The 221,022-nt window shown below is 69.2% G+C and carries 211 protein-coding genes, 1 other RNA gene, 2 pseudogenes and 1 riboswitch (2 of these 215 only partly in view); of the genes and pseudogenes, 104 read left to right on the top strand and 110 right to left on the bottom strand.

Annotation, left to right across the window (positions count from 1 at the left end):
- The 4 genes from ASF57_RS13800 to ASF57_RS13785 form a co-directional block, all read right to left on the bottom strand.
- Positions 1–65 carry the 5' end (the start) of a DUF1178 family protein gene (locus ASF57_RS13800; protein WP_056484212.1) on the bottom strand. It extends 427 nt beyond the left edge of the window, so only the first 65 of its 492 coding nucleotides appear in the window; the start codon lies at positions 63–65; its stop codon lies beyond the left edge, outside the window.
- Between the two features lie 37 nt (positions 66–102).
- Positions 103–951 (bottom strand): carbon-nitrogen hydrolase family protein, encoded by an 849-nt coding sequence (locus ASF57_RS13795; RefSeq protein WP_056484209.1) that lies wholly within the window; start codon positions 949–951, stop codon positions 103–105.
- Positions 948–1,205, bottom strand: a complete 258-nt coding sequence (gene grxC, locus ASF57_RS13790; protein ID WP_056179577.1) for a glutaredoxin 3 — start codon at positions 1,203–1,205, stop codon at positions 948–950. Before grxC ends, ASF57_RS13795 begins: the two co-directional genes overlap by 4 nt.
- A 93-nt stretch (positions 1,206–1,298) precedes the next feature.
- Complete coding sequence (locus ASF57_RS13785; protein ID WP_003603128.1) at positions 1,299–1,655, bottom strand: response regulator; 357 nt, start codon at positions 1,653–1,655, stop codon at positions 1,299–1,301.
- A 207-nt stretch (positions 1,656–1,862) separates the two neighbouring features.
- On the opposite strand from ASF57_RS13785, the gene ASF57_RS13780 reads away from it, so the two are divergent.
- The 3 genes from ASF57_RS13780 (at position 1,863) to ASF57_RS13770 (ending at position 5,838) form a co-directional block, all read left to right on the top strand.
- Complete coding sequence (locus tag ASF57_RS13780; RefSeq protein WP_056484206.1) at positions 1,863–2,771, top strand: N-formylglutamate amidohydrolase; 909 nt, start codon at positions 1,863–1,865, stop codon at positions 2,769–2,771.
- Between the two features lie 165 nt (positions 2,772–2,936).
- Positions 2,937–5,102, top strand: coding sequence for a methylmalonyl-CoA mutase (gene scpA, locus ASF57_RS13775; protein ID WP_056484203.1), 2,166 nt, complete (start codon positions 2,937–2,939; stop codon positions 5,100–5,102).
- 142 nt (positions 5,103–5,244) lie between these two features.
- The gene (locus tag ASF57_RS13770) at positions 5,245–5,838 is read left to right on the top strand and encodes a YgjV family protein (protein ID WP_056484200.1); all 594 of its coding nucleotides are present in this window, start codon (positions 5,245–5,247) and stop codon (positions 5,836–5,838) included.
- Here ASF57_RS13770 and ASF57_RS13765 read toward each other — a convergent pair.
- Positions 5,820–7,355: a YifB family Mg chelatase-like AAA ATPase gene (locus ASF57_RS13765; protein WP_056484196.1), complete on the bottom strand. Its 1,536-nt coding sequence runs from the start codon at positions 7,353–7,355 to the stop codon at positions 5,820–5,822. The two genes, ASF57_RS13770 and ASF57_RS13765, sit on opposite strands and share 19 nt — an antisense overlap.
- A 160-nt stretch (positions 7,356–7,515) precedes the next feature.
- On the opposite strand from ASF57_RS13765, the gene ASF57_RS13760 reads away from it, so the two are divergent.
- Positions 7,516–7,779 carry a PepSY domain-containing protein gene (locus tag ASF57_RS13760; RefSeq protein WP_156376127.1) on the top strand — a complete coding sequence of 88 codons (264 nt, stop codon included), beginning with the start codon at positions 7,516–7,518 and terminating at the stop codon, positions 7,777–7,779.
- Between the two features lie 39 nt (positions 7,780–7,818).
- Here the strand turns inward: ASF57_RS13760 and ASF57_RS13755 are convergent, their stop codons facing one another.
- Positions 7,819–8,283, bottom strand: a complete 465-nt coding sequence (locus tag ASF57_RS13755; RefSeq protein ID WP_056484193.1) for a DUF5991 domain-containing protein — start codon at positions 8,281–8,283, stop codon at positions 7,819–7,821.
- 152 nt (positions 8,284–8,435) lie between these two features.
- Between ASF57_RS13755 and ffs the strand changes: the two genes are divergently transcribed.
- The 4 genes from ffs (at position 8,436) to ASF57_RS13740 (ending at position 11,573) form a co-directional block, all read left to right on the top strand.
- Positions 8,436–8,534, top strand: an RNA gene (gene ffs, locus ASF57_RS24800) — signal recognition particle sRNA small type.
- 67 nt (positions 8,535–8,601) lie between these two features.
- The gene (locus ASF57_RS13750) at positions 8,602–10,524 is read left to right on the top strand and encodes a DNA polymerase III subunit gamma/tau (RefSeq protein ID WP_056484190.1); all 1,923 of its coding nucleotides are present in this window, start codon (positions 8,602–8,604) and stop codon (positions 10,522–10,524) included.
- Positions 10,525–10,589: 65 nt separating this feature from the next.
- Positions 10,590–10,910, top strand: a complete 321-nt coding sequence (locus ASF57_RS13745) for a YbaB/EbfC family nucleoid-associated protein (protein WP_056484187.1) — start codon at positions 10,590–10,592, stop codon at positions 10,908–10,910.
- A gap of 357 nt (positions 10,911–11,267) precedes the next feature.
- On the top strand, positions 11,268–11,573 hold the full coding sequence (locus ASF57_RS13740) for a hypothetical protein (RefSeq protein WP_156376126.1): 306 nt from the start codon (positions 11,268–11,270) through the stop codon (positions 11,571–11,573).
- A gap of 81 nt (positions 11,574–11,654) precedes the next feature.
- On the opposite strand, the gene ASF57_RS13735 is transcribed toward ASF57_RS13740, so the two are convergent.
- Positions 11,655–13,271 carry a phosphoenolpyruvate carboxykinase gene (locus tag ASF57_RS13735; RefSeq protein ID WP_056484178.1) on the bottom strand — a complete coding sequence of 539 codons (1,617 nt, stop codon included), beginning with the start codon at positions 13,269–13,271 and terminating at the stop codon, positions 11,655–11,657.
- A gap of 440 nt (positions 13,272–13,711) precedes the next feature.
- Between ASF57_RS13735 and recR the strand changes: the two genes are divergently transcribed.
- The 5 genes from recR to ASF57_RS13710 all read left to right on the top strand — a co-directional run bounded on the left by recR (position 13,712) and on the right by ASF57_RS13710 (position 17,070).
- Entirely contained in the window at positions 13,712–14,317 is a 606-nt protein-coding gene (gene recR, locus ASF57_RS13730; RefSeq protein ID WP_056179548.1) for a recombination mediator RecR, read from the top strand.
- Between the two features lie 114 nt (positions 14,318–14,431).
- The gene (locus tag ASF57_RS13725; RefSeq protein WP_056484175.1) at positions 14,432–14,947 is read left to right on the top strand and encodes a peptide deformylase; all 516 of its coding nucleotides are present in this window, start codon (positions 14,432–14,434) and stop codon (positions 14,945–14,947) included.
- Between the two features lie 106 nt (positions 14,948–15,053).
- Entirely contained in the window at positions 15,054–15,998 is a 945-nt protein-coding gene (gene fmt / locus ASF57_RS13720; protein ID WP_056484172.1) for a methionyl-tRNA formyltransferase, read from the top strand.
- Between the two features lie 19 nt (positions 15,999–16,017).
- Positions 16,018–16,782: a tRNA pseudouridine(38-40) synthase TruA gene (truA, locus tag ASF57_RS13715; RefSeq protein ID WP_056484169.1), complete on the top strand. Its 765-nt coding sequence runs from the start codon at positions 16,018–16,020 to the stop codon at positions 16,780–16,782.
- A gap of 96 nt (positions 16,783–16,878) precedes the next feature.
- Positions 16,879–17,070: a hypothetical protein gene (locus tag ASF57_RS13710; protein WP_056484166.1), complete on the top strand. Its 192-nt coding sequence runs from the start codon at positions 16,879–16,881 to the stop codon at positions 17,068–17,070.
- Between the two features lie 137 nt (positions 17,071–17,207).
- Here the strand turns inward: ASF57_RS13710 and dapE are convergent, their stop codons facing one another.
- The gene (gene dapE, locus ASF57_RS13705; protein WP_056484163.1) at positions 17,208–18,404 is read right to left on the bottom strand and encodes a succinyl-diaminopimelate desuccinylase; all 1,197 of its coding nucleotides are present in this window, start codon (positions 18,402–18,404) and stop codon (positions 17,208–17,210) included.
- A 110-nt stretch (positions 18,405–18,514) separates the two neighbouring features.
- On the opposite strand from dapE, the gene moeB reads away from it, so the two are divergent.
- The gene (moeB, locus tag ASF57_RS13700) at positions 18,515–19,297 is read left to right on the top strand and encodes a molybdopterin-synthase adenylyltransferase MoeB (RefSeq protein ID WP_056484578.1); all 783 of its coding nucleotides are present in this window, start codon (positions 18,515–18,517) and stop codon (positions 19,295–19,297) included.
- A gap of 18 nt (positions 19,298–19,315) precedes the next feature.
- On the opposite strand, the gene ASF57_RS13695 is transcribed toward moeB, so the two are convergent.
- Positions 19,316–21,163, bottom strand: a complete 1,848-nt coding sequence (locus ASF57_RS13695) for an ABC transporter transmembrane domain-containing protein (RefSeq protein ID WP_056484160.1) — start codon at positions 21,161–21,163, stop codon at positions 19,316–19,318.
- A gap of 178 nt (positions 21,164–21,341) precedes the next feature.
- On the opposite strand from ASF57_RS13695, the pseudogene rpmE reads away from it, so the two are divergent.
- Positions 21,342–21,575 (top strand): annotated as a pseudogene (rpmE, locus tag ASF57_RS24795) (50S ribosomal protein L31); the annotation flags it as partial.
- Between the two features lie 134 nt (positions 21,576–21,709).
- On the opposite strand, the gene ASF57_RS13690 reads toward rpmE, so the two are convergent.
- Positions 21,710–22,243 carry a DUF1465 family protein gene (locus ASF57_RS13690; protein WP_056179522.1) on the bottom strand — a complete coding sequence of 178 codons (534 nt, stop codon included), beginning with the start codon at positions 22,241–22,243 and terminating at the stop codon, positions 21,710–21,712.
- A 667-nt stretch (positions 22,244–22,910) separates the two neighbouring features.
- Here ASF57_RS13690 and rpmH point away from each other — a divergent pair.
- The 5 genes from rpmH (at position 22,911) to ASF57_RS13665 (ending at position 26,710) form a co-directional block, all read left to right on the top strand.
- Positions 22,911–23,045, top strand: a complete 135-nt coding sequence (gene rpmH / locus ASF57_RS13685; RefSeq protein ID WP_055947927.1) for a 50S ribosomal protein L34 — start codon at positions 22,911–22,913, stop codon at positions 23,043–23,045.
- A gap of 84 nt (positions 23,046–23,129) precedes the next feature.
- On the top strand, positions 23,130–23,702 hold the full coding sequence (gene rnpA, locus ASF57_RS13680) for a ribonuclease P protein component (RefSeq protein ID WP_082503940.1): 573 nt from the start codon (positions 23,130–23,132) through the stop codon (positions 23,700–23,702).
- Positions 23,695–25,557: a membrane protein insertase YidC gene (gene yidC / locus ASF57_RS13675; protein WP_056484157.1), complete on the top strand. Its 1,863-nt coding sequence runs from the start codon at positions 23,695–23,697 to the stop codon at positions 25,555–25,557. The genes rnpA and yidC overlap by 8 nt, the downstream gene beginning before the upstream one ends.
- A 134-nt stretch (positions 25,558–25,691) precedes the next feature.
- Positions 25,692–26,342 carry a ribosome biogenesis GTP-binding protein YihA/YsxC gene (yihA, locus tag ASF57_RS13670; RefSeq protein WP_056179514.1) on the top strand — a complete coding sequence of 217 codons (651 nt, stop codon included), beginning with the start codon at positions 25,692–25,694 and terminating at the stop codon, positions 26,340–26,342.
- On the top strand, positions 26,339–26,710 hold the full coding sequence (locus ASF57_RS13665) for a DUF423 domain-containing protein (protein ID WP_056484154.1): 372 nt from the start codon (positions 26,339–26,341) through the stop codon (positions 26,708–26,710). The genes yihA and ASF57_RS13665 overlap by 4 nt, the downstream gene beginning before the upstream one ends.
- 274 nt (positions 26,711–26,984) lie before the next feature.
- On the opposite strand, the gene ASF57_RS13660 is transcribed toward ASF57_RS13665, so the two are convergent.
- Together ASF57_RS13660 and ASF57_RS13655 are read right to left on the bottom strand one after the other, a co-directional pair.
- Positions 26,985–27,608, bottom strand: coding sequence for a hypothetical protein (locus ASF57_RS13660; RefSeq protein WP_056484151.1), 624 nt, complete (start codon positions 27,606–27,608; stop codon positions 26,985–26,987).
- A gap of 35 nt (positions 27,609–27,643) precedes the next feature.
- The gene (locus ASF57_RS13655) at positions 27,644–29,089 is read right to left on the bottom strand and encodes a TIGR00366 family protein (protein WP_056484148.1); all 1,446 of its coding nucleotides are present in this window, start codon (positions 29,087–29,089) and stop codon (positions 27,644–27,646) included.
- A 228-nt stretch (positions 29,090–29,317) separates the two neighbouring features.
- On the opposite strand from ASF57_RS13655, the gene ASF57_RS13650 reads away from it, so the two are divergent.
- On the top strand, positions 29,318–29,668 hold the full coding sequence (locus tag ASF57_RS13650; protein WP_156376125.1) for a hypothetical protein: 351 nt from the start codon (positions 29,318–29,320) through the stop codon (positions 29,666–29,668).
- A gap of 72 nt (positions 29,669–29,740) precedes the next feature.
- On the opposite strand, the gene clpB is transcribed toward ASF57_RS13650, so the two are convergent.
- On the bottom strand, positions 29,741–32,371 hold the full coding sequence (clpB, locus tag ASF57_RS13645; protein WP_056484142.1) for an ATP-dependent chaperone ClpB: 2,631 nt from the start codon (positions 32,369–32,371) through the stop codon (positions 29,741–29,743).
- A gap of 230 nt (positions 32,372–32,601) precedes the next feature.
- Here clpB and ASF57_RS13640 point away from each other — a divergent pair, with 230 nt between their 5' ends.
- Positions 32,602–33,378 carry an MOSC domain-containing protein gene (locus tag ASF57_RS13640; RefSeq protein ID WP_056484139.1) on the top strand — a complete coding sequence of 259 codons (777 nt, stop codon included), beginning with the start codon at positions 32,602–32,604 and terminating at the stop codon, positions 33,376–33,378.
- A gap of 43 nt (positions 33,379–33,421) precedes the next feature.
- On the opposite strand, the gene ASF57_RS13635 is transcribed toward ASF57_RS13640, so the two are convergent.
- Complete coding sequence (locus tag ASF57_RS13635; protein ID WP_056179498.1) at positions 33,422–33,697, bottom strand: hypothetical protein; 276 nt, start codon at positions 33,695–33,697, stop codon at positions 33,422–33,424.
- Between the two features lie 218 nt (positions 33,698–33,915).
- Positions 33,916–34,125 (bottom strand): hypothetical protein, encoded by a 210-nt coding sequence (locus ASF57_RS13630; protein WP_056179495.1) that lies wholly within the window; start codon positions 34,123–34,125, stop codon positions 33,916–33,918.
- A 257-nt stretch (positions 34,126–34,382) separates the two neighbouring features.
- Here ASF57_RS13630 and argB point away from each other — a divergent pair, with 257 nt between their 5' ends.
- Complete coding sequence (argB, locus tag ASF57_RS13625) at positions 34,383–35,279, top strand: acetylglutamate kinase (protein WP_056179492.1); 897 nt, start codon at positions 34,383–34,385, stop codon at positions 35,277–35,279.
- A 20-nt stretch (positions 35,280–35,299) separates the two neighbouring features.
- On the opposite strand, the gene ASF57_RS13620 is transcribed toward argB, so the two are convergent.
- The 4 genes from ASF57_RS13620 to ASF57_RS13605 form a co-directional block, all read right to left on the bottom strand.
- Complete coding sequence (locus tag ASF57_RS13620) at positions 35,300–36,898, bottom strand: SpoIIE family protein phosphatase (RefSeq protein ID WP_244476932.1); 1,599 nt, start codon at positions 36,896–36,898, stop codon at positions 35,300–35,302.
- Between the two features lie 101 nt (positions 36,899–36,999).
- Entirely contained in the window at positions 37,000–37,863 is an 864-nt protein-coding gene (locus ASF57_RS13615; RefSeq protein WP_056484133.1) for a GGDEF domain-containing protein, read from the bottom strand.
- The gene (locus ASF57_RS13610) at positions 37,860–38,246 is read right to left on the bottom strand and encodes a DUF1987 domain-containing protein (RefSeq protein WP_056484130.1); all 387 of its coding nucleotides are present in this window, start codon (positions 38,244–38,246) and stop codon (positions 37,860–37,862) included. Before ASF57_RS13610 ends, ASF57_RS13615 begins: the two co-directional genes overlap by 4 nt.
- Before the next feature lie 14 nt (positions 38,247–38,260).
- Positions 38,261–38,875 (bottom strand): SiaB family protein kinase, encoded by a 615-nt coding sequence (locus ASF57_RS13605; RefSeq protein WP_244476931.1) that lies wholly within the window; start codon positions 38,873–38,875, stop codon positions 38,261–38,263.
- Between the two features lie 348 nt (positions 38,876–39,223).
- On the opposite strand from ASF57_RS13605, the gene ASF57_RS13600 reads away from it, so the two are divergent.
- Both ASF57_RS13600 and ASF57_RS13595 read left to right on the top strand, forming a co-directional pair.
- Positions 39,224–39,952 carry a pyrimidine 5'-nucleotidase gene (locus ASF57_RS13600; RefSeq protein WP_056484576.1) on the top strand — a complete coding sequence of 243 codons (729 nt, stop codon included), beginning with the start codon at positions 39,224–39,226 and terminating at the stop codon, positions 39,950–39,952.
- On the top strand, positions 39,949–40,371 hold the full coding sequence (locus ASF57_RS13595; protein WP_056484127.1) for a metallopeptidase family protein: 423 nt from the start codon (positions 39,949–39,951) through the stop codon (positions 40,369–40,371). The genes ASF57_RS13600 and ASF57_RS13595 overlap by 4 nt, the downstream gene beginning before the upstream one ends.
- Before the next feature lie 62 nt (positions 40,372–40,433).
- On the opposite strand, the gene ASF57_RS13590 is transcribed toward ASF57_RS13595, so the two are convergent.
- From ASF57_RS13590 to ASF57_RS13570, 5 genes are all read right to left on the bottom strand, one after another.
- Complete coding sequence (locus tag ASF57_RS13590; protein ID WP_056484124.1) at positions 40,434–41,672, bottom strand: hypothetical protein; 1,239 nt, start codon at positions 41,670–41,672, stop codon at positions 40,434–40,436.
- A gap of 131 nt (positions 41,673–41,803) precedes the next feature.
- Positions 41,804–42,328 carry a DUF2937 family protein gene (locus ASF57_RS13585; protein WP_056484574.1) on the bottom strand — a complete coding sequence of 175 codons (525 nt, stop codon included), beginning with the start codon at positions 42,326–42,328 and terminating at the stop codon, positions 41,804–41,806.
- A 66-nt stretch (positions 42,329–42,394) separates the two neighbouring features.
- Positions 42,395–42,574 carry a hypothetical protein gene (locus tag ASF57_RS26960; protein WP_244476930.1) on the bottom strand — a complete coding sequence of 60 codons (180 nt, stop codon included), beginning with the start codon at positions 42,572–42,574 and terminating at the stop codon, positions 42,395–42,397.
- Between the two features lie 116 nt (positions 42,575–42,690).
- On the bottom strand, positions 42,691–43,692 hold the full coding sequence (locus tag ASF57_RS13575) for a hypothetical protein (RefSeq protein WP_056484118.1): 1,002 nt from the start codon (positions 43,690–43,692) through the stop codon (positions 42,691–42,693).
- A gap of 35 nt (positions 43,693–43,727) precedes the next feature.
- Entirely contained in the window at positions 43,728–44,411 is a 684-nt protein-coding gene (locus tag ASF57_RS13570; RefSeq protein WP_056179465.1) for a YoaK family protein, read from the bottom strand.
- Positions 44,412–44,579: 168 nt separating this feature from the next.
- On the opposite strand from ASF57_RS13570, the gene ASF57_RS13565 reads away from it, so the two are divergent.
- The 3 genes from ASF57_RS13565 to ASF57_RS13555 are packed head-to-tail and all read left to right on the top strand — an operon-like array spanning position 44,580 to position 46,545.
- A complete protein-coding gene (locus ASF57_RS13565; protein ID WP_056179462.1) occupies positions 44,580–45,008 on the top strand; it encodes a response regulator in 429 nt (142 codons plus the stop codon).
- 45 nt (positions 45,009–45,053) lie between these two features.
- A complete protein-coding gene (locus ASF57_RS13560; RefSeq protein WP_056179460.1) occupies positions 45,054–45,416 on the top strand; it encodes a hypothetical protein in 363 nt (120 codons plus the stop codon).
- Positions 45,417–45,471: 55 nt separating this feature from the next.
- Positions 45,472–46,545 (top strand): ROK family protein, encoded by a 1,074-nt coding sequence (locus ASF57_RS13555; RefSeq protein WP_056484114.1) that lies wholly within the window; start codon positions 45,472–45,474, stop codon positions 46,543–46,545.
- 18 nt (positions 46,546–46,563) lie between these two features.
- Here the strand turns inward: ASF57_RS13555 and ASF57_RS13550 are convergent, their stop codons facing one another.
- The 14 genes from ASF57_RS13550 to ASF57_RS13485 form a co-directional block, all read right to left on the bottom strand.
- Positions 46,564–47,172: a DUF2939 domain-containing protein gene (locus tag ASF57_RS13550; RefSeq protein WP_056484110.1), complete on the bottom strand. Its 609-nt coding sequence runs from the start codon at positions 47,170–47,172 to the stop codon at positions 46,564–46,566.
- A gap of 20 nt (positions 47,173–47,192) precedes the next feature.
- Positions 47,193–47,750 (bottom strand): RNA pyrophosphohydrolase, encoded by a 558-nt coding sequence (locus tag ASF57_RS13545; RefSeq protein WP_056484106.1) that lies wholly within the window; start codon positions 47,748–47,750, stop codon positions 47,193–47,195.
- 61 nt (positions 47,751–47,811) lie between these two features.
- A complete protein-coding gene (locus tag ASF57_RS13540) occupies positions 47,812–49,032 on the bottom strand; it encodes a divergent polysaccharide deacetylase family protein (RefSeq protein ID WP_156376124.1) in 1,221 nt (406 codons plus the stop codon).
- Positions 49,033–49,166: 134 nt separating this feature from the next.
- Entirely contained in the window at positions 49,167–50,489 is a 1,323-nt protein-coding gene (locus ASF57_RS13535) for a S41 family peptidase (protein ID WP_056179446.1), read from the bottom strand.
- Positions 50,489–51,781: a peptidoglycan DD-metalloendopeptidase family protein gene (locus tag ASF57_RS13530; RefSeq protein ID WP_244476929.1), complete on the bottom strand. Its 1,293-nt coding sequence runs from the start codon at positions 51,779–51,781 to the stop codon at positions 50,489–50,491. The genes ASF57_RS13535 and ASF57_RS13530 overlap by 1 nt, the downstream gene beginning before the upstream one ends.
- 44 nt (positions 51,782–51,825) lie before the next feature.
- Positions 51,826–52,329: a 23S rRNA (pseudouridine(1915)-N(3))-methyltransferase RlmH gene (gene rlmH, locus ASF57_RS13525; protein ID WP_056484101.1), complete on the bottom strand. Its 504-nt coding sequence runs from the start codon at positions 52,327–52,329 to the stop codon at positions 51,826–51,828.
- A 13-nt stretch (positions 52,330–52,342) separates the two neighbouring features.
- Positions 52,343–52,684 (bottom strand): ribosome silencing factor, encoded by a 342-nt coding sequence (gene rsfS, locus ASF57_RS13520; protein WP_338011489.1) that lies wholly within the window; start codon positions 52,682–52,684, stop codon positions 52,343–52,345.
- A gap of 172 nt (positions 52,685–52,856) precedes the next feature.
- Positions 52,857–53,480, bottom strand: a complete 624-nt coding sequence (locus ASF57_RS13515; protein WP_056484098.1) for a nicotinate-nucleotide adenylyltransferase — start codon at positions 53,478–53,480, stop codon at positions 52,857–52,859.
- A 30-nt stretch (positions 53,481–53,510) separates the two neighbouring features.
- Positions 53,511–54,809: a glutamate-5-semialdehyde dehydrogenase gene (locus tag ASF57_RS13510; RefSeq protein ID WP_056484572.1), complete on the bottom strand. Its 1,299-nt coding sequence runs from the start codon at positions 54,807–54,809 to the stop codon at positions 53,511–53,513.
- A 106-nt stretch (positions 54,810–54,915) separates the two neighbouring features.
- Complete coding sequence (gene proB / locus ASF57_RS13505; RefSeq protein ID WP_056484095.1) at positions 54,916–56,052, bottom strand: glutamate 5-kinase; 1,137 nt, start codon at positions 56,050–56,052, stop codon at positions 54,916–54,918.
- 76 nt (positions 56,053–56,128) lie between these two features.
- Positions 56,129–57,163 carry a GTPase ObgE gene (gene obgE, locus ASF57_RS13500; protein WP_056484092.1) on the bottom strand — a complete coding sequence of 345 codons (1,035 nt, stop codon included), beginning with the start codon at positions 57,161–57,163 and terminating at the stop codon, positions 56,129–56,131.
- Between the two features lie 159 nt (positions 57,164–57,322).
- Entirely contained in the window at positions 57,323–57,589 is a 267-nt protein-coding gene (gene rpmA / locus ASF57_RS13495) for a 50S ribosomal protein L27 (RefSeq protein WP_056179428.1), read from the bottom strand.
- Between the two features lie 39 nt (positions 57,590–57,628).
- Positions 57,629–57,943, bottom strand: a complete 315-nt coding sequence (rplU, locus tag ASF57_RS13490; RefSeq protein WP_055947814.1) for a 50S ribosomal protein L21 — start codon at positions 57,941–57,943, stop codon at positions 57,629–57,631.
- 210 nt (positions 57,944–58,153) lie between these two features.
- Positions 58,154–59,677 carry a helicase HerA-like domain-containing protein gene (locus tag ASF57_RS13485; RefSeq protein ID WP_056484089.1) on the bottom strand — a complete coding sequence of 508 codons (1,524 nt, stop codon included), beginning with the start codon at positions 59,675–59,677 and terminating at the stop codon, positions 58,154–58,156.
- Positions 59,678–59,852: 175 nt separating this feature from the next.
- On the opposite strand from ASF57_RS13485, the gene ASF57_RS13480 reads away from it, so the two are divergent.
- Both ASF57_RS13480 and ASF57_RS13475 read left to right on the top strand, forming a co-directional pair.
- Positions 59,853–60,242: a DUF2267 domain-containing protein gene (locus tag ASF57_RS13480; protein ID WP_056484085.1), complete on the top strand. Its 390-nt coding sequence runs from the start codon at positions 59,853–59,855 to the stop codon at positions 60,240–60,242.
- Positions 60,243–60,442: 200 nt separating this feature from the next.
- Positions 60,443–61,465, top strand: a complete 1,023-nt coding sequence (locus tag ASF57_RS13475) for a GNAT family N-acyltransferase (RefSeq protein WP_056484082.1) — start codon at positions 60,443–60,445, stop codon at positions 61,463–61,465.
- Between the two features lie 7 nt (positions 61,466–61,472).
- On the opposite strand, the gene ASF57_RS13470 is transcribed toward ASF57_RS13475, so the two are convergent.
- From ASF57_RS13470 to ASF57_RS13460, 3 genes are all read right to left on the bottom strand, one after another.
- Positions 61,473–62,333 (bottom strand): SDR family oxidoreductase, encoded by an 861-nt coding sequence (locus tag ASF57_RS13470; RefSeq protein ID WP_056484080.1) that lies wholly within the window; start codon positions 62,331–62,333, stop codon positions 61,473–61,475.
- Positions 62,330–63,475 carry a tRNA epoxyqueuosine(34) reductase QueG gene (gene queG / locus ASF57_RS13465; protein ID WP_082503968.1) on the bottom strand — a complete coding sequence of 382 codons (1,146 nt, stop codon included), beginning with the start codon at positions 63,473–63,475 and terminating at the stop codon, positions 62,330–62,332. The genes ASF57_RS13470 and queG overlap by 4 nt, the downstream gene beginning before the upstream one ends.
- Positions 63,476–63,591: 116 nt before the next feature.
- Positions 63,592–64,284 (bottom strand): glutathione S-transferase family protein, encoded by a 693-nt coding sequence (locus ASF57_RS13460; protein ID WP_056179414.1) that lies wholly within the window; start codon positions 64,282–64,284, stop codon positions 63,592–63,594.
- Positions 64,285–64,577: 293 nt separating this feature from the next.
- On the opposite strand from ASF57_RS13460, the gene ASF57_RS13455 reads away from it, so the two are divergent.
- The 6 genes from ASF57_RS13455 to ASF57_RS27270 all read left to right on the top strand — a co-directional run bounded on the left by ASF57_RS13455 (position 64,578) and on the right by ASF57_RS27270 (position 71,456).
- Positions 64,578–65,381, top strand: a complete 804-nt coding sequence (locus ASF57_RS13455; protein WP_056484568.1) for an undecaprenyl-diphosphate phosphatase — start codon at positions 64,578–64,580, stop codon at positions 65,379–65,381.
- Positions 65,382–65,668: 287 nt separating this feature from the next.
- Entirely contained in the window at positions 65,669–67,528 is a 1,860-nt protein-coding gene (locus ASF57_RS13450) for a methylmalonyl-CoA mutase subunit beta (protein WP_056179408.1), read from the top strand.
- 101 nt (positions 67,529–67,629) lie between these two features.
- Positions 67,630–68,010, top strand: coding sequence for a hypothetical protein (locus ASF57_RS13445; protein WP_056484076.1), 381 nt, complete (start codon positions 67,630–67,632; stop codon positions 68,008–68,010).
- A 191-nt stretch (positions 68,011–68,201) separates the two neighbouring features.
- A complete protein-coding gene (locus tag ASF57_RS13440; RefSeq protein WP_056484073.1) occupies positions 68,202–68,636 on the top strand; it encodes a hypothetical protein in 435 nt (144 codons plus the stop codon).
- Positions 68,637–68,796: 160 nt separating this feature from the next.
- Positions 68,797–69,870, top strand: a complete 1,074-nt coding sequence (locus ASF57_RS13435; protein ID WP_244476928.1) for a GGDEF domain-containing protein — start codon at positions 68,797–68,799, stop codon at positions 69,868–69,870.
- A 155-nt stretch (positions 69,871–70,025) separates the two neighbouring features.
- Positions 70,026–71,456 (top strand): methyl-accepting chemotaxis protein, encoded by a 1,431-nt coding sequence (locus ASF57_RS27270; protein ID WP_162241564.1) that lies wholly within the window; start codon positions 70,026–70,028, stop codon positions 71,454–71,456.
- Between the two features lie 26 nt (positions 71,457–71,482).
- Here ASF57_RS27270 and ASF57_RS13425 read toward each other — a convergent pair whose 3' ends face one another.
- Together ASF57_RS13425 and lepA are read right to left on the bottom strand one after the other, a co-directional pair.
- Complete coding sequence (locus ASF57_RS13425) at positions 71,483–72,346, bottom strand: glycosyltransferase family 2 protein (RefSeq protein WP_082503933.1); 864 nt, start codon at positions 72,344–72,346, stop codon at positions 71,483–71,485.
- Entirely contained in the window at positions 72,343–74,148 is a 1,806-nt protein-coding gene (lepA, locus tag ASF57_RS13420; RefSeq protein WP_056484563.1) for a translation elongation factor 4, read from the bottom strand. Before lepA ends, ASF57_RS13425 begins: the two co-directional genes overlap by 4 nt.
- Before the next feature lie 380 nt (positions 74,149–74,528).
- On the opposite strand from lepA, the gene ASF57_RS13415 reads away from it, so the two are divergent.
- The 3 genes from ASF57_RS13415 (at position 74,529) to ASF57_RS13405 (ending at position 77,010) form a co-directional block, all read left to right on the top strand.
- Positions 74,529–75,272, top strand: a complete 744-nt coding sequence (locus ASF57_RS13415) for a response regulator transcription factor (RefSeq protein WP_056484065.1) — start codon at positions 74,529–74,531, stop codon at positions 75,270–75,272.
- The gene (locus ASF57_RS13410) at positions 75,269–76,606 is read left to right on the top strand and encodes an ATP-binding protein (RefSeq protein WP_056484062.1); all 1,338 of its coding nucleotides are present in this window, start codon (positions 75,269–75,271) and stop codon (positions 76,604–76,606) included. The genes ASF57_RS13415 and ASF57_RS13410 overlap by 4 nt, the downstream gene beginning before the upstream one ends.
- Before the next feature lie 122 nt (positions 76,607–76,728).
- Positions 76,729–77,010, top strand: coding sequence for a hypothetical protein (locus tag ASF57_RS13405; protein ID WP_156376123.1), 282 nt, complete (start codon positions 76,729–76,731; stop codon positions 77,008–77,010).
- Positions 77,011–77,095: 85 nt separating this feature from the next.
- On the opposite strand, the gene ASF57_RS13400 is transcribed toward ASF57_RS13405, so the two are convergent.
- The gene (locus tag ASF57_RS13400; protein WP_056484056.1) at positions 77,096–77,890 is read right to left on the bottom strand and encodes a DUF2470 domain-containing protein; all 795 of its coding nucleotides are present in this window, start codon (positions 77,888–77,890) and stop codon (positions 77,096–77,098) included.
- Positions 77,891–78,232: 342 nt separating this feature from the next.
- On the opposite strand from ASF57_RS13400, the gene ASF57_RS13395 reads away from it, so the two are divergent.
- From ASF57_RS13395 to ASF57_RS13375, 5 genes are all read left to right on the top strand, one after another.
- Complete coding sequence (locus ASF57_RS13395) at positions 78,233–78,943, top strand: response regulator transcription factor (RefSeq protein ID WP_056179384.1); 711 nt, start codon at positions 78,233–78,235, stop codon at positions 78,941–78,943.
- A gap of 67 nt (positions 78,944–79,010) precedes the next feature.
- Positions 79,011–80,771 (top strand): sensor histidine kinase, encoded by a 1,761-nt coding sequence (locus tag ASF57_RS13390; protein WP_056179380.1) that lies wholly within the window; start codon positions 79,011–79,013, stop codon positions 80,769–80,771.
- A 20-nt stretch (positions 80,772–80,791) separates the two neighbouring features.
- Positions 80,792–81,313: a hypothetical protein gene (locus ASF57_RS13385; protein ID WP_056179377.1), complete on the top strand. Its 522-nt coding sequence runs from the start codon at positions 80,792–80,794 to the stop codon at positions 81,311–81,313.
- Between the two features lie 125 nt (positions 81,314–81,438).
- Positions 81,439–81,840, top strand: coding sequence for a PTS sugar transporter subunit IIA (locus ASF57_RS13380; protein WP_056179374.1), 402 nt, complete (start codon positions 81,439–81,441; stop codon positions 81,838–81,840).
- 133 nt (positions 81,841–81,973) lie between these two features.
- A complete protein-coding gene (locus ASF57_RS13375; protein ID WP_056180048.1) occupies positions 81,974–82,297 on the top strand; it encodes an HPr family phosphocarrier protein in 324 nt (107 codons plus the stop codon).
- Positions 82,298–82,313: 16 nt separating this feature from the next.
- Here the strand turns inward: ASF57_RS13375 and ASF57_RS24780 are convergent, their stop codons facing one another.
- The 3 genes from ASF57_RS24780 to ASF57_RS13360 form a co-directional block, all read right to left on the bottom strand.
- Entirely contained in the window at positions 82,314–83,213 is a 900-nt protein-coding gene (locus ASF57_RS24780) for a hypothetical protein (RefSeq protein WP_056179371.1), read from the bottom strand.
- Between the two features lie 139 nt (positions 83,214–83,352).
- Positions 83,353–84,474: a GTP-binding protein gene (locus ASF57_RS13365; RefSeq protein ID WP_056179368.1), complete on the bottom strand. Its 1,122-nt coding sequence runs from the start codon at positions 84,472–84,474 to the stop codon at positions 83,353–83,355.
- 472 nt (positions 84,475–84,946) lie between these two features.
- Positions 84,947–86,515: a D-alanyl-D-alanine carboxypeptidase family protein gene (locus tag ASF57_RS13360; protein ID WP_056484562.1), complete on the bottom strand. Its 1,569-nt coding sequence runs from the start codon at positions 86,513–86,515 to the stop codon at positions 84,947–84,949.
- A 406-nt stretch (positions 86,516–86,921) separates the two neighbouring features.
- Between ASF57_RS13360 and queE the strand changes: the two genes are divergently transcribed.
- From queE to queC, 3 genes are read left to right on the top strand one after another with little or no spacing between them, the layout of a single operon-like run.
- The gene (gene queE, locus ASF57_RS13355) at positions 86,922–87,554 is read left to right on the top strand and encodes a 7-carboxy-7-deazaguanine synthase (protein ID WP_056484046.1); all 633 of its coding nucleotides are present in this window, start codon (positions 86,922–86,924) and stop codon (positions 87,552–87,554) included.
- 45 nt (positions 87,555–87,599) lie between these two features.
- Positions 87,600–87,965, top strand: a complete 366-nt coding sequence (gene queD / locus ASF57_RS13350; RefSeq protein ID WP_056484043.1) for a 6-carboxytetrahydropterin synthase QueD — start codon at positions 87,600–87,602, stop codon at positions 87,963–87,965.
- On the top strand, positions 87,962–88,681 hold the full coding sequence (queC, locus tag ASF57_RS13345; RefSeq protein WP_056179357.1) for a 7-cyano-7-deazaguanine synthase QueC: 720 nt from the start codon (positions 87,962–87,964) through the stop codon (positions 88,679–88,681). Before queD ends, queC begins: the two co-directional genes overlap by 4 nt.
- Here queC and ASF57_RS13340 read toward each other — a convergent pair.
- From ASF57_RS13340 to ASF57_RS13320, 5 genes are all read right to left on the bottom strand, one after another.
- Entirely contained in the window at positions 88,647–89,645 is a 999-nt protein-coding gene (locus tag ASF57_RS13340) for a Brp/Blh family beta-carotene 15,15'-dioxygenase (RefSeq protein ID WP_082503929.1), read from the bottom strand. The two genes, queC and ASF57_RS13340, sit on opposite strands and share 35 nt — an antisense overlap.
- Positions 89,646–89,649: 4 nt before the next feature.
- Complete coding sequence (locus tag ASF57_RS13335) at positions 89,650–90,402, bottom strand: bacteriorhodopsin (RefSeq protein WP_056484560.1); 753 nt, start codon at positions 90,400–90,402, stop codon at positions 89,650–89,652.
- A gap of 119 nt (positions 90,403–90,521) precedes the next feature.
- Positions 90,522–91,121, bottom strand: coding sequence for a hypothetical protein (locus tag ASF57_RS13330; protein ID WP_056179350.1), 600 nt, complete (start codon positions 91,119–91,121; stop codon positions 90,522–90,524).
- A gap of 39 nt (positions 91,122–91,160) precedes the next feature.
- Entirely contained in the window at positions 91,161–92,333 is a 1,173-nt protein-coding gene (locus tag ASF57_RS13325) for a zinc-dependent alcohol dehydrogenase (RefSeq protein WP_056179346.1), read from the bottom strand.
- 167 nt (positions 92,334–92,500) lie between these two features.
- Entirely contained in the window at positions 92,501–93,403 is a 903-nt protein-coding gene (locus ASF57_RS13320) for a LysR family transcriptional regulator (protein WP_056484039.1), read from the bottom strand.
- A 198-nt stretch (positions 93,404–93,601) separates the two neighbouring features.
- Here ASF57_RS13320 and ASF57_RS13315 point away from each other — a divergent pair, with 198 nt between their 5' ends.
- Positions 93,602–94,048 (top strand): DMT family transporter, encoded by a 447-nt coding sequence (locus ASF57_RS13315; RefSeq protein ID WP_056179343.1) that lies wholly within the window; start codon positions 93,602–93,604, stop codon positions 94,046–94,048.
- Positions 94,049–94,088: 40 nt separating this feature from the next.
- On the opposite strand, the gene ASF57_RS13310 is transcribed toward ASF57_RS13315, so the two are convergent.
- Genes ASF57_RS13310 through ASF57_RS13300 form a run of 3 tightly spaced genes read right to left on the bottom strand, consistent with a single transcriptional unit; the run spans position 94,089 to position 97,323 of the window.
- Complete coding sequence (locus tag ASF57_RS13310; protein WP_056484035.1) at positions 94,089–94,559, bottom strand: secondary thiamine-phosphate synthase enzyme YjbQ; 471 nt, start codon at positions 94,557–94,559, stop codon at positions 94,089–94,091.
- Positions 94,556–96,280, bottom strand: a complete 1,725-nt coding sequence (locus tag ASF57_RS13305) for a cisplatin damage response ATP-dependent DNA ligase (RefSeq protein ID WP_056484032.1) — start codon at positions 96,278–96,280, stop codon at positions 94,556–94,558. The genes ASF57_RS13310 and ASF57_RS13305 overlap by 4 nt, the downstream gene beginning before the upstream one ends.
- Positions 96,277–97,323, bottom strand: coding sequence for a ligase-associated DNA damage response exonuclease (locus tag ASF57_RS13300; RefSeq protein ID WP_056484029.1), 1,047 nt, complete (start codon positions 97,321–97,323; stop codon positions 96,277–96,279). The genes ASF57_RS13305 and ASF57_RS13300 overlap by 4 nt, the downstream gene beginning before the upstream one ends.
- Before the next feature lie 41 nt (positions 97,324–97,364).
- Here ASF57_RS13300 and ASF57_RS13295 point away from each other — a divergent pair, with 41 nt between their 5' ends.
- Both ASF57_RS13295 and ASF57_RS13290 read left to right on the top strand, forming a co-directional pair.
- A complete protein-coding gene (locus ASF57_RS13295) occupies positions 97,365–98,309 on the top strand; it encodes a methyltransferase (protein ID WP_056484026.1) in 945 nt (314 codons plus the stop codon).
- Positions 98,310–98,570: 261 nt separating this feature from the next.
- The gene (locus ASF57_RS13290) at positions 98,571–99,308 is read left to right on the top strand and encodes a YoaK family protein (protein ID WP_056179325.1); all 738 of its coding nucleotides are present in this window, start codon (positions 98,571–98,573) and stop codon (positions 99,306–99,308) included.
- Positions 99,309–99,342: 34 nt separating this feature from the next.
- Here ASF57_RS13290 and arfB read toward each other — a convergent pair whose 3' ends face one another.
- Positions 99,343–99,765 (bottom strand): alternative ribosome rescue aminoacyl-tRNA hydrolase ArfB, encoded by a 423-nt coding sequence (gene arfB, locus ASF57_RS13285; protein ID WP_056179322.1) that lies wholly within the window; start codon positions 99,763–99,765, stop codon positions 99,343–99,345.
- A 39-nt stretch (positions 99,766–99,804) separates the two neighbouring features.
- Entirely contained in the window at positions 99,805–100,101 is a 297-nt protein-coding gene (locus ASF57_RS13280) for a BolA family protein (protein WP_056484023.1), read from the bottom strand.
- 152 nt (positions 100,102–100,253) lie between these two features.
- Between ASF57_RS13280 and ASF57_RS13275 the strand changes: the two genes are divergently transcribed.
- The 3 genes from ASF57_RS13275 to cobT all read left to right on the top strand — a co-directional run bounded on the left by ASF57_RS13275 (position 100,254) and on the right by cobT (position 104,088).
- Positions 100,254–100,880 carry a DnaJ domain-containing protein gene (locus ASF57_RS13275; protein WP_056179313.1) on the top strand — a complete coding sequence of 209 codons (627 nt, stop codon included), beginning with the start codon at positions 100,254–100,256 and terminating at the stop codon, positions 100,878–100,880.
- A 285-nt stretch (positions 100,881–101,165) separates the two neighbouring features.
- The gene (cobS, locus tag ASF57_RS13270) at positions 101,166–102,149 is read left to right on the top strand and encodes a cobaltochelatase subunit CobS (protein WP_056179310.1); all 984 of its coding nucleotides are present in this window, start codon (positions 101,166–101,168) and stop codon (positions 102,147–102,149) included.
- Between the two features lie 37 nt (positions 102,150–102,186).
- Positions 102,187–104,088: a cobaltochelatase subunit CobT gene (gene cobT, locus ASF57_RS13265; RefSeq protein ID WP_056484020.1), complete on the top strand. Its 1,902-nt coding sequence runs from the start codon at positions 102,187–102,189 to the stop codon at positions 104,086–104,088.
- Positions 104,089–104,121: 33 nt separating this feature from the next.
- Here cobT and addA read toward each other — a convergent pair whose 3' ends face one another.
- From addA to ahcY, 9 genes are all read right to left on the bottom strand, one after another.
- On the bottom strand, positions 104,122–107,613 hold the full coding sequence (gene addA / locus ASF57_RS13260) for a double-strand break repair helicase AddA (RefSeq protein WP_056484017.1): 3,492 nt from the start codon (positions 107,611–107,613) through the stop codon (positions 104,122–104,124).
- Positions 107,610–107,858, bottom strand: coding sequence for a hypothetical protein (locus ASF57_RS13255; RefSeq protein WP_056484558.1), 249 nt, complete (start codon positions 107,856–107,858; stop codon positions 107,610–107,612). Before ASF57_RS13255 ends, addA begins: the two co-directional genes overlap by 4 nt.
- Positions 107,859–107,879: 21 nt before the next feature.
- Positions 107,880–108,293: a PIN domain-containing protein gene (locus ASF57_RS13250; protein ID WP_056484014.1), complete on the bottom strand. Its 414-nt coding sequence runs from the start codon at positions 108,291–108,293 to the stop codon at positions 107,880–107,882.
- A 67-nt stretch (positions 108,294–108,360) separates the two neighbouring features.
- Complete coding sequence (addB, locus tag ASF57_RS13245; protein ID WP_056484556.1) at positions 108,361–111,489, bottom strand: double-strand break repair protein AddB; 3,129 nt, start codon at positions 111,487–111,489, stop codon at positions 108,361–108,363.
- Positions 111,490–111,553: 64 nt separating this feature from the next.
- Complete coding sequence (locus tag ASF57_RS13240; protein WP_056179298.1) at positions 111,554–112,291, bottom strand: nucleotidyltransferase family protein; 738 nt, start codon at positions 112,289–112,291, stop codon at positions 111,554–111,556.
- A 36-nt stretch (positions 112,292–112,327) separates the two neighbouring features.
- Complete coding sequence (locus tag ASF57_RS13235; RefSeq protein WP_056179295.1) at positions 112,328–112,753, bottom strand: VOC family protein; 426 nt, start codon at positions 112,751–112,753, stop codon at positions 112,328–112,330.
- Positions 112,754–112,761: 8 nt separating this feature from the next.
- Positions 112,762–114,288, bottom strand: coding sequence for a tRNA (adenosine(37)-N6)-threonylcarbamoyltransferase complex ATPase subunit type 1 TsaE (tsaE, locus tag ASF57_RS13230; protein ID WP_082503964.1), 1,527 nt, complete (start codon positions 114,286–114,288; stop codon positions 112,762–112,764).
- Between the two features lie 227 nt (positions 114,289–114,515).
- On the bottom strand, positions 114,516–117,014 hold the full coding sequence (locus tag ASF57_RS13225; RefSeq protein ID WP_056180042.1) for a PAS domain-containing sensor histidine kinase: 2,499 nt from the start codon (positions 117,012–117,014) through the stop codon (positions 114,516–114,518).
- A 350-nt stretch (positions 117,015–117,364) separates the two neighbouring features.
- A complete protein-coding gene (ahcY, locus tag ASF57_RS13220) occupies positions 117,365–118,765 on the bottom strand; it encodes an adenosylhomocysteinase (protein ID WP_056484008.1) in 1,401 nt (466 codons plus the stop codon).
- 333 nt (positions 118,766–119,098) lie between these two features.
- On the opposite strand from ahcY, the gene ASF57_RS13215 reads away from it, so the two are divergent.
- The gene (locus tag ASF57_RS13215; RefSeq protein ID WP_156376122.1) at positions 119,099–119,431 is read left to right on the top strand and encodes a hypothetical protein; all 333 of its coding nucleotides are present in this window, start codon (positions 119,099–119,101) and stop codon (positions 119,429–119,431) included.
- A 3-nt stretch (positions 119,432–119,434) separates the two neighbouring features.
- Here the strand turns inward: ASF57_RS13215 and ASF57_RS13210 are convergent, their stop codons facing one another.
- Complete coding sequence (locus ASF57_RS13210; RefSeq protein ID WP_056484002.1) at positions 119,435–121,051, bottom strand: AMP-binding protein; 1,617 nt, start codon at positions 121,049–121,051, stop codon at positions 119,435–119,437.
- 10 nt (positions 121,052–121,061) lie between these two features.
- Entirely contained in the window at positions 121,062–121,661 is a 600-nt protein-coding gene (locus ASF57_RS13205; RefSeq protein WP_056483999.1) for a nitroreductase family protein, read from the bottom strand.
- Positions 121,662–121,967: 306 nt separating this feature from the next.
- On the opposite strand from ASF57_RS13205, the gene ASF57_RS13200 reads away from it, so the two are divergent.
- Positions 121,968–123,341 (top strand): GGDEF domain-containing protein, encoded by a 1,374-nt coding sequence (locus tag ASF57_RS13200; protein WP_056483996.1) that lies wholly within the window; start codon positions 121,968–121,970, stop codon positions 123,339–123,341.
- Between the two features lie 39 nt (positions 123,342–123,380).
- Here the strand turns inward: ASF57_RS13200 and ASF57_RS13195 are convergent, their stop codons facing one another.
- Together ASF57_RS13195 and ASF57_RS13190 are read right to left on the bottom strand one after the other, a co-directional pair.
- The gene (locus ASF57_RS13195) at positions 123,381–123,620 is read right to left on the bottom strand and encodes a hypothetical protein (RefSeq protein ID WP_056483993.1); all 240 of its coding nucleotides are present in this window, start codon (positions 123,618–123,620) and stop codon (positions 123,381–123,383) included.
- Between the two features lie 86 nt (positions 123,621–123,706).
- Positions 123,707–123,934: a hypothetical protein gene (locus ASF57_RS13190; RefSeq protein WP_056179265.1), complete on the bottom strand. Its 228-nt coding sequence runs from the start codon at positions 123,932–123,934 to the stop codon at positions 123,707–123,709.
- 142 nt (positions 123,935–124,076) lie between these two features.
- Between ASF57_RS13190 and ASF57_RS13185 the strand changes: the two genes are divergently transcribed.
- A complete protein-coding gene (locus ASF57_RS13185; protein WP_056483990.1) occupies positions 124,077–124,322 on the top strand; it encodes a hypothetical protein in 246 nt (81 codons plus the stop codon).
- Positions 124,323–124,362: 40 nt separating this feature from the next.
- Here ASF57_RS13185 and ASF57_RS13180 read toward each other — a convergent pair whose 3' ends face one another.
- Positions 124,363–124,968 carry a glutathione peroxidase gene (locus ASF57_RS13180; RefSeq protein ID WP_056483987.1) on the bottom strand — a complete coding sequence of 202 codons (606 nt, stop codon included), beginning with the start codon at positions 124,966–124,968 and terminating at the stop codon, positions 124,363–124,365.
- Positions 124,969–125,144: 176 nt separating this feature from the next.
- Between ASF57_RS13180 and ASF57_RS13175 the strand changes: the two genes are divergently transcribed.
- Positions 125,145–125,669 carry a PRC-barrel domain-containing protein gene (locus ASF57_RS13175; protein ID WP_056179255.1) on the top strand — a complete coding sequence of 175 codons (525 nt, stop codon included), beginning with the start codon at positions 125,145–125,147 and terminating at the stop codon, positions 125,667–125,669.
- A 211-nt stretch (positions 125,670–125,880) separates the two neighbouring features.
- Here the strand turns inward: ASF57_RS13175 and ASF57_RS13170 are convergent, their stop codons facing one another.
- Positions 125,881–126,315 carry a histidine kinase gene (locus ASF57_RS13170; protein WP_056179252.1) on the bottom strand — a complete coding sequence of 145 codons (435 nt, stop codon included), beginning with the start codon at positions 126,313–126,315 and terminating at the stop codon, positions 125,881–125,883.
- Between the two features lie 319 nt (positions 126,316–126,634).
- On the opposite strand from ASF57_RS13170, the gene argJ reads away from it, so the two are divergent.
- The 4 genes from argJ to ASF57_RS13150 all read left to right on the top strand — a co-directional run bounded on the left by argJ (position 126,635) and on the right by ASF57_RS13150 (position 130,664).
- Positions 126,635–127,885 (top strand): bifunctional glutamate N-acetyltransferase/amino-acid acetyltransferase ArgJ, encoded by a 1,251-nt coding sequence (gene argJ / locus ASF57_RS13165; RefSeq protein ID WP_056483984.1) that lies wholly within the window; start codon positions 126,635–126,637, stop codon positions 127,883–127,885.
- Between the two features lie 29 nt (positions 127,886–127,914).
- Positions 127,915–128,616: an SIMPL domain-containing protein gene (locus tag ASF57_RS13160; RefSeq protein WP_244476942.1), complete on the top strand. Its 702-nt coding sequence runs from the start codon at positions 127,915–127,917 to the stop codon at positions 128,614–128,616.
- Positions 128,613–129,044: an 8-oxo-dGTP diphosphatase MutT gene (gene mutT, locus ASF57_RS13155; protein WP_056179238.1), complete on the top strand. Its 432-nt coding sequence runs from the start codon at positions 128,613–128,615 to the stop codon at positions 129,042–129,044. The genes ASF57_RS13160 and mutT overlap by 4 nt, the downstream gene beginning before the upstream one ends.
- A 63-nt stretch (positions 129,045–129,107) precedes the next feature.
- Positions 129,108–130,664, top strand: coding sequence for a DUF6880 family protein (locus tag ASF57_RS13150; RefSeq protein WP_056483977.1), 1,557 nt, complete (start codon positions 129,108–129,110; stop codon positions 130,662–130,664).
- A 9-nt stretch (positions 130,665–130,673) separates the two neighbouring features.
- Here ASF57_RS13150 and ASF57_RS13145 read toward each other — a convergent pair whose 3' ends face one another.
- Entirely contained in the window at positions 130,674–131,033 is a 360-nt protein-coding gene (locus ASF57_RS13145) for a DUF427 domain-containing protein (RefSeq protein WP_056483974.1), read from the bottom strand.
- Entirely contained in the window at positions 131,030–131,908 is an 879-nt protein-coding gene (locus ASF57_RS13140; RefSeq protein ID WP_056179225.1) for a methyltransferase domain-containing protein, read from the bottom strand. The genes ASF57_RS13145 and ASF57_RS13140 overlap by 4 nt, the downstream gene beginning before the upstream one ends.
- A 119-nt stretch (positions 131,909–132,027) precedes the next feature.
- Here ASF57_RS13140 and ASF57_RS13135 point away from each other — a divergent pair, with 119 nt between their 5' ends.
- Together ASF57_RS13135 and ASF57_RS13130 are read left to right on the top strand one after the other, a co-directional pair.
- On the top strand, positions 132,028–132,255 hold the full coding sequence (locus tag ASF57_RS13135) for a hypothetical protein (protein WP_056483970.1): 228 nt from the start codon (positions 132,028–132,030) through the stop codon (positions 132,253–132,255).
- Between the two features lie 49 nt (positions 132,256–132,304).
- The gene (locus tag ASF57_RS13130) at positions 132,305–133,069 is read left to right on the top strand and encodes a ComF family protein (RefSeq protein WP_056483967.1); all 765 of its coding nucleotides are present in this window, start codon (positions 132,305–132,307) and stop codon (positions 133,067–133,069) included.
- Between the two features lie 61 nt (positions 133,070–133,130).
- Here ASF57_RS13130 and ASF57_RS13125 read toward each other — a convergent pair whose 3' ends face one another.
- From ASF57_RS13125 to ASF57_RS25775, 3 genes are all read right to left on the bottom strand, one after another.
- Complete coding sequence (locus tag ASF57_RS13125) at positions 133,131–134,387, bottom strand: MFS transporter (RefSeq protein WP_056484549.1); 1,257 nt, start codon at positions 134,385–134,387, stop codon at positions 133,131–133,133.
- Positions 134,388–134,646: 259 nt separating this feature from the next.
- A complete protein-coding gene (locus tag ASF57_RS13120; RefSeq protein WP_056483964.1) occupies positions 134,647–137,397 on the bottom strand; it encodes a PAS domain S-box protein in 2,751 nt (916 codons plus the stop codon).
- Positions 137,398–137,562: 165 nt separating this feature from the next.
- Complete coding sequence (locus tag ASF57_RS25775; RefSeq protein WP_156376120.1) at positions 137,563–137,730, bottom strand: hypothetical protein; 168 nt, start codon at positions 137,728–137,730, stop codon at positions 137,563–137,565.
- A gap of 758 nt (positions 137,731–138,488) precedes the next feature.
- On the opposite strand from ASF57_RS25775, the gene ASF57_RS13110 reads away from it, so the two are divergent.
- Positions 138,489–139,412, top strand: a complete 924-nt coding sequence (locus ASF57_RS13110; RefSeq protein WP_056179215.1) for a L,D-transpeptidase — start codon at positions 138,489–138,491, stop codon at positions 139,410–139,412.
- A gap of 126 nt (positions 139,413–139,538) precedes the next feature.
- Here ASF57_RS13110 and ASF57_RS13105 read toward each other — a convergent pair whose 3' ends face one another.
- The 3 genes from ASF57_RS13105 to ASF57_RS13095 all read right to left on the bottom strand — a co-directional run bounded on the left by ASF57_RS13105 (position 139,539) and on the right by ASF57_RS13095 (position 140,721).
- Positions 139,539–139,733: a hypothetical protein gene (locus tag ASF57_RS13105; protein ID WP_056179212.1), complete on the bottom strand. Its 195-nt coding sequence runs from the start codon at positions 139,731–139,733 to the stop codon at positions 139,539–139,541.
- A gap of 282 nt (positions 139,734–140,015) precedes the next feature.
- Complete coding sequence (locus tag ASF57_RS13100) at positions 140,016–140,378, bottom strand: DUF6481 family protein (RefSeq protein ID WP_280138764.1); 363 nt, start codon at positions 140,376–140,378, stop codon at positions 140,016–140,018.
- A 133-nt stretch (positions 140,379–140,511) separates the two neighbouring features.
- On the bottom strand, positions 140,512–140,721 hold the full coding sequence (locus tag ASF57_RS13095) for a cold-shock protein (protein WP_056180031.1): 210 nt from the start codon (positions 140,719–140,721) through the stop codon (positions 140,512–140,514).
- 479 nt (positions 140,722–141,200) lie between these two features.
- Here ASF57_RS13095 and ASF57_RS13090 point away from each other — a divergent pair, with 479 nt between their 5' ends.
- Positions 141,201–142,211: an AraC family transcriptional regulator gene (locus ASF57_RS13090; protein WP_156376119.1), complete on the top strand. Its 1,011-nt coding sequence runs from the start codon at positions 141,201–141,203 to the stop codon at positions 142,209–142,211.
- A 32-nt stretch (positions 142,212–142,243) separates the two neighbouring features.
- Here ASF57_RS13090 and ASF57_RS13085 read toward each other — a convergent pair whose 3' ends face one another.
- Entirely contained in the window at positions 142,244–144,874 is a 2,631-nt protein-coding gene (locus ASF57_RS13085) for a bifunctional acetate--CoA ligase family protein/GNAT family N-acetyltransferase (protein ID WP_056483951.1), read from the bottom strand.
- A gap of 168 nt (positions 144,875–145,042) precedes the next feature.
- Between ASF57_RS13085 and ASF57_RS13080 the strand changes: the two genes are divergently transcribed.
- The 3 genes from ASF57_RS13080 to ASF57_RS13070 all read left to right on the top strand — a co-directional run bounded on the left by ASF57_RS13080 (position 145,043) and on the right by ASF57_RS13070 (position 147,998).
- Complete coding sequence (locus tag ASF57_RS13080; RefSeq protein WP_056483947.1) at positions 145,043–145,711, top strand: class II aldolase/adducin family protein; 669 nt, start codon at positions 145,043–145,045, stop codon at positions 145,709–145,711.
- A 588-nt stretch (positions 145,712–146,299) separates the two neighbouring features.
- The gene (locus ASF57_RS13075; RefSeq protein WP_056179200.1) at positions 146,300–146,794 is read left to right on the top strand and encodes a MucR family transcriptional regulator; all 495 of its coding nucleotides are present in this window, start codon (positions 146,300–146,302) and stop codon (positions 146,792–146,794) included.
- 346 nt (positions 146,795–147,140) lie between these two features.
- Positions 147,141–147,998: a restriction endonuclease gene (locus ASF57_RS13070; RefSeq protein ID WP_082503923.1), complete on the top strand. Its 858-nt coding sequence runs from the start codon at positions 147,141–147,143 to the stop codon at positions 147,996–147,998.
- On the opposite strand, the gene zwf is transcribed toward ASF57_RS13070, so the two are convergent.
- From zwf to ASF57_RS13045, 5 genes are all read right to left on the bottom strand, one after another.
- Positions 147,978–149,492 carry a glucose-6-phosphate dehydrogenase gene (gene zwf / locus ASF57_RS13065; protein WP_056483945.1) on the bottom strand — a complete coding sequence of 505 codons (1,515 nt, stop codon included), beginning with the start codon at positions 149,490–149,492 and terminating at the stop codon, positions 147,978–147,980. The two genes, ASF57_RS13070 and zwf, sit on opposite strands and share 21 nt — an antisense overlap.
- A gap of 135 nt (positions 149,493–149,627) precedes the next feature.
- Entirely contained in the window at positions 149,628–151,124 is a 1,497-nt protein-coding gene (locus tag ASF57_RS13060) for an efflux transporter outer membrane subunit (RefSeq protein WP_056483942.1), read from the bottom strand.
- On the bottom strand, positions 151,121–154,408 hold the full coding sequence (locus ASF57_RS13055) for an efflux RND transporter permease subunit (RefSeq protein WP_056483938.1): 3,288 nt from the start codon (positions 154,406–154,408) through the stop codon (positions 151,121–151,123). Before ASF57_RS13055 ends, ASF57_RS13060 begins: the two co-directional genes overlap by 4 nt.
- On the bottom strand, positions 154,405–157,530 hold the full coding sequence (locus tag ASF57_RS13050) for an MdtB/MuxB family multidrug efflux RND transporter permease subunit (protein WP_056484546.1): 3,126 nt from the start codon (positions 157,528–157,530) through the stop codon (positions 154,405–154,407). The genes ASF57_RS13055 and ASF57_RS13050 overlap by 4 nt, the downstream gene beginning before the upstream one ends.
- 4 nt (positions 157,531–157,534) lie before the next feature.
- Positions 157,535–158,980 carry an MdtA/MuxA family multidrug efflux RND transporter periplasmic adaptor subunit gene (locus ASF57_RS13045; RefSeq protein ID WP_056483934.1) on the bottom strand — a complete coding sequence of 482 codons (1,446 nt, stop codon included), beginning with the start codon at positions 158,978–158,980 and terminating at the stop codon, positions 157,535–157,537.
- A 762-nt stretch (positions 158,981–159,742) separates the two neighbouring features.
- Between ASF57_RS13045 and ASF57_RS13040 the strand changes: the two genes are divergently transcribed.
- The 3 genes from ASF57_RS13040 to ASF57_RS13030 all read left to right on the top strand — a co-directional run bounded on the left by ASF57_RS13040 (position 159,743) and on the right by ASF57_RS13030 (position 162,602).
- Entirely contained in the window at positions 159,743–160,900 is a 1,158-nt protein-coding gene (locus ASF57_RS13040; protein ID WP_056483930.1) for an aminotransferase, read from the top strand.
- A gap of 90 nt (positions 160,901–160,990) precedes the next feature.
- Positions 160,991–161,431: a DUF4112 domain-containing protein gene (locus ASF57_RS13035; protein ID WP_056179180.1), complete on the top strand. Its 441-nt coding sequence runs from the start codon at positions 160,991–160,993 to the stop codon at positions 161,429–161,431.
- A 37-nt stretch (positions 161,432–161,468) separates the two neighbouring features.
- A complete protein-coding gene (locus ASF57_RS13030; RefSeq protein WP_056483926.1) occupies positions 161,469–162,602 on the top strand; it encodes an ABC transporter permease in 1,134 nt (377 codons plus the stop codon).
- 17 nt (positions 162,603–162,619) lie between these two features.
- On the opposite strand, the gene ASF57_RS13025 is transcribed toward ASF57_RS13030, so the two are convergent.
- On the bottom strand, positions 162,620–162,940 hold the full coding sequence (locus tag ASF57_RS13025; RefSeq protein ID WP_056179174.1) for a hypothetical protein: 321 nt from the start codon (positions 162,938–162,940) through the stop codon (positions 162,620–162,622).
- A gap of 94 nt (positions 162,941–163,034) precedes the next feature.
- Complete coding sequence (locus tag ASF57_RS13020; protein ID WP_056483923.1) at positions 163,035–163,694, bottom strand: transglutaminase-like cysteine peptidase; 660 nt, start codon at positions 163,692–163,694, stop codon at positions 163,035–163,037.
- A gap of 340 nt (positions 163,695–164,034) precedes the next feature.
- Here ASF57_RS13020 and ASF57_RS13015 point away from each other — a divergent pair, with 340 nt between their 5' ends.
- Positions 164,035–164,421, top strand: a complete 387-nt coding sequence (locus ASF57_RS13015; protein ID WP_056483920.1) for a hypothetical protein — start codon at positions 164,035–164,037, stop codon at positions 164,419–164,421.
- 76 nt (positions 164,422–164,497) lie between these two features.
- On the opposite strand, the gene ASF57_RS13010 is transcribed toward ASF57_RS13015, so the two are convergent.
- Positions 164,498–164,896 carry a DUF3775 domain-containing protein gene (locus tag ASF57_RS13010; RefSeq protein WP_056180025.1) on the bottom strand — a complete coding sequence of 133 codons (399 nt, stop codon included), beginning with the start codon at positions 164,894–164,896 and terminating at the stop codon, positions 164,498–164,500.
- Between the two features lie 102 nt (positions 164,897–164,998).
- Between ASF57_RS13010 and ASF57_RS13005 the strand changes: the two genes are divergently transcribed.
- The 3 genes and pseudogenes from ASF57_RS13005 to ASF57_RS13000 all read left to right on the top strand — a co-directional run bounded on the left by ASF57_RS13005 (position 164,999) and on the right by ASF57_RS13000 (position 167,064).
- Complete coding sequence (locus ASF57_RS13005) at positions 164,999–165,790, top strand: DUF429 domain-containing protein (protein ID WP_056483917.1); 792 nt, start codon at positions 164,999–165,001, stop codon at positions 165,788–165,790.
- A 32-nt stretch (positions 165,791–165,822) separates the two neighbouring features.
- A pseudogene (locus tag ASF57_RS24775) lies at positions 165,823–166,323 on the top strand (NUDIX domain-containing protein); the annotation flags it as partial.
- 69 nt (positions 166,324–166,392) lie between these two features.
- The gene (locus ASF57_RS13000) at positions 166,393–167,064 is read left to right on the top strand and encodes a carbonic anhydrase (RefSeq protein ID WP_056484543.1); all 672 of its coding nucleotides are present in this window, start codon (positions 166,393–166,395) and stop codon (positions 167,062–167,064) included.
- Positions 167,065–167,183: 119 nt separating this feature from the next.
- Here ASF57_RS13000 and ASF57_RS12995 read toward each other — a convergent pair whose 3' ends face one another.
- Positions 167,184–167,894: a DUF4142 domain-containing protein gene (locus tag ASF57_RS12995; protein ID WP_056483914.1), complete on the bottom strand. Its 711-nt coding sequence runs from the start codon at positions 167,892–167,894 to the stop codon at positions 167,184–167,186.
- A gap of 329 nt (positions 167,895–168,223) precedes the next feature.
- Here ASF57_RS12995 and ASF57_RS12990 point away from each other — a divergent pair, with 329 nt between their 5' ends.
- The 7 genes from ASF57_RS12990 to nudC all read left to right on the top strand — a co-directional run bounded on the left by ASF57_RS12990 (position 168,224) and on the right by nudC (position 173,335).
- Entirely contained in the window at positions 168,224–169,081 is an 858-nt protein-coding gene (locus tag ASF57_RS12990; protein ID WP_056483910.1) for a universal stress protein, read from the top strand.
- A gap of 93 nt (positions 169,082–169,174) precedes the next feature.
- A complete protein-coding gene (locus ASF57_RS12985; protein WP_056483906.1) occupies positions 169,175–169,774 on the top strand; it encodes a hypothetical protein in 600 nt (199 codons plus the stop codon).
- 98 nt (positions 169,775–169,872) lie between these two features.
- Positions 169,873–170,472: a hypothetical protein gene (locus ASF57_RS12980; RefSeq protein WP_056483902.1), complete on the top strand. Its 600-nt coding sequence runs from the start codon at positions 169,873–169,875 to the stop codon at positions 170,470–170,472.
- 72 nt (positions 170,473–170,544) lie between these two features.
- Entirely contained in the window at positions 170,545–171,183 is a 639-nt protein-coding gene (locus ASF57_RS12975) for a cytochrome b/b6 domain-containing protein (RefSeq protein WP_056483899.1), read from the top strand.
- On the top strand, positions 171,183–171,962 hold the full coding sequence (locus ASF57_RS12970; RefSeq protein ID WP_056483896.1) for a molybdopterin-dependent oxidoreductase: 780 nt from the start codon (positions 171,183–171,185) through the stop codon (positions 171,960–171,962). The genes ASF57_RS12975 and ASF57_RS12970 overlap by 1 nt, the downstream gene beginning before the upstream one ends.
- A 46-nt stretch (positions 171,963–172,008) precedes the next feature.
- Complete coding sequence (locus ASF57_RS12965) at positions 172,009–172,425, top strand: HIT domain-containing protein (protein WP_056483893.1); 417 nt, start codon at positions 172,009–172,011, stop codon at positions 172,423–172,425.
- A 4-nt stretch (positions 172,426–172,429) separates the two neighbouring features.
- Complete coding sequence (gene nudC, locus ASF57_RS12960) at positions 172,430–173,335, top strand: NAD(+) diphosphatase (protein WP_056483889.1); 906 nt, start codon at positions 172,430–172,432, stop codon at positions 173,333–173,335.
- Positions 173,336–173,347: 12 nt separating this feature from the next.
- On the opposite strand, the gene ASF57_RS12955 is transcribed toward nudC, so the two are convergent.
- A complete protein-coding gene (locus tag ASF57_RS12955) occupies positions 173,348–174,304 on the bottom strand; it encodes a D-2-hydroxyacid dehydrogenase family protein (protein WP_056483886.1) in 957 nt (318 codons plus the stop codon).
- Between the two features lie 168 nt (positions 174,305–174,472).
- On the opposite strand from ASF57_RS12955, the gene ASF57_RS12950 reads away from it, so the two are divergent.
- The 3 genes from ASF57_RS12950 to ASF57_RS12940 all read left to right on the top strand — a co-directional run bounded on the left by ASF57_RS12950 (position 174,473) and on the right by ASF57_RS12940 (position 179,450).
- Entirely contained in the window at positions 174,473–177,811 is a 3,339-nt protein-coding gene (locus ASF57_RS12950) for an error-prone DNA polymerase (RefSeq protein ID WP_056483883.1), read from the top strand.
- Between the two features lie 167 nt (positions 177,812–177,978).
- Positions 177,979–178,947 carry a histidine kinase dimerization/phosphoacceptor domain -containing protein gene (locus tag ASF57_RS12945; RefSeq protein WP_156376118.1) on the top strand — a complete coding sequence of 323 codons (969 nt, stop codon included), beginning with the start codon at positions 177,979–177,981 and terminating at the stop codon, positions 178,945–178,947.
- A gap of 38 nt (positions 178,948–178,985) precedes the next feature.
- A complete protein-coding gene (locus ASF57_RS12940; RefSeq protein ID WP_056483877.1) occupies positions 178,986–179,450 on the top strand; it encodes a hypothetical protein in 465 nt (154 codons plus the stop codon).
- A gap of 61 nt (positions 179,451–179,511) precedes the next feature.
- On the opposite strand, the gene fae is transcribed toward ASF57_RS12940, so the two are convergent.
- Entirely contained in the window at positions 179,512–180,051 is a 540-nt protein-coding gene (fae, locus tag ASF57_RS12935; RefSeq protein ID WP_056179128.1) for a formaldehyde-activating enzyme, read from the bottom strand.
- A 214-nt stretch (positions 180,052–180,265) separates the two neighbouring features.
- Here fae and ASF57_RS12930 point away from each other — a divergent pair, with 214 nt between their 5' ends.
- The gene (locus tag ASF57_RS12930) at positions 180,266–180,481 is read left to right on the top strand and encodes a hypothetical protein (protein ID WP_156376117.1); all 216 of its coding nucleotides are present in this window, start codon (positions 180,266–180,268) and stop codon (positions 180,479–180,481) included.
- Here the strand turns inward: ASF57_RS12930 and ASF57_RS12925 are convergent.
- The 9 genes from ASF57_RS12925 to ASF57_RS12885 all read right to left on the bottom strand — a co-directional run bounded on the left by ASF57_RS12925 (position 180,478) and on the right by ASF57_RS12885 (position 192,696).
- Positions 180,478–180,924, bottom strand: coding sequence for a hypothetical protein (locus ASF57_RS12925; protein WP_056483871.1), 447 nt, complete (start codon positions 180,922–180,924; stop codon positions 180,478–180,480). The genes ASF57_RS12930 and ASF57_RS12925 overlap by 4 nt on opposite strands.
- Positions 180,925–181,067: 143 nt before the next feature.
- Positions 181,068–184,820: a methionine synthase gene (metH, locus tag ASF57_RS12920; protein ID WP_056483868.1), complete on the bottom strand. Its 3,753-nt coding sequence runs from the start codon at positions 184,818–184,820 to the stop codon at positions 181,068–181,070.
- 136 nt (positions 184,821–184,956) lie between these two features.
- Positions 184,957–185,874: a methylenetetrahydrofolate reductase [NAD(P)H] gene (gene metF, locus ASF57_RS12915; protein WP_056179117.1), complete on the bottom strand. Its 918-nt coding sequence runs from the start codon at positions 185,872–185,874 to the stop codon at positions 184,957–184,959.
- A 76-nt stretch (positions 185,875–185,950) separates the two neighbouring features.
- Positions 185,951–186,991 (bottom strand): metalloregulator ArsR/SmtB family transcription factor, encoded by a 1,041-nt coding sequence (locus ASF57_RS12910; protein ID WP_056483865.1) that lies wholly within the window; start codon positions 186,989–186,991, stop codon positions 185,951–185,953.
- 71 nt (positions 186,992–187,062) lie between these two features.
- Complete coding sequence (locus ASF57_RS12905) at positions 187,063–187,983, bottom strand: ROK family protein (RefSeq protein ID WP_056484540.1); 921 nt, start codon at positions 187,981–187,983, stop codon at positions 187,063–187,065.
- A gap of 53 nt (positions 187,984–188,036) precedes the next feature.
- The gene (locus tag ASF57_RS12900; protein ID WP_056179110.1) at positions 188,037–189,428 is read right to left on the bottom strand and encodes a dicarboxylate/amino acid:cation symporter; all 1,392 of its coding nucleotides are present in this window, start codon (positions 189,426–189,428) and stop codon (positions 188,037–188,039) included.
- 289 nt (positions 189,429–189,717) lie between these two features.
- Positions 189,718–190,638 (bottom strand): hypothetical protein, encoded by a 921-nt coding sequence (locus ASF57_RS12895; protein ID WP_056484531.1) that lies wholly within the window; start codon positions 190,636–190,638, stop codon positions 189,718–189,720.
- Between the two features lie 325 nt (positions 190,639–190,963).
- Positions 190,964–191,374: a peptide-methionine (R)-S-oxide reductase MsrB gene (gene msrB, locus ASF57_RS12890; protein WP_056179105.1), complete on the bottom strand. Its 411-nt coding sequence runs from the start codon at positions 191,372–191,374 to the stop codon at positions 190,964–190,966.
- A gap of 122 nt (positions 191,375–191,496) precedes the next feature.
- The gene (locus tag ASF57_RS12885) at positions 191,497–192,696 is read right to left on the bottom strand and encodes a YihY/virulence factor BrkB family protein (RefSeq protein WP_056483862.1); all 1,200 of its coding nucleotides are present in this window, start codon (positions 192,694–192,696) and stop codon (positions 191,497–191,499) included.
- Positions 192,697–193,195: 499 nt separating this feature from the next.
- On the opposite strand from ASF57_RS12885, the gene ASF57_RS12880 reads away from it, so the two are divergent.
- Complete coding sequence (locus ASF57_RS12880; protein ID WP_056179100.1) at positions 193,196–194,893, top strand: methyl-accepting chemotaxis protein; 1,698 nt, start codon at positions 193,196–193,198, stop codon at positions 194,891–194,893.
- Positions 194,894–195,004: 111 nt separating this feature from the next.
- Here ASF57_RS12880 and ASF57_RS12875 read toward each other — a convergent pair whose 3' ends face one another.
- From ASF57_RS12875 to ASF57_RS12865, 3 genes are all read right to left on the bottom strand, one after another.
- On the bottom strand, positions 195,005–196,534 hold the full coding sequence (locus ASF57_RS12875; protein ID WP_244476927.1) for a malonyl-CoA synthase: 1,530 nt from the start codon (positions 196,532–196,534) through the stop codon (positions 195,005–195,007).
- A gap of 106 nt (positions 196,535–196,640) precedes the next feature.
- Positions 196,641–198,047 carry a malonyl-CoA decarboxylase gene (locus ASF57_RS12870; RefSeq protein WP_056483859.1) on the bottom strand — a complete coding sequence of 469 codons (1,407 nt, stop codon included), beginning with the start codon at positions 198,045–198,047 and terminating at the stop codon, positions 196,641–196,643.
- Between the two features lie 169 nt (positions 198,048–198,216).
- Positions 198,217–198,420 carry a hypothetical protein gene (locus ASF57_RS12865; protein ID WP_056179092.1) on the bottom strand — a complete coding sequence of 68 codons (204 nt, stop codon included), beginning with the start codon at positions 198,418–198,420 and terminating at the stop codon, positions 198,217–198,219.
- A 576-nt stretch (positions 198,421–198,996) separates the two neighbouring features.
- Here ASF57_RS12865 and ASF57_RS12860 point away from each other — a divergent pair.
- Positions 198,997–200,184: an MFS transporter gene (locus tag ASF57_RS12860; protein WP_056483856.1), complete on the top strand. Its 1,188-nt coding sequence runs from the start codon at positions 198,997–198,999 to the stop codon at positions 200,182–200,184.
- Between the two features lie 25 nt (positions 200,185–200,209).
- Here ASF57_RS12860 and cobD read toward each other — a convergent pair whose 3' ends face one another.
- Entirely contained in the window at positions 200,210–201,241 is a 1,032-nt protein-coding gene (gene cobD, locus ASF57_RS12855; RefSeq protein WP_244476926.1) for a threonine-phosphate decarboxylase CobD, read from the bottom strand.
- Positions 201,242–201,250: 9 nt separating this feature from the next.
- Between cobD and cbiB the strand changes: the two genes are divergently transcribed.
- Both cbiB and ASF57_RS12845 read left to right on the top strand, forming a co-directional pair.
- Positions 201,251–202,252, top strand: a complete 1,002-nt coding sequence (gene cbiB / locus ASF57_RS12850) for an adenosylcobinamide-phosphate synthase CbiB (RefSeq protein WP_056483853.1) — start codon at positions 201,251–201,253, stop codon at positions 202,250–202,252.
- Between the two features lie 32 nt (positions 202,253–202,284).
- On the top strand, positions 202,285–203,352 hold the full coding sequence (locus ASF57_RS12845; RefSeq protein ID WP_082503922.1) for a DUF3616 domain-containing protein: 1,068 nt from the start codon (positions 202,285–202,287) through the stop codon (positions 203,350–203,352).
- Between the two features lie 154 nt (positions 203,353–203,506).
- Here the strand turns inward: ASF57_RS12845 and ASF57_RS12840 are convergent, their stop codons facing one another.
- The 4 genes from ASF57_RS12840 to cobU are packed head-to-tail and all read right to left on the bottom strand — an operon-like array spanning position 203,507 to position 206,815.
- Positions 203,507–204,961: a cobyric acid synthase gene (locus ASF57_RS12840; protein ID WP_200935863.1), complete on the bottom strand. Its 1,455-nt coding sequence runs from the start codon at positions 204,959–204,961 to the stop codon at positions 203,507–203,509.
- Positions 204,958–205,674, bottom strand: a complete 717-nt coding sequence (locus ASF57_RS12835) for a hypothetical protein (protein WP_056483850.1) — start codon at positions 205,672–205,674, stop codon at positions 204,958–204,960. Before ASF57_RS12835 ends, ASF57_RS12840 begins: the two co-directional genes overlap by 4 nt.
- Positions 205,674–206,285: a cob(I)yrinic acid a,c-diamide adenosyltransferase gene (gene cobO, locus ASF57_RS12830; RefSeq protein WP_056179078.1), complete on the bottom strand. Its 612-nt coding sequence runs from the start codon at positions 206,283–206,285 to the stop codon at positions 205,674–205,676. The genes ASF57_RS12835 and cobO overlap by 1 nt, the downstream gene beginning before the upstream one ends.
- Positions 206,282–206,815, bottom strand: a complete 534-nt coding sequence (gene cobU, locus ASF57_RS12825; protein WP_200935862.1) for a bifunctional adenosylcobinamide kinase/adenosylcobinamide-phosphate guanylyltransferase — start codon at positions 206,813–206,815, stop codon at positions 206,282–206,284. The genes cobO and cobU overlap by 4 nt, the downstream gene beginning before the upstream one ends.
- Positions 206,816–206,899: 84 nt before the next feature.
- Positions 206,900–207,093: riboswitch (cobalamin riboswitch) on the top strand.
- Positions 207,094–207,165: 72 nt separating this feature from the next.
- On the opposite strand from cobU, the gene ASF57_RS12820 reads away from it, so the two are divergent.
- The 10 genes from ASF57_RS12820 to cobJ are packed head-to-tail and all read left to right on the top strand — an operon-like array spanning position 207,166 to position 217,442.
- Positions 207,166–207,342 (top strand): CbtB-domain containing protein, encoded by a 177-nt coding sequence (locus ASF57_RS12820; protein WP_055947494.1) that lies wholly within the window; start codon positions 207,166–207,168, stop codon positions 207,340–207,342.
- Positions 207,343–207,369: 27 nt separating this feature from the next.
- A complete protein-coding gene (locus tag ASF57_RS12815) occupies positions 207,370–208,125 on the top strand; it encodes a CbtA family protein (protein ID WP_056483847.1) in 756 nt (251 codons plus the stop codon).
- Positions 208,118–208,594: a DUF1636 domain-containing protein gene (locus tag ASF57_RS12810; protein WP_082503921.1), complete on the top strand. Its 477-nt coding sequence runs from the start codon at positions 208,118–208,120 to the stop codon at positions 208,592–208,594. Before ASF57_RS12815 ends, ASF57_RS12810 begins: the two co-directional genes overlap by 8 nt.
- Positions 208,591–209,625: a cobalamin biosynthesis protein CobW gene (gene cobW / locus ASF57_RS12805; protein WP_056483844.1), complete on the top strand. Its 1,035-nt coding sequence runs from the start codon at positions 208,591–208,593 to the stop codon at positions 209,623–209,625. The genes ASF57_RS12810 and cobW overlap by 4 nt, the downstream gene beginning before the upstream one ends.
- On the top strand, positions 209,622–210,536 hold the full coding sequence (locus tag ASF57_RS12800; RefSeq protein ID WP_056483841.1) for a DUF4349 domain-containing protein: 915 nt from the start codon (positions 209,622–209,624) through the stop codon (positions 210,534–210,536). Before cobW ends, ASF57_RS12800 begins: the two co-directional genes overlap by 4 nt.
- 16 nt (positions 210,537–210,552) lie before the next feature.
- Entirely contained in the window at positions 210,553–213,885 is a 3,333-nt protein-coding gene (cobN, locus tag ASF57_RS12795) for a cobaltochelatase subunit CobN (protein ID WP_056483838.1), read from the top strand.
- Positions 213,882–215,255 (top strand): precorrin-3B synthase, encoded by a 1,374-nt coding sequence (gene cobG, locus ASF57_RS12790; protein WP_056483835.1) that lies wholly within the window; start codon positions 213,882–213,884, stop codon positions 215,253–215,255. Before cobN ends, cobG begins: the two co-directional genes overlap by 4 nt.
- Complete coding sequence (locus tag ASF57_RS12785; protein ID WP_056483832.1) at positions 215,252–215,884, top strand: precorrin-8X methylmutase; 633 nt, start codon at positions 215,252–215,254, stop codon at positions 215,882–215,884. The genes cobG and ASF57_RS12785 overlap by 4 nt, the downstream gene beginning before the upstream one ends.
- Positions 215,885–215,895: 11 nt before the next feature.
- Positions 215,896–216,687, top strand: coding sequence for a precorrin-2 C(20)-methyltransferase (locus tag ASF57_RS12780; protein ID WP_056483829.1), 792 nt, complete (start codon positions 215,896–215,898; stop codon positions 216,685–216,687).
- Positions 216,684–217,442, top strand: a complete 759-nt coding sequence (gene cobJ, locus ASF57_RS12775) for a precorrin-3B C(17)-methyltransferase (RefSeq protein ID WP_056179050.1) — start codon at positions 216,684–216,686, stop codon at positions 217,440–217,442. The genes ASF57_RS12780 and cobJ overlap by 4 nt, the downstream gene beginning before the upstream one ends.
- Before the next feature lie 20 nt (positions 217,443–217,462).
- On the opposite strand, the gene ASF57_RS12770 is transcribed toward cobJ, so the two are convergent.
- Positions 217,463–218,209, bottom strand: a complete 747-nt coding sequence (locus ASF57_RS12770) for a cobalt-precorrin-6A reductase (RefSeq protein ID WP_056483828.1) — start codon at positions 218,207–218,209, stop codon at positions 217,463–217,465.
- A gap of 13 nt (positions 218,210–218,222) precedes the next feature.
- On the opposite strand from ASF57_RS12770, the gene ASF57_RS12765 reads away from it, so the two are divergent.
- The 4 genes in view from ASF57_RS12765 to ASF57_RS12750 are tightly spaced (each overlapping or abutting the next) and all read left to right on the top strand, a layout consistent with a single transcriptional unit that may run on beyond the window.
- Positions 218,223–219,461 (top strand): bifunctional cobalt-precorrin-7 (C(5))-methyltransferase/cobalt-precorrin-6B (C(15))-methyltransferase, encoded by a 1,239-nt coding sequence (locus ASF57_RS12765; RefSeq protein WP_056484516.1) that lies wholly within the window; start codon positions 218,223–218,225, stop codon positions 219,459–219,461.
- Entirely contained in the window at positions 219,461–219,973 is a 513-nt protein-coding gene (locus ASF57_RS12760; protein WP_082503920.1) for a cobalamin biosynthesis protein, read from the top strand. Before ASF57_RS12765 ends, ASF57_RS12760 begins: the two co-directional genes overlap by 1 nt.
- On the top strand, positions 219,970–220,782 hold the full coding sequence (gene cobM, locus ASF57_RS12755) for a precorrin-4 C(11)-methyltransferase (RefSeq protein ID WP_056483827.1): 813 nt from the start codon (positions 219,970–219,972) through the stop codon (positions 220,780–220,782). The genes ASF57_RS12760 and cobM overlap by 4 nt, the downstream gene beginning before the upstream one ends.
- Positions 220,779–221,022, top strand: partial view of a cobyrinate a,c-diamide synthase gene (locus ASF57_RS12750; RefSeq protein ID WP_056179041.1) — the 5' end (the start) only. It continues 1,067 nt past the right edge of the window; only the first 244 of its 1,311 coding nucleotides appear in the window; it begins with the start codon at positions 220,779–220,781; its stop codon lies beyond the right edge, outside the window. Before cobM ends, ASF57_RS12750 begins: the two co-directional genes overlap by 4 nt.

Here is a 221,022-nt window from a genome sequence, read left to right as displayed (position 1 = left end):
TCGCTCGACGGAAACCAGCTCTCGAAGCTGTGGTCGGCCTCGCAGACGAGCGTGTAGCGGATCATCGGGCTTACGGTTTTTGGCCAGTGGCGCGTGACGCGATCAGGAGGACAGCCCCACCCGCTCGACCGTGAAGGGACGGGCGTGCTGGAGCGCCGGAATGCGGGCACGGGCGTCGGTGACGCGGGACAGGTCGATCTCGGCCAGGATCACGCCGGGCTCGGCCCCATCTGAATCGGCCAGCACCTTGCCCCATGGATCGACGATCAGGGAATGGCCGTAGGTGTCGCGCCCATCTTCGTGGTGCCCCCCCTGGGCCGCCGAGATCATGAACGAGCCGGTCTCGATGGCGCGCGCCCGGTGCAGCACGTGCCAATGCGCCTCCCCCGTCTGCTGGGTGAAGCAAGCCGGCGCGGTCAGAATGGTGGCCCCCGCCTCGGCCAGCGCCCGGTAGAGCGCCGGAAAGCGGATGTCGTAGCAGATGGCCAGGCCGATCGGTGCCCAGGGCGTGTCGGCCACGACCGCACAGGCGCCGCCCGTATAGGTGGCGGATTCACGCCAGCGCTCACCGTTGGGCAGATCGACGTCGTAGAGATGCAGCTTGTCGTAGGAGGCGGTGATCGCCCCCTCGGCGTCGATCAGGAAGGCTCGGTTGGCGACCTTGTCGCCGTTGCGGATCGCCAGCGATCCGATCTGGATGACGATCCCACGCTCGCGGGCCACCTCGCGCAGGGCGGCCAAGGTCGGGTCGTCGTCCTGAGCGGTGACCTTCTCGAACAGGCTGGTTTTGCTGCGCTCGACCAGGGAGGTCATCTCCGGCGTCTGCACATAATGCGCCCCCGCATCGGCAGCCTCCCGCACCAGCGCCACCGCGGCATCGCGGTTGGCGAGGGGATCGCGGCCCGAGCGCATCTGCACGCAGGCGGCGGTGAAGACGGGCGCGTCGCTCATGCGGCCACCAGCGGATCGAGCTTCCCGGCGCCGTTGAGAGCGTAGAGGTCGTCGCATCCCCCCACATGGGTGTCGCCGACGAAGATCTGCGGCACGCTGGTGCGGCCGCCCGCGCGCTGGACCATGGTTGCGCGCGACCCGGACGTCTTCTCGACGTCGATCTCGGTGAAGGCGATGCCCTTGTCGCGCAGCAGGCTTTTCGCCGCCGAGCAGTACGGGCACCACGCAGTTGTGTAGATCGTGACCGGCTTCATCGTCGAAACGCCCCATCCAATCCCACCAGCATATAGGCGAGCGTGATGGCTCTTCCTACTGCCTGGATTCTCAGGGATGGTCGGCGATGACGCTCAGGCAGCCAGCAGCTTCTCGACCTCGTTGACGAGATCGCGCAGGTGGAACGGCTTCGACAGGACCTTGGCGTCCTTCGGAGCCTTGGAATCCGGGTTCAGGGCCACGGCCGCGAAGCCCGTGATGAACATCACCTTGATGTCCGGGTCGAGTTCGGTGGCGCGCCGCGCCAGCTCGATCCCGTCCATCTCGGGCATCACGATATCGGTGAGGAGAAGCTCGAACGGCTCCTCGCGCAGGCGGTTATAGGCCGACAGCCCGTTGTCGAACGACAGCACGTCGTAGCCGGCGTTCTGCAACGCCTTAGCCAGGAAGCGGCGCATATCGTTGTCGTCTTCCGCCAGGAGGATCTTCATCGAGCGGCGTCCCGTACTCTTGATTCGGTGTGTTCTTTCCACAAAGCACCGGCTTGGTAAACAGAACGTTGCCAAGCCGTCCGGCGCGGGTGTCCAACGGCACCCGAACGGTCGGCTCGGGGTCCGCTCCGCGCTGGACAGGCCAGCCGGCAAAACGCAAAGTGATGCCATGCGTTGTCCCGTCCGCACCGAGGCGCCCGCGCCGCGATGACCGAGCCCTCCCAGACCTCAGACGCGTCCCGCGTGACGGCCTTCGATCCACCTTTCACCGTGGACGAACCGGCGGCGCATACCCTTCCGTTCGTCTTCAACACGCCCCATTCCGGCGCGGTTTACCCGGCCGCCTTCCTCGCCGCCTCCCGTCTCGACAGTCTCGCCCTGCGGCGGTCCGAGGACGCGCATGTGGATCGCCTGTTCGCCCCGGTGGTCGATCTCGGAGCGCCGCTGATGCGGGCGCACTTTCCGCGTGCCTTCCTCGACGTGAATCGGGAGCCCTACGAACTCGACCCGCGCATGTTCGACGGACGCCTGCCAGCCTTCGCCAACACCCGCTCCATGCGGGTGGCAGGCGGCCTCGGGACGATTCCGCGGCTCGTGGCCGACGGTCAGGAGATCTATCGCGGGCGTCTGCCCGTGGATGTCGCGATCGAACGGATCGAGACCCTGTATAAACCCTATCACCGGACCTTGCGCGGGCTGATCCAGCGCACGGCACGGCAGTTCGGGCACGCCATCCTGATCGATTGCCACTCGATGCCCTCGTCGAGCCTCGGGCGCGACGAGGCGGCGCGGGCCGACATCATCCTGGGCGACCGCTTCGGCACGGCCTGCGCACCGATCCTGATCGAGGCCTTCGAGCACCACTTGCGTGCGCGAGGCTTCCGCGTCCTGCGCAACAAGCCCTACGCGGGCGGCTTCATCACCGAGCATTACGGCGAACCGAACGTCGAGCGCCACGCCCTCCAGATCGAGATCAATCGCGGCCTCTACATGAACGAGGCGACCCTGGCGATCACGCCGGGGTTTTCGGATCTGATCTGGCACCTGCGGTGCGTCGTGGCGGCAGTGGCCGCCGAGGTCCAGGGCCTCGCGCCCTCTCGGATGGCCGCCGAATAGCCTCGGCGCAAAAAGGATTTGCGTCGAAGCCGAAAAGATTTGTCCGGTTCCCGCGCGAAAGTGACGGTTTTGCCGGCCCCATTGGGCCGAACTCCGGTTAGGAGTAGCCCAGACCGGGCGCGCACCTATAATGCAGGCACGCCGCCGCCGCACGAGCCAGAGCCCATGACGTCTCGCATCCCCGACTTCGCGACCGTTTCCTACGCGGCCGATGCTGTTCCGGCCCCGGTGCCGCCCACGGGCGAGCCCTGGATGACGCCCGAGGGCATCCCGGTGAAGGGCGTCTACGGCCCCGAGGACCGCGAGGGCATCGAGTTCCTGAATACCTATCCGGGTGTGGCCCCTTACCTGCGCGGCCCCTATCCGACCATGTACGTGACCCAGCCCTGGACCATTCGTCAGTACGCGGGTTTCTCCACGGCCGAGGATTCGAACGCCTTCTACCGGCGCAACCTCGCCGCCGGGCAGAAGGGCCTGTCGGTGGCCTTCGACCTCGCCACCCACCGGGGCTACGATTCCGACCACCCGCGCGTCTCGGGCGATGTCGGCATGGCGGGCGTGGCCATCGACTCGATCTACGACATGCGGACGCTGTTCTCCGGCATCCCCCTCGACGAGATGACCGTGTCGATGACGATGAACGGCGCGGTGCTGCCGATCCTCGCCCTCTACATCGTCGCGGCCGAGGAGCAGGGCGTGCCGCCCGAGAAGCTCGCCGGCACGATCCAGAACGACATCCTCAAGGAGTTCATGGTCCGCAACACCTACATCTACCCGCCGGCGGGTTCGATGCGGATCATCGGCGACATCTTCGCCTATACGTCGAAGCATATGCCGAAGTTCAACTCGATCTCGATCTCCGGCTACCACATGCAGGAAGCGGGCGCGACGAACGATCTCGAACTCGCCTACACGCTGGCTGACGGCGTCGAGTACATCAAGGCGGGCTTGGCGGCCGGCCTGACCATCGATCAGTTCGCCCCGCGCCTGTCGTTCTTCTGGGCGATCTCAACGAATTTCTTCATGGAGATCGCCAAGATGCGGGCCGCGCGCCTGATCTGGGCCAAGCTCGTCAAGGAATTCGAGCCGAAGAGCGACAAGTCGCTCCCCTTGCGGACCCACAGCCAGACCTCGGGCTGGTCCCTCACGGCGCAGGACGTGTTCAACAACGTGACCCGCACCTGCATCGAGGCGATGGCGGCGACGCAGGGCGGCACCCAGTCCCTGCACACCAACGCGCTCGACGAGGCGCTGGCCCTGCCGACCGACTTCTCCGCCCGCATCGCCCGCAACACCCAGCTCTTCCTGCAGCAGGAGAGCGGCACCACCCGCATCGTCGACCCGTGGGGCGGCTCTTATTACGTCGAGAAGCTGACGCAGGACATCGTCGCCCGCGCCTGGGAGCATCTGCGCGAGGTCGACGAACTCGGCGGCATGGCCAAGGCCATCGAGGCCGGCATCCCGAAGCTGCGTATCGAGGAGGCGGCTGCGCGCGCCCAGGCGCGGATCGATTCCGGTCGCCAGACCATCGTGGGCGTCAACAAGTACAAGCCCGACGACGACCGGGCCATCGAGCTGATGCGGGTCGACAACGGCAACGTCCGCACCCTGCAGATCGACAAGCTGAAGCGCCTGCGCGCCGAGCGCAGCCAAGCCGACGTCGACGCGGCGCTGGCCGCCCTCACGGCCGCCGCGCAGGGCCAGGGCAACCTGCTCGAACTCGCGGTCAGTGCGGCGCGCGCGAAGGCGACCGTGGGCGAGATCTCGGATGCGCTGGAGAAGGCCTGGGGCCGTCACCGGGCCGAGATCCGCTCGATCTCGGGCGTCTACAAGCGGGAGGTGGGTGGCATGTCGCCAGTGGTCGAGACCGTTCGCAAGCTCGTTGAGGCCTTCGAGGAGAACGACGGACGTCGCCCGCGCATTCTCGTCGCCAAGATGGGGCAGGACGGGCACGATCGCGGACAGAAGGTCATCGCCTCCGCCTTCGCCGATCTCGGCTTCGACGTGGATATCGGGCCGCTGTTCGCGACCCCGGCCGAGGCGGCCCGTCAGGCCGTGGAGAACGACGTCCATATCGTCGGCGTGTCGTCGCTGGCTGCCGGCCATCTGACCCTGGTGCCGGAACTGAAGGCGGCGCTGACCGAGCAGGGCCGCGGCGACGTGATGATCGTCATCGGCGGCGTCATCCCGCCCGGCGATTACGATGCGCTCTACGCCGCCGGCGCCTCGGCGATCTTCCCGCCCGGCACCGTGATCGCCGACGCTGCCGTGAAGCTGATCGAGGAATTGAACGGCCGTCTCGGCTACGCCGCGCGGCAGGCCGCGGAGTAAGACGGGGCACCACCCGGTCTGCCCCTGTTGCGCCTGAACGACAGGCGCGACGGGGTGCGTCCTTCGTTAACGAACCGGTTACCATGACGACCTAGCGCCATCGGCGAATGCGGCGCGCTCCTGCGCCGTTCGAGCGCAAACCATGGCCGTCACCGTCCTCGCCCAGAGCCTCTGGGATGCCGCGAAACTTCACCTCGACCTGTTCGGGACCCTCGGTCTCCTCCTCGGCTTCATCGCCGGAATCATGCCCCATCGGCATGGAATGCTCCTCGCCTCCGCGGCCTGTGCCGCCTGCTTCGGCCTTCACTATCTGCATCTCGGTGCTCTGACCGGCACGGCGATGTGCGGCATCGCCCTCCTGCAAAACCTTGTCTCGGTGCAGGCCATCCGACCGACCGGCCGAGCGGCCTGGGTTGCCCCGCTCTTCGCGGCCACCACCCTGATGGCCGCAAGCCTGACGGTGATCACCTGGAACGGCTGGCCCTCGGCCTGCGCGGGGCTCGGCACCCTGCTGGCAACCGCGGCCCGGCTTCAGGGCGATCCACAGGCGATGCGGCGGTTCTTCGTCGGCGCCAGTCTGTGCTGGGCCGGGCACAACCTTCTCGTCGGCTCGGTCTTCGGCCTCACCTGCGATCTTCTGACCCTGTCCGGCCTCGGCCTGTCACTGGCCCGCCACCACTTCCGGCGTCCGGACACGCAGGCCCTTCCGGTGGCGCATCACGCCGCCGCCGGCTGATCCGAGCGTCCGCGATAGGACAGGGCCTCGGCCAGGTGGATGCGGCGCACGCGAGCCTCGCCGTCGAGGTCGGCCAAGGTTCGGGCGACCCGCAGCGTGCGGTGGAAGCCGCGCGCCGACAGCCGCATGGTCTCGGCGGCCGAGCGGATCAGCGCGGCGCCCTCGGCATCGGGGGCCGCGACCTCCTCGATCACCGGGGGCGGACAGGTTGCATTGGTGAACGATCCAGCAGCCTCGTGTGCGGCGTAGCGCCGGGTCTGCAACGCGCGGGCGACTGCAACCCGCGCCGCCATCTCGGCGGACCCGTCCGGGGGCGGCGGCAGGATCAGGTCCGCGGCCGTGACCGCGCCGACCTCGATGCGCAGGTCGATGCGATCGAGGAGCGGCCCCGAGATGCGGGCACCATACTGTGCGATGCAGCGCGCATTCGGCCCCTTGCGACAGGCATAGCCCGGCTCCAGCGCCTGACCGCACCGGCACGGGTTCATCGCGGCGATGAGCTGGAAGCGGGCCGGATAGGTCACGCGATGATTGGCCCGCGCGATCATGATCGTGCCGGTCTCCATCGGTTGGCGCAGGGAATCGAGCACCTGCGGCGTGAACTCGGGCAACTCGTCGAGGAACAGCACGCCGCCATGGGCCAGCGATGCCTCGCCCGGGCGGGCATTGATGCCGCCGCCGACCAGGGCCGCCATCGAGGCGGAATGGTGCGGCTGGCGAAACGGGCGCCGGCTCGAAAGAGCGCCGTCCTTCAGTTCGCCCGCCACCGACTGGATCATCGAGACTTCGAGAAGTTCGCGCGGTGCCAGCGGCGGCAGGATCGAGGGCAGGCGCGCGGCCAGCATCGACTTTCCGGCCCCGGGCGGCCCGTTCATCAAAAGATTGTGCCCGCCGGCCGCCGCGATCTCGAGCGCGCGCTTGGCGCCCTCCTGGCCCTTGATGTCCCGCAGGTCCGGAAGGGCGGCGCCCGGCGCGGCGATCGCCGGTTCGGGCCGGGCCATGATCTGGGTACCCTTGAAGTGATTGGCAAGCTGGATCAGCGAGCGCGGCGCCAGCACGTCGAGGTCACCGCCCGCCCAGGCCGCCTCCGGTCCGGTCGCGGCCGGGCAGATCAGCCCGAGGCCGAGGGCGTTGGCCGCCATCGCGGCGGGCAGGACGCCCGAAACGGCGGTGATCGTTCCGTCGAGGGCGAGTTCCCCGAGAACGCAATACCCCGCCAGCGCATCGGCCGGCAGGGCGCCGATCGCCCCCATCACCGCCAGCGCGATCGGCAGGTCGTAATGCGACCCCTCCTTGGGCAGATCGGCCGGGGCGAGATTGACGGTGATACGCTTGGCCGGAAGCGCGAGGCCGGAGGCGATCAGCGCCGAGCGCACCCGCTCGCGGGACTCCGCCACGGCCTTGTCGGCGAGGCCCACCACCGTGAAGGCGACGATTCCCGGGGCGATCTGGACCTGAACATCGACGGCTCGCGCCTCGATGCCCTCGAAGGCCACGGTGGCGACGCGCGTGACCATGCTGGACCGACCCCGGCTGGAAGATCGGATGACCCTAGGGGGCAGTTCACCCGCACACAACCGTAAGACGCACGACTCCGAGGACGGCGGCAGGAACCTCGTCCTCGCTCGGCGGTTCGGGAGGGGTCAGGAACAGTTCCTCCAACGGTAAGGAGACATCATGTCGATCAAGATCACCGGCCTCGCCGCCATCGCTCTCGGCCTCACATTCACCGGTTCCGCCTTCGCAGACCGGATGCCGACTCCGGACGAGCAGACCAAGATCGAAGCCGTGCTGAAGCAGGAAGGCTTCACCAAGTGGAAGAAGATCGAGGTCGAGGACGACGAGATCGAGGTGGATGACGCCATCGACGCGAACGGCAAGCAGTTCGACCTGGAACTCGACCCGAAGACCTTCGCGATCGTGAAGCGCAAGGCCGAATAGTCCGCAGCCGACAGGCGAGCCGGCCCGCCCTGCGAGCCGTCAGCCCTTGCGGGCGAAGGAGGTGCCGGCCGGTGCGGACGAGCCGGCACCGCTCGGATTCAGGGCCCGCCACTGGGTCGAAACGGCCTCGCCGACCCGGCGTATCTCGAACAGATTCGTTCCGACGTCGTACAGACGCGTGCCGTAGGCGTTGACGATGCGGCCGTCACCGAAGGTGTGGAAGGACACCATTATGCTGTCCACCGTGCCTGCGGCTTTGCAGACGATGGTCTCGTTGGTCTGGAACCCTTCGATCCGCAGCACGCAGTCGCGGTTGCCCCGGCCCGGAGCGATGTCGAGACGATAGGTGACCACGATCGGCGAGCCGCCCACCGTCCGGCCACCGTCATGCTCGTAGACGTAGCTGCCCGCCCAGACCCACGGGGCTTTCTCCGCCGCCGACGCGACGGATGCGATCATCAGGCAGGGCAGCAGCGCCAGGGCGTGGGTGAATGGTCGCGTCATCGATGGACTCCGGCTCGGATCGTGGGCCAAGACCATCAAGGCTCGCGCGCGGATCGGGCAATTTCCAGGCATGCCGATCCGGGCCGGAGGCCGTCCATCGGTTCCTGTCTTCGCCGGCTTGCATCCGCCGCACAGCCCGGCCATATAGCGCCTGGGAGGTTGGCGAGGGACGTTTCACTCGCCAACCGGGTCAGGTCCGGAAGGAAGCAGCCCTAACGAGACCGAGCGGGTCTTCGTCCAGCCTCCCACCTCGATCGATGCCTCGGGCTCGCGTGGCGGCACCCTCCGACCGGAGCCGCACCAACCCAGCAAGGCGGCATGGACGCGACCTCCGGCCCTATGAGCGATTCCGGGCTCCTGCCTGGTCTTCCTGAGACCGCGCCGGCGGCCACGCCCTACCGGGTGCTGGCCCGCAAGTACCGCCCCCAGAATTTCGACGATCTGATCGGCCAGGGCGCCATGGTGCGGACCCTCGCCAATGCCTTCGCGGCCAATCGCATTCCACAGGCCTGGATGCTGACCGGCGTCCGCGGCGTCGGCAAGACCACCACGGCCCGCATCCTGGCCCGCGGGCTGAACTATGTCCGCGACGGACACCCCGATACCGGTCCGACCATCGCGATGCCGGAACTCGGCCGACATTGCCGGGCGATTATGGAATCACGGCACATGGACGTGCTGGAGATGGATGCGGCCTCCCATACCGGCATCGACGACGTGCGCGGGATCATCGACGGCATCCGCTACTCGCCGTCCGAGGCCCGCTACAAGGTCTACATCGTCGATGAGGTCCACATGCTCTCGGAGAAGGCGTTCAACGCCTTCCTCAAGACGCTGGAGGAGCCCCCGCCGCACGCCAAGTTCGTGTTCGCCACCACCGAGATCCGCAAGGTGCCGGTGACCATCCTGTCTCGCTGCCAGCGCTTCGACCTGCGCCGCGTCGAGGCCGAGACACTGGTCGGGCATCTCGCCCGCATCTGTGCCGCCGAGAACGTGGAGGCCGACGCGGAGGCACTGGCGGCGATCACCCGGGCGGCCGAGGGCTCGGTTCGCGACGCCCTCTCGCTGCTGGACCAGGCCATCGCGCATGGAGCCGGCCTCGTCAGCGCCCAGAGCGTGCGCGACATGCTCGGGCTCGCCGATCGCGGCCGCATCGTCGACCTGTTCCAGGCGGTGATGCGCGGCGACATTCCGGCCACCTTCTCGGAGGTGCGCGGGCAATACGAGGCCGGCGCCGATCCGGCCGTGATCCTCTCCGACCTTGCCAGCTTCACCCACCTGGTCACCCGTCTCAAGCTGGTGCCCGATGAAGCCGCCGCCGACCCGACCCTGAGCGAGGCGGAGCGCGAGCGTGGCCGTGCGTTCGCCCAGACGCTCTCGGTGCGGGTGCTGTCGCGGGCCTGGCAGATCCTGCTGAAGGCGATCCCAGAGGTCCAGACGGCGACGCGGCCCCTGGCAGCGGCCGAGATGGCGCTGGTGCGGCTGGCCTACGCGGCCGACCTGCCGACCCCGGACGAGGCCCTGCGTCAGATGAAGGCGCAGGCCCTCGCCGCGCCGGCCGCCGCGCCGAACCCGTCCGCTGCCGGCTCGGACACCGCCCCCGTCCGTTCGCAAGATCTCCCGCCGACCCCGTTGCCGGTCCCATCATTCTCCGGGCCGGCAATGGCGGATGCCCGCCCGGCCCTGCCGCCGATCCCGCGCTTCTCGGCCGAGGCGTCGCCGCGCCCCCCCTTGGCGATGGCCGCCGGCGGAGGCGCATCGCGACCGGCCATGATCAGCCCGACCCCGGCTCCACAGCCCGAGGGGCCGCGCCTCCTGCGATTCACCGATGTCGTCGCGCTGGCCGACACCAAGCGCGATATCGGCCTGAAGATGGCCCTGGAGCGCGAAGTCCACCTGGTCCGTTTCGAGGAAGGCCGCATCGAGTTCCGCCTGGCGGAGGGCGGCCGTCAGAGCATCGCCAACGACCTCGCCAGGGCCCTCGACGCCTGGACCGGCCGGCGCTGGATCGTCGCCCTGTCCAAAGAGGCCGGCGAGCCGACCCTCGACGCAACGGCACGCGCCGCCACCGAGACGCGCCATCAGAACGCCGCCGCACATCCGCTGGTGCGCGAGGTGATGGCACGGTTCCCGGGCGCGCAGATCGTCGATGTCCGCGACAAGGCGCCGGAGGTCTCGCCCGCGGCCGAGGCTGCCGTTACCGGCGAGGCCGAGCGCGACGAGCCCGACGACGAGGCATAGTCTCAGGGGCCGCCGCGCCCCAGATGTGATCCATCCCGGTTTCGGAACGAGAGAGGACAGACCCGATGCGCGACCTGATGGGTATCATGAAGCAGGCTCAGGCCATGCAGGAGAAGATGGCCTCCCTGCAGGACGAACTCGACACCGTCGAGGTCTCGGGTGCCTCGGGCGGTGGGGCCGTACGGGTGACGATGACGGCCAAGGGTTTGGTGAAGGGCGTACAGCTCGATCCCGCGATGCTGATCCCCGACGAGCGCGAAATCCTCGAGGATCTGATCGTCGCCGCCGTCAACGACGCACGCGGCAAGGCCGAACAGGTGGCGGCCGAGCGCATGGCCGAGCTGACCAAGGGTCTGCCGATCCCGCCCGGCATGAAGTTGTTCTAGGGGCGACGGATCGTTCTTGGCTCGAGGCAGACCGGACTTTAGCCCCGACCGCAACCGCTTCGTGCCGGTGGGCTCAAGCAGAGCGGCCACAATTTGTTGTCGGGACGCCCATTCCCGACGTCGTTTCGCATCTTGAAGCACAGGTGGTTCGGCGGGAATGCTCGGTCGGACAAGCACGCTCGGACGTGGGGCCGATCGCGATCTGGCCCAAAAGGCTTCCGAGCCTCGTCCGCAGGCAACCGCTCACGGCGAGCATCGGCCCGCGCGCTCTGGATAGCGAGAACAACTCTCGGGTAGGCACTGGTTTCGACGATCGCGGTGGCGAGCTCTTAACAGTTGTCGATGCTTCCTGGCGGCATGGATGAGCAACGCAAGATGGTCCGCGCCGAGACCCACCTGGCCGGGCGCGCCGCCCTGAAACAGGCATCGGCCGAAACCGAGCCCTGCCTGATCCGAAACCTGTCTCCGGTCGGCGCCCGCGTGGTCTTCTGCACGCCGGTGACGGCTCCAGAGGCCTTCGATCTTTTCCTGGATTCGAGCGACCAGACCTATCGTGCGCGGACGATCTGGCACGGGGAGAACGAGGTCGGCGTCGTGTTCCGGGAGGCGCGCGAGAACGCCCCCGACGTCCTCGTCGACCCATCTCCGACCGACGAATCCTGATCGGGATCGGACGGACACGGTCTGCGAGGCAAGACGCTCGGACCAGGACGCGGAGGGCTCCTCCGCGCCCCGGGGTACCTGTCAGGCTGCGGCCGAGAGCACCGGCTCGGCGGCGCGCACATCCGCGTCGACATGGGCTGCGAAGCGCTTGAAGTTCTCCTGGAACATGGTCACGAGCCGGGTCGCGGTCTCGTGGAATGCCGGCTTGTTGTTCCAGGTCTCGACCGGCGACAGCACCTCCGTCTCGACTCCCGGCACCGCCACCGGCACCTGGAAGCCGAAATAGGGATCGCGACGGAACGCGACATGCGCCAGCGAGCCGTCCAGAGCGGCCGTGAGCAGGCGGCGGGTGACGCGGATCGGCATGCGTCGGCCCGTGCCGACGCCGCCCCCGGTCCAGCCGGTATTCACGAGCCAGCAATCGACCGCATGGTGAGCGATCAGGTCGCGCAACAGGTTGCCGTAGACGCTGGGATGGCGGGGCATGAACGGGGCACCGAAGCAGGTCGAAAACGTCGCCTCGGGCGCGGTCAGGCCCCGCTCGGTTCCGGCGACCTTGGCGGTGTAGCCGGAGAGGAAGTGGTACATCGCCTCGGCGCCGGTCAGCTTCGCGATCGGCGGCATCACCCCGAAGGCGTCACAGGTCAGCATGACGATGTTCCTGGGGTGCGCCGCCCGGCCCGTCGCGCTCGCATTGGCGATGAAATCGAGCGGGTAGGCGCAGCGGGTGTTCTCGGTGAGCGAGGCATCGTCGAAATCCGGGACCCGGGTTTCGGGGTCGATCACCACGTTCTCCATCACCGTGCCGAAGCGCTCGGTGGTGGCGTAGATCTCCGGTTCGGCATTGCGCGAGAGGCGGATCGTCTTGGCGTAGCAACCGCCCTCGAAGTTGAAGATGCCATCCCGGCTCCAGCCGTGCTCGTCGTCACCGAGAAGCTGGCGTGAGGAATCGTTGGAGAGCGTTGTCTTGCCGGTGCCGGAGAGACCGAAGAACAGCGCCGAGTCGCCAGCCTCGTCGAGGGCCGCGTTGGCTGAGCAGTGCATCGGCATCACGCCGGCTTTCGGCAAGATGTAGTTGAGGTAGGTGAAGACCGACTTCTTCATCTCGCCGGCATAGGCCGAGCCGCCGATGAGGACGAGCTTGCGCGCGAAATCGATGGCGATCACGGTCTTCGAGCGGCAGCCGTGCCGGTGCGGCTCGGCCTGGAAGCTCGGCAGGTCGATGATCGTCAGCTCGGGCACGTAGGATTCGAGGGTGGCGCGGTCAGGCCGGATCAGCAGGTTGCGGATGAAGAGCGAGTGCCAGGCGAGTTCGGTGAACACCCGGGCATTGACGCCGTGCGCCGGGTCGGCGCCGCCCCGCAGGTCCTGGGCGAAAAGCTCGCGACCCTCGGCATGGGCGAGGAAGTCCGCATACAGGGTCTCGAACTGTTCGGGCGTGATCGCACCGTTGTTGTCCCACCAGATCTCGTTCTCGGTGGCGGCGTCGCGCACGACGAATTTGTCCTTCGGCGAACGGCCCGTATGCGAGCCCGTGGTCGCCACGAAGGCGCCGCCACGGGCCAGCTGTCCCTCGCCGCGGGCCAGGGCCTCCTCGTAGAGCCGGGGCACGTCGAGGTTCCAGTGAAGCGCCTTCAGATTGCGCAGGCCGATAGCCTCGGCGCCATGGGCGGGATTGTACGCACCGGTCTGGGTCACTGTCGTCTCTCCTTGGTCACCTGATCGCGTCGCCGCCACATCGCGGGAAGCCTTGGCGGCTTCTCCAGATTCGTTCAGTCCCGAAGCGTCCGCACGGTTGGTCAGGTCCACCGCACGCAGGTTCTCCGCTCCACGACCGCGCGTCCTCTGCATAAAGGCAGATCGTCTGCCGTCAACTTTCCCGTTGACCGACAAAAAAAATTACATGAGCAAGGCGAGTTGCTGAGCGGAGCTTGAATCGGGCCGCCGAAGCGGTGCATTTCGCGGCGTTTCGGCCCGTCCGGGGGGCGAAATCCGGCCGCGAACCCCCTATCTCAGAGCTTCGGAACGAAACGGGCGCGACCGGGCAGATCGACCCTCCACTGCCGCCTCGCCTGTGCCTGCCACGTCCTACGCATTGTGCCGTGTGGGCGTCTCAACCGTCACGAGATTGTTCATCCATGGCACAAGCCGTCGCCGGTCCCGAGATCGAGCGCCTGATTCAGCTCCTGGCCCGGATGCCGGGCCTCGGGCCTCGGTCTGCACGCCGCGCCGCCCTGCAGCTCATCAAGAAGCGCGAGACGCTGCTGGCTCCTCTGGCCGACGCCATGCGGGTGGCGTCGGAGCGCATCGTCGTCTGCCACGCCTGCGGCAACGTCGATACGCGCGACCCCTGCACGATCTGCTGCGACGAGAGCCGCGACCCGACGACGCTCGTGGTGGTCGAAGACGTCTCCGACCTTTGGGCGCTGGAGCGCTCGGGGGCGGTGACGGCGCGCTATCACGTGCTCGGAGGCGTGCTCTCGGCCCTCGACGGCGTACGACCGGAGCACCTCAACCTCGATAGCCTGGTGGCCCGCGCCGCCGATCCGGCCATGCGTGAGATCATCCTGGCGCTGAACGCCACCGTGGATGGGCAGACGACAGCCCATTACGTCACGGAGTCCCTGCAGGCGCACAACCTGAAGGTCACCCGGCTGGCCCATGGCGTACCGGTGGGCGGGGAGCTCGACTACCTCGACGAAGGGACGCTGACCGCGGCGATCCGCAGCCGTACGCCGTTCTGAGCCTCGTCGTTCGTCCGGTCCCACCCCGGCATTTGACCGGCCTGTGACGCGCCCGTATCTGCGGGGGTTCAGGCAGCCGCCGGCCCCGCACCCCAGTCCAAGTCCGATCGCCCCATGACCATCCGTCCCCTCGTGATCCTGCCCGACGCGCGCTTGCGCCTAGCCTCCGAGCCGGTGGGCCCCGTGACGGACGAGATCCGGACGCTCGCCGCCGACATGCTGGAGACAATGTATGACGCACCCGGCGTCGGTCTCGCGGCAATCCAGATCGGCATGCCGAAGCGTGTCGTCACCATCGACACCTCGAAGGACGAGAACGACCGCCAGCCGCAGGTTTTTCTCAACCCGGAGATCGTCTGGGCCTCGGAGGAGAAGCGGATCTACGATGAAGGCTGCCTCTCGATCCCCGAATATTACGGTGAGGTCGAGCGGCCCGACCGGGTCCGGGTGCGCTTCCGCGACCTCGAGGGCCAGGAGCAGGAGATCGAGGCGGACGGCCTGCTCGCCACCTGCCTCCAGCACGAGATCGACCACCTCGACGGGGTGCTGTTCATCGACCACCTGTCGAAGCTGAAGCGCGACCGGGTGATGAAGAAGTTCGCCAAGGCCGCCAAGCGCGACGGCGTCTGACGCCCGAACGCGGAATGCTGCCAAGACCGGACACCCGGACTGCCGAGCCGGGCAGAAACCGGAAGCTCCGGGCGCCGGAGCCCCTGAAGGGCGGAGACCAAGAGCCATGCGCGTCGTCTTCATGGGCACGCCGGATTTCGCCGTGCCGACCCTTGCGCGCCTCGCGGCCGACGGACACAGCATCGTGGCGGTCTACACCCGTGCGCCGGCGAAGGCCGGGCGCGGCATGGCACTGAAACCCTCCCCCGTGCAGGCGATGGCCGAGCGCCTCGACCTGCCGGTGCTGACGCCCGCCAGCCTGAAGACGCCCGAGGCCTCCGCGACCTTCGCGAGCCATGATGCCGACGTCGCCGTGGTGGTGGCCTACGGCCTGCTGCTGCCGCAGGCCCTACTGGACCAGCCGCGCCACGGTTGTCTGAACCTGCACGGCTCCCTGCTGCCGCGCTGGCGCGGCGCTGCCCCGATCCAGCGGGCCATCATGGCGGGCGACGCGATGAGCGGCGTCGGCATCATGCGCATGGAAGCCGGCCTGGATACCGGCCCGGTGGCGATGGAAGCGCACTGCCCCATCACTCCCGGTATGACCGCTGGGCAACTCCACGACGCACTGATGCCGCTGGGCGCCGACCTAATGGGTCAGGCGCTGCAGACCCTCGAACGCGGCGCGCTCACCTTCACGCCGCAATCCGAGAGCGGCGTGGTCTACGCCCATAAGATTACCAACGACGAAGCCCGCATCGACTGGACCCGACCGGCGCGCGAGATCGCCAACCACATCAACGGCCTGTCGCCGTTTCCGGGGGCCTTCTTCGAAGCCGATTTCGGCAAGGGGCTGGAGCGTGTGAAAGTCCTATCGGCTGAAGCCGTGTCGGCCGCGGCCGTGTCCGGATCAGGGGCGCCCGGCACCCTTCTGGACCTGGAGGCGACGATCGCCTGCGGAGACGGGGCCGTGCGCCTTCGCGCGTTGCGCCGGGCCGGCAAGGGTGGCGTTTCCACCGGAGCCGAGTTCGTGCGCGGCACCCACGCGATGCCCGGAACGGCATTGGCATGACCCGCCCGGGGCAGGCCTGATGCCGCGCTACAAGCTCATCGTCGAGTATGACGGTTCGCCGTTCTGCGGTTGGCAGCGACAGACATCGCAGCCCTCGGTTCAGGCGGCGATCGAGGCCGCCGTCACGCGCTTCTCCGGAGAGGTCTCCGGCCTCACCTGCGCCGGCCGCACCGATACGGGCGTCCACGCCACGCACCAAGTCGCCCATCTCAATCTCGCGAAGGCTTGGCGGACCGATGTGGTGCGCGACGCGCTCAATGCACACCTGCGCCCGCACCCGGTGGCGATCCTCAGCGCGGAGATCGTCGCCGGGGATTTCAACGCCCGCCACTCCGCCACCCGCCGGCACTATCGCTACCGCATCCTCAACCGACGCAGCCCGCCGGTGCTGAACCGTGCCCATGTCTGGCAGGTGCCCTGGCCCCTCGACGTCGCGCTGATGCAGGCGGCGGCCACGCGCCTTCTCGGCCTGCACGACTTTACGGCCTTCCGGGCCGCCGAGTGCCAGGCGAAGAGCCCGGTGCGGACCCTGGATCAGCTCGATGTCGTCGCGATGCCGATGGGCCTGCACGACGAGATCGTCGTCGCCACCTCGGCCCGCGCCTTCCTGCACCATCAGGTCCGCTCGATGGTCGGTACCCTGATGCTGGCCGGCAGCGGCCGGATCACCGCCGACGACGTCTCCGATATCCTCGCGAGCCGCGACCGCAGCCGCTGCGGGCCGTTGGCGCCGGCCTGCGGCCTCACGCTTGTGGGTGTGGAATACGGAGTTTCGACAATCTAAAGGCAATACATTTTACTTTAAGTTGAAATACCGTGGGAATTAGACATCATCGCGAACACCCGGTGCGTGCCGCATCGCGCGATGGATAGGCCCGCAATGAATTTTCCAATTCACGTCTTCATTCTGGGAGCGACTGTCTTCGCAGCACTCTCGCCCTTCATTTTCATCGCGATCCGGGAAGCCGTGAAGCGGCAGCGGCAGGAGATCGCGCGTGATCTGGCAGCCGTCTTCGACATTGCCGGGCAAACCAGCCAGCGACTGATCCCCTCGTTCGAATTCATCAAATAAAGGTACTTCACCGGGCGTCTACGGCTGGCCGGAAAGAGCAGCCCCGTGGATTTACTGACAGAGGAAGCGGCCTGACTCTGACCTGACCACTCCCGCCCCCGAACCTTGAGGCGAGACCGCCACCCCGGAGGGCCGAGTCATGCTGTCCGGGTGATCGCCTCGGGACCGAAATACGCCGCCAGCACGCGCGTGTAGATCGCCGTCAGGCGGTTCAGGTCGGCCACCGGAACGCATTCGTCGGTCTGGTGCATGGTCTGGCCGACGAGGCCGAACTCGATGACCGGGCAGGCCTCCTTGATGAATCGGGCGTCGGATGTGCCGCCCGTGGTGGAGAGCACCGGACGGCGGCCGGTCTCGGTGGCGATGGCGCCGGCGACGAGTTCGGTGAAGGCATCCGGCTCGGTGAGGAAGGCCGGCGAATTCGAGGGCAGCAGGTCGAGATGATAGCGCACGCTCCGGCCGGCGGCCGCGTCGAGGCGGGCCCGGATCTCGGCGCCGAGGGTCTCGGCGGTCCAGCGGTCGTTGAAGCGGATGTTGAAGGTGCCGTGCGCCTCGGCCGGGATCACGTTGGTGGCCGTGTTGCCGACGTCGAGGGTGGTGAATTCCAGGTTCGAGGCGCCGAAATGCTGGGTTCCGCCATCGAGTGGTTCGGCCAGCAAGGCTCTGGCGAGGCGAAGGAGGCCGGGAATCGGGTTCTCGGCCAGATCCGGATAAGCCACGTGCCCCTGTCGGCCCTGCACCGTGAGGTGTCCCGAGAGCGAGCCGCGCCGGCCGATCTTGATCATGTCGCCGAGGGAATCCGGGTTGGTCGGCTCGCCGAGGAGGCAATGATCGAAGCGTTCGCCACGCGCCCGCGCCCATTCGAGGAGCTTGACCGTCCCATTGATCGCCGGCCCCTCCTCGTCGCCGGTGATGAGAAATCCGATTGAACCCGGAAAGGTCGGACCGGCCACGTCGAGATAGTCGAGAGCGGCGGCGAGCATGCAGGCGATGCCCCCCTTCATGTCGACGGCCCCGCGCCCGTACAGGATTCCGTTCTCGACCGTCCCGGCGAAGGGGCCGTGGCGCCAGCGGGCGAGGTCACCCGGCGGCACCACGTCGGTGTGCCCGGCAAACAGCAGGTAGGGCGCGCGGGTGCCGATGCGGGCGTAGAGGTTGTCGATATCGGGCGTGCCGGTCTGTGAGAATCTCGGGCGCTCGACCGCGAACCCGGCCTCCTCAAGGACGCCGCCGAGCCAGGTCAGGGCTCCCCCCTCCTCCGGCGTCACCGAGGGGCAGCGGATCAGGCTCTGGGCAAGGGCGAGCGGGGAGTGGTCGAGGGCGACGTTCGGCACGGGCGAGACTCTCGCTTGATGTCCTGTGGGCAGGCCATAAGCGCCAGCGCGCGGGGGTGCAATTCGCCCGCGGTCTTTCGCGCCGCGTCGACCGGGCTTATCTGCGGGGCATGGCCCTCTCCTCCGACGAAGTCGAACGCTATGCCCGCCACCTTGTCCTGCCGGAGGTCGGTGGACCGGGGCAGGCCCGTCTGAAGGCCGCCCGCGTCCTCGTCATCGGCGCCGGCGGCCTCGGCGCGCCGCTGATCCAGTATCTCGCGGCGGCCGGGATCGGGACGATCGGAATCATCGACGACGACGTCGTCTCCCTGTCGAACCTGCAGCGACAGGTCATCCACGCGACCCCCGATATCGGCCGCCTGAAGGTGGAGAGCGCGCGCGATGCGGTGGTCCGCCTCAATCCGCACGTCGCCGTGGAGACCCACGCGGCGCGGCTCACGGCGGAGACCGCGCAGAGCCTCATCGGTACCTATGACGTGGTGGCCGATGGCTCCGACAACTTCACCACCCGCTACGCCGTGTCGGATGCGTGCTTCCATGCCCGGAGGCCGCTGGTGACGGCGGCCCTCGGGCGTTTCGACGGATCGCTGACGACGCTCAAGCCTTATGCGAGCGATGCGCGCGGTCGCCCGAACCCGACCTATCGCTGCCTGTTCCCGAATCCGCCGCCGCCCGGCAGCGTCGCCCCCTGCGCCGAGGCCGGCGTGCTGGGAGCACTGGCGGGCATCATGGGATCCTTCATGGCGCTCGAGGTCATCCGCACGATCACGGATTTCGGCGAGCCCCTGGTCGGGCGCCTGCTGATGGTCGACACGCGATCGATGCGTTTCGAAACGCTCGGCTACGGCTGGGACGACGCCAACCCGCTGAACGGGACCGACGCAGGGACCTGACCCCCGCGCCGGTCCACCCTACTCCGCCGGAAGGGGCGTGAGGCGCGGGCGGGCCTCCTTGCCCCGCGCGGTCTCGTCGTAGGCATCGGTGAATTGAAGCGCGGCGAGTTGCGCGTAGAGCGCGCCCTGCGCCAGCAGGCTCTCGTGGGTACCGCTCTCGACGATTCGGCCCCCGTCGAGGACCAGGATCCGGTCGGCCTTGCGGATCGTGGCGAGCCGGTGCGCGATGACCAGCGTGGTGCGCCCGCGCATCAGGGTGTCGAGGGCCGTCTGCACCGCGCGCTCGCTTTCGGCATCGAGGGCCGAGGTCGCCTCGTCGAGAAGCAGGATCGGCGCGTCCTTCAGGATGGCGCGTGCAATGGCGACGCGCTGGCGCTGGCCGCCGGACAGGGTGACGCCCCGCTCGCCCACCGTCGTGGCATAGCCCTGCGGAAGGGCCTGGATGAAGCCGTCCGCGTTGGCGAGTTCGGCGGCGCGCTGCACCTGCGCCTCCGTCGCCTCCGGGCGCCCGTAGCGGATGTTGTCGAGAACGCTCCCCGAGAACACCGTCGGGTCCTGCGGTACCAGGGCCAGGCGCTCGCGCAGAGCGTCCGGATCGGCGCGCGTGATATCGACGCCATCGACCCGAATGGTGCCTGCCTGCGGATCGTAGAAGCGCAGCAGCAGTTGCAGCACCGTGGTCTTGCCGGCTCCCGAAGGGCCGACGAGCGCGACGCGCTCGCCCGGCGCGATGGTGAAGCTGATCCCGTCCAGGGACGGGTGGTCGGGGCGAGCCGGATAAAGGAATCGGATCGACTCGAAGGTGACCGCGCCCCTCGCCGGAACCGGCAGCGGAAGTGGGTCGACCGGAACCTGAATCGCCGGCTCGGCCGCCAGGATTTCGCCGAGCCGCTCGGCAGCGCCCGCGGCCTGGGCGAGTTCTCCGTAGACTTCCGAGAGCTGCCCCAGCGCGCTCGCCCCGAACACGGCGTAGAGCACGAACTGCGAGAGCTGACCGGCCGTCATGGTGCCGGCGAGGACGCCTTGCGCGCCGTACCACATCACGCCGACGACGCTGGCCGAGATCAGGAAGATGGCGACGCCCGTCAGCAGTGCGCGCGCCTGGATCGAATCACGGGCCGCCGCGTAGGCGTTCTCGGACGCCTCGCCGAATCGGGCGGCCGTGCTCCGGCCCATCCCGAAAGCCTGCATGGTGCGGATCGCATTCACCGCTTCGGCCGCGTAAGCGGAGGCGTCGGCCAGGCGATCCTGCGCGGCCCGCGATCGGCGACGCACGCCGCGCCCGGAGAGAATCAGCGGAAAGACGATCAGGGGAATCGCGGCGAGCACCAGGATCGAGAGCTTCGGACTGGTGATGACCATCATCACGACCGCCCCGGTGAAGAGGAACGCGTTGCGCAGAAGGATCGAGATCGAGACGCCGAACACCGCCTTGACCTGCGTCGCATCCGCCGTGAGACGCGAAATGATCTCGCCCGACAGCGAGCGGTCGAAGAAGGCCGGGTCGAGCTGGGTCAGCCGGCGAAACACGGCGGTGCGCAGATCCGCCACCACCCGCTCGCCCAGCGTCACCACCGTGTAGTAGCGGGCGCCGCTGGAGAGGGCGAGCACCGCGACCACACCGATCAGCGCCGCAAAGTAGGTGTCGATGACCCCCTGCCCCTCCGGCGAGAAGCCGTGATCGATCACCCGGCGCAGAGCGAGCGGGACCACCAGGGTCGCACCGGACGCGGCCAGCAACGCCAGGAAGGCAGCGAGCATCCGGCCGCGATAAACCATCGCGAAGGGAATCAGCGGGCGCAGCGAACCCAGCGGTGCCTTCGGCCGGGCTTCCCCGGAAGATTTCTTGTCACGGCCGCGAGCCATGGTGCCTCGTCATCATTGGTCTTCAAGGAAAAGCGACCGACCGGCGGCCTCTTCGATCGGCGCACGCTTGTCGGGCGAAGGTGCGTGGGGTATAGGCGCGCCTTCATCCGATTGCGCGTGATCTATGGCCGCGGGCCGCCAGACGGGCCGGTCGGCTTGGCTATTCAAGGATTTCGTCATGGCAAAGAGCGCGGCCGACAAGGCCAAGGGTACCGAGCATCCCGACTACCACTTCATCAAGGTCGTGATGACCGACGGGTCCGAGTACATGACCCGGTCGACCTACGGCAAGGAGGGTGACACCCTCAACCTCGACATCGACCCCAACACCCATCCGGCCTGGACCGGTGGCGAGCAGAAGATGCTCGATCGCGGCGGTCGCGTTTCGCGCTTCAACTCGCGTTTCGGTGCTGAGATGCCGCGTACGGCCTTTATCAACTCGCGACCATCGCCTGGACGTCGGTTTCAACGTCGAAGTCCAATCTCGTTTCGGGGGTCATCGCGGGACAGTCGGCCCGGCCAAGCGGCCGGGCCCCCGGTGTCGCTTCAAGAGGCGGATGCCGGGGCGAAGGCGGAGCGCAGGAGGCTCAGTTGCGCCACCACCGGACTCTCCTGGGGAAGCGGCGACGGGCGCTCGTCGGCGATCAGTCCATCCAGATGCAGGATTCGGGTGTGGAGCCGGCGTGAACGGACGATGAGATCCTGGAGGGTGGGCGGCAGCACGCCGAATACCTCGCTGCGGAAAGTCTCCGGCGTGGTCAGCCGGACGCGGGTCTTTTCCTGCATCGCCTCGGCCGGGGTCAGCTCCCCTTCCGAGACGGCGCGCTGCACCAGAAGCCAGGATGCGATCTGCATCAGGCGGGTGGTGAGACGCATGCTCTCGCTGGCGTAGCTGAGCGTGCCATCTCGGGACATCAGCCGGGACTCCTCGCGGCCCGTGCCGTCGAGATAGGCGGCGGCTTCCTCGACCAGGGTCATGCCCTCGCGGAAGAGCGTCTTGAACGCATCGGATGTGACGTAGGTGTCACCGAAATTCACCCAGTCGCGCTCGTCCCGGAACATGACGTCGTATCCGCTCATAGTGCCTCCTGTGCCGCAACCGGGATGATGCGTCCCGTGGTGGGACGAAAGCGGCGCGCTTGTCCCTTGTTGCGCAACTCTAGCGCCGAACGCCGAGGCACGCGGCCTTTACCGGACGTTAACGTTAATTGAGGCGATCGGTGCCGCTGAAGGGGGGGCGCCGGAGGGCAGGCCCGGTGCGGAGGCTTGCGAGAGGACTTGGTGCAAGATCCTGGCCCAAGATCCTGGCGAAGACCCTCGTGAAGACACGCGCCATGAAAAAAAGGCCGCCCGGTTCGGGGCGGCCTGAAAAGCGAGTTTCGGGAGGAGTCCAGGCGTGCGGACCGGAGGTTCGCGCGGTGTCCGGGATCGCCGAACAGGATCACAGGATGCCGCAGCTTGGTTAATGAAAGGTTGCGCCTGGCGACCAGCTTGCCGACGAGCTTCGCAACCAATTCGGCGGCGAATCGGGAGTGGACCTTGGCACCGATCCCGTTTGCCGATTTCGACGCCTGACGGTCATCTGGAATTGACTTGCAGGGGTCGTTGCCGCATAAGCCGCGCCATCGCGACGCGGCGCCCTTGATGGGCGCTGTTCGCGCTTGCAGACACATTTCAGGGCGAGTGAATATCCGGCGCAGCCTTCGGTGCGGCCCGGATCGATCCTCGGCCATTCGGAGATCGCGCCATGAAGAGAACCTATCAGCCCAGCAAGCTCGTGCGTAAGCGCCGTCACGGTTTCCGTGCCCGCATGGCGACCGCTGGCGGCCGCAAGGTCATCGCTGCCCGTCGCGCCCACGGTCGCAAGAAGCTCTCGGCCTAAGGGCTTGGCGGCGCCGTCACGGCGGCGCGCCACACCATCATGTCACCCAGGGACCGCAGGACCGGCAGCGAGATCGGGTCGACCTTGTCGACGATCGGGAGGCTGACGCGGCGCTCCGAGTTCCTGGCGGCTGCCAGCGGGCGTCGTTTCCACAACGAACGTCTATCGGCGCAGGGCCTGATCCGTGCCGTGGACCCGTCTCTGGACGGTTCAACCCACGATCAGCCCGGCGACGGGCTGCGTATCGGCTTCACCATTACGAAGCGCGTCGGTCACGCCACGGAGCGCAATCGCATCCGGCGGCGTCTTCGTGCTGCCGTGACGCAGGCCGCTGGCGACCTGCCGGTCCGCCCGGCCGATGTGGTGCTGGTGGCCCGACGACCGGCACTGCATGCCCCTTTCGCGACTCTCATCGACGATCTGCGCCGCGCCGTCTCGGTCGTGACCAAGCCGCAGGGCCCGAAATCCGACCCGGCGGAGTCGCGTCCCGGCCGGCGCGGACGCGGCAAAGGCGCGCCTGCGTCTGGCGCATCGGCGACGGCTCCGGTATTGGCCTCGGGCGCGACGGCCTCCGTCGCGGTGCCCGGTTCCGGACCGGCTCGCGCGAACGCGCCCTCCCCACTTCCCAACGCATGCGACGGACCAACCGATGGGTAATGACAAGACGAACATGATCGTCGCGATCGCCTTATCGCTGGCGGTCCTGCTCGGCTGGAACTACTTCATCGCCGCCCCACGCGTGGAGCAGCAACGCCAGGCCGCCTTGCAGAACAGGGCAGCGACGGAAGCGACGGGTCAGGCTGCCGGTCCGGACGGCGTGCCGAGCGCAAGTCCGAAGGAAGGCGGCCCGGCCAGTCCCGTCCCCGGCACCCTGCCGGGCGCTTCGAGCGCTGGCGGCATTGTCTCGCGTGAAACCGCGATTGCTCGCTCGCCGCGGGTGACCATCGATACGCCGGCGCTGGCCGGCTCCATCGCCCTGAAGGGCGGCCGCATCGATGACGTCTCGCTGAAGAATTACCACGAGACCGTCGACGACAAGAGCCCGAATATCGTCCTGCTCTCGCCCACCGGCACCGAGAATCCGTACTACGCCGAATTCGGCTGGGTCGGTCAGAATGCCGGGCCGCTGCCCAACGGCGATACGGTGTGGACGGCCGACGCCAACACCCTGGCACCGGGCAAGCCGGTCACGCTGAGCTACGACAACGGCGCCGGTCTGTTGTTCAAGCGCATCATCGCGGTGGACGACAAGTTCCTGTTCACGGTCCGCGACGAGGTCGAGAACAAGGGCGGCAACGCCGTCAGTCTCTATCCCTACAGCCTCGTCTCGCGCTGGGGTAAGCCGCACACCCAGGGCTATTACGTGCTGCACGAAGGCATGATCGGCGTGCTCGGCGCCGACGGCCTGCAGGAATACACCTATGATCACCTCGCCAAGGAACCGGCGCTCGGCAATGCCAGCACCAAGGGCAAGACCTGGACGGGCGTGACCGGCGGCTTCGTCGGCATCACCGACAAGTACTGGGCCGCTGCTGCCATTCCCGACCAGGCGACGCCCTATACCGGTAGCTTCACTGAGCGGACCGACGGCGCCACCAAGGTCTACCAGGCCAATGTCCTCGGCAACGTCCAGGTGGTCCAGCCTGGCGCCTCCGTGACCACGACGCAGCAGCTCTTCGCCGGTGCGAAGGAAGTGAACACCATCAACGCCTATCAGGCGAACCAGAACATCAAGCAGTTCGACCTGCTGATCGACTGGGGCTGGTTCCACTTCATCACCAAGCCGATGTTCCGGGCACTGGACTTCTTCTTCCACCTGTTCGGCAATTTCGGCATCGCGATCCTGGTGGTGACCCTCTGCCTGAAGCTGCTGTTCCTGCCGATCGCCAACAAGTCCTATCAGTCCATGGCCAAGATGAAGGCCGTGCAGCCCGAGATGGCTTCGATCCGCGAGCGCTATGCTGACGACAAGATGAAACAGCAGCAGGCGATGATGGAGCTGTACAAGAAGGAGAAGATCAATCCGGTTGCCGGCTGCTGGCCGGTGCTGATCCAGATCCCGGTCTTCTTCGCGCTGTACAAGGTCCTGTTCATCACCATCGAAATGCGGCACGCGCCGTTCTTCGGGTGGATCCAGGATCTGGCGGCGCCCGATCCGACCAATATCCTCAACCTGTTCGGCCTGCTTCCCTTCGCGGCACCCGACTTCATTCACCTCGGCATCTGGCCCATCATCATGGGCATCACGATGTTCATCCAGATGAAGATGAACCCCGCGCCGCCGGACCCGGTTCAGGCGCAGATCTTCACCTTCATGCCGATCGTGTTCACCTTCATGCTGGGCTCGTTCCCCGCCGGTCTGGTAATCTACTGGGCCTGGAACAACACCCTGTCGGTGATCCAGCAATACGTGATCATGCGACGGAACGGGGTGAAGGTAGAGCTCTGGGACAACCTGCGGGGCATGTTCCGGCGCAAGACCGCCGACAAGAACGCCGTCGCCAAGAGCTGATCGCTTCGTTGATACGCAGGACGACGCTTCCCCACCCGGTCCTCTCCGTTTCGCAACGGGGAGGACTTCCTGTTTTCGGTGTGTCGGCTCGCGAGAGTGGTGGGCACGCCCTCTCCTTCGTCCGGAGCCGCCCGATGTCCCAAGCCGAAGACGATGCCGCCCTGCTGGAGGCCGGTCGCCTGCTGTTTGCCGGTGCAGCCGATTTCATCGCCTCCGCTCCGAACGTGCCCGCCCTGCCGCCGATGAAAGGCGTCGAGATCGCGTTCGCGGGCCGCTCCAACGTCGGCAAGTCGAGCCTCGTCAATGCGCTCACCGGCCGCAACACCCTGGCGCGGACGTCGCACACGCCGGGACGGACGCAGCAGCTGAACTTCTTCGATATCGGCGGCCGGCTCACCCTGGTCGACATGCCCGGCTACGGCTACGCGGCCGTGGAGAAGACCAAGGTCGAAGCCTGGACCGACCTGATCCACGACTACCTGAAGGGTCGATCGAATCTCGCCCGCGTCTTCATGCTGATCGATTCGCGCCACGGCCTGAAAAGCATCGACACCGACGTCCTCGACGGCCTCGACAAGGCCGCCGTGAGCTACCAGATCGTATTGACCAAGGGCGACGCGCTGAAGAAATCCGAAATGGATGCCCGCATCGCCGGGGTGCAATCCGCCATCGCCCGGCGCCCGGCGGCCTATCCGGAGATCCTGCTCACCTCGAGTCGCGATGATCGCGGCGTGCCGGAACTGCGTGCCAGCGTCGCCCGGCTGCTCCAGGAGCGCGGCGCATGAAGGGCCTTGATCGCGCCCTCCTGGCGCTCGGCGCCCTCGCCGGGCTCCTCGGCGTCGCGGCGAGCGCGGCCTCTGCTCATGTCAGCGGGGCCGACAGCCTGAAGACCGCGGCGCAGTTCCTGCTGTTTCACGCGCCCGCACTTCTCGCCCTCGCCGCACTTTCAGCGACGGGCACGACGCATCGGCCGGTCACGCGCCTTGCCGGCGCCGGCCTCGTCCTTGGGCTCACGCTGTTCGCCGGCGATCTCGCCCTGCGGGCATTGCACGGCACGGCACTGTTTCCCATGGCGGCGCCGATCGGTGGCGTCCTGCTGATGGGGGGCTGGTTGCTGATCGCCGTCGCGGCGCTCATTCCGACCCGGCGTTGAATCCGATCGTCATCGAGGCGATCAGGCGCCTCGCGGCCGACGTTCCAGCGCCGGTGGCCTTCGCCATTGGCACCGTCTGAGTCTGCAACCGACGTCGAGCCGGTGATCGCTCGCGCTTGGGCGCCAACGATTGGCTTGTCGCAGTCATCGGTGTGACGACCGGCGACGTTGCGGTGCGACGTCAAGCGGAGGCTGGACGCGGATACGTCGCCGCATTGGCGCCAAGCCGAAGGTCGATCAGCCCACCCCGTCGCCAGGATCGACGCACAGCCCCCTACCTGATCAGGGGTGGCAGAGGCGGCGATACGCCCTCGGGGAGCGCCGTCCGCGCCATGTTCATGCTCATGGCGAGCAGCGTGTAGTAGCCATTGATCCCCGCCATCTCCACGGCGGCCTGCTCGCCGAAGGTCTGAACCGCACGCGCGTAGGTGGTGTCGCTGACCGCCTTGTTGTGGTGCAATTCCGTCGAGAACGCGTAGACCAGCGTCTCCTCTGGGCCCATCGCGTCCGGCCGCCGGCCTTCCTGAATCGCCGCGACGATGGCCGGATCGAGGCCCGCCTTCAGGGCGATCGGCGCGTGAATGTGCCACTCCAGTTGCTGCGTCCATTCCCGGGCGGTGATCAGGATGATGAACTCGCTCAAGCGCAGGGGCAGCACGCTGCGGTAGCGCAGGTGCAGGCCCATGGTGCTGGCATTGGTCATCAATTCGGGACTGCGCAGCAGCGGCACGAATGGCCCGAACACCGGTGTCTGGCGCGCGCCCAGGAAGGCCTCCGCCGCAGCCTTCTGTTCGGCGCTGAGGGCATCGGCCGGTATCGGCGGCAGGCGGTCTTGGGCCAAAGCGGACGAACTCCCGACAAGAAGGATCGACAGGACCGGGAGGATGGCGAACCGCATGAGTTTGCTCCTCCCGTCCGGCTTCCGGCTCCTGCCTACGGCATTACCGGCGGGTGATAGGTCAGCGTGAAGGCCAGGGCCCAGAGCAGGAACAGCACCACCGGCAGGTGGATGAGAAGCTGCAGGAAGCTGAATCCGACGATATCGCGCGCCTTCAGTCCGAGAATGCCGAGCAATGGTAGCATCCAGAAGGGGTTGATCAGGTTCGGCAAGGCCTCGGCCGCGTTGTAGACCATCACGGCCCAGCCGAGATGGACCTGCAGTTCGTTGGCCGCCTGCATCACGTAGGGCGCTTCCAGCAGCCACTTGCCGCCACCCGAAGGCACGAAGAAGCCGAGCACCGCCGAGTAGACACCCATCGAAATTGGGAAGCTGCCCGTGGTGTTCAGGCTGACGAAGGCGTGGGTGATGACCTCGGAAACCGAGATGCCGGCCGCGTTCTTCGGCCCGGTCAACATTGCGCTGATGGCTGCGTAGAGCGGGAACTGGATCAAGATGCCGGCGGTCGCCGGCACGGCCTTCGCCACCGCCACGAGAAAGCGCTTGGGGCGCCAATGCAGCAGCAGACCGAGAGTGATGAACAGCAGGTTGTAGGTGTTGAGGTTCGAGATCGCGGTGATCCAGGATTGGCGCGCGAACTCCTGGTAGATCCAGCCGCCCGCGATCACCACCAGCAGGATCGTCAGGATCGGGGAATGCTCCAGCCACTCGCCGGGCTGCTCGGGCCGCCCGAGATCGGTCTTTTCGCGGGCAACGTTCACGCCGAGATCCTCGGCGGTCACGGCCGTGTTCGGACGCGGCGCCGATGCGTAGGCGATGATCACCGACATCACGAACAGAACCGCGGCGATCAGCATCGACTGCCACAGGAAGATGGTCTCACTGAAGGGGATCACGCCGGTGATCGGCAGGAGCGCCTTGGGCAGGCTCGCAGCATTGGCCTGGAGCTGGGCCGCCGACGAGCTGAGGCCCATCGCCCACGTGGCGCCGAGCCCCAGATAGGCGGCGGCTCCGGCGGCGCGGTAATCCATGCGGAGTTCGGTGCGGCGGGCCAGGGCGCGGGCGAGCAGGCCGCCGAAGATCAGACTGAGGCCCCAGCTCAGGAACGAGGACAGCATGGTCGCCGCGGCCACGAACCCGACGGCCCCACGCCCGGATTTCGGGATGGCGGCGAGGCGGTCGATCAGCGCCTGGACCGGTGGCGCCGTCGCCACCACGTAGCCGCCGATCGTCACGAAGGCCATCTGCATGGTGAACGGGATCAGGCTCCAGAAGCCATCGCCGAAGCTCTTGGCAATGGCGGGAGCCGGTGCCCCGTTGGCCAGGGCGCCCAGCGCCACGATGACCACAGCGATGGCCACGAAGATGAAGGCATCCGGAAACCACTTCTCAGCCCAGGCGGTAAACCGGATGCCGGCCCGTGACAGGGCGCTCTCCATCGCGGCGGAGTCGGCCTTTCGCTCCGGCGTGGGTGTCGACATCGGGACGTCCTGAGAATGAGGGAAGCAGTGGTGCGCGCGCATTCTCCGCAAATGCTGCCGCTGCTCAAGGTGAATTCACGCCCGTTCACAAGCTTGACGTCGGTTTGTCAGGCGGTCGGTGACTGCGAGGATTGCGCCTTCAGGCTTCCTTGATGGTTCGACCGCGATGATCACGGGGCTTGGCGTAAAAGGTCCGGCGAAAAAAGGTTTGGCGTGGAAGGACTGTCGGTGACGGAGATCTTGAAGGTCCGTGACCTCGATACGCGGATGGCGGAGCGTCGGCGCGGAAGCGCGGCCGTACGCGACCTGCGGCGTCCGGACGAGGATACGGGCGCCTCGGACAATCCGTTCCTGTCTCCGCTCGGCTGGCTCGGTGCCGTTCTCCTGAACATGGCGCTGGTCCTTCTCGTCGGATTGAGCGCCGTGCTGGTCCCGCCCCTGCTGGCCTGCCGCGAGCAAGGGGCACGGGGCTTCTTTGCCGGCGACACCTTTCAGACCTGCGCCGTCCGGGGCATCGGCGCCCGCTTCCGGGATCTCGACGGCCGCCTCCGGCGGGTGATCCTGCATTCGGGACAGTAAACCTCTAAAACGGCGAGGCCCGCGGCGGCGGGAGCCGTCGCGGGCCTTTCTGATCGCGTCGTGCGGAACCGATCAGTTCAGAGTCACGCTCTCCGGACGGCGCTCGGTGCTGAGGCCGGACTTGCCGACCGTGAGACCAAGCGGACCGACCTGCACCGGCACGGCTTCCCCGTCGTGGATCAACCCCGACAGGAGCTGCTCGGCCAGCCGGTCCTGCACCGCCTTCTGGATCACCCGCTTCAGGGGGCGCGCCCCGTAGGCCGGGTCGTAGCCCTTGTCGGCGAGCCAGTCGCGCGCCTCAGGCTCGACGTCGAGGGTGATCTTACGCTCGTCGAGGAGCTTCTGCAGGCGCTTCAACTGGATCTCGACGATCGCCCCCATCTCGGACCGCTTCAGGCGGTGGAAGAGGATGATCTCGTCGATCCGGTTGAGAAATTCCGGCCTGAAGTGGCTGCGCACCACTCCCATCACCTCCTCGCGCACGGCATCGGTGTCGTCGCCGTCGCCCTGATTGACGAGGTATTCCGAACCGAGATTCGAGGTCATGATCAGGAGCGTATTGCGAAAATCCACCGTCCGCCCCTGGCCGTCCGTCAGGCGCCCGTCATCGAGCACCTGCAGCAGGACGTTGAACACGTCCGGATGCGCCTTCTCGATCTCGTCGAACAGCACGACCTGATAGGGACGACGCCGCACGGCCTCGGTGAGCGCACCGCCCTCCTCGTAGCCGACATAACCCGGAGGCGCGCCGATCAGCCGGGCCACGGAGTGCTTCTCCATGTATTCCGACATGTCGAGGCGAACCAGCGCCGTGTCGTCGTCGAACAGGAAGCCGGCCAAAGCCTTGGTCAGCTCGGTCTTTCCGACGCCGGTCGGCCCCAGGAAGATGAACGAGCCGATCGGCCGGTTCGGATCCTGGAGGCCGGCGCGAGCCCGACGGACGGCAGTCGCCACCGCCTCTACCGCCTCGCGTTGACCGACCACGCGCTCGCCCAGCGCGTTCTCCATAGCCAGGAGTTTGTCGCGCTCGCCCTCCAGCATCTTGTCGACGGGCACCCCGGTCCAACGCGAGACGACGCCCGCGATATGGGCCGGCGTCACCGCCTCCTCGACCATGCCGTCGCGCACGATGGCGCTCTCGGCCTGCGCCTCGATCTCGGCGAGTTGACGCTCCAGGCCCGGGATCACCCCGTAGGCGAGTTCGCCGGCGCGCTGGTACTGGCCCTGACGCTGGGCCGAGGCGAGGTCGTTGCGGGCCTCGTCGAGCTTCTTCTTGAGCTCGGCGGCCGCCCCCAACTTGTCCTTCTCGGCCTTCCAGCGCGAGGTGATCGCGGCGGACTGTTCCTCGAGGTCGCCCAGCTCCTTCTCCAGCCGCACCAGACGGTCGCGGGAGGCGGAGTCGGTCTCCTTCTTCAGGGCCTCGCCCTCGATCTTCAAGCGCACGATCTCGCGGTCGATATTGTCGAGCTCCTCAGGCTTCGAATCGACCTGCATGCGCAGGCGCGACCCGGCCTCGTCCATCAGATCGATGGCTTTGTCCGGCAGGAAACGATCGGTGATGTAGCGGTTCGATAGGGTCGCGGCCGCTACCAGCGCCGCATCCTGGATGCGTACGCCGTGGTGCTGCTCGTACTTCTCCTTGATTCCGCGCAGGATCGAGACCGTATCCTCGACCGTCGGCTCGGACACGAAGACAGGCTGGAAGCGCCGCGCCAGGGCGGCGTCCTTCTCCACGTGCTTGCGGTACTCGTCCAGCGTGGTCGCGCCGACGCAGTGGAGCTCGCCCCGTGCCAGAGCGGGCTTCAGCAGGTTCGAGGCGTCCATCGCCCCGTCCGCCTTGCCAGCCCCGACGAGGGTGTGCATCTCGTCGATGAACAGGATGATGCCGCCTTCCGCAGCCGTGACCTCGGAGAGCACACCCTTCAGTCGCTCCTCGAATTCGCCGCGGTATTTCGCACCGGCGATCAACGATCCCATGTCGAGAGCGAGAAGGCTCTTGTCGCGCAAGGATTCCGGCACGTCGCCGTCGACGATGCGCAACGCCAGCCCCTCGACGATGGCAGTCTTGCCGACACCGGGCTCGCCGATCAGGACGGGGTTGTTCTTGGTGCGCCGCGACAGGACCTGGATCGTGCGGCGGATTTCCTCGTCGCGACCGATCACCGGGTCGAGCTTGCCCTCGCGCGCCGCTTCCGTGAGATCGCGGGCGTATTTCTTGAGCGCATCGTAGGCGTTCTCGGCAGTCGCGTTGTCGGCGGTGCGGCCCTTGCGGAGCGCGTTGATGGCGCCATTGAGCGACGCGGCCGTTACGCCGGCAGCCGCGAGCGCCCGGCCGGCTTCGGTGTCCTTTTCGACCGCGAGGGCGAGCAGCAGGCGCTCGACGGTGACGTAGCTGTCGCCGGCCTTCTCGGCGGCCTTCTCGGCCGTGTCGAACAGGCGCACGAGTTCGCGCGTCGCCTGCGGCTGGGACGCGTTGCCGGACACCTTCGGCTGCTTGGCGAGCCAGGCTTCGGTCTGTGCGAGCGCAACCCGCGACTGGCCGCCCGCCCGGTCGATCAGACCGGCGCACAGGCCCTCGGGATCGTCGAGCAGGACCTTCAGGATATCGCCCGGCTGGAATTGCGGATGGCCCTCGCGCATCGCGAGGCTCTGCGCGGCCTGCACGAAGCCGCGGGCGCGTTCGGTATAGATCTCGAAATTCATCGGTGTTCCACCTCCCCGTGTCGGCTCGACCCACCGCCCGCTTCACGCGGCACGGCCGATCGCCGAGACGTCGCCCCCACGGCCGGTGCCGCTGGGGACCCCGGCGCCACATCGCCACCGGTCACCAGGATGTGGTGTTGCATATCGGCACCACAAGGGTTCGGAACGCGACGGATTTCAGAGCCGGTGCGGACTTGCGCTGCGCCGCTTTTCAGGGCCACGCTTGGCACATGACCGACTCCCCCTGCCTGCACCTCGACGCCCTCTATCGCTACCCGGTGAAGGGGCTCTCGCCCGAGGCGATAACGCAGGCGAGCCTGACGGCGGGGGATTATTTTCCAGGAGACCGCCTGTTTGCGGTGGAGAACGGCCCTTCGGGCTTCGATCCGGAGGCTCCGGTCCATCAGCCGAAGATCAAGTTCCTGATGCTCATGCGCGACGAGGCGCTGGCGCAACTCGACACGCGCTACGACCCTCAGGATGGAACCTTGACGATCCGCCAGGGCGGCACGGTGGCGATACGCGGCGACCTCGCCCGTCCGGAGGGACGTGCAGCCATCGAGGCCTTCCTGACCAAATACATACCAGGGTCCTTACGTGGACCGGCCAAGGTTTTGACCGCGCCGGCGGGATACCGATTCACGGATTCCCCGCGCGGCTTCGTCTCGCTCCTCAACCTCGCCAGCGTCGCAGCCCTGGAGGATCTCACCGGCGCAGCCGTGGACCCGCTGCGCTTCCGGGCGAATCTGCACGTCTCGGGGCTGGCACCCTGGGCCGAACTCGATCTCGTCGACCGCACGATCACGACGACGGGCGGGGTGCGCCTCCACATCCACAAACGGACCCAGCGCTGCGCGGCGACGAATGTCGATCCGGCGACGGGCCAGCGCGACCTCGCGATCCCGCGCACACTTGCCCAGCACCTCGGCCACACCGATTGCGGCGTCTACGCCGAGGTGCTGGCAGGCGGCGTACTGACCACGGGAGAGACCTTGACGCTCACCTGAATCGGGCTTTCCCCGCAGACCCACATCGGCCGGCGCCGAGGGTTCAGATCGCGTCGCGGCGCACGAGGACGATGGCGGCGGCGTAGCCGGCCCGGCGCAGGTGACGCAGATCGGCGTGGCGACGTTCGCAGGTCACCTTGAGATAACGATCATCGCCGCCGGGCAGACCTGTCGAGGCCGCCAGGGTCTGCCCGTGCATCAGGCACTCCATCGGCGTTCGCGCCGGCGAGACGATGATGTCGAGGGCGGTGTCGCGCGAGCAATCCTTGGCCAAGAGGGTCGCGGCGCAAACGAGGGCAACGGACAGCAATTCGGACATGACGGACCCCTTGTTCGAGATGGCGAATAAGGTCCGCGGGATGGCTCCGGCGTTCGAGCGGCCGCGTGATCGTTGCCTTGGTGTTCCTCGTCTCGTTGTTCTTGGAAGAAGCTTTTCCCGAGTCAGGCCAAGCATGGCGTGTGCCAGCATCGGTTCTTATCGTTGGACGCAGTGCCGTCAGCGATGACGCGCGCGACAATTGACCTGTCGTGGTGCTGTCAGCCGCGCGTCCGCAGCCAATGCGGCTCGGGCTCCGAGCGCGGCAGAAGGGCTGCGACCGCGTCGAGATCGACCGTGAAATGGTCGGTCAGGAGCCGCCACATCTCGGAGGAAGACCCGGCCTGCGGGCCGAGTTGATCGACCGCGATGGCGATATGGCTGGGATGGAGCAGCGTGGGACGCGGATGGAACGGATCGGCATTCAGCATGGTGCAGGATCCCCGGCGATGGGACGATCATCAATCATCAACCTTAAGGAAGGCTTACGCTGAGCGAAGCTGGAACGGTCGGGAGCATTGGACACGCGCCCGCAGTACCGAACCGTCCCATCGCCTTGCCGGCCCTGGCGAAATCCGTCGCTCCCTCGCGAAATTCGTACCGGTGCTGCTTCGCACCGTCGCGTGGCTGCGTTAGAAGCCCGGCGTCGCGCGCGGTGCCCGACGCGCCATCGAGGACGAGCCCCACGATGAAAGAACCGCTGCCCAACGTTCATGTGCGCGCCGAGGTGCTGGTCCAGGCCCTGCCGCACATGCAGCGCTACGATCAGGAAATCGTCGTGATCAAGTATGGCGGCCACGCCATGGGCGACCGCGCGGCGGCCGAGGATTTCGCCGAGGACATCGTGTTGCTGGAGCAGTCCGGCCTGAAGCCGATCGTCGTCCATGGCGGCGGCCCGCAGATTGGTCGGATGCTCGGTCGACTCGGCATCGAATCGGAGTTCCGCGGCGGCCTGCGCGTCACCGACGAGGCCACCGTCGAGGTGGTCGAGATGGTTCTGGCCGGTTCGATCAACAAGCAGATCGTCGGTTGGATCTCGGCCGAGGGCGGTCGCGCGGTCGGTCTTTGCGGCAAGGACGGCAACATGGTCCGGGCCAAGAAGGCCACCCGCACCATCATCGATCCCGAGAGCCAGACCGAGCAGGAAGTCGACCTCGGCCTCGTGGGCGAGCCCGAGCATGTCGAGCGTGGAGTGCTCGACGCGGTGCTGAAGGCGGAACTGATCCCCGTCCTCGCACCGGTGGCGTTCGGGGCCGATGGCCAGACCTACAACGTCAACGCCGACACGTTTGCGGGCGCGATCGCGGGCGCCCTGCGGGCCAAGCGCCTGCTGCTGCTCACCGACGTCCCGGGCGTGCTCGACAAGGACAAGAAGCTGATTCCCGAGCTGTCGATCGACGATTGCCGCCGGCTCATCGCCGATGGGACCATCACCGGCGGCATGATCCCGAAGGTGGAAACCTGCATCTACGCGCTGGAGCAGGGCGTCGAGGCGGTCGTCATCCTCGATGGGAAGGTCAGCCACGCCGTGCTGCTGGAGCTGTTCACCGATTACGGTGCCGGCACCCTCATCCGCCGGGGCTGACCCGGCCGCCTGCCTCGCGCTCACATCGCGCGAGGCATCGCCTTCGGCCGGAAGGCCACGAGGGTCATATCATCGCGGCGGCCTTCGCCGGCCCGGTAAGCCGCAAGGCTCGTGTCGAGGATCGCCACCTGCTCCGACAAGGGTGCCTGCTGGTGGCTGGCGAGGATGTCCATCACGCCGCGATGGCCGAGGAGACGCCGGGTTGGCCCCGCGCCGCCCATCTGGTCGGTAATGCCATCGGTCATCAGGTAGAGGGTCATCCCGGGAGTGACGCGCAGGCGCGACTCCTCAATGGCGATGTGTTCGCCCGTTCGCCGAGGATAGCCGATCCCGCGCTTGGCACCGCGGATGCGGGTCACCGCCGCGCCGTCGATGGTGGTCAGGGCCGTGCCGGCACCGGCAAAGCGAATCTCCGCCGCCTCCGGGTCCCAGATGCAGAGGCCGCAGTCGAGCCCGTCATCCGATTCCGAGCCGCGGCCATCCTGGCGCAGTTGCGTCCGTACCATTCCGTCAAGGGCCACCAGGATGGCGGCGGGATCACGCAGGCCGCGCTCGTGGATCAGCCGGTCCAGGGCCGTGGCGACGATGAGGGTGAGGAAGGCGCCTGGCACGCCGTGCCCGGTACAATCGGCGACCAGCAGGATGCCGAGCCCGTCGATCTCCTCGAGCCAGAAATAATCGCCGCCTACGAGATGCAGCGGCTCCCATAGAACCGCGACCTCGAGGCCGGTACCATCGAGGGCTTTGCGGTCGGGAAGGACCGAACTCTGGATGCGCCGGGCATAGCCGATGCTCTCCATGACGAGGTGGTTGGCGTCCGCGAGCTTGCGATGAGCCTGCTCCAATTGCTGCAGAAGCTGCTTCGCCTCGTCCCCGGAGCGCAGACCGTCGACCATACGGTTGAAGGCCTGAGAAATGACGTCGATCTCGTTGCTGGCCCGGAAGGCCCCGTCGAGTTCCACCGCCACCCAGCGCTTGTGCTCGACCTCGCGCATGGCGAGCAGCAGGCGCTTCAAGGGTGCCAGCACGTGGCGCCGCACGTTGGCGTGCAGGGTCAGAACAAACGCCAGCATCAGGATGAGACTGGTGACGACCGCGAGGATGCCCTGCTTCTCGGCATTGCTGCGCAGGTCCTCAGCCGAGATCGACAGGGTCAGCCGGCCCAGCGGCGCAGTGCCGGGGGCGGCAACCAGATCCGCCTGAGCGGAGATGAGTTCGAAGGACCGCGCGCGCCGCGTCTCGCCAAGGGTCATCAGCACCGTCCCGTTCGCATCGCGGAGCGTGGCTGAACGGAAAGCCGGGTCGAGGGTCAGAGCCTCCATCTGCCGGTGGTAGACCTGAGGACTGGCGCTCCACTCCGGGCGGGCAATGGAACTGGCGGTGATCGCCGCCATCAGGTCGGCCCGCTCGGTGTAGAGGTGCAGCTGGTCGCGATAGTTCACCCAGGCGATGCCGATCTGCGTCACCAGAACGACCACGGCGATGACGGGATAGATCCGCAGGAACAACGTGTGTGCGAGACTGTCGAGGTCGCGTCCCTGCGCCGAGCCGCGAAGCGCGCCGGGCCGCATGGTCCCGGGATCGTTGGAGGTCACGTCCAAGAATTCGGCAGCGCTCATGAAATCGCTGCTTCGCCGCGGACCGGCTCCCCGCAGGGAGCCGCCACGCTTCGATGCGGACGCCCCGCTGGCGGGCAAGGCTTCGGTGATGGCCTCGTCCGTCATGGCTGAACCGAATGCTCGGAGATCTCCGATGGGTCGGGCTTCGGCGCGACTCGGTTCCGGCCGCCATCCTTGGCGGTGTAGAGGGCCGCATCCGCCCGCTGCATCGCGCTCTCCAGGCTCTCCCCCTGCCGCGCCTGGGCGAGACCGATGCTCACCGTGATCGTCACCGCGGCGTCCATCGCTGGCACCGACGTCGCGGCGACCGCGTCCCGCAAGCGCTCGGCGAAAGCATGCCCGACCTCCAGGCTCGTATCCGGCAGGACAATGGCGAATTCCTCACCGCCGGTACGGCCGATGAAATCGAGGGTCCTCAGGTTGGCCCGGCAGGTCGTGACGAAGGACATCAGAGCGGCGTCCCCGGCCGCGTGACCGAAGCTGTCGTTGAGAAGCTTGAAGCGGTCGAGATCGAGCATGAGAATGCAGACCGGCGTGCCGCTGCGCTCGTGGCGCAGCCATTCGCGGGCCGCGATCTCCATGAACCGGCGCCGCGCGAAGGCACCCGTGAGATCGTCGGTGTCGGCCAGACGCCGCAATTCGGCCTCCAGTCGCGTCCGAAGCTCAATTTCACTGGAGAGCGCCGCGTTGAGCGACTGCAGATCACGGCGCTGCTCCGCGAGGCAATGATTGGCCTTTTGCAGCTCCAGCTGCATCCGGTCGCTCATCCGCACCAGACGGCGCTGCTCGCGGTAACCTCGGCGATAGGCATCGGCCAGGGCTTGGACGCCGCCAGCCACATCGGAGAGGCCGGAGAGCATCGCCTCCGTCCGGGTCAGCACGGCCTCTTCGGCGTCGTAGAGACTGAAGGAATCCGACGCCTTCTCCGGCGTGTTTCCAGTCGCGGCTCTGACTGCGCGCGTCATGCGGCTTCCCTCACCAGCTCGAAGCGTGCATGGGAGAAGTCGGCCGCGAAGTCCTCGCCCGCCTCCTCGATCGTCTCGTCGCCATCCAGGAAACGCCACTCGACCGTGACCCGACGTCCCTCTTCGGCGGCATCCTCGAGCGGCATGAAGAGGTTCATCAGCGCCTTGGCACTCGACGAGTTGAAGTAGGCCAGCCGGACCTCGAACACGATCGGGGTCTCGGACGCGATCGCCAGGTAGGCGCGCAGGGCCTGCAGCAACGGCCCGAAGAAGGCGGCCGCATCTTCGGGGTAGGATTCGCCCCGCAGGGACAGGTGCCCGGCCGCGAAGTCGAAGTCGACCTGCGGAGAGCGGTCCGTGGCGGAAATCTGGATTCGATCCATCGGTGGCAGGCTCGTCAGATATAGGCTTTGAGGCAGAAGAAGCTGCGCGCGGCGCCGAGCTCCTGAAAGTCGTACTCGACCGGCGCAGAGGACCGCCGTGCGATCTCGATCAGACCGATGCTTCCCCCGAGGCTGCCCTCATCCGGCGGCTGACGCAGCTTCTCGCGGTAGAACGCCTTCAGCTCATCGCTGTTGAGGCTGGCGATATGGTCGAGCCGGGCCCGCAGCGAGGGCACATCCGCCTCGGGCAGTTCGTTGCCGCAGACGACGTAGAAGCGCCCCGCTTCCATGCCGACGACGATGACCCCGTTGCTGATCAGTCCCGGCGAGGGTCCGGACGGCTGCGCGACCTTGTCGGCGGAGTATCGGATGACGTTCTGCGCCTGCTCGACGAAGATCGCGAAGACGCGCTTGGCCACGGTCGCGTCCGTTTCACCCTGGCTCATCCGCAACCTCAGGACCTCGCCGAGCGAGAAGAGGACATTCTCGGAGATGTCGCCGCCGAAGGAGAGAATAACGCCCTGACGCCGGGAGGCATCGAAGAAGTTCATGAAATCGCGAGCGAGCAAAGCAATTTCTCCCGGTTTACGGGGTCGTACGCCGCGGCACACCTTGCGCTGTACGGCCACACTGCAATAGCCGCTCGTTCGTATATGTCGGGTTAAGGTGATACGCCGGAAATTTCAACCGCATCTTGAGCAGCATATCGCCAGATCAATGCCGGCAATGCCTATTCACCATTCAAATATTGCCGGATTGCCTAAATGCCAATCATTTTACGCTGGAACAGAACGGCCTCGATCGCGACCTGATCTCATTGCGATGGCCTCATGCCGATGGTCTGGCCGGCCACCTGCTTGCCGGATCGCTGCGGCCATGCTCTGAAAAGGAGCGACGCCACGCTTTCCTTCTCGGAGTCCGGCCCCCACTTGGAGCGGCCGGGCTTCTCCGCCCACCCCGAACCGCATTGCGACACCGTGTTCCTGCCCGGCGAGATTCACTTTACCACCGCCCAGTCCCGCGGCTTTCGCCACGTCGATACCTGGGTCTTCGACCTCGACAACACGTTGTATCCCAGCGATGCGCGCGTCTGGCCACAGGTGGACGAGCGCATCACGCTCTACGTCATGCGCCTGTACGGCCTGGACGGGTTGTCGGCCCGCGCCCTGCAGAAATACTTCTATCATCGCTACGGGACGACCCTGAAGGCGCTGATGGTCGAGGCTGAGATCGACCCGCACGACTTCCTCGATTTCGCTCACGACATCGATCACTCCACGATCCGTCTCGACCCTGCCCTCGGGGACGCCATCGAACGGCTGCCCGGTCGCAAGCTGATCCTGACCAACGGCTCCCGCCGCCATGCCGAGAACGTCGCGGCCAAGCTCGGTATCCTCGACCATTTCGAGGACGTCTTCGACATCGCGGATGCGGATTTCGTTCCAAAGCCCGAACGCTCGACCTATGAGCGATTCCTGAAGCGCCACGGGGTCGACCCTCGTCGGGCAGCCCTGTTCGAGGACATCGCCCGCAACCTGGTCGTTCCGCACGATATCGGCATGTCCACCGTTCTCGTGGTGCCCCCGACGGTCGACCCGTTTCGCGAAGCCTTCGAGCAGGAGGCCGTGCGCGAGCCGCATATCGACCATATCACCAGCGATCTGGCCCGGTTCCTGGAACAGCGCGTACTGCCGGAACTCGTATGAACCGCGAGATCCCCCGGGACTGGACGTCGGCCCGAGCGCCGGGGCTCGCGGATTTCGAGGACCTGGCGCACGCCGCCTTCTCCAACCTTCCACTGGTGTTCCGCAACCTCTGCGCCGGCCTTGTCATCCACATCGAAGACTTTCCCGACGACGAGACCTTGCAGGAAATGGACTGCGACAGTCCCTTCGATCTCCTCGGTCTATTCCGCGGCATCGGCATGGCGCAGGGGGGCGATGTCGCGACCGGACAGATGCCGAACCAGGTCTGGCTCTATCGCCGCCCCCTTCTCGACGACTGGGCCGAACACGACGAGACCCTCGGCCATCTCGTCACGCACGTCCTCATTCACGAGATTGGCCATCATTTCGGCTTGTCGGACGCCGACATGGCGGCGATCGAGGCCGCTGCGGACGCGTAACCCCGCGCCCCCTTATCGGAAGCGATCGTCCGGCGCCCGAAAGACGTCCGCCGCTGTCGGGGTCAGGCCTTCAGCGCGGAGGGCAACAGACTGGCCTTGGGCCGGCGGGTTCGGAACTGCCCGCGCTCCACCGCCACGAAGACCAGGATGGCGACCGCCAGAGTGGTGAGCCACCACATCACGGTCATACCGACGCCGATACACGCGATGACGAACGCGGACGCGAAGGCCGCCATCGCTCCCGGCACCAGAACGGAGGCCTCGCGTCCCGCTCGGCGAATGGCGGCATACAGGGCGAACGCGGCGGCGAAAGCGCCCACCAGCCCGAGTTCGTACCAAAGTTCGAACAGCAGGGTGCGCGGCGCATTCATCGGCAGCAGGTTGACGAAGCGGCCGCGCAGGGCCGTCTCCAGGCCGTGCCCGGTGATGAGGCGCACCGGCTCGCTGGTGACGATCGTCTGCCATGCCTTTAGGCTGAGGACGCCGGGGGCGCGGCCGCCGAACAGGGTCGCGCCGATCGGGCGCGCCAGGAACGGGAGAACCGGACCGAGCACGAGAAGCGCCGCAGCGGTGCCCGCCAGGAGACGCGGAGTGGAAACCGGCCGGAAGGCGGTGAGCGCGAAGGCCACGGCTCCGATCGCGAGCGCGACCAGGGTCGTCGGGCCCGGGGAAATCAGGAGCGCCACCGACACAACCAGGCCGAGGCCAAGTGCCTCGCCATTGCGCCCGCGCGACCGAAGCCATGATACGGCAGGCCAGACGAACAGGATGAGAAGGATCAGACCTCGGTCCAGGATGGAATCCTCATCGGCGCGCAGGAAGCCTTGGCCGAACGGCCCTTGTCCCGTGAGCCCGAGCCCGATGGCGAACAGGGCTGCCGCCGCGACGCCCACCGGCAGGAGGTAGAGGTTGGCCGAACGCATCCGGTCGGGGAGAGCAAGATATCCCCCGATGGTCATCAGCAGGGTCGCGACGAGGTTGAGAAGCCGCTCGGTGGCGAGACTGAGGAACGGAGTCCAGATCAGCGACAGCGCCGACCACAGGATCACCAGGGCGCCGGCCAGGAAAGCGGACGAACGAAGCAGGCGCGTCGAGGCCGGCCGGACCGAACGGGACTTGCCGTCAATGGCGCTGGCCAGCACCAGCAGCGCAATGGAGATCGGTGCGAGGATCACGACCGCGCGCCGGGCGACTTGAGCGGCGACCGGCATGACCACGAACAGGCCGATGAAGCCGATCCGGCGCAGAAGCGCGGCGGCGTCGAGGGCTGGATCGATGGAGGTGATAGGCGCGCGCGGCATGGGTTCGATTAAGGCCGTGAATCGACGCCAGGATGGGGCCCGCGTGCTGAGGCACAGACCCTAGTCCACCCAGTTCGGCTGGGCTGTAGACGTCGTGCAACAGTCGGGCCTCCGCGGCCCGGCGCTCTGGTTCATGCCCGCCGGGGCACGGGTCGCGTGCGTCGGCCGACGACGCGCTGGCCGAGATCCACAAGCAGGCGAAGACCCGCCCAGGCGACGAGAAAGCCGAGCAGTCCTGCCGTCACGCCATCGGCCGTCGTGGGAATGGCGGGCGCGTAGTCCTGATAGGTTGCGCGCGCGAGAGCGAGGTCGGGATCACGCAGCAGGACGACGACGCGTCCGAGAGGCCCGGCTGCCTCTGCGAGCGCTTGGCGCTGCCGGGTCAACGCAGCGAGGCGCGCGATGTCCTGGCGAGCTGCCTCGCCGCGGCGGGCCACCAGTGCATCGCCGTCGCTGCGCAGGCGTGCGACAGCATCGTCCCGGCTTCGGCCAGTCGCGACAGCATCGGCTTCGAAGCCGGAGACGAGACGGCGGAGTTCATCAAGGGTGCCGCCGAGTCGCTGGGCATATTGCTGAGCGAATTCCGGGGCCTGCGCCGCGATGGCGCCAACGAGGAGCCCGAGGGCGAGCCCGAGAGTGCGTAGGACGCGAAACATCGGCACCTCTGCGCGCTTGCGGGTGTGGTACAAAGCGTGGCGGCACGGCCGGTTCCGGTCGTTCCATCACGCCTCGCGCTCGCCCTCCTCCCTGGCGAACGCTTCGACGATGTCGGCCTCCGTAATCTCCGGCATCGCACGCACGACCTTGATGGCACGAGTCGGCCGTCCGGACACCATGATGAGGATCACAGTCTCCAAGCCGGGGCAGGCCGGATCAGCACAGACAATCTCGCTGGCCTTCACGACGGCAGAATCCGGCAGGGCGCCACAACGTCGGACCCAGGCGACGATCGCCGCGCGGGCCGCCTGATCCGCAGGGGGGCGGCGGGCTCCAAATCCTAGCAAGGCCACGATGCGCCTCAGGCCGGAAGGTTGAGGATGCCGGCCTGCCCATCGGCGCAGCCAAAGGCAAGACGATTGCCGCGCCCATCCCAGGCCAGGGCCGAGATGGCGCTGTCTTTGACCGCCCGGCGCACCAGCAACTCGGAGGCGTCCGCGAATCGCACGAGCAGGATGCAGCCGTCCTCGTAGCCAACGGCCAACACGAGTGCCTTGGGGTGAAACGCGACGCGCGAGACGCGCGCCGGGCGCACGCCGCACTCGCGGGGGGCCTTACCGGTCGGGCCTTCCTTCGAGTCGAACGGCCAGACGATGGCCGCCTCGGCGCCGCTCGTAGCGAGCCAATGGCCGTCGCCCGACCAGGACACCGAGCGCACCTTCGCCGGGTAGCCGGACATCCGCATATGGCCGCGGTCGGGCTGAAGGCGCCAGCCATGCAGGGAGTTCTCTTGCATGGTGGTCACCACAAAACGACCGTCCGGCGACCAGGTCACGTCGATATGAGACCCCTTCCACTCGACGAAATCGGGCGCGGTTTCGAGGTTCGGATACCAGAGGGTGGCGCCGTTGTAGTGTGCGACCGCGAGCCGGTAGCCCTTTGGCGCGAACGCAAGCCCGCGCGCTGTGGAGGGAGCCGCGAAGGTCTTCTCGCGGCCTTTGGCATCACGGGCGACGACGTTGCGGCCGGCCGCATAGGCGATGCCACCATCGGCATGCAGGGCCAGAGCGTCGATCCAGGCGCCGTTCTTCACGCTCGCAACCTCGATGGCCTCGCCCCGGCCCGATATCGCCACAACCCGTCCGTCATCGCCTCCCGTGACGAGGCGGCGCCCGTCACTGGCGCCCACGAGAATACCGGCGTCCGGATGCGCCTCCACCCGCTTGGCTTCTTCATCCGACACGACAAGAACGGCGCCGTCGCCGAGCGCGAACGCAACCGTGTCCTGCAGCCAGACCGCCTGCGTGACGTGAGCGCCGGCCACAACCGGCATGACGTGATCGAGGAGGGAGGGGGCTCTCATGCGGACAGATCTCTCGAAGCGCGAAACTCGCGGCCTCACCTCGCAACGATCTTGGTGCCGCTCCCCTTGGACACGGGAGTGCGCGCGATCAGGATCGTCGCGACGAGCGCGAGGACACCGGCGATGCCGGCGGGGATAGCGAGGGCATACAACGCCAGCTTCCCATAGGCGACCGTTCCGGCGATCGATCCGATCAGGAGCGAGAACCAGACGACGGCATCGCCGACCCAGGCCAGACGGGCGCCGCGGCGTGCGAGTGCCAGCGCCAGTTTCTGCCCGAAGCCGAACAGCGCTCCCGTGACGAAGGTGGTTCCGGCCCGGAAGCCCTGAACATGCGAGAGCACGGCGTTCTGCGCACCCATGGCGAGGGCCAGCATGAGGGACGCGATGCCGGAATCGGGAGCCGCCGTCGCAGCCTGGAAGGCCGCACTCACCACCGCCGTTTCAAAACCGAGGATGACCGGCGTGACCCAGCGCGCCGGGGTCAGGGCCGAGAGGCCGCCGCCGCAGATCCCACCAAGCAGGAACGCGAGAATCAAGAGCGCCGGCAACAGCGCGTGGTGCAGGTTGCCGTGTCCGAGCGAGACCGCGAACTGGGTGGTATTTCCGCTCATGAACGAGGTGTAGAGGCCGCCGAGCCGGATGAAGCCAAGAGCGTCGACGTAGCCTGCAAGGGCCGTGAGGACGACTCCGAAGCCGAGATGCCAGGTACGGGTCATGGATGCTGCGCGCACCCGTTCACCACCGAGCCCGCAAGGTTAAAGCTTCGCTTACCAAGTCCGCGCAATTGGAGTGAATGGCAGCGAACGATGCCGACCGGCCGCCCGTTTGTCTTGCGATCCGGCACGGGCCTCAGGGCCTCACGCCGGGTGAGTCGGAGTTGCGTCATGATTTCCTTCGCTTGCGCTTTTCCCACCGTGCCCGCCTTCCGTCCGCGCATCGCCACCGAGACCGTTCTGGTGGTCGAGGATGAGGCGATGGTTTGCGAACTGGCTGCCGAGGCCTTGCTCGACGAGGGCTACCGGGTCCTCACGGCAGCCGATGCCGACGCGGCCGAGGACATCCTGGCGCGGGAACGGGTGGACCTGCTCTTCACCGATATCGATTTGGCTCGCAACACGAACGGCATCGCGTTGGCGCATCGCGCGCGCCGGCACTTGCCGAACCTGCCAGTCGTCTACACCTCGGGGGGGCGCGGACATTTGTCCCAGGCCGATGCGGTCGCGCATTCCATCTTCGTTCCCAAACCTTACCGGCTGAGCCAGCTCGTGGCCCTCGCCAACGAGATCCTGCGTTCCGACCCTCAGCACGCCTGAACCGGCCGCGCATCGTGCGCGCGCCGCCCCCCCTGGAGCACCACGATGCGCACCCCCCTCGCCACTGCCCTCGTTCTTTTCGCCAGCGCTGCCGCGGCACAGGCCGCCTGCGATGTGAAGGGCGCGAAGCTCGAAGAGGCGATCGCGGCGAAGAGCGAGCTGCGTGAAACCGCCAATAAGCAGACGGTGCGCGACCTGCGCACCCTTCGGGATGCCGCCATCGTGCTCGAAACCTACAAGTACGCCGCCGAGTGCGAGCGCCTCGTGGAGATCGTGCGCGCGCTGGCGGCCAATCCCGAGAAAACGATCGAGCGCGGAGGCGATACGGACGAGGACAAGGCCGAGGATCTCATGGAAGCCCGCGAGCCGAAGGCTCCGACCGCCGGAGAAACCCTGAAGCCCAAATAAACGGCTTGGGCGTTGAGGTGCGCATGACAGCGAGGCGAGGGGCAGACGAATCGGCATGGTCAAGGATATTCAGTTCCGCGAGGCGGGTCTCGCGCACGCGGCCCAGAGGCTGCCCTCCGTCGTAGTCGACGACTACAACATCGAGCTGAAGGACGGTGACGGCTTCATCGGCGATCGGGTCTCCAAGTCAGCTTTTCGCGAGATGCTGGAAGCGTGCCGCGACAGCCTACGCGCGCTCGGTCCCGATCCTCTCGGCGACAAGAAGAGCTGTGATTTCTCGAAGCGGCGCCTCGACCAGATTCTGGTCGCCGACGACCCGCTCGCCTCAGGCGTCGTGTTCAGCGCTATCGAGGGCTTCGGACAGGAACTCGCGCGAGTGGTCAAGATCTTCCTGAACCAGGACGGGTGGGCCGGAACGCAGGCGATCGTGGTCGGCGGCGGGTTCAGCGACAGCCAGGTCGGCTACCTCGCCATCGGTCGAGCCGGTGTCCTCCTGCGCGCAGCGGGTATCGATGTGACCCTCGAGCCCATCCGGCACCATCCCGACGAGGGCGGCCTGATCGGTGCGGTGCATCTGGCGCCCGCATGGATGTTCGCGGGATATGACAGTCTGCTCGCCGTTGACATCGGTGGCAGCAACATCCGTGCCGGCGTGGTGACGACGAACCTGAAGAAAGCGCCGGACCTCTCTCGCAGCGAAGTGTGGCGCTCGGAGATCTGGCGACATCGCGACGAAGATCCGATGCCGAGTCGGGACGAGGCCGTGGACCGGCTGATCGGTATGCTGTCGGATCTCATTCGCCGAGCGGACCGGGCCAGCTTCAGCTTGGCTCCCTTCATTGGCATCGGCTGCCCGGGCATGATCGAGGCCGATGGTACGATCAAGCGTGGTGGCCAGAACCTGCCCGGACACTGGGAAGGCGACGACTTCAACCTCGTGGAGCGGATCGCGGCAGCAATCCCCAGGATCGGCGATCACGCCACCATGGTGGTGATGCACAACGATGCCGTCGTCCAGGGACTGAGCGAGGTCCCGAATCGCCAGGATGTGACCCGCTGGGGGGTGCTCACCATCGGCACCGGGCTCGGTAATGCCCGATTCACGAACCGGGGTGCGGACGAACCCTGATCGGCAGCGCCTGAGCTGTCAGCGCGTCTTCGCGCTGGTGCGTACGAAGGACTGGGCGATGCGCTCGCGCAGCTCTTCGTTCAGTTCGATATCGACGAGGCGCCAGGACCAGCCGCGGAGGCGCAGGCGGATCCGTAATCGCCGATCCCTCCCCGCCTCAGGTGGTATGCCGATCACGACGGTGCGGAACCCGCGCATCTCGGAGGCGAGATAGAACGGGATCAACCGCCGGACGCTTTCGATGTGCAGGCCACCTGCGGGCTTGGTCTTCGGCCCATCGCGTCCAAGCTCGACGGATTGCGGCCAACCGTCGTCCAGGAGGTCGACCACCGTAGCGGGTGTCACCAGAGCCTCGGCGATTGGGATCGCCAGGGCGGCGGCGGCCTCGGCGATGCGCTGCCGATCCCGGGGCTCGACATCGGGTGCCGCCGGATCGCGCGCCTGGGCCGCCGCGACCGCCTGCCGGATGACCGACAATCGGAGAGTCCGGAAATTGACGTGCCGGGCGATGTAGTCCGTGTCGTGGGCCTGAACAGCGCGGGCCAGATCGTATAGGGCCCAGAGCGGGGTCAGCGTGAACGCGAACCAACCGATGACCAATAAAATCGGAATCGACCACCAGCGCATCGTGACCCGGCCTCAGGCGATCACGTGGCGGCGTTCCATGTGGTGAGCCCCACGAAGGCATCCACCACACCCTCGTAGACCGGACGCTTGAACGGAACGATCAGGTCCGGCAGGCCGGACATCGGCTCCCACCGCCACGCATCGAACTCCGACGGGAAAGCCCCCTCGCCCGGATTCGCAACGTCGATCTCGTCGTCGGAGCCAACGAAGCCGAACGCGAACCACTTCTGGGTCTGGCCCCGGTATCGCCCCTTCCAGGCCTGCTTCAGCACGGCCGGCGGTAGATCGTAGGACAGCCATTCCGGCGCCTCGCCGAGGCGGACGACCGACGCCGAGGAAACATTGGTCTCCTCGTAGAGCTCGCGCAGCGCCGCGGCCTCGGGGTCCTCGCCGGCGTCGATCCCGCCTTGAGGCATCTGCCAGGCACGACCATCAGCAACGTGCTCCGGACCTGCATCTGCCCGGCGCCGTCCAATGAAGACGAGCCCAGCGCGCGAGATCAGAGTGATACCGACGCAGGAACGGTACGGAAGATCGGCGCCGTCGGCGGTCGGAGATGCGGTCATGGCGGGGACCATAGGCAGGCCGGTGAGGTGTCGCAACGCACGAAACGGCGTCGCCACGCAATTCAGAGTGGGGTCATGGCCGGTTGCTGGTCAGACGGGTGCCTGCACCGCTGCCGCCCAGGGTCACGCTGACGGGGACAAGCCTGATCCCCCGCATCTCCGCTTCGGCGGCCCAGCGGGCGATTCGGTCGATGCTCATCGGGAGCGCGCTGGCAGAGGCGAAAGCGAACCCCTTCTGCCGCGCCTGAGCTTCGAGGCGAGCCAGCTCCCGATCAATGGCGTCGGGACGCGGAAGAGCGTCGAGGACGATCTCGGCGCGGGCGACAGGCACTTTCGCTTTGGTAGCCAAAGACGCTGCCAGTGAGCGCGGCGAGGTGCCGTCATCGACGAAGCCGAGGCCACGGGCACCGATCTCGCGCAAGATTGGCTCCAAAGCGGCCGGGTCGCTCGTGAGTTTGGCACCCATGTAGTTCACGATCCCGATGAACCCGGAGAACCGGCTCATCACCCAGCTCAAGCGATCGAGATTCTCGGGCGGACGCGAGCTGGTCAGCAAGGTCTGTGGACCAGGGTCGCTGTCGGGATAGTCGAAGGGCTCCATCGGGGCCTGAAGCAGGGCTTCGTGCCCGGCTTCGCGGGCTCGCGCGACGGTTCGCTCAAGATCGCTGCCATAGGGCGCGAAGGCGAGGCTGACTGCCGGTGGAAGCCGGGTGATGGCGCTGGCCGTGGCCGCTTGGCTAATTCCGAGACCCGAGACCAGAATGGCAACCCGAGGGCCGGCTCCGCCGGTATCGGGCCGCGCATAGACGTCGAGCGCACGCAATCGGCCTTCGCCGAGACGCGGTATGTTGCCGTGGCGGCCGCGCTCGACGAGGCGCGGATCGGGAGCGGCGCTCAGGCGGATTGGTGCCGCGGAAGGGACCTGGATCACGACCGCGTCGGTTGGCGCCGCCGTTCCGGTCGGGCGCACCACCGTCACACCGGAGGCGTTCTCGACATCGCTGGCACTGCTGGAACCTGATTTCGGACGTTCGACATTGGCTTGCACCTGGGCCGAAGCTTCGGAAGCAGCCTCCGACTGGCGCAGCGCAATGATCGCGGTAGCGCTCGGCTCGCCGCCTCCAGGATCGCCCACGACCATGAGGATGCTGGTACCCAGGACGAGACCCGCCACGAGGCCGCCCAGCACCACCGGGGCGGTGACGCGCGCCTGCCGTAGCGACCGCAGCCGGGAACCGGCTTTGGGCTTGCCGCCGAGCGGTCGGGTCAGGATGTCGTCGGTGGCCACGCGCAGCCGCTTCCCCAGGCTCCCGGTCCGAGGTTTGTGGCGGTTCCGCCCGAAACGGCGACGGCCCCCAACATCGGTCCTGAACCGACATTGGGGGCCGCGGTGGTTAAGGCTTCGCTAAGGGCCGCCGGGCATCCGCCTCAGTTCGGCACAACTGCCTTCGGCGTGTTGGCCGCGCCCTTCTGGATTCCACGCAGGAAATCGAAGGCTGCCGTGAGCTGCTTGTCCTTGGCCGGGTCCGGCGGAACGTAAGCAGACGACCCGCCGCGCTCCTCGACGTCCTTCTGCTTCAGGTGCCCCTTCAGGCCAGCCTCGCCCTTGGTCTCGTCCTTGCCCTTCAGTTCGTCCGGCACTTCCTGCAGGACCTCCTGATCCGGCTCGATCCCCTTGGCCTGGATCGAACGGCCCGACGGCGTGTAGTAGCGCGCGGTGGTCAGGCGGAGTGCACCGCTTCCGCCGAGCGGGATGATCGACTGCACGGAGCCCTTGCCGAACGACCGGGTGCCCAGCACCGTGGCACGCTTATGATCCTGCAACGCACCGGCAACGATCTCGGAGGCCGAGGCGGAACCGCCATTGACCAGGACAACAATGGGCTTGCCCTTGGTCAGGTCGCCGGCCTTGGCCGAGAACCGCTGAGTCTCGTCCGGATTGCGGCCGCGGGTCGAAACGATCTCTCCGCGATCGAGGAAGGCATCGGAGACCATCACGGCCTGGTCGAGAAGGCCGCCGGGATTGTTGCGCAGATCCAGCACATAGCCCTTGAGCTTGTCGGCGCCGATGTCGGTATTGAGCTTATCGATCGCGGCACGCAGGCCATCGAAGGTTTGCTCGTTGAACTGGGTCAGGCGGATGTAGCCGATGTCGCCGCCCTCGGCGCGCGAGCGCACCGGCTTGATCTTGATCACGTCGCGGTTCAGCGTAACCTCAATGGGGTCCTTAGACTCCTTCCGGCTGATCTTCAGCTTCACGGGCGAGTTCACAGGACCGCGCATCTTGTCGACGGCCTGGTTCAGGGTAAGGCCCTGAACTTGATCCTCGTCGATCTGAGTGATGATGTCGTTGGTGAGGATACCGGCCTTCGACGCGGGGGTGTCGTCGATCGGCGTGACGACCTTGATCAGGCCATCCTCCATCGTGACCTCGATACCTAGGCCGCCGAACTCGCCGCGTGTCTGCACCTGCATGTCGCGGAAGCTCTTGGAGTCCATGTAGCTCGAATGCGGATCGAGCGAGGTAAGCATGCCGTTGACGGCCGCCTCGATCAGCTTCGCCTCGTCGGGCTTCTCCACATAATCGGTGCGGATTTTCTCGAACACGTCACCGAACAGGCTGAGTTGACGGTAGGTCTCGGCGGAGGCCGCAACCGCGCTCGTCCCCGAGAGAAGGCGGGTCTGGGTCGCGACCATGGAAGACCCGACGCCGAGGAACGCGCCGACTAGAACGAGGGAAACCTTGCGCATTATCCGCGAACCTTCTCGCTGGGGCTTTTCGCCCACCAAGGCTCCGGGTCGATGGAGCCGCCGTCTTTTCTGAACTCAACGTATAAGACCGGATCGCTGCGATCACCGCCCGCCGCTTCGGGACTGGTGCCGCCCTCCCCCATCGCCGCCACCGGCTCGCCCGCGAGCACGAACTGGCCGACCTCGACGTTGATCTGGTCCATCCCCGCCAACAAGAGATAGTAGCCATCGCCGGCGTTGATGATCAAGAGTCGCCCGTACGACCGGAACTGGCCGGCAAAGGACACCCAGCCATCGGCCGGTGAGGAAACCACCGCTTTCGGCCGGGTCGAGAGCGATATGCCGCGGGTGCTTCCGCCATTACCATCGGGCTGGTTGAAGCTGCGCAGGAGGGCGCCGCTGACGGGGCGTGGAAGGTCCCCCCGCGTGTCGACGAAACGGACCTTCGGCGCCAAGCGAGCCGGGTCACGCGCCGCGGCGACCGCGAAGCGTTCCTGGGTGGCGCGGACCTCGCGGGATTCGGCGGCCCGGGCCTCCTCGGCGGCCCGGCGCGCCGACGCGACCTCCCCCTCCATCCGGTCGAGCAATTCCTTCAAGCTTCGAGCCTGAACCGAGAGTTCGGCAGTGCGGGTCCGCTCGGCGGCCAGCCCGCTCTCGACCTCGGCCTGTCGTGTCCGGCGCGCCGCGATGAGAGCATTCAGGCGCTGCTGTTCCCGCGCCCAACCCGCCAGATCGTTGGTCAACCCTTCGCGATCGGCAGCGATGAGACCCTTCAGGCGGACGAGTTCGGTCAGGTCGCCGGCCAGGGTCTCGGCTTCCCCGCGCAATTCGGGCACGACTGCACCAAGCAGCATCGACGTGCGGATGACCGCGAGCACATCCTCGGGACGGACCAGGACCGCCGGCGGCGGCCGGCGACCCATGCGCTGGAGCGCGGCAAGGATCTCCGCGATAACGCCCCGCCGGGATTCGAGCGAGCGCCGAAGTGCCGTCTCACTGGTTCCGAGGGTCTTCAGGCGGTCCTCGAGTCGGCTCATACGAACTTCGGTGGCCTGGGCCTGACGCGCGGCATCGACGAGGGCGGTGTTCAGCTTGGCCCGGTCGCCGCCGATGGCGGTAATCTCCGCCTCGAATTTGGCCCTGGCTCCCGTACTGGCCGCAAGCGCGTCTTCGATGCGCTTCAGGTTGTCGGCGCGGCGGGTCTTCTCGTCGAGCGCGTTCTGGACAGCCTCCGGCGTCGAGGGCTCCTCGGCGCGGGGTACGCACGTGAGAGCGAAGAAAGCGGCCATCATCAGGCCGCTCCTCACCCCAGTACGTCTACGTCGGGTGCCCGATGTCATCGGTCGTCGAGGTTTCCGCGGTGATACGGGTGGCCGGCAAGGATCGTCAGCGTGCGGTACACCTGCTCCAGGGCGAGGACGCGCACAAGCCCATGCGGCAAGGTGGCGGCTCCGAACGACAGGGCCAGTTCGGCACGTGACCGGACGGACGGGTCCAGACCATCAGCGCCCCCAATTGCGAGGATGAGGGCTGAGCGTCCTGCATCACGCCAGCTCCCGACACGCTCCGCGATGAGCTCGCTGGTCAGATCGGAGCGTCCGCGCTCATCGTAGACAGCCAGCACGGCACCGGTTGCGGAAGCAAGCCCAAGGATGGCCGCCCCCTCCTCGGACGCACGGTCCTGTGCGCGCCGTGCGCGGCTCTCGGGAATTTCGGCGATGTCGCAGGCTGCGAACCCGAGTCCCCGCCCGACTTGAACGGCTCGCTCACGATATCGCGCGGCGAGATCTCGTTCGGGACCGGGCTTCAGACGGCCAACTGCCGCGACCAGCAAGCGCACGATGCGCTGGACTTCATTCGGCCAGGGCAGCGGCGGGACGGTCGGCCCCCCACATTTTTTCCAGATTGTAGAAGCCGCGCACTTCCGGTCTGAAGATGTGCACGATGATGTCGCCGGCATCGATCAACACCCAATCGCAAGCCGGAAGCCCCTCGACCCGAGCCGTACCAAGCCCTTTGGACTTGATCTCCTGGAGGACGCGATCCGCGATCGCGCCGACATGGCGCTGAGAGCGGCCTGACGTGATAATCATCGTATCGGCCAGGGAGGTTCGGCCCATGAGATCGATCTCAATCGTCTCCTCGGCTTTCATGTCCTCGAGGCATTCGAGGGCGAGGCTCCGGAGATCGTCGATCTTCCGGTTGGTGGATTCCTCGGAGCCCGGGGCTCCGGTGTGGACCGCGTCGTTCAGCGTCTGGGTTCCTGCAATCGCCATCGTCATCCCACCATCGTACTCCGAATAGGGATAAAGTGGAACGTGGCTCTTGCCTTTTCCATCGAAGGCACCCGCCGTCTCGTACAGACGCCTATGCGAACACGTCTGGGCCGGCTCGCAGAGCCGTGGACGAGAGGGTCGAACGCGGCCCGTGGAGGAAAACCCAAGCTGGAGCTGCGCGATCAGACAAGCTTGCCGCGTTCGATTCCGCGATGCGCCAGCGCGCAAGGACGTGGGCGGCGCGAGCGGCCGGTGCGGTCAGGGTGAAGCCCGGACGATCGACGATGGCGAGCGGCATCAGGGCGGCGATCTCCAAATATCCCTGCCAGCGGTGAAATGTCGCGAGGCTGTCGGCTCCCATGATCCAGACGAACCGCACAGCCGGATTTCTCTGTGTGAGGAACCGCAAGGACTGACGGGTGTATCGGGCGCCGATCTGCGACTCGAAATCCGTGACCCGGATTCGGGGATGGTCGGCGACGCGCTGCGCCCGTTCGACCCGGCGGTTGATGGCAGCGAGGTCGCCCCGATCCTTCAACGGGTTACCTGGCGTCACCATCCACCAGATCGCATCAAGCCGCAGCCGCTTCAGGGCGACGAGGCTGACATGCCGATGTCCGAGATGCGCCGGATTGAACGAGCCCCCGTAAAGACCGATGCGCAGGCCCGGCGAAACGGGTGGCAGATGCGCCGGGCCCGACGCCTCAAGGCGCATCGCGCCTCGATCGGATCGCGGGAGTTGGCGTCAAGGGCGCGTCTGCCCGTTGCCGTGAACCCGGTACTTGAAGGTGGTCAGTTGCTCGACCCCCACCGGCCCACGTGCGTGCATGCGTCCGGTGGCGATGCCGATCTCGGCACCAAAGCCGAACTCCCCGCCGTCGGCGAACTGGGTCGAGGCATTATGTGTGACAATGGCCGAATCGACCTCCGCCAGGAAGCGTGAGGCTTCCGTCAGGTCATCGGTGATGATCGCGTCGGTGTGATGCGATCCGTTGGTCTCGATATGTTCGATGGCGGCATCGAGACCGTCGACGACCCGAACCGAAATGATGGCGTCGAGATATTCGGTGCGCCAATCGACCGGCGTGGCGGCACTGACGCGGGCATCGATCGCCTGCGTGGCCGAATCGCCGCGCACGGCGCATCCGGACTCGAGAAGCGCAATGACGAGCGGCGCCAAATGCGTGTCGGCGCAGGCGCGGTCGACAAGCAGGGTTTCGGCGGCCCCGCAGATGCCGGTGCGCCGCATCTTGCTGTTAAGAACGATGGTGCGGGCCATCTCGAGGTCCGCGCCCGCCGCGACGTAGACATGGCAGATACCGTCGAGATGGGCGAAGACGGGGACGCGAGCTTCCGCCTGCACCCGCTCGACCAGCCCGCGCCCGCCGCGCGGCACAATGACGTCGATACCACCGTCGAGGCCGGACAGCATGGCGCCGACCGCCGCGCGATCCCGGGTCGGCACGATCTGGATGGCGTCGGCCGGAAGACCCGCCGCCTCCAGCCCTGCCCGCATGGCACGCGCAATGGCCATGGCAGAGCGGTGGCTGTCGGACCCGGCGCGCAAGATCGCCGCATTGCCCGCTTTAAGGCAGAGCGCGCCCGCATCGGCCGTGACGTTGGGCCGACTCTCGAAAATGACGCCGATGACGCCGAGAGGCACGGCAATGCGTTCGATCAACAAGCCGTTGGGCCGCTCGAAGGCAGCGATCTGCCGCCCCACCGGATCAGGGAGCGCTCCGATTTTGGCCACCGCGTCGGCAATCGCCCCCAGACGCCCTTCGTCCAGGGTGAGGCGGTCGAAGAGCGCCTGGGTCTGGCCCGCGGCGCGGGCCGCCTCGACGTCGAGAGCGTTTTCCGCCAAAATCGTGTCTCGTTCCGCCCGGAGGCGTTCGGAGATGAGGCGAAGCGCGGTGTCCTTGATCTGAGCTGGAGCGAGAGCGATCTTGCGGGCCGCAGCACGGGCACGCTGGCCCAGGGCGTTCATCTCCGCGGAGAGATCGGCGGGGGGCGTAAACTCAGATCGCAGGTTCAGAACGGGCACGGCCTTCATCCTCGCGACCGTCGCGATGGCACGCGGCCGCCTTGTGTTCCGACCCGTCATGCCACGCCGGAGGCCATTAGAACAAGCATACGGGCTGACGGGTCAGCTATTCCCCCACCATCGCGAGGTCATCGCGGTGTACCATTTCCGCGCGTCCCGGATGGGTCAGAAGATCGGCGATTTCCCGGCTCGGCCGGCCGATAATGCGCAGGGCCTGGTCGCTGTCATAGGCCACGAGTCCGCGTCCAAGGGTCCGTCCAGCTTCATCCCGGATCACCACGGCATCGCCGCGTCCGAACCCGCCCTGGACGCGGGTCACGCCCACAGGCAGCAGGCTGGCGCCACCCTGGAGAGCACGCGCGGCGCCAGCATCGACGGTGAGGATTCCACGCGGCTCCAGGGAGCCGGCGATCCAGCTCTTGCGCGCCGTCACCGGGTTCGAGCCTGATAGAAACCAACTGCAGCGCCCGCCCTTTAGGATGGTACGCAGCGGATTCTTCTCGCGCCCATCGGCAATGACCATGTGGGTGCCGCCGCTCGCAGCGATCTTGGCTGCTTCGACTTTGGTGCGCATACCGCCGCGCGAGAGTTCGGAGGCCGGACCACCAGCCATCGCTTCGATCTCCGGCGTGATACGCTCGATGATCGGAAGGTGCTGCGCATTCGGATCGGTATGCGGCGGGGCCGTATAGAGGCCGTCGATGTCGGAGAACAGCACCAGGACGTCGGCTCCGATCATCGTTGCGACGCGGGCGGCCAGACGATCGTTGTCGCCGTAGCGGATCTCGCTCGTGGCGACCGTGTCATTCTCGTTGACGACCGGGACGGCGCGCACTTCGAGGAGCTTGAGCACCGTGGCGCGGGCATTGAGGTAACGCCGACGTTCCTCGGTGTCCTGCGGCGTCACCAGGATTTGCCCGGCGGCGATGCCGTGATGCCCAAGGGCCTCGGACCAATGGCGCGCCAGGGCGATCTGCCCCACGGCCGCTGCGGCCTGGCTCTCCTCCAGGCGTAGGGTGCCGGGCGGATAACCGAGCACCGTCCGGCCGAGCGCGATGGCGCCCGATGAGACAACCAGCACATCCGTCCCGCTGGCGTGAAGATCGGCGATGTCCTCGGCCAAAGCGCTCAGCCAGGCATGGCGCAGACGACCGCGCACGCGGTCAACGAGCAGCGCCGAGCCCACCTTGATGACGATGCGGCGGAAGTCTTGGAGCTTGGGAATCTGGACGTCGGTGGTCATCGGCAGTGTCGGCGGGAGGACGGTGAAGCGTTTGTGACGAGCGCGTGTCGCCGGCACAAGGGCCGTGCGCTCCCGTTCAGGGCTGCCACGCCTCGGCCGGCTGCGCCTCGGCCTCTGCCAGCTTCGCCGCATCCATCTCGCGAGCAAGCGCCCGCAGGGCCTCCTGCACACCGAGGCCCGTGGCTGAGGAAAGCACCAGCGGCTTCTTCTTCGAGGCACGCTTCAGACGGGCAACCTGCTCCTTCAACACATCCGGGTCGACGACGTCGGCCTTCGAGAGCGCGACGATTTCGGGCTTTTCGTCGAGGCCGTTGCCGTAGGCTTCCAGTTCGCGCCGGACGAGCTTGTAGGTCTGGCCGGCATGCTCGTTCGTCGCCTCCACCAAGTGGAGCAGCACCCGGCAGCGCTCCACGTGGGCCAGGAACTTGTCGCCCAAGCCGACGCCGTCATGAGCGCCCTCGATCAATCCCGGAATGTCGGCGAGCACGAATTCCCGCTCATCGGACCGCACGACGCCGAGTCCCGGATGCAGGGTGGTGAAGGGATAATCGGCGATCTTGGGCTTGGCCGCCGTCACGGTGGCGAGGAAGGTCGACTTGCCCGCATTGGGAAGCCCGACCAGTCCAGCATCGGCGATCAGCTTCAGGCGCAGCCACACCCACTGCTCATGGCCTTCCAAGCCCGGATTGGCGTGCTTCGGTGCCCGATTGGTCGACGTGGTGAAGTAGGCATTGCCGAAACCGCCGTTGCCGCCCTTGGCGAGACGCACACGCTGGCCGACATGAGTCATGTCGGCGATCAGGGTCTCGCCGTCCTCGGCCAGGATCTCGGTTCCGGCGGGAACCTTCAGCACCACATCGGCGCCGTTGGCACCGTGGCGGTTGGAGCCCATGCCGTGCTCGCCCTTCTTGGCCTTGAAGTGCTGCTGGTAGCGGTAGTCGATCAGGGTGTTGAGGCCGTCGACGCACTCGACCCAGACATCGCCGCCGCGCCCGCCGTCGCCACCGTTCGGCCCGCCGAACTCGATGAACTTTTCACGGCGGAAGGCCACGCATCCGGCGCCACCGTCGCCGGAGCGGACATAGACCTTGGCTTCGTCGAGGAATTTCACGGGCGGGCTCGGATCAGTTCGGATGTCGGGATGTCGTGCGTCGCTGGAACGACAAAGCATGAAACGACAACGGGGAAGATGGTTTCCCATCTTCCCCGGGATCATGTGGTGGCTAGGCCCTCTTCCGGGAAGATCCCGTGAGAGCCTCGGGGAAGCGCCTTACTCGGCGGCTTCCTGCATCGGGACGACGGTAACGAAGGCGCGACCGCGCTTCGTCTCAAACAGCACGCGGCCGGCTGCCTTGGCGAACAGGGTGTGGTCCGTGCCGATGCCGACATTGGTGCCGGGATGCCACTTGGTGCCGCGCTGGCGCACGATGATGTTGCCCGGAATGACGGCTTCCGAACCGAACTTCTTCACGCCGAGGCGCTGACCGGCAGAGTCGCGGCCGTTGCGGGACGAGCCGCCTGCTTTTTTATGAGCCATGGGAAATTACTCCGAAGTCTTGGATCTCAGGTCGGATCGTCAGGCGCTGATGCCGGTGATGCGGACCACCGTGTGATGCTGGCGGTGGCCCCGCTTGCGGCGGGAGTTCTGACGGCGGCGCTTCTTAAAGGCGATGACCTTCGCGTCGCGGCCGTGGCTGACGATCTCGCCGGTGACGCTGATGCCCGAGAGCAGCGGCGCGCCGACCTGAGTGGCGCCTTCGCCGTTCGTGAACAGGAGAACGTCACCGAAGGTAACAGCCGAACCGGCTTCACCTTCGAGCGTGGCGATCGTGATGGTGTCGTTGGCGGCAACGCGATACTGCTTGCCGCCCGTCTTGATGACTGCGAACATCGTTCTCTCTTCGTGTTCTCTGCCGGCCTCCGGCGCGCCTCGCGGCGAATCCTGGACCGTCTTCTTGTTCAGGTCATCCGCACCATCGGATCGAGCCGGGGGCGAACGCGAAACGCGCGAACTTCGTCGAGGAAGCCGCGCGAGAGGAGCTGGATAGGCGGGGATGGGGTGATTTGTCAATGACGGCGGGTGGCACCCGGGTGACCGGGCCTACCGCTTCGTCAATCCGCCGAGCACGTTGCGAAGGATCGCATTACCCACCTCGGTGCCGACTTTCCGTGCCATCGAGCGCGCGGCGTTGCCGAGGACCTGTTCGGCAAGGCTCGGGGGCGGGCGGCGCCCCTTCCCCACCGGCTTGGTGCCGAGAACGCCGCCGAGCCAGCCCCCGAGCATCCCGCCCAAACCGCCCTCCGGGCCGTCGGTTCCGCTGCCGTCGAGCCCCTTGCGGGCGGCCAGCATCTCGTAGGCGCTCTCGTTGTCGACGGACTGGTCGTACTTTCCGCGCACGGGACTTTTTGAGATCAGATCGGCCCGCTCGGCCGGTGTGATCGGACCGACTCGGCCCTGCGGGGGTGCAATCAGGGCGCGCTCGACCACGGACGGCGTGCCCTTGGCTTCCAGGAACGAGACGAGCGCCTCACCAACGCCGAGTTCGGTGATCGCCTTGGCGACGTCAAAGCCGGGATTCTGGCGGAATGTCTCGGCGGCGGCCTTCACGGCGCGCTGATCGCGCGGCGTGAAGGCGCGCAAGGCATGCTGCACCCGGTTTCCGAGCTGGCCGAGGACCGATTCCGGTACGTCGAGAGGATTCTGCGTCACGAAGTAGACGCCGACGCCCTTCGAGCGGATCAGGCGTACCACCTGCTCCACCGCATCCAGAAGGGCCTTCGGGGCGTCGTCGAACAGGAGATGCGCCTCGTCGAAGAAGAAGACGAGCTTCGGCTTGTCGAGGTCGCCGACCTCCGGCAGCTGCTCGAACAGCTCCGAGAGCATCCAGAGCAGGAACGAGGCATAGAGCCGGGGCCGCTGCATCAGCTTGTCGGCAGCCAGGATGTTGACGATGCCCCGGCCCTCGCGGTCCACCCGCATGAAATCGTTGAGGTCGAGGGCCGGCTCGCCGAAGAACCGGTCGGCGCCCTGGTTCTCCAGCATCAGGAGTTGTCGCTGAATGGCGCCGACGGAGGCCGCCGAGACGTTGCCATACTGGCCCGAGACCGCCTTCAGGTTCTCGGTGAGGTGGAGCAGCAGGGCACGGAGGTCCTTGAGATCGAGGACCGGCCATTTGTTGTCGTCCGCGACCCGGAAAGCGATGTTGAGCACGCCCTCCTGGGTGTCGTTGAGTTCCAGCAGGCGCGCCAGCAGCAACGGCCCCATCTCGATGACGGTGCAGCGGATCGGATGGCCCTGATCCCCGAACAGATCCCAGAACACGGTCGGAAAGCGGTCGGGCTCGTAGGGAATGCCGAGCTCGTCGGCGCGCTTAACGAAGACCGGCTTCGACTCGCCGGCAACGGCCAGCCCCGAGAGATCGCCCTTGATATCGGCGGCGAAGACCGGGACGCCGGCATTGGAGAATCCCTCCGCCATCACCTGCAGGGTCACGGTCTTGCCGGTGCCCGTCGCTCCGGCCACGAGGCCGTGGCGGTTGGCGAGCCGAAGCGTCAGGCCCTCGGGTTTCAGACTTCCATCCTTGAGGGGCGCCTTGCCGACCAGGATCGTACCGTCGTCCTGCATGATCGTCCGCTCCTCGTGCCCGTCGCAGCGCCGAAGCGTCGACCGTGAGCGTTATGGCGCCCGGGCGCGGCATTTTCCAGCGGTTCGCCGAGCGCTCTTGATTTCGCGTCGGCGAGGCCGGATGGACAAGATCCCGACCGTGCAGAGATGCCGACCGTGCAGGAGTCCGTTTAAGATGGAAGAGTTGATCGCCCGCGTAACGACCCGGACCGGCCTCGATGCCGCAACGGCGCAGACCGCCATCGGCCACATCCTGGCCTTCCTGCAGAAGGAGGGGCCGGCCACGGAGGTGAGCCAGTTGCTCAGCGCTCTGCCGGGATCCGAGGCCGCGATCGCCGACACCAATGCCGGCGAAGCCGGCGGCGGCGGCCTGATGGGCATGCTCGGCGGCATGATGGGTGGTGGCGTCATGGCGCTCGGGCAGAAGCTGATGGCTGCCGGCGTGCCGATGGGCCAGATGCAGCCGCTCGGCCAGGAACTGTTCGCCTATGGCCGTGAGAAGGCCGGCGAGGACGTGATGGGCCCGATCGTCGGCTCCGTCCCAGGCCTGAACCAGTTCGTCTGAGACCAGCGTCGGATCCTTCGGCGACTACCCATCGGGGCGTCGTCGGAGGGTGGACCTTCTCCTCCGGCAAGCCCCTCTGGAAAAACAGCAATCCTTGTCATAAAAGCGTGTGCGCTTCGTGGTGATGTGACCTCCCGAAGGCACGAGGCCAAGGGCTCCAGCGGAGCACGCCTCGCGGTCCCGACAGGGCGGATTGGACGATGGTCCCGAACTTCGCGCGCGATGCCTCCACGGCGTGGCTTAATGGCTGGGAGGCGCACGTTCATGCGCCCTTCGCCCGGCTGAAGCAGCGCACCGCCGAAGCGGGGCGCAGTGGGCTTCTGCTCCCTGCGGGCGGGGCGCCGATCCGGTTCAAGCCCCGCCTCAGAACGCCCATCGCCGCCCCGGGGCTCGCGCCGACCCTCGGCCGTATCGGCTCCCTCGAGGTGCGGCTGGCCACCTCCGCTTCGGAGATCCGGCGGGCGCAGCGCCTGCGCTACCGGGTGTTCTTCGAGGAAATGTCGGCAGTTCCGAGCGGTCTCGCAATGCTGTCGCGCCGCGACGTCGACGAGTACGATTCGGTCTGCGACCACCTCCTGGTGATCGATCACGCCGCCACGGACACGCCGAACTTCGCCGCTAAGCCGTTCCGGCGCACCCAGCCCAAGGTTGTCGGGACCTACCGGCTGCTGCGGCAGGATGCGGCCGACCGCAATTTCGGGTTCTACACGGCCGGCGAATACGACATTGCCCCTCTGATGGCGGCCAATCCGGGGGCGCGGTTCCTCGAGCTCGGGCGTTCCTGCGTGCTGAAGCCCTATCGGACCAAGCGCACGGTGGAACTGCTCTGGGCCGGAATCTGGGCCTATGTTCAACACCATAGCATCGATGCCATGCTGGGCTGCGCCAGCCTCGAGGGGACGGACCCGGATCGGCTCGCCCTGCCCTTGAGCTTCCTGCACCACCATGCCCGGGCCTCGGAGGGTTGGTGCGCCCGCGCCCTGCCGGAGCGCTACGTGGCGATGAACCGGGTGGCTCGCGAGGCCGTGGACCCGAAGGCCGCGCTCCAGGCGCTGCCGCCGCTGATCAAGGGCTACCTGCGGATCGGCGCGACCTTCGGCGACGGGGCCGTCGTGGACCATCAGTTCGGCACCACCGACGTCTTCGTGGTGCTGCCGGTCCCGGCCATCGCAGCACGCTACCGGGAGCATTTCGCGCCGGCGGCGAACCGCCAGGCGGCGTAAGGCAACCTCAGGTTCGTGCATCTGCCACGAGGGCGGCCAGGCCTTCGCGGTAGGTCGGATAGGCGAGCGTCACGCCAAGCTCTTCTTGGATCAGGCGATTTCGCACCCGCTTGTTCTCGCCGTAGAAGCTGCGGGCCATCGGGCTCAGGTCGGCGGTCTCGAAATCCACCTCCGGCGGCAGCGGTAGGCCGGCGAGCTTGGCGGCATATTCGGTCACGACCTGCGGCGGGGTCGGCTCGTCGTCGGTGACGTTGTAGGTGGCACCGGCGCGGGGATGGGCGATCGAGGCCAGCAGCGTGGTCGCGATATCGTCGACGTGGATCCGGTTAAACACTTGTCCCGGCTTGATGATTCGCTGCGATTTACCCTCCCGCAGCTTCACGATCGGGTTGCGGCCCGGGCCGTAGATGCCGGAGAGACGAAAGACCTGGACGGCCTTGCCGGTCTCGGCGCCGAGGGCGTGCCACTGATTTTCGACGGCGAGGCGCCCACGGGAACGGCCGCTCACCGGGCGGGGCGGCGTCGACTCGTCGATCCAGGCGCCCTCGTGGTCGCCGTAGACACCAATGGTCGACAGATAGCCGATCCAGCCGATGCGACTGGCCGCGATGGCCTCGCGGTATACCGCGAGGGTCGTGTCGAGGTCGCGGGCGGGCGGGGCCGAAACCAGCAGCACATCCGTATCGGCCAGGTCGGCCGCGATGCGGGGGTCATCGGAGTCCGGTCCGAAGGCCCGCATCTCGGCGAGATCGCTGGGGCCGGCCCGGGACGGATCGGTCACGGTGGCGCGGACCACGCCGAAGCGGTCGCGGGCACGCTCCACGAATCGACGGGCGGTGAAACCGAGTCCGAAGACGAAGAGGTTCATGTCGGCGTCTGTCCTGTCGTCTCGGGCGGGGTCGGGTCCAGGGCCGAGTCCCACTCGGCCCGGACCATGGCGTCGGTTTCGCCCAAACCCCGGGCGTTGAAAAGCGCGCGCAGCGGCGCGGGCGCCAGCAGGCGCCCGAGCGCCCACACCGCCATGCCGCGCACCAGGGGCGCGGGATCGTCCAGGCAGCGCTCGGCCTCGGCGGCGAGGCCGAGATCGCCGGAGTTGCCGATGGCGATGAGGACATTGCGCAGGAATCGATCCCGCCCGGTGCGCTTGACCGGCGTGCCGGCGAAGCGGGCGCGGAAGGCTGCGTCGTCGAGGCGGGCGAGGTCGGCGAGCGGCGGGGCGGCGAGATCGCTCCGGGCGGCCATCCGCCCCTCCGCGGCCGTCGCCGCGAACTTGTTCCAGGGGCAGACGGCGAGGCAATCGTCGCAGCCGAAGACGCGGTTGCCGATGGCCGACCGGAACTCCGTCGGAATCGGCCCGGCATGCTCGATGGTCAGGTAGGCGATGCAGCGGCGCGCATCGAGGCGGTAGGGCGCCGGAAAGGCACCGGTCGGGCAGATGTCGAGACAGCGCCGGCACGAGCCGCAATGGTCGGCCTCCGGCGCGTCGGGGGTCAGGTCGGCGGAGGTGTAGATGGCGCCGAGCAGGAGCCAGTTGCCGAGGGTGCGGGACACCAGCACCGTGTGCTTGCCCTGCCAGCCGAGGCCGGCGGCGGCCGCCAGCGGCTTCTCCATCACGGGAGCGGTGTCGACGAACACCTTCACGCGGACGTCGCCCTTGGCCGAGAGGTAGCCGCCCAGTTCCTTCAGCTTGCCCTTGACCACCTCGTGGTAGTCGCGGCGCTGGGCATAGGCCGCGATGGCGCCCCGGTCGCGCCGGGCCAGGAGGTCCAGGGGATCGGCCTCGGGGCCGTAATTCATCCCCAGCATGACGATGCTGCGCACGCCCGGCCACAGGGTGGCGGGGTCGGCGCGCTGGTCGGCCCGCTCGACCATCCAGTCCATGCTGCCGTGATGGCCCTCGCCGAGCCAGGCGGGGAGCCGGTCCTGCAGTTCGGGCACGGCGTCGGGCCGGGTGATGCGGATCGACTCGAAGCCGAGCAGCCGCGCCCGCGCTTCGACGGCCCGGCGCAGCTCCGCCCCGGCCAGGATCGGCCGCGCGGGTTTCGACGCAGGGCGGGCCGGCGACGCGGCGCGGGCCGCCGGCAGGTCCGGTGCGTCGTATGCTTGCGGTGCGTCGTGGGCTGCGTTCAAAAATCCAGGTTCGCGTAATGGTCCGCCGGGGCCATGCCGGGCACCCGGTCCGCCAGCAGCGTGCGGAACGACGGGCGCGACTTCACCCGCGCGTACCAGTCCCTCGCCGTCTCGTCCTCGTCCCATGGCACGTCGCCGAGATAATCCACGCAGGAGAGGTGGGCCGCCGCCGCGAGATCCGCATAGGTCAGATGGTCGCCCGCCAGCCATTTCCGGCGGGACATCAGGTAGCCGATATACTTCATGTGGTAGCGCACGTTGGTGCGCGCGGCGCGAATGGCGTTCATGTCCGGCGGGCCGCCGCCGTTGGCGCTGTTCATGAAGCGCTTCGAGATCTTCTCGGTGACCAGGTACTCGGTCACCTCGGCGTCGAACTTGACCAGGAACCAGTCGAGCAGGCGCCGGACCTCGACCCGCGCCGCCGTGGTCTCCGGCAGCAGGCGCCGGCCGCTGAGGCCGAGGCCCCGGGTCTCGTCGAGATACTCGGCGATGATGCCCGCCCCCGGGATCGCGAGCCCGGTCTGCTCCACCAGGACCGGCGTGGTCCCGGCCGGATTGATCAGCAGGAAGGCCTCGCGCCGGTCCCACGATCGCTCCTCCATCAGCGTCGGCTCCATGCCCATCTCGGACAGGACCAGGCGGATGAAGCGCGAATGCGGGCAGAAGGAGGAATGGTAAAGCGTCGCCATCGAGGCCGTTTCGAACGGGGGAGGTGTGCCGGGAGACGGAGCGCGTCGAGGCCCTGCGGGATGAGCGGCAAAGAAAGACTTATTGCCCGATCGTTGCCGCCTCATTAACACGCATGTCGCGAACGCGATAACCGTCCGTCAACCTTGATGGATCAGGCAACCTGGATGGATCAAGGTCGAACCCGCAGGACGATTCGCGCGCGTCGAGCGGTCCTGGCCGCCACCGCAGACCGGCCGGGGCTTTCGAACTCAAGTCCGACCGACACATCCCCAACCCGCGAGGCGAACAGATGATGGATGCGATGGGCATCGCGAAAGCGGTCGTGCTCGGCGTGGTCGAGGGGGCGACGGAGTTCATCCCGGTCTCGTCCACCGGGCACCAGCTCCTGGTCGGCCACTTCATCGGCTTCGAATCGCCGAACAACACCTTCGAGGTGCTGATCCAGCTCGGCGCGATCCTGGCCATCCTGGCGGTCTATTTCCGCCGGCTCCTCGGCATCACCCTGGCGCTGCCGAACGACCCGAAGGCGCGCCGCTTCATCCTCGGCATCCTGCTGGCGTTCCTGCCGGCGGCGATCATCGGCGGCCTGTTCTCGAAATACATCAAGTACTACCTCTTCAATCCCTGGATCGTGTGCGCGACCCTGGTCGCCGGCGGCATCGTGCTCCTCGTCCTCGACGACACCGACCTCGACGTGAAGAAGCGGGACGTCTTCGACTTCACCCTGCCGATGGATTTCAAGATCGGCCTGTTCCAGTGCATCGCGATGATTCCCGGCGTGTCACGCTCGGGCGCCACCATCGTGGGCGCGATGCTGATGGGCGCCGACAAGCGCTCGGCCACCGAGTTCTCGTTCTACCTCGCGATTCCCACCATGGCGGGGGCCTTCGCCAAGGACCTGCTCGACAATTACAAGAACCTGTCGCGGGACGACACCGGCCTGATCGTCATCGGCTTCATCGTGGCCTTCATCTCGGCCTTCATCGTGGTGCGGACGGTGCTCGACTACGTCTCCTCCCACGGCTTCCGGCTGTTCGCCTGGTGGCGCATCATCGTCGGCTCGCTCGGTTTCGCCGGCCTGATCCTTTTCGGATAGGCGATCCGGCGGATCGGCTTCGGATCAGCGATTCCGGGTCCGACGTCAGTCGATCGTCCGGCGGCGAAGGTTTTCGGACGGTCCTCCGAGACCGAACAGGCTGGAACGAGGACGACAAAGCCCGCGTCGAGCGTATTCGGCGCTGGGATATAAAATACAAGACGAGGGGGCGATTGCGTCCGTGCGCGACGCCGTGCAAGGGCTGTCCGGAACCAAGGTCCGGTCGTTCCTGGCCGGCGACCGGTCAGCATCGACCGGCGTAAAAGCACACGCGGAGGCCAGCCCCGATGGAAGACCGTCCCCTCGCCGACCTGTTCCCGCCCGCGACCCGCGAGCGTTGGCTCGGCCTCGTCGACGGGGTCCTGAAGGGCGGCGACTTCGAGAAGCGCCTGGTCTCCAAGACGGCGGACGGCATCCGCATCGAACCGCTCTACGATCCGGCCTCGCCGGTGGCGCAGCCCGCCCGGGCTCCGGGGCCGTGGCGCGTCTCGCAGCGGGTCGACCATCCGGACGGCGCCACCGCCAGCGCCCTCGCGCTCGCCGACCTCGAAGGCGGGTCCGATGCCCTGACCCTGGTCTTCGCCGGCGCACCGGCGGCCCGCGGCTACGGCCTCACCGCCACGACGGCCACCGACCTCGACGCCGCCCTCGGCAACGTGATGCTGCCGCTGATCGCCACCCGCCTCGATGCGGGCGCGCGCGGCCTGGAGGCCGCCCACCTGATCCGCGCTGTCGTGGCGGCGCGCGGCGAGACCCTGAAGGGCCTCGACCTCGACCTCGGCCTCGATCCCATCGGCGTCCTCGCCTCGGGCGGGACCCTGGCGGAAGATTTCGGCGCCGGGATCGCCGGCGCGCTCGCGACCTTCGACGCCGAGGGCTTCAGCGGCCGGGCCTGCCTCGCCGATGGCCGGCCCTACCACGAGGCCGGCGCCAGCGAGGCGACCGAACTCGCCGCCGCCCTGGCCACGGCGGTCGCCTACCTGCGCGCCCTGGAGGCCAATGGGCATGCGCTCGAACGCGCCCGCGACGCCGTCGCGGTGCTGCTCACGGCGGATGCCGACGAATTCCTGACCATCGCCAAGTTCCGCGCCATGCGCCGGCTCTGGGCCCGGGTGGAAGCGGCCTGCGGCCTCGCGCCGAAGCCCCTGCGCCTGCATGCCGAGACCGCCTGGCGGATGATGAGCCGGCGCGACCCCTTCGTGAACATCCTGCGCACCTCCATGGCCGCCTGCTCGGCCGGCCTCGGCGGTGCCGACGCGATCACCGCCCTGCCCTACACGGCGGCGCTCGGACTCAGCGACGCCTTCGCCCGCCGGGTGGTGCGCAACAGCCAGATCGTGCTGATCGAGGAATCCAACCTCGCCCGCGTCGCCGACCCGGCCGCCGGCGCCGGCAGCTTCGAGACCCTCACGGAGAAGCTGGCCGAGGCGGCCTGGACCGCCTTCCAGGCGATCGAGCGCGAAGGCGGAATCGTGGCGAGCCTCCGGGCCGGCGCGATCCAGGAGCGGATCGCCGCCACCCGGGCCACCCGGGCCAAGAATGTCGCCACCCGCCGCGAAGCGCTGACCGGCGCCAGCGAGTTCCCCTACCTGGCGGAGAAGCCCGTGACGGTGCTGGAGGTCGCCCCCGTGACGGCGCCGCCGGCCGGCGGCTTCGGCACCGGCCCGGCCGTGACCTGCGCCCCCCTGCCCTCCGGGCGCCTCGCCGAGCCCTACGAGGCCCTGCGCGACGCCTCCGACGCGGCCCTCGCGGCGACCGGCCGGCGGCCCTCGGTGTTCCTCGCCAATCTGGGTCCGGTCGCGGTGTTCAACGCGCGCTCGACCTTCGCCGCCAATGCCTTCGCGGCCGGCGGCATCGAGGCGGTGAACCAGGAGGGCTTCACCGATCCGGTGGCCCTGGCCGACGCGTTCCGCGCCTCCGGCGCCCGCATCGCCTGCCTGTGCTCGTCCGACGCGCTCTACGCCACCCATGCGGCGGATGCCGCCCGGGCGCTCAAAGCGGCGGGTGCCGTCACGCTGTACCTCGCCGGCAAGCCGGGCGACCTCGCTGAAGCCCTGACCGCGGCGGGCGTCGACGGATACCTCCAGGCCGGGGGCGACGTCCTGGCCCTGCTGACGGGAGCGCTGGCGCACGCGACGCAGGCCTGATTGCGCAACCGCGACCGCTCTTCGATGGTTTGTGGCCCGTCGAGTCGAACCCAGAACGGAAAGCCATGCGACGCCCAGCCCTTGCCGTCACCCCCCGGTCGATGACCGCTTTGGCGGCGACCTCCCTCGTGCTCCTGAGCTTCTCCGTCGGCAGCGCCGGTGCCGCCACCAAGAAGGTGCAGGTGCCCAACCGCTACGACGGGACCTGGAGCATTGAGGTGGTCACCCTCGACGGCCCCTGCGACCGCGCCTATCGCTACGGCGTGCAGATCCGGCGCGGGGAAGCCAGCTATGCCGGCGGCGAGTTCAACATCCGCGGGCGGGTGGCGCAGAACGGCGCCGTGCGGGCCGTGATCTCCCGCGGCGACGATCACGCCGACGTGATCGGCCGTCTCAGCCGCCAGGGCATGGGCAACGGCACCTGGACCACCACCGGCGTGATCGGCTGCAGCGGCCGCTGGAACGCCGAGCGCCGGGGCTGAGGCGCCTCCGGCCGGCGCGCCGGTCCGGGACTCTCTCTGCATCCCCCGGCCGAGCCCCTGTGATGGGCGTGCCACATCGGCACGCCGATCGCGGCCCCGAACGTCGACGGCCCGGTTCTGCCCTTCTCCCGACGAAATCCATGAGGAATACTCAGTCCCGATCGAGAACGATTTGGCACGAGGCTTCCCTGATGAGAGCTTTGCTGTTCGGCGCGGTGGTGATGACCTTGGGCTGGGGCGCTGCGGCCGAGGCTGCGGGCCGCAATCCGGCCCATCCGCACCGGGTGATGTCGCCCCTCGAGATTGCGGCGACGGACTGCTTCGCCGAGACCGTGCTGGCCAATCCCGCCGCCCTGCGACATGCCCGGGCCGGACGCTGGTACGAGGCCGCCGGGATCACCGGCTTCCTGTGTCGGCCCGAGGTCGACGCGATGATCCAGGCCCATGACCGCCTGTACGGGCGCGGCACCGGCGCCCGCTACTTCCAGACCGCCTATACCCGCCATCTCGGCCAGCAGCTCGCCGATCGCCTTCAGCCGATGCTGGAGCGCAAGGCGATGGCCAGCGCCGAGCCGCCCGCCGACAAGGCCGAGGTGGTCGAGGCCGTAGACAAGGCGGCCGAGTAGACCCCGAAGTCGATCTCCACGCAGATCGCGCCGCACGGCAGATCCCGAGGGCGAACCTTAACTTTGCGTCCGGTACGGTTTTTTGCCGAAACATCCCGGGTCGCGAAGGCGCTCCGGGACCTTGCGCTCGCTCCAAGACCGCACGCAGGAACCACCCGCCTTGGCTCCCACCGGGTACGACCTTCTCAGTACCCCGGCGGCCACCGCTCCGTCCGAGCGCCCGCCGGGTGTCGATCTGGCCTCGGCGGCCCTGCGGCTCGCCGGCAAGGTCGCGGATGCGGCGGCCGCGCAGCAGGCGCGCGATGCCGCGATGATCGCCGAACTCCGGCGCGACCTCGCGGCGCAGACCGCCCTGGTGCGGCAACAGGCCGAAACCCTCGCCGACCAGGAGCACGTGTTCGAGCGCGCCTCGGCGGCGGCCGGGATCGGCCTGTGGCAATGCCGCCTGCCCTGCGAGACCCTGCGCTGGAGCGCGGGCGTCTACGACCTGTTCGAGATGCCGCACGGATCGGCGGTGAGCCGGCAGGCGACCCTGGCCTGCTACACCGAGGAGGCGCGCCGGACCCTGGTGGCGATGCGCGCGGAGGCCATCGCCCGGCGCACGTCCTTCACCCTCGAATCCGAGATCGTCACCCTCCGGGGCAGCCGCCGGGCGATCCGGATCTCCGCCAGTGTGGAGGTCCGGGCGGGCCAGCCGGTCCGGCTCTTCGGGTTCAAGCAGGACATCACGGACGCCAAGCGGCACGCCGACCGGATGCGCTACCAGGCCGAGTTCGACCGGATGACCGGGCTGTCCAACCGCAGCGTGTTCGACGCCCGGCTGGCGGAGATGCCGGAGACCGGCGCCCTGCTGCTGATCGACCTCGACGGCTTCAAGGCGATCAACGACGCCCACGGGCACGCGGTCGGGGATGCCTGCCTGGCCGAAGCGGCGCGGCGCCTGCGCGACGCCTGCCGGCCGATCGACCTGGTGGCGCGCATCGGCGGCGACGAGTTCGCCGTCCTGATCGGCCACGATGCCGACGGGGCCGTCGGCGAGGCCATCGGTCAGCGCATCGTGCGGGCCATGCGGGTGCCGTTCGTCCATCGCAGCGTGAGTCTGCACTTCGGCGCCTCCGTGGGGGTCGCGCGCGCCGCGCAGGCGAACCCGGTGGACCTGTTCACCCGGGCGGACGCCGCCCTCTACGCCGCCAAGGCGGCCGGACGCGGCACCGTGCGGATGGCGCCTCCGTAATCAGCGCGCCCTGGAATGGTGAAAATTCGCTCGCGGTCTGGCGTCACTTTGCGCTGCGCAACCCCCGGCTGGACAGGGTCCGTCAAGCCCGGCCTCCCTATCCTGGCGCGACGGGCGCCGCGCGTCCGCCCTGCCCTCCTTCGCCGAGGCCCCGCGTGCGCCGGACGACCTTGAAGACCCTGACGTCCTGGTTCACCCCCTCCCGGCGCGAGCCCGCGCCCAGATCCGCGCCGCACGATCTCGCCGCGATTCTCGCCTTCCTCGACGCCGTGGCGCGGGCCTGCAGCACGGCGCCGACCCCCGAGGCCGCCACCCGCGACTGCCTCGGGATCGTGGCCGGCTTCACCGGCTGGCCGATCGGGCACGCCTATCGCCGCCGCGACCCGGACGGGGCGATGCTGTCGATGCGGACCTGGTCCTTCGCGGCGGGCGACGGCGGGACGGACGCGGCGGACTTCGTGGCGATCTCCGAGCAGGCGGTGTTCGCCCCCGGCCAGGGCCTGGTCGGCCGGGTGGCGGCCGGCGGCGCGCCGGTCTCCTGCGCCGACGTGACGGCGCTGGCGGGCTTCGTCCGGGCCGGGACCGCCCGCCGCAACGGGGTGCGGGGCTGCTTCATGTTCCCGGTCCGCGTCGAGGAGCGGGTCGAGATCGTGCTGGAGTTCTTTTCGCGCGAGGCCGCAGAACTGAACGATGACCTTCTGGCGCTGATGGCCTATGTGGGCGACCGCCTCGCGCTGGCGCTGACCGAGCACGCCCGGCGCGACCGGGCGCACGCCCTGACGGTGACCCTCGACGGCATCGCCCGCCAGCTCGCCGAGACCACGGTGGCGGTGGAGGACGGAGCCCGGACGGTGCTGGGCGTCGCCGGCCACGTGGACGAGCGGCGCCTGGAGGTCGACCGCACCTCGGCGGAGGCCTCGCGGGAGATCGAGGCCGTGACCCGGGCGGCGCAGGACCTCGTCGCGCTCTCGCGCGAGGCCTCGGCCCACGCGGCGCAGGTGGGGACGGTGGCGGGCGGATCGGCCCAGGCCCTGGAGGCGGCGGTGGCGGTGTTCACCGACCTGCAGCACCGGATCGCCGGCGTCGGCCAGATCAGCGCGCTGATCTCCGCCATCGCGGGCCAGACCAACCTGCTGGCGCTCAACGCCACCATCGAGGCGGCCCGCGCCGGCGAGGCCGGACGGGGCTTCGCCGTGGTGGCGACGGAGGTGAAGGCGCTTTCGAGCCGGGTCGCCGAGGCCACCGCCGAGATCGGCGCCCAGGTCGACCAGCTCCGGCAGGTCGCCGCCCGGTCGACCGCCTCGCTGTCGCAGGTCCAGTCCGAGATCGAAACCGTTCAGCGCAAGGCCAGCGACATCGGCACCGTCAGCGCCGCGCATCAGGTCGCCGCCGGCGCGATCGCGGACGGGATCGGCCGCGCCCGTGCCACCATCGGGCAGACGACCGACCATCTCGACGCCCTGAGGGCGACCACCGCCGATGCGCTCTCGTCCTCGCGGGCGCTGGAGGCCACCTCGGTGCGCCTGCGTGACCAGGGCCGGGACCTCGGCCAAGCGACGCGTCACTTGACGGGCCAGGGGGCCTGAGGCCTGCGACGCCGATCCGCCGGGCCTCAGCCCGGATCGGCCTGGGTGTCCGACGCAGCGCGCTTGGCGCGGCGCAGGAAGGGGAGCCCGGTGGAGGGCCGGCCGCGGGTGGCCTCGTGCATCTTGGCGATCCGGATGAAGCGGCCATAGGCCAGCACGCTCGCCATCACGAAACCGTCGAGGCCGGCGAGGAAGAACCGGCGCAGGATGTAGAATTTCAGGAAGTTGAGGGGGTATTCGAACACCAGGCGCAGGCCGGTCTCGAAGCGCGATCCGATCGGCTGGGTGTCGGCGGCGAGCTGCCCGACATAGTTCGACTTGGCGATGGCGTGGTTCCAATCGCGGAAGGTGTGGTGCCAGACCACGGACCGGATCGTCACCGGCTTCTCGGCCGTGGTGATCGCGAGCTTGTCCCAGTTCGGGTTGTCGGTGGTGCGGGCCACGCGCCGGTCGTAGAGATAGATGTTCTCGGTGCAGAACGCCCAGGGCGACGGCCGCGCGTGATGCGGCAGCACCATCGCCTTGCGGACGATCATCAGGGACGGGATTTGGGGAGCCGCAAAGATCCCCCGGATCTCCCGGACGATCTCCGGGGTCAGGATCTCGTCGGCGTCGACGCTGAAGACGTGGTCGTGGCGGCAGAGGTCCTCGCCGAAGCGTCGCTGCGGCCCGAATCCCGGCCAGGGATTGACTACCACCCGGGCGCCGAGGGACTCGGCGATCGCCACCGTGGCATCGGTCGAGCCGGCGTCGATCACCAGGATCTCGGCTCCCAGGGGCAGGACCGAGCGGAGGCAGGCCGCGATGCGGTCAGCCTCGTTCAACGTCCGGATCAGGACGGTGAGCGGGATGGGGGCGGCGTTCGGCTCCACCTCCGGGGCCCGGCTCAATCGTCCATCTTCAGGGCGGCGATGAACGCCTCCTGCGGGATTTCGACCTTGCCGAACTGGCGCATCTTCTTCTTGCCCTCCTTCTGCTTGTCGAGGAGCTTGCGCTTGCGCGAGATGTCGCCGCCGTAGCACTTGGCGGTCACGTCCTTGGACAAGGCCTTGATGGTCTCGCGGGCGATGATCTTGCCGCCCAGGGCCGCCTGGACCGGGATCTGGAACAGGTGGCGCGGGATCAGGTCCTTCAGCTTCTCGCACATGGCCCGGCCGCGATGCTCGGCGCGGGTGCGGTGGACCAGCATCGACAGGGCGTCGACCGGCTCGGCATTGACCAGGATCGACATCTTCACGAGGTCGCCCTCGCGATAATCCGAGATGTGGTAGTCGAACGAGGCATAGCCCTTGGAGATCGACTTCAAGCGATCGTAGAAATCGAACACCACCTCGTTGAGCGGCAAGTCGTAGACAACCATGGCACGCTTGCCGACGTAGTTGAGGTCGACCTGCGTCCCGCGCCGGTCCTGGCACAGCTTGAGCACGCCGCCGAGATACTCGTCGGGGGTGAGGATGGTGGCGCGGATCCACGGCTCCTCGATGGCGGTGATCTTCATCACGTCCGGCATGTCGGCCGGGTTGTGCAGCTCCTTGATGGTGCCGTCCGTCATCTGCAGGCGGTAGACCACGGAGGGCGCCGTGGAGATCAGGTCGAGGTTAAACTCGCGCTCCAGGCGTTCCTGGATGATCTCGAGGTGAAGCAGCCCGAGGAAGCCGCAGCGGAAGCCGAAGCCGAGGGCCGCCGAGGTTTCCATTTCATACGAGAACGACGCGTCGTTGAGCCGGAGCTTGCTCATGGCGCTGCGCAGGGTCTCGAACTCGGCGGCATCGACGGGGAAGAGCCCGCAGAACACCACCGACTGCACGTCCTTGAAGCCTGCCAGCATCTCCTTGCAGGGGCGCTTGTCCTCGGTGAGCGTATCGCCCACGCGGGTGTCGGCCACCTCCTTGATCGAGCCGGTGAAGAAGCCGACCTCGCCCGGGCCAAGCTCGGCGATATCGGCCATCTTCGGGCGGAACACGCCGATCTTGTCGACGCCGTGGACCGCGTCGGCCCGCATCATGCGGATGTTCATGCCCTTCTTGAGCACGCCGTCGACGATGCGCACCAGCACGACGACGCCGAGATAGACGTCGTACCAGGAATCGACCAGCAGGGCCTTGAGGGGTGCGTTGCGGTCGCCCTTGGGCGGCGGCAGGCGGGTGACGATGGCCTCCAGCACCGCCTCGATGTTGAGGCCGCTCTTCGCCGAGATCGCCACGGCCTCGGAGGCGTCGATGCCGATCACCTCCTCGATCTGGGCGCGGATGCGCTCCGGCTCGGCCGCCGGCAGGTCGATCTTGTTGAGGACGGGCACGATCTCGTGGTTGGCGTCGAGCGCCTGGTAGACGTTGGCCAGCGTCTGCGCCTCGACGCCCTGCGAGGCATCGACCACCAGGAGCGAACCTTCGCAAGCGGCGAGACTCCGCGAGACTTCGTAGGCGAAGTCGACGTGGCCGGGGGTGTCCATCAGGTTGAGGATGTAGTCCTTGCCGTCCTCGGCCTTGTATTCGAGCCGCACCGTCTGGGCCTTGATGGTGATGCCGCGCTCCTTCTCGATATCCATCGAGTCGAGCATCTGCTCGCTCATGTCGCGCAGCGCCACGGTGCCGGTGGTCTGGATCAGCCGGTCGGCCAGCGTCGACTTGCCGTGATCGATATGCGCGACGATCGAGAAATTGCGGATGTTGTCGATGGGCGTCGTTGTCATCGAGGATGCGATCTCCGGCGCGCGCGGCCCGCCGTCCAAGGGACGGACCCGGCGCACGGTTTCTTGGAATGGGAAACAGGTCGCCCGCAGATAGCAGCGCCCGCCCCGTGCGCCAAGCGCAGGACCCCACGCGCAGAACCCCACGCGCAGGCCCCCGAGCGCAGGACCCCGAGCCCATGGTCCAGGCGTATCGCCCAAACCCTACGGTCCCACCCCTGCGGCGAGTGCGCCGCCTGCGCCGGACCCGGCCGGGGAGCCGGGTCAGCAGCGGGCTTGCGGGGGGCTTGCGGCGGGCTTGCAGCGGCCTGCATTTTCCGGCTGATTCCCACCGCCCGCCGATTCGCCGCAGCGGCCGCATCCCCGGAGCCGAGACGTCAGCCATGAACCCCCTGGAGGAATCCGGTCCGATGCCGGACCTGGGCCACGTCCTCCTGGTGGAAGACGATGACGGCCTGCGCATCCTGGTGACCCGGGCGCTGCGGGACAGCGGCTACCGCGTCACCGGATGCCGCAGCGGCGCCGAGATGTGGCGGCTCCTGCCCCAGGGCGGGGTCGACCTGATCCTCCTCGACGTCATGCTGCCCGGTGCGTCGGGCCTCGACCTGCTGCGCGCGCTGCGCGTCCGCTCCACGGTGCCGGTCATCATCGTCAGCGCGCGCGGCGAAGAGGCGGACCGGGTGCTGGGCCTGGAACTCGGGGCCGACGATTACATCGCCAAGCCGTTCGGGCGCCCGGAGCTGCTGGCCCGCGTCCGGGCGGTGCTGCGTCGCTCCGTCCTGGCGCCGGCGGCCTCCCCGGGCAGCGGCGAGGCCCTGGCCTTCGCGGGCTGGCGCCTCGACCTGCGCAGCCGTGCGCTGGTCGACCCGGACGGCGCCGGCGTCGACCTGTCCGGTGCGGAATACGACCTCCTCCTGGTGTTCCTCGACCATCCCGGGCGGGTGCTCGGCCGCGAGCAGATCCTCGAACTGTCACGCGCGCGCCTGGGATCGCCGTCCGACCGCAGCGTCGACACCCTCGTCAGCCGCCTGCGGCGCAAGCTCGACCCGCCCGAGGGCGAGCCGCCGGTGATCAAGACGGTGCGGGGCTCGGGCTACATGCTGGCCGCGAAGGTGGAGCGCCGGTGAGACGGGTCTTCGCCCTGGCGCGCAGCCTCGAGGCCCGGACACTCGTCGTCCTGCTGGCCGCCATCCTGGCCGTCCATGGCGGAGCCCTGCTGCTCTATCGCCAGTCGGCGGCCGCGGCCGCCGACGAGGCCTTCGCGGCCCAGGTCGCGTCACAGCTCGCCCTGGCCCGCGACGCGGTGATGCGGCGCCCGCCGGCGGAGCGGAACGCCGAGGCCAAGGCGCTGTCCAATCCGCATTTCGAGGTCGCCTGGACGGAGACCCCCGCTCCGGCCCGGCCCCGCAGCGACCCGGCCCTGGCCCCCCTGCACCGGCGCCTGACCGCCCTCGATTCCAGCCTCGGCACCGGCCTCTCCCTGGCGATGGAGGGCGACACGGACCCACTCCACCGGCTCGATCTCGGCGGGACGCTGGCGCTCGCGGACGGCAGCCAGCTCGCCTTCCACTCGGCCCACGCCTCGGGCATGGCCCTGCGCAATCCCTGGGCCATGCTGGCGACCGCGATGGCGATCCTGGTCGGCCTCGCCGCCGTGTTCCTGACCAGCCGGATCGCCCGGCCGCTGCGTGCGCTCGGCCACATCACCGGGCTGATCGGCCATGCCGTCGGCCAGGGCCGGATGGTGCCGGTGCCCGAGGTCGGCCCCGACGAGACCCGCGCGATCGCCCGCGCCCTCAACGGCATGCAGGTGCGGATCCGGGACCTCGTCACCGAGCGGACCCAGGCGCTCGCCGCCGTGTCCCACGATCTGCGGACGCCGATCGCGCGCCTGCGCCTGCGCCTGGATGGCGTCACCGACGCGGCGCAGCGCCACGCGATGGCATCCGACCTCGACGACATGCAGGCCATGATCGACTCGACGCTGGCCTACCTGCGCGGCGATGCCGATCCGGAGGTCCGGCGGGTCACCAACGTCGCCAGCCTGCTGATGAGCATCGCCGATGCCGGACAGGATGCCGGACATGCGGTCGTCTACGACGGACCCGGCCGGGCGCTCGCCGCCATCCGGCCGGTGGCGCTCCGGCGCGCCCTCGACAACGTGGTCGACAACGCCGTCCGGTACGGGGAACGGGCCCGGATCGGCCTGACCATCGCGGACACCACCCTGGAGCTGCAGGTCGACGACGACGGCCCCGGCCTTCCCGCCGACGCGGTCGAGCGGGCCTTCGCACCGTTCACCCGCCTGGAAACCTCGCGCAACCGCAACACCGGGGGGACCGGCCTCGGCCTGACCATCGCGCGCCGGGTGATCGAGGCGGAGGGCGGCCGCATCGGCCTGGAGACCCGGCCCGGCGGCGGCCTGCGGGTGCGGATCACCCTGCCGCGCCCGACCGGCTGAGGCGGCCGCGTCCCGCGGCGAGGGTTCGGCGACCTGCGCCACACTTCGTCACAGACCCGGCATCGGGGAGCCAAACGCCTCGGCTACATCAGGTCTCGACGCAGCCGACGGGGCTGCGAAACTTGAGGACGAGACCATGTCGCGGCATCACCATCACGCTTCTGTCCCTGGCCCTGATGACCGCCCTGGCGGGACAGGCCTCCGCCACGGAGGGCAGCGGAAACTCCGACAACCCGTCGCAGGCCGTCCCGAACACCGGCGGCGTCTCGGGCGGCCCGAACCACCACACCAACCGCGGCATGCCCGAGCGCGTCGACGTGACCGAGAGCACCAAGCCGGTGCACGCGGCCAAGGAGGGCCACACGCACGACCACAGCAAGACGCATCCGCACGACAAGAAGTAAGGGCGCGACGGAGCGGCCGGGGCGAACGTCGATCCGGACGTTCGCCCCGGCGCGTTCGTGTCGGCGAAGCGATCCGCGCCCGGGCCTAATCGGCCGGGGCGGCCTCCCCGGCCCGTGCCCGGGCCGCCATCGCCACCAGGGCCTTGCGCAGGGCGCCCATCTCGCGGACCGGCTCGGGGTAGAGCACCCGCGCGGTCCGGTCGCCGGTGAGGAGATCCAGGCCCTCCGGGTCGAGGCCGGTGAGCCGCCACGGCCCGGGTTCGGCGCCGGCTCCCTGGGCGTAGAGCGCGAGGGCGTCGGCGTGGTCGGCGTTCATGTAATCGACGGCGCCGGCCTCGCCCGCCACCAGCCCCTCCGCGCCGGTGATATCCAGGCGCAATTCCGCAGGCGTCAGCACGGCGGCCTTGGCGAAACCGCCGTTGAGATGCCCGGCCTTCGGCTCCAGAGCGAAGAACCCGAAATCCGGGAAATCGGCATAGAGCTTGGATTTCGGATGCCGGGCCACGAATCGGGCGCGGGCGCGCGGCTCGGCCGTCTGCGTCACGCGCCCGGTCACGGTCAGGCGCGGATGGGCCAGCGGGTCGCCCTTGCCGCCGGCGGTGAACAGCAGCGAGGCGCGGGAATCCGCCAGCAGGTTGCGGGTGTGGGCCGAGAGCCGCGACAGCAGCATCAGGGGCGTGCCGTCGACGTCGGTGGCGAGGGTCACCAGCGAGACGAAGGGCGTGCCGTCCTCCGGGTCGAGGGTGGCGAGCGCGCCGGAGCGGATGCTGCGCAGGAGATGCCGCGCCAGTCCGATCGCGTCGAACGGGGCCTCGGCCGTCGGAAGCGGAGCCGCCTGCCGGCGCGGCGCGGACCCGGCGTTGTTGTCAGCCTCGGCCATCGATGATCCCCCGAATTCGTGATCGCGCCGCGGCGCTCAGGCCGCGTTCAGCCGGCGGATCATAGCGGTTGCAATCCGCTCCGCACGAGAGCGCAGACATGCGGCCCAATGGCCTCAGTCAAGCACCAAACGGACAAACAACCGAGATCGCTCGCTTTTATCGCCCGTTGCCATTACACAGCCTGACTCTCCGCGCGAACGCGGCCCGCCTCCCCGGCACGGTCGCCACCGCGTTTTTGCCGATCCTTGCCCGCCGTCCACGACGGCGAATCAGGGTGGGATGCGGAGGGGCGGGCGCCGTCAGACGTCCGCCAAGCCGCATCCGAGCAACAGGACACGCGCATGCCGACCATCGCCCTCGTGGACGACGACCGAAACATCCTCACCTCCGTCTCGATCGCGCTCGAGACCGAGGGGTACCGCATCCAGACCTATACCGACGGCGCCTCGGCGCTCGACGGGCTGAAGCATTCCCCGCCCGATCTCGCGATCTTCGACATCAAGATGCCGCGCATGGACGGAATGGAACTTCTCAGGCGTCTGCGGCAGAAATCCGACCTTCCGGTGATCTTTCTGACCTCGAAGGACGAGGAGATCGACGAATTGTTCGGCCTCAAGATGGGCGCCGACGACTTCATCCATAAGCCGTTCTCGCAGCGGCTCTTGGTCGAGCGCGTGAAGGCGGTGCTGCGCCGCTTCGCCCCGAAGGACGGCCCGGGCGCCGCCGCCCGCGAGGCCGATGCCGCCGCCCGCTCCCTGGAGCGCGGCCTGCTGATGATGGATCCCGAGCGCCACACCTGCACCTGGAAGGGCGAGCCCGTGACCCTGACGGTGACGGAATTCCTGATCCTCCAGGCGCTGGCCCACCGCCCCGGCGTCGTGAAGAGCCGCAACGCCCTGATGGACGCCGCCTACGACGACCAAGTCTACGTCGACGACCGCACCATCGACAGCCACATCAAGCGCCTGCGCAAGAAGTTCAAGGTGACCGACACCAACTTCGACATGATCGAGACGCTCTACGGCGTCGGCTACCGCTTCAAGGAAAGCTGAGGTCCGGCCCCGGCCAGCCCCCTCCGGTTTCCCGCATAGCCCGCCCCTTCCCTGACAACGGACGATCGTGCCCTCCACAGACCAAGCCGAAATTCCGTCGCGCGGCGTGCTGGGCTGGCCGCGCCAGATCTGGAACGGGATCGGCCAACGCGCTTCGTCGAGCCTGACGCGGCGCATCGTCGTGCTCAACCTCGTCGGGCTGATCGCGCTGCTGTTCGGCTTCCTCTACCTGAACCAGTTCCGCCAGGGGCTGATCCAGGCGCGGGTGCAGAGCCTGCTGATCCAGGGCGAGATCATCGCCGGCGCCATCGCGTCCTCGGCCTCGGTCGAGACCGACGCGATCCGGATCGATCCCGACAAGCTGCTCCAGCTCCAGGCCGGCGAGGTCGAGGAACTGTCCTCCCCCCTCACCTTCTCGCTGAATCCCGAGCGGGTGGCCCCGCTGCTGCGCCGGCTGATCACCCCCACGGGCAACCGCGCCCGGGTCTACGACCAGGAGGGCGGCCTTCTGTTCGACACCCGCACCCTCTCGGCCCGGGGCGAGATGGGCCGGAGCGACCCGGACGTGCGCCCGCGCAAGCGCACCTGGCTGGAGGCGACCTGGGAGTCCCTGCAGGCACGGTTCGGGGCGCGCTTCGGCGGCGACGCCCCGCCCGGCGTCAGCGAGGATGTCGGCCCGGCCAGCGGGCACAGCCTGAAGGAGGTGCAGGTGGCGCTCTCGGGCGCGCGCGGCACCATCGTGCGCCGCAACCCGGCGGGCGAGACCATCGTGTCGGTGGCGGTGCCGATCCAGCGCGCGAATTCCGTGCGCGGCGCCCTGATGCTGTCGACGCAAGGGGGCGACATCGACCGGGTCATCGCCTCGGAGCGATTCGGCCTGCTGCAGGTCTTCCTCATCGCGGCGGCCGTGATGCTGGTGCTGTCGATCCTGCTCGCCGGTGCCATCGCGGGGCCGGTGCGGCGCCTCGCCGATGCGGCCGAGAAGGTCCGCCTCGGCATCAAGTCGCGCGAGGAGATCCCGGATTTCACCGGGCGCACCGACGAGATCGGCCACCTGTCGGGGGCGCTGCGCGACATGACCCAGGCGCTCTATCGCCGGATCGACGCCATCGAGAGCTTCGCGGCCGATGTCAGCCACGAACTGAAGAATCCGCTGACCTCCCTGCGCAGCGCCGTCGAGACGCTGCCGCTGGCCAAATCCGACGATTCGCGCAGCCGCCTGCTGGCGATCATCCAGCACGACGTGAAGCGCCTCGACCGGCTGATCTCGGACATCTCCGACGCCTCGCGCCTCGACGCGGAACTGGCCCGCGCGGAGGCGCGCCGGGTCGACATGCGCAAGCTGATGTCCACCGTGGTCTCGGTGGCCAACGAGCGCCGTCGCGCGAAGGACGCGCCGATCCAGTTCGACTGCGACGCGCCGGCCGGAGAGACCGATTCGCCCTTCACCATCTTCGGCCATGACAGCCGGCTCGGGCAGGTGGTCAACAACCTCCTGGACAATGCCCGCTCGTTCTCGCCCCCCGACGCCAAGGTGCGGGTGGCCCTGCGCCGGGTGCGCAACGACGTGGAGCTGATCGTCGAGGACGAGGGGCCGGGCATCCCCGAGCATGCCCTGGAGCGGATCTTCGAGCGCTTCTATACCGACCGTCCCGAGCAGGGGTTCGGTCAGAATTCCGGCCTCGGCCTCTCGATCTCGCGCCAGATCGTCCAGGCCCATCGGGGCACGATCCGGGCCGAAAACCGCCCGGGTCCGGCCGACGAGGACGGCGAGCCGACGGTGCGCGGCGCCCGCTTCATCGTGCGCCTGCCGGCGGCGGCCCGCTGAGCCCGGAGGCCGGCGCGGCGATGCCCGACCCGTCGCACCGGAGCGAAGCGGTGCATGCCAGCTGCATCGCCCTCGGCCGGGCCGGCCTGCTGATCCGCGGTCCCTCGGGGTCGGGCAAGTCGACCCTGGCGCTCCTGCTTCTCGACAGGGCCGCCCTGATGGGTACGCCGGCCGCCCTCGTGGCCGACGACCGCGTCCGGCTCACCTGCGACGGCACAGCGGTGATCGCGCATGCCGATCCGGTGCTCGCCGACCGCATCGAGGTGCGGGGCCTCGGGCTCCTGCGCGCCAACGACACCCTGTCGTCGGTGCCGGTCCGCCTCGTCGTCGATCTCGTGGCGGAACTCCCCCGCCTGCCGGAGCGCCCCCTGGCGTCCGTCGTGCTGCTCGATCGCGCCCTGCCGGCCCTGCGCCTCGATCCGGGCCTGCTGCGGTCCGGGCTCGGGCCGCGCCTCGTCCTCGACGCCCTCGCGGGCTGCGGCGGCGTGGCGCTTGGGACGCACCGGCCAATCCTGACGCTGCCGCCGGACCCGGGACCGTAGCGCCGGAGCCACCACCGTGGCATGATGATGACGGCCGAGCATACAAAACGCCGCAATCACCTTGCGCTCGACCGTGCGCTGCACAAAATGGCGGCTCCGCTCACAAGGCGTTGGAACCCGCGTCGATGATTGGAATGGTGCTCGTCACCCACGGCCTGCTGGCGACCGAGTTCAAGGCTGCCCTTGAACACGTCGTCGGGCCGCAGAAGCAGATCGAGACCATCACCATCGGTCCCGAGGACGATATGGAGCTGCGCCGGCTCGACATCATGACGGCCGTCGGCCGCGTGAATACGGGCAAGGGCGTCGTCGTGCTCACCGACATGTTCGGCGGCACGCCCTCGAACCTTGCCCTTTCGTGCATGAACGGCGGACAGGTCGAGGTCGTGGCCGGCATCAACCTCCCGATGCTGATCAAGCTCGCCAGCGTGCGCGATGCCGAGCCCCTCGGCGATGCCGTCCTGCACGCCCAGGAGGCGGGCCGGAAATACATCAACGTCGCCTCGCGCGTGCTCGCCGGCAAATAGCCTTTCTTACGCCCCCACCACAGCTTACAGGCATTCCAGGGACCCGCCCGACGCGGGGACCCGCCGAGGCCGTGCGACGCGGCGCGGTTCGCCAGCGAGGGAACGGCCAACGCCCATGAGCCACGACGAACCCATGAGCCACGACGAAGACGACGCCGAGGACACCCTCCCGCCGGTGCCCGAGGGCGGCCTGATCCAGGTGCTGCCGATCATCAACCGGCGCGGCCTGCACGCCCGGGCCTCGGCGAAGTTCGTCCAGACGGTGGAGCGATTCGACGCCGCCGTCACCGTCACCCGCTCGGGCGAGACGGTGGGCGGGCGCTCGATCATGGGCCTGCTGACCCTCGGGGCGGCGCAGGGCACCTCGATCGCGGTGGTGACCTCGGGCAGCGACGCCGAGAGCTGCATGAGCGCCATCGCCGATCTGCTCGCCAACAAATTCGGCGAGGACGAGTAAAGGACGGCGGCGCGGCTCAGGCCGAGCGGTCGGCGCGGCGCGGGGCGACCCCGGTGGAGGCATCCTCGGACACGCGGCGCCAGACCACCGCCTCGGCGCCATGCCCCAGGGTGATGCTGGCGGCGACGACCGCGTCGCCCCGCCGCGTCAGCGCGACGGTGACCTGTCGGCGCTGCGCGAACAGGCGCGTCACCACCCGGACCAGGGCGGCCTCGGACGGATCGCCGATGATCGGCGCGGCCGAGACTTGGGCGTCGAGAAGCAGGAACTCCTCCACCGCATCGCGAACCCGATAGGGATCGCTGATCCGCTCCACCCGGGACGCGGCCGGAACGGTGCGTACCCCGATCAGGCTGTGGGTCGGGATGCTGGCGCGCCGGATCACCGCGCGCAGGAGCCTCGGCCCCTCGGGCGCCTTCGGGGAGTCCACGGCCGATTCGAGCACCAGCACGGCCCTCGGACGCAACGCCCGCAGGTGGTCGGCCAGGGCCTCCCGGACCTCGCCGACGCTGTCGGGCGCGATGGTCGGCGTGACGGTGGTCCCGTGCGGCTGCCACGGCGCGATCCGGGCCTGACCCCAGAGCGTGTGCGGCATGGCCAGGGGCACGATCGCGGCAAGCTGGTCGGGGCCGTTGCCGGTGCGCCATGCGAGGGCAAAGACGAGATCGCGCCCGCCGGCCTGATGCTGGGCCGCCGACAGCAGGTAATCCGGATCGGCATGGACCGGGTCGGCCACCCGCACCCGCACCAGGAGAGCGCGCCAGGCCGCGATCTCGCCGTCGCTGAAGGCCGCCGCCCGCCGGAGGTCGATGCGCCAGGCGCTGGCGGCCGGGGCCGGAGACACTGGGCTCGCGCCACTCGCCGGGGCCGCCATCCGCCCCGCGCCGCCTTCGATGACCGTGAAAAGCTGTCTCATCGTCTCGATCCGATCCCGCCGATGTTCCATTTTGGAACAATGGAGCGCCCGGAGGCGCTGGTTGGGGGAGAGGTCTCAAGAACGATGCCGCCCGATTCCGGACGAACGGGCCTCGACGGCGGACGAAACCGGAGCCGGCTCAGCCACCCGGGATGGCGAGCGGATTGTTGGTCAGGGCCTCGGCATCCGGGCCATCGACGCGCGGCCGGCCGAGGAAGGCGTCCCACAGCCGTGTGACGAAGGCCGGGTCGAGATCGCGCACGATCAGCACGAGGCGCGAGCGGTGGTCGGCATCCGGCCAGGCGTCGAGATGCACCGGCGCGTGGATGATGTGCTGGACTCCGTGCACCACCAGCGGCCGCTCGGGCGCGTCGGCCAGGGCGACGAGCCCCTTCAGGCGCAGCAGGTTCGGCCCGTGGGCCGAGCGCAGGAGATCGAGGAACATCTCGAAGGCGGCCCGGGGCACGGGCACGTCGCTGGCGAGGCTGAAGGCCCGGATCGACGCATCGTGGCGGTTCACATCGTGATGATGATGGCCATGGTGGTGGCCGTGATCATGATGCTGGTGCGCTTCCCGCTCGACCTCGGCTCCGAGCCAGGCGCGCACATCGGCGCTCTTGCCGTCGAGGCCGAACAGGCCGCCGAGGAGATCGCCCGGGGCGACCGCGGCGTCCCGGAACGGGGCGGTCGGGTTCAGGGCGCGCAGCCGGGCCTCCAGGGCGCGGCCGTCATCGGCGGCGAGATCGCGCTTCGTCACCACGATCTGGTCGGCCACCGCCACCTGCCGCACCGCCTCCACATGGGCATCGAGGGTCGAGGCACCGTTGACGGCATCGACCACCGTGACGACGCCCTGCAGGCGATACCGGATCACGAGGTAAGGGTGGTAGATCAGGGCGTGCAGGATCGGGGCGGGATCGGCGAGGCCGGTCGTCTCGATCACCAGCCGGCGGAACGGCTGGATACGGCCGTTGTCGCGCTTGCGCAGCAGGTCTTCCAGGGTGGCGATCAGGTCGCCGCGCACGGTGCAGCACAGGCAGCCGGCGCCCAGCAGGACCATGTCCTCGTCGATCCGCTCGATCAGCAGATGGTCGAGGCCGATCTCGCCGAACTCGTTGACGATGACCACGGTGTCGGCCAGGGCCGGATCGCGCAGCATCCGGTTGAGCAGCGTCGTCTTGCCGGCGCCGAGGAATCCGGTGAGGACGGTGAGCGGGATCGGCTCGGGCGCGCGGGGATCGGGCTGGGACAGGTCGGTCATGACCCTGACCTAGCCCTCTCGGCGGCCCCGCTCAATCCTCGCGAGTGTTATAATGTTACAGAACGCACCCGGTGCGGTGGCGTATCGGTGGAGCTTTGCACCGGTCGGCGGGGCTGCTCTGTCGGATCGCTCGTGAAGCCCGCCTGTTGCGGCCGCGAGAGTCCTTCCTGATGGAAGGCCGCGTATGAAGCACACCGTCATTCCGGGGCGCAGCAGGCGAGCCCGGACTCCAGATCCGCCGACGGTGGAAAGTTCTGCACCCCCTGCGTGTCTGGATTCCGGGCTCCGCTCCGCGGCCCCGGAATGACGCGGTGTTGCAACGGGCCTGTGGGCGAGCACGTCAGCAATGCGCTCTGCCCTCGTCGCGCGCTGACCGAAGGTGGACGGCTCTGGGGCCGAGCGTGGGCGTGCGATAGCCCGCCCGGCCATCAACCCGCTCGCGCGACGCGAACGCGAATGCCGGGAGGCCGTCCTACTCGTCGGCCTGGGCCTTGCCGGCCGACTTGGTGGCCTTCGCCTTCGCGGCGGCACCGGCCGGCTTGCGCTCGGCCTTCGCATCGGTCTTGCCCCCAGCCTTAGGGGCCACCTTCGCCGCCGGCTTCTTAACGGTGCCGACCTTCAGCTTCGGGGCGCCCTCCAGCACGGGCGTCGAGTCGGCGGGAGCGTAGGCGCTGGCCGTGGCCGGAACGCCGGCCTTGCCGCGGGCGAGCGCCTTCTTCGGCTCGGGCTTGGTGGCGGGCTTGGTGGCGGGATTGGCAGCCGTCTTCGCCGATCCGGCTGCGGCGCCCTTCGCCTGTCGGGCAGCCTGGGCCGCCTCGCGCTTGGCCGCGACCGCGTCGAGCTTGGCCTTGCGGGCCTCGGCGACCTTGGCCGCCTTCTCGGCCTTCTCGGCCTCCTCCTGCTCGTTGAGCGCGATGGCGCCTTCGGCCGGATCGCGCCCGATCCAGACCAGGATCGGCTGCAGCGGCGCGCGCGGCGGCAGGGCGCGGTTGCGCAGGGCCGCGCTGTTCATGGTGGCGAAGGCCAGCGCCGCGGAGGGCGGCGCGGCGGCGGCCATCAGCTGCGCGTTGGCGTTGTCGGCGCTGGCTCCGGCGGCGCCCGCGCTCGCCGTGATGGCGCCCTGGCCCTCGTCCACCGGCATCGGCTTCTTGCGGTCGCAGATATAGGGCCGCAGGTCCGGAGGCTCGGAGACGCCCGAGGTCGGCAGGGCGTCGAGGGTCTGGGCACCCCAACCCGGGGACTGGCCGAAGCCGTAATCGAACAGATCGGCGGCCTTCAGGTCGCGCTCGCGGGCGCTGGGCTGGCCCATCACCACCGTGAGGATGCGGCGGCCGTTGCGGGTCGCGGTGGCCACCACGTTGAAGCCGCCCGAGCAGATGAACCCGGTCTTCATGCCGTCGGCGCCGGCATAGCGCCCGAGCAGGCCGTTGTGATTGGCCATGACCGAGCGGCCGAACTGGATGGCGCTGATCGAGAACAAAGCCCGGCTTTCGGGGAAATCGCGGATGAGGGCGCGGCCGAGAACGGCCATGTCGCGGGCCGAGGTCCATTGCCGCGCATCCGGCAGGCCGTTCGGATTGGTCCAGCGGCTTTCCCGCATGCCGATGCGCTGGGCGGTCTCGTTCATCATCTGGGCGAAGCCCTCGACCGAGCCGCCGAGATTCTCGCCGATCGCCCAGGCCACGTCGTTGGCCGACTTGACCATGATGATCTTCAGGGCGTTGTCGAGGGTGAGCTTGGTGCCCGGCCGGAAGCCCATCTTCGAGGGCGGCTCGGCGGCGGCCGCCGGCGAGATCGTCAGGAGCGTGTCGAGGGAGAGCTTGCCCTGCCGCACCAGGTCGAGGGCGACGTAGGCGGTCATCAGCTTGGTGATGGAGGCGGGAAACCACGGGTCGGTGGCCGCCTGGCCGTAGATCACCTTGCCGGAATCGACGTCGATCACCAGGATCGGGGCCGTCACGGCGCTCGCGGGTCCGGCGCCGAGCAATCCCGCCGCCACCGCGAGACCAACGACGAGCCGCCTCAACAATCCGTTCGACATCAGGCCTGTCTCAGAAAGGAACGCAACGGCGCGATCGAGGATCGGCCCGGGAGGACGGCCGGTCAACGGCCAAGCTTGCATGCCATCGACCTGGGGCGGCATCAAGCGCCGATGCGCAGGTCGCCGGAGGGTGGCACGACCCCCATCAAGACGGGTTCCGTGGCAACAGCATGGCGGACCGTCTCGCAGATGCGAGGAGTCGGCAATTACATGGTATAGGCCGGTTCAGCGCATGGGTGGGTGCCGCCTCGGCGCTGTGGTGCCGGCGCCGCACGGCCCTTATGTGCGCGGGAGGCAGCTTTGGCAGGCGCCGGGGTTCTGCCGGGCGCCGGGCGATGGCACGAGAGTCTTGCAAGGCTTAAGGAGCGCCGGCCGGGTCGATGCGGGGTCGGGCGCCGAGGACGTGATGGGTTACGCGGTCAAGGAACTGTTCCACACTCTCCAGGGCGAGGGCGCGCAGGCGGGCCGCGCCGCGGTGTTCTGCCGCTTTGCCGGCTGCAATCTCTGGTCCGGCCGCGAGGAGGACCGCGCCACCGCCGCCTGCCGGTTCTGCGACACCGACTTCATCGGGATGGATGGCGAGGGCGGCGGGCGGTTCTCCACCGCGCCGGATCTGGCCGACGCCATCGCGAAAACCTGGGCGGGCGGGCCGCGCCACCGCTACGTCGTCTTCACCGGCGGCGAGCCCCTGCTCCAGCTCGACGAGGCCCTGATCGCCGCCGTCCACGCGCAGGGCTTCGAGATCGCGGTCGAGACCAACGGCACCCTGGCGGCCCCGCCGGGCATCGACTGGATCTGCGTCAGCCCGAAGGCCGGCAACCCCATCGTCCAGCGCAGCGGCCACGAGCTGAAGCTGGTCTTCCCGCAGGCCGAGGCCACCCCGGACGCCTTCGCGGATCTCGATTTCCGCCACCACTGGCTCCAGCCGATGGACGGACCGGACCGGCTCGCCAACACCGCCGAGGCCGTGGCCTATTGCCGGCGCGACGCGCGCTGGCGCCTGTCGCTCCAGACCCACAAGATCATCGGGATTCCGTGAGGAACCCCGCAGGATCCCGTCCGCTCGCACGATGAAGATCACCCGATGAAAATCACCCAAGCCTTCACCTTCGAGGCGGCCCACCGCCTGCCGAACGTGCCCGAGACCCATCGCTGCCACCGCATGCACGGGCATTCCTACCGGGTCGAACTCACCCTCTCGGGCGCCGTCGACCCGGCCACCGGCTGGGTGGTGGATTTCTTCGATGTGGAGCACGCCTTCGCGCCGGTCCTGGCCCGCCTCGACCATTATTGCCTCAACGAGATCGAGGGGCTGGAGAACCCCACCGCCGAGCACATCGCGGCCTGGATCTGGGAGCGCACCAAGGCGGCGCTGCCGGCCCTCTCCTCCGTGAAGGTCTACGAGACGCCGATGTCCTGGGCCGAGTACGAGGGCGAGAGCCACCGATGAGCGCGGGCAGCGCCCTGGTCCTGTTCTCCGGGGGACAGGATTCGACGACCTGCCTCGCCTGGGCCCTGGAGCGCTTCGAGCGCGTGGAGACGCTGGGCTTCGATTACGGCCAGCGCCACCGCATCGAACTCGACTGCCGGGACACCCTGCGGCGGGGCATCGCCGCCCTGAAACCCGAATGGGCGGCGCGCCTCGGCGAGGATCACACCCTGGCGCTGGACGCCCTCGGGCAGGTCTCCGAGACCGCGCTGACCCGCGATACCGCCATCGCGTTCGAGGCGGGCGGTCTGCCCAACACCTTCGTGCCGGGCCGCAACCTGCTGTTCCTCACCTTCGCGGCGGCGCTCGCCTACCGCCGGTCGCTGACGCATCTCGTCGGCGGCATGTGCGAGACGGATTATTCCGGCTACCCGGATTGCCGGGACGACACCATCAAGGCGCTGCAGGTGGCGCTCAACCTCGGCATGGATCGCCGCTTCGTGCTACACACGCCGCTGATGTGGATCGACAAGGCCGAGACTTGGCGGCTGGCCGAAGACCTCGGCGGCCGGGCGCTCGTCGACCTCATCGTCGAGGACAGCCACACCTGCTATCTCGGCACCCGCGGCGACCGCCATCCCTGGGGCCACGGCTGCGGCCAGTGCCCGGCCTGCGACCTGCGCGCCAAGGGGTTCGCCAGATTCACCGCCGAGACGGTGCCGGCTGCGGGCGCCTGATCGGGGCGCAAGCCGGGACCTCCAGCGACGAGGCTCCGAGCCGGCCCGCCAGCCGGTCGAGCAGGACATGCGGCACGGTCAGGGCGGAGAGCATCTGCAGCGTCAGGGCCAGCAGGGCGGCGGCGGCATCCGGGGACCCGGCGGCGTAGAGCGGCCACAGCACGGCGCCGATCAGGAGCGTCAGGCCGAACACCGGCAGCGACGCGCGCACCGCCCGCCGCATCGTCTCGATGCCGGGCGCCCGGTGCGGGTCGCGCACCAGGGCGCGCATGTGACGGGGTCCGTGCAGACCGACGAAGTACAGGGTGAAGGCGGCAAGCGGCGGCAGCAGCCAGAAGGCGCAGGCGAGCGCGGCCATCTCGGCCAGCACCGTCGGACGACGACGCTGGCCGACGATCCAGCAGGCCGCCAGACCCAGCCAGAGCCACGACGCGGCGCTCCACCAGACGGGGAGTTGCGGGAGGGCGACCCGCGTGACAACCGCGAAAAGGCCGGCCGTCTCGTCGGGGCGCAGCAGAGCCGGCAGCGCGATCGGCAGAGCCCCGCGCACCAGGGCCTCGAACGGCCGCCCCGGGCCGGCATCTTCCTCCCCGAAATGCATCACCGAGAGGGCGAGGAAGCCCGCCAGGGTGACGAGGGGCGCGATCTGCCAGGCGACGAGAACCAGCGCCGCGAGGCCGAGATACGGGACCGCGAAGATCCCGAACCAGGCCCGGCCATAGCGTGGGCGCAGCAGGGGCGCCGCCACCGCGCCGTCGAGGGCGCCGTGCGGGACACCGAGGACGATGACGACCGTGAGGGCGACGAGCCAGGAGGCCTCGCGCGGCAGGAGGGTAGAGGCGACCAGCACGAGCGCGACGAGCGCACCCGCTGCCGGCAGCAGCCATGCCTCCGCTCCCGCCCAGATCCGGCGGCGCGTTCGAACCGGTGTCCCGCGGAACGGGATGGACGCGCGCGCCGCCATTCCGTCAGGCCGCCCGGCGCAGGGGCGTCGCCGCGGCATGGCCTTCGGCGAGGTCGCGGTCGACGGCGCGGGTGGTCTCCCGGGTGGCCATGATGCCGTAGACGACCTTGGCGGTGAGATCGAGGATCGCCACGACGGCCAGGGCCACGGCCGGCGACAGGATGCCGAGACCGTCCTGTCCGACGAGGAGCACCACCGGATAGGCGCACCATACCGCGGTCAGGAACACGGCGTTGCGCCGGAAATCGGATTGCACGTCGGCCCGCTCGGCCGCGTTCTCCTCGCGCAGCTGGACGAATATCCCGTAGAACACCGCCGCGAACGCGCCGCACGAGATGGCGAACCAGGTCCACTTGATCCAGGCGACCGTGGACAGGCCGAAGGCCAGGGCCGTGACGATCATGATCAGATCGGAGCCGATCAGACCCCAGACGACGGCCGGGCGGCGCATGCCCGAATGCATCGCGGTGCGCGCGAGGCCGAGCAGCAGCAGGGGCGTGGTGAAGGTCCAGTCGATGTAGCGCGCGAAATAGAACTGGCGCGCGGTGTCGGCCGCCTCGGGACCGGCCGGGAGAAGGATGTTGCCCTGCCCGGTCGCCATCGCGAAATAGGAACAGGCGGCGATGATCGGCACGATCCCGTGGATGATCGTATCCGCCTCCTCGGCCTGGGTGCGGCGCTTGCCCAGGAACAGGATCGCGGCGGCCCCCGCCGCCATGCCGGCAAAGCCGAGCCAAAGCCAGAATTGAGGCGTCATCAAACACTCGTGAGTCAGGGATGAAAAGCGCGCCCCGAACGTGGCGTCACCCCTGCCCAAGTTGTCTCAGCCCGGATCGTTGCCCGCCGCGCGGTCACAGTCGGGTGAGACCGACGCGTCTAGCTCCACGCTCGCAGACTTTCCGGCGTGGTGAAGTCCCGGGGCCGGACGTCGCGGGCGGCGCCGCGCATCGCCGCGACACCCCTCGGAAAGCCGCTGCGGCTCCGGTAATCCGCCCGCACCGGCTCCGAGGGGGCCAGCGGCGCATCCGAGAGCGCCCGGGCGCAGAGCAGATCGACCACGCCGACGCCGGCCAGCGCGCCGAGGGCGACGGCGGTGTTGGCGCGATGACGCGGATCGCCGGTGAGGCCCGGCAGCACGGTGGCGAGGTCGAGGCCGTCTCCGGCGACCCGGGCCCAGATCCAGGGCGTCGGATCGTGCGCGCCCAGGATGCCGGCGCCCTGGACGATCTCGCGGACACCGTAGGCCCGCACCAGGGCACCGGCGCGCGGCATGCCGAGCCAGCGGGCGATCGCGTCGCCGCAGGTGACCTCCGTGACCCCGAGGGCGAGGGAGAACCAGCCGAGGCCCCGCGCCACTTGGCGGGTGGACGGATCGGGCCGGCGGCGGCGGTCCGAGGACAGCCGGGCGGACGGGGCGTCGGCTCCCCCGCGTGCGCGGTGGGCGCTCGGCTCCTGACGGGACGCGGATGCGGGCATGCGGGCCTCCTGATTCGGTCTGGATACGGGAGCGGACGGTCAGGGCCGGAGCACGACCTTGATGCAGTTGTCCTTCTTGTCGCGGAAGGTCTTGTAGAGGTCCGGACCGTCCGCCAGTCCGCCCCGGTGGGTGATCACGAAGGACGGGTCGATCTGGCCATCGGCGATGCGGGCGACGAGATCGTCGGTCCAACGGTTGACGTGGGTCTGCCCGGTGCGGAGCGTCAGCCCCTTGTTCATCAGGGCGCCCATCGGGATCTTGTCGACGAGCCCGCCATAGACGCCCGGAATCGAGAGGATGCCGGCCGGGCGACAGACATAGATCATCTCGCGCAGAACCGTGGCCCGGTCGCTCTCCAGCATCATGGCCTGTTTGACCCGGTCGTAGACTTGCTCCAGCGCCCGGGGGGCGTGCGCCTCCATGCCGACGGCGTCGATGCACTTCTCCGGGCCCTTGCCGGAGGTGAGCTGGTTCAGGCGCTCGACGGTGCTCTCGGTGCTGTTGTCGATGGTCACGGCGCCGCCGGCGCGAGCCATCTCCAGGCGCTCGGGCACCCGGTCGATGCACACCACCTGGCGGGCGCCGAGCAGGATCGCGGAGCGGATCGCCATCTGGCCGACGGGACCGGCGCCCCAGATCGCCACCGTGTCGGTGGGCTGGATGTCGGCCTGCACCGCCGCCTGCCAACCGGTCGGGAAGATGTCGCCGAGGAACAGGACCTGCTCGTCGGTGAGCCCGTCCGGCACCTTGATGTGGGTCTTGTCCGCGAAGGGCACGCGGACGTACTCGGCCTGCCCGCCCTGATAGCCGCCGGTGAGGTGGGTGTAGCCGAACAGCCCGGCGGTGGTGTGCCCGAACGCCTTGGCGGCGAGGTGCTTGTTGCGGTTCGAGCGCTCGCAGACCGAGAAGAAGCCGCGTTTGCACTGGTCGCACTCGCCGCAAATGATGGTGAACGGGATCACCACCCGCTCGCCCTTGCGCAGGGTGCCGTTGACGCCCTTGCCGGTCTCGACCACCTCGCCCATGAACTCGTGGCCCATGACGTCGCCCTTCTCCATGCCGGGCATGAAGTGGTCGTAGAGATGCAGGTCGGATCCGCAGATGGCGCAGGCCGTGACCTTGATGATCGCATCCCGATCGTCCTCGATCCGCGGATCGGGTACAGATTCGCAGCGAATGTCCTGGGCGCCGTGCCAGACTAGTGCCTTCATCGCGTTCCTCCCATCATCCGTGTTCCCATCGCCGATGCTGCGAGAACCGTGAATCCGGGCGTGAGTTCGGCGATCACGCGCTGACGGAAGTGGGGGCGTCCGCATCGGCAGGGGGAGAGTGCGCAGGGACCGGGTGCGCAGCGACCGAGTGCGCAGGGGCTCAGCGCTCAAGGTGAAGAGCGTGACGGCAACCGGTCACGCTCCAGCCGCAGGAAGGCGATCAGGCGTTCCGCGAGATGCCCCGGTGGCCGGCTCGCCGGACGGATCAGCATCGTGTCGATCGGCAGGGCGGGCCGGAACGGCCGCAGCACGATCGGCAGGCCGGTGAGTTCGCGGGCCGGAAGGGGATCGACCACGGCGAGCCCCAGCCCCTCGGCGACGAGGCCGCAACGGGCCGCCGTATACTGGGCCATCAGGGTGAAGCGCGGGGTCAGGCCAGCGGCCGCGAACCGCGCCGCGACGGCCTCCTGGAACAGGCCGGGGCCGCCCGCGATCAGCGTCTCCCCGGCAAGGTCCGCGACCCCGATGCTGCGCTGGCGCGCCAAGGGGTGCGTGCGCGGGACGGCGCAGACCGCGTCGACCGTGAGAAACGACTCGCCGATCACGCCGGCATAACCGGAACGAGGCCGGGTGAGCCCGAGATCGCATTGGCCGGAGGCGGTCCACGCCCAGATCGTTTCGGGGCTCGGGACATGGACGGAGACGCGCACGCCCGGATGCTCGGCGACGAGGCGGCGGATCGCCCGCGGCAGCAGCCGTGAGGCGAGGGAGGGCTGACAGGCGATCCTGAGCGGGCCGGTGCCGAGTTCGCGGATCTGGCGGGCCGTGGCAGCGAGATGGTCGAGCCCCGCATAGGTTCTCTCGACCTCGCGGGCGAAGGCTTCGCCTTCGGGCGTCGGACGGGCACTGCCATGGCCTCGCACGAACAGGGACAGCCCGAGTTCAGCCTCGAGCTGCGCCATGGCGCGGCTGACATGGGGCTGGCCGATGCCCAGGATCGCGGCGGCCCGCGTCATGCCGCCATGGCGCATCACGGCGCGGAAGAGATCGAGATGGGCGGGATTGATCATGCCATTTGAATCATGCCGGCCGGATTATGTCGGCCGGATTATGCTGGTTGGACCTTTCCAGCCGCGACATGCCTGATCGGAATGGAAACGAGCGAACTCGTCATTTGACGGCATGGCTCGGCGGTGGTTGTCAAGGCGCCCCAGCCAGCCGGTCCCGAACGGGCTCGCGGCACCATGTCCCCAGAAGGTCACGGGCCCATGCTCAACCTCGTGCTTCCCCTCGCCCTCTCGATCATGGCGGGCGCCAGCATCGTGGTGCAGCAGGCGTTGATCGCGAACCTGCGGATCGCCCTGAACTCCTCGGCCTGGGCCGGGTTCGCGAGCTACTTCGTGGGGCTGCTGTCGATGGTGGTGCTGGCCCTGGCCCTGCGCGATCCGCTGCCGGCGGCGGGCCTGGCGGCGCGCATTCCCTGGTGGGCCTGGAGCGGCGGGTTCTTCGGCGCGGTCTTCATCGCCCTGGCCACCATCCTGGTGCCGCAGCTCGGTGCCGCCACCTTCCTGGCGCTGCTGGTCACCGGACAGATGCTCGCCTCGGTGGCGTTCGACCATTTCGGCTGGCTCGGCCTCGCCCAGCGCGCCCTCGACGGGCCGCGCATGATCGGGGTGGCGCTCCTGATCGGCGGGGTGATCCTGATCCGGCGATGACCGAACCGGCGATGACCCAACCGGCGAGCGGCGCCGGCGATCACGCCCCGAGCGCCTGCAGCACGATCTCGCGCCGGTGCGGCCGGTCGCGGTGCTCGACGAGGTAGATCCCCTGCCACGTCCCCAGGGCGAGGCGGCCGCCCGCCACCGGGATCGACAGGCTCGAATCCGTCACCATCGTGCGGATATGGGCCGGCATGTCGTCCGGTCCCTCGGCACCGTGGACGTAGCCGGCATGGCGGGGGGCGAGGCCGTCGAGGGCGGTCAGGAGGTCGGTCTGCACGTCCGGGTCGGCGTTCTCCTGGATCGTCAGGGAGGCCGAGGTGTGCCGGCAGAACACCGTGACGAGGCCGTCCGCGATCCCGCCCTGCGCCAGGAACGCCGCCACCGCCCGGGTGATGTCGGTGAAGCCCTGGCCCGGGGTCGAGACCGTGATCGTGGCGCCGGCCTGACGCGTCGCCGCACCGCTGGCGAACCCCTGCACCGCGCTGATTTTTCCCGTCGGCCTCATCCTTGCGCCTCCGTCAGGGTTTCGCCCGGCGCGATCTCGCGCTCGCCGCGGGCCAGGATGGTCTCCAGGGCGTCGATCCGGTCGGCCTCCGCCGCCGGCTTGTCCCAGCGGATGCGGGCCACCCGGGGAAACCGCATGGCGACGCCGGACTTGTGCCGGGTCGAGCGCTGGACGCCCTCGAAGGCGATCTCCAGCACGAGGCCGTGGTCGAGGCCGTAGGACACCTCGCGCACCGGGCCGAAGCGCTTGGTGGTGTTGTTGCGGACGTAGCGGTCGAGCTTGGCGAGCTCGGCATCGGTGAAGCCGTGATAGGCCTTGCCGACCGGCACGAGTTCGGGCGTGCCGTCCTCGCGGTCGCGCCAGACGCCGAAGGTGTAGTCGGAATAGAACGACGAGCGCTTTCCGTGCCCGCGCTGGGCGTACATCATCACGGTGTCGACGCGGAACGGCTCGCGCTTCCACTTCCACCACGGCCCCTTGGGCCGGCCCGGCAGATAGACGCTGTCGCGGGCTTTCAGCATGACGCCCTCGATGGCGTCGGCATCCTCGCCGGCGCCGACAGCGGCCGGATCGGCGCGCGCGGCGGCCAGCTCGTCCCAGGTGGTGAAGGCCACCAGGGGCGAGAGGTCGATGCGGGCGTGGTCGAGGGCGGCGACGAACGCCTCGAGCCGCTGCCGGCGCGCTTCGAAGGGCAGCGGGCGCAAATCCTCGCCCTCCGCCTGCATCAGGTCGTAGGCGCGGACATGGGCGGGAAACTCCTCCAGCAGCTTCGGCGTCACGGCCTTTCGGTTCAGGCGCTGCTGCAGCACGTTGAAGCTCTGCACGCGCTCCTCGCGCAGGATCAGCAATTCGCCGTCGATGGCGCCCGAGAAGGTGATGGCCTCGGCCAGATCCGGGAAGGCGCCGGAGATGTCCTCGCCGGTGCGGGAATAGATCCGCGCCACCTGCACCCCGGCCTCGTCCCGTCCGCCGACAAGCTGGACCCGGATGCCGTCCCATTTCCACTCGCCGGAGAACGCCGCCGGATCGAGTTTTTCGAAATCCGCCTCCTCGTCGATCGGGTGCGAGAGCATCGGCGGCCGGAACGGGGCCGGGTTGAGGGTGGTGGGACGCTCGGCCCGGCCCTCGACCCAGGCGAACAGGGTGGCGTAGGGCGGTTCGAGCCCGTGCCAGACCTCCTCGACCGCATCGGCCTCGTGGCCGCCGAGCGCCCCGATGGCGGTCTTGGCGAGGCGGGCCGAGACGCCGACCCGGAGCGCGCCGGTGATCAGCTTCAGGAGCGCCCAGCGCCCCGTCTCGTCGAGGGCATCGAGCCACGCGGCGATCCGGGCGGGCAGGTCCGCCTTCTTCACGGTGCCGAGGGTCTCGACCACCTCGGCGAGGGTGGGCACGTGCGGGGGCGGATTGTTGTGGCCGGGGCCGACGACCGCCTCGCCATCCTGGGCCAGGGGTGCCGGCCAGATCAGCGCCGTGGTCTCGGCGAGATCGCCGACGTAGTTGTGCGAGAGCCCGAACAGCACCGGATCGACGCGGGCCTCCACCAGCCCCCGGATCATCGCGGGCTTGGCCTCGCGAAAGCTCAGGCCGCCGGTCATCGCCGCCAGGGCGTAGCCGCGCTCCGGGTCCGGGGCATGGGCGAAGTAATCCTGCAGCAGGCGCAGCTTGGCGTTGCGGCGCGGCTCGTAGGCGAGGCGGTCGAGGAGATGGGCGAAGTCGTTCATGCCATGGCCTCCTCGGGTGCGGCGGTCGGCTCGGACTCGCCGTCGTCGCCGTAGCCGAGCAGGTGCAGGGGCTTGGCCTTGATGCCTTGCGTCCCGCACCAATGCACCAGGGCGTCCTCCTGCCCGTGGGTGACCCAGACCTCGCCGGCCCCGGTCTCCCGGATCGTGCGGCACAGGTCCGGCCAGTCGGAATGGTCGGAGATGCAGAGCGGGAGTTCGACGCCCTTCTGGCGCGCCCGGGCCCGCACCCGCATCCAGCCGGAGGCGAACGCCGTGACGGGGTCGGGGAATTTTCTCGACCATACGTCCTGAATCGAGGAGGGCGGGCACAGCACGATGGCGCCGTGCAGCTTGCCGCGCTCGGTGGCCACCACCTTGGGGGTCTCGCCCAGCGCAATCCCCTCCTGCTTGTAGAGCTCGGTCAGCTTTTCCATGGCGCCGTGCAGGTAGATCGGCCGGTCGTAGCCGGCCTCCCGCAGCAGGGCCATCACCCTCTGCGCCTTGCCGAGCGCGTAGGCGCCGACGATGTGGGCGCGCTCGGGAAACAGGGCCACCGAATCGATGAGCTTGCGCACCTCGTCGCGGGTGTCCGGCATCCGGAACACCGGCAGGCCGAAGGTCGCCTCGGTGATGAAGACATCGCAGGGCACCACCTCGAACGGCAGGCAGGTCGGATCGTAGGCGCGCTTGTAATCGCCCGAGACCACCACCCGCACGCCCTGCGCCTCGATCGCGATCTGGGCCGAGCCCAGCACGTGCCCGGCGGGGGCGAAGCGTACCGTGACGTCGCCGATGCGGATCGCCTCGCCCAGGGGCGCCTCCTGCCGGCTCTCGCAAAAATCGGCTCCGTAGCGCACCGCCATGATGCGCAGGGTCTCGGGCGTCGCCATCACCCGGCCGTGACCCGCCCGGGCATGGTCGGCATGGCCGTGGGTGATGAGGGCGCGGGGCACCGGCCAGGTCGGGTCGACGTGGAAGCCACCGAGGGGGCAGTACAGCCCCTCCCGGGTCAGGGTGAGAAGATCGCTGGCGCTGAATGTCATCGGCGCGGCATATAGGGCGCCCGAGGCCCACGCGCAGCCACATGTCCCGCACGATCACCTCCGGCGACTTCCTCGCTGACCGGCGCTACGCCTATGCCCAAGCCTGCCTCGACGAGGGCGACCCCGACGCCGCCGCCGAGATGGCCGAGCAATGCCTGGAGATCGCGCCCCGCTTCGCCCCGGCCTGGTTCCTCCTCGGCCGCGCCCGCGAGGCCCGCCATGGCCGGACCGGTCGGCCCGACGACCATCATGCCGCCCTGCGCGCCTACGCCAATGCGCTGGAGATCGACCCCGACGACGCGCAAGGCGCGCGCATCGCCCTGGTGCGGATCGGCGCGGGCGCGGCCCTCACGGCGATCTCGCCGGGCTACGTGCGGGCGCTGTTCGACGCCTATGCCCCGCGCTTCGACCGCCACCTCGTCGGCGGCCTGGCTTATCGCGGGCCGGACCTGCTGGTGGAGGCCCTCGATGCGCTGGTGGGGAGCGGCACGCCGCTCGGCCGGGTGATCGATCTCGGCTGCGGCACCGGGCTCGTCGGCGCCGCCCTCGGCCACCGGCCGACCCATCTCACGGGGATCGACCTGTCGCCCCGGATGCTGGCCGAGGCCGCCCGGCGCGGCGGCTATCACCGGCTGGTGGAGGGTGAACTCGTCGCCGCCCTGGCGGCCGAAGCGGCCGGCGGCGCCGATTGCGTCACCGCGGCCGACGTCCTGATCTATGTCGGCGACATGGTCGGGATGCTGGCCGGCGCCGCACGGGTTCTGCGGCCGGGCGGGCACCTCGCCTTCACGGTCCAGTCCCACCCCGGCGACGGATGGGTGCTCGGGCCGGATGCCCGCTACGCCCATGGCGACCCCCTGGTGCGGGACACCCTGACGCGTTCCGGCTTCACGCCGGAGACCCTCGCGCCTGCCGTGATCCGCCGCGAGAACGGGGCCGACGTGGCGGGCCGGATCGTGGTGGCGCGTCGTGATGGCACGTCGTGAGGGCACGTCGTGAGGGCACGGCCTGCGCGGCGATCACGATCCCGTTGCGCCCCTTGAACCCGGGCGGGCAACACGGTTGAACCAAAACTCAGCGTCGCTGTTGCCAGCCTGGACCCGGGCGCTTCAGGCGCACCGGGCCCCGTCCGCGTCGCGCCGCCCCTGACGGCATCATCGGCTTGCCTCGGTGCTGTCCCGACCGCCCTTCGCCGACTGTGTCGCCCCGCGCAGACCGGCACGCCCCACAAGCACATTGGAGATCTCATGGCAGAGCCGCAGAACAAGTCGTTTCCGGCGAGCGCCGCGACGCGGATTCCCTTCGCGCTGGCGCTCTCGGCGGTGGCGGGCTGCGCCGATTCCATCGGCTTCCTCGAATTCTCGCAGCTGTTCATGTCGTTCATGAGCGGGAACACGACGCGCTTCGGCGTGTCGGTGAGCCGGTTCGACTGGGAGAGCACCTCGCGGGTCGCCTCCGTCATCGTGCTGTTCTGCTTCGGCGCCTTTGCCGGAACCTTGATCGCCGCCTGGGTCGGGCGCTGGCGCCTGTCGGTGCTGCTCCTGCTGCAATCCGTCCTGCTCACCATCGGCCTGATCGTCCCGCACGGGACCTTCGCGTTCCCGCTCCACGCCTATCCCATCGTGATCGCGCTCGGCCTTCAGAACGCGACCCTGCAGGACGAGGGCGGGCGCAGCCTCGCGCTCACCTACGTGACCGGTGCGGTGGTGCGATTCGGAACCGGCCTCGCGAACCTGCTCCTCGGCACGGTGGCGCCCTCGTTCTGGATCCAGGCGCCGCTCTGGGCGGCGCTCAGCACCGGCGCGGTCATCGGCGGCTTCCTGCAGATGCGTTACGGCGAGGACGCCTTCCTGTTTCCCGCGGCCGTCTCGGCCCTCCTGGCGATCATCGCCCTCGGGTTGACCATCGCCAAGCCCGGCAGCGCCTATGTCAGCGGCGAGGTCGAGACACACCCGCCGGACGGCACGGCGGCGGTCCGGCCCTGATCGGCGCCGCCCGCGCCGGGGCGGTCCCACCGCCCTAATCGGCGCCCCCGCTCCCGCGCAGGCGCTTGGTCGCGCTCCGCTTCGACTTGTCGTCGAGGCGGCGCTTCTTCGAGGCGAGAGTCGGCCGCGTGGCGCGGCGCGGCGTCGGCGGCACCGCCGCCTCGGCCACGAGTTCGGCCAGCCGCTCGCGGGCGTCGGCCCGGTTGCGATCCTGGGTCCGGAAGCGCTGGGCGCTGATCACGATGACGCCGTCCACCGTGAGGCGCCGGCCGGCCAGCCGCATCAGCCGCACCGCCACGGCGTCGGGCAGGGAGGCCGAGCGCCGGGCGTCGAAGCGCAGCTGCACGGCGGTGGAAAGTTTGTTGACGTTCTGGCCGCCGGGACCGGAGGCGCGCACGAACGTCTCCTCGAGTTCCGCCTCGTCGATGGCGATATGGGGCGTGCAATGCAGGGCCAAGGCGGCGTCTCGTCTCTCGCTCGGGGCGTCGTTGCGCGATCAGGCCGCCTCGGCAGGGGTGCGGGCGCGCACCGCCAGGGCGTGAAGACCGCGCTTGAAGGCCGGATCGAGGGCCGCATTGACGATCCTGTGCCGGTCCACCCGGCTCTTGCCCTCGAACGCCGCCGCCACGACATCCAATCGGAAATGCGTCTCGCCCTCGGGCCGGGCGCCCATATGCCCCGCATGCAGGTGGGATTCATCGATGACCTGCAGGGCCACCGGGGCCAGCTCGGCCTGCAGCGTCTCGGTGATCCACGCCTTCAGGGTGGGGATTGCGGTCGCGTTTTCAGTCATGGCGGGTGGTTCCCTCGTTCGTTCCCGAGCGTTACGTCATGGGTCGCCGGAGCCTCGGCGACCCGCGTTCCGCGTCAACCCCCGACAGCCGCATGCGGCATCAGGCCCGCCGCTCTTGTGTCTCGGACCCACCCCCTCATAATCGCCCCATCATGGATCTCAACTCGCCCCTGTTCGACAGCATCCGCATCAAGCCGTCCTGCGACGAGCCGAAGACGGCTGCGACCCAGACCTGCGAGACCCCGGGGTGCAAGAATCCGGGCCTCTATCGCGCGCCCAAGGGGCGCAAGGCCGAAGGGCAGTACTGGCGCTTCTGCATGGACCACGTGCGCGCCTACAACGCCACCTACAACTACTTCGACGGCATGAACGACGCCGCCGTGCAGGCCTTCCAGAAGGACGCGATCATCGGGCATCGCCCGACCTGGGCGATGGGGGTGAACCCCGCCACCGCCGGCGAGAAGGGCAAGGCCGCCCCGAAGCGCGACTGGGCCTATGTCGATCCGCTGGACATCCTGCGCGCCGAGGGCGTCGGCGAGACCGCCCGGCGCAAGGCCGCGCCCGAGCCGCGCCGGCCCCGGCACTCGGCCGCCACCCTGAAGGCGCTGGACGTGCTCGGCCTCGACGAGAACGCGGATTCGGCGGCCATCAAGGCCCAGTACAAGACCCTGGTGAAGCGTTTCCACCCGGACGCCAATGGCGGCGACCGCTCGTTCGAGGAGCGGTTGCGGGACATCATCCGGGCGCACGATGCGCTTCGGGCCGCGGGACTCTGCTGAGGCGTTCCCCCGCCCGCGCCGGCGACGTTCCGGAGCCCCGAACCGACCCGGCCGAAGAGTTCCGGCACGATCGATGCACGTTTTCCGGGGCTCCCCTGCTCAAGGTGGGCGGCAATTGCCGCGCGAGGCCCTATATCGTGCGGAGTCACCCCTTGGCGTCGCCCGGCGCCGACCTTTAGATGGCGGTCGCGCGCGGCTCGGTTCCCGAGCCGTCAGACCCCGAAGCCCGAACAGCCTGCGTGTTCCGCGCCCGAAGCCCGGCGCCCGCGCCCCGACGAGGTCCTTATGCTCTCTGACGTCACGCCCGCCTCGCTGCCCGACCGGAAAGTCTCCGTGCGCGAGGCCTTCGGCATCGACCTCGATCTCATGGTGCCGGCCTTCTCGCAGCGCGAGGAGCACGTGCCCGATCTCGACCCGGACTACATCTTCGACCGCGAGACCACCCTGGCGATCCTCGCCGGCTTCGCCCGCAACCGGCGCGTCATGGTCACCGGCTATCACGGGACCGGCAAGTCGACCCATATCGAGCAGGTCGCCGCGCGCCTGAACTGGCCCTGCATCCGGATCAACCTCGACAGCCACGTCTCGCGCATCGACCTCGTCGGCAAGGACGCGATCGTGCTGAAGGACGGCAAGCAGGTCACCGCCTTCCAGGACGGCATCCTGCCCTGGGCGCTCCAGAACAACGTCGCGCTGGTGTTCGACGAGTACGATGCCGGCCGCCCGGACGTGATGTTCGTGATCCAGCGCGTGCTGGAACTGTCGGGCCGCCTGACCCTTCTCGACCAGAAGCGGGTGATCAGCCCCCACCCGGCCTTCCGCCTGTTCGCCACCGCCAACACCGTCGGCCTCGGCGACACCTCGGGCCTCTATCACGGCACGCAGCAGATCAATCAGGGACAGATGGACCGCTGGTCCATCGTCACCACCCTGAACTACCTGGCCCATGACCGCGAGGTCGACATCGTGCTCTCGAAGGCGGCGCACTACCAGCGCGACGGCGGTCGCGACATCGTCAACCGCATGGTGCGGGTCGCCGACCTGACCCGCAACGCGTTCATGAACGGCGATCTCTCCACCGTCATGAGCCCCCGCACGGTGATCACCTGGGCCGAGAACGCCGACATCTTCCAGGATATCGGCTTCGCCTTCCGGGTGACCTTCCTCAACAAGTGCGACGAGCTCGAGCGCACCCTGGTGGCCGAGTTCTACCAGCGCGCCTTCGGCAAGGATCTGCCCGAGAGCGCGTCGAACGTCGCCCTGAGCTAGTCTCCGTCCCGCTCCTTCGAGGATACCGTCGACCCGCATGTCGATCTCCAACCGCAAAGCCGGCGACCGGCGCGAGCCCGTCGCCGAACCGCTCAAGCGCTCGGTGGCAGGCTGCCTGCGCGCCATCGCCAAGCGCTCCGAGATCGAGGTGGTCTATGCCAGCGACCGCCCGGCCCTGACCGGCGATAAGGCGCGGCTGCCGGAGCCGCCGCGCAAGCTGACGCCGGAGGACGTGGCGATCCTGCGCGGCAACGCCGACTCGATGGCGCTCCGCCTCGGCTGCCACGACGTCGCCGTCCATCGCCGGCTGGCGCCCGAGAACGCCGGCGCCCGCGCGGTGTTCGATGCCGTCGAGCAGGCCCGGGTCGAGGCCATCGGCTCGCGCCGGATGTCCGGCGTCGCCTCGAACCTCTCGGCGATGCTGGAGGACCGCTACCATCGCGGCGGCAAGTACGAGGACATCACCGACCGCGCCGATGCGCCGATGGAGGATGCCGTCGCCCTGATGGTGCGCGAGCGCCTGACCGGCGCCGCCCCCCCGGCCGCGGCCCGGAAGATCGTCGATCTCTGGCGCTCGCATATCGAGGAAAAGGCCGGCCCGAACCTCAACGGGCTGATCGGCTCGATCGAGAACCAGCGCGCCTTCGCCCGCTCGGTGCGCGACCTCCTCAGCTCCCTCGACATGGCGGACGAGACGCCGTTCGATCCCGAGGACGACGACAACGAGGACGAGAACGAGTCGCAGGACGACGAGCAGACCCCCAGCGAGGGCGAGGCCGAGGAGCAGTCGCAGGGCGACCGCTCCGAGATGGAGACCTCGCAGGAGGCCTCCGACGAGTTGCAGGAGGGGGCCACCGAGGCCGCCGACGCACCGTCCGGCGAACTGCCCGACGAGGCCGAGAACGCCGAATCCGAGGAAGCGTCCGAAGCCTGGCGGCCGCCGTCGCAGCGGGCCAACGAGCCGCGCGGACCCGAGTACAAGGTCTTCAATCCACGCTTCGACGAGATCATCCACGCGGAGGATCTCTGCGACGTCGAGGAGCTGGCGCGCCTGCGCACCTATCTCGACAAGCAGCTCGCCCATCTCCAGGGCGTGGTCGGACGCTTGGCGAACCGCCTGCAGCGGCGCCTGCTGGCGCAGCAGAACCGGGCCTGGGACTTCGACCTCGAGGAAGGGCAGCTCGATCCGGCCCGTCTCGTGCGCGTGGTCACCGATCCCTACCAGCCGCTCTCGTTCAAGCGCGAGAAGGACACCAATTTCCGCGATACCGTCGTGACCCTCCTGCTGGACAATTCCGGCTCGATGCGCGGGCGTCCGATCACCGTGGCGGCGACCTGCGCCGACATCCTGGCCCGCACGCTGGAGCGCTGCGGCGTCAAGGTCGAGATCCTGGGCTTCACCACCCGGGCCTGGAAGGGTGGGCAATCGCGCGAGGCGTGGCTGGCGGGCGGCAAGCCGAACGCGCCGGGACGCCTGAACGACCTGCGCCACATCGTCTATAAGAGCGCCGACGCCCCGTGGCGCCGGGCGCGCAAGAACCTCGGGCTGATGATGCGTGAGGGGCTGCTGAAGGAGAATATCGACGGTGAGGCCCTGGACTGGGCGCACAAGCGGCTCCTGGCCCGCCCGGAGCAGCGCAAGATCCTGATGGTGATCTCGGACGGCGCGCCGGTCGACGATTCGACCCTCTCGGTCAATCCGGGCAATTATCTCGAGCGCCACCTGCGCTGGATGATCGAGGACATCGAGACCCGCTCGCCGGTGGAGCTGCTCGCCATCGGCATCGGCCACGACGTGACACGCTATTACCGCCGCGCCGTCACCATCATCGACGCCGAGGAACTCGGCGGCGCGATGACGGAAAAGCTCGCCGAACTCTTCGAGGAGGATTCGGGCGGCGCGGCTCCGACCAAGCGGGCGGCCGGCGGGCGCCGCTAGGCTCCCGCCCTCCCCTCAGACTCCGCCGCCGGCTCAGGCCGCGCGGCGTGACAGGGCGTCGAGGGCTTCGGCGATCTCCGTCGGGTCGAGCCGGCGGATGACCGGACCGGAGGTCCAGACCAGCATCGGGACCACCCGGCGCCCCGGATAGATCTCGGCCAGCAGCGCGGCATAGAGGGCGATCTGCCCGGCCTCGGCGCGCGGCAGCGGCGCGCCCTCGGCGGGCGGCCGGCCGGTCTTGAAATCCGCCACCAGCACGGACTCGTCGGTCAGCGCCAGGCGATCGACCCGGCCGAAGACGGGGCGCGACACGCCCCCGACCCGCACGCGCCCGGACAGGGTGACTTCGGCCCGCGCCTCCCGCGCGAAGAGCGGAGCGAGGTCGGGTTCGTCGAGCAGCCGCAAGGTCGCGGCGACGATGCCGGCCTGCTTGGCCCGATCGAGGCCCGGCGAGCGGGCACGGACGAAGGCGGTGGCGGCGGCTTCGCGCTGGGCCGGCTCGATCCGCGGCAGGTGCTCCACCAGCGAGTGGATCAGGGTTCCGCGCCGGCGTGCCTCGCTGTCGGCCTGCCGGCGGCCCGGCTCGCGGCGGGTGTCGGCCGCCCCCAGGGCACCGGACGGGGTCACGGGCGGCGCCGCCTCGATCTCGGACGCCACCGGCGCTTCGAGCCAAGCCGGCAGTTCCGGCGCGACCGGCGCCGCCGATGCCGGAGCGGCGTGCGGCGCCGCGGTGCCGCCATCCCGCCACAGGGTCGCGGGTCCGTGCGGCGTCTCCAAAGCGTCGCCCGGCCCGAATTCCTGCTCCAGACCGGTGCGGATCATCTCGCACCAGGCCGCCTCGCTCGGGGCCTCGTGCCCGCGATAGGGCGCGATGACGAGGCGGTCGGCCGCCCGCGTCATGGCCACGTAGAGGAGGCGGTTGTGCTCCTCTCGGGCACGCGACTGCAGGGTGGCGCGGGCTTGCGTGACGGCGTCGCAATCGCCTGCCTTGGCCCCGGCCCAGACCGGCGGGAGCGGCCGGGCACCCTGGCCGAAGCGCTGCGCCCCCGGCAGCAGCGGCAGCAGCGGCGGATCGTTGCGGCCCAGCGCTTCGCAGCCGTCGATGACGACCACCACCGGAGCCTCCAGCCCCTTGGCGCCGTGGACGGTCATCACCCGGACCTCGTCGCGCCCGGAATCGAGGTCGCGCTTGACGGTGTGGCCCCCCTCCCCGCGTCCCGGGACGATGTCGTAGCGGGCGAGAAATCCGCCGAGGGAGGGCGCATCCGGCCCCTGCTCGGCCTGCGCCGCCGTCATCAGGAAGACGTCGATGGCGTCGCCCGCCTCGCCGCCGAGGCGTGAGACCAGGGCGCGGCGCCCGCCCCGGGCCCCCAGCAGCGTCGCGTAGAACCCGAACGGCCCCTCGCAGGCGGCGAGAGCGATCCAGGATTGCAGGGCTTCGTGCCCCCGGATCGCTGCCGGATCGCCGGCCGCGGCGTGGCGCGCCAGGGCATCCTCCAGGGTCTCGTGCAGATCGCGGCGAGCCGCGATCCGGACGAGGTCGTCGTCGTCGAAACCGACCAGCGGCGTCTTGAGGGCGCCCGCCAAGGTCAGGTCGTCGGCCGGCAGCAGCCCGGCCCGGCCCACCGCCACGAGATCGTTGACGGCGATATGGGCGGCGATGTCGAGGCGGTCCTGGCCGGCGACGGGCACGCCGAGGGCCTTCATGGCGCGGATCACCTCCTCGAAGGCGGCCGAGCGCTTGCGCACCAGGATGAGGATGTCGCCGGGCCTCCAGACCCGGCCGGTCTCGTCGCCGGTGGTGATCCAGGTCAGGGCCGCCCGCGCGACCCGGCGCGCGGTGACGATGGCGGGCGCGTTGGTCTCGGGCGCGTCGACCGGCGCCGCCCAGGCATCGGGCTCGGGCTCGTCGGCCGGCTCCTCCAGCGGCCAGAGTTCGACCGCGCCCGGCGCCGAGGCCCGGGCCGTGCTGTGGGTGGTGCCGACGGCGGTGTCCTCGAAGGACAGGCCCTCGTAGTGCTCGGGGATCTTGAAGGTGGCGTCGACCGCCCGCAGGACACCGCCGGCCGAGCGGAACGACAGGTTCAGGTGGACGTCCGAGAAAGCGAGGTCGGCCCCTTGTGCGGCCCGCTGCCATTCCCGGCGCGTGGTCTCGAACTCGCGCGGCTCGGCGCCCTGGAAGCTGTAGATCGACTGCTTCGGATCGCCCACGGCGAAGCGGGTGCGCGCCACCTCGCGGGCGCCCTCGCCGGACGCGAACTCGGCGGTGATGCGGCGCAGGATCTCCCACTGGTGCGGGTTGGTGTCCTGCGCCTCGTCGATGAGGACGTGGTCGACGCCGCGATCGAGCTTGTAGAGCACCCAGGTGGAATCGACCCGGCCGAGGAGGTCGAGGGTCTTGTGGATCAGGTCGTCGAAATCGAGCGCCCCGAGGCGGGCCTTCTGCGTCTCGACCCGGCGGTGGATCTCGGCCGCCAGGGTGAACAGGGCACGGGTGCGCTGAAGGGCCTGGACACCGCGCAACGTGTCCTGCAGCGGCTCCAGCCGGTCGCGCTCGTCGCGCAGGGCCTGCTTGACGTCGTCGGGCACCGCCTTGGTGCCGAGGCTCTTGTCGGCTTTCGGCAGCCCCTCCTTGGTGAAGAAGACGCCGCGATAGATCTCCAGAGCCTCCGCCGGGGACTCGGCGCGAGCGACCTGCACCAGCCGGTCGGCGATGCCCTCGTCGGTGGCCTTGCCGGTCCGCATCCGCGCAGCGACGTCCGTCAGATCGCCGAGAACACCGTCGAGCATGCGGGCCTCGATGGCCTTCACGCTGTCGCCGGGCCGGACCCCGAGGGCGTCGGCGAGCGCGGCGAACGACCCGTCGAGCCCGAAGCGGTCGGCCAGCACGTCCCGCGCCCGCATCGCGTTGCGGATCGCCTTGCGCAGGGCGTCGCCCGTCGCCTCGGGGCCGACGATGGCCAGGGCTTCGCCCAGGTCGGGATAGGCGCCCCCGATGGCGTCGGCCAGGACGTTGCCCGTCTCGATGAGGAAGGCGTCCGCCGCCTGCGTCTCGTCCAGGACGACGAAGCGGGCCGGCACGTTCGCCTCGAAGGGGAACATGTGCAGCAGGCGCTCGCACAGGGCGTGCAGGGTCTCGATCTTCAGGCCGCCCGGCGTCTCGACCGCGCGAGCGAACAGGCGCCGCGCCACCTGCAGCGTCTTTCGCGAGGGGCGCTCGCCCGTCAGCTCGGTGAGTTCCGCCGTCAAGGTGGCGTCGTCGAGGGTGACCCAGCGGCCGAGCACGCGGAACACCCGGATCGACATGTTGGCGGCCGCCGCCTTGGTGAAGGTGAGGCACAGGATGCGGGCCGGTGGCGCCCCGTCGAGGAGCAGGCGCACGACCCGGTCGGTGAGCACCTTGGTCTTGCCCGCCCCCGCATTGGCCGAGACCCAGGCCGAGGCCCGTGGATCGGCGGCGCGGCGTTGCGAATCCTTGGTGAGATCGTCGACGACGAAGGCTTCGCGCATCGTTGTTCCACTCATCGCTCGGGCCTCATCGCGTCGCCGGGCGGTGCCGGCACGTCCGGAGCCCTGTCGAGCAGCGCCAGGGCGGCGCCCACATCGGCGCGCGCGGACCGCTCCTGAAGCGCCCTCAATCCGCGCCGATGACCGAGCCCCTCCGCGATGAAGGCGACCAGCAGCTGATTGATGGAGACATTATCCTCGTCGGCGGCGCTCTTGGCCTGCACCATGACGTGGTCGGGCAGGCGGAGTGCGAAGTTCGGCATGGTCATCTCCTCCTTGATCAATCAGCGGGTCAGAAAGGCCCTGGGGCTCATCGCCAGGATTCCGAAAGCTGACAGGACCGGCTTCCGAAAGTGGCGATCGTGGGTCAGGATGATCTCGGCTCCGGCGGCCAGCGCGCATTCCACGTAGAGGTCATCCTTCGGATCATCCAGAAACGGCCTGAAGCGGAACCACGGCAGGGTCAGAACGGCCGTGGCGCAGAGGGCGTCCAGGATGGCGTCGATCCCGGCTTCGTCGACCCAAGGGTCCGGCCCCAGCAGGCCCGGCCGTTTCAGAACATCCTCGTATTCGAGCACCACCGCCGGCGAGAGGGCGAAAGCGAACCGTTGCGTCAGCATGCCCCTGAGAACGACGTGGGATGCGCCATTCCGTGATCGCAGCGCGCCAAGCACGACATTGGCATCGACGACGATCATGACGCAAAGATGATATCACCCGCAATATCAGTCAAGTGCGTCTTCCGGGTCATCCCATGGACCCACCTCAGCCTTCGCCCTCGCCGCCGAGGGACCATTCGAGCACCCGGGCCAGGTGGTCGTAATCGCCGTAGGACTTGGCGTATTTCGGGTAGGGCCGCGAGGTGTAGGCGGCCTCGCCCGTGAGGAAACGGGCGACCAGGCCGCGGAAGCGGGCGACATGCTCGGTCACGATGGCCGGGACCTCGCGCTCGTCGCCGCGCGGGGCCTTCACGGCCAGCGGCTCGAACGGTTTGCGGCCGCCCGAGGCGTGGACGTAGAGGAGATCGGGCGTCAGCGTACTGGCCGGGAAGCCCTCGAAGGCGCCCGCCATGAGCATGGCGGCCTCCAGGGTGAGCTGGGGCGAGAAACCGGCGAAGACCTCCTTGTTGCTCGGTGGCAAACCGGTCTTGAAGTCGACGATGCAGGCGCCTCCGTCGCGGCGGCGCTCGATCCGGTCGGCACGGGCCCGCAGGGTGAAGCTCTCGGTCCCCATGGGGATCACCCATTGGCCCGAGATCTCGGGATGGACCCTGGCCACATCCGCGCGCCGCTCGGTCTCCCAGTCGAGGAATTTGGACGCCAGCCGCTCGTAGCGCGGCCACCACTCGGCATAGAGCTCCGGGTAGGTGTCCGAGATCGGCCGGAAGGCGTTGAGCGCGAGGTTGAACAGCCGCTCCACGGCGGCGTCCGGCAGGGCCTCGGGATGGTCCTCGGCGAATTGTCCGAGAATGTCGTGGATCAGCGTGCCCCGATCGGCGGCGCCGGGTTCGGCCGCCACCGGATCGAGGGGGTCGAGGCCGAGCACGTGCCGGGCGAAGATGACGTAGGGGTCGCGCACCAGGGTCTCGACCTCGGTGACGCTGAGCGAGCGCGGGAACAGCGCCGGATCGGGCTTCGGCCGCGGCTGCTTCAGGCGCGGCTGGGCCGGGCCGGTGCCTTGGTCGAGGGCGGCCGCGTAGGCCGAGAAGCGGCGCCCGGCCCCGAGTGCCCGATTCCAGCACGCCTCTCCGCTGAAGGCGCGCAGGCGCTGGAGGAAGCGCGACGGCACGGTCGGCGCGCCCTCGCGCTTGGCCGCCCGGGTGACGAGGGCGTCGTGGTGGCCCAGAGCCTGGACGAAGTCGTGCGCGCTCTGGCCGATGCGGCGCTCGGGCGGGTTAAGGCCGATGCGCTCGCGCATGGGCCGGTTGAGGAAGGCGTCGGTGGTCGTCTTCATCGGCCAGACGCCCTCGTCGAGGCCACCGAGCACCACGCGGTCGACGCTCATCAGGCGGGCTTCGAGCAGGCCGAGGATGCGCAGGCGCGGATGCGGGCGCCCGTCGCTGCAGGCGACCAGGCGTTCGCGGGCGAGCGCGGTGAAGAAGGCCGGATAATCGCCGAAGCGCCCGGGCAGAAGGCCGGGCTCGGCCATCTCAAGATCGTCGAACAGGGCGTCGAGCACCCCGAGGGAAGCGTCGTCGACGGTCTCGCCTTCGGCCGCATCGATCAACATGTCGAAGGTGGCACGGTGGTTCGCCGCGTAGGCGACGAGATTCCCGACGCCCCGATGGTCGACGTCGAGAAATCCCGTGAAGGCCAGTTGCAACCGATCCAGGAGATCGGCGGCCAGATCCCAGTCCTTTTCAGTCAGGCGGCGCTTGGCGCGCGGGCGCCGTCCGGTGGCGGCCCGCTGATCGGCCAGGGCCTCGCGCAGGCCCGCGAAGCCCGGCGCCGGGGCGGGGCCGCGCAGGGTGCCGATCTCCAGGGCGGCGGCGGCCCGCACCACGTCGCTGCGGGGCAGGCCGAGCCGGACATACGGGTGCGACAGGAGCGTGATGAGCCGGGCCGGCTCCAGATCGGCGGCCAGTTCCGCGGCGAGCCGGGCGAGACGCCCGGCCCGGCTGCGCGACAGGGCCTCGCCCCCGGAATCCTCGGCGACGATCCCCCAGCGCGCCAGTTCGGCCGCGACCCGTACGGCCAGGGCCCGGTCCGGCGTGACCAGGGCCGCCGTGGCGCCCGGCACTTCCAGGGTCTCCCGGAGCGCGATGGCGATGATCAGCGCCTCCTCCCGCTCGTCGGTGGCCTCGACCACGGCGAGCCCCTGCATCCCGGCCTCCGCCAGGGCCGCGCGGTCGGGCGGATCGAGATCGGCCCAGGCCTCGGTGGTCTCGGCCGGGCGCAGGGCCTGCGACAGCAGGCCGAAGCGGGCGCGGCCCTCGGCGGAGGGGTCGCCGAGGGCGACCACCCGCGACCGGTCCAGGTTCAGACAGCCCGGCCCGAGCAGGCGATGCAGGATCGCCTGGGGATGGCCGTGGGCGATCTCCCGCGAGAACCCCTCGCCGGTCTCGATGGCGTCCCAGCCGGAGGCATCGAGGTCGGAATCGAGCCCCGGCAGCACCACGGCGCCACGCGGCAGGCCCGCCACCGCGCCGATGAGGCGGGCGGTCGCCGGCACCGAGCCGGTCGAACCGGCCACGATCACCGGGTCGCCCGGGCGCTCGCGGGCGAGGCGCTCGGCCTCGGCCAGGACGAGCCGGCGGGAACGGGACACCGGGTCGCTCATGCCGCGCTCGGCCAGGATACCGGGCCACGCCTCGGCGGCGATCTTCACGAAATCCAGGGTCAGGCCGAAATAGCGCGAGTACTCGGCCTCGACCGCGCCTCCGATCTCGGCCCAGGGCAGGCCCTCCACCGTGAGGGCGTCCATCAGGCGTTCGAGGTCGGCGGCGAGACCGATCGCGTCGGCCGGGGAGGACGGCACCAGGAACGGCACGTCGTCGTCGATGGGCAGCAAGGTGCGGTCCACCGCCTCGGCCCAGCTCTGTACCAGGCGCGCCAGGATCAGCCGACGCTCCAGAGGCGGCATGGCCGGGGCGAGCAGGTCCGGTCCGTTCTCCAGGAGCGGATTGGCGGCAAGATCGAGTTCCGCCTCGTCCGCCTCGCCGAGGGGCACCATGCGCGGCAGGAGGGCCGCCTGTCCCAGCCGCGCCGCCAGGATCGCCGAGAGGGCACGCACCGCCCTCTGAGTCGGCAGATAGACGGTGACGGAAGCGAGCGCGTAGGGATCGCTGCCGATGTCGCCGACCAGCCGCCCGGAGATCAGGGCCTCGGCCAGGGTCGGCAGGAAGGGCGCGGCAGGCGGAATGGTGAAGACGTGGGATTCGTCGGAGGTCGGCATGCCATGATCCATGCCACCAAATGGCGCCGCCTGGAATGCGGCGCCCTAACGATCCCCGAGCGCTTCAGACCACCGGCGCCGTCGACTTCACGCGGGCCTCGGCGGCGGTGATCGCTTCCGGCGTTCCGACATGGAGCCATTGTCCGTCGAGACGGAGCCCGTACAGGCGCCCGGCCGCGATGGCGCGGTCGAACAGCAGGTTGAGGGAGAACGCGCCCTCGGGCGTGTCCGCGAACAGCGCCGGCTTCAGGATCGCGACGCCCGCGTAGATGAAGGGCGCCACCTCTCGTTCGCCGCGCCGCTCGAGAGCGCCGGACGAGGTCATGACGAAATCGCCGCCGCCCTCGTAGCCGAGGCTGGTGGCGGTGGGGGCGACCAGGAGCAGGATGTCCATCGCCTCCGGGTCCCAGGCGGCGATCAGGCGGCCGAGATTCGATTCCGGCCCCTCCAGCCAGAACGAATCGGCGTTGAAGACGACGAAGGGCGTGTCGCCGAGGAGCGGCAGCGCCTTCTTCACCCCGCCGCCCGTCTCCAGCAAAGACTCACGCTCGTCCGAGATCACGATCGCGGGCGCGGTCCGGCGCTTGCCGACATGGCCCTCGATCAGGTCGGCGAGGTAGTGGACGTTGACCACGGCGTCGGTGATGCCGCCCTCGGCCGCCCGGTCGAGGGCGTGGTCGAGCAGCGCGCGGCCGGCCACCTCCACCAGGGGTTTGGGCACCGTCGCGGTGATCGGGCGCATGCGCTTGCCGAGTCCGGCCGCGAGGACGAAGGCGCGGGTGATGGGAGCAGCGTCGGACATGGTGGCTTCGTCTCGTCGGGTCGGGATGGGATCGGCTCAGGCGGGCAAGCGTACGCTGCCATCGGCCAGGGGCAGCAAGTCCGGGTTCCAGGCCACCTCCCAGAGCGCACCGTCGGGATCGGAGAAGTAGCCGGAATAGCCGCCCCAGAACGCGTCCTCCGCCGGTTTCACCAGGGTGGCGCCCGCCTCGACCGCCCGCGTCAGCACAGCGTCCGTCTCGGCCCGGCTCGCGGTGTTGTAGGCGAGCGCGAAGCCCCGGAAGCCATGGCCCTGCGGGGCGATTCCCGCATCCCCGGCCAGGGCCGCGCGCGGATACAGGGACAGCACGAGGCCGCCGACCTGAAAGAAGGCGACGCCCTCCGTCGCATAGGTCGAGCGCGTCCAGCCCAAGGCCTCGTAAAAGCGCACGGCCCGGGTGAGATCGGCAACTCCGAGGGTGAGGAGGGTGAGGCGGGGCTGCATCCTGGGTCTCACGCCTCCTCGGCCGCGTCCGGGGCGGCCTTCGGCACGAGATGCGGCAGGTGCGCCTCGTGCCACAGGCGCAGGCGGGTCAGGGCCGGGTGGTTGAGGTTGCGGGCGAGATAGGCCTCGATGCGCGGCAGGTGGGCAAGGTAGCCGGGCTTGCCGTCGCGCCGGTCGAGGCGGGCGAAGATGCCGAGGATCTTGGTGGCGCGCTGGGCCGCCAGCACCGCGTAGGCCCGGGCGAAGGTCTGCATGTCGAACTCGGGCTCGCGGGCCCGGCGCTCGCGGACGTAGAGCCCGAGCAGGCGCAGTTCGAACTCGGCGGTCGCATCGACCCGCGCGTCCTGAAGCAGCGAGGCGACATCGTAGGCGGGATGACCCAGGACCGCGTCCTGGAAGTCGATGACGCCGATGCGCTCCAGCCCCTCGCGGTCCGGCAGCCAGATCAGGTTCGGCGAGTGATAGTCGCGCAGAGTCCAGGTCGGGCGATCGGGCTTGATGCTGTCGAGCACCTCCGCCCACAGGGCCACAAACTCGGACCGGGCGGCATGGGGCAGCTCGCCGCCCCGGACCGACGGGCAGTACCAGTCGGGCAGCAGCTCGGTCTCGAACACCAGGGCTTCGAGGTCATAGGGCGGGAGCACGTGGTCGATCCCGTCGGCCACCGGCAGGACGCCGGGGAGTTCGGTGGCGTGGAGCTTCGCCAGCAGGCGCACCGCCTCGGCGTAGCGCTCCGGACGGGGGCCATTGGCATCCACCACCGGCTCGGAGCCGAGGTCCTCGATGATCAGCAGGCCCTCGGCGAGGTCCTCGCCGTAGATCCGCGGCGCCGAGAAGCCGAGGGCACGCAGGCCCCGGTCGACGCCCACGAAGGCATGCACGGTCTCGGCGAGCTTGACGATGGCGCTGTAGGGGCGGCCGTTGCGCACCGGCGGGCCGTCCGGACGGGGCGGCGAGATCATCAGCACCGCGCTCTTCCCGTCCGGCTTCACCAGCCGCTCGTAGGCGCGCGACGAGGCATCGCCCTGCATGTTGATGCGGGTGGCCTCGTCCCAGCCGCTGCGGACCAGGAGGAGCCGGAGGGCGCGAGCCCGCTTGAGTCGCGCGTCCATGCCACCGCTGCCGTCGATGCGGGCGAAGCGGGCGCCATCGCCGAACTCGGCCCGGAGCGAGAGGTCGATCCACAACATCGGCGCGTCGCGGGGGCCGAGGCGCTCAGGCCATTCCACCAACGTGATGGCGGTCTCGGCCATCTCGTCGAAGCCGAGTTCGACGAGTTCGTCGGGGCTGCGCAGGCGGTACAGGTCGGCATGCACGATCGGGCGACCGTTGGCCGCTTCGTAGGGCTGCATCAGCGTGAAGGTCGGGCTCGGCACATCGAGAGCCGGATCGCCGACCAGTTCGCGGATCAGCGCGCGGGCCAGGGTGGTCTTGCCGCCGCCGAGGCCGCCGGACAGGGCGACAATGTCGCCCGGCACCAGGAACTCGGCGAGGAAGCGGCCGAGATCCTCGGTGGCGCCCTCCTCCGGGAGCATGATCTCCCAGGCCGATTTCACCTCACGCTGGGGTGTGTCGGCACCATCCTCGTTCAACGCCCAACTCCTTCATGGCCGTGCGCCGTCGCGATCGGACCCGGATCGCGCGGAGACACGCTGTCATACCGGCGCATCCTTAACCAAATCGCGGGACCCACGAAGGCTCCCTCCCGTCGGTCCAAGGCTCCTTCCCAACGGTCATCGAGTCGTTGGTCCGACGAAGGCCGCTACTCGGCGGCATCCCGCCGCGCGCTCGGCTCGCTGATGGGAAAGGTGCAGGTGACGCGGGTGCCCGCGCCCGGGGCCGATTCCAGGCTGACGCGGCCGCCATGCAGTTCCACGAACGACCGGACGATCGACAGACCGAGCCCGACCCCGCGATGGCGCGTGCCCAGGGTGTTGCTCTCGAACCGGTCGAACACCCGCGCGGCGACCTCGTCCGGCATGCCCTGGCCCTGGTCCACCACCGCCAGGGTGAGTTCGGCGGCGTTGCGCCGGACCTCGACGCGGACCTGCTGGCCCGGCGACGAGAAGCCGACCGCGTTCGACAGGAGATTGAACAGGATCTGGCGCACGCGCTTGCCGTCGGCGACGAAGCTGCCAACGTCGTCGGGCACGTCGAGGTCGAGGGTGATGGCGGAATCGGCGAGCCGGTCCTCCAGGCCGCGCACGGCGGCGTCGACGGTGGAACGGACGTCGACCACCTCCCGGGACAGTTCGAGCGAGCCGGCATCGATGGAGGCGAGGTCGAGGATGTCGTTGATCATCACCAGCAGCGCGCCCGACGAGCGCATGATGTGACCGGAATATTCGCGCTGGCGCTCGTTGAGGGCGCCCACCGTCTCGTCGCCGAGGAGCTGGGTGAAGCCGATGATGTTGGTGAGTGGCGAGCGCAGCTCGTAGGAGACGTGGTTCACGAAGGTGTCGCGCAGCTGCGAGGTGCGCTCCAGGGCGTCGTTCTTGTCGGTCAGCGCGCGCTCGACGTTCACGCTGGCGGTGACGTCGATCAGGGTGAGCAGGGTCGCGCCCTCGGGCAGCGGCTGGGCGGCGCAATCCAGCACCGTGCCGTCGACGATCTCCAGGCGACAGGTCAGACCGGCGCGGCTCTCGAGCCCCGTGATGGCACCGCGGATGTCGATCCACGGGTCCTCGTCGGGCGAGAGCGTCTGGCAGGCGGCGATGACCGCATCGACCCGGGGACGCTCGCCCAGGGTCTCGGGGTCGAGGCGCCACAGGGTGGCGAAGGCACGGTTGGCGAAGGTGAGGCGGCCATCGGCGCCGAACACCGCCACGGGCTCCTTGAGGGTGTCGAGGGTCTCGGCCTGCACCCGCATCAGCGCGTTGTAGCGCGACTCGAGCTTCATGTTCTCGGAAACGTCGTCGAACAGGTAGGTCAGGCCGCCCTGCGGGTTGGGGTCGGCGACGACCCGGAGGGAGCGCCCGTCGGGCAGGTACCACCAGGCTTCGTTGGCCTCGACCGCGCGATAGGCGGCCAGCACGTCGGCCTTCCAGGACTTGAAGTCGGCCTGTTCGGGCAATTTGCGCAGGGCCCGCAGCCGGTCGAGGATCTCGCCGTCGAGGGGGCGGCTGTCGAGGAAAGCCTGATCGAGGTCCCAGAGCTGGCGATAGGCGGTGTTGTGGAAGATCAGGCGCTGGCGGGCGTCGAACATCGCCACGGCGGTCGGCAACTGATCGAGGGTGCGGACATTGGCGTCCATCTGGCGCTGGAGGTCGGCGCGCACGCTTTCCAGCTCCGAGACGTCGACCGCGATGCCGACGCGGCCGGTCTCGATCGCGGTCTCGGTCACGTCCAGGGTCCGGCGCCCGCCGGCCACGACGGCGGAAAGGCGATGGGCGGCGCGACCGCCGGCGGCGAGCCGGGCGGCATCGTCACGGGCGATGAACTCGCGCGCCTGCCGGTCGAGCAGCTCGACGCCGCCCTCGAGGGCGTTCTCGCGGGTCCCTGCCTCCACCGCCGCCACGTAGGCGAGGTTGACCCAGGCCAGGGCGCCGTCGCGGTTGCGGCGCCAGACCGGCTGCGGGATCGCGTCGAGGAGGCTGCCCAGGGCGGAGAGGCCGCGCTTGGCCTCGTAAAGGGTGAGACGCAGGTCGATCAGTTCGCGCTTTTCGTCCGTGGTCTCGCGCAGGCGCAGGATCGCGCGGCCGGACAGGGCCTGCCCATGCGCGTCGATGAAGCGGCCGGACTGGGTGCGCAGGCTCAGGCGGAACCCGGTTCCGCGCGCTCGCAGGGCCTCGACCGCCGTGTTGAGCGCATCGGCGTCGACCGCGTGCAGCCAGGTCTCGAAGCTGAGGAAGCCCGCAAGCGGGCCGGCGGCGGCGCGCTTGCCGTCGATCAGGCCGATATCGCCCTCGACCGTCGGCGTTCCGCGGCCGGACCACGTCACCAGCACCTGGCGCTCGGCGTTGAGCAGCATCTCGGCACGGTCGTGCGATTCGCGCAACGCCGAGAGTTCGTTGACGAGGTCGCGCTCGCGCCGGGTCCAGCGGCTGCGCTCGCGCATGTGCAGCAGGGCGACGATGGTGGCGAACACCGTCAGGCCGATGAGGATCGCAAGCCCGGCCGCGTTGTGCGTGTACTGCCCGACCCCCGATGCGACAGCACTGACGTCTATCCCCGGTCCGGCCGCGCGCGCCGGAGTGCCGGCGACGGCGACGACAAGGGAGCCGACGCACAGCAGAATGCGCGCCGCTCGATCGACCCTCATGATCCGTCCCGCCTCCACGAATCTTCGATGAGACGCCAAAGCGCGCCCTTCCCGCAGCCGCCTGAAGGCCGGCTGCGGGCCACTCCATCTGAGGAATCCGCCCACACTAGCGCGAGGCGGAATCCTCCCGGAAGAGGGTTAAGCTTAACTTTAGAGCCTTCAAGGGCGATGGGCGGCGGAGGGCGCAGAAAAGCCACACTGCGGCGCCCGGAAACGCGCCGCGGGTCCGAACACCCTCAGGCTCGGCGCAACGCAATACGGCTGGCAAAACGCAAGAAGCCCGGCACATGGCCGGGCTTCGCGCGCCGCGTCAAGCGTCGGACGGTGCCCCGGAGGGCACCGCACCGGGCTCAGTAGCGGTAGTGGTCGGGCTTGAACGGGCCGTTCTCGGAGACGCCGATATAAGCGGCCTGGTCGGGACGGAGCTTCGAGAGCTTCACGCCGATCTTCTCGAGGTGGAGGAGCGCCACCTTCTCATCGAGGGCCTTCGGCAGGGTGTAGACCTGCTTCTCGTACTTGCCCGGGTTGGTCCAGAGTTCGATCTGGGCCAGGGTCTGGTTGGTGAACGAGGCCGACATCACGAAGGACGGGTGGCCGGTGGCGTTGCCGAGGTTCACCAGGCGTCCCTCCGACAGGAGGATGATGCGGTGGCCGTCGGGGAAGGTGATCTCGTCCACCTGCGGCTTGATGTTCGACCACTGCATGTTCTTCAGGCCGGCGACCTGAATCTCGTTGTCGAAGTGGCCGATGTTGCAGACGATCGCACGGTCCTTCATGGCCCGCATGTGCTCGATCGTGATGATGTCCTTGTTGCCGGTGGCCGTCACGAAGATATCGGCGCGCGGGGCGGCGTCCTCCATCGTGACGACCTCGTAGCCTTCCATCGCGGCCTGGAGCGCGCAGATCGGATCGACCTCGGAGACCAGCACGCGGCAGCCGGCATGGCGCAGCGACGAGGCCGAACCCTTGCCGACGTCGCCGAAGCCGGCAACCATGGCGACCTTGCCGGCCATCATCACGTCGGTGCCGCGGCGGATACCGTCGACCAGCGACTCACGGCAGCCGTAGAGGTTGTCGAACTTCGACTTGGTGACGGCGTCGTTCACGTTGATCGCCGGGAAGAGCAGCTTGCCCTCCTTGGCGAGATTGTAGAGGCGGTGAACGCCGGTGGTGGTCTCCTCGGAGACGCCCTTGATCGAGTCGGCGAGACCGGCGAACCAGCCCTTCGGCTTCTCGGCGAGCTTCTTCTTGAGAAGCGCGAAGAAGATTTCCTCCTCCTCGGATTCCGGCTTGTCGAGGAAGGCGGTGTCGCCGTTCTCGGCGCGCAGGCCCAGGTGCACGAACATGGTGGCATCGCCGCCATCGTCGAGGATCATGTTCGGCAGGCCGCCGTCATGCCAGTCGAACAGCTTCGAGGTGTAGTCCCAGTATTCCTCGAGGGTCTCGCCCTTGATGGCGAAGACCGGGATGCCAGCGGCCGCGATGGCGGCGGCAGCGTGGTCCTGGGTCGAGTAGATGTTGCAGGAGACCCAGCGGATGTCGGCGCCGAGCGCCTTCAGGGTCTCGATCAGCACGGCCGTCTGGATCGTCATGTGCAGCGAGCCGGCGATCTTCGCGCCCTTGAGCGGCTGCGACGGACCGAACTCCTCGCGCGTGGCCATCAGGCCCGGCATCTCGGTCTCGGCGATCGAGATCTCCTTGCGGCCGTAATCGGCCAGACCGATGTCCTTGACGATGTAATCCTGGGCCATTTCGTAATCGCTCCGTCTCTCGTTGCGTGTCGGCGAGGGCTATAGCAGGGCGGGCGACGGGAGGCAATCAAGATATAAAGATGTCTTTATGCGAACGGTTCCAGCCAGCGTCGTCCGGCCGGAACGAGCGCCCTGCATGACAAATCCCGTAGAACGTGCATTTTTTAAGATCAGTTGCGGCTGTGATCGGTGCGCCATTCGGGCAGGCTCCGGTGCAGGCGCACCACGCGGGGGCAGCAATCCATGATCCGGCACTCCGTCCCTTCGGCCGTGATCGGTCTTCTGGGGATCAGTCTTATCGGGATCGGGCCCGCTCAGGCGGGACCGAGGCGCGTGGCCACGTACGAGAAAGTCGTCTTGGGAGGCAGCCGCCTCACGGCGGCCTCGTTCGCGTCGCTGGATCCGACCTGCAAGTCCCTCGGCCCCATGACGATCAGCCTGATCGAAGCGCCGCATGACGGCCGCGTCCAGACGGGACAGGGACGGGAATTCCCGAGCTTCTCGCTGTTCAACGCGCGCGCGCATTGCAATGCCCGCAAGCAGCCCGCCACCTTCGTGTTCTACACGCCGGCCCCCGGCTATACGGGCCAGGACGAATTCATGCTCGAACTCGTCGATCCGGCCGGAAATGTCGGCCGCGCCCGCTTCCGCGTAACCGTACGGTGAGACTCAACCTTCGTCGCGCAACTGGCGCCGGATGATCTTGCCCGTGGTGGTCATGGGCAGGCTCTCGCGAAACGCGATCTCGCGTGGATATTCGTGGGCCGAGAGGCGGGTGCGCACGAAGGCCTGGATCTCGCCCGCGAGAGCGTCGGAGGCGGCAAATCCGTCGCGCAGGACCACATAGGCCTTCACGATCTCTGTGCGCAGCGGGTCCGGCTTGCCGATGGCGGCGGCCAGCGCCACGGCCGGGTGCGCGCAGAGGCAATCCTCGATCTCGGCCGGGCCGATACGGTAGGCCGCCGAGGTGATGAGGTCGTCCTCGCGCCCGACGAAATGGACGTAGCCGTCGGCGTCGCGCCGGGCGGTGTCGCCGGTGAGCATCCAGTCGCCCGAAAACTTCTTCTCGGTCGCCTCCGGCTGGTTCCAGTAGCCCAGGAACATCACCGGGTCGGGCCGGGCGACGGCGATTTCCCCGGGTTCGTCGACGGCGGCCTCGGTCCCGTCGGCCCGCAGGATCGCCACCCGATGACCCGGCACCGGACGGCCGGTCGATCCGGCCCGTGCCACGCCGGCCGACGGGCAGGCGGCGAGGACGAGGTTGCACTCGGTCTGGCCATAGGCCTCGCCGATGGTGAGGCCGAGTTCCCGTTGGGCCCAGGCGAAGGTGTCCGGACCCAGGGCCTCGCCGGCGGAGGCGATGTTGCGCAGGCGGGAGAGATCGAAGCGCCCGCGCGGATCGGCGACGCCGCGCAGCATGCGCAAGGCGGTGGGAGGCAGGAACGCGGTGGTGATCGCCCGTTCGGCGATGAGCCGGAGCGCGGCCTCCGGCTCGAAGCGGAAGCTCGGACAGGCCACCACCGGCACGCCGAGATGCAAGCTCGGCAGCGTCGCGTTGAGGAGGCCGCCGGCCCAGGCCCAGTCGGACGGCGTCCACATCCGGTCGCCGGCCTTCGGCGGGAAGTCGTGCATCAGGCAGAAGCCCGGCAGATGCCCGAGCAGCACCCGGTGGGCATGAAGAGCCCCCTTGGCGAGGCCGGTGGTGCCGGAGGTGTAGATCATCAGCGCGGGATCGTCGGCCCGGGTGTCGCGGGCGGTGAACGCGCCGGATCCCTCCGCCATGAGGGCATCACAGGCGACGGCCTCCCCGAGGGCGCCGTCGGTGCAGACCACGAGGTCGAGGTCCGGCAGGTCGGCCCGGATGGCCGCGAGCTTGGCGAGGCCGCCCGCGTCGGTGACGAGGGCGCGGGCTCCCGCATCGGCGAGGCGGTAGCGCAGGGCGTCGGGTCCGAACAGGCCGGCGAGCGGCAGCGCGATGGCCCCGAGCTTGTAGGCGGCCGAATGGGCGACCACCACGGCGGCCGATTGCGGCAGCAGCACGCCGATGCGGTCGCCGGGGACGACGCCCCGGCCCCGCAATCCGGCGGCGAGCCGGTCGGATTGCGCCTTCAGGTCTGCGAACGTCGTCTCCGAGACCCGCGTCCCGACCACTTCCTGGATCGCCACGCGGCCCGGATCGCGGGCAGCCCAGCGGTCGCAGACATCGACGCCGATGTTGTAGCGCTCCGGGATGTCCCAGGCGAAACCGGCGACGAGACCGTCATAGTCGGGTGTGGGTCTCAGCACGGCATGCGGCTCAGGCGTCGATCGCCTTGAAGGTGCCGGCGAAGGCGAAGTCGGTGATCGGCCGACGTCCGTTCGGCACCTCCTTGGCGCGCTGCTCCTCGCTGAGGTCAGCCGGGTTCGCCACGCGCCCGACGGCGTAGGCCGCCTCGACCTGGTGGTCCGCCGGCACCTTGAGCACGGTGACGGAGCGCTCCTTGTCGAAGCCGCCCATGCCGTGCACGTGCCAGCCCTGGCGGATCGCCTGAAGCTGGAAGTTCGCCGAGGCGGCGCCGGTGTCGAGGGAATGGCTGGCCGAAGGCTTCAGGCCGTCGCCGGTCTTCATCAGCTTGCTCGACACCAGGATGACGAGGGCGCCGGCGCCTTCCGCCCACTTGCGGTTGGCCGGCACCAGCAGGTCGAGGAAGGTCTCCCACTCGGGGGTGCCACGCAGGGCGTAGACGAAGCGCCAGGGCTGCGAGTTGTAGGACGACGGCGCCCAGCGCGCGGCCTCGATCATCCGGAGCAATTCGGACTCGGGCACCGCCTCGCCCGCGAAGGCGCGCGGCGACCACCGCTCGGTGAAGATCGGGTCGATGGCGTGGTCGGGCTGGCGCGGGTTCGAGTCGGTCACGGGCAGGCTCCCAAGGGTAGTGATCCCGGGCCGGTCGTCGCGCTCGGGATATCGGACCGGTGCGCCGTGCGCGCGGGTCGGGACCGGTTCAGGCCCCCTCCCGTGCAACGCCGAATCCAGTCCGACCCAGCCATGCACGAGATGGGCCGGGGGAGGCAATCGGCCATTTCGCGCCCCTCGGTCCAGCAGGACCACCGGCTTTCGCCGATCGCCGGCATTTTAGCGATCAGGGAAACCATGCCGACAGGACTTGTGAGCCAGATTCAGCCCTGGGCAGCCCTCGCCCGACCTTGGATTCCCCCATTCGTGACACGTTCGTCCGCTGCCCGATCGTCTGACGATCCGGGCCCGCAAGCCTGTCGCCGGGCTCCCTATCGCCACGTCTCCGCTCGCAAACCCGTCCTGCATGCGAGCGATCGCCGGCTCGCCCTCATCGAGCGGACCCTGCGGGCCACACGCTGGCGCCTCGCCTTTCCGGCCGAACTCGAAACCCGGTTCGAGACGGAGACGGGACCGCGCCGCGTGCGTCACCTGCGCCGGTCCATCCTCATCGGGCTGGCCGTCTTCCACCTCTATGGCTGGGCGGCTTTCGTCACCACGCCCGACATGGCGGGCCTGAACCTCGCCCTGCGGCTCTGCCTGATGACGCCCGTGGCGGTGGCGCTGTTCTGGTCTCTGAGCCGGGTCGGGTCCGAGACCCGCGAAGCCCTGTGCAGCCTCAGCGTCCTGGTCGCCGCGCTGATCCCGGCCCTGATCCTGTGGCTCGGCACCGGGCCGAACGTCGCGCACGCGGCCACCGCGATCTGGCTGACGGTGATCTTCGCCAACATCTCGCTGGCACTGCGGTTCTTCTGGGCGTGCCTAATCTCCGGCGTCGTGTCGATCGCCGGAGGCCTCGCCATCGCGGCCCATCCCGAGATCGCGCCCGATCTCGCCCGGCTGGTGCGCCTCGACATGCTGATCGGCATCGCTTTCAGCCTGGGGGCCTGCCACCAGATCGAGCGGGCGCACCGGCGCAATTACCTGCACAGCCTGAGGGAATCCCTGCGTGCGCAGCAGCTCGTCGTGGCCAATGCCCGGCTCACGCGTCTCTCGACGACCGACCCGCTGACCGGCCTCGCCAACCGGCGCGCGTTTTCTCAGCGCCTCGAAGCCCTGTGGCACAGCTCCCGGCGCGGCGAACCCTTCGCGCTGATGCTGGTGGATGTGGACCATTTCAAGCGCTTCAATGACCATTACGGTCACGGGGCGGGCGACGACTGCCTGTGCGCGATCGCAGATCTGCTGACCTCGCGGCCCGGCAACGCCGCCGACCTCGTGGCGCGCTACGGCGGCGAGGAATTCGCCCTGCTGCTGCCGAGGCTGGACGCCACCGCGGCCATTGCCCTGGCCGAGCGCATCCGCGTGTCGCTGAACGCCCTGGCCCTGCCGCATGCGGGACGCGACGACGGCCTCGTGCACGTGACCGTCAGCGTGGGCGTCTCGGCGAGCCCGGACGGTGCCGAGACTCCGGCGGACCTGATCGAATCGGCCGATGCGGCCCTGTACGAGGCGAAATCGGCGGGACGCAATTGCACGCGGCGGGCGCCTCCGCAGCGGGCTGCGGCCGGAGCCGGTGCGCGCCCGCCGCTGGCGACCTGGACGATTCCCGACCGGGAGGACCTGCGACGCTCGGCCTGAGCGCCGCAGGTCCTCCCGGTTTTTATCGGGCGCTTCGACTTAATCGACCACCTTGGCGGTCGGTCGATCGTTGCCCTGGGCGGTCTCGTCGTGCCAGTTGCCTTGACCGTCCTGATAGCGGATGCCTTCCGTCGAGCCGGGCACCTGCTGCTCGGCCGCGGCCGCCTGGGCGGCCTGAAGAGCCTCGTCATGGCTCGGAAAGGTCTCGGAGAACACGTCACCGACCTTGTAGGCGTAGCCGCCATCGTGTTCGACGATGCGATAGGTGATCTCGGACATCGACTGTTCCTTCCCCGTTACGTGCGCCCGCTGGGCGCGCTTACGCATACGGGAGGTCGAACACGGAGCGGTTCGGGAGGTTCCCCTCAGTGCCGCGTCGGGGTGATCCAGGTCAGGGTGGGAATGGCCGCCTCGCAGCCCGCGATCAGGGAGCCCCGCACGTCGGACGGATCGTAGCCCGGCCCGTCCGGAAATCCGATCACATGCGTGGTGGCGCTGTCGGCACGGCGGATATGGGCGACCCACCCTTCCGGCGCCCGTTCGAAGACGATCTCGAAGACGGCCCCGGCGTGTTCGAACCGATGTGCTTTCATCTCGCCCTCTCTCACACGGCTCGAACCGGACAGGCCGGTCTGACATCGCGCGCCGGATGTGGGGGCTTGCACTCTCGGAGCAAAGGATGTCCGAAGCGAGCGATCGTCCCGCCCCTCCCATCCGGCCAAGGCCAGGAGCCGCATGCGCCCGTCCCGTCCCGCCCTGGTAGTCGCCCTCGCCGTCCCGCTGCTGATCGCGGGGGGCGGTGCCCGAGCCGAGTTCAGCCTGTTCGGCAGCGCCGACCGCACCCCGGCCAACCCCTTCGCGTCGAATTACGCCTCACCCCCGGTCCGCGCTACGGCCGAGGGGCCGCGGCGGAGCCGCCGCGCCAAACCGGCGGCCAAGCCGGCTCCGGTCCTTCGCCCACCGCGCGACATTCCCCAGTAGTGAGCCCCGGTAGCGAGGAGGTTTGTCTCCGCGAGCCGGATCAGGCGGCCGGCAGCGCATTGGCGATCGCCGTGACAATGCGCGGATCGGCGGGCTCGACCGAGGACGGGAAGGCGCCGATCAGGCTTCCGTCGCGGTCGATCAGGTACTTGTGGAAGTTCCAGCCCGGCGTCGCGCCGGGCTTCTCGGCGGCGGCCCAGCGATAGAACGGATGGGCGCCGGGACCACGCACATGGGTCTTGGCGGTAACCGGAAAGGTGACGCCGTGATTCTTGCGCGCGGCCTCCGCGATGGCGAGGCCGTCCAGCGGCTCCTGATTGCCGAAATCGGCGGACGGCACCGCGATCACGGTGAGGCCGCGATCGCCGAATCGGGTCCACAGGCCCTGCAGGCCGGAGAACTGGCCGGCATAGCCGCAGGCGGTGGCGGTGTTCACGATCAGGATCGGCCGACCGGCATAGGCCGACAGCGGCAGGGTGCCGCCCTCGGGCGTCTCGAACGCGAAGGCCCCGGCGCGGAGGTCACCGGCGAGCACCGGCCGAACGCCCCAGGCGAGCGCTCCGCCGAGGATCGCCAGGGCGTGGCGCCGCGACAGGGTTCGCCCGGTCCCGGGGCGGCTGAGATTGGAAGGCAGGAAGCTCGACATCGCGCCACACCCGTCTGGGCGGAGGACCCGTTCCACCGCACCCGTCGCTGACAACCTAACGCGGGCGCGGGGTTCGTCCATCGGCAGTGCCGCCGGACGGGAACCTTTCACGGAGGCTCGAACTTGAGCGTGTGCCATTACGGACCCCACGCTCGACCCTCGGAGAGACTTCGCCCATGCGCAGCCTGTTGCTCGGCACGACCCTTCTCGCTGCCAGCGCCACCTTTGCCCTCGCCCAATCGCCGGACGCCACGACGCCGGCGACCTCGTCCTCGGCGCCGATGCAGGCTGCGCCCGCCACCCTCGCCAACGATCTGCGCCCCACCTTCGTGGTGCAGAACAAGAGCGACATGGTCACCTCGAAGCTTATCGGCCTCACCATCCAGAACGGGGCCAGCGAGACCATCGGCGAGATTGCCGACGTGGTCCTCGACGACAAGAACACGGTGAAGTCCTGGGTGGTCGGCGTCGGCGGCTTCCTCGGCATCGGCACGAAGTACGTCGCCATCGATCCGAGTGCCCTCAAGCTCTCCCGCGTCGACGACACCACCCTGAAGGCGACCATCGACACGAACAAGGACCAACTCCGCGCCGCGCCGGAATACATCTATCTCGGCAAGGCCAAGGCCAACGCGGAGACCAAGCCTGCGGATTCGAGGCCTGTAGACTCCAAGCCTGTGGACACGAACAAGGCTCCGTAACCGCCGCTTCGGCGATCACCACCCGTTAGGGAAGCCCTCGGCCTCGGCGCCGGGGTTTTTCCTATGGAGACGGCGTTTTCGCACTGCGACCGGAATCCTCCGACGCGGCCTGTCAGGGATCCGTCACGAAACCGGAGTAAGGCGTCCGGGAAACGCGGTCGGGGCGCGGCTTCGACGGTCGGGATGGTGAATCGACGTGGCGACGATCCGATCAGGCGGAGTTGCGCAGAGCGTCACGAACCGTGCTCGCGACGTTGTCGATGCGCCGAACCGCGAGGATTCCGGCGCGGGCTTCGGGGCGGTCGCCGTCGAACAATTCCTCGAGCAGCCGGGTTGGCTCGACGTCGCTCTCCAGCGATTCCAGATCGCTCGCGAACACGATGCGCAGATGAGGCCGCAGGGCACGGGCCTCCTGGACCAGCTTCTGGCAACACAGCTCGCCCTGAAGGCTGACATCCGTCACGAGAACATCCACCGGAAGGCCGAGGGCCAGCACCGTCATCGCGTCGACACCGCAATCGACCGTAGTGGCAGCATAGCCGGCGCGCCGGATCTGCGACGTGACTTCGTCACGCCAATGCTTTTGCCGACCCGCGATCAGAACCTGGACGCCGTAGGCGCCACCCGGCGAGGCTGGTAGTTCCATAGTCGAGACTCCCCACTCGCGCCTGGACATCCGTGCCGATCACCCCGGAAACTGTGCGTCGCACCATGCTATGTCACGTTCGCTCGAACAGACAAGCCCTGCCGACAGGCGAAGTCTAGCGACGGATGCGTCCGCGAGGCTCGGCGCCCTCCCTCAAGTCTTCGACCGCCGAGGCGTTCCCATTCGAACCGCTCCGCTTCGCCGTCCGCCCAAACCGTGGCACCAGAGCCACCGTCGCGGTTGACGGGACCTGCGCCCACGGGGCAACACCGCGCGCGACGCCTGCGCGGGACCACAGACGAGAGCCGGAGCTTCCATCATGTCATCCGCCAAATCCCCGCCCGTCTCGCCGCTCGCGCCGACGTCGAATCCGGACCTGCCGCCGATCCGCGGCGTCGGCATCGCCACCGCGCAGGCCGGCATCCGCTATTCCGGCCGCACCGACGTGCTCTACGTGGCCCTGGCCGAGGGCACGCAGGCCGCCGGCGTGTTCACCCGTTCCAAGTGTCCGTCCGCCCCGGTGGATTGGTGCCGCGAAGCCCTGGGCAGTGCGGGCGCCCGGGCGCTGGTGGTGAATTCCGGCAACGCCAACGCCTTCACGGGCCTTCGGGGACGCGACGCCGTGGCGCTCACGGCACGCATTGCCGCCGAGGCCGCGCGGTGCCGGCCGGAGGAGATCTTCATCGCCTCGACCGGCGTCATCGGCGAGCCCCTCGACGCCACCAAGTTCGAGGGCGTGCTGGCCGATTGCGCCCAGCGGACCGAGGACGGGCCGAGCGCCTGGGCCGCGGCCGCCCAGGCGATCATGACCACCGACACCTTCCCGAAGCTCGCCACGCGCCGGGCGAGCATCGACGGCGTCCCCATCACGATCAACGGCATCGCCAAGGGCGCGGGCATGATCGCCCCCGATATGGCGACGATGCTGAGCTTCGTCTTCACCGACGCCGCCCTGCCGCAGGACGTACTGCAGACGCTCCTCTCCGCCGGCACCGCCACAAGCTTCAACTGCGTGACGGTAGACGGCGACACCTCGACCTCCGACACGCTGATGCTGTTCGCCACGGGCGCGGCCGGCAATGCCGCCGTCTCGGGCGCCGACGATCCGCGACTCGCCAACTTCCGCACCGCCCTCGACGACCTCCTGGTGGAGTTGGCCCAGCTCGTCGCCAGGGACGGCGAGGGCGCGCGCAAGTTCGTCACCGTGCAGGTGTCCGGCGCCAGCAGCGACGCCTCGGCCCACCGCATCGCGATGTCGATCGCCAACTCGCCCCTGGTGAAGACCGCCATCGCGGGCGAGGACGCCAATTGGGGCCGTGTGGTCATGGCGGTGGGCAAGGCCGGCGAGCCGGCCGACCGCGACCGTCTGGCGATCTGGTTCGGCGACGTGCGCGTCGCCCGGGAGGGGGCGCGCGATCCCGACTACAGCGAGGACGCCGCGAGCGCCGTCATGCGCGAACCGAACGTCACCGTGCGGGTCGACCTCGGCCTCGGCGACGGCGGCGCCCGTGTCTGGACCTGCGACCTGACCAAGCTCTACATCGAGATCAACGGGGATTACCGCTCGTGAGGCGCAGCCGCACCGCGCTCCTTCTCGCCCTGGCGCTTCTCGGACCTGGCACTGAGGTCCGGGCCGAGGACCGGCCCGCCGCGACGGAAGGGCAGATCAGCGTCGTCGGCCGCGCCCGCTCGGAGGTGGCGCCGGACTTCGCCTCGGTCGAGATCGGCGTCGAGAGCCGGGGTGCGACCCCGGCCGCCGCCCTCGACGGCGCCAGCACCGCCGCCAGGGCGATCCTGGCGCTCGCCGCCGACTTCAAGGTCGCGGAAGCGGATCTCGGCACCTCGGCGGTGACGCTGCAGCCGGCCACCCGCTCGATGCGCCAGCCGGACGGGAGCTTCGCCGAGAAACCCGACGGCTACCGCGCCAGCAACACCGTGCGTGTGCGTCTCGCCGACATGGGGCGCCTCGGCGATCTGATGCGCCGGGCTCTCGATGGTGGCGCGAACCGAATCGACAGCGTCGGCTTCGGCCTGCGCGATCCGGATGCCGCCGAGAGCGCCGTGCGCAGTGCGGCGATGAAGGATGCGCGCCTCCAGGCCGAGCGGCTGGCCCAAGCGGCGGGCGTCACCCTCGGACGGGTCGTGTCGATTCAGTCCCCGGCCACGGGCGCTCCCCCGCCGATGGCCTTCGCGGCGCCCGCGCCAATGCGGGCCAAGCGCGGCGGCGCTCCGGTCCCCCTCGTCGCCGGCACCATCGAGACCGCGGCCGACGTCTCGGCGACCTTCGCGATCGCCCGATGAGCGGGACGAATCCTGCCACCCCCCTGCGCATCCTGCTGGTGGTCGCCGTGGCGCTGGTCGATGTCGATGGGCGGGTCCTCCTGGCCCAGCGGCCACCGGGCAAGCAGCTCGCCGGCCTGTGGGAGTTCCCGGGTGGCAAGATCGACCCGGGCGAGCGGCCGGAGGAGACCCTGATCCGCGAACTGGCCGAGGAACTCGGCATCACCGTGCAGGAGGCTTGCCTGGCGCCCCTTACCTTCGCGAGCCACGCCTACCCGGATTTCCACCTGCTGATGCCGCTCTACATCTGCCGGCGCTGGGAAGGCCTGCCACGCGCGATGGAGGGGCAGGCGCTCAAGTGGGTGCGGCCGCGCGATCTGAAGGACCAGCCGATGCCGCCGGCCGATGCACCGCTGATTCCCTTCCTGTTGGACCTGCTCGGACCGTGATCCACTTGCTCTGAGGACATTCCGGCGGCCCGCGCCGCCTCGCCGGGAGGAGGACAGCGCACCATGGCACGCAAGGCCACCCCAGCCCCCGAGGCGTCCCGGCTGCGGAAACCGAGCGCCAAAGGCGCTTCGGCGAAAGGCTCTCCCGCGAAAGCGGCTCCCACCAAGCCGAAGCGGGCCTCGCGAAAAACCACGCCCTGTCCCGAGACCCTGACCGAACTCGGGCTGGAGAGGCTGATCCAGCTCGTTCTGTCCGAGACCGCGCGCAATCCGACCTTCAAGAAGCTGGTGACGGCGGCGGTCGCCAGCCTCCAGGGACCGGACGCCATCGCGGCCCTGGTCGACCGGCGCCTGACCGCTCTCGAACGCGGCCAGGGTTATATCGACTGGCAGAAGCAGCGCGCCTTCTCCGCCGATCTCGATGCCATGCTGACGACGGTGGTGAGCGAACTCGCGGCCCTCGACCCGCGGGCGGCCCTCGACCGGCTGATCCGCTTTCTCGGTGGCGCCGACGATGTCCTGGGGCGGGCGGACGATTCGAGCGGGCGCCTCCACGGCGTCTATGAACGCGCGGCCGACGCGGCCGCGAGCCTGATCGTCGACCTCCCGGGCGACGAGGCGGCCGCCTTCGCGGCACGGCTGGTGCCACGGCTCGGCGCGGACGGTCATGGCTTCGTCGAGACCCTGATGCACGACCTGATCCCCCGCTTGCCCGAGACGGCGCACGCCGCCCTCGACATGGCTTTGAAAGCGGCGACGCCCGCCGCGCCGCCGGCCCGAACCGGCGGCGAGAAGGCCTGGACGGCCCAATGGGCGCGTAACCGCTTCATCCGGATGCGGCAGGCCCTGGCGGACCGGGCGGGCGACGTCGACGCCTTCATCGCCTTCGAGAAGGAGGCGTCGCCCGAACAGCCGGACCGGGTCCGGATCGCCGAACGGCTCCTGGCGGCGGATCGGGCGCCCGAGGCGCTCGAGTGGATCCGCAGGTCACAGAAGCGCGGGCCGGTCATCGTCACCCGCGAGGCGCTGTTGACGGGGCAGTTCGATCACCATGCCCCGGAGCGGGCGCGGCAGGCCGTCGAGATCCGCATCCTCGACACCCTCGGGGACAAGGCTGGCGCACAGGCCCTGCGCTGGCAGGAATTCGAGCGCAGCCTCGATCCGGCGATGCTGCGGGCCTATCTCGCCAAGCTGCCGGACTTCGAGGACGACGCGGCGCTGGAGCGCGCCTTCGACCATGCCGAGGCCTTCGCGGACCGCTACCGCGCGCTGGCCTTCCTCATCCACTGGCCGAACCCCGACCGCGCCGCCCGCCTGGTGATGCAGCATCGCGGCAGCTGGGACGGCGGCCGCTATGACATCCTGGTGCCGGCCGCCGAGGCGCTGGAGCGGACGCAGCCGGCGGTGGCGAGCGAACTCTATCGCCTGCTCATCGACAGCATCCTGGAGCATGGCCGCAGCGCGGCCTACGGCCATGCCGCCCGCTATCTCACCGCTCTCGACAGCCTCGCGGCCCAGGTCGAGGAAGGGCGCCTGACCCCCGATCCGGAGGCGTATCGGGCCTCCCTGCGCCGCCTGCACGGCCGCAAGTCCGCGTTCTGGGCCCAGGTGCGGGACTGACGCGGTTCCTCACGCCAGCTCGATCGGGTCGATCTTGTCGGTATAAAAGGCGAGATGCCCCGCGATGGCGGCGACGGCCGGATAGGGCGCCTCGTAGCTCCACACCGCATCGGCGCGGGAGGCGTCCGGTGTGGTCAGGCTGAAGTAGCTGGCGTCGCCCTTGTAGGGGCAGTGCGTGCGGCGGGCCGTGGGGGTGAAATGCGCCCAGCGGGCATCGGCTCGCGGGACGTAGACCACGGGCGGATAATTCGCTTCCGTGAGCATCAGGGCCGCGTCGGTCTCGGCCAGGAGGGTGCCGGCGAGGCGGATGCGGATGCGCCCGGGATGCGGCACGATGGTGATCGGATGATCGGCGCCGGGCTGTCTCATGCGTCGGGTTCCTCGGCTGTGCGTTCGGTGGTGCCCAGGGCTTCGGCGAGCCGGGCCTGGGCGGTCCCGGGTTTCAGCGGCTTCTGCTGGCTCTCGTGCGGCGCCCACCCGGACAGCCACAGGATCTCGAAACTGGCGCGGACGCGGCCATCCGGATCGGCGAAGCGCTCCGCATAGAGGGCGGCCGCCCGCAGGAGCGTCTCGCGCCGCAGGGGCGTCCGGCGACGCTCGGTCAGGACGTTGGTCAGCCCCATTGCCCGCAGGTCGCGCATGAGCGCGAACAGGTCCCGGTAGCGGACCGTGACGGTCTCGACATCGGTCACCGGCAGGGCGAAGCCGGCGCGCTGGAGCAGGCTTCCCATCTCGCGAACCTCGGCGAAGGGAGCGACGCGCGGGCTGACGCCGCCCTCGACCTCGCTCTCGGCCTGTCCGAACACCTGCCGCAGTTCGGTCAGGGTCCGGCCGCCGAGCAGGCAGCCGATGAACAGCCCGTCCGGCCTTAGGCTCCGGCGCAGCTGCGCCAGGGCGCCCGGAAGGTCGTTCACGTGCTGAAGAGCCAGGAGCGAGACGGCGAGATCGAAGCGACCGGGCGCCAGCGGCAGCAGCTCGGGATCGGCCACGACGCTGCCGGGCTCAGGCCGGGCCGCCAGACGCGTGATCCGCTCGACCCGGCCGCCCGCGCGCAGGTGCTCGGCGGCGAGGGGCGACGGCGTGGCGAGGTCGAGAGCCTCGGGAAAGGTTCGGAGCACCGCTCCGAGACGATCGTCGAGATCCTCGACCACCCGCCGCAGCAGGAAATCGGCGTAGCCCTCGCGGTGGGCGCGGGCGAGGCGGTGGCGGGCAAGGCCCGTATCGAAGAGGGGTGGTGCGGTCATCGCGATCTTAGATGGCGCGGCGAGGCTCCGACCGCCACCCGCGCCGACACCGGAACGCCCGTCGGGCCTCCCTCGTTGAAGCGATACGATTCGATGACGAATCGAGGAGACGTGACGCCATGAAGTCTATCCTGTTCGGCGCGACCCTCGCTCTTGCGGGACTCAGCCTCGCCACCACCGGAGCCGACGCCAAGGGGTGCCTGAAGGGCGCTGCGGTCGGCGGTCTCGCCGGGCACGTCGCAGGCCACGGCGTCCTCGGTGCGGCAGCGGGTTGCGCGGTCGGGCGCCACCAGGCCAACAAACGCGACCGCCAGCAGAACCAGGCGCAGCCGCAACAGGGCAACTGATCACAACCGAGAGTCGCATTCCGCCTATGCGGGCGGTAGGATCGCCGTGATGGCCCCTGCCGCCCGCCCGTTCATCGCAGGCCTGCGCGCCGCCTGGAGCGGTGCCCTCGCCCTGGTCTACCCGCCGACATGCCCCGGCTGCGGCGGCGCCATCGCCGATCCGCATGCGCTGTGTGCCCGCTGCTGGGCGGGACTGAGGTTGATTGAACGGCCCTTCTGCGATCGGTTCGGCACACCCTTCGCCGTCGACCACGGCACCGGAACCCTGTTATCGCCCCGCGCCATCGCGGAGCCTCCGGTCTTCGCTCAGGCCCGTGCGGTGGCGCTCTACGAGGGTGTCGCCCGCGACCTCGTCCATCGCCTGAAATACGAGGACCGCCTGGACCTCGCCGCCGTGCTGGCGCGGATGATGGCAGGTGCGGGCTCCGACCTGCTCGCCCGGGCGGATTGCCTCGTGCCGGTGCCGCTGCATCGATGGCGCCTGTGGCGACGCCGCTTCAACCAGTCCGCCCTCCTGGCACAGAGGATCGGGCGGATCGCGAATCGACCGGTGGAATGCGGATACCTCGCCCGGGTGAAGGCGACCCGCCCGCAGGTGGGCCTGAGCCGGGTCGCCCGGGCGACCAACCTTCAGGGCGCCTTTCGCGTCCCCGAGGCCAAGCGGCCGCTGCTGCAAGGGCGACGCGTTCTTCTCATCGACGATGTCATGACCACGGGCGCGACGGGCAATGCCGCCGCGCGGGTGTTGCTGCGCGGCGGCGCGGCGTCGGTCGATGTCCTGACCTTCGCGCTGGTCTCGGGCGAGGTCGGCTGAGCCGCCCCACGCGTGCGCTGACGGTCTTCAGGCCGTGACCATCCTCAAGCGGTGACGGTCTTCAAGCAGTCACTTGGCCGAAGCGTCCGGCCTCGGCCGGTCCGGAAGCCGCCGGCTCCAGGACCTTGCCGCGCGGGCCGACCCAGGTGCCGACCCACTTGCGCTGCCACACGAGGAGGCAGACCAGCACGACCGCGGCGAAAAGGGCGTAGCCGACGAAGCCGAGGGCGAAGGAGCCGGTATACTGCTTCGACAGGCCCATGACGTTGGGCAGGATTGCGCCACCGAGGGCACCCACCTCGCCGATCATCGAACCGGCCACCGCCGTGTTCGCCGGCCAGCGCAGGGGCACGAGTTGGAACAGGGCGCCGTTGCCAGCCCCGAGCGCGGCGAAGCACAGCATGAACAGGGCCGTGGTCAGCGCCAGCGACGGGGTCGCGGTCAGGAGCAGGAACGACCCGACGGCGGCGATCAGCACGACGGACAGGACCAGGATGCCGCCGAGCCGATCGGCGAAGTATCCGCCGGCGACGCGGATGCCGGAGCCCATCAGGGCCGCCAGCATGGTGAGGCGGCCGGCCTCGACCTTGGTGACGGCGAACTGCTCGTAGAAGAAGGTCGGCAAGAAGCTCGACAGTCCGATGAAACCGCCGAAGGTGATGATGTAGATGAGGTTGAAGGCCCAGCCGTCCTTCTGGAACAGGCAGGAGATGTGCTCCTTGAAGGACTGGTGCTCGGCGTCCGGCGGCTCCTTGGCAAAGACGATCATGACGATCAGTGGGATCGCCATCACGCAGCCGGCGAAGCCGTACACGGCCTGCCAGCCATAGGCCTGGGCCAGCGGCGGCGCGAACAGCACGGCCAGCACGGTGCCGGAATTGCCGGCGCCGGCGATGCCCATGGCGAGGCCCTTGTGCTCCTTCGGAAACCAACCCGAGCCGAGGGACAGGGCGACGCCGAACGAGGCCCCTGCGATACCGAGCAGGACGCCCATGGCCAGCACTTCGTCGTAGGTGTCCACGTAGAAGAAGCCGAAGGCCATCGCCAGCATGATGACGCTCATCTCGGTGATGGCGGCGTTCTTGCGCCCGATATACTGGGCGAGGATACCGAGCGGGAAACGCATGATCGCACCGGCCAGGATCGGCAGCGAGATCATGAACCCGGTCTGGGCCGGAGTGAGCTTGTAGGTCTCGGTGATGAACGGGCCCATGGCGCCGTTGAGCACCCAGATGGCGAAGCAGAAATCGAAATAGAGGAAGGCGGCGAACAGGGTCGGGGGATGACCGGATTTCATCACGGTCTTGAAGCTGGCCATGGAGTGCGTCTCGAGGTTCACGGCCGCCGGGCGACCGCTCATGCCAAGGGATCCGGACTCACGCCGTCCGCATGCGGAGCGCCGTTGCCCCGCGCGTCGCCGATCGGCAACGGGCTCCCAGAAGCACCGAACGTGCCAGGCCAGACGCGAGGGCTTCACGGTCTCCCATCGGTGATCGATCGCCGTCGTGCGATGGCGCGTCAGGCGGCACTGCCCAGGAAATGGGCCTGACGGGGTCGGAAGCCGATGGACGCCGGGATCAGCCGTCGGCCTGGAAGGCCGAGAGTGGCGCCGCGATGGCGCAGGTGACGCCATCGGGTGGAAAGTCCAGCGCGATGGTCCCGCCCACCTGCCCGGCGAGCCCGCGCTCGATGAAGCGCGACCCGAAGCCCTTGCGCGCCGGCTTCGTCACCGGCGGACCGCCGACCTCCGCCCAGGACAGGGCGAGGTGCGGCTCGCCGGCTTCGTCGCGGACCTCCCAGCGGATGGAGACATGCCCGGTCTCCTGCGAGAGCGCCCCGTACTTGGCCGCGTTGGTGGCGAGTTCGTGCAGCATCAGCGCCAAGGAGAGGGCGGGCTTTGCGCCGATCTCGAGGTCCGGGCCATCGAGGCGGAAGCGGCCGGCCTGATCCTCGTGCAGTTTCAGGGCACCGCGCACCACCGGGCCGATCAGCGTGCTGCCGAGAGCGCCGCCCATCAGGAGGTCATGCGCTTGGCCCAGGGCGATCAGGCGGCCGGCCAGAACTTCCTTGGCGGTATCGACGTCGACCGCCGTCCGCATGGTCTGGGTGGCGATGGACTGCACCATCGCCAGCAGGTTCTTCATGCGGTGGCTGAGTTCGCGATTGACGAGTTCCTGCTGCTCCTCGGCGCGGAGGCGGGCCACGGCGGCACGGGTCCGGTCGACGACGTTGCGCACGAAGTCGAGGATGTCCGGGGTCCAGTCGCGCCGCTTCGAATCATGCAGGCAGAACACCGCCACCAGTTGCCCGCGCTCCATCAGGGGCAGGTTGATCACGGTGCGGACGTCGAGGGCGCGGAACCCTTCGGGATAGCCGGCCGTGCGCGGGTCCTGCTCCACATCCGCGATGACCACGTCCCGGCCCTGGCGCAGCTCGGGCAGATAGGAGCCGTAATCGTCGTAGCGATGCCGCCCCACGAGGCTGGCCACCCCCGGCAGCGTCCAGTCCCGGATGACGTCGAGATACACGCCGGACGGATCGAGGGTGCCGTAGGCGGCTCGGGTCAGACCGAGGGTGCGTCCCGCAATCTCGGCGGCCACGAAGGCGATCTCGGCCGGGTCCTGCGATTCGCGCAGGCGCTCGCCGAGTTCGACCAGGGCAGCCTGGCGCTCCTCGGCACGCTTGCGCTCGGTGATGTCGACGGAGGCACCGGGGAAGCGCAGCGGCGTTCCGTCGGCGGCCCGCACCAGGCTTCCGCGCGCGATGACCCAGCGATGCGAGCCGTCGGGCTGAACGATCCGATACTCGCAGGCGAATTCCCTTGCCCCCGCGAAGAGCCGGTCCAGCTCCGCCTGGAACCGGCCCATGTCGTCGGGATGGAAGTTGCGGATATAATCCGCCAACGGCGCGCCGAGGGCGGCGCGCTCCGGATCGACGGTGTAGATCCGGGCGAAGTTGGCGTCCGCGTAGATGACGTCCTCACGCAGATCCCAGTCCCAGGTCCCGATCATGCCGGAGGCGTTGAGGGCGAGCGCCAGGCGCTCCTCGCTCCGGCTCAGGCGGGCGCCCGCCGCCTTGCGCTCCGTAATGTCGGTCAGGGTCAGCACCGCGCCTTGCACCAGCCCATCCTCGATGATCGGTGCGTTGTTGGTGACGACGTCGATGGGGGTTCCGTCCTGGCGGAAGAACGTGGTCTCGCGCTCGCGCAGGGCCTCCCCGCTCTTCAGCGAGCGCACGACCTCGCAGGCCTCGCGCGGATACGGTCGGCCGTCGGCATGGTGGTGATGCGCGGTGTCGTGCAGGTTGCGCCCGATCAGACTGCCGTTCGGCCAGCCGAGCATGGCTTCCGCCGCCGGGTTGGCGAAGGTGACGACGTCGTCGCGGGTCAGGCGGATCACGGCCTCGCTGAGATGGTCGGTGACCGTCTGGAGCAGCGTCGTCTGCTTGATCAGGGCGTCCTCGGCCTGCCGTTGGGCGGTGCGGTCGCGCAGGATCTTGAGGTAGCCGATATGGCTGCCATCCTCGTCCTTCAGGGCCATCATCTCGCCCATCGCCCAGAAGCGCGTTCCATCCTTGCGGACGTGCCAGCGCTCGTCGTTGGCCCGTCCGAGCTCGCGCGCGACCCGCATCTCGTGCTCCGCCAGGCCGCGCAGGCGGTCCTCCTCGGCGAAGAAGAGTTCGGCCGGACGCCCCACGATCTCGGCCTCGGCCCAGCCGAGGATGCGCTCGGCGCCGACGTTCCAGCTTGTCACGAGGCCGGTGAGATCGAGGGTGATGATGCCGTAATCGATGGCGCTCTCGATGATCGCCGCATTGTGCCGGTCGCTCGCGCGGCGCTCCCGCAGCGCGCGCCGCAGGTTCAGCTCGGTCATCACCTGCCCGGCCAGCGTCCGAAGGATGAAGGCTTGCGCCTCGGTGAGTTCCCGCGGCTTCACGTCGAGGACGCAGAGCGTGCCGAGCGCCGTCCCCTCGGGCGCGTGCAGGGGCATGCCGGCGTAGAACCGAACGTGCGGCGTGCCCGTGACCAGGGGGTTGTTCGCCGTACGCGGGTCCCGGGTGGTGTCCGGGATCACGAAGAGGCCGTCCTGTTGCACGGCATGGGCGCAGATCGATTCCGCCAGGGTGGTCTCGGCGCGATCGAAGCCGATCCGGGCCTTGAACCATTGCCGATCGGACTCGACCAGCGAAACCAGGGACACCGGCATCTCGAGCAGCATCGAGGCCAGCCTGACGACGTCCTCGAACGCCGCCTCGGGGGCGGTATCGAGGATGCCGTAGCGCGCAAGGGCCGCGGACCTGGTCTCGGGCGCGTCGCCGGTCCTACTCAATCGCCCCTCCGGTCGCGGTCGCACAGACGCGTTGCCGCCCATGACCGACACGGACGATCCGACGAGCGCACGCGTGGCCGCTGCAGCTTTACCTGCGTGCCGCCGATCTTCCTACGTAGAACGACGCGCAGACCGTAAAATTCGCCGAGGCCAATGCCCAAACACCTATATCCGGCCGGGCAGTTCATACGAAATCCGGTCGATCCCTGTGGGGCGGCGGCGGCGTCGAACGACGTTGATTTCGCTTCGATCGCGCCGCGGCGAGCCGCCGTCCTTATGGTGCGCCACCACCTGCGTGACGGCGCACTGACGGTTCGGCGTGCCGATCATCATGGCCCACGAGGCCCAGGAACGCGACCTGTCCTGCCGTGACCAGATGCGGAGAGGCGAGAGCCATTGTCGAGACCTCCCCTTGGCCGAACGTCGTCGCGGCGGCGAGGTCGAGCCTGCGCATGTCCCGATACGGCGCCGCGGCGCTCCAGCCGCCTCAACGGCACACGGTGACGCCGCGGACGATCCAGCCCTCGCCTGCTTGCCACAACTTGCGGCGCGTGCGCTGACAGGTGGCGTTGTCGGGCTCGCTCGACGTCCAGGTGGTCGCCGGGGCTCGCGCGTCGGCTGGCGTCGGCGTCGGCGTCGGCGTGCGGTTCGCCGAAGCCTCCCCCGGTACCAGAGCGACGAGCAGAAACGCCGCGAGCAGCGCTGGACGCGCGCGGAAGGTGTGATGCGGAGGGACCGGCACGGGTCGCGTTCCATGATTTTGAGTGGGGGCCCTTTCGGGTCACTTCCTATGGCGACACGGCCACGCTTTTGACAACCGCTGCCCGCGGCGTCGGACCTGATGACCACGCCTTTTTTGAAGACATGGTGAAAGTCTCCCGCCGGTCGCCGCGTGAAGAGTCTTCACGCGGTTGTTCGAAGAACTCCAGATCGATGCCGAGCCGTGGGCATTGTGCTCGGTTTGCATCGCCGACGACCTTTGGTAGTCACGCAAGGCTGCCCATCCTCAAGGTGACGTGACGCGCGCGTGACGACTTGCTAGGCCCGGCGTCGAGCGAACCATTTCAACGACGACCGCCCGAGCGACCTCCATGTCCCACACGACCCGCCGCACGCTTCTCACCGGGGCGACGACGAGCCTCGCGCTCCTCACACCCGTCGGGTCCGCCCTCGCCCAGAGCCGTGGCCTCTTCGGCGACGGCCTCGACGGCAATGGCCCGTATGACGACGAGCGTCTCTATCGCGACGAGGAGGGACGGCTCTATCGCCGACGGGGCGGCCAGTACGTGCCCTATTCGGATCGGGGCCAGGACCGCACTCTCGACCGGATGGGGGGGCAGCGGGGCCGCGCCGCAGTGGTCGACGATCCGGATGCGGATCTCTACGCCCCGCGCCAGGTTCCGCCAGCCTCGCCGCAACAGGCCGCGCCGGCCAAGCCCGTGGACAATGGCCCGATCGACTACAACCGCGCCTATGCGGCGATCACCGACGAGCCGTTCCCAGTCTACGCCTTCAACTGGCGCAAAACGAACCCCTCGTTTCTGCGCCAGGAGATCGCCTATACGGGCCCCGAAACGCCCGGCACCATCGTGGTCGACCCGCGGGCGCACCACCTTATCCTGGTGCAGCCGAACGGCCGGGCGCGTCGCTACGGCGTTGGCGTCGGCAAGCAGGGCTTTTCGTGGTCCGGGGCCTCGACGGTGAACTCGAAGCAGATGTGGCCGGACTGGTATCCCCCGAAGGAGATGATCGCGCGCACGCCGAAGCTCGCCAAGTCGGTGTCACAGCTCCAGAGCGGCCTCGGCGTGCCGGGCGGCGCGCACAACCCGCTCGGGGCTCGGGCGCATTATCTCTGGCAGGGCAACAAGGACACGCTCTATCGCATCCACGGTACGCTGGAGCCGGATTCGATCGGCAAGAGCGTGTCGTCGGGCTGCATCCGCATGATCAATCAGGACGTGATCGACCTGTACGGCCGCGTCGAGATCGGCAGCCGCGTGGTGGTGCTGACCTGACGCGGTGGGAAGTCTGTTCCACGGAAACCGGGACAGCGGAAGCTGTCCCGGTGGTCATCCCGTCGATGCTGCAGAGTCCCGGAGACGCCTCCCCAACCGGGGAACAGTCGCCGGGCGGAACAGGCGTCAGACCTCGGTGATCTCGCCTTCGCGGACGGCGCGCTCGCTCGCCCCGGACTTGATCCGGTAGAATGGCTCGCCGGTCTGGTCCTCGGGCACCAGACGGACGATCTCGAAGATGTCGGACACGTCGGTCTTGGGGGAGGCGTAGCCGATCTGGGCCCGGCGCACGCGCTGGCCGAGTTTGAACTTGTGGGACATGGCGCGGATCTCCTCGATCGCGGCTCGGCGGACAGAGGTCACGCCGAAGGGGGTGCGCCGGCTTCGGCGGACCCGGTGATGCGGACCGGTCCAGGAGGACAGATCATTGCCGGCAGGTTCGGGGCGAACCCGCCGTCGACCGCGAGATCGATCTCACGGTCGGACGATTTTCGGCGACGCGCTGAAATCGGCGACGCGCCGTGGCCTTTCTCAAGAGCCTTGGCCCTAGCAACGACACTTCGCCTTATCGAAATGCCTTGGCCTTAGCGAAAAGCCTTGTCTTCAGCGACGAGCCTTGGCCTTGCGGGCTGCATAACGGGCATCGCGCTGCGCCTTCTGCTCGAGGCGGGCTGCTGCGGCCTGGGCGACCTTCTCCTCGGCAGCAAGGATCTCTTCCGCAGCGAGACGCTCCCGCTCTGCCTCGGCTTCGGCGGCGCGCTGGGCCTCGGCCTCGATGCGGGCCTGCTCGCGGGCCGCGACGCGGACCTCCCGCTCCCGGGCGATCTGGGCTCGCTCCGCCTTGCGGGCGACCACGGCCGGATCATCCGCAGGCGGACGATCGCGGAAGCGGGCCAGCGCTGCGGCGCGGGCTTCCGTCGCGGCCTTGAGGCGATCGGTCATCGAGTTCGGGTTGAATTGGCTCACACAGGATCCTGTTATGCGGGAGGCCGCGCTGGGCGCGCTCCCCTCGGAAAGGGTCTTAGAACACAAGCGAGCCGCCTCCCATGCGGGAGGCGGCTCTCGAAACAGGTCGGGCTCCGCGTGGGGCCCGCCTTATTCAGACGGTCTGGAGGCTACCGGCGGACTGCTTGCCGCTGCGCTTATCGGTTTCCATCTCGTAGGAGATCTTCTGGCCTTCGGCGAGGCCACGAAGGCCAGCGCGCTCGACAGCCGAGATGTGCACGAACACGTCGCTTCCGCCGTTATCCGGCTGAATGAAACCGAAACCCTTTGTTTCGTTGAACCACTTAACAGTACCGACAGCCATCGTATTCCTTCGCCCTTGCGGGCTTATCTTCCGGAGATCCACGCGATCATGCGCGGCCGTCTCCATCACCAATCCGACGCCCAATAAGGGTAAGCCCGGTTCCGCTTCGAAACCGCGCCGCAGAAGTTCTGCCGTTGGGTTGATGGCGGTTTTGTACGCGCTTAGGCGACAATTAGCAAATCGAAAGTCAAATGATGTGCCGGGCGCGGTCGATCTGGATGCGCTGATTTGCGGATTATCGCGATCTTTTCCCGGACTGATCTGGCCTGTCGCATCGGGTGGGGCCGAATCGTTGCCGCCGTCGCGGCACCGGTGGAAAGGCCGAGCGGTCCCCTTTCGTCCGGTCTCTCCGGGACGCCCCTCAATGAGGCCGCTCCGGGACGGCGTTTGAGGAATCACCTATCTTGCTGGGAGGGAACTGAACGGCGAATCCGCTATTGTTGTCATCAGCGCCAAGCCTCGCAGTGGTGAATGCCGCCTTGCACGCATTGTCCCCGGACCATCAGGCCACGGACGGTCTCTTTCCGTTGCGGCGCGTGCATTTCTCCAGCCGCGATTATCCGCCGGACGAAGCCGCTCACGTCTATCAGGTCATGTTCGCCAGTTCGGCCCTGGTCACACCGCTGGTGGCTCCGTTCCAGGTGGAAATTACGAGCTTCTGGACCGAACACCTGCGTTTCCATTTCATGGATGGTGTGCCCTTCATCTTTCACCGTCCGGCGCAGAAGCTTGGCTATGACGGTCTCGACGTCATCGTGTTCCAGCACATCGAGACCGGCGACATCATCGGCAATTTCGACGGGCGCGAAGTCCGCGCCGGCACGGGGTCGGTCTATGTCATCGATTTCTCGCGACCGACGATCATCCGCGATGCCCAGGGCATTCCCCGGCAGCGACGCAACTTCGTCAGCATGCCGCGCCCCTTCGCAAAACGATGGTTCGGCCGGCTGGATCAGCTGCACGGCCTGGTGATCCCGCCCGAGATCGCCGCGCCCTACACGGCGCAGCTGCTGCGCCTCCGCGAGCGCCTGCCGAATCGCGATGCCCTCGATGCCGAGACCCTCGGGCACACTGCGACCCTGATGGCCCAGGCCATCACCGGCGCCCTCGGGCACGGGACGTCGCATGCCGATCCGGCCCGGTCGTTCCGCAAGGCCTGCCTGTACATCGAGGCATCCCTGGCCGATCCCAATCTCAGCGCCACCGATGTGGCGCGCAGCATCGGCGCGTCGCGTTCACGCCTGTTCGCCATGTTCCAGCCGGTGGGCGGGGTCGAATCCTACATCCGTTCGGCCCGCCTCGCGCAGGTCAAGGCGGCTCTCAGCGCGCCGGCTCAGCCGCATCCCATCGCCCGGCTCGCCGAGGAGGCCGGGTTTCGCAGCGCCGCCCAGATGAGCCGCCTGTTCCGGCAGCATTACGGAATGACGCCGTCGCAATTCAGCGCCAGCGCCGACCCGGGCGGCGTGCGCCGGATCTCGGAACGGGCCTGATCGGAGGCCAGATCGCGCAAGCCTGAGACGCCCTACAGGGCCAGCGAGACCTTGACCACGCCGGCATCCTCCCTGTCGGGCCGCGTGGTGAACCCGAGCTGCCTGCACACCGCGAGCATCGGCCGATTCTCCCGCAGAACCGTTCCCTCGACCCGGGACAATCCCTCGATGCGAGCCCAGTCGATCATCAGGCTCATCAGGGCATGGCCGAGGCCCGTGCCCTTGCGATCCCCGTGGATCAGGATGGCGTATTCGCCACTCTCGTGATTGGCGTCGGCATGAAGCCGCACGGCGCCGAGCATCGCCCCGGTGGCGTCATCGATGGCCACGAAGGCGATGGCGCGGGCGTAGTCGAGCTGGGTGAGCTTGGCCAGGAAGGCGTGGTTGAAGTCGCGCACCGGGGCGAAGAAACGCAGGCGCAGATCCTCGGCACTGACCGATTGGAAGAAGGCGAGGAACAGCGCCTCGTCTTCGGGTCGAACCGGCCGCACCCGGATGGTCTCGCCCTTCAGGTGCAGCACGCGCTCCCACTCGACCGGGTAGGGCCGGATCGCGAAGCGCGGGTGATAGGTGCCCCGCGCGCGGCGGCCCGTCGGAGCCTCGGGCGCCACCATCACGCGGGCATCGAGAGCCAGGGCGCCGGTCTCGTCGGCCAGGAGCGGGTTGATGTCGAGTTCGCGGACCTCCGGGCAATCGGCGGCCATCTGCGCGAGCTTGACCAGCACCAGGGCCACCGCGTGGCGGTCCACCGCCGGAACGTCGCGATAAGCGGCGAGGCGCCGGGCGACGCGGGTGCGGTCGATCAATTCGGAGGCGAGCCGCAGGTCGAGGGGCGGCAGGCCGAGGGCCCGGTCGTCGATGACCTCCACCGCCGTGCCGCCGCGCCCGAACACCACCACCGGCCCGAAGGTCGGATCTTCGGCGAGGCCTGCGATCAGCTCCCGCTGCTTGCCGCGCCGGATCATCGGCTGAACCGCGAAGCCGGTGATCCGTGCGTCCGGCGCCAGCCGCCGGGCCCGCGCCAGGATATCGGCGGCCGCCGCCCGCACATCGGCCTCGCTGGTGAGATCGAGGCGGACGCCGCCCACGTCGGACTTGTGCACGATGTCGGGCGAGACGACCTTCAGCGCGACGGCGCCGCCCGCCGCGATGATGCTCCAGGCTGCGGTCGCGACGGCATCGATGTCGGGCGCCAGCGTCAGGGGCACGCTGTCGATGCGGTAGGCCGCCAGCAGGTCGGCGACCGCCACGGGATCGAGCCAGGTCTGGCCCTGGGCCACGGCGCGGTCGACGATGGCGCGGGCCGCCTCGACATCCGGCGAGAAGTCGCGCGGCAGTGAATCCGGCGTGCGCATCAGGTCATCCTGCGCCTCGCGGTAGCGGACGAGGTGCAGGAACCCCTCGACGGCAGCATCGTCGGTGGAAAAGCGCGGGATGCCGGCCGCCGCGAGCCGGCTCGCGGCTTCGGCCTCCTCGCCGATCGTCACGGCGAAGACGGGCTTCCGGCGCGCCCCGCTGCGCCGGACCCGACTCACCGTCTGGGCGATGGCCGTCGCCACGGCGGTGCCGTCGGAGCGCGCCGTCGGCACGTGGACCGCCAGCACCGCGTCGTTGTCGGGGTCGGTCAGCAACGGCGCGAGGGCATCCGCATAGGCCTCCGGTCCCGCCGCGACGCCGAGATCCACCGGATTGCCCAGATGTCCCGCCGCAGCCAGGATGCCGCCCCGGTCGGCGAGCCGGTCGGCGGCCAAGGCACCGATACCCCGGCCATTGCCGACGATCGCCAAGCGGTGGCCGGGGAAGGGCCGCTGCCGCCCAAGGGTTTCCACCGCGGAGAACATCGCGTCGAGGCCATCGACCGAGAGCAGGCCCGCCCGTCGAAACGCCGCCTCGTAGACCGTATCGGGCCGGGCGAGCGCGCCGGTATGCGTCGTCGCGTGGCGCGGCGGCGCCCGGTGGCGGCCCGCGCGCAGGACGACCACGGGCTTGGCCCGCGCTGCGGCCCGCGCCGCGGACATGAACTTGCGCGCGTCCACCACCCCATCGAGGGAAAGCAGGATCGCACGAGTGCGGATATCGGCGGCGAAGTAATCGAGGCAGTCGGCCACGTCGATATCGCAGGCCAGGCCGAGGGACATCACGGCGGAGAAGCCGACGTCGCGCCGCGCCGCCCACTCGACGATGCCGGCCGCGACCGTGCCCGATTGCGAGACCAGGGCGAGGTCCCCCGCCTTCGGTGCGCGCGACAGCAGGCTTGCATCCAACCGGGCGCCGGGAACCGAGAGACCGATGCTGCCCGGGCCGAGCAGGCGCAGGCCGTGCCGGCGGGCTTCCGTCCTGGCCGTCTCGCAGAGATCGGCGCCGACATCCGGCGTCACGATGACGGCGGCCGCCGCGCCCCGCCGGCCGGCATCCGCGATGTGCTCGGGAATCGTACCGGCGGGGGTCGCCAGGATGACGAGATCGGGGGCGTCCGGCAGGTCGGCAAACGATGGAAATGCGCCGGACGCCGCATCGGAGCCGATCCGGAGAATCGAGCCGGGGAACTGCGCGCGCAGGAGATTCGCCAGAACCGCCTCGGCCAATCCGTCGGGCCCATCCTCCAGCCCCGCAAGGGCGATCGCACGGGGCGCGACCAGAGCCTCGAAGCGGTAGGTACTCATCGGCCGAACTGCCTCTGCTCGGGGAATCGGACGGCTATCCTCGCGTCGCTCCGAAACCGGAGGACGCCACCGACCGGGCGGACCCGGCCTGATGCCGGGCGCACCCGGCAGCCGGTGTTATAGACCGCCGGCGCCCGCACGGTAGGGCGTCCCTTCCTGGAGATCCGCATGCCGACCCCCCTCCCCGAGTCCAACGACAGCGCGGCTCGCGCCGGTCTCGTCTCCGCGATGCGCGACCTTCTCGCCCTCGGCTTAAGTCAGGGCACTTCCGGCAACATCTCCGTGCGGTCCGCCGACGGCTTCCTGGTCACGCCCTCCGGCATCCCCGCCGAGGTGCTGCAGCCGGAGCATATCGTGGCCATGACCTTCACCGGAGAAGCTTCGCCCGGCCTCGCGCCGTCGTCGGAATGGCGCTTCCATCGCGATATCCTGGTGGCGCGGCCGGAGATCAACGCCGTGGTCCATGCCCACCCGACCCATTGCACCGCTTTCGCGATGTGCGGGCAGGACATCCCGGCGGTTCATTACATGATCGCGGCAGCGGGCGGCCCGACGGTGCGATGCGCGCCTTATGCGCCCTATGGAACGGAAGCCCTGTCGTCCCTGGCTCTTGCCGCCCTGAAGGACCGGACAGCCTGCCTGCTGGCCAATCACGGCATGATCGCCATCGGACCTGACCTGAAGAAGACCCTCTGGCTCGCGGTCGAGATCGAGGCGCTGTGCCAGCAATACGCGATCGCCCTGCAGGTCGGGCGCCCGATCGTCCTCGACGACGATGAGATCTGGCGGATCGTGGAACGGTTCAAGTCTTATGGGCCGCGCAACTTAGAGTTATAAGGCCTAGACCTTACGGCCACCTGCAAGAGTATTCCAAACCCGCCGGTGCAGGCCCGATGACACCTACGTAGATTTTTCTTCGAGCGATGGATTCTCGCTGCCGGCGCATCGCGGCTTTTTCGGGCCTCGAGACCAACCATTTTGGGTCTGGATTTTGTATTCAAGGACTAATTTAGGCCATCCGGCTGTTTTTGCTCGATATCGGCTCTAAAGGTCCGTTTGCGGTCAGATCGAACCCCGCCTTTGATCTGTAACAGATCGCTATCAACGACCCCATCAAAATTCGTTGCGAGCGAAATGCCCGCCCGTCAGAACGGTTCACAGCCGTCAACGGGCATCTGTGTAGTTCTGCAGAATTTTGGACCAATCCAGGCCGGTTTCTCAGAATGCATGCAGTTGGTGGTCTATTCCAGTTCACTAGCAAATGCCGCGGTCTATCCATGCGAGACCTAAACAGCCTCTTGCCTTTTTCTTTGCGTCATCATAGCTAGAAGCAAGTCACAACCATGACGCCCCTTGCCAAACCTCCCCGGCGGCAGCTTCCCACTGGGGTCCGCAACCTTCACAAGCGCATTGAGAGATCAGGTAATGAGTGCTGAGACGGAAATCCTGCCCGACTACATCGAACTTGCGGCAGACATCGTGTCTGCGTTCGTAAGCAACAACTCGGTTCCGATCGCGGACCTGCCGGCCCTGATCGCGTCTATTCACGCGACCCTCGGCAAGCTGAATCAGTCCGGCGTCGAAGAGAAGGTCGAGCCGCTGACCCCGGCCGTTTCGGTCAAGCGGTCCATCACCCCGGACTACATCGTCTGTCTGGAAGACGGTAAGAAGTTCAAGTCGCTGAAGCGCCATCTTCGGACGCGCTACGAGATGACGCCCGAGCAGTATCGCACCCGGTGGAGTCTCCCGAGCGACTATCCGATGGTTGCGCCGAACTATGCCGCCGCCCGTTCGGAACTGGCCAAGAACATGGGTCTGGGCCAGCAGCGCCGGAAGCAGGACAACGTCCTCGTCGACATCGAAGCCAAGGCCGCACCGCTCCCGCGCGGACGTCGTCCGCGCCTCGCCGCTCAGGCCTGAGCCGGATCGCAAGCGACCGCGCCGGAAAGGCGCAGCGCAGAGGCCGGAGCATCACGCTCCCGCCTCTGCGGCGTTATCCACAGCGAGTGACCAATCGGGCGATGGAGCGTCCAGGCTCGTGTGAAATGCCGCTTTTTTCTTAGACCAGACCGGTCTTCGAAGAGGAAGGGCACGCTCTGTACCTCTTCGCCCTGTATTCGGGCACCGCATCTTCAGACGCCGGGACGGAATTCCTGGCGGCCAATCCGACCCCGTTAGAGAACGCGCAACCCGCGGCTGGCACGGTCCGGCTCGATGAGGCCGGCGGTCGGATGACCCCGGCGCCTTCGGGGGTTGGAACCACATCATGTCGGACCGATCGCGTCTCGTGGCGCGCCTGTTCTGGACTTCGGTCTTGGGAGGGGGCTTCGCCCTCTGGTTCGGCCAGCCCGGCGCCATCGGCGCGGGTCTCGCGCTCGTCGCGATCCTTCTCCAACATCTCGACCGTCCCCGGCGCATCCGTCGACTGATCCGGCGGATCGCGCGCGGGCACGCGCCGACGCTTGCCCTCCGCCGGCGGCAGGAATGCTTCGTCGATGCCTATGGCAATCTGATCAGCGATGGATGGGAGCGGGAACGCGCCTATTTCGCCGAGCGCACCATCGTGCCGCAGCTCGAAGCCCGCGGGCTCGGGGCGGCGATCGACGACCTCTGGAACGAACTCCTCGACATCATCGAGCGCGTCGCATCAGAGATTAACCTGCCCGACGAGAGTGAGGCGCCAGAAGACGGCATCGCTTACGAACGCTACTGTGCCGAACGACTGCGGGAGGCGGGTTGGGCCGCCCGCGCGACACAGGCCAGCGGCGACCAGGGGGCAGACATCGTTGCCGAGCAGGCCGGCATCCGTCTGGTGGTCCAGTGCAAGCGCTATGGTCGGCCGGTGGGGAATGGCGCCGTGCAGGAAATCGCCGCGGCCCTGCATTATTGGTCCGGCGACATGGCAGCGGTGGTCTCCAATGCCGGGTTCACGCCAGCGGCGCGAAAGCTCGCCGCCGCCACCGGAGTCCTGCTCCTGCACCACGATGCCCTGACGGAGCTCCAACCGGGATCACCGGACAAGGGCCGGCCGGCCAGCAGGCAAGGCGCGGGCCGGCCGATCTCGACAGCATCCCGGGGCGCGAAACCATCGAAAGCGACGCGGTCATCCCTCGCCGAGCGGTAGCCACCGATGGCCCTGGGCGGCCAGTAACGCGGTCGCACCTTCCGGCCCGTCGCTGCCGGCGGAATAGAACTCCACGGGGGCATCGACCCAGGCCTTCAGCAACGGATCGACCACCGCCCAGGCCGCCTCGATGCTGTCGGCGCGCTGGAACAGCGTCGCATCGCCGATCAGGCAATCGTAGAGCAGCGTCTCGTAACCGACGCTCGGCGTTTCCTTGAAGAAGTCACCGTAGTCGAACGCAGCGGTGACCCGACCGAGATCGAGTCGCGGCCCGGGCCGCTTGGCGTTCATGACGATATCCATCCCCTGCTCGGGGTCGATCCGGAAGCAAAGCACATCCGGGGCCACGGGCGCATCGGGAGCCGCGAAGGGCGAGCGGGCCGGAGGCCGGAAGTGAAGTGCGATCTCGGTCACGCGGTCGGTCATCCGCTTGCCGGTGCGGAGATAGAACGGAACGTCCTTCCAGCGCGGATTGTCGATCGAAAGCTTCAGCGCGACGTAGGTCTCGGTCCGCGAATCCGCGGCGACGTTCGGTTCGTCGCGGTAGCCGGGCACGGCGTGCCCGTGCTCCCGACCGGCGCCGTACTGGCCTCGTACCGCCTGCGCGGGCTGAACCGGCTGCACCGCCTGGATCAGCCGGGCCTTCGCATCGCGGACATCCTCGGCATCGAGGGTCGCGGGGGGCTCCATCGCCACCATGCAGAGGAGCTGGAACAGGTGGTTCGGCACCATGTCGCGCAGCGCCCCGGTGGGCTCGTAGAAGGCACCGCGGGCCTCGACGCCGATGGTCTCCGCCGCAGTGATCTCGACATGGTCGATGTGGTCGCGGTGCCAGACCGGTCCGAGCAGACCGTTGGCGAAGCGGATCGCCAGGATGCTCTGCACCGTCTCCTTGCCGAGGAAGTGATCGATGCGAAAGAACTGGCTCTCCGTGCCGTGCTTCAGAATGCGCGCGTTGAGCGCTCGCGCCGAGTCGAGGTCGCTGCCAAACGGCTTCTCGATGACGACGCGGCGGAAGGCACCGGACTGTTCCTTGAGCAGGCCCGCCTCGCCTAGGGCATCGACGACCGGGCCGAAGAAGCGAGCCGAAACCGCGAGATAGAAGATCACGTTGCCGGACAGCGCACCCGCGAGGCTCGAAAAGGTCTCGGCGGCGGTGAAGTCGCCCTGGCGGAAGCTCAGTCGCTCGCGGACGAAGCCCCAGGCTTTCGGATCGATGCGTTCCGGATGGAATTCCGAGGTGCGGTCCGTGGTGAAGGACTGCATCGTCTCGGACAGATCCTTACGCCAGCCCTCGTCGGTGTTCGGGTTGTGGTCGACACCGATGACCCGAAATCCCGGATCGAGCAGGCCTCCGGCGGACAGATTGTACAGGGCCGGCATCAAAAGTCGCTTCGTGAGATCGCCGCCGGCTCCGAAGATCACCAGGGTGCAGGGCGGTGCCGCCGGAACGGCCTCTGGCTCGGGTGCATCGGCGGGGGGTGTCTGATCCATGGCCCACGGCCTCCACTCACGGTTGCCGGGCGGCGCGCCGGCAAAATCCGCTCGTCAACCTGCGGCATCGCGGCACGTTCCGGCCAAGGTCGTGACAGATCGCACAGGCTGCCACGGATCGCTCGGCACCGGCCCCTACTCGTCCATGCGGACGGCCTGCCCGGAATCCACCGGCAACCGGGCTTCCTTCAGTTCCTCGCCGGTCGGCAGGCTGCGCACGTCCCAGCCACCGCCCAGGGCGCGGATCAGCGAGACGGCGGTGGTGAAGCGGTTGAGCCGGATCTGGAGGGCCGTGACCTCGTTGTTGAGGGCGAGCGCCTGCGCGGTGACCACGGTGGTGAAGTTCTGCGTGCCGGCCCGGTACTCGTTGAGGGTGATCTCCACGGCGCGGCGGGCGGAGGCCAAGGCCTCGTCCTGGGCCACCTGCTGGCGGGCGAGGATCCGCACGCCGGCCAGTCCGTTCTCGACCTCCGAGAAGGCTGTCAGCACCGTTTGACGGTAATTCGCGACGCTGGCGTCGTAGGCCGCACGGGTGATGCGCAGGGCTGCCGCGCGCGCGCCTCCGTCGTAGAAGACCTCGGACCCGGCGGCCGCCACCGACCAGACCTGGTTTGCGGCCGAGAACAGACCGTTCGTCGGGTTGCCGGAGATACCGCCCGAGGCCGACAGCGTCACGGTCGGATAGAACGCCGCCACGGCGACACCGATCTGCTCGCTCTGGGCCTGAACGTTGCGTTCCGCCTGGGCCACGTCCGGGCGCCGCTCGAGCAGCCCAGAGGGGATGCCGACCGGAACCCCGGGCGGACGCGCGGCCAGCGGCGCCACCGGGAGGCTGAGCTCCGACGGTGGCCGGCCGACCAGCAGCGCGATGGCGTGTTCGAAGGTGGCGCGCTGGAGACCGACGGCGATGGCCTGAGCCTGGGTGGTCTGCAGCTGGGTCTGCGCCGTGATCACGTCGGAGCGTGCTGCGACCCCGGCATTGTACTGGTTCTCGGTGATTGCGAGGCTTCTCTTGTAGCCCTCGATATTCTCGTTGAGCACGCGCTGGAGCGAATCCTGGTAGCGCAGCGTGAGATAGTTGGTGGCAAGCTCGGATTGCAGCGTCAGGCGCACGAGGGCGAGTTCGGCGGCGGTGGCCTGGGCGGTCGCGACCTCGCTCTCGATGTTGCGGCGGATGCGGCCGAACAGGTCGAGTTCCCAGCTCGCCTGCCCCTGGAGCGACACGTTGGTGCGCTCGATGCCGATGGTGCGGGATCGCGAGATGCTGGGGGCGCCGGTCACCGTGGGAAACAGCGCGGCGCGGGCCTGGGCAACGAAGCCGCGTGCCTGCTCGTAGGCCGCCACCTGGGCCCGAAGACTCTGGTTGTCGACGTCGACGAGGCGGATCAGCCGGTCGAGGGTGGGATCGCGAAACACCCGCCACCAGTCGCCGCGCTCGGCCCCGTCGTTGGGCGCGGCCGGGCGCCAGCCCTTGCGGCTCGCCACAAAGGCGGCACTGTCCTCGCGGGTGCCGCCCTGCTTGAACGCCAGCGGTGTCTCCACCGAGGGACGCGAATAGTCCGGCCCGACCATGCAGCCGGAGAGGAGTCCGGCGAGACCCAGCGTCGTAAAAAGTTCGGGGCGCAGCCTCATTCGGCCGGGCTCAGCGCGGTGCCGTCCGCCGGCGCGCGGCGGCGCAGCCGGTCGAGATACAGGTACACGACGGGGGTGGTGTAGAGGGTCAGGATCTGGCTCACGATCAGGCCGCCGACGATGGCGATGCCGAGGGGCCGGCGCAGTTCGGAGCCCTCCCCGCCGGCGAGGATGAGGGGCAATGCACCGAGCATCGCGGCGAGCGTTGTCATCATGATCGGGCGGAAGCGCAAGAGGCAGGCCTCGAAGATCGCATCCTGCGGGGAGGCTCCGTGCGTACGCTCGGCATCGAGGGCGAAGTCGATCATCATGATCGCGTTCTTCTTGACGATGCCGATGAGCAGGAAGACCGCGATCAGCGCGATGACGGTGAATTCGGTGCCGGAGACGAGAAGTGCCAGCAGAGCACCGATGCCGGCCGAGGGCAGCGTCGACAGGATCGTGATGGGGTGGATGAAGCTCTCGTAGAGGATGCCGAGAATCGTATAGACCGCCAGCAGCGCGGCCAGGATCAGCAAGGGCTGGCGTGAGGACGATTCCTGGAAGCTTTTGGCCGAGCCTGCGAACTCGCCGTGGATGGTGGCAGGCAGGCGCAGATCGGTGATCGCCTGCTCGATGGCGGCGGTGGCATCGGACAGGCTCTTGCCGGGCACGAGATTGAACGAGACCGTGGTGGCGACGAACAGGCCCTGGTGGCTCACCTGCACAGGCGCGTTGCCGGTCTCCAGGCGGGCGAAGGCCGAGAGCGGAATCATGGTCTCCTTGGCGCTCGAGACCGGCGCGCTCGACGAGGCGCCGCCCTTGCCGCCCGCGATGGCGTTGGCGGCCGCGTTCCGGGCGGAGTCGGTCGCGATGCTGGCGGCCGTCGCATCGGCCGTTGCCGCCGTGCCCGCGGAGGCCGGGCCACCCGCCACCGTGCCCGCCACCGCGTTGGTGGTGGCCGAACCCCGGGCCTTGCCGCCCGAAGTCGAGACGTAAAGCATCTTCAGGGTGTCGGGGCTCTGGAGGTAGCGCGGCGCGATCTCCATCACGACGTGATATTGATTGAGAGGATTGTAGATCGTCGAGACCTGACGCTGGCCGAAGGCGTCGTAGAGCGTGTTGTCGATCTTGTCCGGAGTCAGGCCGTAGCGGAAAGCCGTGGCCCGATCGATGACGAGGCGGCTTTCGAGGCCGCCCTCCTGCTGGTCCGAGGTGACGTCCCCGAAGATCGGGTTCTTCTGCAGCGCCTGAACCAGCTTCGGCGCAGCGGCGTAGAGCTCTTCCGCCGTGTCGCCCTGAAGGGTGTACTGGTATTGGGCGAAGCTCTGGCGGCCGCCCATGCGCAGATCCTGGCGCGGATACAGGTAGAGCCGGGCGCCGGCGACACGGGACAGCTTCGGGCGCAGGCGCGCCATCACGGCGGTGATCGAATCGCGCTCGCCCCGGGGCTTGAGGCCCACGAAGACGTTGGCCGAGTTGGTGCCGCGCCCGCCGGTGAAGCCCACGACGCTGTCGACCGCCGGGTCGGCCTGCACTATGGCAGTGGCCTGCTCCAGCTTCTGCTTCATCGATTGAAACGAGATGCGCTGGTCGGCCTGGATGCCGCCCATCATCTGTCCCGTATCCTGCTCGGGGAAGAAGCCCTTCGGCACGATGATGTAGAGGTAGACGTTCAGGCCCACGGTCGCGAGCAGCGAGAGGGCTACCAGACGACGATGGCGCAGGGCGATGCGCAGGGTGCGTTCGTAGCCCCTCAGCATCCCGTCGAATCCGGCCTCCAGGACGCGCACGAACCCGTTCGGCCGCACGGCCCGATGAGGTGCCTCGCGCCGCAGCAGCAGCGCGCACATCATCGGCGTGGTGGTGAGCGAGAGCACCAGCGAGATGAGGATCGCCAGCGACAGCGTGACGGCGAATTCCTGGAACAGGCGCCCGACGATGCCGCCCATCAGCAGAATCGGCAGGAACACCGCGATGAGCGACAGGCTCATGGAGATGACGGTGAAGCCGACTTCGCGTGAGCCGAGAAGGGCCGCCTCGACCCGGGGCCTGCCCTTCTCGATGTGGCGCTGGATGTTCTCCAGGACCACGATGGCGTCGTCGACCACGAATCCCGTGGCGATGATCAGCGCCATCAGCGACAGGATGTTGAGGCTGTAATCGAGCAGGTACATCGCCGAGTAGGTGCCGACGATGGAGATCGGTACCGCCACCGCCGGGATCAGCGTGGCGCGGCCCGAGCGCAGAAACAGGAACACCACGAAGACGACGAGGACGACCGCGATCAGCAGCGTCTCCTCGGTCTCGGCCAGGGAGGCCCGGATGGTGGCGCTGCGGTCGCCCGTGACCATGAGGTCGATGTCGCCCGGAAGCGCCGCCTTCACCTGCGGGATCGCGGCCTTCAGCCCCTTGATCGTGTCGACGACGTTGGACCCCGGCTGCTTGTAGATGAACAGGATCACGCCTGGCTTGCCATTGACGAGCCCGAGGTTGCGCCGGTCCTCCACCGAGTCCTCGATCTGGCCGACATCGGTGAGACGCACGGCGGCGCCGTTGCGATAGGCCACGACGAGATCCCGGTAGTCGGCCGCCACCCGGCCCTGGTCGTTGGCATAGAGCTGGTAGTGACGCGTCTCGGTCTCGATGGCGCCCTTCGGCGAATTCGCGTTGGCGGATGCGAGCGCCGCGCGGATGCCCTCGAGCCCAATCCCGTAATTGAACAAAGCCGTCGGATCGAGTTCGACCCGCACCGCCGGGAGCGAGGAGCCTCCGATGTCGACGTTCCCGACCCCGGGAAGCTGGGACATCTTCTGCTGCACCACCGTGGCGGCGGAATCGTAGAGTTGTCCCGGCGTCAGGGTATCTGAGGTCAGGCCCAGGATCAGGATTGGCGCGTCGGCCGGGTTGAATTTCCGATAGGTGGGATTCGACCGGAGCGCCGTCGGCAGATCGGCCCGGGCGGCGTTGATCGCCGCCTGGACGTCCCGGGCCGCGCCGTCGATGTCGCGGTTGAGCCCGAACATCAGGACGAGGCGGACCGAACCCAGCGAACTCGTCGAGGTCATCTCGGTGACGTCCGCGATGGCGCCGAGGCGGCGTTCCAGGGGCGCCGCCACGGTGGTTGCCATGGTCTCGGGCGAAGCGCCGGCCATCTGCGCCTGGACCAGGATGACGGGAAAATCCACCTGCGGCAGCGGCGCGACCGGCAGCTTCAGGAAGGCGAAGATGCCGGCGAGCAGCACGCCGATGGTCAGCAGCGTGGTGGCGACCGGCCGCCGGATGAACGGCTCGGAGACGTTCACGGCAGCGCCTCGACGCTGTCGGCCCCGCCGGCGCGGCGGCCAGACAGGCGGCGCTCCAGGCGATCGAAGGCGAGGTAGATCACCGGCGTGGTGAACAGGGTCAGCACCTGGCTGACGATGAGGCCACCGGCGATGACGATACCGAGTGGCTGGCGCAGTTCCGAGCCGACGCCGGTGCCGACGATCAGCGGCACCGCCGCGAACAGGGCCGCCAGCGTGGTCATCAGGATCGGCCGGAAGCGCAGAATGCAGGCCTCGTAGATCGCGTCGCGCGGACTCATGCCTTCCTCGCGCTCCGCCTGGAGCGCGAAGTCGATCATCATGATGGCGTTCTTCTTCACGATGCCGATGAGGAGCACGATGCCGATGATCGCGATGATGTCGAGGGAGAGCCCGAACAGCATCAGCCCGATCAGCGCCCCGATCCCGGCCGAGGGCAGCGTCGACAGGATGGTGATCGGGTGGATGAAGCTCTCGTAGAGCACGCCGAGCACGATATAGACGGTCACGATGGCGGCCAGCACCAGGAAGAGCTGGTTCGAGAGCGCCGACTGGAAGGCGAAGACCGAGCCCTGCGGTACGACGCGGAAGCTCGGCGGCAGGTCGATCGACTGACGGGCCGCCTCCACCGCCGTGACCGCGTCGCCGAGGGCTGCTCCGGGGGCGAGGTTGAACGACACCGTGGTGGCGGGGAACTGGCCGAGATGGCTGATCAGCAAGGGGGCCCGCCGTTCGCTCACCCGCGCCACCGCCGAGAGCGGGACCTGGCCTGCGGCCACGGTCGAGGACGGCAGGTAAATGTGGTCCAGGCTCTCGATGGTCTTGTGCAGGTCGGGATCGGCTTCGAGGATGACCCGGTACTGGTTCGACTGGGTGAAGATGGTCGAGATGATGCGCTGGCCGAAGGCGTCGTAGAGGGCGTTGTCGACGGTGGCCGGGGTGATGCCGTAGCGGCCGGCGGTGGGGCGGTCGATGGTGATGTAGGCCGCCAGCCCGCTCGCCTGCAGGTCGCTTGCCACGTCCATCAGCAGCGGGGAGGCCTGCAACGCCCGCACGAAGCGCGGGACCCAGGTCTCGAACTCGGTCAGGTTCGGGTTCTCCAGGATGACCTGGTACTGCGTCGCCCCGACCGCCGTGTCGATGGTGAGGTCCTGCACCGATTGCAGGTAGAGGCGGATGCCCGCGACATTGGTCGTGGCTGCCTTGAGCCGCTCGATGATCTCGGGCGCGCGGGCGATGCGCTGATCCTGCGGCTTCAGGTTGATCAGGAAGCGTCCGGAATTCAGGGTCACGTTCTGGCCGTCGACTCCGATGAAGGAGGACAGGCTCTGCACATCCGGGTCTTTCAGCACGATGGCGGCGAGCTTCTGCTGGCGCTCGGCCATCGCCGCGTAGGAGACGGTCTGGTCGGCCTGGGTCACGCCCTGGATGACGCCGGTATCCTGCACCGGGAAGAACCCCTTGGGGATCACAAGGAACAGGTAGGCGGTGAGCGCGATCGTACCGAGGGTGACGATCAGCGTCAGCGTCTGGTGGCGCAGCACCACCCGCAGCATGCGGCCATAGCCTGCGATGATTCCGTCCATGAAGCGGCGCGCGCTGCGCGCGATGGGTCCCTCGTGACGGTCCTGGACACCGGGCACATGCGCCTTCAGCAGGCGCGCGCACAGCATTGGCACGAGGGTGAGCGAGACCACCGCCGAGATGATGATGGTGGCGGCCAGCGTGATGGCGAATTCATGGAACAGGCGCCCGACCACGTCGCCCATGAACAGGAGCGGGATCAGCACGGCGATTAGCGAGACCGTGAGCGAGATGATGGTGAAACCGATCTCGCGGCTGCCCTTGAGCGCGGCCTCCAAGGGCGAGTCGCCCTCCTCCACGTGGCGGGCGATGTTCTCGATCACCACGATGGCGTCGTCGACGACGAAGCCGGTGGCGATGGTGAGAGCCATCAGCGACAGGTTGTCGAGGGAGAAGCCGTAGAGATCCATCACCGCCAGGGAGCCGATCAGGGAGAGCGGCACCGACAGGCTCGGGATCAGGGTCGCCGAAACGCTGCGCAGGAAGAGGAAGATCACCAGCACCACGAGGCCGATGGCCAGCGCCAGTTCCACCTGGACGTCGTGGACCGAGGCACGGATGGTGGTGGTGCGGTCGGTGAGCACGGTGACGCCGATGGCGGCCGGCAGGGTCGCCTGAAGCTGGGGCAGCAGCGCCTTGATCTTGTCGACGGTACTGATGACGTTGGCGCCGGGCTGGCGCTGAATGTTCAGGATGACTGCGGGCGTCTCGTCCATCCAGGCGCCGAGCTTGGTGTTCTCGGGACCGTTGACCACGTCGGCGACGTCCGAGAGCCGGACCGGTGCGCCGTTCTTGTAGGCGATGATCGCATCGTCATAGGCCTTCGGGTCGCGGATCTGGTCGTTGGCGTTGATGGAATAGGACTGTGTCGGCCCGTCGATGGTCCCCTTGGGGGTGTTGACGTTGAGGTTGGTGACCGTGGTGCGCAGGTCGTCGATGTTGAGGCCATAGGCCGCTAGGGCGCGAGCGTTGAAGCGGATGCGTACGGCGGGGCGCTGCCCACCGCCGGTGCTGACGAGGCCGACGCCGGCCACCTGAGAGATCTTCTGGGCCAGTCGCGTCTCGGCCAGATCGCGCACTTCCGTGAGCGGCAGGGTCTTTGAGGTGAGCGCCAGGGTCAGAATCGGTGCGTCGGCCGGGTTGACCTTGGCGTAGATCGGGGGCGCTGGCAGGTCGGAGGGCAGCAGGTTGCCGGCCGCATTGATCGCGGCCTGGACCTGCTGCTCGGCGATGTCGAGGGCGAGATCCAGGCTGAACTGCAGGGTGATGACGGAGGCGCCGGCCGAACTCTGCGACGTCATCTGGTTAAGGTTGGCGAGCTGTCCGAACTGCCGCTCCAGGGGGGCCGTCACCGCCGAGGTCATCACCTCCGGGCTCGCGCCCGGATAGAAGGTCTGGATCTGGATCGTCGGGTAATCGACCGACGGCAGCGCCGAGACCGGCAGGTTCAAATACGACACCATGCCGACCAGCAGGATCGCCAGCATGAACAGCGTGGTGGCGACGGGCCGCAGAATGAAGAGGCGGGACGGATTCATCGGCTCATTGCGCCTCGGCCGGACGTTGCCGGCGGCGCTCGCGTTTCTGGCCTTCGGGCGCGACGGCATCCGCCTTGGCGGCATCGGGCTTGGCGCCCTCCGTCACCGGCGCGGCGGCCGGCATCGCGGCCCCATCGGCGGTGGGGCGATTGCCAGGCGCGCCGGTCCGAGTCTTGCCGGCCTCCTCGGTGATGCGCACGGGGGCGTTGTCACGCAGACGATCGGTGCCGTCGACGACCACGCGGTCGCCGACGCTCAAGCCCTCGGTGACCACCGTCCGCGGGCCGTCCGCCTCGCCGAGCTTGACCGGGCGGACCACCACCTTGTCGTCCCCCTGCAGCAGGTAGACGTAGGTGCCCGGGGTGCCGCGCAGGATCGCCGCGGTCGGAACGATGGGCGCGTCGCGCACGGTATCGACCACGAGCTTGGCGTTGACGAACTGATTGGGGAACAGCGCGTCGTCCTGATTCTCGAAGATCGCCCGCAGCTTCACCGTGCCCGTGGTGGTATCGATCTGGTTGTCCACGGTGTCGAGGACGCCGGTGGCGATGATGTTGGTGTCACCCCGGTCGTAGGCCGTGACGGCGAGCTTGGCGCCGGAGCGCACGCGGCGCATCACCCGCGCGACGTCGTCCTCCGGCAGGGTGAAGACCACCGAGATCGGGTGGAGCTGGGTCACCACCACGATGCTGGTCGAGGCAGCCGTGATGTAGTTGCCCTGATCGATCTGGCGCAGGCCGACGCGACCCTCCACCGGCGAGACGATGCGGGTGTAGGTGATGTTGAGCTTCTGCTGGTCGACGAGGGCCTGGTCGGCCGCCACCGTGCCCTCGTTCTGCTTGACGAGGGCGCCTTGCGTGTCGACGTTCTGTTTCGAGATCGAATCCTGTTGAGAGAGCCGCTGGAAGCGGGCGAGATCGAGCTTCGAATTCTGCAGCAGCGCCTGATCCCGCATCAATTGGCCCTGGTACTGGGCGAGCTGAGCCTCGTAGGGGCGCGAATCGATCTGAGCGAGGAAATCGCCCTTCTTGACGGTTTGCCCCTCGCGAAAGCCGATCTCCGTGAGATAGCCGCTGATCTGCGAGCGCACCGTGACGGTGGCGAGCGGCGTCACCGTGCCGAGGCCCGCCAGCACGATCGGGACGTCGCCGGGCGCGACCGTAGCGATGCCGACCGCCTGGGGCGGCTCTGCGTGGCCGCCGCGTCCACCCGAACCCTTGCCGCGCCCGGGCGCGGTAGCGACCTGAGTCTCCGACTTCGGAGCGAGGTAGAAGCGATATCCGGCATAGCCGGCGCCTGCCAGGATCAGGAGCAGGATGAACCAGAAGCGAGCCCGGCTGCGGCGCCCGACGGGCGGTGCAACGGGCGTCTCCCGCGGGCGCGCGTCGCCAGGCAGCGTTCCCGGGTACTCGCGCGCTGTCTCGGTGCGGATGGGCGAGGTTTCGTTCATGGCGTGACGATCATGGCCTGACGATCATGGCGTGTTGCAGCCGGCGTTGCGAGCGGGAGATTCGGCGGACTCTCACGAGACATGCGAATTCGACCACCAGTCCATTCGGAACCGCCGGCCCGCTCGTGCGGAGACAGCAACCACGGATGCTCCGGGTCGACGTCAGATAAGACCGGCGCGCGCCCCGGGCCAGGATCGGGCAACGTCGCACCCGGCTCGCACCACGGGCCGGTGCGGGACGTCTTCCGAGCAGGGATACGGAATTCGTTGCCCCGGCCGGTCCCACGTCATCATGGCAGTCGCGACACGGCATGCGACGGGTTCTAGGAGACCAATACGACGCCAGTACGGCCTTCGCGTTTCCACGATATTGCTGGCGCGCCGGTCTTCAACGAGGGCCCGCAACGGGCGATCGAACATCCGGCGGGCGAGAAGACGGGCGGGTTGGCAATTCCCCGCAAGGTGAGTCTCAAGTCGACACGAAAGAGGCCGTCGCTGGGGTGAGCGACGGCCTCTTCTCGTAACGGACCGGAGCGGCAACGACACAAGCCCGGAACGAGGGGGCGAAGTCCCGTGCTGGCGATCGCCGCTCCAGCCGTGAACCGAAACCTAAGTGATGGGTGATGAAAGTCAACAATCGTCAGGTAGCGGTGAGCAGACCGGCGGGGAAGGCGTGCGGAGACGCACATTTCGTCCGGATGAACGAGCGTGCTACGCCTCCGGCTTCCGCGTCATTCCCGTTGTCTTCGAACCCAGCGTCTCATGAATCCCGTCCTTGCCGATCTGCCGACGACGATCTTCACCGTCATGTCGGGCCTCGCCCGGGACCTGAACGCGATCAATCTCGGCCAGGGCTTTCCCGACGACCCCGGCCCGGAGGATGTCCGCCGGAGCGCGGCCGAGGCGGTTCTGCACGGTGACAACCAGTATCCGCCGATGATGGGCCTGCCCGAGTTGCGCCGGGCGATCGCGGCCCATTACGCACATCACCAGGACCTCGATCTCGACCCGATGTCCGAGGTGATGGTGACCTCGGGTGCCACCGAGGCGATCGCGGCATCCCTGTTCGCCCTGATCGCGCCGGGCGACGAGGTGGTGCTGTTCGCTCCCCTCTATGACGCCTACCTGCCGCTGGTGCGCCGGGCCGGCGGAATCGCCCGGATCGTGCCGCTGCAGCCGCCGCATTTCCGGCTCGATGCGGCGGCCCTCGTGGAGGCCTTTTCGGACCGGACGAAGCTCGTCATCCTCAACAATCCGCTCAATCCCAGTGCGACGATCTTCGGGCGCGAGGATCTGGCGCTGCTCGCATCCTTCTGCACCCGGCACGACGTGATCGCGGTCTGCGACGAGGTCTGGGAGCATATCGTCTTCGACGGAGCGCGCCATATCCCCCTGATGGCGCTTCCCGGCATGCGCGACCGGACCATCAAGATCGGCTCGGCCGGCAAGATCTTCGGCCTCACGGGCTGGAAGGTCGGCTTCGTGATGGCGGCCGCCCCCCTCCTGCGCGTCGTCGCCAATGCCCACCAGTTCCTTACCTTCACGACGCCTCCGGCACTGCAGACGGCGGTGGCCTACGGCCTCTCCAAGGAGGACGCTTCCTTCGCGGCGATGCGCGCCCGCTTCGTGCGCTCCCGCGATCGCCTGACGGCAGGCTTGAGCGAACGCGGATTTCGTGTCCTGCCCTCCCACGGCACCTATTTCCTCAATGTGGACCTCGCGCCGCTCGGCCGCGACGACGACGTCGCGTTCTGCGACACGCTGGTACGCCAGCACGGTGTCGCCGCGATCCCGATCAGCGCGTTCTATCCCGATGCCTCGGTGCGCCATCTCGTCCGGCTGTGTTTCGCCAAAGCCGACGATGTCCTGGACCGGGCCCTCGACCGGCTCTCGGCCGTCGCGCGGCCTGCAGCCCGATGAAACGGTTCGTGCAGACGGCGCTTGCGGGCGTGCGACGCCGGGGCCACATCACCGTTCATGACAACGCCGCGCATCGCCCGGAGCCCGACCATGGACTTCACTCAGACCGCCGGTGCCACGACCCGCTTTCGCGCCAAGGCGGACGATCGGGAGGCGACGCTGCTGCGCCTGGAGGCGTTCGCGCACCTGATGGATTCCGCCTTCGTGATCCCGGGCCTCAACCGGCGCGTGGGCATCGACGCCCTGGTCGGACTGGTTCCCGTGGTCGGCGATGTGGCCGGGATGCTGCTGGCCTCCTACATCGTGGTGGAAGCGCGTCGCCTCGGGGCCCCGCGCTGGCTAATCGCCCGGATGGCGCTGAACATCGCGGCCGATGGAGCGCTCGGAGCGGTGCCCCTGGCCGGAGACCTGTTCGACGCGGCCTTCAAGGCCAATCGCCGCAACGTCCGCCTGCTGCGCCGCCATCTCGAGCGCCATGGCGGTCTGCGCCCGAACGAGATCGAGGGCACGGCGACGCGCATCGACGGCTGAGCGGCCTCTCGGTGAGCGGCAGCAAACGGGGCGCCCGATGAACGAGGTCGCGCGACCCGAGAGGACTCAGGCCGTCGCCCTGCCGCTGCCGCCCCGCGGTCTGTCGCCGCTCAATCGGCGACGGCTCGCCAATTTCCGACGCAATCGGCTTGGCTACTGGTCCTTCCTGATTTTCTCCGCCCTGTTCGTGACCAGCCTGTTTGCAGAGTTCATCGCGAACGATCGCCCTTTGGTGGTCTCCTACAAGGGCGAGATCCTGTTCCCGGTCCTGATCGACTATCCGGACGAGAAGTTCGGTGGGTTCTATGCCCGCCCGAACTACCGCTCGGCCGAGACCCGCAAGGAGATCGCCGATCACGGCTGGGCGATCTGGCCCCCGATCCCCTATTCCTACGACACCATCATCGACGGCTTGCCGACCCCCTCCCCGTCGCCGCCGACCTGGATGCTGACGGAGGCCCAGTGCCAGAATGTCGGGAAGTCGTGCTCCGAACTCGAGACGCACTGGCTCGGCACCGACAACACCACTCGCGACGTGCTGGCCCGCATCATCTACGGCTTTCGCATCTCGGTGCTGTTCGGGCTGATCCTGGCCCTGATCTCCTCGGCGATCGGCGTCGTTGCGGGAGCGGTCCAAGGTTATTTCGGCGGCTGGGTCGATCTGGCGCTGCAACGGTTCATCGAGGTGTGGAGCGGAATTCCGACCCTCTACCTCATCATCATCATCTCGGCCTTCATCGAGCCTGGCTTCTTCATCCTGCTGGGTATCCTGCTGTTGTTCTCGTGGGTGTCCCTCGTGGGCGTCGTGCGCGCGGAATTTCTGCGAGCCCGCAACTTCGAGTACGTTCGCGCCGCACGGGCCCTTGGGCTGTCGAACATCCGCATCATGAGCCGGCACCTGCTGCCCAACGCGATGGTGGCGACGCTGACCTTCCTGCCCTTCATCCTCAACGGATCAATCGGGACGCTGACGTCGCTCGACTTCCTCGGCTTCGGGCTCCCCCCCGGCTCTGCGTCGCTCGGAGAGTTGCTGGCGCAGGGCAAGGACAACATACAGGCGCCCTGGCTCGGCCTGACCGGCTTCTTCGTCGTGGCGGTGATGCTGAGCCTGCTGGTGTTCGCCGGCGAGGCCGTGCGGGATGCCTTCGACCCGCGGAAATCTTTCCGCTGAGATCTGCGCGTGGGCCGTCAGAGCGGGCGCTGGCGTCCGCCGTCGAGAAGCCAGTCCTTGGCGCGCAGGAGCAGGGCCGGGCGGACGCGGGCGACGTCGTCACCGTCGACCAACGGTGAGACAGACAGAGCGGCGAGATAGGCCTGCTCGCTTTGTCGGCAGGTCCGCAGCGCAGCATCCGCCGCGATGATGCGGCTGGCGATCGCGGCCTGGAGGGCAAAGTTTCGCTGCAGGCACGAACGCCACGCGGCATGGCGATCGGGCACGGCCGCACCATCCTGCGCCACGGCGGACGACATCATCAGGAGAAGCAGGAGCGCGGTGGGGCGGATCGTCATGAGGCGGGGCTTCCCGAACGGGCGCACCCTCGCGTGACCACGCTTAACCGCGAGTTAAAGGATCGCGTTGTCCACAATCCCGAACCGGGACCACTCAGCGGTTGGCGGTGGTGACTGGCGACATGGCCCGACCGAGGGACACCCAGGCGACGGTATCTTGGCTCTCACGCTTGATGAAGGTGTAGCCGGTCTGGCGCCAGGGCAGGATCGCACTCGTCTTGTTGTCGAGAATGATGTCGCCTCGGTCGGTGATGAGGGTGAGCACGGCGTGGCCCTCGCCCTTCTCGTCGATGACCACGGTCATCCGCATGGCGCGGCGCGGTAGGCCCATCTCGGCCAGGAGCTTGCGCTTGAGGAGTTGGAAATCCTCGCAGTCGCCGGAGCCGTCCTCGGCCAGGTCCCACCGGTCGGCGACATGGAGGTGATCCATGTCAGTGACGGCCACCAGAGACTTGTTCACCCGGCGGTTGACCGCGACGATGGCGCTCCAGACCGCCGCCGTCAGGGTGATCTGGGTCGGCTCGACGGTGTTTACGGCGCATTCGCCGGCATAGGTCGCGCAGAAATCGACCCAGGCGGCGATGGGACGGGTCTGGACACCGGCGCTGATGGCGCTCGGAACGGTCGGCAGCGAAGCCAGGGTCTGTGCACCGGCGCCGGAGCCGGCGAGCAGGCCGGCCAACAGGGTGGCGGCGCCGATGGCAGCACGGCGGACCGTCCGGGCCGAGAAACGCTGGGAAAACCCGTACCGCATGACCACCCTTGGCCTCGTTAAGCTTCTGTTAACGAATGTCCCACGGCCGGCGTTGCACGACAATCGGCGGGTTAAGAAAAGGTTAACGGTGTGGATGATGGGGGTAACGGCACCCTCGACCGGCGCCCCAACGGTTCGCGGTTGCGGTTCGCCGTCCGCGACAGGCCGGCGCATTCGGCTGAGATGAGCGAGCAAGTCGTCCGGGCAGAATCCCAGAGGCGACGCTTAGGGTCGGTCGGTGGCGGTTCCCAGTGGGAAACGCCACGGTCGCTTGTCACCGCGGGCCACGGCTCCATTTTCTCGACGGAGGGTGGTGGATCACGAAGACGAGGCTTCGACGATGGACCCAGATCACGCTGTTCGGGCCGGTCGCCAGCAGGTGGCGCCGCTCGCGCTCGCTGCGGTCCTCTCGGCCGGGCTCTCGATGCCCGTGTCGGCCCAGGACCTGCCCTACATCGACCCGGCGCGGGGCACCCTGTTGATCCATGGAAATTACTGCGGACCGGGCAATCGGAGTCCAAGGCCCCCGATCGACGCCCTCGATCTCGCCTGCATGCATCACGACATCTGTTCGCCGCCGCGCGGGGAAATCCCCACCTGTGCCTGCAACGACCGACTCCATCGCGAGGCCGAGGCGGTTTCGCTCGATGCGAGGCAGCTGCAAAGCCTGCGTGAGACGGCCGGTTTCGTCGCCGATACCGCCCTGGCATTGCCCTGCCAGCCGTGAAACGCTGCAGGTCCCGGACGTCTGCTCGGGCTAGGGCCGGTCTCGCTGATGCGGGACCGGCGCGGCTGTTTCGTCGTCAGGCCTGTGGCAGGTCCGGCGTGATCCCCAGATTGGCGAGTCCCTCGTCGAGGAGATCGCCCGCGTTGGGGATGCCCAGGATCTCGTGGGCGGCGCCCTCCCCGGCCGCTTCGCGCTCGCGGGCGAACCGGACCGCGTCGGCCCATTCCTCCGGCTCCATGTCGCCACGCCCGATGTAGAGAAGGGCGAGCAGGTCGGCGCGCTCGTCATCGTTGAGGGCGCCGATCATGGCGCTCAGCTCCTCTTCGGTCGCATCGTCGGTGCCGGACACGAGCACGTCGGTGGCGCCGTCATCGATGGGATTGGAACCGGAATCGGGGTCAGTCGGCCCTTCCTTCACATCGATGGCCCGAACCCGCAGGATGATCTCGGTGACCTTGTCGACGGCGATGTCCATGAAAGCAGTCCTGTTTCGGCGGTCGCCGGCAGCGGCGGCCTTGAGCAGCGACAACGGGCCAAGCTCGATCCGGTTCGCGTGGTCGTATCCAGGGTCGCTCCGATGACGCGCTGGATCGGCGGCCTCGACGGCTGCCGCGGGGCTTGGGCCGGTGTCCTTCTCGATCTCGACGACCCGGCGCGCTACCGCGCCGCGCGTTTTGACCAAGTCGCCGACCTTCTCGACGCCCCCGAAGCGCCGCTTTGCGTCGGGATCGATATTCCGATCGGCCTGGACACCCACGTCGTCGCCGGCGGACGCGTTGCCGACCGGGCCGCCCGGGCCATGCTCGGATCGCGTCGCGCCAGCGTCTTTCCGGTGCCGGCCCGGTGCGCGGTCTACGCAGCGACCTACGCGGAGGCCAAGGCCCTGTCCCGCTCGAACAGCACGCCGCCCTTCGCGCCCTCGATCCAGTGCTGGAACATCCTGCCGTATATCCGTGAGGTCGATGCACTGCTCGATCGCCGGCCCGAACTGGGCATACGCCTGCACGAGGTCCATCCCGAGATCGCGTTCCGCCGGCTCAACGGCGGGCGGGGCCTGGCGGCTGGAAAGAAGGGACCGGGGCGCCAGCAGGGCTTGGCCGAACGTCGAGCCTTGCTGGCCACTGCGGGCCTTCCGGAAGGCCTGATCGCCGCCCGTCCGCCCGGTGTCGGTGCCGACGATCATCTCGACGCGCTGGCAGGCCTCGTCGTGGCCCGCGATCTTCTGGACAACCGGGCCATCCCCCTGCCCGATCCGCCAGGACGAGACGATCGCGATCTGCCGATCGTGATCTGGATGCCGGCCGTTCCAACGGGTACGCCCCTGGCTCCTTTGGATTTCCCTGGTAAAGCGGGAAAGGACAGCGAATAACCAAGGAGTTGATCGTGACGCAGGACTCCTCCGTGACGCCGAACCTTCCGGTTCGCGACATCGCCCGAGCCTTGGTGTTCGATCCCGATGACCGCCTTCTACTGATCGCGTACGAAGCGGTGCGCCCGATCGATCCCGCCGCGCCCGAGGCACGCACCTTCTGGTTCATGCCCGGCGGCGGGCTTGAGCCGGGTGAGACGCATGTCGAAGCCTGCCGGCGCGAGCTTTCGGAAGAGATTGGCCTGACCGATTCCGCGATCGGCCCCCAGGTCGCATCCTGCGATGGCCCGTTCCACCTGTTCAAGACCCCGCGCTTCGCACGCGAGCGCTACTTCGTCGTCCGCCTGCCCGATGCCACCGTGGACACGAGCCGCCTCGCCGAGACCGAGGACAATCCGGTGCTCGGAACCCGCTGGTGGACCCTCGACGAACTGGAATCCACCGCCGAGCGGATCGAACCGGCCGGCCTCGCGCAGGTCGCCCGGGACGTCGTCGCCGGGCGGATGCCGGCCCCTCCCGTTGCCCTTGCCTGGCAATCACCCTCATCCGGCACGCCCCATGAAGGCCAGCCCTCCACCGACACGCCAACAGAGGATTCCCGCATGTTCCCAGAGACGCTCAAATCCGGCTACCGCTCCTTCATTGACGGACGGCTCCCCGACGAAGCCAAGCGCTACGCCAAGCTGGCGCAGGGCCAGAGCCCGGAAGTGCTGATGATCAGCTGCTGTGACAGCCGCGTCTCGCCGGAAGTGATCTTCGATACCGGACCGGGCGAACTCTTCGTCATCCGCAACGTCGCCAACATCGTGCCGCCCTGCGAAACCGGCGGTGATTTTCACGGCACCTCTGCGGCGATCGAGTTCGCCGTGCAGGGGCTGGAGGTGAAGCACATCGTGGTGCTGGGGCATGCCAGCTGCGGCGGCATCAAAGCCTACGCCAACCCCTCGGCACCGCTTTCAAAGGGCGATTTCATCGGCAAGTGGGTGTCGCTCGTCGGTGCGGCCGCCGAGAAAGCCGGCGATCAGAGCGGGCCGGACTACCTGACCCGGCTCGAATACGCGATGGTCGCGCAGAGCCTCGAAAACCTGATGACCTTCCCGTTCGTGCGCAGTCGGGTGATGAGTGGGCGGCTGGCCCTGCACGGAGCCCATTTTGGCATCGCGCGCGGTGAATTGCTGCTGCGCGATCCGGATACCGGCGTCTTCAAGCCCGCGATCGACCGCGAGGGGCGCAGCCTCAGCCCGACCTCGCTGATTGGCTGCTTCCAGTCCTGACAGGACCCGCCAGCCACCCTGGCGAATACGAAAAAAGACGTCGAGCCCCGGGGCTCGACGTCCTTTTTTTCCAGGTCATTCACCGGGAAACCGCGTCCCGGAGCTGAAGATCCGCTGGTTCAGCGGGCGCCCGGCAGGCGCTGGGCCATCTGGTAATGCGACTGCAGAACTGGAAGGGCCTGCTCGGCATGGGCGCGCAGAGCGGGGTTCGGGCCCGAGGCGGCGTAGGAACGGAGCATGCCGATCGTCATCTCGTGCGACTGGACCTGCATGCTACCGTAGAGACGGTCGAAGCGCGGGCCTGCCGGAGTCTGCGACAGCTCGGAGAGCATCGCCTGCTGCTGCGGGTTCGGTTGGACGAGGGTGGTCCCGGCTGTCGTATCGACGTCGCCGGTGAAGACACGGCTACCGGCGGCGGCACCGCGAGCCGCACCGCTTCCGATCCCCTCCACGCCCCCGACCGGTCCGCCGCTCAGGGTACCGCCGACCACACCGGTCGCAATGCCGGTCGCCGCACCGACGGCACCACCGGCCACGGCGAGCGGTGCCGTGACCAGACCGCCAAGCCCCTCGTTGCTGCGGGCGGCCGCGTAATTGCCTTCGCCGCCGGCCAGCGCCACGTTGGCGGCGCGGTGATCGCGGATCGCCTCGCGGGCGAAGCGCAGAACCTGCGGATTCCGGCTCTTGTTGAGTGCGATCTGGCTCGACTGAATCTCGAAGGCGTTGGCCTGCATGGCCTCCATGCGGAAGTCACCCTGCATACCCTGCGCGAAGGCCGGTGCGGACAGAGCAGCCATGACAGCCGTGAGAGCGAAAGTCTTCTTGATCATGCGTTCCTCAATGCGAACAGTCAGAAGCGGCAGCACACACTACGAATTGTATAAGCATAGAGCAGCGCTGACCGGCTACGGTTGCTGGGCCAACGACCCAAGATGAATTCAGTTCCCGTCTCGAACTGGATTATTCGGCAGCTTCGCAAGCGAGGTCGATCTTCCCAACGGTCAAGCTTTTCGGCAAGTAAGCTTAAGATGCTCGGTTTTCCCGCCGGAGATGGGATCCCATGGAGAAAACCCTGTGTGGTCATGCCATCGGAGTTTTCCGAGATCGCGTTTCGCACTAGCCTAACGGGCATTCGTGCCGTTGCGAGAAAGGCTCCGCGATGAAGACCCTGCTCGTTCCCGTTGCCCTCCACGATGCCCTGCCCTCCGTCTTCGAGACCGCCATCCTGACCGCACGGCGGTTCGGCAGCCTCATCGAAGGCGTGTCCCTGCGCCCTGCCCTCGCGGAGTACGTCCCCGTCGACATGGTCGGGGGAATGACCTGGCTGCGCGACGAAGAGGCGGACAAGGTCGAGGCCGAGCGCGCCGGAAACCAGTTCATCGACTTCATGACCAAGGCCGGTGTTCCCCTGGCCCCCGAGGGTCCGTGCAATCCGGAGGTTCTGGCCGCCGGTCCACGCTATCGCTGGCGGGCCGACGTGCCGGCCGGCGACGGTTTTCTCGGCCAACATGCCCGCCTGTTCACCGCCACGGTGGTGGGTCGGCCCGGCACCGAGGACGGGGCTCCGCGGATGACCACCTTCGAGACCGCCCTGTTCGAGAGCGGTCGGCCCATCCTGCTGGCCCCTCCGATCGCCCCAGCCACCCTCGGGGATGCGATCCTGATCGCCTGGAACGGCTCGACCGAGACCGCCCGGGCCGTCGCCTTCGCCATGCCGTTCCTCCGTCAGGCCCAGCGCATCCGCGTCATCAGCGTCGAGGGCGGCACGGTCCCGGGCCCGACAGCCGAGGACCTTGCGCGCGCCCTCGCGTGCGAGGGCATCTCCGCTGATTTCCGGGCCTACTCGGCCGGACGACGCACGCCGGGCGAGGTCTATCTCGCGGAGGCCGAAGCCTTCGGCTGCGATCTTCTGATCAAGGGGGCCTATACCCAGAGCCGGCTGCGCCAGATGATCTTCGGTGGCCCGACGAGCCATCTCCTGACGCACGCGGCCATTCCCATGCTGATGGCACACTGACGCATCCGGGTCGCGCGCAATTGACTTGCGCGCTGGACAAAGGGAAGGCAGCGTCTCCACCGCCGGCCGGTGCCGGTTGCCAGGAGTCTCTGCATGAAGTCGCTGACCGTCGCCCTCGCCCTGTCCGGCCTCGCTTTCAGTCTGCCGGTCCGAGCCGATTCGCCCGTGGTCCGTATCCGGGGCACGATCGAGGCGGTGGACGGCGCGAGCGTGACCATCAAGCCGCGCCTCGGCGCCCCCGTGCAGGTGAAGCTCGGCGACTCGCTCCGGGTCGCGACCGCCAACAGCGCCAAGATCGGCGACATTCAGCCGGACAGCTACATCGGGACCGCGGCCACGCCGCAGCCGGACGGCACCCTGAAGGCCCTCGAAGTCGCGGTCTTCGCACCGAGCATGCGTGGAACCGGTGACGGTCACTATCCGTGGGATCTCGAGAAGGAGAACACCATGACCAACGGCGCGGTGGGCGCCCTCTCGGGAACCACCGACCGGACGATCACGGTGACCTACAAGGGTGGCGAGAAGATTATCACGGTGCCGGAGGGCGTGCCGGTCGTGGCGCTTGCGCCTGGCGATGTCAGCAAGATCAAGCCGGGCGCCCGGGTCGTCGCCTTCACCAAGGCGGATGCCGGCGGCGTCGCGGTGGCGGACCGGATGATCGTCGGCGAGAACGGCACCGTTCCGCCGATGTAACCGGGGCTGCAGCTCGGTCGAAAGCCTCGCAGAAACCCGCAGCCGCCGGGTGGCGGCGGACGCAAAGCGTCCGCCCAAGATCAACCAGGGAAAACGCCATGATGAAGACGCTGCTGGCCGGCCTGACGCTCGGCCTCGCGCTTGCCGTCGCGCCAGCGCACGCCGCCGATGTGGTGCGCTATCGCGGCACGATCGAGTCCGTCGAGGGGTCGACGGTGACGATCAAGCCCCGGATGGGTGAGACCAAGACCGTGATCTTCGGAGACGACACCAAGATCCTGGCCGCCAGCACCGGCAAGCTGTCCGACATCAAGTCGGAGAGCTACATCGGTACCGCCGCCATCCCGCAGCCTGACGGCACCCAGAAGGCCCTGCAGGTCACGGTCTTCGCCTCGTCGCTCCGCGGGACCGCCGATGGCCACTATCCGTGGGATCTCGGCTCCAATTCGACCATGACCAACGGCGCCATCGGAAGCCTGTCCGGCACCGAGGGACGCACCCTGCTGGTCAAGTACCAGGGTGGCGAGAAGAAGGTGATGGTGCCGGAAGACGTGCCCGTGACCCTGGTCGATCCGGGCGAGAAGAGCATCGTGGTGCCGGGCGCCAAGGTCGTGGCCTTCACCAAGGCGGGCGCCGACGGCAAGCTCAATGCTGCCGTCCTGATCGTCGGCCGCAACGGCACCGTCCCGTCGATGTGATCGCTCCCTCGCCCCGCCGGCATCCCCCGGCGGGGTCGGCCCGAGATATTGGCCTAAGCTGCTGAGGTCCCGTTGACGATCGCCCCCGAAACACCCTCGCGCCTCGTGGTGATCCATCCCCTCGTGGTGCGGATCACTCATTGGATCAACGCGGCCGCGGTGTTCTGCATGCTGTTCAGCGGCTGGGCGATCTACAACGCGTCGCCGTTCTTCCCCTTCGTGTTTCCGAAATGGGCAACCCTTGGCGGCTGGCTCGGCGGCGCCCTCGCCTGGCACTTCGCCGCGATGTGGCTCTTCGCCCTGAACGGTCTGGCCTACATGGCCTACGGCGTCCTCGCCCGGCACTTCGCCACCACCTTCCTGCCCCTCAGCCCCGGCGCGGTCTGGCGCGACGCCCGGGCGGCCCTGCGGCTCCGACTGAGCCACCGGATCGGGCGCTACAACGCCGTCCAGCGACTCGCCTACCTGATCGCCATCGTGCTGGGCCTGCTCCTCGTCGCCTCCGGCTGCGCCCTGTGGAAGCCCGTACAGTGGCAGACCCTGGCGAACCTGTTCGGCGGGTACGAGTGGGCCCGGCGAGTCCATTTCGGCGCCATGGCGGGTCTTGGCGCCTTCATCCTCCTGCATCTTGCCCTCGTGGTGGTCGTGCCGAGCACGCTGCTGGCGATGATCACCGGTCGTGCCCGCATCTCCGAGGAAACCGTCCGCTGATGACCCGCGATCCCGATACCGCCGCCCGGCTGAAGGCCCTGCGCAGGGACATCGCCCCGGAACTCGCCAGTCTGGAGCGCCGCATGCTCCTGCGCGGCGGCCTCTCGGTTGGCGCCCTGACGCTCCTGTCCGGCTGCGACCTCTCCACGGGAAGCAACGGCACCCTGGCCGACCGGGTGCTCTGGGCCATGTCGCGGGCCAACGACCGGGTCCAGCAATGGCTGTTCGACCCGGCGACCCTGGCCCCCACCTACCCGGCCTCGATGATCGATACGCCGTTCCGCTTCAACGCCTATTACCCCCCGGACAACATTCCCGAGATCGACGAGGCGACCTGGACGCTCGAGGTTTCCGGCCTCGTCGCCGACAAGGCGCCCTGGACGCTGGCGAAGCTGCGGGCCCTACCGCAGGAGAGCCAGATCACCCGCCACATCTGCATCGAGGGCTGGAGCCAGATCGGCCAGTGGAGCGGCGTGCCGCTGCGGAGCTTCCTGGAGCGAAGCGGCGCCGACCTCACGGCGAAGTATGTCGGCTTCAAGTGCGCCGACCGCTATTACGGCAGCCTTGACATGCCGAGCGCCCTGCATCCGCAGACGATCCTGGCCCTCGACTTCGCCGGCCAGCCCCTGGCTCCCGAATATGGCTATCCGCTCCGCGTCCGGGTGCCGACGAAGCTCGGCTTCAAGAGTCCCAAGCACATCGCGGCGATCTTCGTCACCAACGACTATCCAGGCGGCTATTGGGAGGACCAGGGCTACAATTGGTTCAGCGGGATCTGACGGCGGCCCTCGCATCGGCCACGGTTCCGCTCTACACCGCAACGGCATGGATACCGACTTCGCCCTCGACCCGCAGCTTGCTGCCGACACCGTGCATGTGGGCGACCTCGCCCTCTGCAGCGTCCTCCTCATGGACGATGCCCGCTTTCCCTGGTTGATCCTGGTGCCGCGCCGGGCCGGCGCCAGCGAGATCACGGATCTCGCGCCCGAGGAGGCCCGCAGCCTGATGGACGAGATGCGGATCGCCACCGGGGTGATGCTGGCCCTGGCCAAGCCCGACAAGGTGAATGTCGCCGCCCTCGGCAACGTGGTGGCACAGTTGCATGTCCACGTGATCGGGCGCTTCCACTCCGATCCGGCCTGGCCGAAACCCATCTGGGGCATCGGCACCGCGACCCCCTACCCCCATCATGCCCGCGCCCAGATGATCGAGCGCATCGGCGCCCTGTTCGCGGCGGCCTGAAGCGATGAGCGACCCGCTGGCCCAGCTCGGCTACGTCCACAGCCGCCTCGTTCGCCACTCGGCCGAGAGCGCGGCGGCGATTCCCGACCTCGACGCACCCGGTGCGTGCATCGTCGTGCTGGCCGGGGACCGCGTCGTGCTCGCGGGCGAGACGGCGCTTTTGGCGCCGGACACGGCGACTCGTCTGGGCACGCGCAGCCTGACGCTGTTCCTCGGCCGCCTCGATGGACACCCGGTCTTCGCCGCCGCCGTGCCGGCGGAGGTGGCCGAGGGCCTCGAGGCCGATCCGGAGTTCCGCACCAACGACCTGCGCAGCCTCGCGGGCGAAGGCCGGATCGCCCCCCATGAACTCGGGCTCCTCGCTACGGCGAAGTCCCTGCTCGGCTGGCATGCGCGCCACGGCTTCTGCGCGAATTGCGGAACCCCGACGACCCTCGCGGCCGGCGGCTACCGCCGCGAATGCGCGGCCTGCGGCACGCACCACTTCCCCCGCACCGATCCCGTGGTGATCATGCTGATCACCCGGGGCGATGCCTGCCTGCTCGGACGCTCGCCGCGCTTCAACGAGGGCATGTATTCCTGCCTTGCCGGTTTCCTGGAGCCCGGCGAGACTGTGGAGGATGCCGTACGGCGAGAGACGTTCGAGGAGGTCGGCCTGACCATCGGGGCCGTACGCTACCACGCCTCGCAGCCCTGGCCCTTCCCGTCCTCGCTGATGATCGGCTGCGTTGCCGAAAGCCTCGACGACATCATCACAATCGACCCGGAGGAACTCGCCGACGCGCGCTGGTTCTCGCGGGCCGACGTCACCGCCATGCTGGACGGCCGCCATCCCGAGGGACTGACTGCGCCGCCCCCGCTGGCGATCGCCCACCTGCTGGTGCGGGCCTTCGTCGAGGGGCGGGCCTGAACCCGAGACCGTTCACGCGAGGACGCGGATCGGCGCACCGTCGAGATAAGCCGAAATATCCTCAACGATTTCAGGGAAGTAGGTGCGATAGTTGCGCTCTGTGACGTAGCCGAGATGCGGCGTCGCCAGGACGTTGGGCAGGCGACGCCAGAGAGAATCCGGCGGCAGCGGCTCGGTCTCGAAGACGTCGAGGCCGGCGCCGGCGATGCGGTTCTCGCGCAACGCGGCGATCAGCGCGGCCTCGTCCACGATCGCGGCCCGGGACGTGTTGATGAGGTAGGCGTCAGGCCGCATCCGGCTCAAGGCCGCGGCGTCGACGAGGCCGCGGGTGCGGTCGCCGAGGACGAGGTGGATCGAGACCACGTCGCTGTCCTCCAGCAGCGCCTCCAGGGAGGGCGCCAGGGCGACGCCCTCGGCCGCGGCCCGGTCGGCCGTGAGGTTCTGGCTCCAGGCGCTGACCCGCATGCCGAAGGCCTGCCCGATCCGGGCGACGCGGGCGCCGGTCTTGCCGAGTCCCAGGAGGCCGAGGCGGCGACCCGCGAGATCACGGCCGACGCTGCTCTGCCACGGTCCGCCGCTCCGCAGGGCCTGCACCTCGGGTACGAGGTGGCGGGCGAGGCCGAGAATCAGCGCCCAGGTCAGTTCCACAGGCGGTTCGGGGTGACTGGCGGTGCCGCAGACCGTGACGCCGTGGGCGCGGGCGGCGGCGAGATCGATCGCGGCGTTGCGCATACCGCTGGTGACGAGGAGCTTCAGGCGCGGCAGCCGGGCGAACAGGTCGGCCGGAAAAGGCGTGCGCTCGCGCATCAGCACCACGATCTCGCAGTCCTGGATCGCATCGACCAACGCGTCCCGTATTTCGAAGGTCGCGTCGAGGTCGCGGAGTTTGACGCGGTCCAGCAGCCCTGACCAATCCGCCATCGTCGGGCCGACGCCCTGGTAGTCGTCGAGGATCGCGCAGGTCAGCATGGGACATCCTGTCTGGGGAGGATGGGGCTACGCCACGGCGGAACGCTTGGCCAGGGGGCGGCGGGGCTTTGACTCCGGCGCCCGAAACCGGCACCCCCGGGATCGAATATGATCACGATTCGTTCTCAAGCTTGAGACGGGTTCGGCGACGCGGAGGGAGCGAGCGAGATGGGGCCGACATCCGGGCCGCCGGCCTACGCCGAACTCGCGGTGACCACGAACTTCTCGTTCCTGCGCGGAGCTTCGTCCCCCGGCGAGATGGTGGGGCAGGCCGCCGAACTCGGGCTGCACGCCATCGGCATCGCCGACCGCAACACCCTGGCGGGGATCGTGCGGGGCCATGCCGAGGCGAAGCGGCGCCGGGCCGCCGGCGAACCCGGCATCCGCTTCCTGCCGGGCGTGCGGCTGGTGACCGAGGACGGCTTCGAGGTCGTCGCCTACCCGATGGACCGGGCCGCCTATGGCCGCCTGTGCCGGCTCCTGACCCTGGGCAACCGCCGCTCGGAGAAGGGCCAGTGCCGGTTCGGTTTTCCGGAGCTTCTGGAGGCCAGCGCGGGGCAGATGCTGATCGCGATTCCCCCGGAAGACCTTGTGGGGAAGGAGCTCGACGACACGCATCCGTTCCTGGAGCGGCTGGCATTGCTGGCGGACCAGGCCCCCGGCCGGGTCACCCTGGCGGGCAGCCACCGCCGGCGCGGCGACGAGCGACGACGGCTCGGGCAGCTCGCCGTCTGGGGAGACCGCCTCGGCGCGCCCCTGGTGGCGGTCTCGGACGCGCTCTACCACCACCCGGACCGGCGCCCCCTGCAGGATGTCGTGTCCTGCATTCGCGAGGGCTGCACCCTGAACGCGGCGGGCTACCGCCTGGAGGCCAATGCCGAGAGGCACCTGAGGCCCGCCGATGCGATGGCCCGCCTGTTCGCCGACCATCCCGAGGCCCTGGCCCGCACGATCGAGATCGCCGAGACCTGCGACTTCTCCCTGGACGAACTGACCTATGAATATCCCGACGAGCCGGTGCCGCCGGGCTTCACCGCTCAGGCCTACCTCAGAGATCAGGTGATGAAGCGCGCCCAATGGCGCTATCCCGATGGCATTCCAGAACAAATCACGAACACGATCGAAGACGAGCTGCGCCTGATCCACAAGATGAACTACGCGCGCTACTTCCTCACCCTGTTCGACATCGTCGAATTCGCGCGCAAGCGCGGCATCCTGTGCCAGGGGCGCGGCTCGGCGGCCAATTCCGTGGTCTGCTACTGCCTGGGCATCACGGCGGTCGACCCCACCGAGATCCGGCTGCTGTTCGCCCGCTTCATCTCGGAAAACCGGGCCGAGCCCCCCGACATCGACGTGGATTTCGAGCACGAGCGCCGCGAGGAGGTGATCCAGTACCTCTACGACCGCTACGGCCGCGACCGGGCCGCGATCTGCGCCACGGTGATCCATTACCGCCCGCGCAGCGCCATCCGGGAGGTCGGCAAGGTCCTCGGCCTGCCCCCCGACATCACCGGCGTGATGGCCGACACGGTCTGGGGCTCCTGGGGCAAGGATCTGCCGGACGCGCATATCCGGCAGGCCGGGCTCGACCCGGACAATCCGCGGATCCGGCAGGCGCTGGAACTCGCCCATGCGCTGATCGGCTTCCCGCGCCACCTGTCGCAGCACGTGGGCGGCTTCGTGCTGACGCGCGGGCGCCTGGACGAGACCGTGCCGGTGGGCAACGGCGCCATGGCGGACCGCACCTTCATCGAGTGGGACAAGGACGACATCGACGTCCTCGGCCTGATGAAGGTCGACGTGCTGGCGCTGGGCATGCTGAGCTGCCTGCGCCGGGGCGTGGATTTCCTGGCGCGCGCGTACGGCCACGACTACCCGACGCTGGCCGACCTGCCGCGCGAGGACCCCGCCACCTACGCGATGCTGGCCCGGGCCGATTCGGTCGGCGTGTTCCAGGTCGAGAGCCGGGCGCAGATGTCGATGCTGCCGCGCCTGAAGCCGCGGGAATTCTACGATCTGGTGGTCCAGGTCGCGATCGTGCGGCCGGGTCCGATCCAGGGCGACATGGTCCATCCCTACCTGCGCCGGCGCCAGGGGATCGAGCCGGTGGAGTACCCCTCGCCCCATCCCGACCATGGGCCGGCCAACGAACTCGAGAGCGTGCTCCGGCGGACCTACGGGGTGCCCCTGTTCCAGGAGCACGCCATGCAGATCGCCATCACGGCCGCCGGATTCGAGCCGCACGAGGCCGACGGCCTGCGCCGGGCCATGGCGACCTTCCGGCACAACGGCCAGATCGTGAACTTCCGCACCAAGTTCGTCGAGGGCATGGTGGCCCGCGGCTATCCGCGCGACTTCACCGAGCGCTGCTTCAAGCAGATCGAGGGGTTTTCCACCTACGGCTTCCCGGAGAGCCACGCGGCGAGCTTCGCCCTGCTGGTCTACGCCTCGGCCTGGATGAAGTGCCGGCACCCGGACGTCTTCCTGGCGGCGATCCTGAACTCCCAGCCGATGGGCTTCTACCAGCCGGCGCAGCTGGTGCGCGACGCCCGCGCCCACGGGGTCGAGGTGCGCGGCATCGACGTCAATGCCAGCGACTGGGACTGCACCCTGGAGCCCGCCTCGGAGCCGCCGCCGCCCGGTGTCGAGCGGCGCTTCGCCGTGCGCCTCGGCCTGCGCCAGGTGAGCGGGGTGCCGCAGGCCGCCATGCACCGCCTCGTCGCCCTGCGGGGCAATGGCTACGCCAGCATCGAGGGCCTGCAGGCGGCCCTGGCGCTGCCCCGCAACGCCCTGGAGCGGCTGGCGGAGGCGGATGCGTTCCGCTCCCTCGACCTCGACCGGCGGGCCGCCCTCTGGGCGGTGCGGACCCTGGAGGGCACCTCGGCCCGCAAGGCCGCCCTGCGGGCGGGCGGGGACCGGCGGGCGCACCTCCTCGACACGCCGATGCCGCTCTTCGCCTTCCACGCCGATGACGGGCTGTTCCGGGCCGAGCCCGCCGTGGCCCTGCCCGCCCTGGAGGCCTCCGAGCACGTGGCCGAGGATTACGCCGCCACCGGCCTGTCGCTGAAGGGCCACCCGGTGGCGTTCTTCCGGGAGCGCCTGGCCCGCATCGGCGCGATCCCGGCCCGCGACCACCACGACGCCACCCGCGTGGCCCACAACGCCCGGGTCACGGTGGCGGGGCTCGTGCTCACCCGGCAGCGGCCGGGCACGGCGCGCGGCACGGTGTTCCTGACCCTGGAGGACGAGACCGGCATCGCCAACGTCATCGTCTGGCGCGACGTGTTCGAGGCCAACCGCGCCGTCGCCATGGGGGGGCGCTTCCTCGCGGTGCGGGGCCGGGTGCAGCGCCAGGGCCTCGTGGTCCACCTGCTGGCCGAGCGCTTCCGCGATCTCTCGCCGGCGTTGCGCGACCTGCGGGCGGGCGGCCTGCGCCTGCCGCCCGAGACCACGGATTTCGGGGCGCCCGAAGATCGACGAATTTACCGCAGCCGCGATTTCCATTGAGGCTAAATCACGACTGTCGCCCCGGCCCGCTGGTCAGCCGACGCCGGCCCCAGTAAATCTGGTGCGATTCCAAAGAGACGACGACGCTGCCCCAATTTTCGACCCGCACCTCAAAGAGTCCGGTCTCATGGTGGAAAGGCTGGCAGGCCGTCCACGCGACCGAGCGCCTGCGCGCGCGCGTCTGGCTCGGCGAGGGCGCCGCACTGGCTGCCTCGGCCCTGGCCCTGGCCCTGCGCTTCGCCCTCGACGACGTGCTGCCGCCGGGCTTTCCCTACCTGACCTTCTTCCCGGCCGTCATCCTGACGACCTTCTTCTTCGGCCTGCGGCCCGGCATCACCTGCGCGATCCTGAGCGGTCTGGCCGCCTGGTACTTCTTCATTCCGCCGGACACCGGCTTCATCCTCGACGGGCCGAGCGCCCTGGCCCTGACCTTCTACGCCTTCATCGTCACGGTCGACATCGCGCTGATCCACATCATGCACCGGGCGGGCGAGCGGCTGCGCACCGAGCAGGCGGTGACGGCGGGGCTCTACGAGCAGCAGCGCACCATGTTCCAGGAGCTGCAGCACCGGGTCGCCAACAACATGCAGTTCGTGGCGGCCCTTCTGACGCTGCAGAAGCGCAAGGTCGGCGACGACCCGAAGGCGGCGCTGACCGCCCTCGACGAGGCTCGGGTGCGGCTCGAGACGATCTCGCGCATCCACCGCCGCCTCTACGATCCGAGCAGCATCGAGGGCCCGGTCGGCCAGTACCTCAAGGAACTCTGCGCCGACCTCCTCGATGCCACGGGGGCACAGAACATCGTCTGCCTGGTGGACATGCCCCCGGTGCGGCTCGACCTGTCCCAGCTCACCACCCTGTCGCTGCTCGTGGTCGAGTTGGTGACCAACGCCCTGAAGCACGCCTTCCCGGACGGGCGGCGCGGCACCATCACGATCCAGATCGAACGGCTCGATCCCGCGCGCCTGCAGCTGACCATCGCGGATGACGGGCGCGGCATGCCGGTGAACTTCGACCCGGAGACCAGCCGCAGCCTCGGCTTCCGCATCGCGCAGGGCCTCGCCGGGCAGCTCGGCGGGCAGCTCGATTACAGCAATGCGGGCGGCACCGTGGTCCGCCTCGCTTTCGCGGCTTGAACGCCCCTCACGCCGTCCCGGACAGCCGGAGCCCAGCCATGCGACCGCCCAGCGTCCCCCTGCTCCTCAGCGCGTTCTGGCTCGTCGTGAGTCTTGGCGGTTCCGGCCCCGCGCGGGCCGACGATTGCGACGGCCTCGCCGGCCGCATCGCCGGCGCCATGGGCGGCAAGGTCGGCCGGCGGACCGGCCCCAGCATCGACATCCGCGTTCCCGGCGGACTCAAGCTCGACCTGACCTGCCGGGCCGAGCCCATCGTGCAGGCGGCCTCGGCCGAACCGACGCCCTCGGCGGCCTATTTCGCCGACCTCGCCCTGGCGGCCGAGATCGTGATCGGCGAGAGCGCCGGCGCGGTCCAGGCGGCCATCGCCACGGCGCATGCCACCGCCCTCAAGGAGCGGCGCAAATCCTTCATCCAGCAGAACGGATGGTCGGCGAGCTGCTACACCGACACCAGCGGCTCGATCCGGACCCTGTGCTCGGTGGGACGGATTCCGCCGGGGTGATCCCCCCTCGGGAGGCGCGGATCAGCCGAGACCCGCACCCCGTCGTCAATCCCAGCGCAGATCAGTACTCGATCACGTCTTCCAGGGCGTAGTGCTTCACCGTCTTCCGGTTGGCGATGAGCTCGTCGATGGTGGGCTCACCCCGCATGGCGCGGCCGATGGCGAGCTTCGTCGCCTCGTAATTGGTGCGGTAGAGGTCCTTCTGGTCGAGGTTGGCGTCGTCGGCGCAGCGCGGGTCGAGCCAGATCATGATGATCATGCACAGGTCGTCGAGGCCGTCCTTCGGCAGCACGCCTTCGATCACGCAGTCGATGATCGCGTCGCCGGTGGCGGCCTGGACCACGCCGCCGAGAAGCTCGACATAGGCGGCCGTGTGGATCGTCGCCTTGGTGGTCATCATGGTGGCCGGGCGCACGAGCTGGTTGAGGTCGCGCACCACGAACATCCGGGTGTGGCCCTGGACCTGGCCCATCATGCCGGCGAAGGCCTGGCCGGCCGGGCCGCGGGTGGAGCCGATCAGGACCTCGGGCATCGCGTCGGTGTACTGCCCTTCCGCCGCGAGCACGGTGGCCTCCCCGGTACGGAACCAGATCTCGGACATGGGGTCTTCCTCCAACGAATGATGCTCGGACCCGGTCTTCGGGCCGCGTCGGGGCGCACAAACACCAGGGGGCGGCACGGCGTCAATCGAGGCCGCCCGATCTCTCCCGCCCGGATGCTCTTAACCGCGCCCCTGGCCTCGCGCCGCGGGATCGGTCATGCAGGAGCGCCGCCGACCGGGAGAGTCGACGGCGGGGAAGAGGCGCGTGAACCCGATGAGTACGGAACGGGACTGGAGCGTGGCGGTGGCGGCCGCGCCGGACGGGGTGCGGATCGAGATCGGCCTGCCCGACCTCGACGGACGGCCCGTCACGGCGATCCTGGCCCTCGACCGGGAGGAGGCCCGCACCCTGGCCCGCGCGCTGCTCGCAGCCTCCGGCGACGCGATGGAGCGGACGTTTCCGCGCGCTCCCGGATCGGCCGAAGGTTAGAGACCAACGCGGTTGCTGCGGCCCGGCAGCCGCGGCACCTTGGCGTCGCGGGCCTCGATCGGCGCCGCGCAGGTGTAGCTGAACTCGGTCTGCAGGTCGGTGAACACGGTCTCGCCGCTGATCCGGCAATCTTCGCGCGCCGTCTCGTTGAGGTAGGTCCGGGCCGCCTCGCGGAAGCGCTTGACCCGGGTCAGGCCCGGATCGCCGCCGACGAACGCATCGTCGATGCCGCAACCGGTGGTCTCGCGCAGGGTGTTGGACACGATCAGCATCTTGCGGACCCGGCGCTGGTCGTAGACCTCGTAGGGGTCCTTGCAGCCGATGGTCACGACCTGGGGCGTCAGGCTGACATAGGTCTTCGAGATATAGGCGAAGCCGGTGCAGCCCGAGGCGATGAGCCCGAGCGCGACGGTGGCGACGAGGGAGCCGGTGAGCCGGTACACGATTCAGGCGCCCTTCGCTGGTCTCGGGCCATGGTTGAGCCGGACCGGCATTGAAGCGCAGGCGGGCCCACGGTCAAGCCTCGCCCGGCCACATCCCGGTGTGATTCGATCCCGCCCCGGATTCCGGGACGGGATCGGGCGCCCTACTCCGCGGCGGCGGCGAGGTAGCGGGCCGGATCGTAGTTGAGGATCGGGCCGAGCCAGCGCTCGACCTCGCGCACATCCATGCCCTTGCGCACGGCATAATCCTCGACCTGGTCGCGCTCGACCTTGGCGACGCCGAAGTAATGCGAGTCCGGGTGGGCGATGTAGAGGCCCGACACCGAGGAGCCCGGCCACATGGCGTAGGACTCGGTGAGCTTCACGCCGATGCGCGACTCGGCCTTGAGCAGGTCGAACAGCGTGACCTTCTCGGTGTGATCGGGCTGCGAGGGATAACCGGGGGCGGGACGGATGCCGGCATATTCCTCGCGCACGAGGTCTTCCGGCGCATACGTCTCGTCGGCGGCATAGCCCCAGAATTCGCGACGCACGCGCTCGTGCATGCGCTCGGCCAGGGCCTCGGCGATGCGGTCGGCCAGGGCCTTGACCAGGATCGAGCGGTAATCGTCGTTGGCCCGCTCGAAGCGCTCGGCGATACGCACCTCCTCCAGGCCGGCCGTGACCACGAAGCCGCCGACGTAATCGGCGATGCCGGTCTCGGCGGGGGCGACGAAGTCGGACAGGCAGGTGTTGGCACGCCCGTCACGCTTGCTCAGCTGCTGGCGCAGGCCGAAGAAGGTCGCGAGTTTCTCCGACCGGCTCTCGCCGGTGAACAGGGTGATGTCGTCGCCGACCGCGTTCGCCGGCCAGAAGCCGATGACCGCCTTCGGGTTGAACCAGCGCTCGGACACGATCTGGGCCAGCATCTCCTGCGCGTCGTCGAACAGCGCCTTGGCGGCCGGACCCTGATTGGGGTCCTCGAAGATCGCCGGGTAGCGGCCCTTGAACTCGTAGGTCTGCAGGAACGGCGTCCAGTCGATGTAGGGCACGAGGTCGGCGACCTCGTAGGAGGAGTAGACCCGCGTGCCGGTGAAGCTGGGCTTCCGGGGCTGGTAGCCCGACCAGTCGATCCGGAACGGGTTGGCCCGAGCCTTGGCCAGCGGCAGGCGCTGCTTGTCGAGTTCGGAGCGCGCATGCGCGTCCGAGACCTTTCGGTACTCGGCCCGGATGTTGGCGATGGTGGTGTCCCGCGTCTCCTTGGAGAGCAGGCTGGAGACCACGCCGACGGCGCGGCTCGCATCGGTGACGTAGACGGTCTGGCCCCGGTTGTACGAGGGGTGGATCTTCACCGCCGTGTGGACGCGGCTGGTGGTGGCGCCGCCGATGAGAAGCGGCACGTCGAAGCCTTCGCGCTCCATCTCGGCCGCGACGTGGACCATCTCGTCCAGCGACGGGGTGATGAGGCCGGACAGACCGACGATGTCGACGTTCTCCTTGCGCGCGACGTCGAGGATCTTGGCCGCCGGCACCATCACGCCGAGGTCGATGATCTCGTAGTTGTTGCAGGCCAGCACGACGCCGACGATGTTCTTGCCGATGTCGTGGACGTCGCCCTTCACGGTCGCCATCAGGATCTTGCCCGCGGCCTGGCGCTTGCCGTCACCGCCATTGGCGAGCTTCTCCGCCTCCATGAACGGCTCGAGATAGGCCACGGCCTGCTTCATCACGCGGGCGGACTTCACCACCTGCGGCAGGAACATCTTGCCTGAGCCGAACAGGTCGCCGACCACGTTCATGCCGGCCATCAGCGGCCCTTCGATGACGTGGAGCGGACGTTCGACGCCGAGGCGGGCTTCCTCCGTATCGGCGACGACGAACTCGGTGATGCCGTTGACCAGGGCGTGCTCCAGGCGCTTCTGCACCGGCGCCTCGCGCCAGGACAGGTCGGCGGTCTTGGCCTGGACGCCGCCGCCGGACTTGAAGCGCTCGGCCGCCTCCAGCAGGCGGTCGGTGGAATCGTCGCGGCGGTTGAGGACGACGTCCTCGCAGAGCTCGCGCAGTTCGGCCGGAAGCTCGGCGTAGATCGCGAGCTGGCCGGCATTCACGATGCCCATGTCCATGCCGACCTGGATCGCGTGATACAGGAACACCGCGTGCATGGCCTCGCGCACCGGCTCGTTGCCCCGGAAGGCGAAGCTGAGATTCGAGATGCCGCCCGAGATGTGGGCGTGGGGCAGGGTCTCGCGGATAGTCTTGGTCGCCTCGATGAAGGCGACGCCGTAGCCGTTATGCTCCTCGATGCCAGTGGCGACGGCGAACACGTTCGGATCGAAGATGATGTCTTCCGGCGGAAAGCCGATCTGCTCGGTGAGGACCTTGTAGGCCTTGGTGCAGATCTCGACCTTGCGCTCGTAGCTGTCGGCCTGACCCTGCTCGTCGAACGCCATCACCACCACGGCGGCGCCGTAGGAGCGGCACACCTTGGCGTCGCTGATGAACTTCTCGACGCCCTCCTTCATGGAGATCGAGTTCACGATCGCCTTGCCCTGGACGCACTTAAGCCCGGCCTCGATGACGTGGAACTTCGAGGAATCGATCATCACCGGCACGCGGGCGATGTCGGGCTCGGCGGCGACGAGGTTGAGGAACTCGACCATCGCCTTCTCGGAATCGAGCAGGCCCTCGTCCATGTTGATGTCGATGATGCTGGCGCCCGCCGCCACCTGATCGCGGGCGACGTCGAGGGCCGCCGCGTAATCGCCGGCGGTGATCAGCTTCCTGAACTTGGCCGAGCCGGTGACGTTGGTGCGCTCCCCGACGTTCACGAAGGGGATCTCCTTCGTCAGGGTGAACGGCTCCAGGCCCGACAGGCGCATCAGGCGGGGCACCTCGGGGATGGCACGGGGCTTCACGCCCTCCACGGCCTGCGCGATGGCGCGGATGTGATCCGGGGTGGTGCCGCAGCAGCCGCCGACCATGTTGACGAGGCCGGCGGTGGCGAACTCGCCCACCAGCTTGCCCATGGCCTCGGGGCTCTCGTCGTAGAGGCCGAACTCATTGGGCAGGCCCGCATTCGGATAGGCGCAGACCAGGGTGTCGGCGATGCGCGACAGTTCCGAGATGTGGCCGCGCATCTCCTTGGCGCCGAGCGCGCAGTTCAGCCCGATGGTGAGCGGGCTGGCATGGCGCAGGGCATTCCAGAACGCCTCCGGCGTCTGGCCCGAGAGCGTCCGGCCGGACAGGTCGGTGATGGTGCCCGAGATCATGATCGGCAGGACCATGTCCCGCTCCTCGAACACCGCCCAGGCCGCCGCCACGGCCGCCTTGGCGTTGAGGGTGTCGAAGATGGTCTCAATCAGGATCAGCTCGGCGCCGCCATCCATCAGGCCGCGGACCTGCTCGATATAGGCCTGCTTGACCCCATCGAAGGTCACGGCCCGGTAGCCCGGATTGTTGACGTCCGGCGAGATCGACAAGGTGCGATTGGTCGGGCCGATGGCGCCGGCCACGAAGCGGCGGCGGCCGTCCTGCTCTTCGGCGAGCTTGGCGGCCTCGCGGGCGAGGCGCGCGCCCTCGGCGTTCAGCTCGTGGATGATCGATTCCATGCCGTAATCGGCCTGGGCAATGGTGGTGCCCGAGAAGGTGTTGGTCTCGCAGACGTCGGCGCCGGCCAGGAAGTAGTCGAGGTGGATCTGCCGGATCGCGTCGGGCTGGGTCAGGATCAGAAGGTCGTTGTTGCCCTTCTGGTCGTGGCCGTGATCGGGAAAGCGCGTGCCGCGAAAATCCGCTTCGCCGTAGCCGAGGCGCTGGATCACCGTGCCCATCGCCCCGTCGAGGACGAGGATTTTTTCCGCCGCCCGCTGACGCAGGGCCGCTTCGATCTCTTTTCCGTCAACGGGGCGCAGGTCGGTCATGGGCTTCTCACGCGTCAATCCGGGTTCGTGGAACCCGGAATCCGGAACCGCGACGGGTCCGGACAGTGAACTTCGATGGAGTCGGCGACTCTTGAGTCCCGGGCGTGCCGATCGGCGCGCCCGTGACAAGGGATGGTCAGGCGGCCTTCGCCACCGTCTTCGGCGCCTGGGACCGCAGGCCGAGCACGTGGCAGATGGCGTAGACGAGGTCGGAGCGGTTCATCGAGTAGAAGTGGAAGTCGTTGACGCCGTGGTCGACGAGATCGAGCACCTGCTCGGCCGCCACCGCCGCCGCCACGAGGCGCCGGGTCTCGACGTCGTTGTCCAAGCCCTCGAACCGGGCCGCGAGCCAGTACGGCACCGAGGCGCCGGTGCGCCGGGCGAAGTTCGCCGCCTGCTTGAAGTTCTGCACCGGCAGGATGCCGGGGATGATCGGGATATCGATGCCGGCGGCCCGCACCTTGTCGACGTAGCGCAGATAGATGTCGTTCTCGAAGAAGAACTGCGTGATCGCCTGATCGGCGCCGGCATCAACCTTGGCCTTCAGGGCATCGATGTCGGCATCGAGCGAGGACGCCTCCGGGTGCTTCTCGGGGTAGGCCGAGACCGAGACCTTGAAGTCGCCGATGCGCTTGATGCCGGCCACGAGGTCGGCGGTCTGGGCATAGCCGCCCGGATGCGGCCGGTAGGCGGTGCCGACGCCGTCCTGCGGATCGCCGCGCAGGGCCACGATGTGGCGCACGCCGGCATCCCAGTAGGATTGCACGACCGCGTCGATCTCCTCGCGGGTGGCGTCGACGCAGGTCAGGTGGGCGGCCGGCTGAAGGCCGGTCTCCTTGACCATCCGGGCGACGGTGTTGTGCGTGCGCTCGCGGGTCGAGCCGCCGGCGCCGTAGGTCACCGAGACGAATTTCGGCTGGAGCGGCGCGAGGCGCTCGATCGAGGACCACAGGATCTTCTCCATCTCCTCGGTCTTCGGCGGGAAGAACTCGATGGAGACGCGGATCGGACGGTAGCCGTCGCGGCTGGCGCGATGGTGGGAGGCGGAAGGCATCGGGTTCGTCCTCTATGTCGGTCGGTTCAGACGGTCTGCGAAACGAGAGCAGGATTGGGATCTGCGGGGGACGCCCTCAGGCGACGGCCCGTTCCTGAAGGATTTTTTCCGGAGCGGGACGGGGTGGCGCCGCGGCCATCTCGGCGGCGTTGGTGGCGAGCCACAGCGTCACGGTCAACTGGTCCTCGACCTCGCCGGTGGGGGCGAGATCGCGGGTGGTCACGGTGGGCAGGCCGGCATCGTTGAGCCAGCCCGTCACCTGCTCGGGCGCGAAGCCGAGGCGGCGATGGGCCTGGGCCTCGCGCAGGAATTCGAGATCGTGGGGGGCGAAGTCCACCACCAGGAGGCGGCCGCCCGGGGCGACGAGGCGCGCGGCCTCGCGCAGGGCGCGGGCCGGATCGTCGAGATAGTGCAGCACCTGATGCACCAGCACGAGATCGAAGCCGCCGCGCCCGAAGGGCGGCGCGTGGATGTCGCCCTGGCGCAGATCGACCCGCGACAGGCCCATGCGCTCCAGGTTGGCCCGCGCCACCGACAGCATGGCGTGGTTGGAATCGAGGCCGACGGCCCGGGCGGCGCGGCCGGCCAGCAGGCCGAGCATCCGGCCGGTGCCGGTGCCGAGATCGATGAGGTGGCCGATCGGACGATCGCCCAGCGCGTCGAGGACGGCGGCCTCGACGGTGGCTTCCGGCACATGCAGCGAGCGCAGGCGATCCCATTTCGGCGCCAGCCGGGCGAAGAACGCCTGGGCCGTCTCGGCCCGCTGCGCCCGCACCGCCTCGAGACGGGCGAAATCCTCGGACAGGGGCGGATGCGCCGCATCGAGGCCCGCGATCAGCGGCTCGACGAGGCCGGCGCGCTCTTCCACCAGGCGAAAGAAGGCCCAGGCCCCCTCGCGGTGCCGATCGACCAGCCCGGCCTCGACCAGCAGTTTCAGGTGGCGCGAGATCCGCGGCTGCGACTGGCCCAGAATGTCGGTGAGGTCCGAGACCGACAATTCGCCGGCGGCTAGCAGGGCCAGGATGCGCAGGCGCGTCTCCTCGGCGGCGGCACGCAGGATGGCCAGCGCATCGCCGAAGGGCAGGACAGGTCCGTCTTCAGATCCCGAGTTAGACATAAAGATATCTTTATGTGAAACCGGGCGCCGTGACAAGCGCCTCGGGGCCATCGTGATATCGGGATCGCCGCTCAGGCCCCCGGCAGGCCGGCGGGTCCGTCGTTCCACAGCCACGCGGCGCCCCGGACCCCGGAGGCATCGCCGTGCCGGCTGGCGACGATGGGGGTGTCGAAGGCATCGGAGAAGACATGCGGCGCGACCCGTTCGGGCAGGCCGGCGAGGATTTCGGGCACCCGTGAGAGACCGCCGCCGATGACGACGATGTCGGGGTCGATCAGGTTGATGCCCTGGGCGATGCCGCGCCCGAGCCGGTCGAGGTAGCGGGCGATCGTCGCGTCCGCCGCCGCATCGCCGGCGCGCAGGGCCGCGATGACCGCCTCGCCGCCGATCGGCGTTCCTGTGCGGCGGGCATGGTCGGCGGCCAGGGCCGGGCCGGACACCCAGGTTTCGAGACAGCCGTGGCGGCCGCAATAGCAGGCAGGGCCGGGGCGCTCGTCGTCGCGCGGCGCCGGCAGCGGGTTGTGGCCCCACTCCCCGGCGATGCGGCCGCGCCCGGACAGGGCACGGCCCGCGATGGCGATTCCGGAGCCGACGCCGGTGCCGAGGATCAGGGCCCACACAGTGCCGAGCCCGGCCCCCGCCCCATCGACGGCCTCGGACACCGCGAGGCAATTGGCGTCGTTCTCGACGCGGACGGGCCGGCGCAGGACGCGCTCGAGATCTCCGGCGAACGGCTGACCGTTGAGCCAGACCGAATTGGCGTTCTTGACGAGGCCCGTGCGGGGCGAGACCGCCCCCGGCATGCCGATGCCCACCGTGCCCGCGCATCCCGCCGCGCGCTCCAGCGCCGCCACGAGGTCGGCGATGGCGCCGAGCGTCCCCGCGTAATCGTCCCGGGGCGTCGCGACCCGCTGCTCGGCCCGGGTCGCGCCCCGTTCATCGAGGGCGATCCCGGCGATCTTGGTACCGCCGAGATCGATGCCGATGCGCAGGCGCGCCGGCCGTAATGGGTCGGACGAAGCGCGGCCGGACAGAACCGGCCCCGTCAGCGGGCCGGAGCCGGGATCGGCGCCGCACCGTCGACATCCATGTTCGGCGCATGGTCCGAAATGTCGGTGCCGATCGAGACCGGGTGCTCCATGACCTGGCGCAGCTTGACCTGATCCAGCTCGCCCTCCCAGCGGCTGACCACCACGGTGGCGACGCCGTTGCCGATCAGGTTGGTGATGGCCCGGCACTCCGACATGAACTTGTCGACGCCGAGGATCAGGGTCATGGCCGCCACCGGGACCGGGTTGTTGGGAATGGCGCTCAGGGTCGCCGCCAGGGTGATGAAGCCCGCCCCGGTGACGCCGGACGCCCCCTTCGAGGTCAGCATCGCGACCAGGATGATGGTGGCGTACTGGGCGAAGGACAGGTCCGCGCCCACGGCCTGGGCCAGGAACAGCGTCGCCAGCGTCATGTAGATGTTGGTGCCGTCGAGGTTGAACGAGTAGCCCGTCGGGATCACGAGGCCGACCACCGAGTCGGAGGCACCGAGGCGGCGCATCTTCGTCATCATGTGGGGCAGCACCGTCTCGGAGGACGAGGTGCCGAGCACGATGAGCAGCTCGTCCTTGATGTAGGCGAGGAACTTGAAGATCGAGAAGCCGGCCACGCGGGCGATGCCGCCGAGCACCACCACCACGAACAGGAAGGCGGTGACGTAGAAGGTGCCGACGAGCCAGGCGAGATCGATCACCTTGCCGATGCCGTACTGGCCGATGGTGAAGGCCATGGCGCCGAAGGCGCCGATGGGCGCCAGCTTCACCACGAGGCCGATGATGCGGAAGAAGATCTGCCCGGCCGTGTCGATGGCGTGGGTGATGGCCTCGCCGCGCTGGCCCATGCCGGTGACGACGACGCCGGTGAGGATCGAGATCAGCAGAACCTGGAGCAGGTCGCCGGTGGCGAAGGCGTCGAAGAAGCTCTTCGGGATCAGCGCCATGATGTGGCTGGTCACGGAATCGTTGGCCGCCAGCTTGGCGTATTTCTCGACCGCCCCGGCATCGAGCTTGGTCACGTCGGCATTGAAGCCCGCGCCGGGCTTGACCACCTCGCCGACCAGGATGCCGATGAGGAGCGCGACGGTGGAGACCACCTCGAAGTAGACCAGCGCCTTCAGGCCGACGCGGCCGACCTTCTTCAGGTCACCGATCGAGGCGATGCCGTGCACGATGGTACAGAAGATGATCGGCGCGATCATCATCTTGATCAGCGCGATGAAGGCGTCGCCCAGCCACTTGACCGACTTGCCCCATTCCGGATTGAGCCAGCCGAGAAGGATGCCGAGCGCGATGGCGATCAGCACCTGGATGTAGAGAACCTTGTACCAGGGCTCCTTGTGGGTGCGGGGCGCGCTGGCTGCCGCCGCTCCGTGTGTCGTCACCTGGGCCATGATCCCTCCCGCTGCGCGCCGCGCAACCCATTGATTGTTAATCCCGACGCTAGCCAGTTTATTCGCGCCGCTCAATCGCGGGGCCAGGCGTCGAATGACAATTCGCGAGCCGTCACACGGACTTCGCGGGCACCTGTGGGACGCCTCCCTCGCTCCGCCGCCGGCCTGCCCTCAGTCTCCCCCGTCCGCGCACGCACGCGAAACCCGCCCCCGGTGAGGGAGGCGGGTGGCTGTCGATCGGGCGGTGCTGCGTCGGAACGGCGTTTCGTCGGGAGGCCGGCGCGCCGGTTCAGGTCTGCTGGGTGCGCCGAGGGCGGACGGTCCAGCGCTCGAACTCGGCGGCGATGTCCTCTTCGCCGCGCGAACCGCCCTTCGACGGAACCTGCGGGTTGCCGAGGGCCTGGGACAGGCTCTCGATCACGTCGTCGATGCGAGAATCGATCTGCGAGGCGGAATCGGGCTGGCCCTCGGCCGGAGCGACATCGGCGTGGGGTTCGGGCTCGGGCTCGGGCTCGGCCATCGCGTGCGTCTCGACGGGAGCGGGCTCCTCGACCCGGAGCACCGGCGGAGCGGCTTCGGCCGCGGCGGGGGCCGCGACCGCACCTCCGCCGGCGACGCGCCGCAGGGCCTTCATCATGCCGTCGCCCTCGTTCGCCTTCGGCGCGCCGTAGCGCCCGAAACCGAAGCGCGGCTCGACGAGATCCAGGATCGCATCGAGGGCGGCGTTGGACAGGCCGATCTCGCCGGGTTGCGGCACGCCCTGGAGCGCGACGGCGTGGCGGTCGTAGCTCGGGTCGCCGCTCACCTCGGGGCCGAACCAGGCCGGCACCGCGAAGCCCTGAGCCTCGTCCGGCCCGTCGAAGGCCACGGTCACGAGGTCGAATTCACCCGGGGCGACGTAGCGGTCGACCAGCGCCTCGCGACCGCCCCCGAGGGCGAGCGCGGTGCGGTCGTAAGCGGCCTTGCCCGAGCACACGTCCATCAGCGCGTCGCCGTGGGCGCGCGGGACGTCGGTGCGCTCCTCGCTGGAGCTGCCGTCCGGCGCCGAGGTGACGAGGACGAGGTGGCAGGTCTGTCCGTCGACCCGGACGTAGGAGACGCGCCCGGCCTGCGGGGCGAAGTAGCCCTCGGAGATCCGCGAGCCGCCGCGTTCCTTGCGGATGAGGCGCACCAGGGCGGGGGCCACGAGAAACCGGCGTACGAGGCTCATCGACATTCTCCGCGGAGTCGGCCGGCCCCGGGCGGGACACCGGACCGGCGCTGACGTCAGGGCCACCGACCTCCAGCGATGCGGGGCCGATCGACCGGCTTCAGGCGGCTCGCCGCATCGGGCCGGACGACCCGCCACGTCGAACCATGACATAAGATAGGATATGCGATCATTCCCGGTGTCGCCGGGACCGATCTGGCAAGAATTCTCCGTTCCGGACTAAGCAAAACGACGGCGAAATCAAGACCATCGCGGCATTCCGGCGGGCTTCATCCCCATCCGTTTCTCGTCGAACATCGACGGGAACCGGGCGGGACCGGGCCGATCAGGCCTCCGGTTCGAAGCGAAGGGACAGCCCGTTCATGCAGTAGCGCAGGCCGGTGGGCGGCGGGCCGTCGTCGAAGACGTGGCCGAGATGGCCCTTGCAGCGGGCGCAATGCACCTCGGTCCGGGTCATCCAGTGGCTGCGGTCGACCGTGGTCTCCACCGCCCCGTCGATCGGATCGAAGAAGCTCGGCCAGCCGGTGCCGGATTCGAACTTGGTGCCGGTGACGAAGAGCGGTGCGTCACAGCCGGCACAGTGGAACACGCCCGGGCGCTTCTCGGCGTTGAGGCAGCTGGTGCCGGCCCGCTCGGTGCCGTGCTCACGCAGCACCCGGTACTGTTCCGGGCTCAGGCGGGCGCGCCATTCGGCCTCGCCGAGGGATTCGATGTCGTCGGTGGGGGATGCGGACATGGGGCGACGGCTCCTGTGCGGGTGTCGGGACGTTCCCCTTATGTAGGCGCCGGACACCATCCCGGGGAGGCCAGCCGGGCAAGGTCGTCCCGGCAAGGTCGTCCCGACACGTCGCCGCCCCGTCAGGCCACCGCCCCCAGGGTGTCGGCCATGCGGGCTCGGCGTGCGCCCATCGGCCGCTCCGGCCCGGTGGTGGTGTCGCGCGCGGTCTGGTGCTCCATCTCGGCGTTGATCTCGCCGCCCAGCAGCACGATCGTGCTGGAGATCCAGATCCAGGTCATGAAGCCGATGGCGGCGCCGAGCGAGCCGTAGGTTTCGTTGTAATTGCCAAAGCTGGAGACGTACCAGGAAAACAGGATCGAGGCGGCGAGCCAGAGCAGGCCCGCCACGGCGCCCCCGACCCCGACCCAGCGCCAGCGCGGGCGCTCGCGGCTCGGACCGTACCGGTAGAGCAGCGACAGGCCGCCGAGGACGACGACGAGGAGGGCGGGCCAGCGCAGCAGGGCGATGAGCCAGGCGGTGTCGCTGAGGCCCACGAAGGTGAACACCACCGGCAGCACCACGATGCCGGTGAGGGCCAGGATGGTGAAGATCAGCGCACCGATGGTGAAGGTGAGCGAGCGCAGGTTCAGCATGATGAACGAGCGCTTCTCCTCCTCCTCGTAGACGATGTTCAGGGCATCGAACATCGCCTTCATGGCGGCGTTGGCGCTCCAGAGCGAGAGCAGCAGGCTGGTGAAGAAGGTCAGCCCAAGGGAGCCGCTGCCCTTGGCGGCGATGCGCTTGACCTGATCGCCGATGATCTCGATGGCGCCGGAGGGCAGCACCCCCTGCATGCTGGCGAGGTGCCCGTTGATCGAGCCCACATCGGCGACGAGGCCGTAGCAGGACACCAGCGCGGCGACGGCGGGGAACAGCGAGAGCAGCGAGTAGAAGGTCACGCCCGCCGCGACCGAGAGGACCCGGTCGGCCATGAATTCGAGATAGACCCGGGTGAGGATGTCCTTCCAGCCCGACGCGGTGATGTCGGCGGGCGACTGCGCGGCCCGCCCCCGCGCCACCTCGGTGGCGGCGATGTGCTCGGCGGCGGCCCCGGAATGCGAACGCGCGCCTTGATCCTTGGAGGGAGAATTTTTGGACGTCTGGTCGTTCGACGGAGACTCCCGGGACGGCTGATCCGGCGCGCCGACCGGGCCGGTCCGGGCAGGACGCTTCGGTGCGGCAGCGAGCGCGATCAGCGCGGTGCCGAGCAGCAGCGTCCACAGAACGGGGCTCGCCGGCTCGCCATCGGGTGCGGGACTGCGGCGGAGGGAAGGTGGCATGGCAGAACCGGAACGAAGATGGACGGCGCGTGGGCGCCCGGGAGTCTCGGCGCCGCGTAGTCCGGGCGCCGGGGCTCAACGTGACGCAGGCTTGACCGTTCCGAATCCGGCCGCCCGCTCGGGGGCTTGCGCTCTGCGCTCGATCGCGCCGGCTTGCCGTGTCGAGAGCTCATCATCGCCCGCCATCACTTCGGCCAAGACGAACCGGTCGCCCCCAACTCCACCTGAGATTGTGTTTTTCCCCAACCTCCCTTCCGCGATTCCCTCCACTTCCTGGCCGTTCGATGCACGTCCGAATATTCTTTCCGATCACTGGTATATTTACATAGATCACCGAGTATCAGTTTTCGTTTTCTATTCGATGCTTATATACCAAATTTTATTACATGTTTTACAGACAAAGATCGAGCTTTCATTCGATCTTAATGGCTGATGCTTATCGTCCCGCATCGCAGAAGCTTTCATGTTTGACGGCTTCCCCACATAAGGAGCCGCGTGCGTGAGACTCGTCAATCAAGCCAGCGTCCTGGCCAAGATCGCCCTTCCCCTGCTCGCCCTGGGCGCCCTCACCCTTGGGCTCGTCTTCTACGCCCGCGGGTCGATGAACAACATCGCGGAACAATCGAGGCATGTGATCGAAGTCCTCAACGCCCGCCAGGAGGCCTATCTCAATGCCCAGTTGCGCATTACCGAGGCCGCGCTTCAGAGCCGGAACATGATTCTGGAGACGGGCGAAGAGCAAATGGCGAAATACAAGGTCCAGTACGTGTCGGCGACAACGGCGGCGCTGGAAGTGACCGACAGGCTGATCGACCTGGCCGATACACCGGAACGCCGCAAGATCGCCCAGGACCTGCGCGGATTGACGGAAGCCTATTTCGCGGTCCTGAACCGCGTGCTCCAGCACGGGCTCCGGAATGAGGCGGCGGCCGCAATCCAGGTTCTCCGGGACGATGCGCAACCCGCGCGGGCCAGCCTGAACAAGTTGCTGGACCAGCGTGCCAAGCGCATCACGGAGGAGATGAAAGCCGGAAAGGACAGCCTCGACGCGGAAACGTCCGACACGATCGCACGCCTGATCACCATCACCGCCGTCGGGCTCGTCCTCGCCGCCGTCCTGTGCGGCAGCATCGTGGTGCTCGGGATCACCCGGCCGCTGGGCCGCCTGGTCGCGATCCTGAACCGCATGGCCCAGGGCGAGATCGACGCCGACATCCCGGAAGCCCGGCGCGGCGACGAAATCGGCGCGGTCGGCAAGGCCGTGGACGGGATCAAGGCCATGGTCGCCCGCAAGACGGCCGAGGAGGCGGAGGTCCGCCGCATCGCCGACGAGGCCGCCATCGCCGCTCGCCGCACGGCGATGATCGAACTCGCCGACAGCTTCGAAGGAGCCGTGGGCGGCATCATCGGCATGGTCTCCGCCTCGTCCACCGAACTGCAGACGACGGCCCAGACCATGACCGCCACCGCCAGCGCGACCGCGTCGCAATCCACCACCGTGGCGGCGGCGGCCGAGGAAGCCTCCGTCAACGTCAGCACCGTGGCGGCGGCAGCCGAGGAACTCGGCAACTCGGTGCAGGAGATCGGCCGCCAGGTCGCGAACTCCTCCCAGATGGCCCAATCCGCCGTGACCGAGGCCGACACCACCTCGGTCCTGGTCCAGGAACTGAGCACCGCCGTGTCTCGGATCGGCGACGTGGTCAGCCTGATCTCGACCATCGCCGGCCAGACCAACCTGCTGGCACTCAACGCCACCATCGAGGCGGCCCGTGCCGGCGAGGCCGGCCGCGGCTTCGCCGTGGTGGCGGCCGAGGTGAAGGAGCTTGCCAACCAGACCGCCCGGGCCACCGAGGAAATCGGAAGCCAGATCGGCCATATCCAGGGGGCCACGGGACAGGCCGTCTCGGCGATCGGCTCGATCACCACCCGCATCCGCGACATCAACACGGTGGCCACGGCGATCGCGGCGGCGGTGGAGCAGCAGAGCGCGGCGACGCAGGAGATCGTCCGCAACGTGGCCCAGGCCTCGGTGGGGACCACCGAAGTGACGAGCACCATCACATCCGTCGCCCAGGCGGCGGACGAGACCGGCGCAGCCGCCAGTCAGGTCCTGGGGGCCGCGGGCGAACTGTCCCGCCAGTCGGAGCACCTCAACGCCGAGGTGCAACGCTTCCTCGGCACCGTCCGCGCCGCGTAAGCAGCCGGACGCGGCGCCAAGCCGCCCGGGCCGAACGGCCCCAGTCAGAGCCGCCGGGACATCGCACGCGATGCCCGGCGGCTCTGCCGTCCCTGCGCGCTGCCCCTGCTCTCAGGCGGGACCGGCATCGTAGAGGCCCGCATGGGCCTCGCGCAGCAGGTTCTTCTGGACCTTGCCCATGGTGTTGCGGGGCAGTTCGTCGACGAACAGCACGCGCTTGGGACACTTGTAGCGGGCGAGCCGACCTTCGAGGGTGCGCAGGATCGCGGATTCGTCGGGCACGCCCTCGCGGCCCACCACCACGGCCGTGACGCCCTCGCCGAAATCGGCGTGGGGCAGGCCGATCACCGCGGATTCGACCACGCCCGGAAGGGCGTCGATCTCGTTCTCGATCTCCTTCGGGTAGACGTTGTAGCCGCCCGTGATGATGAGGTCCTTGCCGCGCCCGACGATGTGGACGTAGCCGTCGGGATCGATCTTGCCGAGATCGCCGGTGACGAAGAATCCGTCGGCCTTGAACTCGGCCGCCGTCTTCTCCGGCATGCGCCAGTAGCCCCGGAAGACGTTCGGACCCTTCACCTCGATCATCCCGACCGCGTCGACGTCGAGGACCGCACCGGTCTCCGGATCGACCACCCGCACGGCGACGCCCGGCAGGGCCGGCCCGACCGTGCCCGCCACCCGCGCACCCGCATAGGGGTTCGAGGTGTTCATGTTGGTCTCGGTCATGCCGTAGCGCTCGAGGATGGCGTGGCCGGTGCGGGCCTCCCAATCCCGGTGCGTCTCGGCCAGCAGCGGCGCGGAGCCGGAGACGAACAGGCGGATGCCGGCGGTCGCCTCCGGGGTCAGGCCCGGCTCCTTGAGCAGGCGGGTGTAGAAGGTCGGCACCCCCATCATGGCGGTGGCGCGCGGCAGCAGGGCGAGCACCCGGGCCGGGTCGAAGCGGCCGAGGAACAGCATCGTGCCGCCGGTGGCCAGCACGGTGTTGGTGGCCACGAACAGGCCATGGGTGTGGAACACCGGCAGGGCGTGGAGGAGCACGTCGTCCGCTGTGAAGCGCCAGGCTTCCCCGAGGGTGCGGGCGTTCGAGGCGAGGTTCTCGTGGCTCAGCATGGCGCCCTTCGAGCGCCCGGTGGTGCCCGAGGTGTACAGGATGGCGGCCAGATCCTCCGGCCCGCGGGCGACGTCGGTGAAGGCCTCTGTCTCGGCATCGGCGGCCTCGGCCAGGGTGCCATGCCCCTTCGCGTCGAGGGTGTGCAGCACCGGCACGCCGGCGCCACGCGCCACCGGCTCCAGGGCCTCGCGCCGGGCCGGATCGCAGACGAACAAGGCCGGCTCGGCATCCCCCAGGAAATAAGCGATCTCGGTGGGGGTGTAGGCCGTGTTCAGGGGCAGGAACACCGCCCCGGCGCGGACGGCGCCGAGATACAGGAACAGGAATTCCGGGCTCTTCTCAGCCTGCACCGCCACCCGGTCCCCGGGCTTCACGCCCGCCGCCGCCAGCGCCGCCGCGTAGGCCCCCGAGCGCACGATGAGGTCGGCATAGGAATAGCGCGCGCCCTCCCCGGTCTCCAGGAAGAGCTTGGCGGCGGGATCGGCCGGCAGGTTTCGGCGGACGAGGTCGAACAGGTGGTTGGTCATCGGCGTTTCGGACATGATGGCGACGGATACGCCGTCGATCGCGAGAATCCTACGATCTTCGGCGGGTCCCTTCGAGGAACGGCGGAAAGCGGGCTCGGCTGGCGGATCAGGCCTCGGCCAGGGCCACCGCCCGCATGGGCGGCAGATTGGTGCGCAGCTCGCGGCTCACCGCACTGGAGGCCGCGACGGTGCCGAGATTGGCGTAGGTCTCGTGGTTCTTCTCGATGGCCGTGAGGTCGTAGAGATAGTTGACCATCAGCCCGCGCGACTGGGCCAAACCCTTGCCCGAGACGTCGCCGAGGAAGTTCAGGCGCTCCAGCCGGGCGCCGTTGCCGAGATGGAACCGGGCCACCGGGTCGAGGGGCCGGCCGCGCTCGTTCTTGGCGCGCAGGAAGTAGGCGGCCGCGGCCGGGATCATCGCCTTGCGCACGGCCTCGCACTTGGCCTTGTCGCCGTGCCAGTCGGGCTCGTCGATCAGCCGCAGGGCCTCGACGTCCTCGCGGGTCAGTCCCTGCGGCGCGTCGGAGCGGCGCTCGCGGTCGAGCCAAGCCGAGAAGCCCGGCACCGGCGAGAGGGTGACGAAGGTCTTCAGGCTCGGGATCTCGCGGGCCAGATCCTCGACCACCTGCTTGATCAGGAAGTTGCCGAAGGTGACGCCGGCCAGGCCCTTCTGGCAGTTCGAGATCGAGTAGAAGATCGCCGTGGTGGCGGCCTTGAGGGGCAGCGGCTCGCGCTCGTGGGCCAGGATCGGCGCGATGGCGGGGGCGATGCCGGCGGTGAGCGCGACTTCGACGAAGATCAGCGGCTCGTCCACCAGGGCCGGGTGGAAGAAGGCGAAGCAGCGCCGGTCGGTCGGCTCGATGCGCCGGCGCAGATCGTCCCAGCCGGTGATCTCGTGCACCGCCTCGTAGCGGATGATCTTTTCGAGGATATGGGCCGGCGTGGTCCAGTCGATGTGGCGCAGCACCAGGAAGCCGCGGTTGAACCACGAGGCGAACAGGTGCTCGAAATCGCTGTCGAGGCTGTCGGCCGCGTCGATGACGTCGGGGTCGGCTTCCTCCTGCCGCAGGTCGCGCCGCAGGCCGAACAGGTCCTCGCGCATCCGCACCAGGGCACGGGTTCCGTCGCGGGCGAGGTTCAGGCGGCGGATCAGTTCCTGGCTGCGCGGCTCGGCCGCGTCGTGGAGGACGCTAAGGGCCGCCCGTGTCGGATCGGCCCGGTAGGCCGCGATCGCCTCGTCGACGGCGGTATGGTCGGCGGCGAATTCGGTGGCGACGAGGCGCAGGAAGCTGCCGCGCTCCGGCTTCGCCAGGGTGGCGTAGCGCTCGAGGATCAGCCGGGCCAGGGCGACGCCGGAGGCCTCGCCGCGCCGGGAGATCAGGTCCTCGCAGAGCTTGACCAGTTCCTGGGCGGTGGCGCGGGCCGCCAGATCACCGCGCCCGATTCCGATGAGATCCCGGCCCCGGTCGCTGATGGTCTGGAGCAGATCGCCGAAGAAAGAGATCGCCGCCATGTCACGCCGCCTGACCCTTCGCTGACGCCCGGCATGGGCGAACCAAAGCCCCGCGCGTCGTGGGTGCCCGGCTTGGCCGTTACTTTAGGGCGTGTCCGCTCCAGAGGCCAGAGACCGTGGCGGCAAAGCGTGTCGAGGCGCGAAAGACCAGCCGGCGCGACGGGAACACTCAGTTCTGGCCGCCGGATGCCGGGGCGATGTCGGCCCGGTCGGCGCGCTCGCGCCAATCCTCGACTCCGTGCTGGCGCGCGAAGCGCAGTTCGGCCGCCCGCAGCGCCCGCATCGGGTCCCGGGCCCGGGTGATGTCCACCGACCCGACGGTGAAGGGGACGCCGAAGATCTGCTTGGCAAAGTGGACGCGATACGTCGCCATTCGAAACTCCCTGGTCGATGAGCGGATCAGGCTGCCTCAGCCAGACGATCCCGATGGACGGACCGCGGGCGCGATCCGCAAGATTGGCTACCGCAAAGGCGCGTTTGTCACCGCGAACACCCATCCCTGTTCAGACTCATCGCCTCGAAACCGGATCAGAGCGCAAGATGCGAAGAATTCCAAGTGTGACCCGAGCCGAAGCCCCCCGCCGCATCAGTCGCCGATAAGAATGTGTATATGGGACGCGCGAAATCGGATGCAAAGCACCCCGCGACGTCATGGTTCGACGCCCGAATGCAAGACAATGCGCGATGACCGGACAGTGTATCTCAAGCTTGGTCGGCGCGGCCGCAGCAGCGCCGTTCCCGACCTCCGCGGGCGGAGGGACAAACCCAAGACGGGCGCGGGTTGCCGAAGCCGGCGCACGGGCCTAACCGGTCGGCGAACGCCGCGTTCCGATTCCCCGATCCTGTCGCGCCCATCGGGCCTGCGACCTGCGAGCTTGTCCGACATGATGGCTGACTTCGATCCGCATCCGCGCGCACCGGCGCGGCGCTGGCTGCCGATGGCCGGCGCATGAGCACCCCATCGGGCACGGCCGCCCCCACGCCGCACGGCTTCACGCCCCGGGCCCGATTCGGCCTGACGCTGATCGCCGGCGGCGCGGTGGCCAACATCTACTACAACCAGCCCCTGCTGGCGCTGCTGGTGAACGAGTTCGGCGCCCGGGCGGCGCTCTTGGTGCCGACCGCCTCCCTCATCGGCTACGGCCTCGGCATCCTCGCGCTGGTGCCCCTCGGCGACAGCCTGTCCCGGCGCAGCCTGATCATCGGGCAGACCCTCGGCCTCGCTCTCGCGCTGCTGGCGGCGGCCCTGAGCCCGAACCTGGCGGCGCTCGCCGGCGCGAGCCTCGTCATCGGCATCCTGGCCTCGGCGGCCCAGCAGGCGGTCCCGTTCGCGGCCGAGCTCGCGCCGGACGCCACGCGCGGGCGCATGGTCGGCCAGGTGATGACCGGCCTCCTCACCGGCATCCTTCTCGCCCGCACGGCGAGCGGCCTCGTCGGCGCGCAGTATGGCTGGCGCGCCGTGTTCTTCGCCGCCGCCGGCATCGCGGTCCTGATGGCGGGCATCGCCGCCGCGACCCTTCCGGGCGCCGCGCAGACCCGCCCCCTGCGCTACCGCGCCCTGATGCTGTCGATCCTGCACCTGGTGCGGTCGCAGCCGGCCCTGCGCCGCGCCAGCGTCTCGCAGGGGCTGCTGTTCGCCGGCTTCAACGCCTTCTGGGCGACGCTGGCGCTGCTGGTGGAGGCGCCGCCCTTCAACCTCACCGCCGCCGGGGCCGGCCTGTTCGGGGTGATCGGCGTCGCGGGCGCCTGCGTCGCGCCGCTCTCCGGCCGCTTCGCCGACCGCCACGGCCCGCGCCCGATGGTGGTGATCGGCGCCCTTCTGGTGGTCGCCGCTTTCGCGGTGCTGTGGGCCGGGATCTGGTCCCTGGTGGCGGTGGGGATCGGCGTGCTGCTGATCGACATCGGGCTGAACGCCGCCCTGATCGCCAACCAGACCCGCGTCTACGCCCTGGTGCCGAGCGCGCGCGGCCGAATCAACACGGTGCTGTTCACGGTGATGTTCGTGTTCGGCGCATTCGGCGCCTTCGCGGGCTCGCAGGCCTTCCTGATCGCGGGCTGGTCCGGCGTCTGCACCGTGGGCATCGCCCTGGCGGCGGCGGGTTTCCTGGTCAGCGCGCTCGAGCGCAAGGGCGCCTGACGGCGCGCGGTCGGCCCGCCGCGCCCTAGCGCAGGATGCGCGACAGGCGGCACCACTCGGTCTTGTCCGCCGGCAGGCCGAAGCGCAGGCGCCCGGGCGCTCCGGCGAAGCGCCGGACGTAGATCCCGGCCGCACCGAGGCGCTCGAACAGGGCGGCCCCCGCGGGAAAATCGGCGGTGCGGAACAGGCCGGTGCCGCCGACCACAGTGCCGCCCGCCCGCGCGATCATCCGGTCGAGGCGGGCCGCATCCGCCCCCCGGGCGACCCGGGCGTCCTGCCGCCAGGCCTCGTCCGACAGGGCGGTCCGGCCGATGGCGAGCGCCGGCCCCGACACCGCCCAGGGACCCAAAGCCTCGGCGAGGCGTGCCGCCAGGGCGGGGTCGCAGAGGGCGAAGCCGAGGCGGATACCGGCGAGCCCGTAGGTCTTGCCGAAGGAGCGCAGCACCACGAGGTCCGGCACGATTGCGGGCGCCAGGGACTCGACCGGCTCCAGGTCGATGAAAGCCTCGTCGACCACGAGCAGGCCGCCGCGTCCGGCGAGGTCGCCGGCCAGGGCGAGCAGCGTCCCGGCGGTCCAGCGACGTCCATCGGGATTGTTCGGATTGACGATCACGACGACGTCGGCGCCGGCCGCTCCCCCGATCTCCGCCACGGTCGCGACGCGATGACCCGCGCGGGTCCAGGCCGCGGCGTGCTCGGCATAGGTCGGCCCCAGCACGGCGACCCGGCCCGGCGCCCGCAGGCGCGGCAGCGTCTCGATCAGGATCTGGGTGCCCGGCGCCGCCACGATGCGGTCCGGGTCGGCGACCCCGTAGGCGCGGGCGGCCGCCCGATGCAGGCCCGCGAGGTCGGCCGCCGAGGGCAGACGGTGGAAGGCGCTGGCCTCCAGGGCCGGACACGGATAGGGCACCGGATTGATCCCGGTGGAGAGGTCGATCCACGGTTCGGGCGCCTCAGGGAACAGGCTCCGGGCGGCATCGAGATCGCCGCCATGGGCGATCGGCTCTCTCACCGACACCTCTTCCGCCACCTCTTCCGCCACCGGGCCCGAACTCACCGAGACGCCATGTCCTGGACCGCCCTCACCCATCCGCCCGATACGCTCATCGTTCTGGTGCTGGCCCTCGCGATCGAAGCGGCGGCCGGCTATCCGGACTGGCTCTACAGGGCGCTCGGCCATCCTGTCACCTGGATCGGCGCGCTGATCGGGACCCTGGACCGGCGGCTGAACCGCGGCACGCCCGCCCGGCGCCGGATCGCCGGCGTGGCGGGGCTTCTGGTCCTGCTCGGTCTCGTCGGCGGCCTCGCCCTCGCGCTCACCGCCCTGGCGCGCGCGGCGGGGATGTGGGCCGCCCTCCCGATTCTCGCCGTACTGGCGGCGAGCCTGCCGGCCCAGCGCAGCCTGCACAGCCACGTCGCCCGCGTCGCCGCCGACCTGCGCCGCGACGGGCTCGCGGGCGGGCGCGTCGCGGTCTCGATGATCGTCGGGCGCGATCCCGAGAGCCTCGACGAGGCCGGCATCTGCCGGGCCGCGATCGAGAGCCTGTCCGAAAACTTCTCCGACGGCATCGTGGCACCGGCCTTCTGGATCGGGGTCGGCGGCCTGCCGGGCGGCGCGCTCTACAAGGCGATCAACACCGCCGACAGCATGATCGGCCATCGCACCCCGCGCCACGAAGCCTATGGCTGGGCTGCCGCCCGCCTCGACGATCTCGTCAACCTGCCGGCCTCGCGGCTGACCGGGCTGCTGATCATCCTGGCGGCGGCGCTCCGGTCCGGGGCCTCCCCCGGCGCGGCATGGCGCGCCGTGCGGCGGGATGCGCGCCGGCACCGGTCGCCCAATGCCGGATGGCCCGAGGCCGCCATGGCGGGCGCCCTCGGCCTGCGCCTCGCCGGCCCGCGCACCTACGGCACCACCCGGGTCGAGGATGGCTGGATGGGCGATGGACGGGCGGCGGCGACCCCCGCCGACGTCGAGCGCGCCCTGGCCCTGTACCGCACCGCGTGCGGGCTCCTGTTCGGTCTCGCGGCCCTGCTCCTCGCTCTTTTCACCGGCGCCCTGCTATGAGCGCGGCACCCCCCCTCCTCCGGAGACCCGCCATGATCCGCCGCTCGCTCGTCGCCGCCGCTTCGGCGCTGGCGCTCTCAGGCCCGGCCTGGGCGCAGGTGCTGCATCCGGTCGACAGGACCTACACCGTCGCCGAGGGGCTGGCGGGCGAGATCACCAAGCACAGGAGCAAGCCCGCCGAGGACATCAGCGGCATCGCCTGTGCGCCGGCCGAAGCCGGCCCGCGCACCTGCATGGTGGTGGACGACGAGGCGGCGGGCGCCCAGTTCGCCACGCTCCAGGGCACCACCCTCACGCCGGGGGCCGTGATCGACATCGTCGGCCGCAAGCCGCCGAAATCCGCCGTCGGCGCGCCTCCGGTCACGGGCGAATGCACCCTCGGCCAGGGCGCCTACCGGGAGATGGACGGCGAGGCCGTGGCCTATGCCGCCCCCGATTTCTACGTCACCGGCTCGCATGGCTGCAGCCGGCGTGGGCGCGAGTTCAAGCTGTCCACCGGCCTCCTCGCCCGCCTGCGCCCGAACCCGGACGGCACCGAGGCCCGCGTCGAGACGACCTACCGCCTCAACGACGCCCTGCGGACCGCCGACACGGTGGGCGCCTATGCCCTGAAGGACCTCGAGCCGCGCGAGGGCGGCAAGCCGCTGTCCGGCCTCAACGTCGAGGGCCTCGCGGTGATCGGGGACACGCTCTATGCCGGGCTGCGCGCACCGGTGCTGGACGGCACGGCCTTCCTGGTCTCGGTGCCCGTCGCCCCGCTGTTCGCGCCCGGCGACGCGCCGCTCGCCGCCAAGCCCGTGACGATCCCTCTCGCCCTCGGCGCTGATGCCGGCATCCGCGATCTCACCGCCCTGCCGGACGGGCGCCTCCTCGTGCTCTCGGGGCCGACCCGGAACGGCCTGTCCGTGCCCTATGGGCTGTTCCTGGCGGACCTGCCCTCGGGCCGGGTCACGCCGCTCGGCACCCTCGCGCCGCTGGAGGGCGACGAGGCCCGGGGCAAGCCCGAGGGCATCGTCCGCCTCGGCCGCGGCCGGGTGCTGGTGGTGTTCGACAGCGTGCTGAACGGCGGCCCGCGCGAATACGCGGTGGCGATTCCTTAGGAGCGCGACGCGCCACAGGGACCTGAGGAACAGGATCTCAGGGCAGATGGCGGCGTGCGCGAGGCGCGTCCATCTCGGATGGGGCCGGCGTCGGGTCGTTCCTCGCCGAGCCTATTCGGCGCGGACCCGGCGGTGAGCCAAGTCCGTTCCGTCGCTACGACGCCAGCGCGAGCAGCGCGTCGCAAGAGACATGCGCTTCGAGGTGATCGGCGAGACGATCGAGCACCGCCTCGATTCCGGCCTCGTAGGCGAGGCCGCTCGGGGCCGCGCCGAGACGGGCGAGCCAGGCGCCGCGCTGGCGGTCGTCGGCGAACAACCCGTGCACGTAGGTGCCGGTGACGCGCCCGTCGGCCGAGATCGCCCCGTCGTGACGCCCGTCGCGCAGGCGGATCGCCGGGCGCGCCGTGTCCGGCCCGGTGGTGTCGCCCACATGCATCTCGTAGCCCGAGAACGCGACCGCGTCGGGCAGGCTGGTGCCGGTGACGGCAGAGAGATGCTTGACCGGCGTCATCACGGTCTCGATGTCGAGGAGGCCGAGGCCGGCGACGGAGCGGGCCTCCCCCTCGATGCCGTGCGGGTCGTCGATGCGCCGGCCGAGCATCTGGTAGCCGCCGCACAGCCCGAGCACCCGCCCGCCGCGCCGGACATGGGCGCGGATGTCGATGTCCCAGCCTTGGGCGCAGAGGAATTCGAGATCGTCGATGGTGGTCTTCGAGCCCGGCAGCAGCACGAGGTCGGCGACCGGAATCGCCTCGCCCGGGCGGACCAGCACCACCGCCACGTCGGGCTCGGCCCGGAGCGGGTCGAGGTCGTCGAAATTGGCGATGCGCGGCAGCACCGGCACGGCCACGACCTTGCGCCGCGCGCCGCCGGGGGCCGATCCGGCAAGGCCGAGGGCGTCTTCCGCCGGCAGGCGCACCGCGTCGGGGAAGTGCGGGATCAGCCCGAAGCTCGGCCAGCCGGTCGCCGCCGCGATGGTGGCCATCCCGTCCGCGAACAGGGTCGGGTCACCGCGGAAGCGGTTGACCAGGAAGCCCCGGATCATCGCCGCGTCCTCGGCGTCGATCACCGCTTTCGTGCCGACGAGGCTGGCGATGACGCCGCCCCGGTCGATGTCGCCGAGCAGGATCACCGGCGTGCCGGTGGCCCGGGCGAACCCCATATTGGCGATGTCGCCGCGCCGCAGATTGACCTCCGAGGCCGAGCCCGCGCCCTCCACGATGACGAGGTCGGCCTGGGCCTTCAGATGCGAAAAGCTCTCCAGCACCGCACCGAGGAGACGCGGCTTCCAGGCCTGGTAGTCGCGCGCCTTGGCGGTGCCGACCCTGCGGCCCTGGACCACGACCTGACTCCCGGTCTCGCTCTGGGGCTTCAGCAGCACCGGGTTCATATGCACCGACGGCGCCACCCCGGCCGCCCGGGCCTGCAGCGCCTGCGCCCGTCCGATCTCCCCGCCATCGGCGGTGACGGCGGCGTTGTTCGACATGTTCTGCGGCTTGAACGGCCGCACGCTCAGCCCCCGCCGCGCGAAGACCCGGCACAGACCGGCGACGATCAGCGACTTTCCGACATCCGAGCCGGTGCCCTGAATCATGATGGCGCGGGTCATGGCTGAGGCCGCGCCGGAGGGGGCGCGGCGCAGTCGGGATCGACCGGCCGCGCGACGCGATGAAAAGCCAGGATGGCGGCACCGTAGGTCTCGACGACCTCTGAGAATGGCACCCGCTCCGCTGTGAAGAGCACGGCCCGGTGCCGGATCAGATGGTCGGGGATCGCGAGGTTGCCGCAGGTCGCCGCCGGGGGCGGGGCCTGCTCCCACCCTTGCGGCAGGGGCTGCCACAGGAGTTCCGCCCCGATGGTCTGCCGCGTCGTGCCGAGGGCCTGGACCGCCCGGCCGAACGGCGTGTCGGTGGTCTCGAGCAGGCGGTTCATCTCCGGGGTCAGGCGGTCGGGCACGTACCAGTTGTCCGCCTCCGACAGGACGTGGTCGCCGCAGGCGAGCCGCACCTGACGGTAGCGGAGGACGGTGTCGGGGCCGGCATTCAGGCGCCGGCGCGTCTCCTCCGAGGCGGGCTTGTCCGCGCCGCGCTGCCGATTCGCCGCGAGCCGCGGCGTCGCGGCCATGCCGTGCTCGGCGCACCAGCCTTCGAGGGTCGCGGTGGCGGAGCGGCTGGCGAGCAGCCGGGCGTTCAGGCCCTCCACCACCGCCAGGGCCTCGACGCGGCCGAGATAGCTGGCCGGCCAGGCCGGCGCGGTTTCGGCGCAGGCCGGATGGATGCCCGACAGGATAAGGAGCCCGACCGGGCTGAGGGCGAAGCGCATCAGAATTCGATGCCCACCTGGGCTTTCACCCCGGCGGCGAAGTGGTGCTTCACGGAGCCCATTTCAGTGACGAGGTCGGCGGCCTCGATCAGGGCCGGCTTGGCATTGCGGCCGGTGACGATGACGTGGAGGTCGGGCCGGCGCGCCCGGAAGGCTGCCACCACGGCATCGAGGTCCAGGTAATCGTAGCGCAGCGCGATGTTGAGTTCGTCCAGCACCACGAGGCGGATCGTCGGATCGGCCATCAGGTCGAGGGCCTTGGCCCAGGCGTGCTCGGCGGCGGCGATGTCGCGGGCCTTGTCCTGGGTCTCCCAGGTGAAACCCTCGCCGAGGGTGTGCCAGTCGATCCGGTCTCCGAAGACCTGGAGCGCGTGCTTCTCGCCCGTGTCCCAGGCGCCCTTGATGAACTGGACCACGCCGACGCGCCAGCCATGGCCCAGCGCCCGCAGCATCAGCCCGAGGGCCGCCGTGGTCTTGCCCTTGCCGGGACCGGTGTTGACGATGAGAAGCCCCTTCTCGATCGTCTTGCCGGCGACCTCGGCGTCCTGCACCGCCTTGCGCTTCTCCATCTTTTCGCGATGGCGTTCGGCGTCGTTCACGGCGTCCGTCATGGGGTGGCTCCGGCTTGGGGTTTCACGATCAGGGGCAGGCCCGCCACCAGGAAGACGACGTGGTCGGCCTGTCGCGCGAGGCGCTGGTGCAGCCGCCCGGCGGCGTCGCGAAACCGGCGGGCCAGCACATTGTCCGGCACGATGCCGAGCCCGACCTCGTTGCCGACCAGCACCACCGGGCCGGGCGCCGCCGCGCAGGCCGCCAGCAGCGCGGCGGTGGCGGCCTCCACGTCGGCCTCGGCCAGGATCAGGTTGGTGAGCCAGAGGGTGAGGCAATCGACCAGCACCGGCCCGGGCGCAGCGGCCACCGCCCCGGCCAGGTCCATCGGCACGTCCCGGGTGATCCAGTCGGCCGAGCGGCGCTTCCGGTGGAGCGCGATGCGGTCGCGCATCTCGTCGTCCCAGGCCTGCGCCGTGGCGAGGTACAGCCAGGGGGCGGGACAGGCCTCGATCAGCCCCTCCGCATGGGCGCTCTTGCCGGAGCGCGCGCCGCCGAGCACGAGGGTCAGTCTGGGAGGGAGGTTCGGCATGGGCCTCCTGTGCCCGAAATCGAGCCCCCGGGTCAAAGGCCGGAATCCGATCCGGGCCGCGTTGTCAGCGCGACGGCAACCGCGTAGAAGCGTGGATCGGACGGTGCCCCGGCGAAGGGGTGAAAAGGGAATGCGGTGAGGGGGCGACCCTGAAACCGCAGCTGCCCCCGCAACTGTGAGCGGAGACGGGACTGCCATCGGCCACTGGAGCGATCCGGGAAGGCGGCAGGACCAGCGACCCGCGAGCCAGGAGACCTGCCGCCGAGAGTGGACCTGCCATCGAGCGTGGACCTTCCGTCCACCCGATCGATCCGTGACGGCCGCCGGCGGGGCGGCCAGGAGATGAACCGATGTCGACCAACACCCTCGTCCTGACCGGCACCCGCACCAACGAGCGTCTCGGCGCCGTGCTCGTCGCCGCCTTCCTCGGCCTCGGCCTCGTGTTCATGGCGGGCTTCGCCCCCGCGATGGCGCTGCACAATGCGGCGCACGACTTCCGCCACAGCCAGAATTTTCCCTGCCACTGAGCGCCTCCGCTTAAGGCAGACACCCCCATGATCATCCGGCTCGTGTCGGCGGCCCTGGTCGCCGGCTTCCTCGCGGCTGTGGTCGCGACTGGCCTGCAGCTCGCGCTCACCTCGCCGCTCATCATCGCGGCCGAGCGCTACGAGACGCAGGCCTCGGCAGATCCCGCACGCCTGTCGCCCGCCTCCCTGGTCGTGCGCATCCACGGCGGTCACGATCACGGCACCAAGGACCCCTCGGTCGCGGGCGGCGAGGTCGCGCCCGACTGGCAGCCGGGCCCCGGCCTGCCGCGCATGGCCTTCACGGCGCTGGCCACCCTGGTGGGCGGCGTCGGCTACGCGCTGCTGCTCGGCGCCGTGCTGCTCGCCTGCAACCGCGAGCCCAGCCCCGAAACCGGCCTGCGCTTCGCCATCGGGGGGTTCCTCGCGGTGGCCCTGGCACCGGCTCTCGGGCTGGCGCCCGAACTGCCCGGCATGGCGGCGGCGCCGCTCGCCGACCGCCAGTTCTGGTGGGTGATGACGGCGCTCGCCACCGCCATGGGGCTGTACCTCATCGCGATCCGGCGCGCGCCGATCACCATCGCGGGGGGCATCGTGCTCCTGGTCGCCCCCCATCTCGCGGGCGCGCCGGAGACCAGCCACGCCGCCTCGAACCTGCCGGCGGCCTACGCGGCGCAGTTCGCCGCACGCTCGCTCGGCATCGCCTTCGTGTTCTGGGCCGTGATCGGGCTGGCCTATGGCTGGGCCTGGGGATTGTTCGGCAAGGCCCGGACGGCCCATGCCTGACCAGTTGCAGGATCAGATACCCAAAGACTCGCCTCGGACGGACAGCGCCGCCGTCACGCTCTACGTCTGCGCCACCTGCCGAGCGGCCGGGGACGTCTCCGAGCCACGCGCCGGGGCGCGCCTGCTCGCCGCCCTCCAGGAGGCGGTGAGCGCGGGCGGTCATCCGGGCATCACGGTCGAGAGCGTCGAGTGCCTCTCGGTGTGCAAGCGGCCCTGCACGGTGGCGGTCGCGTCGCAGGGGCGCTGGACCTATGTCTACGGCGATCTCGATCCGGTCGCCTCGGCCGGCATCATCCTGGACGGCGTCGCGCTCTATGCCGAGACGCCGGACGGCATCGTACCGTGGAAGGCCCGGCCGCAGGAATTCCGCAAGGGCGTCGTCGCCCGTATTCCGCCGTTCCCGCCGCCGCTCCCGCCCACATTCCCGCCGCCCGTCGCGGCGGCCCCCCATCCGGACGCCGCCGAATGACTCTTGTCGCCAAGATTCCCTGCACGATCGTCACGGGCTTCCTCGGGGCCGGCAAGACCACGCTGGTGCGCCACCTCGTCGAGAACGCCAACGGCCGCCGCCTCGCGATCATCGTCAACGAGTTCGGCGATATCGGCTTCGACGGCTCGTTCCTGGCGGCCTGCGGCATCGAGGGCTGCGGCGACGAGGACATCGTCGAACTGGCCAACGGCTGCATCTGCTGCACCGTGGCCGACGATTTCGTGCCGGCCCTGAACAAGCTCCTCGACCGGGCCGATCCGCCCGAGCACATCCTGATCGAGACCTCGGGCCTCGCCCTGCCGAAGCCCCTCGTCCAGGCGTTCCAGTGGCCGGCCATCCGCTCGCGGGTGACGGTGGACGGCGTGGTCGCGGTGATCGACGGACCGGCCGTGGCGGCCGGCTTCTTCGCCGACGATCCGGCGGCTCTGGCCGCCCAGCGCGCCGACGATGCCAGCGTCGACCACGACAACCCGCTGGAAGAGGTGTTCGAGGACCAGCTTCTCTGCGCCGACCTCGTGGTGATGAACAAGGCCGACCTCCTCGACGAGGCCGGGCGCGCCAAGGTTCGGGCCGAGGTGCTCGGGCACCTGCCCCGCGCGGTGAAGATGGTCGAGGCCGAGCACGGCCGCCTCGACCCGCGTGTGATCCTGGGTCTCGAGGCTGCGGCCGAGGACGACCTCGACGCGCGCCCCTCCCATCACGGTGAGGGCGAGGACCACGACCACGACGATTTCGACTCGGTGGCCCTCCCGGTTCGGTCCGCCGTCACCGCCGAGGATCTGGCGATCCGCGTCGCCCGCGCCGCCGAGACCGCGGGCGTGCTCCGCATCAAGGGCTTCGCCGAGGTCACCGGCAAGCCGATGCGCCTCGTGGTCCAGGGCGTCGGCGCGCGGATCAGCCATCATTACGACCGGCCCTGGAAAGCCTCCGAGCCGCGGGACGGCCGCCTCGTCGTCATCGGCCTGAAGGGCTTCGACCAGGGCGCCGTCGCCGAGGCACTGGCGGGATGAATCGCCGCGCGGCCCTGCGGCCCGTCCCGGCCGGGCTCCGCCGGCGGCGGCTGCCGCTCGCCGCCCTCGGTCTCGCGGCCCTGCTCGGAATCGGGGGCTGCCGGGATGCCAGGCGGTCGGACACGCCCGCCGGCGCACCGGTGAGCGCCGCATCCCCGGCGCCCCGAACCGCGGTCAAGCTCGCCTATACCCACGAACTGACCATCGATCTTCCGGCGGATCGCGTCGGCGCGCACTTCGCGGCGGCGCGGGACCGCTGCGTGACCGACACGGTCCTCGACTGCACCCTGATATCGGCCTCGTTCGGCGAGAGTTCACGCCCGTCCGGGCGTCCCTCCGCAAAGCTCGACATCCGCCTTCCGCACAGCGCGGTCGCGGCCTACCTTGCCTTCGTTACGGCGCCCCTTCCGGGGGAGCAGGCGAGCGATGTCATCCTGCAGCGCCAGGCGACCCGGGCCGACGACCTGACTCCGACGATCGAGGATGGCGTGCGGCGGCTCGCCCAGCGCAAAGCCTACCGCGAACGCCTCGACGCCCTGGCCGCGAAACCCGACACCCGCGTCGAGGATCTGATCCGGATCGCGCAGGAAATCGCCCAGGTTCAAGCGCAGATCGAGGAGGACGAGGCCAAGCAGCGCGGCCTCGAGCGGCGCGTCGAGACCGAACTCATCGCGCTCTCGTTCCAGGCCGACCAGGCACGCGCGGGTCCCCTCGCTCCGTTGCAGGAGGCCTGGGCCAGGGCCGGCACCATCTTCGGGGCGAGTGCCGGCGCGGCCTTGCTCTTCGCCATCTGGAGCCTGCCCTGGCTCCCCCTCGTCGCTCTCGCAGTGCTTCTGTTGCGCGGCCTCTTGCGTCTGCGCCGCCGCCGTCGCGGCGGCCTGCGCAGGCCCCTGTCGGAGGAGCGGCCATGAGGCCGCGGCACCCGCCATGCACCTGATCCGCATCGATACGGTCTCCCTCGACGAGGGTGAAGCCGCGGTCGATCTCGGTCAGGCGCCGGGCGACATCGTCTTCCTGTCCTTCACCGATTCCGACCTGTTCGGCATGGGTCAGGCCTTCGCGAAAACCTTTCCGGCGGGTTCGCCCGAAGCGCCGACCCTGCGGCTGGCCAAGCTCGCGAAGCTGCGCCACCCGATGTCGGTCGACCTCTACGTCGATGCGGTGATCGCCAAGGCCCGGATCGTCGTCATCCGCTGCCTCGGCGGCCTCGATTACTGGCGCTACGGCATCGAGCACGCGAGCGCGGCGGCGCGGGCCAACGACGTGATCCTGGTGGTGCTGCCGGGCGACGACCGGCCCGACCCCCGCCTCGACGGCTTCTCCACCCGGCCGGACCTGGCTCCGGACCTCGACGCCTATTTCCGGGCCGGCGGCGCGGAAAACCTGCGCCGCCTGATCGGACGCCTCGCCGCCGAGATCGGATCGGCCGGGCCGGTCGAGCCGCCGCTGCCCCTGCCGCGCGGCTTCATCGCATGCCCCGGCTGCGGTCCCGTCGACGACGCGCAGGCGCTCGCGGCCGGGCGGCCGTTCCAGACCCTTCCGGCCGAGGCGCCGCTGGCGCTGCTGGTGGTCTATCGCTCCAGCGTGCTGTCCGGCGACACCGCGCCGATCGCCGCGCTCGGTGCAGCGCTCCAGGCGCGCGGCCTCGCCGTGATGGCCGTGGCGGTGTCGAGCCTGAAGGACCCGGCCGCGACGAAGCCTCTGCGGGCGGCGATCGCCGCGCACGGTCCCGCCATCGTGATCGCCGCCACCGCGTTCTCGGCGCGGGAGGACGCGGGCTTCGTCCTCGATGCCGCCGATTGCCCGGTGATCCAGGCCTTCAGCATCGGTGCGGCGCGCGACGCCTGGGCCGCCTCCGCCCGCGGCATGGGCGCGGCCGATCTCGCCATGCAGGTCGCCCTGCCGGAATTCGACGGGCGCCTCTCCGGGTTCCCGATCGGGTTCAAGGAGGAAGGTCCGGAGAGCCAGGGATTCGCCGAGCGCCGGGCCGTGCCGCATGCGGACGGCATCGCGGCCTTGGCCGACCGGGCCGCCGCCTGGGTCCGCCTGGCCCGCCTCCCCCGCACGGAACGCCGGCTCGCCCTGGTGCTCTCGGATTATCCGGCGCGCGGCGGGCGCGCGGGCTTCGCGGTCGGCCTCGACACCCCGGAGAGCGCGCGCGCGATCGTGGCGGATCTGGCCGAGGCCGGCTACGCGGTCGGCGACCTGCCGGAGAGCGATGCGCTGATGCGGGCGCTCACCCGGGGGCCGAAGGATTGCGTCGTGTCCCTCGACGCCTATCGGACCTGGCTCGGCACGCTGCCGGACGACGCCCGCGCGGCCGTCGATGCCGAATGGGGGCCGCCGGAGGCCGACCCGGCCTGCCGGGACGGGGCCTTCCGCTTCGGGACCGTGCAGGCGGGGGCCATCGCGCTGTTCCTCCAGCCCGATCGCGGGCGGGCGGCGGACCGCAAGGCCGCCTATCACGACCCCGACGCGGTCCCGACCCACGCCTACCTCGCCTTCCACCTCGGGCTGCGCACCCGGTTCGATGCCCTGATCCATCTCGGCACCCACGGCACCACGGAGTGGCTGCCCGGCAAGGCCGTGGCGCTCTCGCCTGCGTGCTGGCCGGCGCGTTCCATCGGGGCGCTGCCGGTGGTCTATCCCTTCATCGTCGACGATCCGGGCGAGGCGGCTCCGCTGAAGCGGCGTCTCGGCGGCATCGCCCTCGGCCACCTGACGCCGCAGACCGGCGTGACCGGGCTCGACCCCGACGCCGCGCGCCTGCGTGACCTCGTCGAGGAATATTCCGACGCCAGCGTGCTCGATCCGCGCCGCGCCGCGATCCTGGCGCGGACCATTCTCGACGAGGCCGCTTCGGCCGGCCTGCTCACCGGCGCCGGGATCGATACCGGCACGCCGATGCCGGATGCGCTGGCGGCCCTCGACGCGCATCTGTGCGACCTCGGCGAAGTCACCGCCCGCGACGGGCTGCACGTGTTCGGCCGAGCCGGAGCGGAATCCCCGGACGACGTGGCGGCCTGCGCCGAGGGCGAGCGCCTCGGCCTGCTGCGCGCCCTCGACGGCCGTTTCGTGCCCCCCGGTCCCGCCGGCTCGCCGTCGCGCGGACGCACCGACGTGATGCCTACGGGCCGCAACCTCGCCACTCTCGATCCACGCAGCCTTCCGACCCGGGCCGCCACCCTGCTGGGGGCCAAGGCCGCCGACGCGGTGGTCCTGCGCTACCTGCAGGACGAGGGCGCCTATCCGGCCCGGATCGTGATGGACCTCTGGGCCTCGCCCACCCTGCGCACGGGCGGCGAGGACATCGCCCATGCGCTGGCGCTGATGGGCGTTCGCCCGGTCTGGGACCATGCCTCCACCCGCGTCACCGGCTTCGAGGTGCTGCCCCTGGCGCTCCTCGACCGTCCGCGCATCGACGTGACGGTGCGGGTGTCCGGCGCGTTTCGCGACACCTTCCCGGAAACCCTGTCGCTGCTGGCCCGCGCCGCCGCGGCGGTGGCTTCGCGGGACGAGGAGGACGACGAGAACCCCCTCGCGGACGCTCGCCGCCGCGGCGAGGCGGCGTCCCGCGTCTTCGGCGCGGCCCCTGGGCGCTACGGTGCCGGAGCCGGCGGGCTCGCCCTCGACGGGGCCTGGGACAGCCGCGACGATCTCGGGCGCGCCTATCTCGACGCCACCTCCTACGCCTATGGCGGTGCGACGGACGAGGCGGATGCGGGCTTCGCCGAACGCGTTGCCCGGGCCGATGCCTACGTGCACGCCTTCGACGTGGCCGAGCGCGACCTTCTCGACGGCGACGCCGCCGTGGAGGCGATGGGCGGATTCTCGGCCGCCGCCGCGCTGACGGGGGGGACCCCGGCCCTCTATAGCCTCGACGTCGCGACGCCCGAGACGCCGAAGGCCCGCACCGCCCGCGAGGACGCCGCCCGGCTGATCCGGGGACGCCTCGCCCATCCGCGCTGGATCGCGGCGCAGCTCCGGCACGGCTATCGCGGCGCCCAGGAACTGGCGCAGAGCGTCGATGCCGTGTTCGTGCTCGCCGCGGCCACCGACGCGGTCTCCCATGCCGATCTCGACCGGCTCTACGGCGCGATGGTGGCCGATCTCGACACCTTCGAGACCCTGCGGGCGGCCAATCCGGAGGCGGCCCGCGCCATCCTGGAGCGCTTCGACGACCTGCGCCGGCGCGGCCTGTGGCAGACCCGGCGCAACGCCATGGCGGCGGACGAATTGCTGCGCGAGGCGGCCGAATGAGCGTGCCCTATCGCGTGGCCCCCCAAACGCCGGGCCGGCGCGTGTCCCCGGAGGCCCCGAGCCGCCGCGGCTGGTGCCCGAGCCTCGCCCGGCCGATGCCCACCGGCGACGGCCTGCTCGCCCGCGTCCACCCACCCCTCGGTCGCCTCACCCCCGCCCAGGCCCGGGCGGTGGCGGACGGCGCGCGCCGTTTCGGCAACGGCCATATCGACGTGACGGCACGGGCCAACCTGCAGGTCCGCGGCGTCACCGAGGCGACCCGGTGCGGCCTCGCCGAGAGGCTGGAAGCGGCCGGGCTCGGCGATGTGCGCCATGACGGGGGGCCACAGCGCCTGACCCTGACCACGCCGCTCGCCGGCCTCGAACCGGATGCGGGCGCTGATGTCCCCGCGCTCGCGCGGAAGATCGAGGCGATCGGGCTGGCGATTTCCGGGCTGCCGCCGAAGACCCTGGTGGCCGTCGAGTCGGCCGCAGGCGGGATCACCCTCGGCGCGGCGGAGGCCGATCTTCATCTCGTCGCCACGCGAGAGGGCTTGGCGCTGCATCTTGCCGGCGACGCGGCGTGGTGGGGTCTTTCCGGCGCGGAGGCCTTGGTCGTCGTGGATGCGGTCCTGCGCCTCCTGGCCGCGAGCGGGCAGCGCCGGATGCGGGATGTCCCGGCCGAGACGCGCAGGCACGGCCTGGAGCAATTCGGCCTGCGCCGGGTTCCGCCCTCCTTCGAAAGGTCCGGCCCGCGCCCGGGCGTATTCGCCCTGAATTCCGACCGTCCGGCATCCGCCGACCCGGTCGTGTCCCGTTCGCCAGCGGATGGTGCCCGCGCTCTCCTTGTCGATGCCCCCTTTGGGCGCTGCAGGGCCGATGCCCTCGACAAGCTCGCCGATACGGCGGCCGCCGCCGGCACCGACGGGTTGCGCCTGTCGCCGACGCGGGGCTTCCTTCTCGTCTACTCCGAGGTCAGTGCCGCCGAGACCGCGCGCGAAACCCTGGCCGCGGCCGGCTTTCTGACCCGGGCCGACGATCCGCGCGGCGCGGTGGCCGCCTGTCCGGGCGCCCCGGCCTGCGCCTCCGGCTCGACGCCGACCCTGGACGACGCCGCCCGCCTGGCGGAGGCGTTCCGGTCCTTCGCCACGCGGGGTCTGCGCGCCCATGTCTCGGGCTGCGCCAAGGGCTGCGCCCATCCGGGAGCGGCCGACCTCACCCTGGTGGGGCGCCACGGGCTCTACGACGTGGTGATCTCCGGCCGGCCCGATGCCTTGCCGGCGACGCACCTCCCTTTCGAGGCCGCGCTGGAGCGCGTAAGGAGGGCGGATTCGGCATCGTCTCTCGCCCAGATCTTCCCGCACCCTTCGCCAGGACCCGGACCGTCATGAGTTCCCGCCTCGACTACCTGCGTGACGGAGGGGAAATCTATGCCCGCTCCTTCGCGATGATCCGGGCGGAGGCCGATCTCGCGCGCTTCCAGGGCATTGCCGAGCGGGTCGTGGTGCGGATGATCCACGCCTGCGGCATGACCGACCTGCCCCGCGACGTGGAGGTTTCCCCGGATTTCGCGGAGGCCGGCGAGGCCGCCCTGAAGGCCGGCGCGCCGATCCTGTGCGACGTCCGCATGGTCGCCGACGGCGTGACCCGGGCGCGGCTGCCGGCCGATAACCGGGTGATCTGCACCCTGAGCGATCCGCGCGTGCCCGCCATGGCCGCCGCCATGGGCACCACCCGCTCGGCCGCCGCCATGGAATTGTGGCGCGAGCACCTGCCCGGCAGCGTGGTGGCGGTGGGCAACGCCCCGACCTCGCTGTTCCGGCTCCTCGAACTCCTCGACGAGGGCGTGGCGCCTCCCGCCGCCGTCATCGGCATCCCGGTCGGCTTCATCGGGGCGGCGGAATCGAAGGAGGCCCTGGCGCGCGACGGCCGGGTGCCCTTCATCGTGGTGCACGGACGGCGCGGCGGCAGCGCCATGACGGCGGCGGCCGTCAACGCGCTCGCGCAAGAGATCGAGTGAGAGATCGAGTGATGGACGCGAGCGAGGGGCTTCCCCCCGAGGCGGCGGAGCGCACCGAGATGCCCCGCCTGGCGACCACCGGCACCCTGTTCGGCGTCGGCATGGGGCCGGGTGAGCCGGATTACCTCACCGTCCGCGCCGTACGGGTGCTGGAGCGGGCGCCCGTGCTGGTGCATTTCTGCAAGAAGGGCCGGCGCGGCAATGCCCGCACCATCGCGGACGCGGTGCTGGCCGCCGAGCCGGCGCGCGAGTGCCCGCTGGTCTATCCCTACACCACCGAGCTTCACCCCGAGCATCCCGACTACGTCGCGGCGTTGGCCGCCTTCTACGACGACGCGGCCGCCCGCCTCGCCGACCATCTCGGCGCGGGCCGGGACGTGGCGATCCTGTCGGAGGGCGATCCGTTCTTCTACGGCTCGTTCATGCACCTGTGGCGCCGCCTCAAGGACCGCTTCCCCGTGGAGGTGGTGCCCGGGGTCACCGGCATGTCCGGCTGCTGGACCCGGGCCGGAACCCCGATCACCTGGGGCGACGACGTGCTCACCGTGCTGCCCGCCACCCTGGCGCAGGCCGACCTGGTGGAGCGACTGCGCGCCACCGACGCCGCCGTGCTGATGAAGCTCGGCCGGCACCTGCCCAAGGTGCGGGCGGCGCTGGCCGAAGCCGGCGTGCTGGAGCGCGCGGTCTATGTCGAGCGCGGCACCATGGCGGGCGAGCGGGTGATCGCGCTCAAGGACAAGCCCGACGACGACGCGCCCTACTTCTCGATGGTCCTGCTGCCCGGCGAGGGGCGCCGCCCGTGAGCGGTTCGCTGACGGTGATCGGTCTCGGACCCGGCGATCCGCGCCTACTGACGGCAGCGGCCCAGGCCGCCCTGGACCAGGCCGAGGACCTGATCGGCTACATCCCCTACGTCGCCCGGGTTCCCGAGCGGCCGGGCCTGATGCGCCATGCCAGCGACAACCGGGTCGAGGTCGACCGGGCGCGCCACGCTCTCGAACTGGCCGCCTCCGGCCGGCGCGTGGCCGTGGTCTCCGGCGGCGATCCCGGCGTCTTCGCCATGGCGGCCGCCGTTTTCGAAGCGGTGGAGGCCGGCGACCCGGCCTGGGCCAGCCTCCCCATCACGGTCGAGCCCGGCATCACCGCCATGCTGGCGGCCGCGGCCAGGCTCGGCGCGCCGCTCGGCGGCGATTTTTGCGCGATGTCCCTGTCGGACAACCTCAAGCCCTGGGAGGTCATCACCGCCCGGCTGGAGGCCGTGCTGCAGGCGGATTTCGTGGTGTCCCTCTACAACCCGATCTCCTCGGCCCGGCCCTGGCAGCTCGGCCGGGCCCTCGATCTGGCGGCCGGAATCCGGCGCGGCGACACACCAGTGGTGTTCGCCCGCGCGGTCTCGCGCCCCGACGAGGCGATCCGGATCCTCACCCTCGATCAGGCCCGGGACACCACCGCCGACATGGCCACCGTGGTGATCATCGGCGCTTCGGCGACCCGGCTGATCCCGCGCGGCGACGCCACGCCCTTCGTCTACACGCCGCGCAGCGTGCCGGCCGCGTGATGCGCGGGGCGGCGCAGGCCTCAGAGGATGGCGATCCGATCCAGCGCGGCCGTCACGTCCGGCACGCTCGGCACCTCCGGTTTGTGCGGTCTGGCGACCATGATCACCGGCAGCCCGAGCGACCGCGCGGCGGCAATCTTGCCGTAGGTGGCGCTGCCGCCGGAATTCTTCGAGACCAGGACCTCGATCGCGCTCCCGGCCAGGAACGCCGCCTCGGCGGCCTCGTCGAAGGGGCCTCGGGCCTGGATCGTGCTCAGGCGCGGCACCGCCAGATCGACGCTCTCGATGGCGCGGACGACGTAGTCGTGCTGGGGCGCGGCCGCGAAGGCCGCCACCTCCTGACGCCCGATGGTGAGGAAGACCCGGCGCGGCGCGGGGCCAAGCGCTCGGGCGGCGGCCTCCATGTCGGGCACCTCCGTCCAGTGGTCGCCGGACACCGGCTGCCAGGCCGGACGCCGGATCGCCAGCAGGCGCGTGCCGGTGCGGGCACAGGCCTCGGCGGCGTTGGCGCTCATCCGGGCCGCGAAGGGATGGGTCGCGTCGACCACCAGATCGGTGCGGTCCTGGGCCAGCCACGCGGCCAAGCCATCCGCGCCGCCGAACCCGCCGATCCGGGTCGGCACCGGCTCCGCCTTCGGCTGGCTGGTACGGCCGGCGAGCGACAGAGTGACGGCGTGGCGGTCTCCGCACGCCAGCAATCCGCGCACCAGCGCGCCGGCCTCGCCGGTGCCGCCCAGGATCAGAATCCGCATGCTTTCGCCGTCCATGGGGGCGTTCTCCATGACCGATGACACCGAGTCCACCCCGCGGCCGGCGGCGCCCTGGCTGACCATCGTGGGCCTCGGCGAGGACGGACGCGCGGGCCTGAGCCCCGCCGCCAGCGCGGCCCTCGACGGCGCAAGCCTGATCTATGGCGGGCGCCGGCACCTCGCCTTGGCGGCGCCTCTGGCGGCCGAGACGCGGATCTGGCCCAGCCCGATCGCCGAGGCCTATCCGGGTCTGCTCGCCCGGCGCGGAACATCGACCTGCATCCTCGCCACCGGGGACCCGTTCCACTACGGCATCGGCGCCGAAATCGCCCGCCTGATTCCGGCCGACGAGATGCGGGTTTTTCCCCATCCCTCCGCCTTCAGCCTCGCCTGCGCCCGCCTCGGCTGGCCGATGGCCGAGACCGCTTGCCTGACCCTGCACGGCCGGGCGCTGCCCCGGCTGATCCCGCATCTCCAGCCCGGCGCCCGCCTCCTGGTCCTGACCTGGGACGGGACGACGCCGGGGGCGGTCGCCAGCCTGCTGCGCGAGCGCGGCCTCGGCGCCTCCCGCCTGACCGTCCTGGAGGCCATGGGGGGCGCGCGGGAACGCCGCCGCAGCGCCCTGGCTGACGGTTTCGCCTTTCAGGAGATCGACCCCCTCAACACCCTGGGCATCGAGGTCGTAGGATCGCCCGAAGCCCGGGTCGTTGGCTTGAGTCCCGGCCTCGACGATGCCTGGTTCGAGAATGACGGCCAGCTCACCAAGGCCGACATCCGGGCCGTGACGCTGGCCGCCCTGCGTCCGCGCGCCGGCCAGACCCTGTGGGACATCGGCGCCGGGGCCGGCTCGATCTCGATCGAGTGGATGCTGCGCCATCCGAGCCTCAAGGCCGTCGCCATCGAGGGCAGCCCGGTCCGGGCCGCCCGTATCGCCCGCAACGCCGACCGGCTCGGCGTACCGGACCTGCGGGTGGTCGAGGGCCGGGCCCCCGACGCGCTCGCCGGATTGCCCGAACCCGACACCGTGTTCATCGGCGGCGGCATCACCGTGCCGGGCGTCCTCGATACGGCTCGGGCCGCCCTGCGCCCCGGCGGACGCCTCGTCGCCAACGTGGTCACCCTCGAGGGGGAGGCGGTGCTGCTCGCGGCCTTCGCGCGCCAGGGCGGCAGCCTCAAGCGCCTCGCGGTCGCCCATGCGGATCCGGTCGGGCCTCTGCACGGCTGGCGCAGCGCCATGCCGGTGACGCAGTGGAGCTGGGTGAAGGCCTGATGCCGGGCGATTCCGGCCCGCCCCATCCCAATGCGCCCCATCCCGCCCCACCTCATGCCGGCCCACCTCTTGCCGGCCCACTTCATGCCGACCCTCCTCATGCCCGTGCGCCCGACCTCATCGCCGGGATCGGCTTCCGCCGCGCGACCCCGGCCGATGAGATCCTCGCGCTGGTGGCACGGGCCTGCGACGCGGCCGGAGTGCCGCTCGCCCGCGTGGCCCGCCTCGCCACCGCGGCCGACCGGGCCGGGGAGCCCCCGATCCGCAGCGTCGCCGACGCCCTGGGCCGTCCCCTCGACGCCATCCCGTCCGAAGCCATGATCGCCGTCGACGCGCAGGTATCCACCCGCTCGCCGCGGATCGAGGCCTCGCGCCGGGTCGGCTCGGTGGCGGAAGCCGCGGCTTTGGCCGGCGCCGGGGCCGGGGCGACCCTGGTGGTGCGGCGAATCGCCAGCGCCGGGGCGACCTGCGCCCTTGCGCTTCGCGCACAATCCGTCACGCAGGGCTCATGACCGTTCACTTCATCGGCGCCGGTCCAGGCGCGGCCGACCTCATCACCGTGCGTGGGCGCGATCTCATCGCGCGCTGCCCCGTCTGCCTCCATGCCGGCTCGCTGGTGGCGCCCGAAATCCTGGGCTGGTGCCCGCCGGGCGCGCGCGTCGTCGACACGGCCCCCCTCGACCTCGACGCCATCGTGGCCGAATGCGCGGCCGCCCACGCGGCGGGCCACGACGTGGCGCGCCTGCATTCGGGCGACCTATCGATCTGGAGCGCCCTGGCCGAGCAGACCCGCCGGCTCACGCAGGCCGGCATTCCCTTCACGGTGACGCCGGGCGTGCCGTCCTTCGCAGCCGCCGCCGCGCTGCTGCGACGCGAACTCACGGTGCCGGGCCTTGCCCAGTCCGTGGTTCTCACCCGGACCTCGGGGCGGGCCAGCGCCATGCCGGAGCGCGAGACCCTCGCGGCCTTCGCCGCCACCGGCGCGACGCTGGCCCTGCACCTGTCCATCCACGTCATCGACACGGTGGTGGCCGAGCTGACGCCGTTCTACGGCGCCGATTGCCCGGCCGCGGTGGTGTTCCGCGCCACCTGGCCCGACGAGCGCGTGCTGACCGGAACCCTGGCGACCCTGGCGGGCCAGGTGGCGGAGGCCGGCCTGGAGCGAACGGCGCTCATCTTGGTGGGACCCGCGCTCGACCCGGCGGAGTTCCGCGAAAGCGCCCTGTATTCGCCCGACTACGATCGCCGCTTCCGCCCCACCGGCAGTACCGTGCTGGGAGAGAGCGCGGCCGGCGAACCGGCGACGGGAGAGCGCGCATGAGCGTGCCCGGCCTCCTTGTCGCGGCGCCCCGCTCGAGTTCGGGCAAGACCACCGTGACGCTGGCGCTGATGCGGGCGCTGGCCCGGCGCGGACTCGCCGTACGGGGCGCCAAGTGCGGACCGGACTACATCGACCCCGCCTTCCACCAGGCGGCCACCGGGCATCCGAGCTTCAACCTCGACAGCTTCGCCATGCCCGAGCCGATGCTCGATGCGGTGGCGGCCCTGGCGGCCACCGGCG

The sequence above is a fragment of the Methylobacterium sp. Leaf117 genome (assembly GCF_001422985.1).
Classification (GTDB): Bacteria; Pseudomonadota; Alphaproteobacteria; order Rhizobiales; family Beijerinckiaceae; genus Methylobacterium.
Note: the sequence above shows the minus strand (reverse complement) of the source record. Positions and strands in the feature narration are given on the sequence as shown.

What these genes read in the sequence shown, in the direction of transcription:
- ASF57_RS13480 (WP_056484085.1), top strand. Translation starts at nt 59,853, where the DNA reads ATGGAAGAGTTGATCGCCCGCGTAACGACCCGGACCGGCCTCGATGCC.
- ASF57_RS13770 (WP_056484200.1), top strand. Translation starts at nt 5,245, where the DNA reads ATGGCCGTCACCGTCCTCGCCCAGAGCCTCTGGGATGCCGCGAAACTT.
- ASF57_RS13360 (WP_056484562.1), bottom strand. Translation starts at nt 86,515, where the DNA reads ATGTCGAACGGATTGTTGAGGCGGCTCGTCGTTGGTCTCGCGGTGGCG.
- ASF57_RS13690 (WP_056179522.1), bottom strand. Translation starts at nt 22,243, where the DNA reads ATGAGCGGATACGACGTCATGTTCCGGGACGAGCGCGACTGGGTGAAT.
- ASF57_RS13695 (WP_056484160.1), bottom strand. Translation starts at nt 21,163, where the DNA reads ATGGCTCGCGGCCGTGACAAGAAATCTTCCGGGGAAGCCCGGCCGAAG.
- ASF57_RS13025 (WP_056179174.1), bottom strand. Translation starts at nt 162,940, where the DNA reads ATGACGATCCGCCCCACCGCGCTCCTGCTTCTCCTGATGATGTCGTCC.
- ASF57_RS13655 (WP_056484148.1), bottom strand. Translation starts at nt 29,089, where the DNA reads ATGTCGACACCCACGCCGGAGCGAAAGGCCGACTCCGCCGCGATGGAG.
- ASF57_RS13170 (WP_056179252.1), bottom strand. Translation starts at nt 126,315, where the DNA reads ATGGAACTACCAGCCTCGCCGGGTGGCGCCTACGGCGTCCAGGTTCTG.
- ASF57_RS13545 (WP_056484106.1), bottom strand. Translation starts at nt 47,750, where the DNA reads ATGGTCCCCGCCATGACCGCATCTCCGACCGCCGACGGCGCCGATCTT.
- ASF57_RS13485 (WP_056484089.1), bottom strand. Translation starts at nt 59,677, where the DNA reads ATGCAGGACGACGGTACGATCCTGGTCGGCAAGGCGCCCCTCAAGGAT.
- ASF57_RS13130 (WP_056483967.1), top strand. Translation starts at nt 132,305, where the DNA reads ATGGCCCCTGCCGCCCGCCCGTTCATCGCAGGCCTGCGCGCCGCCTGG.
- ASF57_RS12800 (WP_056483841.1), top strand. Translation starts at nt 209,622, where the DNA reads ATGAATCGCCGCGCGGCCCTGCGGCCCGTCCCGGCCGGGCTCCGCCGG.
- ASF57_RS13455 (WP_056484568.1), top strand. Translation starts at nt 64,578, where the DNA reads ATGGATGCGATGGGCATCGCGAAAGCGGTCGTGCTCGGCGTGGTCGAG.
- addB (WP_056484556.1), bottom strand. Translation starts at nt 111,489, where the DNA reads ATGCCGACCTCCGACGAATCCCACGTCTTCACCATTCCGCCTGCCGCG.
- rplU (WP_055947814.1), bottom strand. Translation starts at nt 57,943, where the DNA reads ATGTTCGCAGTCATCAAGACGGGCGGCAAGCAGTATCGCGTTGCCGCC.
- ASF57_RS12965 (WP_056483893.1), top strand. Translation starts at nt 172,009, where the DNA reads ATGGATACCGACTTCGCCCTCGACCCGCAGCTTGCTGCCGACACCGTG.
- ASF57_RS13050 (WP_056484546.1), bottom strand. Translation starts at nt 157,530, where the DNA reads ATGAATCCGTCCCGCCTCTTCATTCTGCGGCCCGTCGCCACCACGCTG.
- ASF57_RS13660 (WP_056484151.1), bottom strand. Translation starts at nt 27,608, where the DNA reads ATGCGGTTCGCCATCCTCCCGGTCCTGTCGATCCTTCTTGTCGGGAGT.
- queE (WP_056484046.1), top strand. Translation starts at nt 86,922, where the DNA reads ATGGGTTACGCGGTCAAGGAACTGTTCCACACTCTCCAGGGCGAGGGC.
- ASF57_RS13750 (WP_056484190.1), top strand. Translation starts at nt 8,602, where the DNA reads ATGGACGCGACCTCCGGCCCTATGAGCGATTCCGGGCTCCTGCCTGGT.
- ASF57_RS12985 (WP_056483906.1), top strand. Translation starts at nt 169,175, where the DNA reads ATGAAGTCGCTGACCGTCGCCCTCGCCCTGTCCGGCCTCGCTTTCAGT.
- ASF57_RS13135 (WP_056483970.1), top strand. Translation starts at nt 132,028, where the DNA reads ATGAAGTCTATCCTGTTCGGCGCGACCCTCGCTCTTGCGGGACTCAGC.
- ASF57_RS13630 (WP_056179495.1), bottom strand. Translation starts at nt 34,125, where the DNA reads ATGCTGAATGCCGATCCGTTCCATCCGCGTCCCACGCTGCTCCATCCC.
- ASF57_RS13365 (WP_056179368.1), bottom strand. Translation starts at nt 84,474, where the DNA reads ATGACCGACCTGTCCCAGCCCGATCCCCGCGCGCCCGAGCCGATCCCG.
- ASF57_RS13145 (WP_056483974.1), bottom strand. Translation starts at nt 131,033, where the DNA reads ATGAGACAGCCCGGCGCCGATCATCCGATCACCATCGTGCCGCATCCC.
- metF (WP_056179117.1), bottom strand. Translation starts at nt 185,874, where the DNA reads ATGCCTTCCGCCTCCCACCATCGCGCCAGCCGCGACGGCTACCGTCCG.
- ASF57_RS13095 (WP_056180031.1), bottom strand. Translation starts at nt 140,721, where the DNA reads ATGGCTGTCGGTACTGTTAAGTGGTTCAACGAAACAAAGGGTTTCGGT.
- ASF57_RS12930 (WP_156376117.1), top strand. Translation starts at nt 180,266, where the DNA reads ATGAGTACGGAACGGGACTGGAGCGTGGCGGTGGCGGCCGCGCCGGAC.
- lepA (WP_056484563.1), bottom strand. Translation starts at nt 74,148, where the DNA reads ATGACAACGACGCCCATCGACAACATCCGCAATTTCTCGATCGTCGCG.
- ASF57_RS13595 (WP_056484127.1), top strand. Translation starts at nt 39,949, where the DNA reads ATGAACCGCGAGATCCCCCGGGACTGGACGTCGGCCCGAGCGCCGGGG.
- ASF57_RS13615 (WP_056484133.1), bottom strand. Translation starts at nt 37,863, where the DNA reads ATGACGCGCGCAGTCAGAGCCGCGACTGGAAACACGCCGGAGAAGGCG.
- ASF57_RS12780 (WP_056483829.1), top strand. Translation starts at nt 215,896, where the DNA reads ATGGACGCGAGCGAGGGGCTTCCCCCCGAGGCGGCGGAGCGCACCGAG.
- ASF57_RS13280 (WP_056484023.1), bottom strand. Translation starts at nt 100,101, where the DNA reads ATGACTGAAAACGCGACCGCAATCCCCACCCTGAAGGCGTGGATCACC.
- ASF57_RS13340 (WP_082503929.1), bottom strand. Translation starts at nt 89,645, where the DNA reads ATGGCGGCGCGCGCGTCCATCCCGTTCCGCGGGACACCGGTTCGAACG.
- ASF57_RS13515 (WP_056484098.1), bottom strand. Translation starts at nt 53,480, where the DNA reads ATGCGCCTTGAGGCGTCGGGCCCGGCGCATCTGCCACCCGTTTCGCCG.
- ASF57_RS13190 (WP_056179265.1), bottom strand. Translation starts at nt 123,934, where the DNA reads ATGAAAGCACATCGGTTCGAACACGCCGGGGCCGTCTTCGAGATCGTC.
- ASF57_RS13290 (WP_056179325.1), top strand. Translation starts at nt 98,571, where the DNA reads ATGGCAGAGCCGCAGAACAAGTCGTTTCCGGCGAGCGCCGCGACGCGG.
- nudC (WP_056483889.1), top strand. Translation starts at nt 172,430, where the DNA reads ATGAGCGACCCGCTGGCCCAGCTCGGCTACGTCCACAGCCGCCTCGTT.
- ASF57_RS12885 (WP_056483862.1), bottom strand. Translation starts at nt 192,696, where the DNA reads ATGCCACCTTCCCTCCGCCGCAGTCCCGCACCCGATGGCGAGCCGGCG.
- ASF57_RS12860 (WP_056483856.1), top strand. Translation starts at nt 198,997, where the DNA reads ATGAGCACCCCATCGGGCACGGCCGCCCCCACGCCGCACGGCTTCACG.
- ASF57_RS13555 (WP_056484114.1), top strand. Translation starts at nt 45,472, where the DNA reads ATGGTCAAGGATATTCAGTTCCGCGAGGCGGGTCTCGCGCACGCGGCC.
- ASF57_RS13415 (WP_056484065.1), top strand. Translation starts at nt 74,529, where the DNA reads ATGAACCCCCTGGAGGAATCCGGTCCGATGCCGGACCTGGGCCACGTC.
- ASF57_RS13105 (WP_056179212.1), bottom strand. Translation starts at nt 139,733, where the DNA reads ATGTCCCACAAGTTCAAACTCGGCCAGCGCGTGCGCCGGGCCCAGATC.
- ASF57_RS13310 (WP_056484035.1), bottom strand. Translation starts at nt 94,559, where the DNA reads ATGAGGCCGACGGGAAAAATCAGCGCGGTGCAGGGGTTCGCCAGCGGT.
- ASF57_RS13315 (WP_056179343.1), top strand. Translation starts at nt 93,602, where the DNA reads ATGCTCAACCTCGTGCTTCCCCTCGCCCTCTCGATCATGGCGGGCGCC.
- cobG (WP_056483835.1), top strand. Translation starts at nt 213,882, where the DNA reads ATGAGCGTGCCCTATCGCGTGGCCCCCCAAACGCCGGGCCGGCGCGTG.
- addA (WP_056484017.1), bottom strand. Translation starts at nt 107,613, where the DNA reads ATGAGTGGAACAACGATGCGCGAAGCCTTCGTCGTCGACGATCTCACC.
- ASF57_RS12870 (WP_056483859.1), bottom strand. Translation starts at nt 198,047, where the DNA reads ATGGCGGCGATCTCTTTCTTCGGCGATCTGCTCCAGACCATCAGCGAC.
- ASF57_RS13010 (WP_056180025.1), bottom strand. Translation starts at nt 164,896, where the DNA reads ATGGACATCGCCGTCGACAAGGTCACCGAGATCATCCTGCGGGTTCGG.
- cobU (WP_200935862.1), bottom strand. Translation starts at nt 206,815, where the DNA reads ATGCCGAACCTCCCTCCCAGACTGACCCTCGTGCTCGGCGGCGCGCGC.
- ASF57_RS13030 (WP_056483926.1), top strand. Translation starts at nt 161,469, where the DNA reads ATGAACGAGGTCGCGCGACCCGAGAGGACTCAGGCCGTCGCCCTGCCG.
- ASF57_RS13620 (WP_244476932.1), bottom strand. Translation starts at nt 36,898, where the DNA reads ATGAGCGCTGCCGAATTCTTGGACGTGACCTCCAACGATCCCGGGACC.
- ASF57_RS13570 (WP_056179465.1), bottom strand. Translation starts at nt 44,411, where the DNA reads ATGACCCGTACCTGGCATCTCGGCTTCGGAGTCGTCCTCACGGCCCTT.
- cbiB (WP_056483853.1), top strand. Translation starts at nt 201,251, where the DNA reads ATGTCCTGGACCGCCCTCACCCATCCGCCCGATACGCTCATCGTTCTG.
- ASF57_RS13530 (WP_244476929.1), bottom strand. Translation starts at nt 51,781, where the DNA reads ATGATGGCCGCTTTCTTCGCTCTCACGTGCGTACCCCGCGCCGAGGAG.
- ASF57_RS13460 (WP_056179414.1), bottom strand. Translation starts at nt 64,284, where the DNA reads ATGGCGACGCTTTACCATTCCTCCTTCTGCCCGCATTCGCGCTTCATC.
- ASF57_RS13000 (WP_056484543.1), top strand. Translation starts at nt 166,393, where the DNA reads ATGTTCCCAGAGACGCTCAAATCCGGCTACCGCTCCTTCATTGACGGA.
- ASF57_RS13565 (WP_056179462.1), top strand. Translation starts at nt 44,580, where the DNA reads ATGATTTCCTTCGCTTGCGCTTTTCCCACCGTGCCCGCCTTCCGTCCG.
- ASF57_RS13765 (WP_056484196.1), bottom strand. Translation starts at nt 7,355, where the DNA reads ATGGTCACGCGCGTCGCCACCGTGGCCTTCGAGGGCATCGAGGCGCGA.
- yihA (WP_056179514.1), top strand. Translation starts at nt 25,692, where the DNA reads ATGTCCCAAGCCGAAGACGATGCCGCCCTGCTGGAGGCCGGTCGCCTG.
- ASF57_RS13150 (WP_056483977.1), top strand. Translation starts at nt 129,108, where the DNA reads ATGGCACGCAAGGCCACCCCAGCCCCCGAGGCGTCCCGGCTGCGGAAA.
- ASF57_RS13020 (WP_056483923.1), bottom strand. Translation starts at nt 163,694, where the DNA reads ATGCGGTACGGGTTTTCCCAGCGTTTCTCGGCCCGGACGGTCCGCCGT.
- ASF57_RS12760 (WP_082503920.1), top strand. Translation starts at nt 219,461, where the DNA reads ATGCCGGGCGATTCCGGCCCGCCCCATCCCAATGCGCCCCATCCCGCC.
- ASF57_RS13440 (WP_056484073.1), top strand. Translation starts at nt 68,202, where the DNA reads ATGAGAGCTTTGCTGTTCGGCGCGGTGGTGATGACCTTGGGCTGGGGC.
- ASF57_RS12815 (WP_056483847.1), top strand. Translation starts at nt 207,370, where the DNA reads ATGATCATCCGGCTCGTGTCGGCGGCCCTGGTCGCCGGCTTCCTCGCG.
- recR (WP_056179548.1), top strand. Translation starts at nt 13,712, where the DNA reads ATGGCACAAGCCGTCGCCGGTCCCGAGATCGAGCGCCTGATTCAGCTC.
- ASF57_RS12940 (WP_056483877.1), top strand. Translation starts at nt 178,986, where the DNA reads ATGCGACCGCCCAGCGTCCCCCTGCTCCTCAGCGCGTTCTGGCTCGTC.
- ASF57_RS13610 (WP_056484130.1), bottom strand. Translation starts at nt 38,246, where the DNA reads ATGGATCGAATCCAGATTTCCGCCACGGACCGCTCTCCGCAGGTCGAC.
- ASF57_RS13240 (WP_056179298.1), bottom strand. Translation starts at nt 112,291, where the DNA reads ATGTCCGACGCTGCTCCCATCACCCGCGCCTTCGTCCTCGCGGCCGGA.
- ASF57_RS12910 (WP_056483865.1), bottom strand. Translation starts at nt 186,991, where the DNA reads ATGTCTAACTCGGGATCTGAAGACGGACCTGTCCTGCCCTTCGGCGAT.
- ASF57_RS13255 (WP_056484558.1), bottom strand. Translation starts at nt 107,858, where the DNA reads ATGCCGAACTTCGCACTCCGCCTGCCCGACCACGTCATGGTGCAGGCC.
- mutT (WP_056179238.1), top strand. Translation starts at nt 128,613, where the DNA reads ATGAGCGGGACGAATCCTGCCACCCCCCTGCGCATCCTGCTGGTGGTC.
- fae (WP_056179128.1), bottom strand. Translation starts at nt 180,051, where the DNA reads ATGTCCGAGATCTGGTTCCGTACCGGGGAGGCCACCGTGCTCGCGGCG.
- ASF57_RS13470 (WP_056484080.1), bottom strand. Translation starts at nt 62,333, where the DNA reads ATGAACCTCTTCGTCTTCGGACTCGGTTTCACCGCCCGTCGATTCGTG.
- ASF57_RS13795 (WP_056484209.1), bottom strand. Translation starts at nt 951, where the DNA reads ATGAGCGACGCGCCCGTCTTCACCGCCGCCTGCGTGCAGATGCGCTCG.
- ASF57_RS13040 (WP_056483930.1), top strand. Translation starts at nt 159,743, where the DNA reads ATGAATCCCGTCCTTGCCGATCTGCCGACGACGATCTTCACCGTCATG.
- ASF57_RS12765 (WP_056484516.1), top strand. Translation starts at nt 218,223, where the DNA reads ATGACCGATGACACCGAGTCCACCCCGCGGCCGGCGGCGCCCTGGCTG.
- ASF57_RS13395 (WP_056179384.1), top strand. Translation starts at nt 78,233, where the DNA reads ATGCCGACCATCGCCCTCGTGGACGACGACCGAAACATCCTCACCTCC.
- ASF57_RS13195 (WP_056483993.1), bottom strand. Translation starts at nt 123,620, where the DNA reads ATGTCCGAGATCACCTATCGCATCGTCGAACACGATGGCGGCTACGCC.
- ASF57_RS13665 (WP_056484154.1), top strand. Translation starts at nt 26,339, where the DNA reads ATGAAGGGCCTTGATCGCGCCCTCCTGGCGCTCGGCGCCCTCGCCGGG.
- ASF57_RS13035 (WP_056179180.1), top strand. Translation starts at nt 160,991, where the DNA reads ATGGACTTCACTCAGACCGCCGGTGCCACGACCCGCTTTCGCGCCAAG.
- ASF57_RS13785 (WP_003603128.1), bottom strand. Translation starts at nt 1,655, where the DNA reads ATGAAGATCCTCCTGGCGGAAGACGACAACGATATGCGCCGCTTCCTG.
- ASF57_RS13300 (WP_056484029.1), bottom strand. Translation starts at nt 97,323, where the DNA reads ATGACATTCAGCGCCAGCGATCTTCTCACCCTGACCCGGGAGGGGCTG.
- ASF57_RS13140 (WP_056179225.1), bottom strand. Translation starts at nt 131,908, where the DNA reads ATGACCGCACCACCCCTCTTCGATACGGGCCTTGCCCGCCACCGCCTC.
- ASF57_RS13590 (WP_056484124.1), bottom strand. Translation starts at nt 41,672, where the DNA reads ATGCCGCGCGCGCCTATCACCTCCATCGATCCAGCCCTCGACGCCGCC.
- ASF57_RS13125 (WP_056484549.1), bottom strand. Translation starts at nt 134,387, where the DNA reads ATGGCCAGCTTCAAGACCGTGATGAAATCCGGTCATCCCCCGACCCTG.
- ASF57_RS13085 (WP_056483951.1), bottom strand. Translation starts at nt 144,874, where the DNA reads ATGAGTACCTACCGCTTCGAGGCTCTGGTCGCGCCCCGTGCGATCGCC.
- ASF57_RS13740 (WP_156376126.1), top strand. Translation starts at nt 11,268, where the DNA reads ATGGATGAGCAACGCAAGATGGTCCGCGCCGAGACCCACCTGGCCGGG.
- ASF57_RS13325 (WP_056179346.1), bottom strand. Translation starts at nt 92,333, where the DNA reads ATGAAGGCACTAGTCTGGCACGGCGCCCAGGACATTCGCTGCGAATCT.
- grxC (WP_056179577.1), bottom strand. Translation starts at nt 1,205, where the DNA reads ATGAAGCCGGTCACGATCTACACAACTGCGTGGTGCCCGTACTGCTCG.
- ASF57_RS24780 (WP_056179371.1), bottom strand. Translation starts at nt 83,213, where the DNA reads ATGAGACAGCTTTTCACGGTCATCGAAGGCGGCGCGGGGCGGATGGCG.
- ASF57_RS13780 (WP_056484206.1), top strand. Translation starts at nt 1,863, where the DNA reads ATGACCGAGCCCTCCCAGACCTCAGACGCGTCCCGCGTGACGGCCTTC.
- clpB (WP_056484142.1), bottom strand. Translation starts at nt 32,371, where the DNA reads ATGAATTTCGAGATCTATACCGAACGCGCCCGCGGCTTCGTGCAGGCC.
- metH (WP_056483868.1), bottom strand. Translation starts at nt 184,820, where the DNA reads ATGACCGACCTGCGCCCCGTTGACGGAAAAGAGATCGAAGCGGCCCTG.
- ASF57_RS13045 (WP_056483934.1), bottom strand. Translation starts at nt 158,980, where the DNA reads ATGAACGAAACCTCGCCCATCCGCACCGAGACAGCGCGCGAGTACCCG.
- tsaE (WP_082503964.1), bottom strand. Translation starts at nt 114,288, where the DNA reads ATGCTCCCGGAGGAGGGCGCCACCGAGGATCTCGGCCGCTTCCTCGCC.
- cobS (WP_056179310.1), top strand. Translation starts at nt 101,166, where the DNA reads ATGCTCTCTGACGTCACGCCCGCCTCGCTGCCCGACCGGAAAGTCTCC.
- ASF57_RS12770 (WP_056483828.1), bottom strand. Translation starts at nt 218,209, where the DNA reads ATGGACGGCGAAAGCATGCGGATTCTGATCCTGGGCGGCACCGGCGAG.
- ASF57_RS13760 (WP_156376127.1), top strand. Translation starts at nt 7,516, where the DNA reads ATGTCGATCAAGATCACCGGCCTCGCCGCCATCGCTCTCGGCCTCACA.
- yidC (WP_056484157.1), top strand. Translation starts at nt 23,695, where the DNA reads ATGGGTAATGACAAGACGAACATGATCGTCGCGATCGCCTTATCGCTG.
- ASF57_RS25775 (WP_156376120.1), bottom strand. Translation starts at nt 137,730, where the DNA reads ATGATGATCGGCACGCCGAACCGTCAGTGCGCCGTCACGCAGGTGGTG.
- ASF57_RS12835 (WP_056483850.1), bottom strand. Translation starts at nt 205,674, where the DNA reads ATGCGCTTCGCCCTCAGCCCGGTCGGGCTCCTTATCCTGTCGGGCATC.
- ASF57_RS13450 (WP_056179408.1), top strand. Translation starts at nt 65,669, where the DNA reads ATGGAAGACCGTCCCCTCGCCGACCTGTTCCCGCCCGCGACCCGCGAG.
- ASF57_RS13235 (WP_056179295.1), bottom strand. Translation starts at nt 112,753, where the DNA reads ATGCAGCCCCGCCTCACCCTCCTCACCCTCGGAGTTGCCGATCTCACC.
- ASF57_RS12970 (WP_056483896.1), top strand. Translation starts at nt 171,183, where the DNA reads ATGACCCGCGATCCCGATACCGCCGCCCGGCTGAAGGCCCTGCGCAGG.
- truA (WP_056484169.1), top strand. Translation starts at nt 16,018, where the DNA reads ATGCCGCGCTACAAGCTCATCGTCGAGTATGACGGTTCGCCGTTCTGC.
- ASF57_RS13635 (WP_056179498.1), bottom strand. Translation starts at nt 33,697, where the DNA reads ATGTCCGAATTGCTGTCCGTTGCCCTCGTTTGCGCCGCGACCCTCTTG.
- ASF57_RS13185 (WP_056483990.1), top strand. Translation starts at nt 124,077, where the DNA reads ATGCGCCCGTCCCGTCCCGCCCTGGTAGTCGCCCTCGCCGTCCCGCTG.
- queC (WP_056179357.1), top strand. Translation starts at nt 87,962, where the DNA reads ATGAGCGCGGGCAGCGCCCTGGTCCTGTTCTCCGGGGGACAGGATTCG.
- ASF57_RS12895 (WP_056484531.1), bottom strand. Translation starts at nt 190,638, where the DNA reads ATGAGCCTCGTACGCCGGTTTCTCGTGGCCCCCGCCCTGGTGCGCCTC.
- ASF57_RS12785 (WP_056483832.1), top strand. Translation starts at nt 215,252, where the DNA reads ATGAGTTCCCGCCTCGACTACCTGCGTGACGGAGGGGAAATCTATGCC.
- ASF57_RS13070 (WP_082503923.1), top strand. Translation starts at nt 147,141, where the DNA reads ATGTCGGACCGATCGCGTCTCGTGGCGCGCCTGTTCTGGACTTCGGTC.
- ASF57_RS13400 (WP_056484056.1), bottom strand. Translation starts at nt 77,890, where the DNA reads ATGGCCGAGGCTGACAACAACGCCGGGTCCGCGCCGCGCCGGCAGGCG.
- ASF57_RS13175 (WP_056179255.1), top strand. Translation starts at nt 125,145, where the DNA reads ATGCGCAGCCTGTTGCTCGGCACGACCCTTCTCGCTGCCAGCGCCACC.
- ASF57_RS13320 (WP_056484039.1), bottom strand. Translation starts at nt 93,403, where the DNA reads ATGATCAATCCCGCCCATCTCGATCTCTTCCGCGCCGTGATGCGCCAT.
- ASF57_RS12810 (WP_082503921.1), top strand. Translation starts at nt 208,118, where the DNA reads ATGCCTGACCAGTTGCAGGATCAGATACCCAAAGACTCGCCTCGGACG.
- ASF57_RS12955 (WP_056483886.1), bottom strand. Translation starts at nt 174,304, where the DNA reads ATGCTGACCTGCGCGATCCTCGACGACTACCAGGGCGTCGGCCCGACG.
- ASF57_RS12990 (WP_056483910.1), top strand. Translation starts at nt 168,224, where the DNA reads ATGAAGACCCTGCTCGTTCCCGTTGCCCTCCACGATGCCCTGCCCTCC.
- zwf (WP_056483945.1), bottom strand. Translation starts at nt 149,492, where the DNA reads ATGGATCAGACACCCCCCGCCGATGCACCCGAGCCAGAGGCCGTTCCG.
- ASF57_RS12865 (WP_056179092.1), bottom strand. Translation starts at nt 198,420, where the DNA reads ATGGCGACGTATCGCGTCCACTTTGCCAAGCAGATCTTCGGCGTCCCC.
- ASF57_RS13445 (WP_056484076.1), top strand. Translation starts at nt 67,630, where the DNA reads ATGACCGCTTTGGCGGCGACCTCCCTCGTGCTCCTGAGCTTCTCCGTC.
- argJ (WP_056483984.1), top strand. Translation starts at nt 126,635, where the DNA reads ATGTCATCCGCCAAATCCCCGCCCGTCTCGCCGCTCGCGCCGACGTCG.
- ASF57_RS13640 (WP_056484139.1), top strand. Translation starts at nt 32,602, where the DNA reads ATGACCGACTCCCCCTGCCTGCACCTCGACGCCCTCTATCGCTACCCG.
- ASF57_RS13385 (WP_056179377.1), top strand. Translation starts at nt 80,792, where the DNA reads ATGCCCGACCCGTCGCACCGGAGCGAAGCGGTGCATGCCAGCTGCATC.
- cobT (WP_056484020.1), top strand. Translation starts at nt 102,187, where the DNA reads ATGTCGATCTCCAACCGCAAAGCCGGCGACCGGCGCGAGCCCGTCGCC.
- queD (WP_056484043.1), top strand. Translation starts at nt 87,600, where the DNA reads ATGAAAATCACCCAAGCCTTCACCTTCGAGGCGGCCCACCGCCTGCCG.
- ASF57_RS12950 (WP_056483883.1), top strand. Translation starts at nt 174,473, where the DNA reads ATGGGGCCGACATCCGGGCCGCCGGCCTACGCCGAACTCGCGGTGACC.
- ASF57_RS12980 (WP_056483902.1), top strand. Translation starts at nt 169,873, where the DNA reads ATGATGAAGACGCTGCTGGCCGGCCTGACGCTCGGCCTCGCGCTTGCC.
- ASF57_RS13295 (WP_056484026.1), top strand. Translation starts at nt 97,365, where the DNA reads ATGTCCCGCACGATCACCTCCGGCGACTTCCTCGCTGACCGGCGCTAC.
- rpmH (WP_055947927.1), top strand. Translation starts at nt 22,911, where the DNA reads ATGAAGAGAACCTATCAGCCCAGCAAGCTCGTGCGTAAGCGCCGTCAC.
- scpA (WP_056484203.1), top strand. Translation starts at nt 2,937, where the DNA reads ATGACGTCTCGCATCCCCGACTTCGCGACCGTTTCCTACGCGGCCGAT.
- ASF57_RS13725 (WP_056484175.1), top strand. Translation starts at nt 14,432, where the DNA reads ATGACCATCCGTCCCCTCGTGATCCTGCCCGACGCGCGCTTGCGCCTA.
- fmt (WP_056484172.1), top strand. Translation starts at nt 15,054, where the DNA reads ATGCGCGTCGTCTTCATGGGCACGCCGGATTTCGCCGTGCCGACCCTT.
- ASF57_RS13330 (WP_056179350.1), bottom strand. Translation starts at nt 91,121, where the DNA reads ATGCCCGCATCCGCGTCCCGTCAGGAGCCGAGCGCCCACCGCGCACGC.
- ASF57_RS13375 (WP_056180048.1), top strand. Translation starts at nt 81,974, where the DNA reads ATGAGCCACGACGAAGACGACGCCGAGGACACCCTCCCGCCGGTGCCC.
- ASF57_RS13250 (WP_056484014.1), bottom strand. Translation starts at nt 108,293, where the DNA reads ATGATCGTCGTCGATGCCAATGTCGTGCTTGGCGCGCTGCGATCACGG.
- ASF57_RS13060 (WP_056483942.1), bottom strand. Translation starts at nt 151,124, where the DNA reads ATGAGGCTGCGCCCCGAACTTTTTACGACGCTGGGTCTCGCCGGACTC.
- ASF57_RS13550 (WP_056484110.1), bottom strand. Translation starts at nt 47,172, where the DNA reads ATGCGCTGGTGGTCGATTCCGATTTTATTGGTCATCGGTTGGTTCGCG.
- ASF57_RS13575 (WP_056484118.1), bottom strand. Translation starts at nt 43,692, where the DNA reads ATGAGAGCCCCCTCCCTCCTCGATCACGTCATGCCGGTTGTGGCCGGC.
- ASF57_RS13535 (WP_056179446.1), bottom strand. Translation starts at nt 50,489, where the DNA reads ATGCGCAAGGTTTCCCTCGTTCTAGTCGGCGCGTTCCTCGGCGTCGGG.
- ASF57_RS12875 (WP_244476927.1), bottom strand. Translation starts at nt 196,534, where the DNA reads ATGACCAACCACCTGTTCGACCTCGTCCGCCGAAACCTGCCGGCCGAT.
- ASF57_RS13015 (WP_056483920.1), top strand. Translation starts at nt 164,035, where the DNA reads ATGGACCCAGATCACGCTGTTCGGGCCGGTCGCCAGCAGGTGGCGCCG.
- ASF57_RS12995 (WP_056483914.1), bottom strand. Translation starts at nt 167,894, where the DNA reads ATGATCAAGAAGACTTTCGCTCTCACGGCTGTCATGGCTGCTCTGTCC.
- ASF57_RS13275 (WP_056179313.1), top strand. Translation starts at nt 100,254, where the DNA reads ATGGATCTCAACTCGCCCCTGTTCGACAGCATCCGCATCAAGCCGTCC.
- ASF57_RS13305 (WP_056484032.1), bottom strand. Translation starts at nt 96,280, where the DNA reads ATGAACGACTTCGCCCATCTCCTCGACCGCCTCGCCTACGAGCCGCGC.
- cobW (WP_056483844.1), top strand. Translation starts at nt 208,591, where the DNA reads ATGACTCTTGTCGCCAAGATTCCCTGCACGATCGTCACGGGCTTCCTC.
- ahcY (WP_056484008.1), bottom strand. Translation starts at nt 118,765, where the DNA reads ATGGCCCAGGATTACATCGTCAAGGACATCGGTCTGGCCGATTACGGC.
- ASF57_RS12845 (WP_082503922.1), top strand. Translation starts at nt 202,285, where the DNA reads ATGATCCGCCGCTCGCTCGTCGCCGCCGCTTCGGCGCTGGCGCTCTCA.
- msrB (WP_056179105.1), bottom strand. Translation starts at nt 191,374, where the DNA reads ATGTCCGCATCCCCCACCGACGACATCGAATCCCTCGGCGAGGCCGAA.
- ASF57_RS13180 (WP_056483987.1), bottom strand. Translation starts at nt 124,968, where the DNA reads ATGTCGAGCTTCCTGCCTTCCAATCTCAGCCGCCCCGGGACCGGGCGA.
- ASF57_RS12840 (WP_200935863.1), bottom strand. Translation starts at nt 204,961, where the DNA reads ATGACCCGCGCCATCATGATTCAGGGCACCGGCTCGGATGTCGGAAAG.
- ASF57_RS13380 (WP_056179374.1), top strand. Translation starts at nt 81,439, where the DNA reads ATGATTGGAATGGTGCTCGTCACCCACGGCCTGCTGGCGACCGAGTTC.
- ASF57_RS13585 (WP_056484574.1), bottom strand. Translation starts at nt 42,328, where the DNA reads ATGTTTCGCGTCCTACGCACTCTCGGGCTCGCCCTCGGGCTCCTCGTT.
- rpmA (WP_056179428.1), bottom strand. Translation starts at nt 57,589, where the DNA reads ATGGCTCATAAAAAAGCAGGCGGCTCGTCCCGCAACGGCCGCGACTCT.
- cobM (WP_056483827.1), top strand. Translation starts at nt 219,970, where the DNA reads ATGACCGTTCACTTCATCGGCGCCGGTCCAGGCGCGGCCGACCTCATC.
- cobN (WP_056483838.1), top strand. Translation starts at nt 210,553, where the DNA reads ATGCACCTGATCCGCATCGATACGGTCTCCCTCGACGAGGGTGAAGCC.
- ASF57_RS13475 (WP_056484082.1), top strand. Translation starts at nt 60,443, where the DNA reads ATGGTCCCGAACTTCGCGCGCGATGCCTCCACGGCGTGGCTTAATGGC.
- ASF57_RS13560 (WP_056179460.1), top strand. Translation starts at nt 45,054, where the DNA reads ATGCGCACCCCCCTCGCCACTGCCCTCGTTCTTTTCGCCAGCGCTGCC.
- ASF57_RS13080 (WP_056483947.1), top strand. Translation starts at nt 145,043, where the DNA reads ATGCCGACCCCCCTCCCCGAGTCCAACGACAGCGCGGCTCGCGCCGGT.
- ASF57_RS13755 (WP_056484193.1), bottom strand. Translation starts at nt 8,283, where the DNA reads ATGACGCGACCATTCACCCACGCCCTGGCGCTGCTGCCCTGCCTGATG.
- cobO (WP_056179078.1), bottom strand. Translation starts at nt 206,285, where the DNA reads ATGACGGACGCCGTGAACGACGCCGAACGCCATCGCGAAAAGATGGAG.
- ASF57_RS12820 (WP_055947494.1), top strand. Translation starts at nt 207,166, where the DNA reads ATGTCGACCAACACCCTCGTCCTGACCGGCACCCGCACCAACGAGCGT.
- ASF57_RS13075 (WP_056179200.1), top strand. Translation starts at nt 146,300, where the DNA reads ATGAGTGCTGAGACGGAAATCCTGCCCGACTACATCGAACTTGCGGCA.
- ASF57_RS13005 (WP_056483917.1), top strand. Translation starts at nt 164,999, where the DNA reads ATGACGCGCTGGATCGGCGGCCTCGACGGCTGCCGCGGGGCTTGGGCC.
- ASF57_RS13710 (WP_056484166.1), top strand. Translation starts at nt 16,879, where the DNA reads ATGAATTTTCCAATTCACGTCTTCATTCTGGGAGCGACTGTCTTCGCA.
- ASF57_RS13225 (WP_056180042.1), bottom strand. Translation starts at nt 117,014, where the DNA reads ATGAGGGTCGATCGAGCGGCGCGCATTCTGCTGTGCGTCGGCTCCCTT.
- ASF57_RS13110 (WP_056179215.1), top strand. Translation starts at nt 138,489, where the DNA reads ATGTCCCACACGACCCGCCGCACGCTTCTCACCGGGGCGACGACGAGC.
- proB (WP_056484095.1), bottom strand. Translation starts at nt 56,052, where the DNA reads ATGACCACCGACGTCCAGATTCCCAAGCTCCAAGACTTCCGCCGCATC.
- ASF57_RS12900 (WP_056179110.1), bottom strand. Translation starts at nt 189,428, where the DNA reads ATGGCCCAGGTGACGACACACGGAGCGGCGGCAGCCAGCGCGCCCCGC.
- ASF57_RS13745 (WP_056484187.1), top strand. Translation starts at nt 10,590, where the DNA reads ATGCGCGACCTGATGGGTATCATGAAGCAGGCTCAGGCCATGCAGGAG.
- argB (WP_056179492.1), top strand. Translation starts at nt 34,383, where the DNA reads ATGAAAGAACCGCTGCCCAACGTTCATGTGCGCGCCGAGGTGCTGGTC.
- ASF57_RS13335 (WP_056484560.1), bottom strand. Translation starts at nt 90,402, where the DNA reads ATGACGCCTCAATTCTGGCTTTGGCTCGGCTTTGCCGGCATGGCGGCG.
- moeB (WP_056484578.1), top strand. Translation starts at nt 18,515, where the DNA reads ATGGCCCTCTCCTCCGACGAAGTCGAACGCTATGCCCGCCACCTTGTC.